Genomic DNA, 230,686 nt, shown 5'->3' with positions numbered 1-230,686 from the left:
GTCGATCACGGCCCATATAAAGGAGTTCTATATCTGGATCGAACATCTTTCGATTGGATTTATGACCGATCTTCCCCCATTTTTCAATCAGAACAACGCCGTTGGGCGAATTTCATAAGCGGATCCGCTCCTGACGGGTGGGCCGCGGAGCAAGTGGAATAGCTTTCCGACACCTGGCCCTGCTCCCGAGCGCCCTTGCGAACCAGCAACTGGCCGCGAGACGTAATCCCCGATTCCGGGGAGGAAAGATCGTGCGCCCAAAAAGGCGAATACGATGAAGACGATCGGCTCCCTTCTGATTGACCGTCTGATCTCCTTGGGCGTCTCGCGCATTTGCGGCGTTCCGGGGGACTACAACCTCGAGTTCCTCAAGTTGCTTGCCGTCTATGAGATCGGCTGGGTACTGCAGATCTGCTGGCAAGAGAAGCGCCCGGCTCAGGCGATCAGGCAGCCAGTCCTCGTCAATCTCCGCCCCGCCGTCGCAACCAAAAATGCGCTGGCTAGAGCGCTTTCCACTTGATATGGGTCACTACGCGTATCCGGCATGTCGAAAGTAGTTCGCGCACTGCTCGGGTGCAAATGTCTTGATGAGCCTGACATGAGCGACGCTGTTCGATCAGCTCGTCGGCGGTCGCGAGTAGCGTCGGCGGCATGCCGCTCAAGCCCAGCCCAGTTCCTTCAGTGCCATACCGGAATGCCATATCTTCGTCATGTGGCTGATCTTGTCGTCGGTGAATTGCATCACGTAGACGTAGTCCGAAGTCACCTTTTTACCGGTCGGCTCACACGGACCGCCGGGACCGGTATGAGTGCCTGAAAAGACGGCATAGGCAGCGACGTTGTCTCGTTGGGTATCGGTGGCAAAGGATTTCACCTCGTAGCTGCCGTCCGGCATGATCGTCATTAGCCTTTTCATCCAATCAGTGTATTCTGCAAGAGTTTTAATACCTGCAAGCGGTTCGGCCTGAGCGGCGAAGGTCGCGTTCGGAGCACAGTAAGTCTTGCAGACTTCCCAACCCTTTCCAGTCTCGCAAGCGGCGAAGAAATCGTTGGCGATTGCGGTGATCGACGCCATGGGTGGTTCCTCCTGTCTGTTTTTTTGAAGATCTCTTTTTAGCACTTCCGCAAAGCTCGGGCCATCACACTGCTTGCTGCTCAGGCTGGGGAGCGGCCCAATGCCCTTGACCGGGATTCCCCACCCGAGGTCAACTCAGGGTCAATCGCGTCGTTTTGACTGCTCGCCGATCACTTCCGGTCCACCCCGCAGAACGGACATCGTCAGAGCCGGTCGACATGTCTCAAAGGTGCCACAACCCGACTCATGCAGTGCAGCAAACAGCACCCTCACTCGATCCCTCGTCGATATAAGATCACTCATTGCCACTCCCGTCATCAGTGAGCGTTGAGCGCATGGCGTGGACGGCAATTGCCGCTATGAGAGCCGTAACAAAGAGCCCGAAAAAGCCAATTCCGATCGCAAGTGCGCGCGTCAACGCCTGCCTCGGGACGAGATCACCGTAACCAATCGTGAGGCCGGTAATGAAAGTGAAATAGACCGCATCCCCGAGAGACCAGCCCTCAACAAAACCAGTCAGCAAGCCCAGGGCAAGCTGAATCGCCAGAATTGCCGACAACACCGGCCACGTCACGTGAATGGCATGGCCGAGCGCCACGAAAAAGCGCCGCCGCAGCGTTTGCGGTGCCGGCCGGTTCATGTCGTGACGAGCTCCGTAAACGGAGCGCATCTAGTTTTGCGAAATTGAGCCCTCACCAGTAGCGTTCGTGGCCTGCCGAACGAGGTCACCCTGATCGACACTGACGCTCTTCCACCCTTCCGCGATCGGCAGACAATTCTCGATTTTGCCATCGCACCCCGCCGAACTACGCTCGCTGGTGATCAGTAGACCACGCACTACATTGCGGAACTTTTAAACCGGAACCCGCCTGATGAGACATCATCCGGTGGCGGCACCTTGACCCAAAAATTACCGGTTTTGGCCTTGTCATATCCGTACTGATAAAGAGAACGCATGTAGCTCGTTTCAAAGCCGGAGGAGCCTGACGACGGAAAGCCCTTGTCGATGTAGGTCAGATTGAATCCGAAATTGTTGCGGCGAGCGAAGTCAAAAGTCTCATAGAGAATAGAGCGGGTTTGCGTCTTCGTGACGGAAGCCGAAGCCCGCGCGGCGATGTCGATCGTGCTGTTCGGCACCAGTTGGAAATCTCGCTCAACCTTGTTGTTGATCAAGATGTAAATGCTTATACGCGCACCTCGGACGAACGCCCCGTTTCGCAAAATAAATGCTTCCGGCAACGTCAGCACCGGTGCCGTCACTCCACCGTCTACATGCATCTCCTGGAAGTGATTTCCGTTCGCTTCCGCGTCAATCATCATCGGCGGGAAAACCACCGGGATACTTGCGGATGCAGCCATGACATCGCGGAACAAGCTTAGCGCCTGGGGTGTCCTGATTTCAGCAATGCGACCCATGTCCCACACCGCCGTGCGTTGGGTGTCGAGATCAGTCGTCACGATGAGAAGATCCCTGCCCTTGGCGTGTTCCTCTGCAATTGCCGCGAGCATATTCTGGTCGACATAGCGGGCCACCAACTCGCGAAGTCGCGTGTTTCCAAACAGGCCCGATCCGAAAAGCGCGTTCAAGATGCTTGGCGTATCCAGGAGGCTTTCAGCGATACCGCTGGTGTATACTTCCCGCAATGTAGCGTCGTAGGCTGGGCCCAGAAATGCAAATGGCGCGATCAACCCACCCGTGCTTACACCCGAAACGACTGTAAACTTTGGGCGCGTACCTGCCGTGGTCCAACCATTCAGCACACCCGCGCCATAAGCACCGTCGGCCCCGCCTCCCGACAAGGCAAGATAGCTGACAGGACCGGCACGTAAACTTACAGGTGGTTCCTTGAGGAACGTTGCGGCCGGCTCATCGGTATATCTGCGCAGTTCACTGGCGTTCAACACCCGCGCGGACGCAGCATCGGATGCCGTGTAGGATGCTCTGGGAAGAGAACTGCAGCCAGCAAGAGAAAACAATCCCGTCGAAATAGCGAATGACAGGACGAGCAACTGACGAAAGGAACGCATGACCTGTACCCGACTCTTCTCAACAACGCAGATTTGCTAGGCAAGGCTTTCGGCGTATTTTAAAGCGGCATTGGCGGTGTTGTTCACGAGTTACCTCCGCTTTCCACCAGTGACTGGCTTCATTTGCCGCGCTCCTCGTTCAACGGTTCCCGGCTGGCCTACCTTGACGCGGCCAAGTAATTTCATCGGGTCGTTCTCGAGCGAACTCACCGATACACGTCATCATGGCAGATACACTCGTGACGGAACCCGCGCTTGTAGCGAAACGTCACCGTTTGTAGCTCCATGCCCCCCGGGAACCGAATCCCGCGCGCCAAGTCAGCTTTGCCCCCAAGAACCGACATGGTCGACCGAACCTGTCAGGTCCGCTAAGTGCCGCCAGGATCGGAACTTCGTCGCCGGATGGCCTTATCAATGAAGCTCGCCGAGCAACGCCTTGGCCTTTCGAAGGTCGTTTGTGTCAAAACCTTCGGTGAACCAATCGTAGATGGCGGCGAGAAGGTCACGTGCCGTTTGCCGTTTTCCCTGATCGCTCAAGAGCCGCGCCAGGCTCATGGCCGCGCGCAATTCCCACGACTTTGCCTGCTGTGCTCGCGCAACGGTCAGGTGCTCGAAATACGCTTGCGCTTTCGCCACGTCTCGCTGCGGCGACTTGAGCGCGATTTCGCCGGCAACGCGATGAGCCTCAGCCTCGCACCACCTTTCCTTGGTTGCGTGAATCGCCGGCTTGCTTTGTCGATGCAGCGCCAGGCATCATCGAATTGGCCCGAATCTGCATGGGCGATCGCCAACATGAACTCGTGCTCCGGTGCAAATATCGTCGACCCGGCCGACCGCCATAAATCAATACCCGCCATGACGGTCTCGACTGCTTTCGCGGCTCTCGTGAGGGTTAGGATATAGCCCCGGCGTAACACGCCTTCCGCTTTTCGGAACGGGGCACCTTTCTCCTCTGCTAACACGACGAGCTCCTTGAGACGCTCGTTTGCCGCGTGGTAATTCCCGCAGTAGGTATTAACAAGAATCGGGAAATTCAGCGTAAACATCAAAGTGGCAGCATGCTCAATCTGGCGCGCTTCCATGAGCGCGCAGTCTGCATCGTTGAGCGCAGCCTCAGGATAACCGAGCAGCCACGAGGCCATTGACCGAAAGGCCAAGCACGTTACGCGGAGGTCCTGGCCAAATCGCGTCATCAATCGCCGGTGCTCGGCGGGGCGGTAAAGGGCGAGGGCTTCATTGTACTGCGCTTGAGAGCCTCAACGAGGTCCCCCATAAACGCGAGCGTACTCGCCATGGTGCGGTGTCCAATCATGAGCGGTACCGCCGCTCCCTCCTTCTCGCCAAGCGCCAGAAACCGCGCTGCGAGCTCTCGCGCAACGTCACCATTGAAGTTTATGAAATTGACGATCCACTGGCCAAAGAGGGCTGAGAGCAGCAACGAAGGGTCATCGGGAGGTTCTCCAAGCCGTTCCGCTTGCTCTATCAACGCTCTCACCTGAGCTACGGCAGCCTTCGTTTCGGGCGCGCCATATCCTTTGACATGCATGAGCGTGTTCAGGAGCGCGACTTGTAAAATGATCTGCTCGCGCCGCAGGTCGGACGTGCTGGGCAAGGTTGTGATTTGCGCTAGCGCTTGGCCAAGTTGTTCTGCGGCTTCGACCAGCGCCGAACGCTCCTGTGACCGCTGTCCCGCCTTGCCCCACAGGCGCGCTGACTTCTCAACCAGGTCGGCCTTTGTGTAGTGACGCGCCAGCAGCTCGGGCTGGCTCTCGGCGATTTCTGCGAACTGACTTTCGAGGATTTCGGCGATGCGCGCATGCAGCACGCGCCTTGGCTCCCGCAGCAGCGTACTGTACGCTGCGTCCTGCACCAGCGCATGCTTGAACAGGTAGCTCGCATTTGGCGGGATGCCTTGTCGAAACAACAAACCCGCCGCAATGAGCCGGTCGAGGTCGGAGTCCAGTTCTGCTTTCGCACGAGCGCAGCCAGCAACATGTGGGGAAATTCCCGGCCGATCGCCGCGCCGACCTGCGCCACGTCCTTCGCCGGGCCGAGCCGATCGAGCCGCGACATCAGCGAGGCCTGCAGGCTCGCCGGAACCGCCACGGCGGGCGTTGGTGCCCCTGCGAAGGCCCGCTGCGCATCACTCTCACCCTCCGCGTCCAGCACCGCCTTGGTCATCTCCTCGGCGAACAGTGGAATGCCGTCGGTGCGCTCGATGATGTTCTGGCGGATGTCCGCCGGCAACGATCGGTTACCGACGACTCCCTCGATTAGGAAATGGATGTCGCACGGCGCCAGCCGACTGAGGGTCAGCCCAGTCACGTGCGGTCGTCCGATCCAGGGCGGGCTGAATTCCGGCCTGAAAGTAACAAGTATCAAGAGCCGATGGCTCACGGCCAGGTCCACCGCCCGGGCGAACAATTCGAGGCTGGTCGGATCGGTCCAATGCGCATCTTCGAAAATCATCAGCACGGGATTGATCCGCGCCAGTGCCTCGATGTGCGAATCAAGAGCTTTCAGCGTTTTCTGACGACGGAGCTGCGGCTCAACTTCAACCGGAGGGTAGCGTCCATCGTTGGGCAGCGACAGCATTTCGGCAAACAGCGCCGCATCCTGGGGCGGCGTCGAGCTTTGCGCCAGCAGCGCGTCAAGCTTGTCCGTTTTCGCTTGCTGGCTGTCATCGTGAGCAAAGCCAGCGGCGCGCAGCATCTCGCCGATCACCGGATAGAGTGTGCTGTCGGTATGCTGCGGCGAGCAGAAGTACCGCAGGCGTATGTGCGGCTCGCGAGCAAGCTGTTCCAACAGCGCGACGGTGAGCCGTGATTTGCCGATCCCCGCTTCACCAGAAAGCAGCACCACCTGACCTTCGCCACTCTTGGCCCGCTCCCATCGGCGCAGAAGTAGCTCCATTTCTTCATCACGACCGATCAGCGGCAGCAAATCGCAGCTTTGGAGAGCGTGCGATCGGCTGGTCACGGCTGTCTTGCCTGCGACTCGCCAAGCAGCGACTGGCTCTACGAATCCCTTGATCTCGACTTTACCGAGATCGAGATACTCGAATTGCGGTCCCGCGATCGTCTTTGTGCGATCCGAGATAATAACGCCGCCGGGTTGTGCGAGCGATTGCAGTCGGGCGGCAAGATTCGGGGTGTCGCCGAGGATGCCATGCTCCTCGGAAATCGCGCTGTCCGACATATCGCCGACAAGCGCGACGCCCGTTGCAACACCGACGCGCGCGCTCAAGCTTTCCTTCGTGGGCAAGGCGGCGACCGCCTGCACTAATGCGAGGCTAGCTTGAACGGCGCGCTCCGCGTCGTCTTCGTGCGCCTGAGGATAGCCAAAATATACCACCGTACCGTCCCCAAGATGTCGCGCGACAAAGCCGTCGAAGCAGGCAACGGTTTCAGTAATGCAGCGCCGGTAGCCGGCGATGATTGCGCTGAAGTCTTCGGGATCGAGCCTCGCGGAGAGCGCAGTCGATCCGACCAGGTCACAAAACAGTACCGTAAGCTGTCGGCGCTCGATCGGGCGCGAGTCCCGTGCCGTCGGTACCACCGCGGGAGAATCCACGCGCAATTTGGTCCCGCAGTCGCCGCAAAACTTGCTTAGGGCTGGGTTTGCCGCGCCGCAGGCCAGACAGCGCCGCACTACGGCCGCTCCGCACTGCCCACAGAATTTCCTTTGCTTCGGGACTTCGGCTGCGCAATTCGTGCAGTGCATCCGGACCTCAACGGATATCAATAACGCCATTACAATGCGCCAGAAGTCGAGCGATCCATGTGATCTTGGTCACAACTCCGGGTGATCCGTCTCGATGTTCCGTTATAGCTCAATCGCGTCGAGTTTGACATCTCTCCGGCATGTCCGGTCTGGGAGCAATCTCGGAAATGGCGTTCGTCCGATTTGGGCACGGCGCAAGCGCGCCTTTGCTCATCCTGACGCACCGAGGCTGCGGCAAAATAACGCGACGGGCAAAATTCCGCTTAACCTGTCGGGCAAATCAGCGCTACCAGCTTGCCCCGTCCTTTCCCGGCAAGAGGGGCGTATCGCGATCGTCACGAATGCGGGAGGGGATGCGGTGGACGCGGCAGCGTCGGCGCGTGTGTGTTCGCAGGGCGAGTTCTCTCGTGAGCGGACAACAGCGCGCAAGACGACGGCGCCATAGCCCGGCGAGCCTTTTGGCGAAGACGGGTTGCTGCGTACGGCAAAACCGTGTGGTCCTGGCACCCGTTGCTGGTGTCAAGTCGGTGGAGAATTTTGCAGGCCCAACCGGGCTTGGCAAAATCGTTAATCCGCCGATGACGGTGACAAGACGAATTCGTCGCCGGGGAGAGCGCGGCATAAGCCGTAAAACCATTGCGCAGGGAATGCCGGGGTGCCTCCGCTGAACCTGTATGCTCGTGTGCGTTTCTTCGCACAATTTTGCACACGAGACCGCGGGTGCAGCGCGCCCCCGGCATTTCCTGCGCCCTCTTCTTTTGGGGCGAAAGCGACCCCGGGCGCTTCGCGCCGCGGGATCGGGAAAGCGTATCTGAGATTTGAGCACCGTCATTGCGAGGAGCGTAGCGACGAAGCAATCCACACTTTCGTTGCCGACAGATGGATTGCTTCGCTGCGCTCGCAATGACGTGGACAAGTCGGTGCCACCCCTACCGTCATCGCCCGGCTTGACCGGGCGATCCAGTATTCCAGAGATATCCATGTTAAAACCGAGAAGCCGCCACGTATTGGATGCCCCGCCTTCGGGGCATGACAGAGATAGATGACTTCACCCGATCTTCCTGCCGAACTGAAGGCCGCCCTCGACGCCAAACTCGAGGGCCTGTCGCGCAACGCGGCCGCAGGCCGCGCCGCTTCCATCTCGCAGACCTACCGCGATGGCGGCGGCTCCGGCGCGATCAGATCGGAAACCGACGCGCTGGCCTACGCGCTGGCGCGGATGCCGGCGACCTATGCCGCCGTCGTCGCCAGCCTGAACGCGCTCTGCGAGATCAGGCCGGACTTCGCGCCAACGAGCCTGCTCGATGTCGGCGCCGGGCCCGGGACCGCGAGCTGGGCCGCGGCGGAAGCGTTTTCATCGTTGCAAGATTTTACCTTGCTAGACGCCAACGACGCCCTGCGCGAACTGGCGTTGGACCTCACACGCAAGAGCGCGCGCCTGCGCCGCATCAACTACGAGCCGGGGCACGCTCGCTCCCTCCTCGCCCATGCCGATGCCGCCGACCTCGTCGTCGCCAGTTACATGATCGGCGAGGTCGGCGATGCCGAGCGAGCCATGCTTGCCGAGCTGATGTGGGCCAAAACCCGCGACACGCTGCTGGTCGTCGAGCCCGGCACCCCCGCCGGCTACGCGCGGATCATTGCGTTGCGCGAGCAGTTGATCGCCGACGGCGCTCATGTCGCAGCGCCCTGCCCACACGACGGAAAGTGTCCGCTTTCAACACCTGACTGGTGTCATTTCACCCAACGCCTCTCCCGCTCGCGCGCGCACATGCAGGTCAAGGGGGTTGAACTGCCGTTCGAGGACGAAAAATTCGCCTATGTCGCGCTGACCCGCGCACCGCCGGTACAGCGCCCGGCCCGGGTCCTGGCGCAACCTGATGTCACCAAGGTCGATGTGACGGCAAAGCTCTGCACGCCGGGCGGCCTCGCGATCGAAAAAGTGCCCCGCCGCGCCAAGGCAGATTACGCCCGCGCCCGCCGCTGGCGCTGGGGCAATGCGGTGATGGAGGAGCAAATATCCATCCCGGGTCGTCCCGGCGCAGGCCGGGATCCATAACCACCGGCGGTGATTGTTTGAAAAGGCGTCGGCTAACGTGCCCAAACGAGACTACACGGAGCATGGGTCCCGGCCCCCCGTGCGCAATTGCGCACTAGGCCGGGACAACGCGAGAGTACTTGAACTTATCCCGCCTAGCGGACGACCAAGCAATGCCCACCTTGCGGCGGGCTGCCGCATGCGCCGTTTTTCGTCTAGGCTGCCCCGCATTGTTTGTCCCATCAGGAGTTGTTTGTCATGTCGACCGGCTGGATCGTTCTCGGCGTCATCGTCATTGTCGTGCTGTTCGCATTCGGCGCGTATAATCGGCTCGTTGCGCTCGGCCAGCGCGTCAGCCAGGCCTTTGCCGATATCGACGTGCAGCTCAAGCAGCGCCACGATCTGATACCGAACCTGGTCGAGACCGTGAAGGGTTACGCGGCGCATGAGCGCGGCACGCTCGACGACGTGATCAAGGCCCGCGGCGCTGCGATGTCGGCGCAGGGGCCGGCGCAGGTCTCCGCCGCGGAAAACCAGCTGAGCGGCGCGCTCGGCCGGCTGATCGCGCTGTCCGAGGCCTATCCGGACCTCAAGGCCAACGCCAATTTCCAGCAGCTGGCGAGCGAGCTGTCCGATCTCGAAAACAAGATCGCCGCCAGCCGCCGCTTCTTCAACAATGCGGTCCAGGAATACAATACCGGCATCCAGCAGATGCCCGCCGCGCTGTTCGCCGGCATGTTCGGCTTCACCCGCAAGGATTTCTTCGATCTCGGCGCCAGCCGCACCGAAGTCGAGGCGGCGCCGACGGTGAAGTTCTAGAAAGAGTTCTGGTCGACATGCCACATCGCTCTCCTCGTCATTCCGGGGCGATGCAAAGCATCGAACCCGGAATCTCATCCCGCCGACTAACCTCGGGATTCCGGGTTCACGCCAGCCGAACTCGGGTTTACCCGAGTTCGGTAATATCAAAAGCCAAGTCGGCAACAGCCGACTTGGCTGGCGTGCCCCGGAATGACTGTGCTTAGCGAAAGCAGATCATGGCCGCGTACGGTCTCTACACGCACATCGCATCGAACAAGTTTCGTTCGATGGTGCTGCTCGCCGGTCTGTTCGTCCTGATCTATGTGCTGGTCTATGCCGGCGCGCTGATCGCGGAAGTCGTGATCAACAGCGATGCGTCGGTCGATTACTACCTGATGGCCGCCTTGCGCGACCTGATGACGGCGTTTCCCTATGCGACCGGCGCTGCCGCGCTGTGGATCGTGATCGCCTATTTCTTCCACCAGAACATGATCGACGCCGTCACCGGCGGCGAGGACGTGACGCGGCAGCAGCAGCCGCGGCTCTATAACCTGCTTGAAAACCTCTGCATTTCGCGCGGCATTCCGATGCCGAAGCTGAAGGTGATGGAAAGCCCGGCGCTGAACGCGTTCGCGACCGGGCTCAACCGGCGGCAATATGCCGTCACCGTCACCACGGGGCTGCTGAAGACGCTCAACGATCAGGAGATCGAGGCGGTGCTGGGCCATGAGCTGACCCATATCCGCAACGGCGACGTGCAGCTGATGGTGGTCGCGGTCATCATCGCCGGCGTGGTCGGGTTTTTCGGCGAACTGTTCTTCCGGACCTTCACCAATCTGTCGTGGAGTTCAGGCGGCGGCGGCTGGTCGTCGTCGTCCTCGTCGCGGTCATCCTCCTCGTCGTCCTCGGACAGCGACAGCAAGGGTTCGGGCGGAGGCGCGATCATTGTGGTGATCATCGCCGTCGCGCTGATCGTGCTGGCGTGGCTGCTGTCGCAAATTGTCAAACTCGCGCTGTCGCGGTCGCGCGAGCTTTTGGCCGACGCCGGCTCGGTCGAATTGACGAAAAACCCCGATGCCATGATCTCGGCGCTGCGCAAGATCGAGAATCGCGGCGAACTCCCCGGCGCGACCTCGGCGGTGATGGAACTCTGCGTCGACAATCCGCGCGAGGGGTTTGCCGACCTGTTCGCGACCCACCCCTCGGTACAGTCCCGGGTCGACGCACTGGTGAAATTCGCCGGCGGTCACGACCCCGGGCCGCTGGCCGTGCCCTCGGATGCCACCGGCGAGCCGGACGACCAGCCAGAGCAACCCGGCTCCGAAGGTCAGTCTCCACCGTCTCTGCCCCAGGGTCCCTGGGGCAGCACGACCGAGCCCGCCGGCGCCCCCGGCGCTGGGCCCGAAGGACCTTGGGGCCGGCATCGCTGAGAAGTTTTGGGGCGTTCCTACGCCCTTCCGGGCGTTAACGAATTCCGCATGAATAACCCCGCCGGGGGCTTAAGAAATTGAATATTCCCTTGTTTCTGCCATGTTCGCGCCCAAAGCAGGTATGGGGACTTGCCGATCGCTCCCGCGATCGGGGCGCTTAAGGGAATTCCATGGCAAAGCCGGTCGTGATTGTGGTGGGCGCGGACAAGGGCGGGGTCGGCAAGACCACGGTGTCGCGAACCCTGCTGGATTATTTCAGTGCCAACAACGTGCCCACCAGGGCGTTCGACACCGAGTCGCCGCGCGGCACGCTAATGCGTTTCCACCCCGACATCACCCAAATCGTCGATATGACGACGACGTCGGACCAGATGAAGATCTTCGATACGCTGAACGCCGCCAGCCCCTCCGTCACCGTGATCGACGTCCGCGCCGGACTGCTGTCGCCGGCGCTGGCCTCGCTCCGCGACATCGGCTTTCTCGACGCCGCCAAATCCGGCCAGATCACCTTTGCCGTGTTCCATATACTGGGCCCCTCGATCGCCTCGCTGGACGAGATCGCCGAGACCGCCAATTTCATGCAGGGCGCCAAATATTTCCTGGTGAAGAATTTCATCAACGACACCCAGTTCTTCCAGTGGGACCAGGCGACCTACAATTCCTATTTCCACCGCATCAAGGATGCGACCGAACTCACCATTCCGAAGCTCAACGAAATGGCCTATGAGCAGGTCGAGGTCTCCTCGGTGCCGTTCCTCAAATTCGTCGCCAACAAGGGCAAGGACGACGAGGCCGCGAACTATTCCTTCGTGCTGCGCGGCTATGTCCGGCACTGGCTCGCCAATGTCTGGAGCGAGTTCGACCGCATCAAGCTGACCGACCTGGTCGGCTCCGGTAAATCGGGCGCGCGCGGCGGCGAAAAATAATCGCTCAATGCCGTGGAATGGGGCTGGATTGGACGAAAATTTCGCCTGATATAGCAGTGCGATGTCCGCCACGCCCGTCTACATCATCTGCTCGCCCCGCCCGCTCGTCGGCAAGACGCTGATCGCGCGGCTGCTCAGCGAATTCCTGCTGTTGAAGAACGGCACGGTGACGGCGTTCGACATCAACCTCAAAGAGCCGTCGCTGCTCGAATACCTCCCGAAAATCACCGAGACCGCCGACGTCATCGACACCTACGGCAAGATGCAGCTGATGGACCGCCTGATCGTCAACGACGGGGTGGCCAAGGTGATCGACCTCGGCTTCCACGCCTTCGACGAGTTCTTCAAGATGACCGACGAGATCGGCTTCATAAAGGAAGCGGCGCGCCGTGGCGTGGCCCCGGTGATCCTGTTCGTGGCGGACACCGACCGCGTCTCGGCGCGCGGCTATCCGATGCTGCAGCAGCAGGTTCCGCGGAACGCTTTGATCACCATCGATAACGAGCACGTCGTGCGCGGCGAACTGCCGCCGGCGATGGCCCGCGGCCGCGTCCTTCCGATCTCCGCGCTGCCGGTGTTCTTGAAAACCTATATCGACCGGCTGACCTTCTCGTTCACCGGTTATCTGCGCAACGAAAAGGATTCATCGACCGAACTGCACCAATGGATCCGCCGCAACTATTCGGCGTTTCGCGATCTGGAACTGCGCGTGATGCTGCAGGGGTCGTGACAACGTAAACGTCGTCCCGGCGAACGCCGGGATCCATACGCCGCTGCCTCACGTCGGGGCACAGAGGCAGAGACCTTCATTCAACAACAGACGACCGGGATTATGGGTCCCGGCCTTCGCCGGGACGACGTATCGAGGGTTATGCGTCTAATGCCCCTCGAACGTCATCAGCGTCCGGACCGGCACGTCCATCGCGCGCAGTTTCGCGGCGCCCCCGAGATCGGGCAGATCGATGATGAAGCAGGCCGCGACCACGTTGGCCCCGATCTGGCGCAGCAGCTTGACCGCGCCCTCTGCGGTGCCGCCGGTGGCGATGAGATCGTCGACCAGGATGACGCGCTCGCCGGGATGCACGGCGTCGGCGTGCATCTCCATTTCATCGAGGCCGTATTCCAGGGAATAGGCGATCCGCACCGTGGTGTGCGGCAGCTTGCCTTTTTTCCGGATCGGCACGAAGCCGGCGGAGACCTGATGCGCGACCGCGCCGCCGAGGATAAATCCTCGCGCCTCGATGCCGGCGACCTTGTCGATCTTGTTGCCGGCCCAGGGCTGCACCAGTTCGTCGACCGAGCGGCGAAATGCGCGCGCATCCGCCAGCAGCGTGGTGATGTCGCGAAACAGGATGCCCGGCTTCGGGTAATCCGGAATGGTGCGAACGGTGGCCTTCAGGTCGTGGTCAAAAGTCATTGCTGTCTCGCAATCCCTAGTTAACGGGTACACCCAGCCGGAACGCGTTCTCGACGATGCGCAGGCCGACCTCGCCGCCGAGCGACATCAGCGATTCCGGGTGAAACTGCACGCCGCCGACCGGCAGGGTCTTGTGTTCGATCGCCATCGCGACGCCGTCCTCGGTAGTCGCCGTCACCTGTAGCACGTCGGGCACGCTGTCGCGCTCGACGAACAGTGAATGATAGCGGCCGATCACGATTTCATTGGGCAGGTTCTGCATCAGCCGCCCGCCGCGCACCTGGACCCGCGACGGCCGACCGTGGGCGGGCTGGCCGAGCTGGCCCAATTGCCCACCGAAATATTCGCCGATCGCCTGCACGCCGAGGCAGACGCCGAAGATCGGCAGCTTCTTGTCGAGCGCCGTGCCGATGGTTTTCGAGATCCCGAAATCTTCCGGACGTCCCGGCCCCGGCGACAGCACCAGCAAATCGTACGTGTTCTGCTTCAGCATTTGCTGCGCATGAATGTGCCGGACCACCGTGACGCTGGCGCCGACCTGCCGGAAATAATCCGCCAGCATGTGCACAAAACTGTCGTCGTGGTCGATCAGCAGCACCCTCTTGCCCGAGCCCGTGGCGTCAGGCGCCAACGCCGACAGTCGTTTCGGCGGGTCGCCGCGCAACGCCTGGAACAGCGCCGCCGCCTTGACCTGGCATTCGCGGTCCTCCGCGGCCGGATCGGAATCGAACAGGCATGTCGCGCCGACCCGCACTTCGGCGAGGCCATCCTTCATCCGGATGGTGCGGATGGTCAGCCCCGTATTGATGCTGCCGTCGAAATTCACCGCGCCGATCGCGCCGGCATACCAGCGCCGCGACGACCGCTCATTGTCCTCAACGAACTGCATCGCCCATAATTTCGGCGCGCCGGTCACCGTCACCGCCCAGGCGTGGGTCAGGAACGCATCGAGCGAGTCGAAGCCCGGCCGCAGCATGCCTTCGACATGATCGACGGTGTGGAACAGTTTTGAATAGGTCTCGATCTGCCGCCGCGCCAGCACCTTGATGGTGCCGGGCACACAGACCCGCGCCTTGTCGTTGCGATCGACGTCGGTGCACATGTTGAGTTCGAATTCGTCTTTTTCCGAATTCAGCAATTGCCGGATCTGCTCGGCATCGCCGATCGCATCGACGCCGCGCGCGATCGTGCCCGAGATCGGGCAGGTCTCGACCCGCCGCCCGTCGGAGCGCACGAACATTTCCGGCGAAGCCGAAACCAGGAACTCACCGTTGCCGAGATTCATCAACGCCCCATAGGGCGACGGATTGATCCGGCACAGCCGCTGGAACACTTCCGCCGGCGAGCGCTCGCAGGGCTCGGCGAACAACTGCCCCGGCACCGCCTCGAACAGATCGCCGCGGGCGAACGCGGCGCGCGCGGTCTCCACCGTGGCCTGATATTCGCCGGGCGCGTGATCGGCAAAGCCCTGCCGCGGGGTTTTGGCGTAAACGCTCTCGGCGGTATCGCGCGGCAGGCCCGCGGTGGATTTGCCCTTCCAGGCGAAATCATAGTTCAGCACCACGCCGCGGCCGGTGGCGCGATCATAGGCCAACAGGCGATCCGGCACGTACAGCACGATGTCGCGCTGGTCGCTTTCGCGGGCGCGTTTCTGCACGAGGTCCTCGATCTGGAACACGAGATCGTAGGCGAACGCACCGAACAGGCCGAGCAGCGGATCGTCATTGGCCGTGAACGCTGCCACGAGATCGCGGACCAGCGACATCACGCTGGCGCGCCTGGTGCGCTGATCTTCCTCTACCGGCGCCGGGCCACGAATGATATGGCCCGCCAGACGCGCAGCGCTTCTTTCCGTAATGACGACGCAGGGCTCGCGCAGCACGTCGCCGAGGAATGCGATCAAAACCTCGCCGCGCTGGTTCAGCGCAGAGAGCGAGAAATTGACGCCCGTCGTCTCCAGGCACAGCGGCGGATCGGCAAAACCGAGATCGAAGCTTTCATAGCGGCCGGGCACCGTGGTGCCCGACGACAGCACGACGCCAGGGCGGCGATCGAGCAGGTCGATCAGATCATCGAGCCGGTCGGCGCCGCCGGTAAATTGCTCGACTTCCCGCGATATCGCGAGCCCGCCGCTGGTGCGGTATTCGCTTTTTGCCGGCAGGGAGAAGGCTGTCCTGTTCATGTGATCCTCTTACGAAACTTAGCGAGGGAGCGCCACACAGGACAAACGAAGGGACCGTCGCACTGCGATGGCGACCTTCGACGATTTTGAAAAATGAAATCGCACCGGCCACCTCTTAAGAGGTGCGCCACCAAAGACGGGATGGGCGGAGAACGGTGTTCATGGGGGCTAAACACCATCCGCCGGGGGCGATGTCAAGGGAGGCGTCTCCGTCCCAAGCCGGGCCGGGGCCCATCTTTGGGGTTTGAAAGGGCGAGAATATGCGTCAGATTCGCCCCAAGCGGCGGCGAACGAAACGCTGGCAACAAACGGAGGCGCACAGATGGCATTGCTGGGTCTGGGATATGCGGGCTTCGGACCGGACGCGCTCGACGATTGGCGGCAGTTCGGTACCGGACTGGTCGGCCTGCAGGCAGTGGAGCGCGGCAATTCGCTGCTGGCGTTCCGGATGGACGACCGCAAACAGCGCATCGTCATCGACCGCGCGATGCCCGAGGGGACGCGCTTCTTCGGCTGGGAAGTGGCTGATGCCGCGGCGCTGGACGAACTCGCGGCGCGGCTGGAGAAGGCCGGCGTCGAGGTCACGGCGGAGCCGCGGACCTTGGCCGACGCACGGCGCGTGCGCAGCCTGATTTCATTCCGCGATCCCGCCGGCAACCGCCTTGAGGCGTTTTACGGCGCCGAGATCGACGACACGCCGTTCAGGCCCGGCCGCTCGATCTCGGGTTTTCGCACCGGCCCACTCGGCCTCGGGCATGCCGTGCTGACGGTCGAAAACATCGCCCCCGTGATGGCGTTCTATGTCGATGTGCTCGGCTTCGGGCTCAGCGACTACATCGAAAAGCCGTTTCGCGCCTATTTCTTCCACGTCAACGCGCGGCATCACAGCCTGGCCCTGATCGAGACCGGCAAGAACGGCATGCATCATCTGATGGTGGAACTGTTCTCGCTCGACGATGTCGGCCAGTGCTACGACATCGCGCTGACTCAGCCCGACCGCGTCGGCGTCACGCTCGGCCGTCATACCAACGATTTCATGACGTCGTTTTACGCCAAGACGCCGTCATCCTTCATGATCGAATGCGGCTGGGGCGGCCGCGAAATCGAGCCATCGACCTGGCAGTGAGATGCACGATGGCCCGAGCCTGTGGGGCCACGATCGCGTCTGGCTGTCGCCGGCCGACCGCGAAGTCGCCCGCGAGATGCGGATGCACGCTGCGGCTTCGGGCCTGCGGGCGCCGGTTCAGGTGATGGAAGGCAATTACAAGCTGATGTCGGGCACCTGCGCGTGGTGGGATGGGGTGAGGCAATAGCCCACCTGACAGACCTACAGTCCCCGTTCATCAGGCGCATCTCGACGCCCATCGCGAACATGAAGGACGACCAGTTCACCCGCGTTCACTCGGTGATAGACAAGATAGGGATAGCGAGCGATCGGGAAGACGCGAACACCGATAATGTCGGTCTCCCGCCCAAGGCCGGGATATCGGGCGAGCAGTTCGCTCGTCGAGCGAATCTGCCGGCACGACGGCGGTCGCCGCACCCACATTGTGCTGCGCTATGTATTGGTAGATATGGACGATGTCGGTGCGGGCACGCGGTGCGTACCGAAGCCTCACAGACCGCACTTTTTCCAGAGTGCCGCCATCTCGTCGTCGCTCACGAATTCGCCGCGCTCGGCCTGTTCGAGGCCTTCGAGGACGGCCGCGCGATGCTCTTCCGGCACGGTGAACACATCGCTGCCGGCCGCGGCGATCTGCTCCAGCACCTCGGCGACGTAGGCCTGCCGGTCTTCCGGCAGCTGCCTCACCTTCTCGATGGCGTCTTCCAGAACTTTCGTCATCGGCGCACTATATAATAACTGCGGAACGCGAGTTGCGGCGTTCGACGCCCCCTCACCCCAAATGCTTTTTGAAAAACTCCGTGGCGCGACCCCAGGCCAGTTCCGCACATTGCCGGTCGTGCACCGACACGCGCTGCTCGTTGCCAAAACCGTGCTCGGCGTCATAGCGAAACAGCTCCAGCGATTTGCCGGCGGCCTTCATCGCCTTCTCGAAGCCATCGACCGCGGCCGGCGTGCACCAGTCGTCCTTGTTGGCGAAATGGCACTGCAGCGGAATTTTCACGTCCGCCGGTTTCGCCGCCTGCTCCGGCGGAATGCCGTAGAACACCACACCCGCCGTGAGTTCCGGGATCTTGGTGGCGCCGATGATGGTCACTGCGCCGCCCAGGCAGAAGCCGGTCAGGCCGACCTTGCTGCCGTTCCTGGCCAGGTATTGCGCAGCACCGCGCACGGTCTGTGTGGTGGCGTCCATGAAATCCAGTGAGTTCATCTCTTTGCCGGCGGCGTCGGTGTCGTGATACGGCACCACCTTGCCGTTGTAGAGATCGGGCGCCAGTGCATCGAAGCCGGCCAGCGCGAAGCGGTCGCATATTCCCTTGATCTGGCCCTGCAGCCCCCACCATTCCTGGATCACGACCACACCGGGCGCATTGCCCTGCGCGGCATTGGCAAGATAGCCGTAGGCGTCCTTGCCGTCGGGGCGACTGAAGGAGATGCTGGTACCCATGGGTTCCTCCGGGAGTTTTTTTGGGGGGCCGTTGGCGGCCATTTTGTCTGCTGTGCGGTCAGGAAGCAATCCACCACCGTCATTCCGGGGCGATGCGAAGCATCGAACTATGTTGCGCAATTGCGCATCCGAGAATCTCGAGATTTCGGGTCTGGTGCTAACGCACCATCCCGGAATGACACCTAAATCAACCCAACAAAAAAGCCCCCGCAGGGGCTTTTCCGAATTCACATGGCCGCCCGAAGCGCTTAGTGCGCGTCGGCCCAGACCCTCTTCTTGGTGAAATACATCAAGCCCGCGAACAGGATCAGGAACACGAACACCTGCAGGCCGATCCGCTTGCGCGCCTCCATATGCGGCTCCGCGGTCCACATCAGGAACGTGGTGACGTCGTGCGCATATTGCGCCACCGTGGCCGGCGATCCGTCGTCGAAAGTGACCTGGCCGTCGCTCAGCGGCTTCGGCATCTTGATGGCGTGGCCGGGGAAATATTTGTTGTAGTAGGAGCCATCCGGAATGGTCACGCCAGCCGGCGGCTTGTCTTCAAAACCCTGCAGGATCGCGCTGACGTAGTTCGGGCCTTGCTCCTGGAACTGGGTGAAGAAATCGAAGATGAACCACGGGAAACCGCGCTCGTAGGAACGCGCTTTCGTGATCAGCGACAGGTCCGGCGGATAGGCGCCGCCATTGGCGGCACGGGCGGCCTGCTCGTTCGGGAATGGCGAGGGGAAATAGTCCGCCGGCCGGCCGGGCCGCTCGAACATTTCGCCCTGGTCGTTCGGGCCGTCCTTGACCTTGTACTCGGCGGCCAGCGCGGCGGCCTGCGCCGTCGAATAGCCGGGACCGCCGGGATCGCCGAGATTGCGGAACGCGATGTAGGACAAGGCGTGGCAGGCCGAGCAGACTTCCTTGTAGACCTTCAGGCCGCGCTGCATCGAGCCGCGGTCGAACTTGCCCATCGGGCCCGAGAACGACCACTTCACCGACGGCGGCACGTCGTCGTGCTCCTCGGCGCGCGCGTTCTGCGCGCTTCCGGCAATCAGGCCGCCGGCGACGACGAGCGCAATGATCGCGGAAGCGGCGGTCGCGACCCTGCCCTTGCTCTTCGCCAGCACATCGTCGGCGATCGAGTTCGGCAGCGGCTTCGGCGTTTCGATCCGCGCGAGCAGCGGCAGCACGATCAGGAAATAGGCGAAGTAGCAGACGGTGAGGATACGGCCGGCGATCACATAGATGCCCTCCGGCGGCTGCGCGCCGAGATAGCCGAGCAGGATGCAGACGACGACGAAGATCCAGAAGAACTGCTTGGCCAGCGGGCGATACTTCGACGACCGGGTTTTCGCGCTGTCGAGCCAGGGCAGGAAGGCCAGCACGATGATCGCCGAGAACATCCCGATGACGCCGGCAAGCTTGTTCGGGATCGAGCGCAGGATCGCGTAGAACGGCAGGTAATACCATTCCGGCACGATGTGCGCGGGCGTCACGCCGGGGTTCGCCGGGATGTAATTGTCGGCGTCGCCGAGATAGCCCGGCATGTAGAAGATGAACCAGGCGAAGAAAATCAGGAAGCAGGACGTGCCGAACATGTCCTTGATGGTCGCATGGGGCGTGAACGGCACGGTGTCCTTTTCGGTCTTCACGTCGACACCAGCCGGGTTGTTCTGGCCCGCGACATGCAGCGCCCAGATGTGCAGCACGACCACGCCGGCGATCACGAACGGCAGCAGATAATGCAGCGAGAAGAAACGGTTCAAGGTCGGATTACCGACCGAATAGCCGCCCCACAACAGCGTCACGATGCTCTCGCCGAAATAGGGCACGGCGGAGAACAAATTGGTGATGACGGTGGCGCCCCAGAAGCTCATCTGGCCCCACGGCAGCACATAGCCCATGAAGCCGGTGGCCATCATCAGGAGGTAGATGATGACGCCGAGGATCCAGAGCACTTCACGCGGCTCCTTGTACGACCCGTAATAGAGACCGCGGAACATGTGGACGTAGACGGCAATAAAGAACATCGAGGCGCCGCTGGCGTGCATATAACGCAACAGCCAGCCATAATTCACGTCGCGCATGATGTGCTCGACCGACTTGAAGGCCATGGTGGCCTCCGGCGTGTAGTGCATCGCCAGGATCACGCCGGTCAGGATCTGCACCCCGAGCATCAGCGAAAGGATGGCGCCGAAGGTCCACCAGTAGTTCAGGTTACGCGGCGTCGGATAGGCCACGAACGAGGAGTGGACCAGGCCCATGATCGGGAGGCGCCGTTCGATCCACTTCAAGGCGGGGTTGGTCAGCTGAAAATCGGATGGTCCGCTCATTGATGCGATCCTGAGGAAGAAAAACGACGCGACGGGTCCAAATCCAGGTCCAAGTCTCGGGAGACCCGAGACTTAGCCAATCTGGATTTTGGTATCGGAAACGAACTGGTAGGGCGGCACCGGCAAGTTGGCAGGGGCGGGTCCCTGACGGATACGGCCCGAAGAATCGTATTGCGAGCCGTGGCATGGGCAGAAGAAGCCGTCGTAATTGCCCTCGTGGGCGATCGGGATACAGCCGAGATGGGTGCAGATGCCGATCACGACCAGCCACTGGTCATGGCCGTCCTTGACCCGGGACTGATCGCTCGCCGGATCGGGCAGGCTGGCGACCGGAACCGAGCGCGCCTCGTCGATCTGTTTCTTGGTGCGGTGGCTGATGTAGATCGGCTTGCCGCGCCAGAACACCTTGATGTCCTGGCCTTCGGCAATTGGAGCCAGATCGACTTCGATCGGCGCACCGGCCGCGATCGTCGAGGCATCCGGGTTCATCTGGGAAACCAGCGGCCACACGGCGGCAGCTGTGCCAACCGCGGCGACGGCTCCCGTTGCAACAAAAAGAAAATCACGGCGTGTCGGATGGTCCGCCGAAGACGCTGTCGTCACGATTCCAAGCCCTTTCTCATCTGCAGCCAGCGGAACCGCCCCGGAGGCGCTGAAAACGCGACCGGAAGAGGCTGCCGGCGCCCGCGGCCCCCGCGGCGGCAGAAAGACCACTTTTCCCGGCCAATCCGGCGGAACAAGCAGTCCAGAATCGTTCTATTGGCACCCTTGCCGTAAGAGCGCAAGCCCGCTATCGGCTCGCAAGCGTGCAATGCACTAAATCCGCCCGAAGCGGCGATGTATTCAGAGATTTTCATCGGGACTTCACAAGCCGCCACATCATGCAGATTGCGCTTTTCCAGCCCGACATCCCCCAGAACACCGGAGCGATTCTGCGCCTGTGCGCATGCCTGGATGTGGCGGCCCATATTATCGAGCCGGCGGGATTTCCGGTGTCCGACCGGCACTTCCGCCGGGCCGGCATGGACTATCTCGACCAGGTGAGCATTACGCGCCACGACTCATGGCCAAAATTCGAGCAATGGCGTAACGACGGGGGGTTCCGGCTGATCCTGTTCACGACCAAGGCGGCTGGTTCCTATCTGGATTACCGCTATGGCGCGAACGATGTCCTGCTGTTCGGGCGGGAATCCGCCGGGGTCCCCGATGCAGTCGCAGCCAGCGCCGATGCCCGGCTGCTGATCCCGATCAAGCCGGGCTTGCGCTCGCTCAATGTCGCCATGGCGGCGGCGATGGCTCTGGGCGAGGCGCTCAGGCAAACCGGTTCCGGAGTTTAAGGAGGCGTGGTGAGTTACGCGGTCAAGGAAATCTTTCTGACCCTGCAGGGCGAAGGCGCGCATGCCGGCCGGGCTGCGGTGTTTTGCCGATTCTCCGGCTGCAACCTCTGGAGCGGCCGCGAACAGGACCGCGCCAGCGCAACCTGCCAGTTTTGTGATACCGACTTTGTCGGCACCGACGGCACGCTGGGCGGCCGCTATGGCTCGGCAGACCAGCTCGCCGACACCGTCGCTGCGCAATGGACGGGCGCGAACGCCAACCGCTATGTCGTCCTGACCGGCGGCGAACCGCTGTTGCAGGTGGATCGGCCGCTGATCGACGCGCTGCATGCGCGCGGCTTCGAGATCGGCGTCGAGACCAATGGAACCATCGCCCCGCCCGAGGGCATGGACTGGATTTGCGTCAGCCCGAAAGCCGGCGCCGACCTCGTGGTTCGCGCCGGTCACGAATTGAAGCTGGTCTATCCGCAGCAAGGTGCTGCGCCGGAGGACTATCTCGGCCTTTCCTTCGAAAGATTCTCGCTGCAGCCGATGGACGGCCCCAACGTGACGGAAAACACCGCGCGCGCGGTCGACTATTGCCTGCGCCATCCCAAATGGCGGCTCAGCGTGCAGACGCACAAGACGCTCGGCATCAGATAGATTCGGGTATCAGACGGCATTGGCATCAGAAAGGATTTGAGTTTCAAATGTGGGAATTGACGAAATCGTTCCGCTTCGAGGCGGCGCATTCGCTGCCGGGAACGACGTTTGGCGCGACCAGCGAGGAAATCCACGGCCACTCGTTTCGCGCCGAAGTGAGCGTGCGGGGAACGCCCGATCCCGCAACCGGGATGCTGCTCGATCTCGGCCTGCTCGAACGCAGCATGGCGGAGGTGCAGAAGACGCTCGACCACAAGCTCCTGAACAATGTCGTAGCGCTGGGACCGCCGACGCTCGAAAACCTGTCACGCTTCATCTGGGAGCGGGTTCAGCACGCCGGAAAGATCACGCGCGTCAGCGTTCACCGCGACAGTTGCAACGAGAGCTGCACTTACTTCGGGCCGCAGGGCTAGCCGTCATTGCGAGCCACCGGGTCGCGCGAATGCGCGCCCGATGATAAACTCCGCGAAGCAATCCATAGCCTCAAAAAAGAATGGATTACTTCGTCGCTTGCGCTCCTCGCAATGACGAAAAATAAGCGTTAGGAATCCCCCATGGATATGTCCGTGATCGACGATCGCAAGGCTCGCGCCAGAGGCTGGTTCGAAGCGCTGCGCAACGACATCTGCGCGGCTTTCGAGCGGCTGGAAGACGATGCCCCGGCATCGCTCTACCCCGGCGGCGCGGGACGCTTCGTGCGCACGCCTTGGGACCGCAACGACCACACCGGGAAGCCGGGCGGCGGCGGCGTGATGTCGATGATGTACGGGCGGCTGTTCGAGAAGGTCGGCGTGCACTGCTCGACCGTGCACGGCGAATTCAGCCCCGAATTTCGCTCGCAGATTCCAGGCGCCACCGATGATCCCCGGTTCTGGGCGTCCGGCATTTCGGTGATCGCGCACATGCGCAATCCGCACGTCCCTGCCGTGCATATGAATACACGCTTTGTGGTGACGACGAAGGCATGGTTCGGCGGCGGCTCGGACCTGACGCCGGTGCTCGATCGGCGGCGGACCCAGCAGGACGCCGATACGGTTGCGTTTCATGCCGCGATGCAGGCCGCCTGCGGCCGCCACAACGGAGTCGCGGACTACGCCAGATACAAGAAATGGTGCGACGACTATTTCTACCTGCCGCACCGCAAGGAAGCCCGCGGCATCGGCGGCATCTTTTACGATCATCACGATTCCGGCGATTGGGATGCCGACTTCGCGTTCACGCAGGACGTCGGCCGCGCGTTTCTGAAAATCTATCCCGATCTGGTCCGGAGGAATTTTGCCACCTCCTGGACGGCGGAGGATCGCGAGGAGCAACTGGTGCGCCGCGGCCGTTATGTCGAATTCAATCTGCTCTATGACCGCGGCACCACCTTCGGGCTGAAGACGGGCGGCAATGTCGATTCAATCCTGTCGTCGATGCCGCCCGAAGTGAAATGGCCGTGAAACCGATGACGCAACTGCCCCGCGCGATGCTGATCGACATGGATGAGACCATCCTGTCGGCCTATGGCCGCCCCGATATCGCCTGGAACAATGTCGCGCGCGAATTTGCCGGCGAATTTGCGCCGCTGTCGTCGCAACAGGTTGCCGCGGCGATCGTGGAGTCCGGCCGAAAATTCTGGGCGAGAGCCGGGGCGGAGTGGCGGCTGATACTCGGCGAAGCACGCCACGTGGTCGTCAGGGACGGATTTGCCACACTTGCCGCAGCTCACCGGACCACCCTTTCAATGGATCTCGCGACCCGGCTCGCCAACCGCTTCACCGCCTATCGCGAAGAGGAGATGTTCGTCTTCCCGGGCGCGCATGACGCCATCGATGCCCTGAAAGCGCATGGCGTGAAACTGGCGCTGGTGACCAACGGCGCCGCCGAATCCCAGCGCGCAAAGGTCGAACGCTTTGCGCTGACGCACCGGTTCGATCACATCCAGATCGAGGGCGAACATGGTTTCGGCAAACCGGACGAGCGCGCCTATCTGCACGCCATGCAGGCGCTCGGCGTCACCGCACCCGAGACCTGGATGATCGGCGACAATCTGGAATGGGAAGTCGAAGCGCCGCAGCGCCTCGGCATCTATGCCATCTGGATCGACGTCCACGGCGAAGGCCTGCCGGCGGATTCCGCCATCAGGCCCGATCGCATCATCCGCTCGCTGACGGAGTTGCTGCCGGTCGAGCGTGGATAGCGGCCGCAATTAAAGCAATTGCCGCAGCGCCGTGGAGATCATCACCACGCCGCCCGTGACGACGGCGACGTCGAGGATCGCGGTGTGGATATGCACCGGCATCCGTTCGACGAAAGCCCTGGCAAGAAAGGCGCCGGGTATCGCGATGATTCCGATCAGGAGCGCAAAGGCGAGCACCTGCGCGGTGACGACGCCGGATAGGCCGAACACCGAAATCTTGATGACGCTGGTCGCAACCGAGATCACCGCATCGGTGGCGATCACGGCCGCGCCTTCGAGGCCGGTGGCCATCAACAGCGACAGCAGGATCACCCCCGAGCCCGAGGTGCCCCCGACCACGACGCCGTAACCGACCGCGCTGGCGGCAAGCCCGCTGTCGCCGATCCTGACTTCGCGGCGCCTGGCCAGCCGGCGCAACGGCACGCTCGAGATCAGCATGGTTCCGATCACCAGTTCAGCACCTGCATTGGTCAGCCGCGTATAGCCGTAGGCGCCGAGCGCCGTCGTGAGCGCCGCGGCTGCGACGACGATCAGCGCGCGGCGCCGGTCGATATAGCGGAAATAGGCGCTGAAACGGCTGATATTGGTGAAGACGGCCGAGATCGCGATGATCGGCACCACGGGCTCGGCGCCGATCAGGGGCACCAGCACCAGCGGCATCAGCGCGCCGGTGCCATAGCCGGCAAGGCCGCCGATCAGCGAGGCAAACAGCGCAACGCCGGCCACCAGCAGGAGCTGGACGAGCGAGATGTCGGCAAAGCCCGCGAGAATATTCACAGCCGATGATCGCGTCTGAAACGGGCGGCGGTCTGGTCGGCAATCGCGGTCAGTGCGGACGGATCAAAAGGAAAATCCGCCGCCAGCCAGGCGTCTTCCGCCAGCGTGAGCACGTGTCCCAGCGCCGGGCCTTCGGCAATTCCGCGCGCGACGAAGTCGGCAGCCCTGAGCGGAAATTTTGGCGCGCTCCAGCGCTGCGGCAGCGTGGCCAGCGCGCGCCAATGGCCGGTGTCGTGCCGCACGCCGGCCCGCGCCCATGCCAGCATCAGCCGGTCGCGATAAGGCTCCTCGCCGAGCCGGTAGAGCCGCCGCCGCGCCGTCGCCTCATCCATGGCAGCCAGCCGCCACCAGCGATGGCCCATCGAATCCAGCGCCTTGGCCTCGGCATTGGAGAGGCGCAGCCGCGCCGCGACGCGTTTGGCATCCTCGGTGACGGCAACCGTGAGCGCGCCGAGCCTTCGAACCGCGTTGGCTTCAAGTCCCAGCAGATGTTCCGCCGATATCATCGCCGCAAAGGGCCCGGTGTAGGTGACGCCGCCGAAGATCGGCAGCAGCAGGCCGCCGTCGGCCATCGCCGTGACCGCGATCTCGGCTCCCTTGGCGACCACGAGCTTGAGCATCTCCATGCGAATGCGTTCCGCCGAGAGATTCGCCAATCCCGCGCGTCCGCCAATGCAAGCGAGATATCCGGCGCGATCGGGTTCTCCGGCCGCATAAGCGGCGTGAAAGCGGAAGAACCGGAGGATGCGTAAATAATCCTCAGCGATCCGCGCGGCGGGATCGCCGATGAAACGCACGCGTCTGGCGGCGATATCCGCGAGCCCGCCGACATGGTCGTGCACGACGCCGGCGGCATCGACCGAGAGACCGTTGATGGTGAAGTCGCGCCGCTCCGCGTCGCGGACCCAGTCGCGGCCGAACGCGACCTTGGCCTTGCGGCCGTAGGTCTCGGTATCCTCGCGCAGCGTCGTCACCTCGAATGGATGGCCGTCGACCACCAGCGTCACGGTGCCATGCTCGATGCCGGTCGGCACGCTCTTGATTCCGGCCGCCCTGGCGCGGCGCACGACTTCCTCAGGGACCGCGGAGGTCGCGATATCGATATCGGCGATCGGGATCTTCATCAGCGCGTTGCGGACCGCGCCGCCGACGACGCGGGCTTCCTCGTTCGCGCCGTTAAGCAAGGCGAGCACACGGGCCGCCGGACCGGACCTCAGCCAGGGCGCATCCGACAGCACGGGCACCTCGCTCATTTCTCAACTCCGGGAACGAACCTGCCGTTCTCCATGTGGGCGGGAATGTAGGTCGACTTGGGCGGCGCGCCGGAAAAACGCGCCAGCAGAACGAAACTGGTCACCACCAGCAGCAGCGACCCCAGTACCAGTTTTGCCAGCCGATGCGCCGGCCAGGAAGATTGCACCAGCAATCCGGAACGGGTCGCGATCAGGAACAGGGCATAGACCGCAAACGGGATCAGGAAGATTCCGACTTCGGTCAATGCCGGCCGGATCATGGCAAAAAGATCCGCTCATACAGCACGCGCAGGATTCCCGCCGTCGCGCCCCAGATATAACGCTCGGCATACGGCATGGCGTAATAGGAGCGCTCCATGCCGCGGAATTCCTTGCTATGGATCTGGTGGTTCGCCGGATTCATCAGAAATGCAAGGGGCACCTCGAAGGCGTCATCCACTTCGCCTTCATTGATCCTGAGCTTGAAACCGGGCTTGACCCTCGCCACCGTCGGCAGGATGCGAAATCCAAAACCGGTTCCATAGAGATCGAGATAGCCGATCGGCTCGATGAATTCGCGCTTGAGGCCGACTTCCTCATAAGCCTCGCGCAAGGCGGCATCGAGCGGCGAGGCGTCGGTCACGTCGATCTTGCCGCCGGGAAAGGCGATCTGGCCGGCATGTTCGTTGAGATGCGCCGAGCGCTGCGTCAAGAGCACGGTCGGCTGCGGATGGTCGACCACCGGGATCAATACCGCGGCCGGCCGCACCGGCTGTTCGCGCGCGATGATCTCCAGCATGCGATCGGTACCCTGATCGCCGCTTTTGGGAATGATGTTGGGATCGACCAGTCCCGGCGGAACGTCGAAATTGAGCCGCGCCTGGGTTCGCTCGAAGAATTCCGCCGCGCTGGTGGCGGCCGGTTCCATCTTCAGCATCGTGCCGTTCAAAGCGCGTCCCTCACCTGCTTGGCGTCCGCCATTGCGAAGAATTCGCCGCCGGATTCGATCCCGAACATCGGTTGACCATCGACCACCCGCTCCTCGCCCATGTCAACCAGATCGTAGTAGATCGCGCGGGTCACCTTGGCCCATAAATCGGCGCGGACGTGAAGATAGGGCGTGAGACCACCATCGGCGGCCATCTCGAAGCGCAGGCGGTGTCCGCCGTCGCAGCCAACCCAGTCATCGACATTGGTGCGAAAACGCAGCAGCCGGCCGCGTTCGTCCGCTTCGGTTTGCATCTCGACCGCAAGGAACGGCGCATCGTCGACGCGGATGCCGACCTTCTCCACCGGGGTCACGAGAAAGTGCTTACCGTCCTCGCGTTTGAGAATGGTCGAAAACAGCCGGACCAGCGCCGGCCGGCCAATTGGTGTCCCCATGTAGAACCACGTACCATCGCCGGCGATTCGCATGTCGAGATCGCCGCAGAACGGCGGATTCCACAGGTGCACCGGGGGTAATCCCTTTGCGTCGGCAGGGTTGGCTTTCGCGGCATTGCTGGCCGCGGCAGTGAGGCCTTCGAGACCCGTGCTTTCAAGGCCCGTGGTTTCACGGTTTTGGCCGGTCTGCCCTTCGTTCGCCATTGTTTGCCTTAAGATTTGCTAGCCTCAATCTGGCACGATTGGTGCACGTACTCGAAGATGTGAGCGGGACAACATTCTCGCCACTTCGTGATGCCGTTCATACCCCTAAATACCGATAATGTGGGGATAGTCTAATTCAACGAATACATGGCCTTTGCATCGGCTTAGCATGAGGTTCATGGCATGACGACGCCGGTATCGAGCAGCGTCATCACAGGATCTGGCAAGGAGAACGAAATGCCTGGCGCAGACAGTGTCGAGAAACTGGAAGACGGAATCGTCCGTTCGGCCGAACAGGTCTCCGGTCAAATCCGTGCTGCGAAGGAGGCGATCTCCACCGTCATCTTCGGCCAGGATCGGGTGATCGAAAACACCCTGGTGACGATCCTGTCCGGCGGTCACGCCTTGCTGATCGGGGTTCCCGGTCTGGCCAAGACCAAGCTGGTCGAAACGCTCGGCATCACGCTGGGCCTCGACGCCAAGCGCATCCAGTTCACGCCGGACCTGATGCCGTCGGATATTCTGGGCGCCGAGGTGCTGGACGAGAGCAGCACCGGCAAGCGGTCGTTCCGCTTCATCGCCGGTCCCGTGTTCGCACAACTGCTGATGGCCGACGAAATCAACCGCGCCAGCCCGCGCACCCAGTCGGCGCTGCTGCAGGCGATGCAGGAGCAGCACATCACCGTGGCCGGCGCGCGCCACGATCTGCCCAAGCCGTTCCACGTGCTCGCGACCCAAAACCCGCTGGAGCAGGAAGGCACCTATCCGCTGCCGGAAGCGCAGCTCGATCGTTTCCTGATGGAGATCGACGTCGATTATCCCGATCGCGACGCCGAACGGCGCATCCTGTTCGAGACCACCGGCGCGGATGAGACGCTGGCGAAAGCCTCGATGAATGCGGAGATCCTGATTGCCGCGCAGCGGCTGGTGCGGCGCCTGCCGGTCGGCGACAGCGTCGTCGAGGCGATCCTTTCGCTGGTGCGCGCCGCGCGCCCCAATCCCGACGGCGGCGAGAAGCTGATCGCCTGGGGCCCGGGTCCGCGCGCCAGCCAGTCGCTGATGCTGGCGGTCCGCGCCCGCGCGCTGCTCGATGGCCGGCTCGCGCCCTCGATCGACGACGTGCTCGATCTCGCCGAACCCGTTCTCAAGCACCGCATGGCGCTGACATTCTCGGCGCGTGCCGAGGGCCGCACAATTCCCGACGTGATCAGGCAATTGAAGGCGCGGATTGGTTGATGGCCGCAGAGAGCAGGCTCCTGGGCGAGGAGATCACAGCAATCCGACGTGCCGATGGCGAAAGCCGAACGCTCGCCGCATCGCTGCCGCGCCTTGTGCTTGAAGCCCGCCGCATCGCCGCCAACGTCATTCACGGCCTGCATGGCAGGCGGCGCGCCGGCGCCGGCGAAAGTTTTTGGCAGTACCGCCGCTTTGTCTCGGGCGAACCGTCACAGAACGTCGACTGGCGCCGTTCGGCGCGCGACGATCATCTCTATGTCCGCGAACAGGAATGGGAGGCCGCGCACACCGTGTGGCTGTGGCCGGACCGTTCGCCGTCGATGGCGTTCGCCTCCAAGGGAGCGCGCGACAGCAAGCTGGAGCGCGGACTGATCGTGACCTTCGCGCTGGCCGAGCTTCTGGTCTCGGGCGGCGAGCGCGTCGGCGTCCCCGGCCTGATGAACCCGACCTCGAGCAGCAACGTGATCGACAAGATGGCGCAGGCGATGCTGCACGACGATGCGACGCGTGCGAGCCTGCCGCCGTCGTTCGTGCCGTCGGCACTGGCCGAAATCGTGGTGCTGTCGGATTTCTGGTCGCCGATGCCGGAGATCAGGAACATGCTGGCCGGATTGTCCGCCTCCGGCGCGCATGGCACGCTGGTCCAGGTCGTCGATCCCGCCGAAGAGACTTTCCCGTATTCCGGCCGCGTCGAATTCGTCGAACCGGAAGATGGAAGCCAGATCACCGCGGGCCGCGCCGAGAGCTGGGCGCGCGACTACGTCGCGCGCGTCGCCCTGCATCGCGACGAGATCCGCAGCGAGACCAACAAGCTCGACTGGCTGTTCTCGACCCACACCACCAGCCGCTCCGCCGCCGAACTGCTGCTGTTCCTGCATTCCGGCATGATGGTGAGCAAAGGCGGCGTGCGCTCGAGCGTCAAAGTGGGGCGAGGCACATGATCGCAGGTCTCCCCCTCTCCTTTGCCGAACCGCTGCTGCTGCTGGGTCTGTTGAGCCTGCCGGTGCTGTGGTGGCTGTTGCGGGTGATGCCGCCGCGGCCGAAGCGGATCGAGTTCCCGCCGACGCGGCTGTTGTTCGATATCGCGCCGAAGGAAGAAACCCCGTCGCGCACGCCGTGGTGGCTGACCCTGTTGCGGCTGACCGCTGCCGCACTCATCATCCTCGCCGCCGCCGGCCCGATCTGGAATCCGCAGACCGCACTTGGCGGCAGCAAGGCGCCGCTGGTGATCCTGCTCGACGACGGCTGGAGCGCGGCGTCGAGTTGGGACATCCGGATCAAGGCCGCCGATGAATTGATCGCGAATGCCGACAACGACCGGCGCGGCATAGCCCTGGTCCCGCTGTCGGAGCCGGCGCGCGACATCACCTTGATGCCGGGCGGCACCGCGCGGGTGGCGCTGCGACAGCTTTCGCCAAAACCCTATTCGGTCGAGCGCGTCGAGACGCTGCCGGCCCTCGAGCGCTTCCTCAAAGCCACCGGCGACGCCGAAATCGCGTGGCTGGCCGACGGCGTCGATACCGGGCGCGGCGCTGAGTTTCTGGAAAACCTCGGCAAGACCATCGGCGACCGTACGCTGACGGTGTTCGAGGGCGGCGCGCCCTCCGCGCTGGCCCTGGTCGCCGCCGAAAACGCCGCCGCGAAGATGACCGTAAAGGTGTTGCGCACCGATGGCGGCCTTGCCGCCGGCATCGTGCGCGCCATCGACGCCAAGGGCTCGCCGATCGGCGAAGCCCGTTACAGCTTTGGACCGCAGGAACGTGATACCGAGGCGGCGTTCGACCTTCCGGTCGAACTGCGCAACGACATCGCGCGGCTGGAAATCTCGGGCGAGCGTTCCGCCGGCGCGGTCCAATTGCTCGACAAGCGATGGCGGCGGCGCGCCATCGGCGTGGTCAGTGGCTCGAGCACCGATACCGCGCAGCCACTGCTGGCCTCGACCTTCTATCTCACCCGCGCGCTGTCGCCGTTCGCCGATGTGCGGCTTGCCGATCGGGGCGCGCCGCAGCAGGTGATCGCGCAATTTCTGGATCAGCGGCTGCCGATGATCGTGCTGGCGGATGTCGGCACGCTGTCGCCGGAAATCCGCGAGCGTCTCAACGCATGGATCGAGCAAGGCGGCGTGCTGGTGCGGTTCGCCGGCCCGCGTCTGGCGCAGGCCGATGACGATCTGGTGCCGGTGAAATTGCGCCGCGGCGGCCGCAGCCTGGGCGGCAGCCTGACCTGGGAAAAGCCGCAGCATATGGCCTCGTTTGCCGCGGACGGACCGTTCGCAGGCCTTGTGGTACCGAAGGACGTCACCATCAGCCGGCAGGTTTTGGCCGAACCGGATGCGGTGCTGGCAACCAAGAGCTGGGCGTCGCTGGAGGACGGCACGCCGCTGGTGACCGGCGAGCATCGCGGCAAGGGCGTGGTCAGCCTGTTCCATGTCGGCGCCGACATGCGCTGGTCGGACTTGCCGATGTCGGGCAGTTTTGTCGAGATGCTGCGGCGGCTGGTCGACATGTCCGGCTACACGTCGAAACCGGGTGCTGGCGTCGCCAGCGAGGCGACCGCGGAGACGGTGGCGCCGCTGCGCACGCTCGACGGTTTTGGTGCGTTCGGCCCGCCGCCCTCGACCGCCAAGCCGATGCCGGCGGATTATCGCGATCGCGCCACCGCGGATCATCCGCCGGGGTTCTATGGTTCGGCCGAAGGTCCGATCGCCGTCAACACCCTGGCGTCGGCCGATCGCATCGCGCCGCTGGATACTTCTTCCCTGCGCGCACGGCGCGCCAGCTACACCAACGCCGAGCCGCGCGACCTGCGCGGGATATTGCTGTCATCATCGCTGGCGCTGTTCCTGATCGATGCGATCGTGGTTGCCATGCTTGGCGCCGGCCTCGCCGCCCTGTTGCGGCGTCGCGCGGCGCCGGCCGCACTTGCCATCGCATTCGTCCTGGCCGCGATGAGCCCCTCGCCGAGCCGCGCCGACAACAACGACGACTTCGCCATCAAGGCGGTCTCGCAGACGCGCCTCGCCTATGTCGTCACCGGCAATGCCGACGTCGATTCCATCGTCAAGGCCGGCATGTCCGGGCTGACCCTGTTCCTGGCGCAGCGCACCGCGCTGGAAGCCGGCGATCCCGTCGGCATCGATCCCGCGCATGACGAGCTGGCATTTTTCCCGCTGATCTACTGGCCGGTGATACCGGGGGCGCCGAAGCCGCCGCAGGACGCCATCAACCGCATCGACGCCTATATGAAGCAGGGCGGCACCGTCGTGTTCGACACCCGCGACGCCGTCGAGGCGCCACCTGGAGACAACGGCGCGGCGCAGACGCCGGGCATGCAGACGCTGCGCGATATCCTTTCCTCGCTCGACGTCCCCGAACTCGAGCCGGTGCCGCGCGAACACGTACTGACCAAGACGTTTTATCTGCTGCGCGATTTCCCGGGCCGCTTCAGTTCGGGCCAGACCTGGGTCGAAGCCCTGCCGCGCGAGGATGACGACGAGGCCGCGCAGCGGCCGGCGCGCGGCGGCGACGGCGTCTCGCCGATCATCATCACCTCGAACGACCTTGCCGGCGCCTGGGCGATCCGCCCCGATGGCCAGCCGATGCTGCCGCTGACGCCGGGCGAGCCGCGCCAGCGCGAATTCGCCTTCCGCGCCGGCGTCAACATCGTGATGTACACGCTGACCGGCAACTACAAGGCTGACCAGGTGCATGCGCCCGCTTTGATCGAGCGGTTGGGACAATGAGCATGCAATACGGCATCGCGTTCACCCCCCTCGTTCCCACGCTCGTGCTGTGGCTCGCGCTGGCGGCCATCCTTGTGATCGCAACCCTGTTGCTGCTCGGCCGCGCACGCGGTGCGGCCGTACGCGTGACGGCGCTGGCGCTGATATTGCTTGCGCTCGCCAATCCCTCCTTCACCCGCGAGGACCGCGAACCGTTGTCGTCGGTCGCCGCCGTGGTGATCGACAAGAGTCCGAGCCAGAATTTCGGCACGCGCAATCAGGAAACCGCGAAGGCGCGGGAAGCCCTGGTCGACAGCCTCAAGAAGATCAAGGGACTGGAAGTCCGCGTGGTCGAGGCCGGGCAGGCCGACGGCGAAACCGACGGCACCAAACTGTTCGGCGCGCTGTCATCGGCGCTGTCGGACGTTCCCGTCGAGCGTGTCGCCGGCGCTTTCCTGATCACCGATGGCCGCGTGCACGATATTCCCGCCAATGCCTCGGCACTCGGCTTCCAGGCGCCGGTGCATGCCCTGATCACGGGGCGCAAGGACGAGCGCGACCGGCGCATTGCGATCTCGGCCGCGCCGCGTTTCGGCATCGTCGGCCAGACCCAGACCATTACCTACCGGCTCGACGATCAGGGCGTCACCGGCGAGCGCGCCAAGATCGTGGTCCGCCGCGATGGCGAGGTGATCAACGAGCGCACCCTGCAAAGCGGCCAGACGGCCAATATCGAGATCGACATCAAGCATGCCGGTCCGAACATCGTGGAGATCGAGGCCTCGCCGCTCGAGAACGAGTTGACGCTGGTCAATAACCGCGCGGTGGTCGCTATCGACGGCGTGCGCGATAAATTGCGGGTGCTGCTGGTCTCCGGCGAGCCGCATGCGGGCGAGCGCACCTGGCGCAACCTTTTGAAGTCGGACGCCAGCGTCGATCTGGTGCATTTCACCATTTTGCGCCCGCCGGAGAAACAGGACGGCACGCCGATCAACGAGCTGTCGCTGATCGCGTTTCCGACCCGCGAATTGTTCCAGCAGAAGATCAACGAATTCCAGTTGATCATCTTCGACCGCTACGCCCGTCAGGGCGTGCTGCCGATCCCCTATTTCGAGAATATCGCGCGCTATGTGCGCGCCGGCGGGGCCGTGCTGGTATCGGCCGGTCCCGACTATGCCTCCACCACCAGCATCTGGCGTACGCCGCTGGATTCGGTGCTGCCGGCCGAGCCGGTCGGCGTCACCGAGAAGCCGTTTTATGCGCCACCTGAGCGATGCCGGCAAGCGTCACCCCGTCACGCGCGGGCTCGAGGGCTCCGCCGTCGAGCCGCCGCACTGGAGCCGGTTTTTCCGCACGGTGGAGACGCGTAACTCCGTCATCCCGCCGGTCATGACCGGCGCCGACGGCAAGCCGCTGCTGTTGCTGTCGCGTTCCGGCGAAGGCCGCGTCGCGCTGCTGCTGACGGATCATATCTGGCTGTGGGCGCGCGGCTATGAAGGCGGCGGGCCGCATCTCGATCTGCTGCGGCGGATGTCGCATTGGCTGATGAAGCAGCCCGATCTCGACGAAGAAGCCCTGCGTCTGCAGGTCCAGGGTCACGATCTCGTGGTGCAGCGCCAGACCATGGCGGACAGCGTCACGCCGGTGACGGTGACGTCGCCGAGCGGCGCCACGCGCGAATTGACGCTCAGCGCCGGCGAACCGGGAACCTGGACCTCCACGATCCCCGCCAACGAACTCGGCCTGTGGCAGGCGACCGACGGCACGCTGAAAGCGCTGATCAATGTCGGCCCGACCAATCCGAAGGAATTCTCCGAGGTCACTTCCACGACCGAGATGCTCAAGCCCCTGGCGCAGGCGACCGGCGGCGACGCGCGCCGCGTGGTCGACGGTTCGAGCATCGACCTGCCCCGCATCGTGCCGGTGCGGGCCTCCGGCATCTTCCACGGCGACGGCTGGATGGGCGTGAGGATGCGCGACGCCAGCGTCGTCAAGGGCGTCGGCGTGCTGCCGATGTTTGCGGGCTTGATCGGACTGCTGCTGCTGCTCGGCGCCTTTGCCGCGACCTGGCTGCGCGAGGGGCGTTGAGCGCGGCGCGCCTCGCTGGCGTTGCATCAATCCCACACCGCTGACGGATTCCGCCTGACCTGGCCGGAGCTACGGTTGACACGGCCAGCGCCATCCGATGTTATAATATAACATCGGGACGGCCGTCCCTCAGATGGGCCTCACGCGGCATGAAGTGGTTCCGAAAAAACATCAAAACCGGCTCGCGGCTGGCGCTGTTCGCGCTTGCGATCCAGTTTGCGTTGTCGTTCGGGCATTTCCACGGGATCTCCGCGCAGGCCGCGCCAGCGATCCAGGCCGGCCTGTCGCAGGCCGATCTGGCCCATATCGGTGCCGTTGCCGCGCCCGATGCGCCCAGTGAAGCCGCGCGGAAGCAACCGCCGTCCACCCCCGACAGCGACCAGCAACCGGCCGATGCCTGCGCGATCTGCGCCGTCATCGCGCTCGCCGGCAATGTGCTGTTCGCTACGCCGCCGGTGCTGCAGCTGCCGCAGGCGGTCGAACTTCTGTACCGCACGACCGACGCCGAGTTCATCCATTTGGGCTCGGTGCATCCGGCGTTCCAATCCCGCGCGCCTCCCATCTCCTGACATCGATTGATTGATGCGCCCTCGGGGCTCACTCGCATCATGCGAGGCGATCTCAAGGGTCAAATCGAAATCGTCCGTCACTTAATCGACGGCAAGGCGCTTCCTAAATTCGTCGACAACGCGAATTCCGGTCGCAGCCTCTCAGGATCGGGACAATGACGCGCTCATTAAGAACCACTCTCCTGCTCTCCAGTTCGGCGTCACTGCTGTTCAGCCTGGGCAACCCCGCAATGTCGCAGACCGCAGCGCCCGCGACTGGCGGCACCACCAAGCTGCCTGAAATCTCGGTGAACGCGCCGCGCGTTTCCCAGCAACCGCGACGTCCAAAGACGCGCGTGACCACCGGGCAACGTCGTGAGGTGCCCGCCGCGCCGCCGCAGACCGAGGCGCAGATCGTTGCCGGCAAGAACGAAAAATTCGACGAAGCCCGTCGGACCATCGATGCGCCGATCGGCGCGACCTCATATCAGATCAATCATCAGAACATCGAAGCGTCACCGCAGGGCGCCAATGCGACGCTGGACAAAGTATTGTTGCAGTTTCCGGGCGTAACACAGGATTCGGCCGCCAGCGGCGAACTGCATGTGCGCAACGAGCACGCCAATGTGCAGTACCGCATCAACGGAATCATGCTGCCCGACGGTGTCGGCGCTTTCGGGCAGATCCTCGACACCGGCATTGTCGGTAGTCTTGCCCTGCTTACGGGTGCGCTTCCGGCGCAATACGGCTTTCGCACCGCGGGCGTGCTGGACATCCAGACCAAGGCGGACGCCTTCAACAATTCCGGCAGCGTCAGCGTTTATGGCGGCAGTCACGGCACGATCACACCGAGCTTCGAGTATGGCGGCACCGTCGGACAGACCCAATATTTCGTGTCCGGACGCTTTCTCCAGAATAATCTGGGGATAGAGAATCCTACACCGTCGAATGAAGCCATTCACGACCGCACATCGCAGGAAAAAGGATTTCTCTATCTTTCTACCGTGCTCGACCCCACCAGCCGCCTGACATTCATGAGCGGTGTGTCCAACAGCACCTATCAGATTCCCAACAATCCGGGGCAGACGCCGAACTTTAACGTCAATGGGGTGACCAGCTTCGATTCGGCGCTGCTCAACGAACACCAGAACGAGTTCAATCAATTCAACGTCGTCGCCTACCAGAAATCGGTCGACGATATCGACTTGCAGCTTTCCTATTTCAACCGCTACAGCCAGTTGCACTTCTATCCTGATCCGACCGGAGATCTGGTCTTCAACGGCGTCGCGTCGAACGTTTACCGTCAGAGCTTTGTCAACGGCATTCAGGAAGATACCGCCTGGCGCGTCGGTTTTGCGCATACCCTTCGTTTTGGGTTTTCCGTGAGCGCTGAGCGCTCTCTGGTCAACAACATATCCACCGTGCTGCCGGTCGATCCGGCAACCGGCAATCAGGTCGATCCCATAACCGGCAATCCGTTCGGTCCACCATTCTCCGTATTTGATTCAAGCTCCAAGACCGGCTGGCTGGTCGGTACCTATCTTCAGGATGAGTGGAGGATCAACAATCAGCTGACGTTGAACGCCGGATTGCGGTTCGACCAGATGTATCAATATGTCGATGCCAATCAGCTCAGCCCGCGCGTCAGCCTGACCTGGAAGCCGTACGATGGAACGACGTTCCACGCCGGCTATGCGCGAAACTTCACGCCGCCACAGCAGGTGATCGCCGCCCCGACCAATCTCGCACTTGTGACGCCCCCCACCGCCCCCGCCAACACGCAAACTCCCGAGGTGGCGCTCAACAGTCCAGTACTGCCGGAGCGTTCGCACGTGTTCGACGTCGGCGTCGTTCAGAAGATCTATCCCGTACCCGGCCTCGAAGTCGGCATCGACGGCTACTACAAGATCGCCCGCGACCTGCTCGACGACGGCCAGTTCGGCGCGGCCTATGTGCTGAACGGCTTCAACTACGACCGCGGGCAGAATGTGGGCGTCGAGCTCAAATCGACCTACACCAACGGCAATTTCCGCGCCTATGGAAACGTCGCGTGGGCCAAACAGATCGCCACCACCATCGTGTCGAACCAGTTTCTGTTCGGTCAGGACGAAATCAACTATATCGCCAACCACTATATCTACACCGACCATGCCCAGGTCCTGACCGCTTCGGCCGGCGCCTCCTATCTGTGGAACGGCACGCGGTTCAGCGCGTCGATGATCTACGGCAGCGGGCTTCGCTCCGGTTTTGCGAACACCGATCATTTGCCGTCATACACCCAGGTCAATGTCGGACTGTCGCACGATTTCAACATTGTCGCTCCGAACAAGCCGACGACGGTGAGGTTCGACGTCGTGAACCTGTTCGACAAGATCTACGAGATCAGGGACGGTTCGGGCATCGGTGTGTTTGCGCCGCAGTTCGGACCGCGCCGTGGTTTCTTTGTTGGCATTTCGCAGAAGCTGTGAAACTTGCTTCGCAGGGAGGCGGTCATGTCAACCAAATGGGCGTTGGAAATATACGATAGCAGGCGCAAAACCTCCTTGATCTCAACGCACGAATTTGACGACTTCGCTTCCCTGCGAACGGCGATAGTGGAAAATCCAGCTTGCAAGTTTCCAATGTCTGCTTGACTTGCGCTGCAAGGGTTTCGAGGTCGAACGTAAGTGATGGTGGTACGGCGTGCGCCGTTGCCCACCCCGCACGCTCTACCGCGCCTTGCTCCAGTCCGGCCGGATATCTCCGGAAACATCGGTGAACGCACCTTCGACCAATTCAGCCACCAGCAGGCGGCTGTAGTCGACCGGTCCCGGCATGATCGCCCGCCCCTTCGGCACGGCCTTGAAACCGACGCGGCTGTAATAGGGCTCGTCGCCGACCAGGATGACGAGGCGATGTCCCCTGGCTTTCGCGTCGTTCAGCGAGCGATCGAGCAGCGCGCGGCCGACGCCGCGGCCGCGGAACGGCGGCTCGACCGTCAGCGGCCCGAGCATCAATGCCGGCGTGTCGCCGATGCAGATCGGCAATTGGCGCACCGAGCCGACCAGCAGGGTGCCGATCCATGCCGTAAACGACAGATCGAGCAGATGATCGACATGTTCGCGCAGGCGATAGGCGCTCAGCACGAAGCGGCCGGGCCCGAAGGTTCGTTCGTGCAGGCGCTCGATCGCGTGCGCGTCATTCGGGGTTTCGGCCAATATTGTCAGGGAGAGGTCGCTCATGATCTCAATAGCGTTTTCAAGCGAGTGGGCACCGGTTCGCGTTAAGAAAACGCGTCAGAAAATAGGTTAGAGCTTTGGTTCTGATCAAATCAGAACCAAAGCTCTAACGCGGGATAGCATCTGACGGAGGCGCGGTCTATCGCCCTGCCTTGCCTAAATTCGAGCAGTTTCAATTCCTGTCAATGGCCGGCTGGGACAAATAGGCCAGCAGCTTCATCTCGCGGCGACCGCGCGTCACGGTGTCGAGCACCAGGCCGGAAGATATCGACAGGATCGCCACGATCATCAGGCCCATCGACAAAACCGCGGTCGGCAGGCGCGGAACGAGGCCTACCTCGAGATAGGTGATAATGACGGGGATCGCGAGGCCGATCGAAAGCAGCGCAAGAATGATGCCGATGGCCGTGAAAAACCGCAGCGGCTTTTCCGACCGGTACAATTTCAGGATGGTGCCGAGAATGCGGAAACCGTCGCGCCAGGTATTCAGCTTGCTGACCGATCCCTCCGGCCGGGCATAATACGGCGTCTCGATCTCGCTCACCGGCAGCGCCAGTTCGAGCGCATGCACGCTGAGTTCGGTTTCGATCTCGAAACCGTCCGACAGCACCGGAAAGGATTTGACGAAGCGGCGCGAGAATACCCGATAGCCAGAAAGGATGTCCTTGAAGGCCTGGCCGAACACCGCGGACAGAAAGCTGGTCAGCATCCAGTTGCCGGTGCGGTGGCCGGGCCGGTAGGCGGCGACCGACTGATCGACCCGAAAGCCCACCACCATGTCGAGATGGTCGCCGACCAGCGTATCGATCATGCGCTGGGCGCTTGGGGCGTCATAGGTCGCGTCGCCATCGACCAGGACATAGATGTCGGCGTCGATATCAGCGAACATCCGCCGCACCACATGGCCCTTGCCCTGGCGGCGTTCGCTGCGCACCTCGGCGCCGGCGGCGCGTGCGACCTCGATCGTGCGATCTGTCGAGTTATTGTCGTAAACGAAGATTTCGGCAGCCGGCAGCGCTTTGCGAAAATCGGCGACCACGGTCGCGACGGCGGCTTCCTCATTGAAGCACGGCACCAGGACCGCAACCCGCAACGCTGGTGTCGTCATCGCCCGCCCGCCGAATCAGCACTTTTCATGGCTCGTTTATACCGTAATCAGGCTTTTGCCGGTTGCCGGAAGGCGGGTTATCCGCCGCACGCTCGCCGCGCAGGTCGAGCGTCGCAAACAGAAGGGTCCAGAGCGAAAGCATATCGATGGGGATAATGTAGTAAGGCGTGAAGACCGGATGGGACATGAAGAAGATCAGGTTCACAACGAGATTTCCGGCGACGGCGAGCGCAACCCGTTTTGTGCTCCCGTGATTGGAACGCCATAGCCAGGCGGTCCAGACGGCGGCGATGGCCAGCAGGGTGAACTGCACGTCCACGAAATAGCGCCACAGGATGCCTGAGTTCAGCTCAGGCGCCACGACGTCGACGCCGCCATAGGTCGTCGAAACCGGACTTCCGGCATTGATCGCATTGGCCATCAGCGTCGGCGCAATCCCGATCAGGAAGGCAACGCCAAAGGCTGCGCCCTGCAGAAACGTTTCCCTGTTTCGCGCCTTGAGGAACGACCCGGCGAGGAACAGAAAATAGCCTGCCGACAGGAACAGGTTCGGCAGGCGGAAATTGACGGAAAGGCCGATCAAGAGGCCGACCAGGGCGATCAGAGCAAGCCGATGCCGCTCTCCTGCGTCAAAAAGTCTTGGCGTGAGATAACCCGCCGCCGCGCAGACCATCATGGTCGGCGCCATCGAATAGCTCGCCTTGGTCGGATTGATCATCAGATAGAGCGCGGCAAAGCCGAACACAGCGGTCAGCGCAAGCGAGGCCGGTTCGCGCGCCCGGAACAGTCCAAGCAGCGCAAAACCGAAGATGGTGATGCTCGCCAATGCGTAAAGCGGAATCACCTGAAAGTCCGCCGGAAACAGTGCCAGCGCAAATCCGGTCCCCGGCGGGTATTGCATGACGTATTTGTCGGCTTTCTCGATCCATGTGTGGCAGGGAATTCGCTTCACATCATTCCATTCGGGGAAGCCGATCGCCTTCAGCCGGTCGACGAGATAATGATCCTCGTCGCGCGCGATGTTGGTATCGAGCCCGCCGGCTCCGAATTTCTGGAACAGATGCGCCTGCCTGAGATAGCAGACGTCGTCATAGACTCCGCGGCTTTCGCTCCAGCGAGATATCGTCCAGATGTTGCTCGCCAGCACCAGCAGAAAGCCAATGCCGCAAAGGAGCCTGAGGGATTTCAGCTTACGCATGTCGAACCGGCCAATGCCCTGATTTCTCCGCTTCTAGGCGCTGCGATAGCGGGACGCAACCAAGCCGGTCGCGCGGAGGCGTCAACGCCAGGTCGCGATCGGCGCCTTGCCGCCGAGCACTTCGGCGATCCGGTGGCGGGTACCCGGGGTCGTGTCATCGGGCAGCGCGGCCAAAGCGAAGAATCCGCATTCGACAATCTCGCGATTGGGCTCCGGCAGCCGGTCCTGCCGAAACTGCCTGACGACATAGACCGCGACGTGATCGCGACGCGAAACATGGCTGTTAAGGAACACGCCGTGCAGCACAGGCTCATCGGTCAGCTCAATCCGCCCCTCCTCCATGAGTTCACGCCGCAACGACTCCAGAAAGGTCTCGCCGACCTCGACACCCCCGCCCGGCAGATACCAACCGGTGACATAACTGTGTCGGACCAGGAACACCCGGTTGTCGCCGTCGAGAACAACGGCGCGGACGCCGAGCGTCATGCCGCGGGCCAGCCGCCAATAGAGATGAAAAACCCGCCGCAGCTGCGGCTCGAAGCGTTTTCGCAGATCCTGCAGGGTCGTCACTGAGACCTCGGATGGACGGGCGTTGCGTTTGACCCCGGACGTTTGATGCTTGCGCGGGCGCGGCCGGCTTGCCAATACATTTGCGGGATCTTGGGATATCGAGAGATGATCGTGCACCGGCTCTATATCACAGGTCATCCGGAAGGACGAAAGTGATGGCTGCGTTCACGCTGGCGCATCTGTCCGACCCGCATCTTCCGCCGCTGCCACCGGCGCGGCTGCGCGATCTCGCGGGCAAACGCGCGCTCGGCTATCTCAACTGGACCCGCAACCGGCACAAATATCACCGCCGCGACGTGCTCGACGCGCTGGTCGCCGATCTCAAGGCGCAACAGCCGGACCACATCGCGGTCACCGGCGATCTCGTCAATCTCGCGCTGGACGCGGAGTTCACGCCGGCGGCGGCCTGGCTGGAAAGCATCGGCGCGCCGCAGCAGGTGACGGTCATTCCCGGCAATCACGACGCCTATGTCCGCGCCACCAAGCACCGCTTTGCCGGGACATTCGCCGACTACCTGCGCGGCGATACCGGGGCTGGCGTGACGTCCTATCCGTTTGTGCGCCGGCGCGGTCCGCTGGCGCTGATCGGCGTCTCGTCGGCGGTGCCGACGCCGCCCCTGATGGCGACCGGCCGGCTCGGCCGCGCGCAGCTCGATGCGCTCGATCGCATCCTGGCGCAGCTGTCGTCCGAACAGGCGTTTCGGGTGCTGCTGGTGCATCATCCCCTGCACTCGGATTCCCGCATCAAGCAGCTGACGGATTCGCGGCAGTTGCGCGCGGTGCTGCAGCGGCACGGCGTGGACCTCGTTCTGCACGGCCACGACCACATTCATTCGACGATGTGGTTCGACGGCCCGAACGGCAAAATACCGGCGATCGGCGTGCCGTCGGCGTCGGCGCTGGCGCACCGGCATTATCCGCCAGCCGCCTACAATCTGTTTTCGATCGAGCGCAACGGCGACGCCTGGCGCTGCGAGCAGACGGTGCGAAGCCTGGGCGAGGGCTTGCGGGTGCAGCAATTGAGCGAGACGCGGCTGCTCTAGAGATTGCGCAGGCTCGCAAACAGCGCCAGGGCGAACAGCGCGGCGGCCCCCAGCAGGAAGCCGAGCACGAAGGTCCAGAACCCGCCGCGCCGCGGTTTTTCCGGCGCGACCGGTTCGACGATCGGCGTTGCGACCATCGCGTGTTCGCGCTCGATCATGCGGCGCGCGACATAGTCGGTGACGGCATCGACGATCACGGGGACATCGTGCGATTCGGCCAGCACGATGCGGCCGAAGCGGGTGTCCTGCACGAAGCGGTAGATGCGCTTGTCGCGGCCCATCACAATATGGGCGACCACATCGATCCACAGCCTTGGCGTTTCGCCCTGACTGACGCCGCGATCGAACAGATCGACCTGCTCAGGGACCTGCGCAAACAGGGGATCGAGCGCCTCGTTCAGGATTTCGAGGCGCGCGACTTCCGCGTCGCGCAACTCAACGACGACGCCGATGCGATCGGCAGCCTCAATCCGCGCCTGCCGGAGCGCATCGCGCAACCGCGTCGGTCGCGGGTCGCTGGCGGCGTGGCCGGTATTCTGCGCGTCTGACATCCTGGGGCGCCTTTGTCCTGATCGGTCCACATTAACCTATCAGTAACCAGATTTTCCGCAAAGGCCGTTTGTTCCCAATAACTTACGCCTTTGGTCGGTTGGAAAACCAGACGGCCCCACCCGGAAATCCGGATGGGGCCGCCCGTCGCTAGGCTTTCCTTGGACGTTTCTTGAGACGTTGATCAGACAGCAGCCGGTCAGGCCGAGACCCGCGAGGGCTCTTCGACGATGGAAAAGCGCACGCCGGCCTTGTGACGGTTCTCTTCCGATACGACGCGCCAGGCGTCCTCGGCTTCCTTGCGGGTCTTGAACGGACCCTGCACCTGAGCCGAGCCTTCCACGAGCTTGTGGAAATTCATCGAACCGAACTCGCCGCCAATCACCCAGAAATTGCTGCCTGTGGTCATGATAGTCTCCTGTTGCGTAGCGTGATCAGTCTGGAATCCGACCAGACCCCAGACTGATCAATTGCACCGTTAGCCGAACTGGTTCATCGTATTGTGGACGCCGCCCGCCTTCAGAGCGGCCTCGCCGGCGAAATATTCCTTGTGATCGTCGCCGATATCGGATCCAGCCATGTTCTGATGCTTTGCACAGGCGATGCCCTGACGTATCTCCTGACGCTGAACATTCTTCACATAGCCCAGCATGCCCTGATCGCCGAAATACTCCTTCGCGAGATTATCAGTCGACAGAGCTGCCGTGTGATAGGTCGGCAACGTGATCAGATGGTGGAAGATGCCGGCACGCTTTGCTGAATCGGCCTGGAAGGTGCGGATGCGCTCGTCGGCTTCAATGGCCAGCGGCGTATCGTCGTATTCCGGCTTCATGAGTTCGGCCCGATTGTACTTGCTGACATCCTTGCCGGCTTCCTTCATCGCGTCGTACACCTGCCAACGGAAGTGGAGCGTCCAGTTGAACGATGGCGAGTTGTTGTAGGCCAGCTTCGCGTTCGGAACCACCTCGCGAATGCGGTCAACCATCTTGGCGATCTGCTCGATATGCGGCTTCTCGGTCTCGATCCACAACAGGTCGGCGCCGTTCTGCAGCGAGGTGATGCTGTCGAGCACGCAACGATCTTCGCCGGTGCCGGCACGGAACTGATAGAGGTTGCTGGCAAGCCGCTTCGGACGCATCATCTTGCCGTTGCGGTTGATGATGACATCGCCATTCCTGGCGTTGGCGGCCGTCACTTCCTCGCAATCCAGGAAGCTGTTGTACTGATCGCCGATGTCGCCGGGCTTGTGGCTCACGGCGATCTGCTGCGTGAGACCGGCACCCAGCGAGTCGGTGCGGGTCACGATGATGCCGTCTTCGACGCCCAGTTCGAGGAAGGCATGGCGGCAGGCCCGGATCTTCGCCAGGAACACCTCGTGCGGCACAGTCACCTTGCCGTCCTGGTGGCCGCACTGCTTTTCGTCGGAGACCTGGTTTTCGATCTGCAGAGCGCACGCACCTGCTTCAATCATCTTCTTTGCGAGCAGATAGGTCGCCTCCGCATTGCCGAAACCAGCGTCGATGTCGGCGATGACGGGCACGACATGCGTCTGGAAGTTGTCGATCTTTTCGATCAATGCCTTTTCCTTCGCCTGGTCGCCTGCCTTGCGAGCGGCGTCAAGGGCGCGAAAGGTATCGTTGAGCTCACGGGAGTCCGCCTGACGGAGGAAGGTGTAGAGCTCTTCGATCAGCGCCGGCACCGAGGTCTTCTCGTGCATCGACTGATCGGGAAGCGGTCCGAACTCGGAGCGAAGCGCGGCGATCATCCAGCCGGAGAGATACAGATAGCGGCGATCGGTCGTGCCGAAATGCTTCTTGACCGAAATCAGCTTCTGCTGCGCGATGAAGCCATGCCAGCAACCGAGCGACTGGGTGTACTTGGTGGGATCGGCGTCATAGGCAGCCATATCACTGCGCATCAGCGCCGCGGTGTACCGGGCAATGTCCAGGCCGGTCTTGAAGCGGTTTTGCAGACGCATGCGCGCCACGGCTTCGGCAGCGACGCCGTTCCAGGTCGGCTGGGTCTTGAGGAGCGCTTCAGCAGCTCCAACCTCGCTAAGATAGGAAGCCGGTCCTTGGATAGGCCGCTCGCTGATGCCTCGTGGCTGATAGTTCATATGCGTGATCCTTTAAGACATTCGTGACAGTGCATTGCGAAATGCGTGTCAGGAGCTAAACGCGAGATTCCTTATTTCGTATAGACAGCTTGCATTCGAATGGTGATGTCATGTAACATATAAACTTGTCATAGATGTCACTTTGTAACTCTTGTCATAAAATTGGGTCAGCGAGACTGCCATGGCGGGCGATTCCGGAAAGAAACTGTTCGTCGGTCCGAGATTCCGGCGGATCCGCCAGCAACTCGGCCTGTCGCAAACCCAGATCGCCGAGGGGCTCGGCATTTCTCCGAGCTATATCAACCTGATAGAGCGCAACCAGCGGCCGGTGACGGCGCAGATCCTGCTGCGGCTGGCGGAAACCTATGACCTCGATCTGCGCGATCTCGCCACCGCCGACGAGGACCGCTTCTTCGCCGAGCTGAACGAAATCTTCTCCGATCCCTTGTTTCGCCAGATCGACCTGCCGAAACAGGAACTGCGCGATCTCGCCGAATTGTGCCCAGGCGTCACCCATTCATTGCAACGGCTGTATGCCGCCTATACCGAAGCCCGCCGCGGCGAGACGCTGGTCGCGGCGCAAATGGCCGACCGCGACGAGGGCACGCGATTCGAAGCCAACCCGATCGAGCGCGTCCGCGACCTGATCGAGGCCAACCGCAATTATTTCCCGGAGTTGGAAACCGCGGCCGAAAATCTGCGCGACGAACTCAACGTGCCGGCCGAAGGATTGTTTGCGGCGCTCGCAGCACGGCTACGCGAAAAGCACTCGATCGTCACCCGCATCATGCCGGTCGACGTGATGCGCGAGACGTTGCGGCGGTTCGACCGGCATCGCCGGCAGTTGTTGATCTCCGAACTGGTCGACGGCCCCGGCCGCGCGTTCCAGCTCGCGTTCCAGATTGGGCTTGCCGAATGCAGCACCAGTTTCGAGACCATTATCAATCGCGCCGGCCCGCTCGACGACACGCCGCGACGGCTGTACCGGATTACGCTGGCGAATTACTTCGCCGCCGCCGCCATGATGCCGTATCAGGCCTTCCATAGCGCAGCGGAAACGCTGAGTTACGACGTCAACGTGCTGGCGCAGCGTTTCAATTCCGGCTTCGAGCAGATCTGTCATCGGCTGACCACGCTGCAGCGGCCGAACGCGCGCGGCGTGCCCTTCTTCATGCTGCGCGTCGACAATGCCGGCAACGTCTCCAAACGATTTTCCTCCGGCACCTTTCCGTTCTCGAAATTCGGCGGCACCTGTCCCTTGTGGAACGTGCATTCGACCTTCGACACCCCGGACCGCCTGCTCAAACAGGTGATCGAACTGCCCGACGGCACGCGCTATTTCTCTATCGCGCAGATGGTGCGCCGGCCGGTGGCGCCACACCCGCAGCCGCAGCCGCGCTTCGCGATCGGCCTCGGCTGCGAAATCCGCCACGCGTCGCGCTTGATCTATGCCACCGGCATGGATCTGGAAAAGACCGAGGGCACCCCGATCGGCGTCAATTGCAGGCTGTGCGAACGCGAAAATTGCAGCCAGCGCGCCGAGCCGCCGATCACACGAACCTTGATCCTTGACGAGAACACAAGGCGGGTGTCGTCGTTTGCGTTCTCCAATGCGCGGGAGCTGTGAGGGCGACAAGCTGAAACCAGTGTTGAGGCCGTCATTGCGAGCGCTAGCGAAGCAATCCATCTCCCCGCGCGAAGAAAGAGTGGATTGCTTCGTCGCTTACGCTCCTCGCAATGACGTCGTAGGGCCTCACGCCAGCGTATGCACGATCACCGGACCGGCGAACGCCGTGGCGGGGCCGACGAGGAGCGGCGCAAGGTCCTGCTCGATCCAGGCGAGCACGCGCCGGTTGGCTTCCTCGGCGCCGGCGTGATTGTTGAAGAGGCTGATCGCGGTCACGGTGTCGTCGGGGGCGTAGACCACATAATAGGCCATGAAGCCTTCGACGTCGCTGATGATCGGAATGGCGCCTTCCTTGATCCGGCGCGTCAATTCCTCGGCCATGCCGGTCTTTGCCTTGCCCTGACGGATCGCGGCGTACATGAGACCCTCCTCCGACTGCATTCAAAATCGCGGGCTTATCTGCCCGCTTGCGCATTGCCACTCTACGACGCCCGGAGCGACTTCCCGATTCAAATTTCAAAGAGCCGGGGGGATATAATTTCGGGATATGACGTCGCGATCCCGCGGCGCGATGCGCCCGAGTTTTTGCACGAACCTCCCTCGAGAAGAGAGGGCGCAGGGAAATGCCGGGTGCCCGCTGCACCCGTAGCCCCTGTGCATTGGTAGTAAGCACAGGGTAGTTACCACCGGTACCCCGGAACACCCGGCATTCCCTGCGCAATGGTTTTACGGCTTATGCCGTGTTCTCCCCGGCGACGAATTCGTCTTGTCACCGTCATCAGCGGATTAGCGGTTTTGCGTAAGCCCGGTCGGGCCTGCGAAAACCTCCGCCGACTTGACACCAGCAACGGGTGCCAGGACCACACGGTTTTGCCGTCCGCGACCCGTCTTCGCCAAGAGGCTTCGCCGGCTGTGCACACTCGCCGAAGCATTTGCGAAACCGGGGTAGCAGCGCCGTCGCCTGCGTGCCGGCGATCGCTCACGGGAAACCCGCCCTACGATTCCGTTTCACGCCTGACGCTGCCGCGTCCACCGCATCCCATCCCAACGTTCGTGACGATGGCCAACGCCCCTCGTGAGGATCGGGACGGCGGGATTTCTAGACCTGATTTGGGTCAGATGAAAACAGGAATATTTTCTCGACGAGGACTGGACAGGGCAAATCACCTTGAACCGGCTCAGGAAATTCGCGCGGCGTGACTCCGGATTCTCTGGAAATTCCTGGAGGTCGCCGGTGCGGGAGGTTCGCAATTGCCGGTAATGGCGCCGTTCCGACCGGTCGATCGCATTGATCAATGTCGGCTGTTCGGGCCAAAGCTGACCTCACCTTGAGACTCTGAGACAATCCTTCGAGCAGTCAGGCATGTGAGCCGGTGGGAGGGCCTAGTAGTCGGTCGAATTCCCGCTTGCTGACGGCATAGCATTCGCACGCACGACCTTCGAGCTTTTTGCGATCGAGGATCGACACCTGTCCGCGATGATAATCGATCAAGCCATCACCCTTCAACTTGCGGGCCGCGAGGGTCACACCGGTGCGCTGCACGCCGAGCATCATCCCGAGGAATTCCTGCGTCAGCAGGAATTGATCGGACTGTACCCGGTCATGCGTCGTTAGCAGCCAGCGGCAGCACCGCTGTTCGATGGGATGGAAGTGGTTGCAGGCCGCCGACTGCGCCACCTGATCGAAGAAGGCGTGCGCGTAACGCAGCATCACGGTGCGCATGCCCGCGCTGCGTTGAAGCGCCGATCGCAGGATCTCCGCTCGTAAATGCAACCCGGTACCCGGGACCTGCACATAGGCAGACATGGGTGTTAGTTCATCGCCCAAAAGGATCGGTAATCCCACGATGCCTTCATTGCCGATGGTGCCGACCTCGGAGGCCGATCCGTCCGCCATCGTGTTCACAAGGGATGCCACCCCGGTCACCGGGAAATAGACACTGCGCAGAGGTTGGTTGGCTTCAAAGAGCGGCTGCCGATACTCCAGGGTAACCGCCTTTAGACGCGGACGCAGCGCATCAAAATCCGAACGCGGCAGCAGTTGCAGCAACCTGTTTCGGTACGATTGGGTCGGTTGGTCCATTTTTGGCTCCCACGTCATCGCCCGTGCACCATTGTGCGGTATCGCGGTGTGAGAACTTCCAGGTGTCGTCTTTACGATAGCCGACAAAATACAGGCAACGCCGATCGATTTTACCTTCTAAGCTGGGGGTTACATAGGCCGTTCCTGCGGCGGGCTCTACACCGCTTGCTGGACGAGAGCGGGCTCCGCAAGGCCGGCATTTCCCGGGACATCATCGGGAGCCATGACTGCTGTGGTTTGGCAGACGTCTCGATCAAGGAAGACGCCCAGGGCGCGCAACGCCAGATCAGTTCGGGTAGGACGTCTCGCGCGCCATCCCGGCAGGGAACTCGCGTTCGCCGACGGAGTTGCCCAGTACAAATCAGAACCGGGAAAGGTCACCCCATGATATCGCGCCGCACCTTGGTTCTCGCTCTTACCGCCGGCGCTTCGCTGGTCGGCGGGTCGCCGGTCCTGGCGAAGCCCCGCCAGTCAAATTGGATTCGAATGTTTGACACGGATAATGATGGCACGGTCGATCTAGCGGAAGCGAAAAAGGCTGCATCAGCGTTGTTCGACAAGTTAGATCGGGACCATGATGGCACTCTCGACAAACGTGAATTGGCTGGCAGATTGACGCCGAAGGAGTTGGCCGCTGCCGATCCTGACCACGATGGAACGCTCACGAAGGACGAGTATCTCGCGGTGGTCGAGCAGCGTTTCAGTGCCGCGGATCCAGATCATGATGGGACGTTGGATGCCAGGGAATTTAACTCAAAGGCCGGGCAAGCTCTTTTGCGACTTTTGAAATAGTCGCACGCCAAACTCTCGGTGCGTTCTCGCAGCCAATGACGATCGGGCGTTGGCCGCTCCGAGCCCGAAAGCGGCCTGACGGCGTAGTCGTCTTCAATGACCAATTTCTGCTGACCCGTCCTGACCGCATTGCGGCATCAATGTCAGCCGACAAGTTGCCGGCCCGTCTATGGTTTTCGCGACTGCGTCGATGCCGGTGGTCTTCGCGCGGAGACGGGTGCAGCAATCGATCGACCGTTCTTTTAGACCCAATTTTCGCCAAACTGCTATTGGTTTCTAATCTTGGGGCAGGACCCATTAGTTCGGAGTCCTGTATGCTCAAACAAGTACTTATTGTGTCTCTCTTTGTTGTAACCGGATCCATTGCGTCGGAAGCACGTCCCTTCCGCACTGGTCAGATACCAGAATGCAATGTGACCATGCCCTGCGACTTTTCGTTTTCGCGAACGCGCGGCGCGAGGGTTTCGCAGTACACACGATACGATCATGCCGCCGTAGCCGAGGCAAACATCCCTCTTGGTCAGGATGTCGGTGGTCGCCCTGCCGGTTGCCCTCGGTCTTTCTGTGGTTGCGGCGCGGCACTACGCGTGTTTGGTCGTATCGTGCCGGAATTAAACCTCGCGGCTAAAGGGCTGCGCTTTCCGCGTACATCGCCAGCACCTGGAATGGTTGCAGCGCGACGTGGGTTTGTCCTGGAACAACACCTTGGGGGCGATATGTGGATGGCATATGACGCCAACTCAGGCGGGCACGCAACGCGAGTTCACGCGCTTTCACTGCGGGGCTATGCGGTCGTCAACCCGCACGCGGCTTGAAGATGGTGTCGCGCCAAATTTAGTCCGATTCGATTCCAAAGATTCGCGACTCGATTTCCAAAGAATTGAGAGTCGATTTCGCGGTATTCATTTGCTGCTTGTTCGAAAAGTTGCTCGCTTAGAGCCGGATCACGCTACTATCCCGGTAAAGTCGCTCCGCGCTCTGAACGATGAGTGGCAAGCTGGTCGTCTCACACTTCGGAAATTCAGCACCTCAGTGCCTTTTCAGCGCGAAGTCGACGACCGCCTCTTGTTTCGGTCGGTCCTTGTTTGTCGGCAGCCACCGTAGCGGTGGGACGCGGGGCTCGGCCGATTTGTGATAGCGGTGGTGCGCTATTTCCACGTGAGTCCATCCGCGAGCTTCCCATGAATTTCTTGCCCAACCCGGCGGCGATCCGCCGTGCCGTTCACGACTTGTTTAGTGCCAAACGAATTGACATGGCCGTTGCGTTCATTCGCGCCGACTGGGAGGAAATACTCGCAGACTACAAAGGCGAGCTCAGGGGCCGGCCAGGATGAGGCCGCGATTTTCGTTTCTGAAGAAACCAGCGCTGCGCGACATTCATTCATGGTTTCAAGAGATGTGGGATGACGAGGAGACCGCGACAATCAGCTTTCCCGGGCGGGATCGTCATCAGCAATCACGCGGGCCGGAAGACGGCTCGGACGCCGGGGGCGGAGACAGAGACGGAGGCGACGATGGCGGAGACCGGGATGGGGGCGGCTGAGCCTGGTTCGCGTTTCTGAAGGTAGTTTTTTCGCGCCGCCTACAGGTCAGTTCCGGCCAATCCAGCACACAACATCACTCACCAGTATTGGCCGCTGCGCCCGCTAAACTTAGACGGCTGGATGGCGCCCCCCCGTATTCGGGTTTCCTTTCAAAGTTCGGTATTGACCGGCACCGCTACGGCTGGTCATACGCTGGCCCAACACCTTATGGGGGTAGCGGGCGGCGCGAACCATTGCCCTTTATGAAGACTGCTTTCTTGCCTGGTTGCACGTCGTTGCCGGACTGCTTCGTCAGAGGCGTTCAATGACCACGCAGACTGATCGGGTACTTGAGTTCGTTACTCAGCCGCCCTCGATCTCACCGACGGCAATGTGACACCGCACACATTGCGCCACACCGCTGCAACTTGGCTAATGCAGCGCGGCGTCGATCCATGGGAGGCCGCAGGATTTCTGGGCATGTCAGTGAAGGTCTTGATCGACACATACGGTCACCATCACCCCAATCACTTGCGCGGGGCCGCGGATGCGATCACGAGAAAACCTCGAACTCCTTCTGTTCTGAGGGCTGCGTCCGCGGACCGCTCGCGGACCGGTTGACCGTGAACAAACGTAGATTTTCTTGAATGAACGCCATCGAAAAAGGCTGAATAATCATGCCCTTAAAGGGCGACCAGATCGCTCATAACGGTCTGGTTGCAGGTTCGAGTCCTGCCGGGTCGTGTCCCCATGTAGGTGTTGTGCGGACACTTTGAGAACGACTCGATTCTCGCTTTAAGAACGACTCGATTTCGTTTTGAGAACGACTCGATCTCCCATCCCGCTGACACACCTAACGAATTTCGCCTCGATTTTTTTTGCCGATTTTTGAGCGTGAAAAAACCGAGGGGGGTCCTTTCCGCCGTGGGGCACGCCGCAGCCAGCGCCGACCGGGGCCTCAAGCTGCTCCGGAAGCGGATGCACTTCCGCCGGAAGTATTTCGACCCTCAAGCATCTTGATTGCTTCGCCGGCGCTCAGGATCCTCGGCTGATGAGGATCAACGTCGCGAAAGGAAGTCCTGCAGGCGCTTTGGCAGGTGAGCACTGCAGTGTTTGGCGCGCCAGATTCAAGCCGTCGACGCAGAGATGAACATGAGTGTCGATGAATCCGGGGGAAACGGCCCGCTCGCTCAGATCGAGGACTTTCGCGCCGCCGGACGGCCGACCGAGCCCGATACTTCGGCGATAGCGTCGTCTTCGATCAAGCCTTCCGTCGGGCCGAGCATCGTGTCGCTCAGGCCGTCGAACAACTTTCCGCATACGATGACTGTTTTTGTCACTCTAGCCTCCGCTGGAGCCCCGAACTCCGCGGCAACCGTCGTCAAACCTCCATCATCGAGCGCATCAGGCGCTCAGGATTTCTTGGAATTCTTCGAACCTTCTTTTGCGATATTCGGGTCGGGCTGATTTGCGAACTTCGCGATGGGAAGCCGCCATCCGTATCTAATCGCCATGACGCGGAGCCCGAAGCACAGGATCAATGCCACGGCCGTCACCGGAACGACCGGTAACTGCAGCATGTGCCCGACCACCACGATGGCTGCGGCTGCCAGTGCCGCGACGGCATATAGTTCCGCACGAAGTACCGTCGGAATCTCCGCCAGCAGCACATCGCGGACCATGCCGCCGCCGATCCCGGTAACCATGCCGAGCACTATCGCCATGACCGGGTTTAGTCCGTGGGCCAGCGCTTTCGATGAGCCCGTGACGGCGAAGAGCGCGAGACCCGCCGCGTCGAAAAGAAGGACCGGGTTCGACATCCGCACGATCAAGGACGAGAAGTAGAAAGTGATGATGCCGGCGAAGAGCGACACGCCGAGATAGCGCCAGTCGTCGATCGCGCCGGGAGGAACGACGCCGATCAGCAGGTCTCGGGCGATGCCTCCCGAATTCGCCGCCGCGAACGACAGCACCAGAACGCCGAACAAGTCCAGCGCTCGCTTCGCTCCCGCCAACGCTCCGCTAAGCGCGAAGACGAAGGTGCCCGTCAGATCAAGCACAAGCGGAAGCTTATCCATGATACCGCCTTCCAGCGTTATGCCGGCAACCAGGCGCGGGTCGCGACGACCAGCGTTTCCACGCCGGTTCGCAACGTGGGGTGAAGAACGGGTGCGAATTTTGGGCTGTGATTCACCGGAAGTTCATTGAGCTTATTCGCCGCTTTCGCTTTTGCGTAAGTCTCCGGATCGGTGCCGCCGACGAACCAGAAAACCGAGGGTACGTGCCATTCGGTACCGAACGATCCGAAGTCCTCGCTGGCAGGGGCAGGCCCCGTTTCCCGGACGCGCTCGGCGCCAAAATGCCCTCGGAACGCGTCAACTAACCGCTTGCTGGCCTCCCGGTCGTTTACATTGAGAGGATAACGGTCCAGCGTCGTGATCTCCGGTTTGCGAGGGGCACCGGAGGCTGCCGCCTCGGCATTGACGATCCGCTCGATCGCATCCAATACGCGCATCCGTACGCCGGCGTCGAAAGTCCGCACGTTCAGTTTGATGATGGCCTCGTCCGGAATGATGTTTTCTTTCGTCCCCGCCCGCAGCACGCCCACGGTTACGACGGCTGCCTCCGCAGCAGCGACCTCGCGCGAAACGATGGTTTGCAGCCGCAGCACCGTCGCAGCCGCCATCACCACCGGATCGATGCTCGCCTGCGGCATCGAACCATGCGCGCCACGACCGAACAGGCGAATCTGCAAGCTGTCCGCCGCCGAGGTGATCGCACCTGCACGTCCGGCAACCGTGCCCGACGGCCCTACCATGACATGCTGCCCAAGAACCACATCCGGTTTCGGGAAGCGCTTGAACAACCCGTCGTCGATCATGGCCTGCGCGCCTTCCGCCGTCTCCTCGCCGGGCTGAAAGACCGCCATTATTGTCCCGCGCCACGTCGTCTGGGCCTCGGCGAGCAATTTGGTGGCGCCGACGAGCCAGGTCACGTGCATATCGTGGCCGCACATATGACCGACGGGGACGTCGTTTCCGTCGCGATCCTTCGCCGTGATCTTGCTGGCATAGGGAAGGCCGGTCGCTTCCTCGACGGGCAGTGCGTCCATGTCGGCGCGCAGCATCACGGTCGGCCCGTCGCCCTTCCGGAGAAGGCCGACCACGCCGGTCTTTCCGACACCTGTCGCGACTTCGTAGCCGGCCGCACGAAGACGGTCCGCCGCCAGTCCCGCCGTGCGCGTCTCCTGCATCGACAGCTCGGGATGCGAATGCACATCCTTGTAGAGGTCGGCCAGATCGGGGAGCAAGGCGTCAAGGTTGCGCAATGCTGGATCCGAAGGCTTTGCGCTGCTGGCGTTCATGGACGCCTCCATCGCATGAATGAGGCAGCGCAGCTTTTGCCTTTTCTTTTGCCGGCGCAAGCAAATAGAGCGGAAGAAAACCAAAAAACCGACCTTCTCATCAGCGACGCGGAAGCGCCGCACGACGGCGGCATACCATCCGCGGATGGCCGCCGCGCGCTGAACCGCCACCCAACGATCCAACGCTTGTTTACGAACCGCGGCAAGCGGAGTTTCCGGACCGCTCGATCGCCAGAAACGTGATCGTGCCCGGCGCAAACGATATAGATCCCGCGGCGGCCGCCGCGCCCTCGATCGCCGGAAGATCGCTGCTGTCGTCAACCTTGAGCGCTGCCCCGTTCGACGTCGCCGTTCTGGAGCGGCTCGGCCGACAACGTGTACGAGAAGAAGCGCTATGGCTGTTGTCACTAATTGCGGCGGCTTGGATGCCCTCCAGGAGCAGCTAATCGGGCTTCTCAACGACATTCGGGAAATCCGCGAACAAAAAGCGCCGTCCGCGGCCGACTTGAAAGCAATTCCCCTGCTCGATCAATGGTCGCTCGGCCTCGTTTCAGCTCCCTGCATTGTCGGCACGGCGGTTGGGCACCCGAACCTCGGTAACCGGGCTCGCATCCATACGACTCAGATGGTTCTCATGGATTGGGAGAGCGGCTGGGCGCGGACTTGGTCCCGTTACTATCGCCTCGGAGCACCCGAACGACCTCCGACCGGTTCGGGGAGTTTCGTAACGCCGGTTGGTGAGTGGCCGGTGTCCGCGCCATCAAGCGGCGCGCAAGAATGCCTTCTCTGCAATTGATCGTCCGCGTCATGGCTTGCCGGCATCACGGCACCGACGTTTCGTTGACGTTGATTCGCTCGAAATCGAGGAGCGCTCATGAGGCTGTGGATCGTCAGTGACCTCCATATCGAGCTGACCCGCGGTTGGGACCTCCCGACGGGCGACGCTCGTCCAAATTTCGACGTCCTTGTCGTCGCTGGCGACCTGATCACGCGTATGCCGCGCGGCGTGAAATAGCTGTTAGAACGCGTGACGGATCGCAACGTCGTCTACGTCGCGGGCAATCATGAGGGTTCCGCTGTACCCACGACAGCGGACATCGTCGGCCAGCGCGGCCATGTCTCAAAAGTGCCGATTTTGTTGCAAAAGTCGAAAATCGAACAACCTTAAAAATCTTGCGAAAGTTGATTTTTGGGCTTCTCTCCGGCTGCGTCGCTTTTCAGCGCCACTACGGAGGTCCGTGATCGATTTCGGATGAAACGATATGGTCCCTCACGTCGCCGCGCGTAAAGCGCATCAGACGGCTCTAAGAATTTTCGTTCGCCACCCCAAAAAGACTTTTGCAACAAAATCTGCCACAAGCGGAAGTTTTGCTCACGCCTCGTCATCGTAATTTCTAGGCGTTCCGTCCGCGTTCACGCATTGCAGTTCCGAGGGGCGAAAACTGCCGATCCTTTTAATGCCGTTCTCAAGCCAAGTGCAGTCATGAGGTGCATCGCGAATAAAAGAGCTTCCACCAAACTGCTCTCGTTAGATGAGGTCATCGACCATCATAATGGGACCGCCGCTCTTATGCCGAACCAAACGGATCATCGGTCGCATACCAAATGCCAGTCAACCTTCCGCACGCTAGAAGCGTCGAATTTTAGCTAGTCTCTTCAGGCTAACGCTCTAGATAAGTTGTCTCCACGCCGGCCCCCGATGTCGTCTATGGGTCCAGACTGTGTGAAAACGACGCTCAATGATATGATTCTCCTGTGATTTGGCGGGAGGATTCGATGACGCGCTTTGTCGTTGGCGATGATCGCGATCAGAGCGCGTTATTTCCCGAGCGGCTGGATGACTATTTGGGCGAGGACAATCCGGTCCGGGCGATCGATGTGTTGGTCGATGAGCTTGACCTAGCCAAGCTCGGCTTTGACGGCGTTGAGCCGGAGGCGACAGGAAGGCCGGCCTATCATCCTGCGACGCTGTTGAAGATTTACGTCTACGGATACCTCAATCGGGTGCAGTCGAGCCGGCGCCTGGAGAGAGAATGCCAGCGCAACATCGAGTTGGTTTGGTTGACCGGCCGCCTGATGCCGGACTTCAAGACGATAGCCGACTTCCGGAAAGACAATGGCGAGGCCATCCGCAAGGTCTGCCGTGAGTTCGTGGTGCTGTGCCGACGCCTTGAGCTGTTCAGCGAGGCGAGCGTTGCGATCGACGGCAGCAAGTTCAAGGCCGTCAACACGCGGGACCGGAACTTCACGCAGGCCAAGAGCGGGTACGGATACGGGAGAAAGTGCGCCAGCTTTGTCGATAAAGTTAACCGAGCAGGCAATGTCGCGTTGCGCAACATACTCTTGGCGCGCGCAGCGAAAACTTTGAACGTCCCTCTCTCGACGCTATTGCGGATCAGTAGTGGCTCTCGCGAGAGCTGTGCATAAAGCCGATCGAAGATCTCTTCACGAAGCGCTAGGATAAGTTCTTATGAGATGTACCGGCTTGGATGGACTGTATCCGCATGATCCATTCGAGAACTGTGGCTAAACCGAACGGGTCATAGTCGTAACGCTCTGGGTTTTGAACTACCGTAACAAAATTCAAGTCGCAGAGCTGTTTGCCCACGAAATGGAGCTGAACAGACGGACAGTCGAAGTGTCTGGCCAGTTCCGTTTTGGTTCGGGGGTGCAAGGCGACCAGTTCGATAAAATGACGATCTACGGCCGACGCCAGTCTCTAGTTCCTTGTGCTAAGCTAACGTTTAGGCAATCGAAATAGGCAATCGCAGAATCCTATAATCGCGGCGCCTGTTTCAATATATGCATGCTCTGTCTGTCTGCCGCGCCCGCAGTACCACTGGCGACGGCAAGCAGCGAAAAACTCGGCTAGCTGGTTTGGCAGGAGCATACCAGTCGAGCTATCACCGCACGCAGATCACGCGACCGTTTCCGCATTGGCAACGTGAACCGAAATATAGCCCCTCTAGGTTTGGTTTCCGCCCACAACCGGCCCCCATGAGGAAAGCGGACCCATACGACCGGACTGAAGATGATCGCCTTCCCATCGGTCGGGACGAAGATGTCGTTCTCGATCGCGTAGCCTGCCGGGGCCTGCATCCAGCCGTTGTTCACCATGATCCAGAAGGCGCTGAAAGTCGTGCCAAGCGCCACCATCATGGTTGAAAACAGGTACACCAGCGGCGGTACCCGGCTTCGCCCGAAGATCAGCACGCCGAAGAACGAGGCCTCCAGGGCAAATGCCGTGAAGCTCTCATATATCAGCAATGGTCCCTGAATAGGTCCCGTCACCTCCGACAGTCGGCTCCAGTTCATTCCAAATACAAAGGCGAGCACGATACCGGAGACGACACCCATACCAAATGTCACGCCGAATATCTTGAGCCAGAATTCGAAGATACGGCGATACACCGGCTTGCCGGTGACCAGGTGGAACGTCTCGAGTACGTCAGCCACGCGGCAAGCCCGATCGTGAATGACGGAAAGATGATGTGAAACGAGACCGTGAAGGCAAACTGCAGCCGGGATAGTAGAAGTGCGGTCCACATCAATTTTCGCGCCCTTTTCCTGGCGACTCTCAGCGAGAGAGATTGACCTTCGCTAGGTCGATTAGTTGAGCGGCGCGGCCATCAAGAACCGCTTTCATCATGAACATCCCGAAGTGATAGGCCTGATCGACGGTCGTCTTGGGCGGCATGGCGAGCTCCTGCCGGGCACTCACCACGTCGAGCAAGACCGGGCCCTTGTGTGCCAGCGCTGCCTCGATGGCGCCCTTCAACTCCTGCGGCTTTTCAACCCTGATGCCGCGGACGCCTGTGGCCTCTGCCATCAGCGCAAAATTCGGGTTCTTGAGATCGCAGCCCGTGTCCAGGAACCCGTTGGCCTTCATCTCCATTTCGACAAAGCCGAGCGTACCATTGTTGAGGACGATCACCTTCACCGGCAGCCCCATCTGGGTCAGGGTGATAAAATCTCCCATCATCATGCTGAAGCCGCCGTCGCCTGACATCGAGATGACCTGGCGATCCGGGTACGTCGCTTGCGCGCCGATCGCCTGGAGCATCGCATTCGCCATCGATCCGTGATTGAAAGAACCGACGATTCGGCGCCTGCCATTGACCTTCAGATAGCGCGCCGTCCAGATGATCGGGGTTCCAACGTCGCAGGTGAATATGGCATCGTCGGCGGCGAGTTCACTCACCAGACGGGTGACATATTGCGGATGGATGACGTTACTGTTCGGACCACTCTTCGCCAGCGAGTCGAGAGCTTTCCTGGCTTTCTTGTAGTCGATCAAGGCATCGTTGAGATGGCTGGAGTCCGTCTTCTCCTCGACCACCGGCAAAACGGCCTGCAACGTATCCTTGACGGTCCCGAGCAGGCCGAGGTGAAGCGAACAGCGATTGCCAAGCGCTTCCGGCCGCACATCCACCTGTGCGATTTTTGCGTGCTCCGGATAGAACGCCCGGTAGGGAAAATCTGTCCCGAGCATCAGGAGAGCGTCGCAATTCTTCATCGCCGCGTAGCCTGACGCAAAGCCTACGAGACCGGTCATCCCTACGTCGTAAGGGTTGTCGTATTCGATGAATTCCTTGCCGCGAAAGGCGTGCACAATCGGCGCCTTGAGTTTGCGGGCCAGTTCGATGACTTCTGCGTGAGCGCCTGCACATCCCGCGCCGCAGAACAACGTCACCCGCGATGCATTATTGAGAAGGTCTGCCAGATGCCCGATATGAGCCTCGCTTGGCCGCAAGACAGGCGCAGCGGGCGCCATCCATTCCGGAACATCCGCATCAATCTTCATCAGCGCGACGTCGCCAGGCAGCACAACGACTGCAACACCTCGCTTGGCGATGGCTACCCGGATTGCCCGTTTCAAAATCTGTGGAAGCTGCTTGGGATTGGAAACCAGCTCGACATAATGGCTGCAATCCCTGAACAGGTTTTCCGGATGGGTTGCCTGGAAATAATCGATACCGATTTCGCTGCTGGGGATGTGGGCAGCGATTGCCAGAACCGGCACGCCATTGCGCTGGCAGTCGAACAGGCCGTTGATCAGATGAAGGTTGCCTGGGCCGCAGCTGCCGGCGCAGACCGCAAGACTTCCGGTGAGGTGAGCTTCAGCTCCCGCCGCAAAGGCGGCAGCCTCTTCATGACGCATATGGATCCAGTCGATCGATTTTCTCCGCCGCAGCGCGTCAGTGATGCCGTTCAGCGAGTCTCCCACCACGCCGTAGACGCGCTTCACGCTCGTCTTCTCGAGCGCTTCGACCAGATATTCGGATGCAGTTTTGCTCATCGATTCTTCCTTCTTATCGCTAGAACGCCTCCCCCGCTGAGGGTCTCCGCGGGACGGGGGTGCCGCGGAGACCCTCTCGGCGAAGTGAGGGACCTTACGCTTCGCCGTTACGGCAGGAGTGCTTTCAGTCATCTACGAGCCATGTCCGGCAAAAGAGATTACCGAAATCAGCCACGATTGATTTGATTGAAGCGCGTCGACTTGTTTATTCCTGACGCAATTCAGAACGCACTTCTTGGCATGTCAGACGGCTTCACCCTGCATCGATTACTGGGCACGATCGGCAGCCTGCACGAACCCGTCTGAGCAGTAAGTGATGGCAAGCGCTGCCAGTGCAAGACCGGTGGGCATCGCGAGCGACCACAGCCCGAGGCGCGCCTGACACCAGGCGCCAAGGCAAGCCCCGATAACGAAGCCGGCAATCGCTATTCCGGTGCGCCGCGCCCGTGCCACGGCCTTGGCGCGTCCAGCCGCGTCCCCTCCGAACCACACCTCACCAAGATCTACGACAAACCGCGTCAAGTTGGTCGTCATCACCGCAGTGGACGGCGCCTCCTTGAGCGAAACTTGCACAAGAATGTTCTGTACAGCCATCGCGGAAACGCCAAGCATGGCAGTAAATATCATTACTGCGGCGTTCGGGTCGGCCGAGGAGCCAACCTCGATCGATATCGCAAGAAACCCGGCAAGGAACAGAACCTGCAGGAGCAACAACGGTCTCAGGGTGGCAATCCCGAAGCGAGCGAGTGTTGCCGCCAGAAGTCGCGCTGCAAAGAGCGCGACGATGAACACCGGCACGGACAGCAAATGTGCCGCCGACGCTTGCTCTCCTGCCGCGGTTCTTGCCGCGAGTACCACGAGATTGCCCGTGATGTGCGCGATGAACAAGGCCCCGAGTCCGAGGAACCCGATCACGTCCACGCTGCCTGCAATGACGCTCAGCACGAATATCAATAACTTCGTGCCGAGCCGGTCGCCGACCGATTCCACAGTCCGAAATCCTTTCATCAGCGGTTCAAATCGTCCTCACTCAGGGTAGACCGGTCGGTAGACGCGCGATCGGATCAGCGCACCGACATCAGCAGGCCGGGGCACCCGTGCCAGGCCCTCGTTGAAGATGCAGGCGGCAACCCGCTCGGCCACGTGCAGTGAGGTGGCAAAAATCCGTTCGCGCGGCGGATAGATGAGCTCCGCTGCGAGGTTGTCCTCACTGACCTGTTCGGCAATGGCGGCGGTGAGGAACATTTCGTCGGTGACCCGCTCTGCCTCCGTGGCAAAGAGCGCCATGGCCATGGCTGGGAAGATGTAGACGTTGTTGCCCTGGTTCGGGACAAATTTCCGGCCGCCGATCTCGACTAGGGGAAACGGGCTGCCGCTGGCAAAAATGGCGCGACCGCCTGACCAGCGATAGGCTTCCTCGGCCGAGCATTCGGAGCGCGAGGTCGGATTCGAGTACGGAAAGATTATCGGCCTCTGATTAAGCTCGGCCATGGTTTCGACCACCTCACGGGTGAACAGCTTCGGGATTCCGCTTACCCCGATGATCCCGGTCGGCTTCAGGGCCCTAACCGCCTCGACGAACGACGCGATCGGCTGTCGGTCCTGCGCGAACGGACGCTGAAAATCCGCGACATCCTTGCGCGAGGTGACGAGCAGACCATTGACATCGAAGAGGGCGTTGCGGCGCCTGGCTTCGTGTATATCCATGCCGGCTTCGGCCATGGCCTGGCTGATCAGCTCTGCAATTCCGGTTCCCGCCGAGCCGGCGCCGAGAAACAGGAACCGCTGATCGGTGATCTTTTGTTTCGTGATGCGCAACGATGCAAGGACTCCAGCGAGGGCCACTCCCGCAGTGCCCTGGATGTCGTCATTGAAAGTGCAGACCTCGTTGCGGTAGCGCTCGAGGATCGGCACGGCGTTGATGTTCGCAAAGTCTTCCCACTGGATGCAGCATTTCGGGTAGAGCTGCTGCACCGCCGCCACGAACTCATCAATGAATGCTGCATATTCGTCGCCGCGGACGCGGCTTTGCCGTAGTCCCAGGTAGAGCGGATCCTCCACCAGAGCGTGGTTGTTTGTGCCGACGTCGATAACGACCGGCAGGCAGTATTGCGGCGGCACGCCGGCACATGCCGTGCACAGAGCAAGTTTCCCGATCGGAATGCCCATGCCGCCGGCACCAAGGTCCCCCAGCCCGAGAATGCGCTCGCCGTCGGTGACGACGATGAAACGCACATCCTTTTCGGGCCAATTGGACAGAAGCTCCTTGACGCGACCGCGCGCGGTGATCGGGAGATAGATGCCGCGCGGCTGGCGGAAGATATGACCGAATTTCTGGCACGCCTCGCCGACCGTAGGCGTATACACAATCGGCATATGGGTCGCCGGATCCGACCTCAGAACCGCGTAATAGAGCGTCTCGTTGCGTGCCTGCAGATCTGACAATACGAGATACTTGAGCAAATCGCTTTCGAGACGGACGATCTCATCGTGCCGGCGCGCGACCTGCAGCTCGAGCGAAAGCACTGCCGGCGGCAGCAAGCCTTCGAGACCGAAAGCACTGCGCTCTGCCTCCGTGAATGCGGTACCTTTGTTGAGACGCGCGTTGTGCAGACGATCGTAACCGGTAGGCTGCTTCGAAGTCATTTTGGTTGGTGCGTTCATCATGTTTGCTCCATTTGTGCGATTTCGACAGTGTCTGCCGCGAGCATCCCTGAATGGATGAGCGCAGCCGCCTTGACCGTGCCGGCGGCGAGTGCGGCGCCGGTGCCCTCTCCCTCGCCCATCCCGAGATCGAAGAGCGGTGTCAGGCCGATCTTCTCCGCGAGTCGACGATGGCCGGGCTCGGTCGCGGCGACGTAGGCCAGCAGGCAGTGGTCGAGAGCCGCCGGATTGGCACGATGAAGCACAGCCGCGGCCGCTGTCGCTGCAAAGCCCTCGAGGACGACGGCAACCTGTGTCCGCGCCGCGATGATTGTGCCGGCGATCGCCGCGAATTCGCGCCCGCCCAAGCGGCGCAGAACTTCGAGCGGATCATCGAGATGACCGGAGTGCAGGGCGAGCGCATGATCGACAGTCTCTGCCTTCCGGCCGATCATCGCAGCATCGGCCCCTGAACCCGCGCCAACCCAGTCGGCACCGCTGCCCCCGAAGATCGCGGCCGATATCGCCGCGGCTGCAGTCGAACCACCGACACCGATACTCGCGAGTGCGATGAGATCGACGCCGTCGGTGACTGCCTCTATGCCGAATGCCATGGTTGCTGCGCAACCTCGCTCGTCCAGCGCGGCGCCCATGGTAAAATCGGCAGTCGGCAAGTCGAGCGCGAGGTCGTAGAGCTTCAGCCCGAGGCCGTGGGCGGCACAAACCTGGTTGACTCCCCCGCCGCCGGCCGCCGCAAGCTCGACAAAGCGCTGCGTGGCCTCAATGGGGCGCGGTGAGACGTCATGGCGCGCGATCCCGTGATCGCCGGCGAAGACTGCCACGATCGGGCGCAGAACAGCTGGCGGCCGACCCGTCGAAGCGGCGAGCCAAGCGGCAACCATTTCGATGCGGCCAAGCGAATTTTTGGGCTTTTCGATGCGGCCGAAATCATCGCGAACGCGAGCAGCCGCGCGCTCGTCCAGCGGCGGCAACCGCTCTATAACCGCGCGAAAATCGCCGAAGGGCAGTCCGGAATCAATTGACGAAAGAGTTGCCATCGGTCATGTCCGTTGGCGACCGGAAGCACTTCGCTCTGCTTCCGGGAAGGCGGTACCCCCCTTGTTGAGGCGCGCGTCAGCGCCTGCGGCCTGAACGCCATGATCGGCATTATTTGCTACATAGGGTCTGACCATCTTTGCCGGATCGACGACGCGGTCGAAGGTCGCCTCGTCGACGTGGCCGAGTTGTAGGGCCGCCTCTTTCAAGGTCAGATCATGCTCCGCTGCGAAATGAGCGATCGCTGATGCCTTGTCATATCCGATGACGGGAGCCAGCGCCGTGACCAGCATCAGCGAGCGCTGCACATATTCGGAAATCTTCTTTCGATTCGGCCGCGTTCCTTCGACCAGGAATTGGCGGAAATTCGTGCACCCGTCGCTGAGCAGCGTGATCGATTGGGTCAGATTGGCGATCATCAGCGGTTTGTAGACGTTCATTTCGAGATAGCCTCCGGCGCCGCCAAAGCCGACCGCGACATCGTTCGCCATGACCTGCACGGCGATCATCGTCAGTGCTTCAGCCTGCGTTGGATTGACCTTTCCCGGCATGATCGAGGACCCGGGTTCGTTCTCGGGAATCAGCAACTCGGCGAAGCCGGCCCGCGGGCCGCACGAAAGCAGCCGGATATCGTTGCCGATCTTGTAGAGCGAGACCGCCAGGGTGCGCAGCGTCCCGGAGAGTTGGACGAGCGCATCATGGGCACCCTGAACAGCAAATTTGTTGGGCGCACTCACAAAGGGAAGATTAGTAAGCCTGGCGATTTCCACCGCGGCGGCTTCCCCGAAGCCGGGCGCGCTGTTGATCCCGGTCCCGACCGCCGTACCGCCGAGCGCGAGTCGGTAGATACCCGGCAACGTCTGCTCGACCCGCTCCAGGTCGTCCGTCAGCATCGCGGCATAACCCGACCATTCCTGGCCGAGAGTGAGTGGCGTCGCATCCTGCATGTGGGTGCGGCCGATCTTCACGATGTCGTCCCATTCAGCTGCCTTGGCCGCAATCGCATTGCGTAGCGCGGTGACGGCAGGAATCAGCCGCTCCTTGACATTGACGGCGGCGGCAATGTGCATCGCCGATGGAAAGGAGTCGTTCGACGACTGCGACATGTTGACGTGATCGTTTGGATGAACCGGATGCTTGCTGCCGAGCTCCGTGCCCGCCAGCTGACAACACCGGTTCGAGACCACCTCGTTGACGTTCATGTTGAACTGGGTGCCGCTACCCGTCATCCAAACATGCAGCGGAAACATGTCTTGATGGCCGCCAGCAAGAATTTCGTCGCAGACGCGCGTGATCAGCGCGCAAGCCTGATCGGGCAGCCGCCCATCGCTGTGGTTCGCTGCGGCGGCGGCGCGCTTTATGACCGCGTAAGCAACGATCATCTCGCGCGGGATCAGGTCGCGGCCGATGCTGAAATGCTGCAGGGAGCGCTGCGTTTGCGCACCCCAGAGTTTGTCGGCCGGCACGTCAATCCGGCCCACCCCGTCGGCTTCTGTGCGAAAGTTTGACATGGTGCTCTCATCTGCTCCGTGACATCAGCCGCGCTCGGACATCATGTGTTTGGTGTTGCCGATCGCGCGCGCGGGGTTCAGTCCTTTCGGGCACGTCTTCGTGCAGTTCATGATCGTATGGCAGCGATAGAGGCGGAACGGATCCTCGAGGCGGTCAAGCCGCTCGCCGGTGGCCTGATCGCGACTGTCAGCGAGCCAGCGATAGGACTGGAGAAGGATGGACGGACCAAGGTACTTGTCCTGGTTCCACCAGTAGCTCGGGCATGATGTGGAGCAGCAGAAGCAAAGGATGCACTCCCACAGGCCATCCAGCTTCGCGCGATCCTCAGGAGATTGCCGGCGCTCGCGGTCTGGTGGCGGCTGATCCGACTGCAGCCATGGCTCGATCAACGCGTATTGCGCGTACAATCCGGTCAGGTCAGGAATGAGATCCTTCAAGACCGGCAAATGCGGCAGCGGCGTGATTCGGCTCGCACCCGCCTTCAGGCTGTTGATGGGCGTCAGACAGGCCAGCGTGTTGTGTCCGTCGATGTTCATCGCGCAAGAGCCGCATACGCCCTCACGGCAGGAGCGCCGGAACGACAGCGTCGGATCGATCTGGTCATTGATCTTGACGAGCGCATCGAGAACCATTGGTCCGCAATGATCGAGATCGATTTCGAATTCATCGATCGTCGGGTTGGCGTTCTGGTCCGGATCCCAGCGATAGATCCGGAAGCCCTTGACGTGCACACCGTCTTTCGGTGGCGGCCAGTGTTTGCCTTTGCCGACTTTGGAATTCGCTGGAAGCGTGAACTCGGACATTTTCGGACTCTCCTGGTTTGATGGCGCCTCGCTGCTATCGACGTGCCCGAAGCGCTAATGAGTGCGCTCTGCCGGCGGAAAGCTTTCCACTTCATTGGAGAGCGTGTTCAGACGCACCGGGCGATAGTCGAAGGTGACCTTCCAATCCGCGTCCTTCCAGGCAACGGTGTGCTTGAGCCAATTCTTGTCATCAGCGCTGCTGAAAGTCATCTCGCGCATGTGCGCCTCGCGATTCCGTGCGGGCAACGGCGGAATGAGCAATCACGACCGCCTGCTCCGCCAGGTTGGCGAGCTCGAGCGCCGAGACCAGCGCGACGTTCCACTTCAGTGAGGAGTCATCGACCGTAACGCGCTCCAGCGGGTCGCGCAGGTCCGTCAGCTTCTTCATTCCCTCCTGCAGGGTATCGTCGCGACGGAACACGCCAAAGCCCGATTGCATCGCTTCCTGCATCAGTGGGCGAATCTCGCCGGGTTTGTTACCGCCCTTGCTATGGCGGGTCCGGTCAAAACGAGACAACGCGGCCTCCTGCGAGTGACCATTCACCTCACGCGCACGAGTTCCCGGTTTGATCAGCTCGGCCGCGCGCAGCGCTGCCGCCCGTCCGAAGACGATGAGATCGAGCAAGCTGTTGGTGCCGAGCCGATTGGCACCATGCACCGAAACACATGCCGCTTCTCCGATCGCCATCAATCCCGGCACAACTGTCTCGGTGTCGTTCTTCGTCGGATTAACGACTTCGGCCTTGATGTTAGTCGGAATGCCCCCCATGACATAATGCACGGTCGGGATGACGGGGATTGGCTCCTTGTGGGCGTCGACGCCGGCGAAGGTACGCGCTGACTGGACAATGCCGGGCAGACGCGCATTGAGCACATCCGCGGGCAGATGCTCGAGATGAAGGTGAATGTGATCCTTTTTCTCGCCGACCCCGCGCCCCTCCCGGATCTCCACAGCTTCGGCCCTGCTGACGACGTCGCGCGATGACAAATCCTTCTCTCGCGGCGCATATTTTGGCATGAACCGCTCGCCTTCGCTGTTGGTCAGATAGCCACCCTCGCCGCGCGCACCCTCGGTAATCAAAACGCCGGCACCGTAGACGCCGGTGGGATGAAATTGGATGAATTCCATGTCCTGCAGCGGCAGGCCGGCGCGCAGCACCATCGCGCTCCCATCACCGGTGCAGGTGTGCGCCGAGGTGCAGGACTGGTAGACGCGACCGCAGCCGCCCGTCGCTATGACGGTCATGTTGGCGCGGAAGCGATGGATCGATCCGTCTTCGAGGCACCAGGCGAGCAAGCCCCGGCAGACGCCGTCGTCGTCCATCAGCAAATCGAGTGCGAAATACTCGATGAAGAAACGGGCCTTGTGCTTCAGGCACTGCTGGTAGAGCGTGTGCAGGATGGCGTGGCCGGTGCGATCAGCCGCGGCGCAGGCTCGATAGGCCATGTCGCCCTTGGCATATTCCGTAGTGTGCCCGCCGAAGCGCCGCTGATAGATCTTACCGGCGTCGGTTCGGCTGAACGGGACGCCCAAATGCTCAAGCTCGATGACCGCATCCACCGCCTCGCGACACATGTACGCGATCGCGTCCTGGTCGCCGAGCCAGTCGGAACCTCTCACCGTGTCGAACATGTGCCAGCGCCATTCGTCGTTTTCGATATTTCCCAGAGCGGCGCTGATGCCGCCCTGTGCCGCGACGGTGTGGCTTCGCGTAGGAAACACCTTGGTGATGCAGGCCGTGTTCAAGCCGGCCGCGACCATGCCGAGTGTCGCCCGCAGCCCGGCGCCGCCGGCTCCGAGGACGATCACATCGAAGGAGTGGTCAACGATTTCGTAAGGGTTGGGCATTCCGGTCTCCTTAGTGGCCGAGAAAGAGCTTGAGGACAGCGAGGACGCCGGCACCTGCGAGAATGACCGCAACTGCCCGAAAGAGAAGCGCGGCTGCCAGCAGCCGGGCGCGCGTGTGCACATAATCGAGAATGACCGAGCGAACACCGATCAGCGCATGGGTGATCCCGGCAAGAACGACAAGGAGTACGAGCAAGGCTGGTACAGGCTGGGCAAGCCAGTCGGCGGCCGTCTTTCGGTCTGAGGTCGCGAGTGACAGGATCGACACTGCGAAATAGACGCTCAGCGGGATGAGCGCGATCGCCGTCAAGCGCTGCAATCGCCATTCGCGCAGTCCATCGCGCGCGCTGCCGAACTGGCGGACACGGCGGGGCACCACCTCGTCGCGCAGTGCCGTCTTATCCGATAGAGAAGAAGCCTTTGTCATCGGAGTCTCCTAAACGAGAAACACATAGAGCCAGGTCATGACGGTCAGCAGCACGGTCGCCGCGAGAACAGCATAACCGCTCCGAGAGGCGCTCCTGATTTCAAAGCCGTAGCCGGCGTCCCACGCCAAGTGACGGACGCCATTGCACAAGTGGTAGAAGAAGGCGATGGACCAGCCGAACAACAGCACAATGCCGATCGGTGAAGCGAGAAACGCGTGGGTCGCTGCAAACATCTCACCACCCGCTGCCACGGTGATGAGCCACCAGACAAGCAGCATTGACCCCAGTGCCAACGCGATCCCCGTGAGCCGGTGAAGGATCGACAGCGCCGAGGTGATTTGGAAGCGATACCAGATCGGAAACATGAAGGGCGATAGCGGACGTTCCATGATAGGCTCCTGGGCTTTCAGATCGGGACCTGTTCGTTCTGCTGATGTGTGTGACGTTGCGTGGCGCAGAAACCGCGCAGCAGGCGCATTACGTCATGATCATGTTCTGGCGGCGGTGCGCTGCCTTCGACGATCCAGTCGAACAGATCGGGGTCGGCGCAATCAAGCAACGCCTCGAACCGGTCTAGCTGAGCGCTGTCGAGCCTATCGAGTGATTTCTCGGCAAACGAGCCGAGGATGAAGTCACTCTCCTGGGTCCCGCGATGCCAGCTCCGGAACAGAAGCCGCCGGCAGCGGACATCTCGTTGTTCGCGTTGTGGTGAACAGGAAATGATATCGTCCATTCTGTCTTGCTTCTGTATGAGGATCAGAACCGGTACGCTATGATGATGCGAGGCCGATCCGCGTTTCGCCAACCGTCTCGGGCATCCATCACGCTGCTCCTGGATCATTTTCGACGAACACTTCATCATTTTCGTAGCGCTGTGCCTGTCGCTGCGTGCAGCACACAATGCATCTTCTACGAGAATGGTTCTTGGACGCGGCTGCTCGATCTGGACCATCGTGCTAAAACTGGCGGTGGCTCACCGATGATCAATCCACGGGCGCACCCAGATCCGCTTTGAAGCCGATCTACCGCTCGAATGGCGTGGGAATTGACATGATCCAGGAAGATTAGAGCAAAGATGGACTTGACGTTCATCTCGCTACTCCACGATTCTTTCAAAATGAGAGCTGTCGTGTTCAGTTCGAACGGTGGCAGTGCGTGCATTCAATGTCGGCCGCGATTGAACGCGGCTGCTCGATTTGCCCAATCATGCTCAAAACTGTCAGATGACGGGCTCAGATCCAACGACACGCGTCGCGATTGCACGATTCGGAATAATTTTGGCACGTTTCAACAAGCGCTCTGCGCTAACTTTTTCTAAGGCAGATCATTGCTCGAAATATCGGCAACGCGCCGCGCTTCTGACGGAGTTGTGTCTCATCCCAATCTCGTGAAATTCAAGGGGTACGTTGCGAAATCTGGATCCGTTCATGCGCCAGTTACGGTTCAGGACAAATTCGCTTCCGGCTCGCGCGGAAGATGGAGCGGCCGCGCCGGGAGTGAGCGATGCTTTGGCTATTGGACCGCGCAACATAATTAGCATCACGCTTGGCAAGCAGACACGACGAATGCACGCGAGACCGATGGGAAAGAATAGCATTCGAGCGATCGCCTTCATCCTGCGCTGCTCGGGAGCGGCAACAGTCGGCTACGATCTGGCATCTGCGCTGGGATTACATGAAGCGCTTTGGGCCGCGATGTCGGCAGTGATCGTCTCACAGGAGCACTTGCACGAAACGCGTTCGTCCCTGCTTGGCCGCATTCTCGGTACCTTACTGGGGATCGGTGTCACAGTCGGAGTGAGCGAGGTTGCCTCCCGCCTTGCAGCCTCCACCACCTTACAGATGGTGGTCTCGGTGGGGATCTGCGCACTCATGGTGCGCGAGTTTCCAAAGCTTCGTGTCGCGATGTGGACCTGTCCAATCATCCTGCTGACCGCGCAGCCCTCGGCGCCTATCGTCCTGGTTGCACTGCGTCGCGGCAGCGAGGTTCTGCTCGGCGCCATGGTGGGGTGGGTATTTCATTGGGGCGCCGAGGTTGTAGTGGATGCGTTGGAAAGTCGTGTACTTAATCTACGCCAGCATCATGCGTCGCAGCACATGCATGGTCGATATCGAGGGCGGCACTGCAATCAGCACCACAAGGCTGAATAGCCATGACCGGGGTTGTTCAATCCTCGAAACACGAGCTTGAGCCACTGACGCGAGAGACAGCTTGGACACGATCGCTTTGGCGGCGACGCTCCTATTCGCTCACGATTGTTGTCGCCGAACGATATCGCACAGCTAGGCGGTGGGCACGCGCGAGTTAAATCCTCCGTAAAGCGTCGCAATTGGATGAGAACTGGTAATGGCAGACGCATTCGACCAGACCGGACCGAGAGCTGATGCAAGTGCCATTGGCCGATGGAACTCGGCCCTCGCGAAGGCGGCGAAGGCTGCTCCGCCACTGCTGTACGCACTGCGCCTCTGGGCGGCGGTGTGCCTCGCTCTCTTCGTTGCGTTCTGGCTCGAGCTCGACAATCCCTTTTGGGCTGGTACCTCCGCGGCGATTGTGTGCCAACCCCAGCTCGGAGCTTCGCTGCGCAAGGGCTGGTTCCGGATGATCGGCACCGTGGTCGGCGCCACAATGATCGTGGTGCTGGCCGCGTGCTTTCCGCAGGATCGCATTGCCTTTCTGGTGCTTCTTGCCTTCTGGTGCGGTCTCTGCGCTTTCGCCGCCACGGTACTCCGCAATTTTGCATCCTACTCGGCCGCGCTCGCCGGCTATACCGCAGCGATCATTGCCGCCGATAATCTCGGCGCGACCGGAGGCGCTAGTTCGGATGTCTTCCTGCTGGCGGTCACGCGCGCGAGCGAGATCTGCATCGGGATCGCGTGCGCCGGCATCGTCCTCGCCGGTACTGATCTCGGCGGCGCCCAGCGCCGGCTCGCAGAATCATTTGCAAATCTTGCGGCCGAGATCATGGGACGATTTGGCCGCATGCTCGCCCTTGCAGAGACGCAACTGCCGGACACGAAAGCCGAGCGCCGCGAGCTCGTCCGGCGCGTTATCGCGCTCGACCCCGTCGTTGATCAGGCGCTCGGGGAATCCAGCCACGTGCGCTACCACTCGCCGAAGCTGCAAACAGCCATCTACGGTTTGTTCAGGGCGCTGGACGGCTGGCGCGGAGTGGCGACGCATCTCAGTCGTTTGCCCGAGGCCGCAAGGCGGCAGGGGGCCGACATCATGCTGCGAAGCCTCCCGTCCGAGCTTCGACCGGTATCGACGGCGGCCTCGCCGGTGCTCTGGATCGCTGATCCTTTGGCCCTACGCCGCGTTTGCGAGGAGGCGGTGCGGACATTGATTGCCCTGCCCGCCGACACGCCATCGTTGCGGTTGCTCGCTGACGAAGCGGCCAAGGTGCTGGCCGGCATGTTGCATGTGCTCGATGGGTTGACGCTGCTTGTGGATGCTCCCGGCCAACCTTCCCCTCGCGCTCCTCGCGTCCGATTAACCGAACCCGATTGGTTGCCTGCTCTACTCAATGCGGCACGCGCATTTCTCGCTATCGGTGCTGTCGAGCTTTTCTGGGTCGTGACCGCGTGGCCAAACGGCGCCTCGGCGATCGTATTCGTAGCGGTCCTGGTTGTGTTGCTTTCGCCGAAAGGCGATCTTGCCTACGGCGGATCTCTCGCATTCGCGCTGGGCACCGCGGGCGCCGTGGTCTGTGCGGCAGCCATCAAATTCGCAATGCTGCCAGCGCTGCAAACGTTCCCGGCCTTTTGCGCCGCCTTGGGTCTCCTCTTCTTGCCGGCCGGCTTTGCAATGGCCGTGATCCGGCAACCAATAGTGACCGCCGTCCTAACCGCCATGACGTTCAACGTCATCCCTCTCCTCGCGCCCACCAACGAGATGAACTACGACACCACACAATATTACAATTCCGCGCTTGCGATCGTCATAGGCTGCGCCGTGGCACCGCTGGCATTCTTGCTGTTTCCTCCGTTGTCGCCGGCCCTTCGAGTGCGTCGCCTTCTCGCCCTGACCTCCCGTGACCTGCGTCGGCTAGCGATCGCTCCCGTGCTTCCGACACCGGACTATTGGGAGAGCCGCCTTTACAGCCGGCTCACGGCGTTGCCAGATCAGGCAACGCCGTTGCAGCGCGCACAGCTTCTCGCAGTACTTTCCGTCGGCACCGAGATCATCGGCCTTCGCCAAATGGCTACCCACCTTGGGACGACCGCGGAGCTCGACGCCGCACTCAATGACATCGCGCTCGGACACAGCACTGAAGCGATCGCGAAGCTGCGTCAATTCGACGACCGACTCGCCTCTACGCGTGAAGCCGGCGCTGAGGCAACCATGGCCCTTCGAGCGCGCGGCCGTATCCTGGTTATCTCCGAGGCGCTTGCCGAGCATGGCGCTTACTTCGACGCAGGAACGCCCGCATGAGGTTTACCGATATCAACCTTTTCGGTGTCTACGTTGCGCCGATCTCAATCATGATGATCGAAGCCTGGCTCATTACCTTCGTGCTGCGTCGGGTCGCTGGCCGCTGGGGCCTGCTGCGGTACGTCTGGCATCCGGCTCTATTCATATTTGCCGTGTACATCATCGTTCTTTCGTCCTTCATTCTGACCAGAGTGAGCTCGTCATGACTGTTACTGAAGCTACATCGAGGCGCGACAAGGCGGTGGATGATATCGACAGAAACGCCCCCTCACGCCCGCCGGAATCCCCCACCGCTACCAAGCGCGGTATGGAGATACGTCCATTATTGATCACGCTGGCAGCGGTTGCACTTGCCGGACTGCTCGGTTGGAAGATGTGGGACGTCTACATGGGAGCACCGTGGACGCGCGACGCCACCGTGCGCGCCTATGTCGTCACGATGGCGCCGGAGGTCGCAGGGCGCATCGTCGAGCTACGTGTGGTCGACAACAAATACGTTCGCAAAGGCGATCTACTGCTGGTCATTGATCCGACCAACTACAGGATCGCGGTCAGCCAATCCGAGGCGGCGGTGCAGCAGGCGCAGGCGAACGTGCAGAACATCGACGCGCAAATGACTGTCCAGCAGGCACAGATCAATGCCAGCGAGGCCCAACTACAGCGAGGGCACGCCGCGCTCGTATTTGCACAGCAGCAGGCCGACCGTTACCAAACCCTGGCGAAGGACGGCTGGGGTACCGTTCAAAATGCCCAGCAGTTTACGTCCCAGCTGCATCAGCAGGAAGCGGCAGTGCAGTCTGCGCAAGAAAACCACAATCAGGCGCTGCGGCAAGTCGAGTCGCTGAAAGCGCAGCGCTTGAACGCCGAGGCAGGTCTCGCGCAAGCCAAAGCCCAGCTAAACCAGGCGCAGGTGAACCTCGAACGCACGCGCATTCTCGCTCCGGTCGACGGTTACGTGACGAACTTGTTGGCGCAGCTTGGCGACTACGTCAATGTAGGCGTAAACACCATTTCTATTGTCGACGCCGATTCATTCTGGGTCGACGGATATTTCGAGGAGACGAACCTTGCTCCTATCCAGGTAGGAGATCCGGCTCAAATCAAGCTGATGGGCCGCGATCAGATAGTGCGCGGTCACGTCGACAGCATCGCCCGCGCCATCAACGTTGCGAACGCGCAGCCCAACAATCAAGGGGTTGCTACCGTCAATCCCATTTTCACCTGGGTACGCCTGGCACAACGCGTTCCAGTTCGCATCCATATCGATGAAGTGCCCCCGGGCGTCGTGCTCACGGCCGGCATGACTGCCACGATTGAGATCGACGATCGAGGTCGTGCGCCGGCCAAATGAAACGCGAGCCCCTGGGTCAATGGCTGGCCGACCACACCAACGAACTAGTCGCAAGGAGGCTGACATGTCACTTCATATACCGATCGCAATCTTGGCGGCGCTTTCACTCACTTCCGGCGATCGCGTTGTGGGCCTATGCGACGGACCTCTGATGAGTATCAACCAGGCCCGTTCGGCACACTCTTCACTGAACGAGGCTCGCAGCCTTATTCAATTGGATCTTGGCGAGGTTATTGCGAAGGAGACAGTTACAAAAGTCGAAAAGCTGAACGCGAATATCGTGGATGATTTGAAGATCGTTGGGGAACGAGTTGTGATTGAAGACGTAACCGTCGCTCTCCAACATGCCGAAAGTCGTGTTCGCGATTGGTCAGAAACGGTCGTTTTAACCCTCAGTCCACCCGATCATGGGCTTATGATGCTTCCGATGTCATTTTCGGTAGAAACGAACAACAGGATAGCCGCTGCCGCGTTCGACGGCCTTGTGGAAGTTGTTGTTGGTTATGGCTTTGGTTACCGCATCGAAGCGGAGAATTCGATTGCTGCTACGCGCGCCAAAATGTTCGGTCTCGCGATCTGTTCAGCGCTGGTCGGGCTGATCCTTGCATTTTTTTTGGATATTCTATGAGCGAGCCGTCTGCAGATCGCGGGGCGGATGGCGGAAGGAACTTTCACAGATCAGATAGCGACGAACTAGGCCGGCTGGTGAACTCTCTAGCTATTCCATTTCTTTTCCGCCGCGCTTGCCCGCCTGCACCAGGAACGGCGCTACCGCGTGTTTGCCGATCTCGAGCGGATCGCCGGGCGCTTCCCGCATGCAATATGGCATTCCCCGGACGGCCCCCGCCCCATCGTGATCTGGTGCTCGGACGACTACCTCGGCATGGGCCAGCATCCTAAGGTGATAGGGGTGTGTGTACCGAAAACCTAAACGCGGACGTAATGGTGATGAAGTCCGCCAAGGGTGGGATGCGATTTGATGTCAGCCGTTCGGCAAAGCCATTCTGCCAGGGTGAGGCCGGTGCAATCGGTTGGTCCCGAATGCCCATGGCTCGCAATCGGCGTGTGACAACGGCGCCATAGATCCGATCGCGATCACGGACCATGTAACCCGGAGCACCGTCCCAAGGAAAAGCCTCGGTGATCTGGCGTGCGATCCACTCCGCCGTCGGGTTGGTTGTGACGTTGATCCAGACGAGATCTCTGCGATCAATCCGTACCATCACGAAGCCGTACAGCAGTTTGAAGCCAATGGTCGGGACCACGAACAAGTCCATGGCGGCAATGTCCAGCGCGCGGTTTCGCAGAAACGTCTTCCCCCCTGACTGGGCGGTCCACGTCGCTTCACCATGTACGTGGCGACGGTTGATTGAGCGACGCTAAACCCAAGCTTGAGCAGTTCGCCGTGGATGCGTAGCGCCCCCCAAAGCTGGTTCTCCGTGCTGATCTGCCGAATCAGCGCGCGCAACTCTATCTCGATTTGCGGGCGCCCTCCCCGCGAGTTCGATTTCCAACGCCAATAGCGACGAAAGCCGGCCCGATGCCACCGCACCAGCGTTTCAGGCTGGACAATCGTAACCACCTTCAGGATCGATGGAAACCATCGATACATCTGGACGAGGAACCAGCGGTCGTTGTTGGTAGGCTGAGCTCGACCCCTCACCCTGCGCGCCGCAAGACGATCAGCTGATGTCGGAGCACCGCATTCTCCGCCTCAAGCCGGCTCTTCGACTTCAATGGCGAGGCCAGCACCGCCAGAACAAACCAAATCAGCGCGATCATCGCGCCAACTTAGCCGATTCTGTTACCTGATAAATCCGGATAGGGTTTTCGGTACACACAGGACCATGGCAAATCCACCTGCCATCGCCGTCATCGCTGGACACGCCATTGAAGGAGCCGTGCGTTCTTTTTAAATTTGTCGACTAAGGGAAGTGGCCGACTTCCATGGCGGAAGAGGTTGGCTGCATGGACGCGGGCAAGGAATGTCCCGAGCCAAGCATCCGCGATAGGTCGTCTGCGCCGGCTATCGGCGATGCAACTGAATTCACAACGGCATCGCAGAGGGCGCGAACAAGACACCTGTCCGTTATCTGCTGGCTGATCATTGTGCAACCGGCTTCAGCGACAGTAGGCGCAGCGCAGGACCGTCGTGCCGGCGCCTGCTGCTCATGCCCGTCATTTTGGTCGCTGCGGCGCGGGGTTCGGCTCCGTCCTCCGTGAGGGTGGTTGAGCTATACCAAGGTTCAGTTCGCCGTTTCCAAGGGTGTGGGAAAGCCTACGACCTTCGTTGTGGCTAACTTTACGCGCGCACAATCGCGGCGTTTGTCGACCGACGGTAGGCATTTGAGCACGACGAAACCCTCGAATGGATGGAGCGATGACCGAGGCTTATGGACGTCGGCTTGGCGAGGCAGTGCGAGTCGAAAACGCACCCGCGATCGTGACCCGGGCATTGCGTAACGCTGACATAGCCGTCACGGAGATTCGATGTGATAATCCGCCGTCGGAAATGAGCGGTCCGATTCGGCAGGAAGATGCTTTTCTCTTAGCTTTGTACCTCCGCGATGTTCCCAATCGCGAGTATTGGGAGGGTGGCCGACGAGCGTCGGTGTGCGACTTGCGGGTTGGCGAGAGTTCTCTCCATGACCTGAAGCGAGAACCCAGGGGTCTCCTCGACAAGCCCCGTCACACTCTGGCTTTTTATCTGCCGCGTGCGGCGCTGGACGCGATCGCTGACGAGGCCAACGCGCCGCGCATTCGCGATCTGAGCTATAAGCCCGGCGCGGGCGTCAACGACGTCACGATTTCCAGCCTCGGGAACTTGCTGCTGCCCGCCCTCAGGCATCCCGACCAAGCTAACCCGTTGTTTGTCGGCCACGTCCTGCTGGCGTTGGGGGTGCATGTCGCCCAGACCTATGGAGGCATGTGGCCAGTGTCGCGGCCGGTCGGGGGTGGGCTCGCGCCATGGCAGGAGCGACGCGCGATGGAGATGATCGACACCAACCTAGGCGGTGTGCTGGTCGAGGAGCTGGCGCGGGAATGCGGGTTCACAAAAGCCCATTTTTCGCGCGCGTTTAGCCGTTCCGTAGGAATGGCGCCGCACCGATGGCTAATGAAGCGCCGCATCGAGGTGGCAAAGAAAATGCTGCGCGACGGGCGGTTGTCGACGTCTGATGTGGCCGCGGCCTGCGGCTTCTGCGACCAGAGTCACCTCACGCGAGATTTCACACGGATGGTTGGCGTAAGTCCGCGCGCGTGGTGTCGAGCGCTCAAGGAATAGCGAACAGAGTAGTCGCGGACTACGCAAGCTATACCCAGCCGCTCGCCAGAACGGGAGAACCGCGGAAGTCCGCTAATGGGATGGTCCGGCCGTGCTCCTGCCCCGTCAGCGATGGAAGCTGGCAAGGGGCGCCAAAGACAAGCAGCACGTCATGTCGCAGCCCAGGCGCTACACCGCGTGCGTGAACGACTGGTCAGCCAGCGCACGGGCATCATCAATCAAATTCGCGCCTTCCTGCTGGAGCGGGGCACCGCGGTGCGACAAGGACAGCGCTTCTTACGGTTGGAGCTGCCGCGAATCCTGGCCACGCCAGCCGAGGTGCTGTCATCCCGCATGGTGGAGCTAATCGAAGGCCTGGCCGGTGACTGGCGTCGGCTGGATGAACGAGTCGAAAACCTGTCGGGCGAGATCGCGGACCTAGCCAGCCGCGATGCCGGGTGCGAACGACTGATGAGTGTCCCCGGCATCGGACCGCTTATCTCCAGCGCCATGGTAGCCGCGATCGGGACCGGCGATGGCTTCTCCAAGGGTCGCGATTTTTCTGCATGGCTAGGGCTTGTGCCCAAGCAGATATCAACGAGGGATCGCACGATTCTCGGCAAGATATCGAAGCGCGGCAATCGCTACCTGCGCGTCCTGTTCGTGCAGGCGGCATGGGTCGTGCTGGTCAAGGTGAAACCAGCTAAGTGGGAGGGCCACGGGCTCAAGCCTTGGATCGAGGCTGCCAAGAAGCGGCTTCATCACAACGTGCTGGCGATCGCGCTTGCCAACAAGCTCGCCCGCATCGCGTGGAGTGTTCTTGCTCGTGGTCGAGCCTTCGAGGCGAGCAAGCTTCAAATCGCGTGATCATTGTCAGTCGTCGAGCTACTTACCCGCCGAGGTCTGCGAGAGGATGAGACGAGATGGAGGTTCGGTCTTCCCGGCGCGGGCGAACACTGGTGAATCGTTTGGCCCCTAGAGTCTCTCGGCTAATGAGATCGCACGCGCGCTGATATCCATGATGGCCCAGAGCACACCGCACTCCAATCAGAGGCCGGATACATTGATGCAAGACCGCTCACCACCACCTCGCCGAAATCTTCTTGCAACGCACGGCCGGACCATACATTCGGGGTCAAAAGGCGAAATACTCGCTGCGAGCAGATGTTTTCCGCTTTGAGCCGGCACCCCCAACAGCGGACATCGCTCAACAGCGTCGGCATGTCCGTTCGGTGCCTGCCAATAAGCGACATCGATCACGGATAGCGGCTCAGTCAGCGGGGATCGTAAACTGAAAGAGAGCACCCCGTGGCTCGCACCCGGTCGCCCACAGCCGCCCCCCATGGGCTTCGATGATCGAGCGGCAGATTGAGAGGCCCATGCCCATGCCGTCGGGCTTGGTGGTGTAGAATGGCTCGAACAGACGCGAGAGGCTCTCCGGGCTCAGCCCCGGGCCGGTGTCCCGCACCCCGACGCGCACGCCACCTACGGACGGGATGGCATCGACACTGATCACTAATTCGCGCGCGCCTTCCCCGTTACAACTCATGGCCTGAATGGCGTTAACGATCAAGTTCAACATCACTTGCTGCAGTTGTACCCGATCGCCTTGGACACGCGGCAAGTCCTCCGCAAATTGCGTCCGCACCGAGACGCTATTGTTTGCGGCCTCCGTACGGGTGAGAGCAATAACCTCAAGGATGGCATCGTTGATCGCTACGGCATCCTTTCGTGCGGGCACCCTCTTAACGAGCGCACGAACTCGTTCGACGACCTCGCCTGCACGACGCCCCTCCTTGACAATCAGAGAGAGCGTGTCATCCACCTCCCGAAAATTCGGCGGCTCCGCGCTTAGCCAGCGCCGAGCGGCTAACGCGTATGTGATTGCCGCTGTAATCGGCTGGTTCACTTCATGGGTGATCGAGGCCGTCAACTGGCCCATCGTCGTGACGCGGTTGGCATGCGCCAGCGCCATTTGGGCCTCGCGATATTGCCGCTCGCGACGGGTAATCTCCAAGGCAATGGCAGCTTGCACAGCGAAGTCCTTGCATAAGGAAATCTGTTTGTCGGTGAACGGCTGCACCCGTTTGCGGCCCAGAGTAATTATCCCGGCTATCTCACTGTCTTTGAGCAACGGCACAATCAGGCCCGTTCGAAAACCTGCGTTCGTCGCCGCGATCCAATGATCATCCCGATGATCGCCTTCAGGTGCTGTAAAGTCGGGGATGTGGGTGGGTAACCTGCTTGTGGCTAATCGACCCAGAAAGCTCCCCTTCTCTACGAACACTGGGACTAATGACAACGCCTGACTAACCAAAAGGGGGTCCCCTCGCACCGCCACGCGACGAAGGCCGCTTTCTTCGGAAAGACGTAAGCTGCCTAGGTCTGCTCGACAGAGACGTGTGGCGCTGTCGAGGATGGCGTCGAAGATGGGCTGCAAGTCGTGCGGCGAGCTCGCAATGGCGCGCAGCACTTCCGAGATGGCCGTCTGTTGCTCGATGAGTTCGGTCACTCGATCTTGCAGGTCATAAGCGGTCGTTTCTCCGTGGATACTCTCGTTCATCGGAGCAGTTCCTCGGCTTAGACGGTGAGAGCAGCATAACAGCTTCAGCCGCAATTCGCGATAGCCATGGCTGTCTCAGCCAGATGAATGCGACCCAATGTCCGAGGTCCGCTGTGGGTCGATGCTGTCGAAAAATGTCGTGGCGAAGTCGGTTTTGCTATCGGGAGGCATTTTCGGCTTGTTCCTCGAAGCCTGATCGGCAAGCACCACGACCAACTTGGCAGGCCTCTCACGCAATCGCCGCACAGGCTCCCCTTGTTGGCGGGCCGAGATGAATTCCCGTGCGAGGTTCGGGGCGGAGGCCTTCGCGATGCAATCTTGTTCTCTTGCGGTGCCAACGCCACACACGGCGTTCAACGCTCCCAAGAAGACAAGCTGATCTTCCCCCGAAAAAATGGACAGGGTTAAGCTGCTTTTAGCTCCATCTCGATCGGGCTGAGATAGCCGATGGCGGAGTGACGACGCGTTCGATTGTAGAAGCCCTCGACATAGGCAAAGATATCACGTGTGGCTTCTTGCCGTGTTGCATAATGCCGGTGATGGACGAGCTCGGTCTTGAGAGTGTGGAAGAAGCTTTCCATCGGGGCATTGTCGTAGCAGTTGGCCTTGCGGCTCATTGAGGCCCGCAAGCCGGCAGATTGCATCATTTTGCGATACTCCGCCGAAGCATATTGAACGCCCCGATCGGAATGGTGGATCAGGCCGGCACCAGGCCGCTGTGCTGCAATGGCCATCCGCAAAGCCGCCAATGGCAGGTCGGCGCGCAAGTGATCCGCCATCGCCCAGCCGACGATCTTGCGGCTGTACAGGTCCATGACGGTGGCCAGATAGAGCCAGCCCTGATCAGTCTCGACGTAGGTGATGTCGGCGAGCCAGATCCGGTTCGGCGCGGCGGCGGTGAAGTTCTGCTCGAGCAGATTCGGGGCAATCGGGAAGTCGTGACGGCTGTCGGTGGTGCGCACCCGGCGTGGCCGCGCCATGATGGCCCTGATCCCGTGACGGCGCATCAGTCGCTCGATGCGACCGCGGCTCGCCCCGCGGCCCTGGGCCTTCAGCTCGGCATGGATGCGCGGGCTGCCATAGCGTCCGCAGGCCTCGCGGTGGACCCGTTCGATGTCGTCGACGAGCGCACGATTGGCGGCGGATCGCCGGCTCTCCGGGCGCGCTCGCCAGGCATAGTAGCCGGCCGGCGAGACACCGAGCACGTCGCACATCAGTGACACCGGGTAGTCAGCGCGGCGATCTTCAATGAAACGGAATCTCATGTCCGCGTCCCAGCAAAGATCGCGATCGACTTTTTTAAAATGTCGCGCTCCATGCGCAGCCGTTCGTTCTCTCGCTGCAAACGAGCGATCTCCGCCGCGTGGTCCGCCGACGGCACCATCGCCTGCGTTGTGGGGCGCCGCGCCGGTGCCGTCGGCTCCCGCCCAGCCCCACGCTGCTCCACCCAGCGCCGCAATACGGAATCGCGCAGGCCAAGTTCCTTGGCCACCGATCCGATCGAGCGACCGCTCGAAGCCACCAGATCGACTGCTTGCCGCTTGTAATCGTTCGTAAACGACCGACGTTGACGTGCTTCCATCCGACACCTCCTGGCTCCTCGAGCCTACTACAGGTGTCCATCAATTCGGAGGAGGTTCAAGCGCCGCGCGGTGATGAAGCTGCTGCAGGATGACGAGTGGTCCCGCTGGAGTGACCGTGAGATCGCGAAACAAACTGCAGTCTCAAACACCTACGTCAGCAAACTTCGTGATGAACTCAGGTTCGTCACTGTAAACGTTGACAGTGAGGATCGAACCTACCGCACGAAGCACGGCACCGTCTCGACCATGCGGACCGGCAACATTGGCGTACCTCTAAGGCCGACGAAATGTCCGAACTGCCGCTAGCGCCAGGTATGGTCCAGGATCAAACCGACCAGGGGGAACGGGGACATCTGGTCCGGTCTTCGCATGATACAATTTATCCTTGCCAAAATGCCCCCGCCCGACAGGGCAGCGGAGCGTTTCCCTCATTATCTCCGCAACACTTTCACCAGCGCGAACCTTTACGAAATGGCGGAGTGGTTACGCGAGTTTGCAGACCACTTTACCGAGAAAGGGAAAGACGACGTCGCTGCCTAGTGATCGGCCCCGACCTTATGACAGCACCTGGCAGCAACCTTTGCCGGACGATGAGGATTATAGCCCGTGGCAACGGGCGGCTCTTCCTCGCCGATCTCGGTCACCGTCGATGACCCGACCAGCACCTACTCCAACCCGACGCGCGGACCGTCCGGCGTCAACGTCTTCTCGACGACCAGCGGCTCGTCGACGGCGACCTATGCCGAATTGCGTTTGGGCCGAGAAGAGCTTGAACGTGAGAAGCTGCGCCTTGAGGTTCTCAAATTACGCATAGACCTGCGGCAACTAGTGCAACAACTTCAGCTGCCCGAAATCGCGCGTGAACTTGAAGAAGTCGCCGTTTCAACGCCGTCTGTCGTTGTGCCTCCTTGTGTGTACCGAAAACCTTATCCGAGTTGATGACGTATTGGAATCGCCTAAGCTGGTGGAATGATCGGGCTGTTCTGTTTCGCTCTGACCGTGCTGGCCTCGCCGTTCAAGTCGAAGTTACGGCTTGAAGCTGAGAACGCGGTACTTCGACATCAGTTAATGGTCTTGACGCGGAGGCTCCATGGTCGCGTCCGGCTTACGAACAATGATCGCTGGTTCTTTATCCAGCTCTACCGCTGGGTTCCGTCGATCCTGCAGGTCCTCACGATCATCCGACCCGAGACGCTCGTGCGTTGGCATCGGGCCGGCTTTCGCTGCTACTGGCGTTGGAAGTCGCGTCCACAGGGAGGGCGACCGCGGATCGACACGGAGTTGCGCGGATTGATCCGGCGGATGAGCATGGAAAATCCGCTTTGGGGCGCGCCACGCATCCACGGCGAACTGCTCAAGCTCGGGTTTGAGATCGCACAGTCGAGCGTCGCCAAGTACATGGTCAAACGACGGGGGCCACCCAGCCAGGAATGGCGAACCTTCTTGCGGAACCACGCGCCGGACATTGCCGCCATCGACCTGTTCGTCGTTCCAACTATCGGTTTCGACCTGCTCTATGCCTTCGTCATTGTCCGGCTCGGCCGCAGAGACCTCGTCTGGATCAACGTCACAGCAAATCCGACGGCAGAATGGGTTGCACGTCAGATAACGGAGGCGTTTCCTTGGGATGAGGCTCCGAGCTACCTCATCCGCGATCGGGACCGGATCTATGGCAGCGTCGTCACGCGCCGATTGCGCGCCATGGGCATCCGGGACAAGCCTACCGCACCAGCCTCGCCCTGGCAGAACGGCTTTGCCGAACGGCTGATCGGATCGATCCGGCGCGAGTGTTTAGACCACATCATTGTCCTAGCATTACAGTTGCTTTTGTTGCGGGCTTCTGAATCCATGGGCAACCATGATTCGGAAATCGTGGACGCGGGCAGCGTCGATTGAAGAGACGCTTGCGTTGTGGGCGGCGTCGCTTCGAGAAATCAAGCAACGGATACGTCCGTTGTTCACGCAAGATCGTGTTGCGGCGAATGCAGGTCTGTTCCTGGAGGGTCTGCTTGGGGACGAGCGGCGCAAGACCGGTTGGATGCGCGCGGAGGCGGCTGGCGATCCTGGGCCATGGCGGCAGCAGGCAATTCTGGGTCGTGGGGATTGGGACGCTGATGCCCTGCGCGACATCGTCCGGGACTATGTCATTGAGCACCTGGCGGATGACGATGCGGTGCTCGTGATCGACGAGACCGGCTTTCTCAAGCAGGGCAAGGCATCGTGCGGAGTGGCGCGGCAATACACTGGTTCGGCGGGTAAGATCACGAACTGCCAGATCGGAGTCTTCGCTGCCTACGTTTCGTGCCACGGTCATGCGTTCATCGATCGCGCGCTGTATCTTCCGAAGGAATGGACCGACGATCCGGATCGTCTGGAAGCTGCCTATGTGCCTGCCGATGCCGGCTTTGCGACCAAACCAAAGCTTGCGACGAGCATGATCGCACGCGCAATAGCCGCGTCTGTACCATTCAAGTGGGTTGCCGGTGATACCGTCTATGGTGTCGGCGACATCGAACAGCAGCTACGTCGGGCAGGCAAAGGCTACGTGCTTGGGGTCAGCAGCGCTCATGTATTCCGATCCTGGGGCAAACGGCCGCCGGTCGCCGGCACGGCCGCGGACATCGCCCGGACGCGGCGCGCGTCCGACTGGAAACGCCTGTCGGCAGGGGCCGGAACCAAAGGACCGCGGCTGCATGATTGGTGTTATCTCGAATTGGCCGATCTCGAGGCCGAGCAATTCAGCAGTGCGAATGATGGTTTGTGGACGCGCGGCCTACTGATCCGTCGTCGCATCGCCGATGATGACCTCGCCTTCTTCACCACCTGGTGCCCGGCGGGAACATCAATTGACACGCTGGTCGCGGTCGAAGGTCACCGATGGGCGATCGAGGACAGTTTTGAAACCGCGAAAAACGAGTTCGGGCTCGATCACAACGAGAGCAGATCCTGGCATGGCTGGCACCGTCACGTGTCCCTGGTGATGCTCGCCTTCACCATGATGGCCGCGATCCGACATCGCGCTAACCCGCCACCGCCCAAAAAAACGAAACGTCGCCCCCCGGCAAAAGCCAAAACATATCCACGCCGCCACTGATCCGTTGGTCAATCCAGGAAATCCGCCGCATTGCCATCAGACTCGCTCGAAAACGGATTCAACCCGCACACATCATCGCATGGTCTTTCTGGCGCAGAGCTCACCAGGCCGCCGCTCAACGCGCCCACTTCAAATCAAAAAAGCAACTGTAATGCTAGGCGAGACACATCTGCGCCGGATCCTGAAATCTTATGCGGACTATTACAATCCTGTTTCATAACACCCATCCGTCTACGCGATTGAAGAGAAGAGGTTTTGCCGATCTGGATGCGATCCCGTGGGGTGATTGGGGTTCTGCCTCGCGCGATGAACGATGCGCTGAGCGGCCGGTTCGCCGAGGGTTGATCGGCGGAAGAGCCACGGACCATCCGGCAGGGGATGCCCCGCTTCGATTTCGCCCGCTTCGGCGGCGAGCCTGAGCGTCTTCGGTGCAATTCCGAGCAAACCCGCCGCCTTGTTCAGATTGAGCCATGGCTCGTTCCCATCCGGCACCGGTCGAAAGACCGGGATCTTATGATGCGACCTGAGCGCGGTGACCCGCTCCCGTGTCCAGCGATTGCCGTGGCCGGTCACCAGGCCGTTCCGGTTGAGGATGCCGGCAATCAGATCATCATTGGCGATGAGAACCAGCTGGCGGATGGCGGCGAGCATGTCGGCGGAGATGCTGTTGCGCTGTCCGCGGCGACGCCTCGGCAGGCGCAGTTCGGTATGAACGCCGCCCATCCAATGGATCAGGAGAACGATCTCTGACGCTTCGTCATCGATATCGGCGACCACCTCGTGGATGACGGTGCGCACGATTCGCTTCTTGAGCCTCGCGTCGGTCGGCGGCGCCGACCAGACAGCCTTGAGATCAGCGGCCAGCGCGGCGACGTGTCCTGGCGAGCGTGATGGTTCCGATGTCGAGGCATCATGCGCGGCAATCCTGGTCTCGATCTCGCCTACACGTGTGAGCGCGCTGTTCCATCGCAACTCCAGTTCCGCCGCGATCAGCCGGTTCTGCGGATCGATGGCGTCATACTGTCGGAATGCCCGATCGGCGCGGTAGCGCGCCGCCTCGAGGTCGCGCGCCAGCGCATCACGAACCTGATCGCGGCGGCTGGCCGCTTGGGCTTCGGCCTCGACGGCCGCAGCTATCGCTGCCGGTTCGACAACCCGCAGAAGAGCTTCCTCGACGGCGTCGTCGACACGCAATCCTCCGAATGCGATGCAGCGTGGCTCGCCATTGTCGAGCGAACCCCGCCAACAGGAATAGCGCGGAATGTTATGCTTGGTGCCTGTGTAGCGGACCATCAGCTTGCGTCCGCAACGCCGGCAGCGGACAAGGCCGGCGAGCAAAGCGTCGCCGTGCTTCGGCGCTCCGTGATGTCGGCCTGTGGGCAAGTTGTCGCTCACCATCTTGCGGATCGCCTCCGACCGCTCCCAGCTGACGTAACCCTCATGGACGCCTGGGATCAGCGCCAGCCATTCGGCTCGCGCCTTACGACGGCTCCTGGGTCGGATCACGCCTGCGGCTGCATCATATCCTGTCGCGACACGACTCTTACCATAGGCGTAGGCGCCGCCGTAGATCGGGTTCTCGATCATCCGGTGGATGGTGGTATAGTGCGGCCTGCGCCAGACCACGTCACCATTATGGCGCTTGGCGGGCAAGTCCAGCCCATGCTCGATGAACCAGAGCAGGGCTTGCCGGACACTGCCGAGTTCGGCCACCTTGTCGAAGACGAGGATGATGGCCTCCTGGACACGGCGATCGGGATCCTTCTCGAGCCTGTCGCCGACCTTCACGAAGCCGACCGGGGCAGCGACGATGAGTTCGCCGCGCCGGGCCTTCTCATAGCGGGCCGACAGCGAACGCTGGCGCAGAAGATCGAGCTCGTACTCGTTGAGGCTGCCCTTCAATCCCAGCAACAGCCGGTCGTTGCCCTGACGCGGCGCATAGACCGTCTCCTGATCGATCAGCTGCTGCCAGTCACGGCTGTTGCGGGCGAAACGCGAGACTTCCCGCGCCGCGACCGCACCGACCTTGCCCAGGCAGACCTCGGCCACCATTCGATCAAAGCCGGCGCGCGCGACGCCGCCTGCCGCCGAGCGCCCGAGATCGTCATCGACCGTTTCGATGCGAGACCAGCCCAGCGCCGTCAGACGATCGCGCATCGCATATTGCAAGGCGCTGCTCTCGCGATTGTGGAGAACCTGATGGGCGGAGGACTGCCGTACATACAGGATCGCCTTTCGCTCCAGATGATGCGGCCTGATCTTCTCAGACATCATGACCCATCTCCTCCCGTCCCCGAGCGAGGTCGCCGTCGGCGTGGCCGAAGATCAGGCGGACCATCAGCTTCGTCAGCGTATGGCGCGTCTCGGCGGGCAACGCCTGCCATTGCGGCGTCTGCGCCGCGGCGGTGGGCGGATCGCAGAACAGATCGAACTGACGTGCATTGCTGTGAGGATGGCGGTGAGCGGTAGGCGGGCGCATGGACATCTCCCCGATTCGCGTCGTGAGAGCCCAATGCTGCGCTTGAATCCCGCAATTGCGATGGTGCGCCAGAAACCGACGTCACATCCTGCAGCAGCGTTGCCAAGGCGGTGAGCACCGCAAGCTCAACATAGGGAGTGGCGCCAACACGCCAGGTCGCGCGAGCCGCCCGATCGAACATCCAGGCCGGAATCTCCAGCCATCGCGCAGATGCCCGACCAGAGAGGCTGCAACGGAAAACCTCTCTGCCAGCCTTCTCAACCACCTCATGAATATGGACCAGGCAGCCGGCCCAAGGATGCCACGGATAAAGAAGCTCGTACTCCGCGATCCCGTGGGCGTTCCGTCGTCGTGTTGTACAACCGCGTCAGAACTCATCGATCCTTGAACAAGGATGCACCAGTGTCTCGCCCGGTTCAGCGAACCGGTGTGATCAGTTCACGCGCCGTCCTTGGCGGACTTCATCACCGCTACGCCCGTGTTTAAGTTTTCGGTACACACAGGACAGTAGGCTCATTCGAACTAACCAATCGACGCTGCGAGGCTGAGGATCAGTGCAGAGCGCTTTGAACGCCGCGCGCCCGCCTGAGGTCGGCCGTTTCGACTCCTTCGTCAAACCAACGGCAGATTGGTTCCAGCAGCGCGCGCGCCTCATCGGGCCTTCCTTGCGTCCGCCAGAGTTCTGCAAGGCTTGTGGCGGCGCGTAGTTCCAAGGACTTGGCGCTTTGACCACGCGCCACTTCAATAGACTTCTTAAGATGAGACTCAGCTTCTCTTACCTTCGATGGGTTGAGTGCTACAAGAATTTGCGCTCTTTGCCGATGCAATTCCGATTCCCATGACCTGCCTGTCACCTCACCAATATTGGCCAGGATCCCCTCGACAATCGATAGCGCGCATTCATTTTCGCCAGTTTTGGCGTACAGGTCCGCCAGCCAGCTATCCATCATTGGAAGCATGAAGCCGACGCCATTACGTCGCGCTTCGTCGATTCCCAGTGCCATTTCGTCCCGGGCCTCTCCAAGTCGGCCTAGTTCGCCGACTGCTCGGCCTCGCGAAATTCTGGACAAAATTACGTACAGCGAAAACCGCTGCTCTTGTGACATTTCCAAGCTTTTTTCGGCGCTTTCGAAGGCGCGAGCGGCATCCCCGCGCAGGAGGTGCACAACAGAAGTCATGTAATGAGCGAACGCCACGGTGTATGGGTGGCCAAGGTCTTGACCCAAGGCAAGCGCTTCCGAAACGCGCGAAAGGGATTGATCCGGATAGCCCAGAAACCACAAGTCCCAAGATAGGAGCAGCAGTGAAGCCGCTTGGGGTTCCACCATGTAAAGGTTGTATAGCGGCTGTTTTCCTTTGCCAATCGAGAGCTTGATTGACTCCGCGAAATGGTTCGCTGACGATTGGAAGTCCCCGATCGTCAATAACGTGCTACCCATCACTCTATGAGCCACCATTAGCGGCACGGGGTGCGACAACGCTCGTGACCGTGACAGGAACTCATCGGCCATGCGGAGCGCGTCATCATTCTTTCCACCCATCCAGGAGTGCCCCCATAACCCAAACAGGGCTTGGAAATACTCAGGGATGTTGCCGAGTTGCAGGCATAAGCTACGAGCCCGCGAAAACGCTTCGCGGGTTTCCGCGGAGGCATACCCTTGAACAGCGATAAGCGGTATTCCCAACGCCAATTGAATATCGATCTCTTGTTTGATCCGCTCGGGCGTTTCCGGTAAAGCGTTCAGAAGCTGAAGGGCATTTCGAAAATTAGCAATCGCTTCGATGTTGGCAGAATGCGCGAGCGCGCCCTGCCCAGACTTGAACCAGCAACGAATGGCCAGTTGGTGATTGCCTGCTTCTTGATAGTGATAAGCCAGAACTTCGGGTTGATTTTCGGCGAGCTCCGGAAAGTCATGCTCGACGATCGCCGCGATGTCCGCATGGATATGCTGCCTCTTACTCCTAAGCAAAGAGTCGTAGATTGCATCACGCAGCAACGCATGTTTGAAGGCGAAACGAAGGAAAGGCGAAATTCCGACCCGATAGATGATGTCAGCCTGTTCGAGTAGCGAGAGGGCCGACAGCATATCGTGTTCGTCAATTTGCGATGCAGCCGACAGGAGATCATAGGAGAACTCGCGCCCAATCACAGCCGCAATCTGTGCAAGTCTTCGACTCGGCGCAACGCGGTCGAGCCGCTCCATCAATGCGTCACTCAGCGTGTCCGGAACCCTGAGCAATGCTGGTTGTGCTGTGCGCTCGAAAGTGCCTCGAGTTCGTAAAGGCGCACTCAACATACTGTTTGTCAGTTCCTCTATGAATAGCGGGACGCCATCGGCCTTTTCGATAATCTGGTCGAGCAGCGATTGGGGCATGCTCCCGCCCCTCAGGAGATCTCGGATCATCGCCTTCACTTCGGTGTGCGACAATCGAGTGAGCGAGTGCATGGTGGTGTTCGCATGAGTCATCCACGTGGGGCGGAACTCGGGCCGGCACGATACAATAAGCAGCACGCGGGCGTGGTCGATCCGGCTGATAATCGGTTCAAGCAACTCAAGTGTCGATGGATCCAGCCAATGCGCATCCTCGAAGATGCAGAGCGTGGGGCGTTGGACGGAAAACGCCAAGATCATGTCGACAAGCGTGCTTATCGTCCTGTTCTTTATTTGCTGCGGCGTAAGGCCAGATAATTCGAGGTGATTTTCCAAGGGGATTGATAACAGTTTGGCAATGAGCAGTACCGGCTCTATGGAACTATCAGTTGAGCGCGGAAGGTAAGCCTTGAGCTTGGCAATCTTGTCTGCGTCGGCCTCGCGAGCTGTTAGTCGGGCCGATTGTTCGATCTGCCCGATCACCGGAAAGAACGCGCTCTGACTGTGATAAGGCGAGCACTGATGGTGTAACAAGACGTGTGGTTCCTGCTGAATATGTGATTTCAATTCGTGGAGGAGCCTTGATTTTCCGACTCCGGGAATGCCCGAAAGGAATATGACTTGGCCGTCGCCCTCTTTGACTTTCTGCCACCTATCGAGCAGCAAGCTTAGTTCGCTCGAGCGTCCGATGAGCGGGGTGAGAAAGCCCGCATGCGCAGCCTCGAAGCGGCTACCGGTATTTTTTGCCGAGAGCACGTGGTAAACGTGAAGAGGTTCAGATACACCTTTGAGTTCCTGGAAGCCGAGGTCCTGAAAATCAAAAGCTGCCCATACTAGACGCCTCGTCGATTCCGCGATGAGTACCGTGTTGGCAGCGGCAAGGGTCTGTAGACGTGCGGCGATATTCGGCGTCTCTCCCACCGCGTCCATCGACCACGTACCACTATCTCCAATTTCACCGACAACAACCGGGCCTGAGCAAACACCCACTCGACAAGTCAGGGTAACTGGTCCTGAAATCTTCGTAACTCCGGAGACAATCTCCAGGGCGGCGTGAATAGTACGAACGGCGTCATCCTCGTGTGCACGGGGCCAGCCGAAAAATGCCATCACGCCATCGCCGAAATAGCGGGCGACCTCGCCTCCGTAGCGCCTAATCGCCGTGCTGCACTCAATCCGATACGCGTCGATGAGTTTTTGAAGATCCTCAGGATCTAACTTCTCCGATAGCTGCGTAGATCCCACCAGGTCACAGAACATCACTGTGATCTGACGGAATTCAGCTTCGCGATGTTGCTCAAGAGAGGGTGGCACCACAGTGGCGTTTGAAACCGCAGTTGTTGCGCCGGTGGGCTGACGAGCTGCCGTCAATGCTTCGATGGCCCTAAGCAGCTTCTTGCGGTGACCTAAAGAAGAAACTCCAAGTTTTTCGAGATCATTTTCTGTCAAATCGGGAAGGACGGAGTATTCGATATTGTTTTCTGCGAAGGTTTTGGCGTACTGGCCTAGACCGTGTCTACCCAGCCACTCGGTTAAATCGGTGGTTGTTGTCCTCGTCATTGCAGAGGCCCTTGCCTACTGCCGTAGTTCAGGAAGGTGTCGGGCTTGAGACCCAGCATGTGGTGCCTTTGTTGCATAAAACGAGGGGACCTTTCGCGCACAAGATACCACATGAGCGTTCTTTTGACTGCCGATATTCGGCTTTCCCAAACTTTCCCTTCCCATGAAGTTTCCTCCTTGGGATTGCGCACGCGCGACCGTCCAAGAGGCAATGACGTACTCGCGATCGAAAATGAGAGCGGCGAGGTCTGATCGAGGTTGTGCTGCGCCAAATCACGTCACCACGGTGAGGCACGATGTGGTGGCGATCTCGGCTGGGCGCCACGATGCCGGCGTCGAGGCACATGGCGCAGCAACGGTGCGGTCACCAACTGCAGCTTGGCGCGACGACGCCAGCGCTCGGTGCCCTACCATGCTAACCATGGCGACCGAGCGCGAGCAGTCACGCGGGCCGAGTCGTTTTAAATCGCAACCGTGCTACAACCCTATGGGAGAGCCGGCGCGTCGTTTCTCGTGCCTCACGCCTTGTCCAAACTGCGATGACTATTGCGCTATTCGCTCATGCCACGGGCCGAGCGCGCCGTTTTTCACCGTGCAAAGGATAAGAAGTGTGACGATACGGGAGCGCCTCTCCGAGCGCCTGCTCAAGCTCCTCAAGCATCTCCGCCTCGGATTTGAGAAGCTCGTGATTATATCCCTCCGCCAGGATAAATGCAGATTCATACGTCTCCTGAACGACCCTGATACGGTCATTCGCGGGAAGGGAGGCAACGAACTCTATCGTTTCTTCGACGTGAGTGGCCTCGCTTCCGAGGGAGCTGTGACTTCTGAGGAAGCGGGTCGCATCGACGTCATCCGGACACATCGCCTGCACCTTCTCGATATCGGTCTCCTGCTTGAGCGCGGCGATGCGCTCCAAGCAGTACGAATAGCCGATGCAGCCGATTGGATAGTCCTGGACGCAGAGATCATCGAAGCGCTTGCAGAGCGGCTTGATGCCCTCCGGGATAAAGCTGGCGACGAGTCGCTCGCCGGGCACACCCAGCGCACGCAGATCCTTGAGCGCGAGCCGGTCGTGACCGGTCTCCTCGCGCGCACGCTCTTCCAAGTAGGCCGCGACCTCGGGCCTCCCCAGCTCGTTGAAGCGCCCGGCGGCGCGCCGGAGATTTCGAGGCGTGTCGACAGACGTATGATAGGCGCCCACCAAGGCTACGATATAGCCGACGAGCGTCGGGTCAGGGCGCGCGAGGCGCTTTTCGATTCCGGCAAATCCGAGATTTATCGCGCCGTCGAGCAGTCCGACCGTGCTGCCCGCCGAGCCCACACCTGTCATCGGTGTCGCGAATAGATCCACGTTTTCTTTCGTGCCGCTCGGGGTGTGAAACCAAACCTCTCCCGACTCGCGAGCGATGATCGAAGTATCGCCCGTGACGTTGACCCACTCCGTAACCAGCCGTGCCATTCGAAACCTCCACTTCCGAGTGAACGCCCGCGTCGTTTCTCGCAGGATGCGACCAAACTCGCGTCAAGCTGGATACACCGCGCCTCACCCGAGACGGAGTGCAATACCGCTAGATACCGTTTGGCGTAATGGCCATCAGCATCTTGGCCGTCTCAAGCAGAGCCGGAGGTGTCGCAACCGTAGTCGTCGCACGGTTTTGGTCCGGCACCACAAAGACAATTGCACTGGGTAGGTTGGCGTCTGCCAAGCTAAAGCCGCCATCGTACTCGATTTCCGTGAGCACGATGGGTTGTTGCAAATAAAGGCCCCGAGCCGCGAGAGCTACTTTTGCCGCAGCCGAGCGCGCTTGGTACTGCGCCGGGGTCGTTCCGGCCCCTGAAGGCGTGATCAGATTGCCGTAGTTACCTAGCCACATCTCCACAATCAATTGTGCGAGGGCATCACTTTCGTACGAAAAGTCAGCCACCCTATCTACTAAATTATCATCGTTTGGAGCGCCCCCCCTCGCCGACGCGCCCTACCGCGCGAGCGGTTTAGTCCTTTGGCGCAAAGCGGACCATCGCTGCGCGTTGGTTCTGCTCGCATTAGTTCCGGGATTGTCCAGGATCTGCTGGAGGAGTGGCTGGCGGGCAGAAAAAGTCGCAAATAGGAATTTACTGCGAGAGGGTCCGCTGCAGCCACGCCCGAAGCCTCGCCACCGTTTCTGGCTGCATCCAAGCCAGCAGCTGGCGGTCCCGGGAAGTGCTATTGTGAGGCCCGCCCGCGCGATGCCTATTCTCACGGAGTTGGAGAATGCCGATCACGGTCGATTTGGAGCAGAGCCCGTTCCTGCGCCAACTGTTCGAAGCCGCGTGCGCGCGGGTTCTGTCTCCAAACGCATTTCTTCGGGTCGCCGTAGCGGTGATACTGAATTCGCTGCATTGAAGTCTCTCTGCCGATCAGGCCCTCGTTTTTAGGCAGCCTTCAGGGCCGAGATATCGGCCAGAGCGGTTTCGAGTGCGAGCATGCGCTGTTCGGGGCCTTTGCCGACGCCTTCCGCACGTATGAACGCGGCGTCGCTGATGCCGATGAACCCGAAGAAACTCGTCAGGAATGTTTCCTGATGATCCATAAAGGCCATCGGAGACGAGGCGGTGTAGAAACCACCGCGGGATGAGGCGATGATCAGCTTCTTACCGCCCGCGAGACCCTCCACGCCGGTCGCGGTGTACTTGAACGTCTTGCCGGGCGAGGCAAGGCAATCAATCCAGGCCTTTAACTGGCTGGGAATCCCGAAATTGTACATCGGAGCGCCCAGCACGACGATGTCGGCCGCGAGGAACTCGTCGAGCACGACGTTGGTTTCGGCGAATTCAGCCTGCGTCGATGCATCGACCTTGGCACCGCCCTGCACGGCGGCAGCCACCATTTCGACGAAGTGGCCGGCCAGCGCTCCGGCCTCGTATAGCGATGCTGATTCCCCTTTGACCGGCGTTTCAATGATGGCAATTTGGGTCCTCGAGGCGACGCTCGCGACGCCGTCGCACCTGACCACGCCCGAGACGCGCGGCGCCCGGCGCTGGGTCCCGTGGGTCTGCGCCTACACCGGCGCCCGCGTGAACGAGATCACTTGGCTCCTGCCCTCGGACGTCCGGAAAGACGCGGAGACGGGAATCTGGTGCATCTATCTGCGTTCCGAGATGACCAAGGGCGACTACGAGCGCGTCATTCCGGTGCACTCGCATCTGATCGAGCAAGGGTTCCTCGACTACGTTGAGAAGCGCCGCAAGTCGCGCCTGCCGTTGAGCCGCGTTTCCACCTGGCCGCGTGACCACTTCTGCCGCAGCACGATGGCACCGCGGTGATCATGACCCACGATGTGGAACGAGTTCTTGCCGATATCGATGCCGATCACGGCGATCGCTACGTTGAGTTTCTGAGACATGGCGTGCTCCTTGTCTTGAGCGCCCCTTGCCAGCTTCTCGTGCTGGCAGGGCCGGAGCACGGCCGGACCATTCCCTTAGCGGACATGAACAGCGCCGCTGACCCCACGTGGCTCAGAGGAGACTTTCGCCGACGCTTAAGTGTCGCTGCGTACAAACAATGCAATTGTCTTGCAGAAAGGCCGGAAAAGTCTCAAAATTCGCGTTCAGTGGTCTCCTTTGGATCCCGGCTCAGTGCGACCCGTTGGATCTCAAATTCGGCAGATTTTTTCCTCCGCCCGATTTTGGAGTACGACATGGCGACATTCACGCGATCGCAAAAGCTGCTGGTTTCCGCGGGAGCTGCGGCACTCGGCGGCGCTGCACTGGTGACGCTGCTGGCCGGGAACATCGTTACCCTCGCGGGTGCGGGCGCAACCGCCGTGGACATATCGCCGCCATTCGTCGGCCCGGATTATCCGGTCTGCCACACGCCGGCCGCAACCGGCTTGCCGAACATGATGCTTCGCCTGGCACAGACCGAAGTGCCACGCGCCGAGATGAGCGCAGCCAGTTCCGCGCCGGCATTCGCGGAAACCGAGCCGCCGCTGTGGGCCGGCCTTGGCTCCATCACTTACAAGATCACGACCGCGAACGAGCGCGCACAGGCTTATTTCGATCAGGGCCTGCGTCTCGCCTATGCGTTCAATCACGGCGAGGCGCAGCGCGCGTTCCGCATGGCGCAGAAGCTCGATCCCGACTGCGCCATGTGCTTCTGGGGCGAGGCGCTGGTGCTCGGTCCCAACATCAATCTTCCGATGCAGGAGGACGCGGTCGCGCCCGCCTACGCTGCCGCGCAGAAGGCGAAGGCGCTTGCCGGCAAAGCAAGCCCACGCGAGCAGGCGCTGATCGGCGCTCTCGCGGCGCGCTACGGCAGCGATCCGAAGGCCGCCCGCGCGCCGTTCGACGCAGCCTACGCGGCCGAAATGGCGAAGGTTGCGACGCAGTTTTCCGACGACGACGAAATCGCCACGCTCTATGCCGAGGCGGTCATGGATCTCAGCCCCTGGAACTACTGGAAGCCGGGCGGCCGCGAACCCAACCCGCAGAGCGTGCCAATCGTGCCGACACTGGAGCGCGTGCTGGTTCGCAATCCGAATCATCCCGGTGCGATTCACTTCTACATCCATGCCGTCGAGGCGTCGGACCGGCCCAAGCGCGCCGAGCCCTATGCCGACCGATTGCGCGGTGCGATCCCCGGTGCCGGCCATCTCGTGCACATGCCGAGCCACATCTACTATCGGGTCGGCCGCTATCTCGACGCGCTGGAAGACAACAAGGCTGCGGTCAAGGTCGATGAAAAATACCTGGCCGACACCAACGCGCCGATGGGCGTCTATCGGCTCGGCTATTATCCGCATAATGTGCACTTCGTGATGGCGTCGGCGCAGATGGCTGGCGACGGCCAGACCGTGATCGCCGCTGCGGAGAAGCTCGGCAAGCTCATTCCCGACGAGGCTGCGCGTGGTATTGCGATGGTGCAGCCCGTTAAGGCGGCGCCTTATTTCGCCCACGCGCAGTTCAGTACGCCCGAGACCATCCTGGCACTACCCGATCCCGGCGATGCCATCCCTTATGTCAAGGCGATGTGGCTCTACATGCGCGGCGTAGCGCTGGCGGCGCGCCGAGACTTCGCGGGCGCGGCGGCGGCGGCCAATGCAATCGAGACGCTGGAGCGTAGCGCGGACTTCAAGTTGCTGAAGGATTCAAACGTCCCGGCACAGGAGGTGCTTCGCATCGCGCGCACACTGATCATGGCGCGCGTGGCTCAGGCCAAAGGCGACACTCGCACTGCCGTCGCGCGGTTCGAGCAGGCGGCTGCATTGCAGGACGCGTTGCCCTACACCGAGCCGCCATATTGGTACTATCCGATCCGGCAGTCTCTTGCCGCTGCTTTGCTGCAGGCTGGCCGATACGCTGAGGCGGAGCGCCAGTTCCAGCGTGCGCTGAGCCGGGCGCCGTCCAACGGCTGGTCGTACTACGGACTGGCGGAACTGCATAAGGCACGCGGCAACACCACCGCGGCGCGCAAGGCCGAGGCTGACCTTGCCAAAATCTGGATCGGCGACCGCAGGCTTTTGCAGATTTCCAATCTCTGAAGCTCGCGCGCATCGGTGTCGTGATTGGGGCCCCAAGCGGAGTAGTGGGCGATTCTTGACCAACGATTGACCAACGATACGCCGCAGCCAAATAAGAACAAACGTCATCGACCGTCACGCTAGTCTAGCCGCCGCCAACATCACGGACGCCTATCAAGCCCAAAGGCAATGCACCAAATGCCGTCGATCTGCATGGGGCCGCAGGCTGCCAAATTTGGACATTTGGGCTGGCCTGCGTGCATAAACATTGCCAAGTGCTTGCAGCTTGTCAGAACTGCTGAGAGTTTTGCTGCGCGAGCGTCGATCATTTTCGTTGGGGCAAATTCCGACAATTCGGCTGACCCTTTCGCCATACTTGACTTGCCTAGTGCCCCTAATAGGATTGCGAGCGGCGTTTTCCGCGAGAACGCGCAGGTGGTCCGACCGGAAGGAGACGCGCGGGCAGCGGGTCATACAGGGAGGACATCCAATGAAATCCAGACCCGTTTGGATGATGCCGATCGTCACCCTGCTCCTGGTCGCGAGTTGGGGTGGGGTGTGGGCGGATACCAGTGACGTCAAGGGCCCCGCCCCGGTGATCGTGGGAAAGTCTGGCAAGCACTGCAAGGACGATCCGCACTGCTTCAACCGGTATCATTTCGCAATCAAGCCCGCCGCCCGTGTAAATCCTGGGCAGCTTTTTGTACTTGAGACGCGCGATGCGCTCGATTCTGACCTCACCTTCGATTCGACGGCGCAGGATGTGGCGGCCACCAACCTCAACCTCGTGCATCCGCTGACCGGGCCCGTCTACATTGAAGGGGCGAAACGGGGCGACGCACTCGCCATTACCGTGGTGGACATCGCTCCCGACGATTTCGGTTACACTACGATCGTGCCAGGATTTGGCTTCTTGCGTGATGTCTTCCGCGATCCTTTCATCGTGCACTGGAACCTGACGCGTCTCGAAGCGCGTTCGAAGGATCTGCCGGGAATCTCCGTTCCCATGAATGCGTTCATGGGCACGGTCGGCGTCTTGCCGGGCGAGCCCGAGCTTGAGACGTGGCTCAAACGGGAGAAGGCGCTCGCTGACGCGGGCGGCGCGGCGTTGACCCCTCAGCCGGTTGATGCCCTGCCGGCGAATCTTTGCGGTCCCAATGGTACGGCGAAGGACAAGTGTGTTCGCACCGTTCCACCACGGGAGAACGGCGGCAATCTCGACACCAAGGAGACGGTGGTCGGCACCACGCTGCTGTTTCCTTGCTTTATCGACGGCTGTGGGCTTTTCGCTGGTGACGTTCATTTCGCCCAGGGCGGCGGCGAGGTGGCGGGCACCGCCATTGAGATGGGCGCAAAGGTGACGCTCCAGGCCAAGGTGATCCCGGGCATGGCTTCGCTGCTTACGACCATGCACTTCGAAGGCGGCTCGCAGCTAAAGAGCCTCGCTCCGGGGAGTTTCTACGCTGTCTCGGGGCTTCCGCTCAAGCCCGAGGGCGAATTGCCGGTGTTCGACACCTATCTTGGTGGCCAGAAGATCGCTCCGCTGGCAAACCTCTCGGAGGATGTCAGTTTGGCAGCGCGAAACGCCACGCTCAACATGATCGACTTTCTGGTCAAGACAAAGGGTCTTAGCCGCGAGCAGGCTTACGTACTGGTGAGCGTGGCCGTCGATCTCCACATCGCGCAACTCGTCGATGTCCCGAACCTGGGTGTCACAGCGATCTTGAACCGCGACGTGTTCAAGCCGCAATGACGGGTGCCTGAGCCAATCGTTGGTGCAGGCTCGGCATCGCACCGCTGCCTTGGAGCATGGCGAGTATGAAGCGGCGCACGATCCTCACGTCGGTTGCGAATGCGGCGGCGCTTGTTCTTGCCGGGCACAGAACGTTTGCGGTCGCGGGCCCTGATCGGCAGCAACGGCTGATTGGGCCGCGGTTTACCGACTTGAATCCGGACCGTATGTGGCCGGTCTACCGGCGCTACCACCTGCTGATCGTCGGCCAACGCGATGATGAAAGCGGCAGTGCTCTTGCGGCGGCGACGGTCGACGTACTGATGCGATTTCTCCCGAACTCGCGCGCCATGCTGGTCCGCGCTGCGGATGCTCGGCGCGTCGGCGTACTCATTGCCACGGATCAACAGGACGTCGCAATCATGGCGGCGCGAAGTGCGGAGGCCCTCTTTCTCGGCAAGCCGCCCTTTGACGATATCCACGACGCGCCGTTGCGGATAATAGTATCATTTGGGAGCCACTCCCTCGTGTGCCGCCCGAGTTTCATGGCACGCCACGCCTATCTGATCGCGAGGACGCTGGCTGAACACAAAGACGCTTTTCTCACGCCCGCCGGTGCTCCCGACGGAGTCGTCCCGGCGCACCGGGGATCGCACGCCTTTTTCGCCGGTGAAGAGATGCCCAATGACTGATGACTCGGCCACGGAAAACGCGTCCCGCACGGGGCAATCGCTAACCGCCGCCAGCCCGCGATGCGCAGCCTTCCGGGGTCCCGGGCCCAGGCTCGTTCTTTTCGTTCTCCTCTTTTCGACTCTTGGCGCCCGCACGCTGGTCGCTCATGATATGATCGACATCGAGCGGGCAAACGGGCTCGTCTCCGCTGCCGACGAGGAGGTCGTGCTCGCCAAAACGGCCGCCGGGCCAGGACCTGAGGGCATGGCGCGATTTGCACTCGGTATGGTTCTAGTCGAGGCGACCAACATCCTCAACCGCGATCTTGCGGCGCACAGCGGTCGGCTTACAGTTAACGCCGAACTTTTGCTGAAGGCTCTCGTCCAGCGCGAACTGACGCCCCGCTTGGACGATACGATCGGGCGCTACCGCCTGCCGAGAACCCCGCTCGAGGAGGCCATTCGCCTCTCACCCGAAGCACCTTATTCGCTGCGCGCGCGGTTCGAGCTCCTGAAAGCCGGCTTCTACGAGAGCTTCGTACTCGATCCTTTTCAGCTTGTCGGCATTGGGTTGGACGATCTTGACCACCAGATCGCCGAGGCCAAGGCGTTGGCTTTGGCCATCGCGAGCGGGGACGACGCCGAGGAGGCAGCGTTCATTCACGCCATCGATCTTGCGCGGGCCTCACAACTTGCGCCGCCTAAGGAAAGGCGCGCTTACGCCGGCAGGGCGCGGACGGCGCTCGGGGCGTTCTCAGAAGCCTACCCCCAGAGCATTCGTGCCGCGACGGCCGGCGTAATCATTAAACGCCTGGGCGGTGCCGAATGATTGGCGACCAACGCCAGCGACGCCAATGAACTGGGCACTCCGCCGAACGCGCTTTATACAAAGCCTCCGGATGCGCCCAGGCCGTGCTCGACTCAACAGCGGTCCCGCCGCGACAGCGTCTCGCGCCTGGCTTGCCGTGGCCAGCGTTGCCGTCGCTGCCATCGCCACTTGGGAGGCGCAGGCGCACAATGCCGGGGTCAGCACCTCGCGCATCGTGGTCCACGGCCGCACGGTCGAAGTGGAAATCAATGCCCTTGGTCGCGACTACGAAAAGTCGGCCGGGGTTCGAATCACCGAAGCGGGATCGGGCGAGGTCAACCGTGTGGCGCTGGCGGTCATGGCGCCGTCAGTGCTCACCTACATTGGCGACCACGTTGCAGTCTTTGCCGGCAGGCAGCAATGCGCGCCTAGGCCAGGAACGGCACTGCCGGCCGACACCCACGTTCTGGTGACGGTGGCATGGACCTGTCCATTGGATGGCGGCGAGCTGCGCTATCGCGCGACCCTGTTTCACGACGTGGATCCTACCGCACGACATCTGGCTATCATCGCAACCGAGAGCGGCGAGCGCGAGCTTGCCCTCGACAGCAGAGCGCCCGAGGTCGCTCTGTCCGGTGCGGGGTCGTCGGCACTCCAGGTGGTCGGGCGGTTCGTCCAGGCCGGTATCGAGCACATCTTTCTCGGTTACGATCACATCGCATTCCTTGCCGCGATCGTGCTTTGGGCGCAGCATTTGTGGCCGGTGATCAAGATCGTCACCGCCTTCACGATTGCTCACTCGATCACGCTGTCCCTTGCTGCGCTGCAGACTGTCGTATTCCCAAGTGCCATCGTCGAACCGGCGATCGCCGCGACGATCATATTTGTAGCGGTCGAGAACTTTTTCTCGCGCAATGTGGACGGTCGCTGGCGGGTGACGTTCGTTTTCGGGCTCATTCACGGCTTCGGCTTCGCCGGCGCGCTGCAGGAGATCGGGCTGCCAGCGAATGCGGCCGTGCCCGCGCTCGCGGCTTTCAACATCGGCGTGGAGATTGGGCAGGTCGTGATTGTGGCCCTCATCTTTCCACTTCTGCTGTGGTCGGATCGGATCGGTCACCGGGCCGCGGCACGCAAGGGACGGCATCCGGCGGTGGTCTACTTCTGTTCAGCGGCGATCTTGTCGGCCGGGCTTTACTGGCTCATGGTACGCACCGTGCTCCCCTGAAGCATCGGCCAGTTGCTTTAGCGCCATGTGCAATCCGGCCTTGGTCGACGGCCTTGTCTAGGACCGGCGGCGACCGATCTCGTCAAGGATGCCCTACTGCTAATGCCGTCGATCTGCTTGATGTCTTTGGAGCGAAGTTAGCAGATTTCCGCGATCCGCGCATCGGTAGCTTCTTGGTTCGTGATGATCGAATAGAGATTGCACATAATTGCAGCGTTACTGCTGATCCTTCGGAGTAGCCCCGCCCGCCGCGCCGGGGACCGACGTCGGACTCGACTCCCCCTCGACTGGCGTACCTGTTCGTACCTCTGGCGCCGCCGTGCATTCGCCCGCCCAAAGCTTCGTTCCCTTGACCGTTCCGACGAGCTTGCAACCAACGGGCGCCCTCGGCTTCGCCTGAACGAGCGGCTTCGCGCCGACCGTCGGTCGCTTTGCCGGTGTTGCGCCTTGACCGAACGCAACCGTGGGAATGAGCAACATTGCGAAGCAAAGCGCTGTCCTCATAACGTGGCTCCACTTCTTCAAAAAAAGCGCGCGCCCCGAACCTGTGGGACCTCGTGGCCGTTCCGGGTATAGATCGCTCGGAAGCAAGGATGGTCGACGCTTATGCACGCGGTACGATCCGCAAAAATCAGATTACAAACCTGCCAACTTGTTGGCGCGCGCCAGATCCTCCAGTGCGTCGGACAAATCAAAATCGGCTCATCGGCCCAAGCATTGCACCAAACCCCCAATTTCCGGTGGCATGGAAAACCCAGTGGCATAATGCCGGTCTTATCAAGTTCGCCAACTTCCAAATCGCAATCTTCCGGCGCGAGTTGGATCGGTAGCCACCGCACAGCCGACGCGACATCCCTTAGAGCCTAGAGGGCGCCTGTAACTATTACCGCCACCCGCCTATGGAAGCTACCGATCTGTCTGAACGCATCCTGCCGCTCTGATCCCTCGGGAAGCCGTTGCGCGGCCTCCCATAAGCTCGTTAGCAACCGCGCTAAGTCATTCAATTCATCGGCCTCTGGCATTCCAACTGTGCGTCGGCTCAACGTTGAGTCCTCATAGTACGAACGGAGAAATGTGGGTCTGGGGGCCGCGACATGATAGCGCAGCGAGTAAGGGAAGAGACTAAGTGCAATGGCAGTATCGATGCATTTGCCGTGCGGAAGTGATGACGCAGCAAAAGGTGCTCTTCTCCACCCAGGTTGCCTAGCACCGATCTCCACCTTGTACTCATGTTGAATACGAGGATCAGCCAGCGTTTGCGGCATACATTTACGGGAGTTCCCTGTGTCATTGGGAGTAGCTGTCCTTTCTGACGCGTTTCGCCAAAAACCGAGAACACGTATGAAAGAGCCGCAACTCAATCCGCATGATCTCGCGCCTGCCGGTCCAACGCTCACCGCATTCGACGAAGAACACGTAATCACTTACCTCGTATGCTTGATGCCGATGCGGAAGGCGCCGACTGGCGCGAGGTCTCGTGGATCGTTCTGCACATTGATCCGTTGCACGAGCCTGGCTGTGCGCAACGCGCCTTCGAGAGCCACCTTGCGCGCGCCAAATGGATGACAGAGTGTAAATAAGCCTCTAATATTGACCCCTCCATCGCTCGGTAGATCAATAGCTTAGCTGGCCGATCGGCGTCGGGACTCCACGCCGATCGACATCCTTTATAGTTCCGCACCGTCGCCTCTTTGCCGTGGAGGTCGGCGAGCTCCTGCTCGAACTCGACCAGCGGGTGATTGGTCCCGGAAATATTGCGCGTACCGCCGGCCCCCGCGCCCATGCGGGTCGCGGTCTCGACCATTGCACCTTCGGGTCTTGCCCCATGCCGAGATAGTCGTTGGAGCATCAGATCACGACGTCGCCTGGGCCCTGCGCAGAGTGCCAAATCGCGTGCGGGAACCGGCCGGCGATCCGCTCCAGATCCGCGAACACGCGGTTACGCCGCTCATCCCTCAATTGGGCGATCGCGTCCGCGAAGAATCTGTCGTAGCTCATGAGCCCGACTCCGACTCCCTGATCCCTGGCGGCTTCGTGATGTTCGCAACCGCCTTTGGTGTTCATACGTCCTGGTCAAACTTGCGAAGCTCCCTTGAGTCTCATTCGTCTGGCTGCGCCAGGAGTTTGCGCAAAGCGTCCGCTATCCGATCGCCTGAGGTGTCGGCCTCGAAAGCGCGGACGAATTTTCCTCCGGGGTCCATGACGTAGAGGTAGGTACTGTGGTCCAAGACATAATCTTCCGGACCCGGCCCTGTCTTGTGACGGGCCGAGTATGCCCCATATTCCCGATTCACCGCATCGATCTGCTGCGGACTGCCGGTGAGGCCGACGATCCGCGGATCGAACGACTGGGTGTATCGTTCCAGCACTTCGCGCGTGTCGCGCTGCGGGTCGATCGTGATGAAGAGCGGCTCTACCTTGGCGGCGTCGGTACCGAGCTTCTCGAGTGCGGTGGCGATTTCGTGCAGCGTCATCGGGCAGCTGTCGGGGCAGAAGGTGTACCCGAAATAAACCAGCAGCCATTTGCCGCGATAGGTTTGATCGGTCACTGCCGTGCCGTCCGGCGCCGTGAGCGTGAATGGACCGCCGACCGTCACGGGCGACGTGGCGGCCCACGACAGTTGGCCCATAATCAGGACTATGGCGAAGACGATATTGGAGAGGGTCTGCAAACCAATAATCGAATGACGAATGAATCCATGCCAGCGATTCATACAGCCCATATCGCGCGCCTCTGGAATGCCACCAAAACGCTTTGGGATCTCTCGCCTGCTGCCGGCTGCCGTGCAAAGCTCGGCATCACGGTCTGGTGTTGTCTCGGCTCACTCTCGCCATCCTTGGCCAGTCCAACGTTCCATTATACTGCGTCCTGCGCAATGCGCGGTGCGCAATGCGAAAGCGCCCACCGCCTAGAGCGGCCCGCCTTGCGGACTACCTTTGTCCGTCGGCTGGCCAGCCAATTTTCCAGTTCCCCTATCATCCAATTTGTGGTTAATTGATAGTCGCAGATTGGGTTCCCCTGCGAAAGGTTCGCATGAGGGGGATGACCATGAAGAAACTCCTCACGCTGACGACTGGTCTTGTTGCGATTGTCCTCGCAGGGATGATTGGCGTACCCGCGCAAGCCTACGAAGCGGGCCCGGTCACGGGCGGCGGAACGATCGTCGGCAAGGTCGTCTTTAACGACGTGGTGCCGACGCGCAAGATCATCCCGAACAAGGATGTCGAGGTGTGTGGTGGCCCCCGCGAGGAGCCGCTGATCGAGGTCGGGACCGACAAGGGCGTCCAGAACGCGGTCGTGTACCTGGTCGAGGTGGCCAAGGGAAAAGCTTGGCCGGCACAGGGCAAGACGCCAGAGCTCACCAATCACAAATGTCGTTTCGAGCCTGAGGTTCAGGTGATCCGTGCGGGTCCGCTGGACGTCGTCAACGACGACCCGATGCTGCACAACACCCACGGCTATTACGGGAAGCGTACGGCCTTCAACATGGCGTTGCCGAACCAGGGACAGCGAATTCCCACGGAACTGACGCGGCCCGGGACCGTGCGCATCGACTGCGACGCACATGGCTGGATGGAAGGTTGGATCTACGTGGTGGACAACCCCTACTACGCCATCACCGGCGCCGACGGCAAGTTCACGATCACTGATGTCCCGCCCGGCACCTACAACCTGGTAGCGATTCAATCACTTACTGGGCCCCTTCAGCAGTCGGTGACTGTCGCGGCAGGCAAACCGACGAATCTGACCGTCGAATTGAAGAAGCAGTAGGCGACTTGGCCGAGGCGAAAAGTCGCACGTACCAGAAATCTGCGAGGTTCAAGAAAGCATCCTGAGAGATCCGCAAAAAATAGGCGATCCATCGCGAGGAGATGCTCCATGTCAGAGCTTGACCGTGAACGACGTGAGATGGTCGCGGTGCTCCAGCGGCCTGGGGTACACCCCGATCGATCACTCCGGATAACCCGGCGCACTTTCATCCACAGATCGTGTTTGACCGGCGCGGCTACCGTCGCTCAGACTTTCGCATGGTGGCCGCTGCTCAACACCATCGACGTCGCTTACGCTGCCGAGCAGCCCTTCAAGTTTGCGTGGGTTTCCGACACCCACCTCTATCCGAAATCCGTCAACACGCGCTTCGTCGAAAAGGTGCAGCGTGCCGCGAGGGAAGTCCAGGCCATGAACCCGCCGGCCGACTTCATGATCTTCGGCGGCGACCTCGCCCAGCTCGGCAGAGCCAACGAGCTTGAGCTCGGAGTTGAGATCTTGAACGAAGTGAAGATTCGGAAAGTCTTCATCCCGGGCGAGCACGACTGGTACTATGACATGGGCGCGAAGTGGAAGCAGCTCTTCGACAAGCCCAACTGGACCTTCGACCACAAGGGGGTGCGCTTTATCGGGCTCGACACGGTCACCCGCGGCCCGGACTACTGGACGGTGCGGAAGATGAGCCCCGAAGAGCGCATGGACCACATGGCAACCCTCGACGGCAGCGTCGCCGGCCCGTGGGCTGGTGTGGGCCGCGACCAGCTCGATTGGGTGCAGAAGACGCTGGCCGACTGGGATAAAGCCAGGCCGGTCGTCATCTTCAGCCACAATCCGCTCTACGAGTACTATCCGCCCTGGAACTTTTGGGTACGCGACTGGCGCGAAGTCAATGAGGTGCTCAAGCCCTTTACCAACGTCACCAATATCCATGGTCACGTCCATCAGGTGCTCTACAACGAGATCGGAACCATGCGGTCGATCGGTATGCTGGCGACCTCCTGGCCTTGGCCCTATGCCCCCGAGGGCGTGCCCAAGCTCACCAAGCCGATGATCCGCGCGGACCCCGGCGATTTCTACGACGGCGTTGGCTGGGAAACCTTGAGCATGAACAATGATCGGATCGAGACCCAGTACATTATGTGGGGCCGCAAGGAGGTCTTTGTTCAGTCGCCGCCGGACTCCTCGCTGAGTCAGCCTGAGATCCTGCGGCCGCGGATCGCCGACCAGATCTGGCCGTACTAGGGAGGACAGCTATGACAACCAGAACGACATTGCTGTTCACTCTTTGCATTGCTTCGCTCGTTGGTCTGCTGGCTGCGATTGCGGTTCTCGTCGGCCCTGCCAATGCGAACAAGGACCCGGTAACACCCCAACAGTTGAAAGCTTACGAGGACGCCTTCATGGAGCAGGTCAAGAAAGGCGACCTGTTGTTCCACGGCGATGTCGCGACCGCGAAGCAGATGAACGTCGTGCTCACCAACACCGGAATGGCCTGCGCGATGTGCCATCCCTTTGCCTCCGACACCCATCCGCAAGCGTTCCCGAAGTATCAGGCGAGCATGAACAAATTCGCGACGCTTCGCGACATGATCAACTGGTGTATCGAGAAACCCAACCAGGGCGAGAAGATCGATTCCGATTCGGACGCGATGAAAGCGCTCGAGGCGTACATCTATTGGTCGAACAGCGGCTCGGTGCTGGTCCCGGGTAAGTACTAGTCCTCGGACACACGGAAGCGGGTCCCGTGACGAACGAATCCGGATGGGGAGTGGCCGGGAAGCGAGAGAATTCACCTCGGAGCGACCGATGTCGCAGTGATGCCTGAGGAGCCGCGCGGGGTGAGGCCGCGATAACGGCAAGGGGCGCGCCATGACAGAAACATTACAATTACACGGCAGGTTCACCGGTATCGACCTTGATCAGCTGGTCGATTGGCGCGTTGTTCGAACTTGGCTTTACCTTGGGATGTTCTGGCTCATGGTCACGCCGTCGATCGGCGTGGCGCTGTCCGGTCTCTTCAATTATCCCGACTATCTCGGTCCTACCTTGGGCCTGACCTTTGGTCGACTCCGTCCTGTGCACGTCAACGGCGTCATTTTCGGTGCGTTTTCGACGCTGTTCATCGGTGAGTGCTATTATCTGGTGCCGCGCTTGTGCGGCGTTCGCGTGCCGTGGAGTCAGTGGGGCGTCCCCCTCGCCTGGGTGTGGAGCATCGCTCTCCTGGCCGGCCTGATATCGCTGCCTTTCGGGACGAACCACGGTCTTGAAGCCGGCGAGCTCCCGCTCTTCGCTGAAATTCCCATGCTCATCGTAGTAGCCGCCGCGACTGTGCAATTCATCGTGACCATCGCACAGCGCCTCGAACCGCAGCTCTACGTCGCGCTCTGGTATCTGATCTCCGCCTTCATATGGACGACGATGAATCTGGTTCTGGGAAGCTTCATCCTGCCCTACACGATTTCCGGGATAAACAGCGCGGCATTCCACGGCCTCTACATCCATTACATCGTCGGCCTCTGGATCACGCCTGCGGGCTATGTGCTCATCTACTACTTCCTTCCGGTCAGCGTGCGCAATCCGCTCTACGCTCACAAGCTCTCATTGGTTGGCTTCTGGTCTCTGGCCCTCTTCTATCCGTTCGTCGGCATTCATCACTATCTTTACAGCCCGATCGCCGACTGGGCTGAGACGCTTGCGATCGTCACGTCCATGCTGTTGATCATTCCGGTATGGACCGTGCTGGTGAATTTCTTCGGCACCGTGAAGGGCCGGTGGGATAGCTTTGGAAAGAATCTGCCGGCAAAGTTCCTGATCACGGGCTCGCTCATGTATCTGGCCGGCTGCTTCCAGGGGTCGGTTGAAGCCTTACGGTCCATCCAACAGCCGACGCATTTCTCGGACTTCGTCATCTCGCATTCGCACCTTACCGTGTTCGGGACTTTCGTCGTATGGGCGATGGGCGGCCTGGTCTATGTTTGGCCGCGGGTGTGTGGTCGCGAGCTTTGGTCCTTTGCGCTCGGTAATTGGGCATTCTGGCTGATCACTGTCGGCATCTCAACGATGGGCCTCGTCCTGACCGCCGCAGGTCTGCAGCAAGGCTTCGAGTGGATGAACGGCACCGAGTGGGTCGACACGGTGGTGCGGATGAGGCCGTACTGGCTGGTGCGCACGCTCTCCGGCATCAGCATGGATACCGGGATGTCCCTGTTGGTGATCAACCTGATGATGACAGCGTTGACCCGGCCCGCCGAGGCGAGGGAACCGGTTCCAGTACCCGGCGTGGCTCCGGTGCCTGCAGGAGGATCGGCGGAATGAATGCGCGGTTTGTCGCCCTGGTCGCCGGCATCGGCTTCTTCTTTCTGGCCGTCGTGACCCAGGGGATATTGCCGTTTGTCGAACCGACAGCACGGACCACTCACGTGACCGCGGTCGTGCGCACCGAATTGGGCCAGCTCAAATGGATGCTGACCGAGGCCACCGACTACACCTCGGTGGAGCAACTCGGCCGTCGCGTGTATCTGCGCGAAGGCTGCTGGTATTGCCATTCCCAATACGTTCGTCCGGTGACGGGCGAGACGCGCCGCTGGGGCCCGGTGAGCGAGGCGGGCGAATACGCCTTCGATGTTCCGCACCTGTTTGGCACGCGACGCATCGGACCGGATCTGACGCGGGTCGGGCTCAAGTACGGCGACGAGTGGCATCTCGCTCATTTTTGGAATCCCCGCGTGCTCACGGCAGACTCGATCATGGCGCCCTATCGGGAGCTATTTGATACACCCCAGGCAGTGAAGATAGTCGACGATGGGGCCGGCAATCGCACGCTTGAGAAGACGTCGGATACCGCAAAACTGTTCGACTTCGCAAGCAAGGAGCAGATCAAGCTCACGCCGAACGCGGACGGGCTGTTGTTTGTTCCGATGCAAGCGCGCGGCAAGTTTCCGCTCATCTGGACGCCAAACAAGGAGTACACGGGCGACACGGTCAAGATTGCCGCCGAGACGGAAGAGCTCGAGGGTCTCATTGCATATGTCCAGAAGCTCGGCATGAATCGCGGCAAGTGGCGCGACATGTTCGAGCCGCAGCAGCTGGCGGTCACGGAGGCCACCCTCCCCCGCTCGCGCGAATGGATCTCGTACGGCAAGGAAGTCTACGAGCGGCGATGTATCGGGTGCCACGGCGTCAAGGGCGACGGCAACGGACCCGCTGCAACCTTCCTGTTCAAGCAGCGGCCGCGAAACCTCAATGCGGCGGTCTTCAAGTTTCGTCTGACCCAGAAACCGATCCCCACCGACGGCGACTTGCTGCGAACCATCACGCGCGGCGTGCGCGGCACGGCGATGCCGGCGTGGTATGAGTTGCCACTCACGGATCGGCTCGCTGTCATCCAATACATCAAATATGAGCTTGCGGTCGACCGCTCTGACCCCGCAGCACCCTATGCCTTCTTCACCGAGGAGCCGCCGGGCGCACCACTGTACATTGGAAGGCCGCCTGCGCCGTCCCAACAGCTGCTCGCTCATGGCAAGGAGGTGTGGCAAAGCGCCAAGTGCTGGGAGTGCCACGGCAATACCGGCAAGGGCGATGGTGAGAAGGCCCCGGGGCTGAAAGATGATCTCAACTTCCCGGCGCCGCCCGCGGATCTCACCAGCGGCCAGTTCAAATCGGGGCCGGCCGTGGAGGATATCTTCAGGACGATGAGCACCGGCTTGAGCGGAACGCCCATGCCTTCGTACCGTGACTCGCTGTCGGAGGAGGACCGCTGGGCTCTTGCCTACTATGTTGTTTCGCTGTCCGCCTTCAAGGACCCGCTCACCCTTCAGCCGCTGTCTATTTCGCCCGCGGATCGCGCCGCGCTCAACGATCCCAAGTTGGAAGCTGCAACACCGGAAGATGCCTACGTTCCGGGTGGCGGCCGTACGCAGCGCGCCGAGGTGTCGGGTGCAGCAACCGGCAGCCCGGAGCGCTTGTCGGCAAGCGGAACTGCCAACCCATTGAAGAAAGACTGACCCGTGACGGATTTCGAGATCATAGGACCTTACCTGGTCGCGTTGCTGATGAGCATCGGTGCGCTCTGCATCTTCATTTGGGGCGTCCTCTCGGGCGCCTTCAGTGGAGCGGACGACGCGGCTCTAAGGTTCTATCGCAAGGAGATGGAAAATGACCGAACCGACGAACCGGTCGAACGAGCCGGCGAGTGACAGTTCAGCCCATGAGATGGAGGAATATGCCGGTGGCTACATCCAGGCGCGAGTCGGGCGTATCCCGATTTGGCTGCTGGTCGTCTATGCCGTGCTATTCATCTGGGGGCTCTATTACCTGGTAAATTATTGGGGCGGGCTGGGTCCGGGAAGGCCGGGATAAGCGGGAGATGGCGATGACGAGGAGCCTGCCGCCGCGGCTGATTGCAATCATCATCCTCGCGATCGCGGCCTTGAATCTGATTTTCTTGCTTTCCGAACTCACCATGAATGTTGTCCGGGTCTATTTCGGCTGAAGGGAAAAGATCATGCTGGCCGATCCAATCTTCTCGCTGGCTGAAGCGAGTCCGGAACAGGTCGTGGCGTTCATCGGCTTTGCGGTCTTCACGATTGGTTTCTTTGCCTGGGTCGCTTACCTCGTTCGTATGAAATAGCTGCTGCAGAGCAGCGCGCTCGGCGCAATGCGGCCGGGTGATTTGCGGGACATCTGCCGTGGTCTACTATCTCATGCTCTTCGCCGCAGGCTTCGCCGGCAGCTTTCACTGTGTCGGGATGTGCGGCGGTTTTGCCTGCGCGCTGGGCCACGACCCGCACGGCCAGGCGGCAACCGCGCTGCGCCATGTTCTCTACAATCTAGGACGATTGACCACTTATTGCTTCCTCGGCGGACTCGCGGGCGCTCTCGGTCAGGTGATATGCACGCCTCAAGGAACGGCCGTCCCGATGTTGAGTGGCAGCCTCGACGCTGCCCAGCGAGCCTTGGCAATTGTTGCCGGAATGCTCATGATCGCGATGGCACTGCAGTTCTTCGGCCTGCTGCCGCGCTTGCATCGCCTCGCGATTGGCTTCGGTAGCAGCACGCTCGCCTCGTCGCTGCGCAGCCTGCTGACCGCGCATGGGCACGCGGCACCGCTGGCATTCGGCGTGTTCAACGGCTTCCTGCCGTGTCCGCTGGTCTATGCCTTCCTTGCTGAGGCGGCGAGCACCGCCGGGGCGCTTCCAGGTTTTCTCACCATGGCGTCATTCGGGCTTGGGACCTTCCCGGCCATGCTGATGATGGGCGCCGTCGGCCAGTTTCTTGCGCCAGCATGGCGGCAGCGCGGCGTGTGGCTGGCCGGCAGTTGCATACTGCTTCTCGGCTTTTTCACCCTTGGCCGCGGCATCCTGCCCTTCGCTACTCACATGGCACATGGCTGGCCGGGAGGATATCCCGCATGAGCGAACGCGGCGGCATCCTGTGCAGCCATTGTCTGCTTCCCGTCGGCGCACGAGCGATGCAGCGCACAGTGAACGGCGAGAGCCATGCATTCTGCTGCTATGGCTGCTGCATCGCGTTTCAGGTGAAGAACGGCAAGAGCGAGGAATGGGAAGCGGCTTGGCTCCTGATCAGGCTCGGCGTGGGCGGTTTTCTCTCCATGAACATCATGCTGTTCAGCCTGCTCTTATATGCAGGGGCGTTCACAGGTGTCGATGCGAGGCTGCTTCCTTGGATTCACCTACTTCTCTGGGTGTTCGCCACGCCGGCCTTGATCATTCTCGGCGGACCATTCTTTGCTGAGACTTGGCGTGACGCCCGTGACGGGCGAGTGACGTCGTCTGCGCTCATCGTGCTCGGCGTCGGTGCCGCCTATCTCTATTCGGCATTTGCCGTCGTCGAGCGCGGCCCGCACGTCTACTTCGATACCGCCAGCATGGTGCTAATGCTGTTCACCGTAGGCCGCTATCTCGAGGCGGCTGGCCGCGCTCGGGCCGCCCGCAACCTTGAACCGTTGCTGGCCGCGGAGAGCGAATGCGCGACAGTGGTTGATGGGAGCGTGGAGACGCGCCGTCCGGTGCGGGAGGTTAGCGTCGGCACGCTGGTCCAGGTGCGGCCAGGGGAACGCATTCCCCTCGATGGCACGGTGATGGAGGGCGAATCCCACGCTGACGAAGCTGTGATAACGGGAGAAAGCCGCCCGGTGCCGAAAGGCGTCGGCTCCCCTGTTATCGCCGGCAGTATCAATATGGATGGTCCGCTCTTGATCCGGAGCACCCGTACCGGAACGGACACCCGATGGGCCCAGATCTGTCGATCGGTGCGAGACGCGCTGACCCAGCGCAGTCCGACCCAACGCCTTGCCGACCGCATCGTCGGCATCTTCGTCCCTCTGGTTTTGTCCCTCGGCGTGCTGACGGCGCTCTGCTGGGCGCAGTGGCTGCCGTTCGATCGGGCATTGCTCATCGGTCTCTCCGTGCTCGTGATTGCCTGCCCGTGTGCAGTAGGCCTTGCCGCTCCGCTTGCAACCTCGCTCGGCATCGGGCGGCTGGCGCGGCGAGGCTGTCTGGTCCGCGAGCCTGGCGCGCTCGAAGAACTTGCGCGCGCACGGCTGCTTGCTTTCGACAAAACGGGCACGCTCACGTCGGGCAGAGCGCGCGTTGTGAGGATCGAGACCACCGACGTGGTGGCCGATGAGGTGCTCGCGCGGGCTGCCGGGCTGGAACGCCATTCAGAACATGGCTTCGGCCACGCCATCACAGCGGCGGCGGCGGTGCGTGGCCTCGACCCGGTGGTTGCGGGCGACGTCCAGACCCTGCCCGGCCGCGGCATCCGAGGGAATGCAGATGGAGAAGCCGTGGTGGCCGGCAATCGAGCACTAATGAGCGAACTTGGCTGGTCGGTCGCACCAGCTCTCGGCGAACGTGGACGGTCGCTGGAAGCCGATGGTTATTCCGTGATCTATGTCGGATGGGGCGAGCATGTGCGTGCCGCGCTTGCGCTCGATGATGCGGCGCTTCCCGAGGCGCGATCGACGGTCGAAGCGCTACGGAGCCGGGGGTTGCACGTGATGCTGCTCAGCGGGGATCTAGCGCGTGCGACGCAGCGAGTTGCGGTCGCGGCCGGGATAGAGGATGCGCAATCTGGCCTGTCCCCCGAGGTCAAGCGGGCTGCTCTGCGCCGACTGCGCCAAAGGTACGGTGTGGTTGCGATGGTCGGCGACGGCCTCAACGACGGGCCGGTGCTCGCCGAAGCGGATGTCGGAATCGCCGTCGGTTCCGCGACCGATCTCGCTCGCGAAACAGCCGCCGTGGTCTTGCCTCGGGATGGGTTGTGGATGCTGCCGTGGGTCATCGATGTGGCACGCGCGGCTCGCAAGACCATCCTCACCAACCTGCTATGGGCGTTTGGGTACAACCTGATTGCGCTGACCCTTGCCGTGCTTGGCCTGCTGCAGCCAGTCCTTGCGGCTGCGGTGATGGCCGGCTCCAGCGTTCTCGTGGTGCTGAATTCACTCCGCCTGGAAAGGATTCCCGATCCCGTCTGGACGACGTCCTCTGGAGGCGCCGAAGCGCAATCCGCGCCCGATACTTTCCCAGTGTTGCCCTCGTCGGCAATCCAGCAGGGTTGAACGACGGCTTCAGCCGAAGATGTCGTGGGTGAATGCTGCGTACCAGCCGTCTGCCTCACGCACGGCCTCGCGGCGTGTCTCGACATTGTCACCGACCTTGCTGAAAAAGAAGTCGTTGACCTTGATTGTCTCGGGGTCGGCGTTGTAGCTGATGGCGCTCGTCACCGCGTCGTCGGCAGCAAGAAGAGTGTAGCACGTATTGAACAAGTGGGGCGCGAACCGCTCGGATCCGGTGAGTGCCGCCAGGATTGCGAAGGCGCAGACCTTGGCTTGGCTGTTCGACGCAAAAGCCGATTTCGCCATATTGCCGGCCTTCGCGGCATCACCGATGACATGGATGCCAGACTGCAGCTTCGATTCGAACGTCATCGGATCTATGGGACACCATCCCGACTGATCCACGAGGCGCGCCTGCTGCGCGAGCCGGCCCGCTTCCTGTGCCGGGATAACATTGGCGACATTGGCCTTGAACGTGTCCCCGGCCGTCTTGATCAATCGACCCTTCACGTCAACAGCCTTGATTCCGCCCGTGAATTGCCCCGGCAGCCACTCGATCATTCCCGGATAGTGGCGGTTCCAACCATCTTCGAACACGTCCTGCGCGAAGAAACTGTCTTTCGCGTCGAGGATCAGGATTTTCGCCCGCGGCTTGTACTGCTTGAAATAGTAGGCAATCAGGGACGCGCGCTCGTAGGGACCAGGAGGGCAGCGGAACGGGTCCGGCGGGGCGACGAGCACGAATACGCCGCCGTCCGCCATGCTTTCGAGTTGCTGTCGTAGAAGCTCGGTTTGTGGCCCGGCGGTCCAGGCGTGCGGCATGATCTGCATCGCGGCGTCGTCATAGCCCTCGATGGCGCCAGCCTTGAAGCCAATACCCGGGGCAAGGACGACGCGGTCGTACGACAGCTTCGCGCCGCCTTCGAGGCTCATGTTCTTGGCAAGTGGATCGATCGCCGTCACGGAATCATGAATGACGCGGACGCCGTATTTCTGCGCAAGCGTCTCATAGCCATGCGTGAGCGATTCCAGCGAGCGAAGCCCGGCAAGATAGAGGTTGCTGAAGAAGCAGGTCGTGTACCGCGCTTTCGGCTCGACCAGTGTCACATCGAGCATTTCGGAGCCCAGGGATAGATACTTAGCGGCGGTCGCACCGCCGGCGCCGCCGCCGATCACAACGACCCGCGCCTTGGCCTGGCCTCGCGCGGCTTGCGGTCGGAGCGCGGCTATGCACATGGCTCCGGCCAAACAACCAAGTTGGCGACGTGACCAACATTTCATCGCCGCTGGGTCTCCTTTCCCCGTGCCGCGAAATAGCGCGCCAGGGTCGCGATTTCTTCGTTGCTGAGGGAGCGCGCCATTGTGCGCATGATCGGACCGGAACGCTCGCCGGACTTGAAGGCCCTCATGACGGTAACAAACTGTTCCTCGCTGAGTCCGACAATCGACGGGATACCCCTGTCATGGCCGTCGAGGCGATGACAGGCTGCGCACGTCGCTGCCAGTTGCGCGCTCTGATGATTGTCTGCGGCAAAGCTGCGCTTCGCAACGGAGACAACCAAGCTCGCGACCATCAAGAGCGCAACGATCTGATGGAGGCTCAACGCACTTTGGCGGTGCCCCGCGGTCGCCGAGACAGCGGTCGAGCCGCCCGGCATCAGCCGACCGCCAGTTGGTGGGTCAATGCGTAGGTGTGGCCGCCATCCTCCTCCCAGATGAACTCCAGCCGGCCGCTTTCAGTCGCACGCAGATAGAACTCAACGTAGGGGTTGGCCGCCATAGCCTCGTGCAGATCGACGCCGAAGACGACAATATCATTGTAGCGACAGGCAAACTTGTTGATGATCTTGCGCGGGATCACGTCGCCCTTGGGGTCACGACGCAGCCCTGTTTCCATTTGATGGCTGATCAGGGCTTTGACCTGAAAGGTTTCGCCCTTTGCCGCAACGCTTGGTACTTGCACGCGTGGTGTCGGGGTGAACATTCTTGCCTCCCTCCGGGAGATCTCAGGCGCAGCCGTTGGTAGCCACCTCGACCCAGGTCTTGGTCATCAGGAGTGCACCGTCGTTCATTTCCGCCACCGCCAGGACGTCTTGCGGTCCAGCCAGGCGGATCCGTGTTGACACTCTCGGCTCGCTGCGCCGCGGCACAAAGTAAAAGCGAGCAACCTCAATGAGCGGATTGCGCGGCGCGAACACGCGGACATTACGCACGTGGTCCGCTTCAGTCATTGGGCTATCGATCTCGAAAGAGAGAGGTACCGTATAGCCGTTTGGGAACGTCCTCGGCATCACAAGGTGAACGCGATCCGATTCCACTGGAGTCTTTCCAGTGAGTTGCTTGATGACCGCAACATCATCGTCGCTGTCACTCGCGTCCAGCGGCGAAATGAAGACACCGCCCGCCAGTCCGCCCCCCGCCGCAGCGGCGGCCGTCAATACAGCACGACGCGTGAAGTTTGCCATATTGGTTTCTTCCACCACGCCAACCTCCTCGTGCCGACGTGGACTACCAACCAGGATAAGACACTATCCCACGTCCGGGCGTGCTCACAAGGCGAAGTTAGTGCGCTGACGTGACTTGCCGATCAGTGTTGACGGACCGCTCCTTGACTTGTGTCGGTTGTGCAACGCAGCGCCACTCAAAAGTCGATGTCGGCCCCATGGGGCGGGTGCGGGTGGCCAAGCGGCGCGGTGTTCTTAGTCGGCCGCTCTGCGACCATTGCCTCCGTCGTGATCAGCAGGCCCGCGATTGACGCGGCATCCTGCAAGGCCGTTCGAACCACCTTGGTCGGGTCGATAATGCCCTTGGTCACTAGATTGCCGAATTCGCCGGTCTGGGCGTCGAAGCCGTAAGCGTAAGTCTCCTGATCTAGTATCTTGCTGATCACAACCGAGCCGTCCGCGCCGGCATTGATGGCGATCTGGCGGGCCGGCCAACCCAGGGCCTTCCTAACGGTCTCGACCCCGTGTCGCTGATCCTCGTTTCCGCCTTTGAGTTTCCCCAGCGCCTTGACCGCACGTAACAGCGCAACTCCACCGCCGGGCAAAAAGCCTTCTTCGACCGCCGCACGTGTCGCATGCATTGCGTCATCGACGCGATCCTTCCGCTCCCTGACCTCGATCTCGGTGGCCCCGCCGACGCGGATCACCGCGACCCCGCCGGCAAGCTTGGCGAGCCGCTCCTGGAGCTTCTCACGATCGTAGTCAGATGTGGTCTCCTCGATTTGCATCCTGATCTCGGCAATCCGAGCCCCAATGTCGGCCCTCTTGCCGGCGCCGCCGACGATCGTGGTGTTCTCCTTCTCGATCAACACCTTCTTGGCACGGCCGAGCATGTTGAGCGTCACATGCTCGAGCTTGATGCCGAGGTCTTCGGAGACAACCGTGCCACCAGTTACTATTGCGATGTCTTGGAGGATCGCCTTGCGCCGGTCGCCGAAACCGGGCGCCTTGACAGCAGCGACCTTCAGGCTGCCGCGCAGTTTGTTGACGACAAGCGTCGCAAGGGCTTCGCCCTCCACATCCTCGGCGATGACGAGGAGCGGTTTTCCGCTCTGCGCGGCCGCTTTCCGATCCTGGCCGCCACGACGGGTCGCCCATGCGTAGGCGCATTGGTCAAGACGCCCAAGCAGCAGGCCGACTATGCGCCGCTCAGCGGGCTGCGCTCGCGATAGACCGGCACCTTGGTGAGGTCCGCTCTTGACCACATTGCGGACCTAAGTCGGACATCGCGCCAAGTGCGAAAAGTGCCAACAGGAGACGTGGAATTCGCGTCAACAAAATGAAAGAGGCCGCCAACGCGACGGCCTTAGAGCAGTGCAAACTCAATACCGAAGCGCCACAGCATTTCACTGCATAAGCATCAGCACGAAAATCCCAAGCAAGCCCACTAACCCGGTCGCTTGAGCCCAGTTGGGTTGAGGAGCTATGCTGTTGACTATGGAGAATACAAAAAATCCCAAGCAGTACATTAGGGCTAAGAAGGCTGACATTCTGTTAGATGCACCGCTGAGAACGACGCTAGCGAGCAAGTAAAAGGCACCGATCCCTATCGTGAGCGGGAAGCTTATGGTCAGAAGCACATAGCGCACTATGCCCTTCAGAAGTTGATAGTTAATGCGAGATTCTTTTGACATCCGGCTTTCCTGCTGCGGCATATTATAGATCAAAACCGGCCACCGCTGTTTTCAAACTAGGTCACCAAGGTCTGAAACAGGCCAGCACCTCCGCGCCCTTTGAAACGTATCGTGACCTTGGACCAATTTAGAGACATGGCGGTTCATTGGCCGAAATGTCCGGACCGGGTCAAAAACGGAAGTGGCCCCGCAGAACGGCATGTCCGTTCTACCCTCAAGAGCAGACATCGTCCGGCCAACCCGGCATGTCCGTTTCGTGCCAACAGCGGTCATTCCGCAACCGCGTAGATGAGTGCTGCCCTCACCGGGAAGCGAGGCGGCGCGTCGGGTGGAGCGGGCACAAACGCGGCAAGCCATTTGAAGCGCCTCGCCTTTACGTTTTCGGTACACAGGCTTGACCTTGACGCCCGCGCGTCGCAGACGCGGCTCGCGCGCCCAACAGGCAGGATCGATCTTTCATGGCATTCGTGCAGTTCACGCAACCGGACGATCAGCCCATCGTCATCAACACGGATAGGATCGTGACCGCCACACCACTGCCCGACGGACAAGGCACGCGCATCACTTTCAACAACGGCGGCCATCAGGACGTGAAGCAACTCATCGCTGACGTGCTGCGGCAGTTGAACATAAGCGCGTAGGCTCAGGACATCGCCGCCTTGGGCGAACCATTCCGCCGATCAAGTGAGATCGTGCACTTTCTTGAGTGCTGCCCAATGTCGCAGATGGGTGCTGTTTCTCAGGCGCGTCAGGTCGCGTATAATATAGTTGCCCTTAAAACGGGACAGCCGAAATCGCCGTCCGGGGCGAACGAGCAGCACTGATGCCATCGGCAGGCACAGACCGACGCTTTTTTCGGTTCGCACCTCCATTCACATTCCACGAAATGCGCGCGCCGCTTCTGCGGCGGCTCGTTTCATGACCTCAGGAGAAAAGCGATGAACGAGATCGATCGAAGGTCAGCATTGGGAATCGGGTTGGCAGCGGCTTCGGCGGCCATGATGAAGCCAGCCGCTGCTCAAACCACGGGCTACAAGGACACCACGCCGTGGCCAGGTGTCGTGGTGCGCGCTTACGATGGCGAGACACCATCCATCATCCCCGGTTTTAAGACCGTCTCAATGCGCGATGTCATTATGCAGCCGGGATCGAAGACTATGGGTCCCCCAATGATGAATGCCATGATCTGCCATATCCCCGAGGGGGAGCTTCGGATCGAGCAGGAGGGAAAGACCTTTACGGCCAAGAAGAACTTTGTCTGGACCTGCAACAAGGACACAAAGGAGCAGGCGCACAACGATGGGAATGCGGTCGCGATCATGCGGATCACGGACCTGAAGGCTTAAGGCTCGTTTCGTAAGAGACCGATTGCACCTGACCGTCATCTGGTGACGGCCGGATGAGGAGTGTCTCGAGAGCGCGCAGCGTGGACCCGTTTGCCTCTTTACTCGAATCGGCACGCAGCTCCCGGGACACGGGAATGGTGCGCCAGCCGGGATAAAGATGGGCGCAGGAAATCAGTGTAGATACGCGATCACCTAACTAGAGGCAGACATGATCAAAGATATTCTTGTCAACCTGTCTTACGGAACATCGCAAGATGGCGTCTCCGATTACGCCTTATCGGTTGCGGAAACATTCGGCGCACACATCGTGGGGACCGCCTTTGCCTACCCGGTAATGGCCAGTGGCGTTCGCTTGCCGGCTAACTTTATTCGAGCCCAGCAAGCAGAAGCTCAAGAACACGCAGAGTCCGTGCCCGCTGCGTTTGGCGAGGCGACGCGTCGCGCCGGCGTCTCAGCCGAAACGCGCAGGATTGAAGCTGGCATTGGCGACGTACCAACCCACTTTGCGCACATCGCAAGACGATTCGATCTTTCCGTCCTTGGCCAATTTGAGGGGGACAGGGATCATCCGACCACGAATAGCGTCATTGAGGCGGCGCTGTTCGAATCCGGAAGACCGGTGCTCATCGTTCCTTTTATTCAGAAGGATCGCCTCAAACTCGATCATGTCATGGTGTGCTGGGATGGCAGCCGGGCAGCCGCGCGAGCGGTCGCCGATGCCATGCCGTTTCTTACCCGCTCCGGCAAGGCGAGTATTGTTATTGCGGACATTCAGAGCACCAAAAGCGCAGACCTTCCGGGTGCGGATATCGCGACCCATCTGACCCGTCACGGAGTAAACGTCACGATTGAGCGTATTCCCGTCGGCAAGATCGATGTTTCAAATGCAATCCTGTCATATGCAGCCGATACATATCCCGATCTCATTGTCATGGGCGGGTACGGGCATTCCCGGCTGCGGGAATTTATTCTTGGCGGGACGACACGTGGTATGCTCGCGTCGATGACCAAACCGACATTGATGTCGCACTGATCGGATAGTCTTTGTTAAATCGACGAGCATCAATGTGTGTCGAGACACGTCGCAAAATGTCGGCACAACGCCCCTGCTGGTAGCATGCGGTTCCGGCGGCATGTTACTCGGGACAACGGCGATGAATTCAGCCGCGGTTCTTATGTCGGGCTGCCTTTTATGAATTCAACGGCGCGCGCGATCCTGAAGTGAGCGGCCGTCTTGAGCAGGCTATCGCGCGTGATCGAGGCGCTGGGGTCAAATCGCTGCGTCGCGACCATCACCCGAAGAGGATACGTGCTGGCTGCATGGCGACGTTTGGTGCCCTCTCCTGCCGCTAGATCACGGCAGGACCAAAGGGTGATTAGCAAGCAACAGAAACGCCCCGATTTTCAGGAAGTATCTCCCATGTTGCCTCAGGGGTTCGATGGCCGGTAATGGGATGGTCCGGCCGTGCTCCTGCCCCGCCAGCAAGCGAAGCTGGCAAGGGGCGCCAAAGACAAGGAGCACGCCATGTCTCAGATACCCAATACCGCGATCGCCGTGATCGGCATCGATATCGGCAAGAACGCGTTCCACGTCGTGGGCCACGATGCGCGCGGCGCCATCGTGCTGCGGCAAAAGTGGTCGCGTGGCCAAGTGGAAGCGCGGCTCGCCAATATGCCGCCCTGCCTGATCGGCATGGAAGCCTGCGTCGGCGCCCATCACCTGAGCCGCAAACTCGCATCGCTTGGCCACGACGCCAGGTTGATGCCGGCCAAATATGTCCGCCCCTATAGCAAGGGACAGAAGAACGACTTCAATGATGCCGAAGCGATTGCCGAAGCCGTGCAGCGCCCGACGATGAAGTTCGTGGCGACCAAGACCGCGGAGCAACTGGATCTGCAGGCACTGCATCGGGTGCGCGAGCGGCTGGTCTCGCAACGCACCGGCATCATCAACCAGATTCGCGCCTTCATGCTGGAACGCGGGATCGCCGCGCGCCAGGGGATCGGCTTCCTGCGCACGGAACTGCCCACCATCCTTGCGACGCGCACCGATGCCCTGTCGCCCCGCATGTTGCGTATCATCGAGGAGTTGGCAGGCGACTGGCGCCGGCTGGATCAGCGCATCGATGGCTTATCCGGCGAGATCGAAGCCCTGGCCCGTCAGGATCAGGCATGTTCGCGCCTGATGACGGTGCCCGGCATCGGGCCGATCATTTCGAGCGCCATGGTGGCCGCGATCGGCACTGGAGACGTATTCTCCAAAGGCCGCGACTTCGGCGCCTGGCTCGGACTGGTGCCCAAGCAGATCTCGACGGGAGACCGCACGATCCTCGGCAAAATCTCCAGGCGCGGCAATCGCTACCTGCGCGTTCTGTTCGTGCAGGCGGCATGGGTTGTGCTGGTCAGGATAAAGGACTGGGAACGTTACGGGCTCAAATCCTGGATCGAAGCCGCCAAGAGGCGGTTGCACCACAACGTGCTCGCGATCGCGCTCGCCAACAAGCTTGCCCGGATCGCCTGGGCGGTGCTGGCCAAAGGACGCGCCTTCGAGCTGACGAGGACCGACGATGCAGGCGTCCGACCCGCTTGATCCTCGCGCCGTGCTCGGCGCGGTCAAGGCGCAGCCTGGCAACGCCGGCGCCCGCCGCAAGCCAAGCGCGACGGCCGGCCTTGACCGCCCCTGCGCGCGACGCGATCGACGTTCTGCGGGCCGGGACGAAGGAACGGCCCTTGGCTCGAACAAAGGAACTGCGCGACATGAGGAGCAAGCGATGACGTAACCCTATCAACAGTTTCCAGCCGAGGTCTGCGAGAGGATGAGACGAGATGGAGGTTCGGTCTTCCGAGCGCGTGCGAACACTGGTGACCCAAATGGCCCAATCGAGGCCTGTCCGTTAATGAGAACGCACGCGCGCTGATATCCATGATGGCCCGGAGCACAACGCGCTCCAATCAGAGGCCGGATAGCATTGATGCAAGACCGCCGCCGCCAATTCGACGAAATCTTCTTGCAACGCACGGCCGGACTCGGCCGTCTACTTCTGGTCTGCCCCGATAAGCGGACAATCTCCGAGCCAATTGGCATGTCTCAAACGTGCCATCACCGGAAGTCAGTTGATTTATGGAACACTTCGTCAGCGCATTTTTGCCTCGACAAAGCATCTCGGCTTTGTGAGCAAAAGGCCAGCGCGGTTCTCGTCATCGTCTAGCCATAATATAGCACCGATGGTGATACGATCGCGTTTTTTGGCGTCTGTTTTTGGATTGACGGGCGAGAGCAAACGTAACCTAATCAACGTACTAGAGTAGTCCTCCTGGCGGAGGCCCTCGTGAACGAGCTCTCGAGCTACGTATTCTCGCCGCTGAGGGAGGGAGACATTGCTCTCTACCGAGGTTCCGGCAACGGCCTGGCGCCGATTCTGCTGGTTGCCGCGGAAGAAACCTCGCTCGGATGCGTCGAGCGGCTTGAAAACGAATATGCGCTCAAAGCCGAACTTGACGCTGAGTGGGCGGCGCGACCAGTCGCGCTGACGCACCACAACGGCCGCATGACGCTGGTGCTTGAGGATCCGGGCGGGACGCCGGTCGATCGACTGCTTGGCCAACCTCTGGACGTATCGCATTTCCTGCGCATCGCGATCTCTCTCGCGGGGGCGCTCTGCCGAGTGCATGAGCGAGGCCTTATCCATAAGGACATCAAGCCGGCAAATATCCTGGTGGACGCGGCAAGCGGCGGCGTGTGGCTGACCGGGTTCGGCATTGCCTCGCGTCTGCCGCGCGAGCACCAAGCCCCCGCCCCGCCAGAGGTGATCGCGGGGACGCTCGCCTACATGGCGCCGGAACAAACCGGCAGGATGAACCGCTCGGTGGACTCCCGCAGCGATCTCTATGCTCTGGGCGTCACCTTCTACGAGATGCTGACGGGGACACTGCCCTTCACGGCCGCCGATCCGATGGAGTGGGTGCACTGCCATATCGCGCGGCAACCGATGCCGCCGGATGAGCGGGTCGCGGGCGTCCCCGAGCCGCTCTCGGCAATCGTGATGAAGCTTCTCGCCAAGACCGGCGAGGAGCGCTACCAGACTGCCGCCGGTGTCGAGGCCGATCTTCGGCGCTGCCTGGCGGAGTGGGAGTCGCATGGCCGGATCGAGCCCTTCTCGCTCGGCGGTTGCGACGTATCGGACCGGCTGCTGATCCCGGAGAAGCTCTACGGCCGGGAGCGCGAGATCGACACTCTGCTCGCTTCCTTCGACCGGGTCGTGGCGAACGGCACACCGGAACTCGTGCTCGTGTCCGGCTATGCCGGCATCGGCAAGTCCTCGGTGGTGAACGATCTGCACAAAGTGATGGTGCCGCCGCGTGGCCTGTTCGCATCCGGCAAGTTCGACCAGTACAAGCGCGACATCCCATACGCGACGGTGGGCCAAGCCTTCCAGAGCCTTGTCCGCTCGCTCCTCACCCAGAGCGAGGAGGCGCTCGGCCGGTGGCGGGACTGCTTGCTCGAGGCACTGGGCCCGAATGGTCAGCTCATCGTCAACCTCGTTCCCGAGCTGGAGCTCGTGATCGGGAAACAGCCGCCGGTCGCCGACCTGGCGCCGCAGGATGCGCAGAACCGCTTCCAGATGGTGTTCCGGCGCTTCCTCGGGGTGTTCGCGCGCAAGGAGCATCCGCTCGCGCTGTTCCTCGATGATTTGCAATGGCTGGATGCAGCAACGCTCGACCTCATCGAGCATCTGGTCACGCACCCGGAGGTGCGGCACCTGCTCCTGGTCGGCGCCTACCGGGACAACGAGGTTGGCCCCGCGCACCCGCTCCTGCGGACTCTCGATGCGATCCGCGATGCCGATGTGAGAGTGCGTGAGATCGTGCTGGCACCCCTCGGGCTCGATGATGTCAACCGGCTCGTCGCCGACGCGCTCCACTGCGAGCCGGAGCGCGCGCGGCCCTTAGGGCAACTGGTGCAAGAGAAGACCGGCGGAAATCCGTTCTTCGCGATCCAGTTCTTTATCGCGTTGGCCGACGAGGGGCTGCTTGCGTTCGACCCGGTAGTGCCAGCTTGGCGATGGGACATGGAGCGCATCCGCGCCAAGAGCTACACCGATAACGTGGTGGATCTCATGGCCGGGAAGCTGAGGCGGTTCTCAGCCACTACCCAGGAAGCCCTGAAACAGCTGGCCTGCCTGGGCAACGGCGCCGAGATCGCCACTCTGTCCTTGGTTCACGGGGAAACAGAGGAGGCGATGCACGCGGCACTCTGGGAAGCTGTCCGCGCCGGGCTCGTGTTTCGCGAGGACAGCGCCTACAAATTCCTGCACGACCGGATCCAGCAGGCGGCCTATTCACTGATTCCCGACGAGCACCGTGCCGACATCCACCTGCGCATCGGCCGCGAGCTGCTCGCGAACATGACGCAGGACGATCTTGCCGAGCATCTGTTCGATATCGCGAACCAGCTTAATCGGGGCGCCGCACGGCTGATCGACCGGGACGAGAAAGCGCAGGTGGCGGCGATCGATCTGCGTGCCGGGCGAAAGGCCAAGGCGTCGGCGGCCTATGCGTCGGCGTGCATACATCTCGCAGCCGGCATGGGGCTGTTGGACGAAAAAGACTGGAGCAGCCAATACGAATTAATGTTCAGCCTGTGGCTCCAACGTGCGGAGTGCGAGTTTCTGACCGGCAACTTCGAAAAAGCCGAGCAACTGATTGTGGAGTTGCTGCAGCGCGGCGCGCCAAAAGTCGACCAGGCGGCCGTCTACCACCTGAAGGTCCAGTTGCACCTTCTGAGGTCGGAAGACGAGCAAGCTGTGGCCACCGCGCTCACATGCCTGCGCCTGTTCGGCATTGACCTCTCGGCACACCCGACCTGGGAGCAGGTCCAGGCCGAATACGAGACGGTGGGGCACAACCTCGGGGCGCGCCCGATCGAGCACTTGATCGATCTGCCGCTGGGAACCGATCCGGAACTGCGGGCGGCGATGGATATGCTCTCGGTCCTGATCACTCCCGCCTACTTTACCGACTTCCATTTTTATTGCTTGCTCGTGTGCCGCATGGTGAACCTCAGCATGCAGCACGGAACGAGCGGCGCTTCCGCGCATGCCTATGCCCGGCTTGGGACTATCCTTGGCCCGGCGTTCCACCGTTATCGGGAGGGTTATCGTTTCGCACAGCTCGCATGCGATCTTGTCGAGAAACACCGCTTCATCGCTTACCAGGCAAAGGTTCACCACGCGATGGGATGGCTTGCCCTCTGGACGCAGCCGATTGCGACGGCCATCGATTTCAATCGGGCGGCCTTTCGCGCCGCAAGCGAGAGAGGGGATCTGAGCTACGCCTGCTTGAGCATGTTCCAATCCCTCATAGGCCTTCTCCTCCGCAACGATCCGCTCGACGCGGCGTGGCGCGAGTCGGAGAAGAGCCTGGACTTCGCCCGCAAAGCCAAGTTCCGCCGCGCTGTAAACTTCACCGTGAGCCAGCAACGCTTTATCGCCACGATGCTGGGCCGGACCACGACCTTCTCCACCTTCAGCGACGCGCAGTTCGACGAGGCAACGTTCGAGGCGCAGCTGACTGGGGAGGCGATGAGCTTCGCCTGGCACTGGATCCTGAAACTCAAGGCGCGATTCCTGGCAGGCGACTACGCCGAGGCGCTCGCGGCAGTCGACAAGGCGAAGACGGTCCTTTGGGCTTCGCCCGCCCATATCCAGTTGCTCGACTACTTTTACTACACCGCGCTGACGGTGGCGGCACTCTACGAGAACGCTACTGATGACGAGCAGAGCAGATGGCGCGAACTCCTGACGGCGCACCGGGAACGACTGCGCGAGTGGGCCGACACCTATCCACCGACGTTCGCCGACAAGCACGCGCTGGTGGCGGCCGAGATCGCTCGCCTCGAAGGGCGAGACGCCGACGCAGTGCGTCTGTACGAGCAGGCCATTCAGTCGGCTCGCGAGCACAGCTTCGTCCAGAACGAAGGAGTCGCCCACGAACTTGCTGCAGGGTTTTACCTTGGCCGCGGGTCCACGACCGCCGCACGCGCCCATCTGGTGGATGCGCGTAGTTGCTTTGCGCGCTGGGGGGCGCTCGGCAAGGTGCAGCAACTCGACCAGCGCTACCCGTGGCTGTGCGAGAAAGCGACGCCGTCTCTGCCGCCGGCGACGATCGGCACACCCGTCGAGCAGCTGGATGTCGGGACGGCGGTCAAGGCTTCGCAGGCGGTGTCTGGCGAGATCGTCCTCGGTGAGCTCATCAAGACGCTGCTGCGGATCGCGGTCGAGCATGCCGGAGCCGAGCGTGGCCTGCTCATCCTGTTCTCGGGCGAGGAGGCAAGGATCGCGGCGGAAGCGACGACCGGCCGCGGCCAGGTTGAGGTCATGCTGCGCCAGACGGGCGCCTCACCGGCCGAGCTTCCCGAATCCATGCTCCATTACGTGATCCGGGCGCGGGAAAGCGTGATCCTTGATGACGCCTTGGCGCAGAATCCGTTTTCGGCTGATGAGTACTTCTGTCAGAAGCACACTCGGTCCGTCCTCTGCCTGCCCCTGGTGAAGCAGGCCAAGTTGATCGGGGTGCTCTATCTCGAGAATAAGCTGGCATCGCACGTATTCACGCCTGCCCGGATTTCGCTACTGGAGCTCTTGGCATCACAGGCGGCGATCTCGCTGGAGAACGCCCGTCTGTACAGCGATCTCCAGGACCGGGAGGCCAGGATCCGCCGCCTGGTTGACGCCAATATCATCGGAATCATGATCGGGGATGCTCGCGGCCATATCATCGAAGCCAATGAGGCTTTTCTCGACTTGTTGGGCTACGGCCGCGAAGACCTTGTCTCGGGTCGGATACAGTGGACGAAGCTGACGCCTGGCGAGTGGGCCGCCGCCGACCAGGATGCAATAGCCCAGCTGAGCGCGACCGGGGCCTGCAAGCCTTACGAGAAGGAATATTTCCGCAAGGATCGCAGCCGCGTGCCGGTTCTGGTCGGAGGAGCCTTTTTCGAAGGGAAACAAGACCAGGGGGTTGTCTTTGTCATCGACATGACGGAGCGCAAGCGGGCCGAAGAAGCGCTCCGCAAGAGCGAGGAGCGCTTTCGCACACTGGTACAATTCTCCTTCGACGTGTACTGGGAATCCGATGCGCAGCATCGCTTTATCCGTCAGGAGTTCGCCGAAGGCCTTGCAGACCCGCCGGCGCCGGGCTCTGAAATCGGCAAGACAAGGTGGGAAGTGCCCTACCTGGAGCCTGACGCGGAGGCCTGGCGCAAGCACCGGGAGACCCTCGAGGCCCACCTGCCTTTCCGTGACTTTGAGCTCGCGCGACCCGCCGCCGACGGCGGCAAGCGCTACATATCTGTTTCGGGCCTGCCGGTGTTTGATAAGGCGGGGCGCTTCAGCGGCTACCGAGGCGTCGCGCGGCACATCACCGAGCGCAAGCGGGCAGAAGCGGCGCTGCGGGACATGGAGATGGAGCTGGCGCACGCGAACCGCGTCGCCACCATGGGTCAGCTCTCGGCCTCGATCGCCCATGAAGTGAACCAGCCGATCACCGCGGCGGTCACATACGCGTTAGCCGCTCGGCGCTACCTAAGCGCGGAGCCACCGAACTTTCGGGAGGTAGATGACGCGCTCTCTCTTATTGTCAAGGAGGGGAACCGCGCAGGCGAGGTCGTTGGGCGAATCCGCGCGCTCATTAAGAAGGCGCCCGCACGAAGAGACGCCGTAGAGATCAACGATGCCATCCTCGAGGTTATTGCTCTCACCCGTACGGAGGCCGCAAACAATAGCGTCTCGGTGCGGACGCAGTTGGCGGAGGGCTTGCCGCGTGTCCAGGGAGATCGGGTCCAGCTGCAACAGGTGCTACTCAACTTGATCATCAATGCTATCGAAGCGATGCGCGACGTCGGCGAAGAGGAGCGGGAATTGCTCATCAGCACCCGTAACGAACCGGATGGCGTGTCAGTCGAAGTGCGGGATTCGGGTCCAGGCTTCGCGCCGGCGGCTCTTGAGTGCGTGTTCGAGGCCTTTTACACCACGAAACCGGGCGGTTTGGGGCTTGGGCTGTCGATCTGCCGGTCAATTATCGAAGCGCATAACGGACGATTGTGGGCCAGCGCAAACCTGCCCCGCGGCGCCAGCTTTCAATTCGCCCTGCCGGCGATCGCAAACACTGCGTCGTGATGCTGCACTCGTGAGCCGTCCTAAAGAACAGGCGACCGCGAGTTCTGCTGTGGGGTCATTCGCGTCAGTCTAGCCGCAGGCCAGCCATTTTCGCGGTAGGGACGCGAGTTACCTCGCGCCCACCGGGTCGCCGGAGGCGGTCGCCCGCCCCCGGCTCCCACAGAACGTGGCGTGCGGATTTCCCGCACCACGCTCTTCGGCAGTTGGTTCACAGCTTTCACTGCTATCTGTTCAAGTTTCGTTTCCATGGTCGGCTGATCTTCTCTCTGAGTAGAAGGCCGTAACTCCCGTTGCATGGAGCCCATGTCGCCCAAGAACAATTCAACTACCGCTGACCGCTTCCCCATGTAGCCGGCTCTCCCGACCGCAGAGTACTATCAGTCAGTCTGACTTCCACCCGGTCATCAGACCCTTCTCACCTCTTCGGCTTGGCAGGTCCTACAGACTTGCGCCTGAACCGGATGGATCTCCCTTGTTCGCGTTGCTTCCTTTGGTTGCATGCTGGCGGTACGAACCCCGGGAGCATCTCAGGCCGCTCGCTATAGCGCGGGCTGCGATTCCGCCTTCCCCTTTGCGGGATAGGGTCGGCTACTCCGATCACGATCGATTTCGGGGCTATGTTCCCGTTCACTGTCGTTCCGGCCTGCAACCTCCCTGTCTACGCTTCGCAACGGCCGTTACCGGACGCCACGCAAGACTCGGTTCGCGGCTGCTCGCTAAAGTTGCGCGGCCGTTTGGACCGGCTACGCTTCGTGACACAAGACCCATTGCGGAAGTGGTCGGTTTTAAGGGCGCGCGCCGTAAACCTTCGTATCGTTCCGTGGCCCCTTTGGATGCCCGACGATTACCTACGTTCAATTGAGCCGCTGATCGCGATCGTCTTAGCACTACAGTTGCCTTTTATGCAGTTTTCTGAATCCATGGGCAACCATGATTCGAAGATCGTGGACGCGGCCAGCGTCGATTGAAGAGACGCTTGCGCTGTGGGCGGCGTCGCTTCGTGAGATCAAGCAACGGATACGTCCGTTGTTCAATCAAGATCGTGTTGCGAGGAATGCAGGCTTGTTTCTGGAAAGCCTGCTCGGAGATGAGCAACGCAAGACCGGTTGGATGCGCGCGGAGGCAGCTGGCGATCCCGGTCCTTGGCGGCAACAGGCGATCCTGGGTCGCAGGGATTGGGATGCTGATGGTCTGCGCGATATCGTCCGCGATTATGTCATCGAGCATTTGGCGGATGACGATGCGGTGCTCGTGATCGACGAGACCGGCTTTCTCAAGCAAGGCAAGGCGTCGTGCGGGGTGGCGCGGCAATACACTGGTTCCGCCGGCAAGATCACGAACTGCCAGATCGGCGTCTTCGCCGCCTACGTGTCGCGCCACGGTCATGCGTTCATCGATCGCGCGCTGTATCTTCCGAAGGAATGGACCGACGATCCAGATCGTCTGGAAGCCGCATATGTGCCTCCCGGTGCCGGCTTTGCGACCAAGCCAAAGCTTGCAACGAGCATGATCGCACGCGCCATAGCCGCGTCTGTACCATTCAAGTGGGTTGCCGGTGATACTGTCTACGGTGTTGGCGATATCGAACAGCAATTACGCCGGGCAGGCAAAGGCTACGTGCTCGGGGTCAGCAGCGCTCATGTATTTCAATCCTGGGGCAAGCGGCGATCGGTCGCCGGCAAGGCCGCGGACATCGCTCGGACGCGGCGCGCGTCCGATTGGAAACGCCTGTCGGCAGGGGCCGGAACCAAAGGACCGCGGCTGCACGATTGGTGCTATCTCGAATTGGCCGATCTCGAGGTCGAAGAATTTTACAGCGCAAATCATGGTCTTTGGACACGAGGTCTGCTGATCCGTCGTCGTATCGCCGATGGCGATCTCGCCTTCTTCACCACCTGGTGTCCAGCGGGAACATCCATCGAAACGCTGGTGGCGGTCGAAGGCCATCGGTGGGCGATCGAGGACAGCTTTGAGACCGCGAAAAACGAGTTCGGGCTCGATCACAACGAGAGCAGATCCTGGCATGGGTGGCATCGCCACGTTTCCCTGGTGATGCTCGCCTTCGCCATGATGGCGGTGATCCGCCATCGCGCCAATTCGCCGCCGCCCAAAAAAACGAAACGCCGAACCACGGCAAAACTCAAAATATCACCAATCCGTCATTGATCCGTTGGTCAATCCAGGAAGTCCGCCGCATCGCCATCAGGCTCGCCCGAAAGCGGATCCAACCCGCACACATCATCGCATGGTCACTCTGGCGCAGAACTCACCAGGCCGCCGCCCAACGGGCCCACTTCAAAAAACGACAACTGTAATGTTAGGCTGCATGCGTTGGAAAAGCGCACAGCTCATGAAGTGCGACGGTAAAAAAGGATGATCGACGAACAGCGACGATAATACCAAGAGGAGACTACAATGCCCAATTGCTCCGATAGTCTTAGATCTGGCAGAGCCGCGCGATGCGCAGTTTGTGATGGCAAGTTTGGTCTCGTCCGGCACTACTCGTGGCGAACCCCGCTTTGTTCCAAGAAGTGCCTCGATCGCTTCAGAGCGCGCCGGGCAAGTGACCGCAGTTGGCTGCCCTGGCTCCACATCGCCTTAGGCCAGGCGCCAGAGAACCGCGCGAGCGCTCTATGACGTTCAGACGCAAGGAGAGCCGCGTCACATGACCATTATCACCGGATTGCTATTCGAGATGATCTCCCCGTCCTGGGGGCCGATCTGGAGCGCGCTGGCGGTAGGCTATGCCGTGATTGGCTTGGATGGCCAGGTTTATCTGACAGATGCGGGCGCGGAATATCTGGCTTGGGTGGGAGCGTGAGCTTCATCACGACGGCTGCGGACCAGTTCGACGATACTCCGTCGCCAACCGACCTGCAGCAGTTCGTCTATCTGGTCGAGCTTCTTGAGACAACGAAGCGTGAGCTCGAGCGCGACCGCGAGGCGGCGAAGGCGTCGCTGGCCAAAGCGTCAATCATCCTGCAATCGGAGACCGCGCGTGGTTCAGGCGCTAACGGGTCGAAAGCGGGCGCGTTGGCGGGCTGGCAGATAGCGCGGGTTCAAGCTTTCATCGACGAGAATCTGGACTGCACCATCCACATACGGGATCTCAGCGCCGTAGCGCGGATAAGCGCAGCACATTTCTCGCGGTCCTTCAAACGAGCGGTCGGAGAACCACCGCATGCCTACCTGATGAGAAAGCGCCTGGAGAGAGCCTGCCACCTGATGATGACCGGTGCGGCATCACTGAGCGAAATAGCCTTCAGTGTAGGCTTTTCAGATCAAGCACATCTATGCAGGCTTTTCAGGCAGGCCTTTGGTCAAAGGCCGGCCGACTGGCGACGCGACTTTGAGAGCCGGCGCGGATGAGGACCATCCAATAATGGGCGGTCAGAGCAGGAAAGTCACAGGAGGATATTGGTCTGCTGGGTGTCAAACTGCGAAGAACTCAGTGTGAGCATATGTTTTCCGCTTTGCCCTCGAACTCGGACATTGCTCGACCCAGCCGGCATGTCTCAAACGTGCCAATAAGCGACATCGATTACGGATGGCGGCTCAGTCAGCGGGGATCGTAAACTGAAAGAGAGCACCCTGCGGTTCGCACCGGATCGCCCACAGCCGTCCGCCGTGGGCTTCGATGATCGAGCGGCAGATAGATAGGCCCATGCCCATGCCCTCGGGCTTGGTCGTGTAGAATGGCTCGAACAGACGCGAGCGGCTCTCCGGGCTCAGCCCCGGCCCGGTGTCCCGCACCCCGACGCGCACGCTACCTTCGGACGGAACGGCATCGATGCTGATCTGTAATTCGCGCGGGCTTTCCCCAATTCCACTCATGGCCTGAATGGCGTTAATGATTAAGTTCAGCATCACCTGTTGCAGTTGGACCCGATCGCCCTGGACACGCGGCAAGCCCTCCGCAAATTGCGTCCGCACCGACACGCTATTGTTTACGGCCTCTGCACGGGTGAGAGCAATAACCTCAAGGAGGGCATCATCGATCGCTACGGCGTCCTTTCGTGCGGGCACCTTCTTAACGAGCGCACGAACTCGCTCGACAACCTCGCCTGCGCGATTCCCCTCCTTGACAATCAGAGAGAGCGCGTCATCCACCTCGCGAAAATTCGGTGGATCCGCGCTTAGGAAACGCCGAGCGGCCAACGCGTATGTGACGGCCGCTGTGATCGGCTGGTTCACTTCATGGGTGATCGAAGCCGTCAACTGACCCATCGTCGCGACGCGGTTGGCATGCGCCAGCGCCATCTGCGCCTCGCGATATTGCCGCTCGAGGCGGGTGCTCTCCAAGGCAATGGTGGCTTGCGCAGCGAAGTCCATGAATAGGGAAATCTGTTTGTCAGTGAACGGCTGCACCTGTTTGCGGCCCAGAGTAATTGTCCCAACTATCTTATTGTCTTTGAGCAACGGCACAATCAGGGTAGCTCGATAACCTGCGTTCACCGCCGTGATCCAAGAACCATCCCGATGATCGATTTCAAGTGCTGCCAAGTCGGGGATGTGAGCGGGTAACCTGCTTGTGGCTATTCGACTCTGTAAGCTCCCCTTTTCTGCAAGCGCGGGGAATGATGACCACAGGTGACTAACCAAAAGGGGGTCCCCTCGCATCGCCACTAGACGAAGGCCTCTTTCTTCGGAGAGACGTAAGGTGACTACGTCTGCTCGACAGAGACGTGTGGAGCTGTCGAGGATGGCGTCGAAGATGGGCTGCAAGTCGTGCGGCGAGTTCGCAATGGCGCGCAGCACTTCCGAGATGGCCGTCTGTTGCTCGATGAGTTCGGTCACCCGATCTTGCAGCTCAGAAGCGGTGCTTTCTTCGTGGGTACTCTCGTTCATGCGGAGCAGTTCCTCGGCCTAAACTGTGAGGGGCAGCATAACAACTCCAGCCGCAGTTCGCGACAGCTCTCATGGCCGTCCATACCGAAGAAGTGGCCAAACATCCAAGGTCGGCTAATGGGATGGTCCGGCCGTGCTCCTGCCCCGCCAGCAAGCGAAGCTGGCAAGGGGCGCCAAGGACAAGGAGCACGCCATGTCTCAGATACCCAATACCGCGATCGCCGTGATCGGCATCGATATCGGCAAGAACGCGTTCCACGCCGTGGGCCACGATGCGCGCGGCGCCATCGTGCTGCGGCAAAAGTGGTCGCGTGGCCAAGTGGAGGCGCGGCTCGCCAATATGCCGCCCTGCCTGGTCGGCATGGAAGCCTGCGTCGGCGCGCATCACCTGAGCCGCAAACTCGCATCGCTTGGTCACGATGCCAGGTTGATGCCGGCCAAATATGTCCGCCCCTATAGCAAGGGACAGAAGAACGACTTCAATGATGCCGAAGCGATTGCCGAAGCCGTGCAGCGCCCGACGATGAAGTTCGTGGCGACCAAGACCGCGGAGCAACTTGATCTGCAGGCACTGCATCGGGTGCGCGAGCGGCTGGTCTCGCAACGCACCGGTATCATCAATCAGATTCGCGCCTTCATGCTGGAACGCGGGATCGCCGCGCGCCAGGGTATCGGCTTCCTGCGCAAGGAGCTGCCCACCATCCTTGCGACGCGCACCGATGCCCTGTCGCCCCGCATGTTGCGTGTCATCGAGGAGTTGGCAGGCGACTGGCGCCGGCTGGATCAGCGCATCGATGGCCTCTCCGGCGAGATCGAAGCCCTGGCCCGTCAGGATCAGGCATGTTCGCGCCTGATGACGGTGCCCGGCATCGGGCCGATCATTTCGAGCGCCATGGTGGCCGCGATCGGCACTGGAGACGTATTCTCCAAAAGCCGCGACTTCGGCGCCTGGCTCGGACTGGTGCCCAAGCAGATCTCGACGGGAGACCGCACGATCCTCGGCAAAATCTCCAGGCGCGGCAATCGCTACCTGCGCGTTCTGTTCGTGCAGACGGCATGGGTTGTGCTGGTCAGGATAAAGGACTGGGAACGTTACGGGCTCAAATCCTGGATCGAAGCCGCCAAGAGGCGGTTGCACCACAACGTGCTCGCGATCGCGCTCGCCAACAAGCTTGCCCGGATCGCCTGGGCGGTGCTGGCCAAAGGACGCGGCTTCGAGCTGACGAGGACCGATGATGCAAGCGTCCGATCCGCTTGATCCTCGCGCCGTGCTCGGCGCGGTCAAGGCGCAGCCTGGCAACGCCGGCGCCCGCCGCAAGCCAAGCGCGACGGCCGGCCTTGACCGCCCCTGCGCGCGACGCGATCGACGTTCTGCGGGCCGGGACGAAGGAACGGCCCTTGGCTCGAACAAAGGAACTGCGCGACATGAGGAGCAAGCGATGACGTAACCCTATCAACAGTTTCCAGCCGAGGTCTGCGAGAGGATGAGACGAGATGGAGGTTCGGTCTTCCGAGCGCGTGCGAACACTGGTGACCCAAATGGCCCAATCGAGGCCTGTCCGTTAATGAGAACGCACGCGCGCTGATATCCATGATGGCCCGGAGCACAACGCGCTCCAATCAGAGGCCGGATAGCATTGATGCAAGACCGCCGCCGCCAATTCGACGAAATCTTCTTGCAACGCACGGCCGGACTCGGCCGTCTACTTCTGGTCTGCCCCGATAAGCGGACAATCTCCGAGCCAATTGGCATGTCTCAAACGTGCCATCACCGGAAGTCAGTTGATTTATGGAACACTTCGTCAGCGCATTTTTGCCTCGACAAAGCATCTCGGCTTTGTGAGCAAAAGGCCAGCGCGGTTCTCGTCATCGTCTAGCCATAATATAGCACCGATGGTGATACGATCGCGTTTTTTGGCGTCTGTTTTTGGATTGACGGGCGAGAGCAAACGTAACCTAATCAACGTACTAGAGTAGTCCTCCTGGCGGAGGCCCTCGTGAACGAGCTCTCGAGCTACGTATTCTCGCCGCTGAGGGAGGGAGACATTGCTCTCTACCGAGGTTCCGGCAACGGCCTGGCGCCGATTCTGCTGGTTGCCGCGGAAGAAACCTCGCTCGGATGCGTCGAGCGGCTTGAAAACGAATATGCGCTCAAAGCCGAACTTGACGCTGAGTGGGCGGCGCGACCAGTCGCGCTGACGCACCACAACGGCCGCATGACGCTGGTGCTTGAGGATCCGGGCGGGACGCCGGTCGATCGACTGCTTGGCCAACCTCTGGACGTATCGCATTTCCTGCGCATCGCGATCTCTCTCGCGGGGGCGCTCTGCCGAGTGCATGAGCGAGGCCTTATCCATAAGGACATCAAGCCGGCAAATATCCTGGTGGACGCGGCAAGCGGCGGCGTGTGGCTGACCGGGTTCGGCATTGCCTCGCGTCTGCCGCGCGAGCACCAAGCCCCCGCCCCGCCAGAGGTGATCGCGGGGACGCTCGCCTACATGGCGCCGGAACAAACCGGCAGGATGAACCGCTCGGTGGACTCCCGCAGCGATCTCTATGCTCTGGGCGTCACCTTCTACGAGATGCTGACGGGGACACTGCCCTTCACGGCCGCCGATCCGATGGAGTGGGTGCACTGCCATATCGCGCGGCAACCGATGCCGCCGGATGAGCGGGTCGCGGGCGTCCCCGAGCCGCTCTCGGCAATCGTCATGAAGCTTCTCGCCAAGACCGGCGAGGAGCGCTACCAGACTGCCGCCGGTGTCGAGGCTGATCTTCGAAGATGCCTCGCAGACCTGGAGTTATATGGCCGCATCGACCGGTTCGCGCTTGGCGAGCACGACTCTTCGGATCGGCTGCTGATCCCGGAGAGGCTTTACGGCCGGGAGCGTGAGATTGACGCGCTGATCGCAGTCTTCGACAGAGTTGTGGCCCAGGGCACGCCGGAACTTGTGCTCGTGTCCGGCTATTCTGGAATCGGCAAGTCCTCGGTGGTGAACGAACTGCACAAGGTGCTGGTACCGTCGCGCGGCCTGTTCGCGTCCGGCAAGTTCGACCAGTATAAGCGTGACATCCCGTACGCGACACTGGGCCAAGCCTTCCAGAGCCTTGTCCGCTCGCTCCTCAGCCAAAGCGAGGAGGAGCTTGGCCGCTGGCGAGCCTCCCTAATCGATGCGCTGGGCCCCAATGGTCAGCTCATCGTCAACCTCGTTCCCGAGCTGGAGCTTGTGATTGGAAAACAGCCACCGGTCGCGGATCTGCCGCCGCAGGACGCGCAGAGCCGCTTCCAGCTGGTGTTCCGGCGCTTCCTCGGGGTGTTCGCGCGCAAGGAGCACCCGCTCGCGCTGTTCCTGGATGATTTGCAATGGTTGGATGCAGCAACGCTCGACCTGCTGGCGCATCTGGTTACGCACTCGGAAGTGCGGCACCTGCTGCTGGTCGGGGCCTACCGGGACAATGAGGTCGGCCCTGCGCACCCGCTTCTGCGGACGCTGGAGGCGATCCGCACGGTCGAAGCGAGGGTGCATAAGATCGTGCTGGCGCCCCTCGAGCTCGACCATGTTGGCCGGCTCATCGCCGACGCGCTCCACTGCGAGCCCAAGCGCGCGCGGCCATTGGCGGAGCTAGTGCAGGAGAAGACCGGCGGCAATCCGTTCTTCGCGACCCAGTTCTTCATCGCGTTGGCCGACGAGGGGCTGCTCGCATTCGACCCAGTCGCGTCAGCGTGGCAATGGAACATGGATCGCATCCGCGCCAAGAGCTACACCGATAACGTGGTGGATCTTATGGCCGGGAAGTTGACCCGCCTGCCCGTCGAGACCCAGGCTGCGTTGCAGCAGTTCGCCTGCGTCGGCAACGTCGCCGAGATCACGATGCTTTCGATCGTTCTCGGGAGATCGAATGACGCGGTCCGTTCGGATCTCTGGAGCGCCGTTCGTCTGGGGCTGGTCGAGCACTTGGAGGGCTCGTACAGGTTCATCCACGACCGTGTCCAGGAGGCCGCCTATTCACTTATACCGGAACAGTTGCGCGCCGGGGCGCACCTGCGGATCGGAAGGCTGCTCGCGGTGCATACCCCTGCGGAAAAGCGCGAAGAGGCCATCTTCGAAATCGTCAATCAGCTCAACCGCGGCGCCGCCTTGATCACCTCACGAGACGAGCGTGAGCAGCTGGCCGAGTTCAACCTGCTCGCGGGCCAGTGCGCCAAGGCTACTACCGCCTACGCCTCGGCGCTCACCTATCTCACCGCCGGTGCGGCACTGTTGCCGGAAGACTCGTGGGAGCGCCGGCACGAGCTCACCTTTGCGCTGGAGCTGCACCGGGCCGAATGCGAGTTCCTCACCGGCGCGCTGGCGGCAGCGGAGCAGCGCCTGGCGGCGCTGTCAATCCGCGCCGCAAATACCGTGGAACGTGCCACGGTCGCCTGCTTGCGCGTGGATCTGTACACGACCCTCGATCAGAGCAGCCGCGCCATTGCCGTCGGTCTCGACTACCTTCGGCATCTGGGCATCGACTGGTCGCCGCATCCGACAGACGAGGAAGTGCGACGAGAATACGAGCGGATTTGGTTACAGCTCGGGACCCGCGCGATCGAGGAGCTCATCGATCTGCCCTTGATGAGCGACCCGGCATCCCTCGCAACTCTGGATCTTCTGACGAGGGTGGTGCCGCCGGCATTGTTTACGGATGCGAACTTTCTTTCGCTGGTCATCTGTCGGATGGTTAATCTCAGCCTCGAGCGCGGCAACAGCGACGGTTCGTGCTTCGCCTATGTATGGCTTGGCGTCATAGCCGGACCGCACTTCGGCAACTACAAGGCCGGATTTCGATTCGGTCGGCTCGGCTATGAACTGATCGAAAAACGCGGATTGAAACGGTTCCAGGCCAGGACCTGTATGGTCTTCGGAAATCTTGTCGTGCCATGGACGAAACATGTCCGGGCTGGCCGGGATTTGCTGCGCCGTGCTTTCGAGGCCGCGAACAAGACCGGCGACCTCACGTTTGCGGCCTATAGCTGCCAGGCCCTGAACAGAAACCTTCTCGCGGCAGGAGACCCGCTCGCTGAGGTGCAACGTGAAGCCGAGAATGGGCTCGATTTTGCGCGGAGAGCTCGGTTCGGTCTCGTCATCGATGTCATCACCTCGCAGCTCGGGCTTATCCGGACCCTTCGTGGCTTGACGCCGGAATTCGGCTCCTTCAACGACGAGGAATTCGATGAGCTCCTGTTCGAACGCCGTTTAGCGGGCGACACAAGTTTGGCGGCACCTGAGTGCTGGTACTGGATCCGGAAGCTGCAAGCTCGCTTCTTTGCCGGCGACCATGCTTCGGCCCTCGATGCCTCATTGAAGGCGCAACGGCTGCTGTGGACGTCACCGTCACATTTTGAAACGGCGGAGTACCACTTCTATGGTGCGCTTTGCCAAGCGGCGTGCTGCGATTCCGCGTCCCCCGACCGGCGCCGACAGCATGTCGAGGCTCTGGCCGCCTTCCACAGGCAGCTCGAAATATGGGCGGAGAATTGCCCGGACAATTTCGAAACTCGCGCCGCGCTGGTCAGCGCCGAGATTGCTCGCATCGACGGCCGCGATGTTGACGCGATGCACCTCTACGAGCAGGCCATTCGCTCGGCCCGCGCAAACGGCTTTATTCACAATGAGGCGCTCACCAATGAACTCGCCTCCCGCTTCTATGCGGCGCGTGGCTTCGAGAAGATTGCCCGTGTGTATTTGCAGGACGCCCGCTACGGCTATCTTCGCTGGGGAGCCGATGGCAAGGTGCGGCAACTCGAGCAGCATCATCCGCATCTCCGCGACGCACCAGTCCCTGCATCTCCTACCGCTACCATTGGCGCGCCCGTCGGGCAGCTGGATGTCGGGGCGGTGCTCAAGGCCGCGCAGGCGGTGTCCGGCGAGATCCTCCTCGGCAAGCTCATCGAGACACTCCTGCGGATCGCGGTCGAACATGCCGGCGCCGAGCGTGGCCTGCTCATCCTGTTCCCGGGCGACGAGCCACGGATCGCGGCGGAAGCGACGACCGGCCGCGGCCAGGTCGAGGTCACACTGCGCCAGATGCCCGTGTCACCGAGGGAACTTCCCGAATCCGTGCTCCATTACCTGATCCGGACGCGGCAAAGTGTGATCCTGGATGACGCCTTGGCGCAGAATCCGTTCTCGGCAGATGAGTACATCTGTGAGAAGCACGCCCGGTCGGTCCTCTGCATGCCCCTGGTGAAGCAGTCCAAGCTAACCGGGGTGCTCTACCTCGAGAACAACCTGGCATCGCACGTGTTCACGCCCGCTCGGATCTCGGTACTGGAACTGCTGGCGTCGCAAGCCGCGATCTCGCTGGAGAACGCCCGTCTGTACAACGATCTTCAGGAACGGGAGGCCAGGATCCGCTGCCTGGTCGATTCGAACATCATCGGGATCTTCATCTGGAATTTTCAGGGCCGGATCATCGATGCCAACCAAGCCTTTCTCGATATTGTCGGATATGCCCGGGAAGATCTCGTCTCGCGTCGGCTGCGATGGACGGAGCTGACGCCAGCCGAATGGCGCGACGCCGACGAACAGGCCATCGCAGAGCTGAAGGCGGCTGGAACCGTCCATCCGCGTGAGGAAGAGTATTTTCGCAAAGACGGCAGCCGCGTGCCGGTTCTGGTCGGCGCGACGACGTTCGGCGACCACCAAGACGAGGGCGTCGCCTTCGTGCTCGATCTGACGGAGCGCAAGCACGTCGAGGGGGGGTTGCGCAAAGCGCAGGCGGAACTCGCACATGTAATGCGTGTGACGACGCTGGGCGAACTGACAGCCTCGATCGCCCATGAAGTGAACCAGCCGCTCGCCGCCGTCGTCACTAACGCCGCGGCTTGCCTGCGTTGGCTCGACCGCGAAACTCCCGACCTGGAAGAAGCGCGCCGCACGGTGGAGTCGATTATTAATGACGGCAATCGGGCGGGCGAAGTAATCCAGCGCGTCCGTGCGCTCGCGAACAAGACTGACATCGAGAAAGTGCCGCTCGAGGTCAATGACGTCGTTAGGGAGGTCATCGCGCTGGTGCAGCGCGAGTTAATCAGCCACCAGGTGTCATTGCGAACGGAGTTCGCACCCGTTCTACCCATGATCCTGGGTGATCGGGTCCAATTGCAGCAGGTGATTATTAACTTGCTGATGAATGGCATTGAAGCCATGCAATCGGTCACAGATCGGCCGCGCGAACTGGTGATCCGATCAGCCCAGGACGCGACACGCCGAGTGCTCGTAAGTGTGACGGATAGCGGCGTCGGGATCGCCGCCGAGGATGCGGACCGGCTGTTCAACGCCTTCTTCACCACCAAATCCAGCGGCATGGGCATGGGGCTCTCGATTTGCCGTTCGATCGTGGAAGCTCACCGTGGCCGGCTGTGGGCCACGGCAAATGTACCCCACGGTGCCACCTTCCAGTTCACCCTGCCGGCGAACACAGACACTGCGCCGTGAGGCTGCGCCCGTAAGCCGTCCAAAGAACAGGCGGCCCGGCCGCTCGTTCAGCTCTGGGTCAAACGCGCCGTTTTGACCCTCTGCCAGCCACTTCCGGTCTGCCCCGATTAACGGACACCAACAGACCGGCCCGTTTGGTCCGGTTGGTGCCATTGAACGGAAGTGGCCACAACCTTCATGTGCATGCATTACAGATGGCCACGATGTGTCGATGATCGGTCCCGCAGCATCCGCCAAGAACCGATAGTAGGGGCAGGCGCCTACGCAATTCCCGTTACAGTTGACCGAGTTCTTGCGGGTTGCCCGCTCGAGTTCTTATTTGAATCCCAAGCTATACCAGAGACGCAGCTAACCAGCTTAGGTGCGGACAATGATGAAATATCGAGACATCGAATATACGGTCGTTCAAGGCATCGGGCGGCACTTGTGGAAATGGTCCGCGTCGGTTGCTGACGTGGTGATCACGGGCCAAGCGCACAGTAAATCGGCGGCAGTGGTCGAAGCCGAGAAAGCGATTGACCGGGCACTCGCTCTAAAAACGGTGCGACTTGTGCCACCCAAGGGGGAAACGAATATGCCTTAGCCGTTTGCTATTCACCCCTGAATGGCAAGCCGCGATTGAGGGCCTGATGCTGGTCGCGGAATTGGGAGGGCCAACGATGTTTGCGCGAATTGGCGTCATGAGAGCCTTGAACCGCCGCGTTGAACGTGTGTTCGACTCGTCGCGGAAGGACAAGCATTGGGGACGCCGGAAGCTGCCGCGGGATCAATGACGAAAGCAGGCGGCCATCGAGGCATCGACCCCGACGGCGTTGCCGAAACCGAGGCCGATCATTTCGGCAATTGCCCGATCTGCGGAGCGTTGCTCGACATGCGCGACCTGACTCAAGTGCTGGCGCATGTTCACGACGCCGAGATTGAGATCGGCGAAGGTCCGGAGCCGCGCGGGACGGTCCGCTTTTATGACAAGGGGGGCGTTAGCCGGTCCGACGCTTGTCGGCCTGTGGCGCTTCCGGCGGTGCGTTCAACTGAACTCCGGCCCTCAGCACTTGTTGCTGATAGGTGTGTGTACCGAAAACCTTATCCGAGTTGATGACGTATTGGAATCGCCTAAGCTGGTGGAATGATCGGGCTGTTCTGTTTCGCTCTGACCGTGCTGGCCTCGCCGTTCAAGTCGAAGTTACGGCTTGAAGCTGAGAACGCGGTACTTCGACATCAGTTAATGGTCTTGACGCGGAGGCTCCATGGTCGCGTCCGGCTTACGAACAATGATCGCTGGTTCTTTATCCAGCTCTACCGCTGGGTTCCGTCGATCCTGCAGGTCCTCACGATCATCCGACCCGAGACGCTCGTGCGTTGGCATCGGGCCGGCTTTCGCTGCTACTGGCGTTGGAAGTCGCGTCCACAGGGAGGGCGACCGCGGATCGACACGGAGTTGCGCGGATTGATCCGGCGGATGAGCATGGAAAATCCGCTTTGGGGCGCGCCACGCATCCACGGCGAACTGCTCAAGCTCGGGTTTGAGATCGCACAGTCGAGCGTCGCCAAGTACATGGTCAAACGACGGGGCCACCCAGCCAGGAATGGCGAACCTTCTTGCGGAACCACGCGCCGGACATTGCCGCCATCGACCTGTTCGTCGTTCCAACTATCGGTTTCGACCTGCTCTATGCCTTCGTCATTGTCCGGCTCGGCCGCAGAGACCTCGTCTGGATCAACGTCACAGCAAATCCGACGGCAGAATGGGTTGCACGTCAGATAACGGAGGCGTTTCCTTGGGATGTGGCTCCGAGCTACCTCATCCGCGATCGGGACCGGATCTATGGCAGCGTCGTCACGCGCCGATTGCGCGCCATGGGCATCCGGGACAAGCCTACCGCACCAGCCTCGCCGTGGCAGAACGGCTTTGCCGAACGGCTGATCGGATCGATCCGGCGCGAGTGTTTGGACCACATCATTGTCCTAGGCGAGACACATCTGCGCCGGATCCTGAAATCTTATGCGGACTATTACAACCGCGTCAGAACTCATCGATCCTTGAACAAGGATGCACCAGTGTCTCGCCCGGTTCAGCGAACCGGTGTGATCAGTTCACGCGCCGTCCTTGGCGGACTTCATCACCGCTACGCCCGTGTTTAAGTTTTCGGTACACACACCGGAAGTGAGCGCCGCGCGGTCAAAGTGACGCGATTGACCCAACTGCGACATGACGTGCTCTTGGTCTTTGGTGTCCCTTATCAGCCTCGATGGCTGATCGGGCATGAGTGTGGCCGGACCATTTCACCAGCAGATACGGAGCCGTCCTCAAGTAACTGTAGCGGCTTCGGGCTGTTGCGATATGATTTACGCAAGTGGTTATCCAAGAGGACCTCTATATGACGTCAATTCTGCGGGGCACCCTGGCGGCTCTGGCCTTCACATCGACAGTTTGGTTAGCGGCGACGCACGCCGCGGCCGACGATGGCGATACGTGTGTGAAGGAATCTGGCGACCAAGCAATAGCCGCGTGCACACGTGCTATTAATTCCGGTCGATATAGCGGCCGTCAGCTTGCCGCCATTTTTAACAATCGTTGCATCGAGTGGAACGTAAAGCAAGAAAGCGACAAGGGCATTGAAGATTGTAGCCAGGCGATCCGGCTTTATCCGAACTACGCAAATGCGTTCTTCAACCGCGGCATTGCCTATAAAGCTAAAGTCCAATATGACCGCGCCATCGAGGATTTCGATCAAGCGATCCGACTTAACTCGAACCACGCATTGGCGTTCTTCCGTCGCGGGAACGTCTATCATGCCAAAGGCGAAAACGACCGCGCGATCGAGGATTATGATCAAACGATCCGGATTAATCCGAACTACGCAATAGCGTTCTACAACCGCGGCACCGCCTATCAAGCTAAAGGCCAATACGACCGCGCCATCGAGGATTATGACCAGGCAATCCGGCTTAATTCGAGCGACGCAGATGCGTTCTATAACCGCGGCAATGCGTATAATGCTAATGGCCAACACGACCGCGCCATCGAGGATTATGATCAAGCGATCCGGATTAATCCGAACTACGCAATAGCGTTCTATACCCGCGGCATATCATTGGTACGGAAAAACGATCTGCAACGCGCATTGGCGGATTTCAAGAAGTTCTCCGAATTGGGCCCGTCCGATCCGGACGGTCCAAAGGCAATTGAGCGCGTCACAAAGGCTTTGAGCGGTCGGTCACAGCTGTGTTTTCGATGCGCCATCGACCAATCGACAGTCTACAACATCGAACGACCTGATGTCGCAGTTTGGCACGAAACGGACCAGCCCGGCCGGTTAGATGATGTTCGTTGTTCGGGGTAGACCGGAAGTGATCAGCAGAGGATCAAAACGGCGCTCTTGACGCGAAAGAGACATCAACAGCGGAAGCATGATCACTGCCTCGACGCTCGCTATCGTCGTCTGCGCCACGAATCATTGGGTTGGCTCCCAGTTGTCGCATTGTTACCAGTTCGGCCGAACCCACCATCCTAGTTTCTAGACGCGGGGTTTTGGTGGTAATGGCAGCAGCGCAGCAAGTAAGCTAGGGGAATACAACATTGCCAATCGCTCGGCCGGGACACCAAGACGAGACAGGTGCTTATCGCCCGGACATCGATGGACTGCGAGCTATCTCCATTCTGCTGGTGGTCGGATATCACGCTCAGCCCTGGCTGGTCCCTGGCGGATTTATCGGGGTTGATATTTTTTTCGTTATTTCCGGCTTCCTGATCACTCGCATCATTATTTCGCAGGTCAAAACCAATACCTTTTCGTCCATGGAATTCTACTCTCGCCGGATTCGGCGGATATTTCCGGCGCTCATCGTCGTTTTGGCCGTTACTTACCTGATCGGCTGGATTGTTCTTCTACCCGACGGCTTTTCTATGCTTGGGAAGAGCATTGCCGCCGGCGTCGCGTTTGTATCCAATCTGTTTCAACTCAGCCAGGTCGGCTATTTTGCGCCGGACGCGACCGAAAATCCCCTCCTGCACCTTTGGTCGTTAGGTATCGAGGAACAGTTTTACATTTTCTGGCCACCAGCTCTCTTGATCTTGTTCGGATCGAAGCGACACCGAATTTGGATGGCAGCCATCGCTGCTGCGTCGTTTGGCGTCAGCCTGATGATCTTTTTCGGCTACAAAGATTGGTCCTTTTACTCGCCGATATCGAGAGCGTGGGAGTTGTTGGCCGGCGGCATTGTCGCCAGTGACTACACCGACGCTTGGGAACGCAAAAAACGATGCTTTGCGCAACTTGAGAACCTGCTGGCAATGCTCGGCATTGTAGCAATTATCTTCGCTGCGATAACGCTCAACAAGGAAAGTTTATTTCCGGGCCTTTATGCGCTGCTGCCGGTGCTTGGCGCGGTGCTGATTATTCTCTCGCCAACTTCCTTGGTGAACAGGACTTTTCTATCGAACCCACAGATGATCCTGATCGGACTAATCAGCTATCCGCTATATCTCTGGCACTGGCCGCTATTGTCTTATCTCGGGATTGTGCGGAACGGAGTTCCAAACGTCATCGAGATTTGGGCCGTCGTTCTCATTGCGGTTGTCCTGTCGTGGCTAACATTTCGTTTTGTCGAAATTCCACTCCGCCAGCAGAAAAATACGGCGCCGAAATTAGCTTTCGGATTGGTCACGGTCGGCGTCGTGGGGATCGTGACTGCCATTGCAGCTGGCTTTGCATTTCGTTTTCCCTTGGAAATTCGCGATATCGCGCAGCTTGCGCCGCACAACAATGCCGGATTCCGCGACATGTGCTTCTTGGACGTACCAGGATCTGAATTTAACTCGAGCTGCATCGAGCGGGGCGATAAGCCCCTCGTGCTTCTATGGGGGGATTCCACCGCAGCAGCACTTTACCCGGGATTGAAGAATGCTCAGGTAACCGTTCCGTTTCGCTTGGCTCGCTTCACGGCCTCAGGTTGCGCGCCGATCCTGGCGGCCGGATCGAATGCCAGGTGTGATTCGGCCAATGACATCGTGTTTGGTCTTATAAGATCATCACATCCCGAGATCGTGCTACTGCACGCGTGGTGGGATGGCGTTAAGGACCTCGAGAAACTCCGGCAAACAATCGGGCAGCTAAAGGCTCTCAATATTAGACGAATCGTCATTTTGGGGCCGGTACCGGTTTGGAAGCGCACACTTCCTCATTCGCTGGTGAATTTCTACCGATTGCGGCACGCAATCGCCGACAGAATAACGGCAGGTATGTCCGGACCCCAGGACGATGAACGAATGGAAGCATTCAGCAAGTCCGCCGGGGCGGAATACATTTCGGCATGGCACACGCTGTGCAACTCGGAAGGGTGTATGACGCGCTTGGGGCCGTCGGCAAGTGAGGTAATAACTACCGATAACGTGCATCTATCGGACGCCGGTTCAAACTTCCTGATCGAACGCATAAGGAGAAGTCTCTTTCCCTACCCTGATTTTAATTGAGTGCTATGAATGTAAGTGCTGCCGATCCCATTGCTGAGACTGCGATGTCGCCCATTGGCACCTTTGAGACATGCCGACGGACCCTGAAGATGTCTGTTTATCGGGGTAGACCGGAAGCGGCCGGCCGACTGCCAAAACGGCGCTTTTGACCCAAACGGGACAGCGGCCATGGATCGGCCGACCAGCCGAAAAAGCGCTCCTGCCCTTCGACACCCGCCCCGGTAACAGATATTATTCTTCAGCGTGAATTTGGCTCAGGTGGAGAACTCATCATGAAACAGCGCACGGTCATCGCCAGCGTCGCCGCACTTCTGTTCACGACTGCCGCCGCACTTTGCCATGATGAACACGAGGGCCACGGCGCGCATAGCCAGGTCGGCAACGTCAATTTTTCGAATTCGTGCGCCCCCGCCGTACAGGCGGACCTGGCGCGCGGCGTCGCCATGCTGCACTCGTTCTGGTTCAGCGCGGGCGAGCAGGTATTCCGCGATGTGCTGGCGAAGGATCCCGCTTGCGCGATCGCGTATTGGGGCATCGCTTCACTGCTGATGGTGAATCCGCTGGGCGGAGTCGGTCCGCTGCCGAAGGACGCGGAAAAGGCACAAGCGATGATCGATCTCGCGCGCCAGATACAAACCACGGCGCGCGAGCGCGATTACATCGAAGCTGTTGGCGCCTACTATCAGGATTGGGCCAACCGCCCCGAGCGCGCCCGCCAGGAGACCCGCTCAAGGGCTTACGAAGCGCTGGCGGCCCGCTACCCGGATGATGACGAAGCCCAGATATTCAGCGCGCTCTATATTGCGGGCACGCAATCGCAAGCCGACCAGACCTACGCGGCTTACGCCCGGGCCGCAGCGATCCTGGAGCAACAATTTGCCAAACATCCCGATCACCCCGGGGTCGCGCACTATCTCATCCATTCATACGACGCTCCCCCGCTCGCCGCCCGGGGCCTCGCCGCCGCGCGGCTCTACGCCGGTATTGCGCCTGACGCGCCGCATGCGTTGCACATGCCGTCGCATATCTTCACGCGGGTGGGCGCCTGGGAAGACTCGGCATCGACCAACCGGCGCTCCTTTGAGGTGGCGATCAGGGGCGGCGAGTTGCCCGAAGCCTATCATGCCAGCGATTACGCGGTTTATGCGGACCTGCAACTGGCACGCGATGCGGCTGCACTCGGCGCCATGGCGGACGCATTCAAGGTCAAGGCGTCTCCGTCACAGGGCGCTGTGGCCTACGCCTCGGCCGCGATGCCGGCCCGCTATGCGCTGGAGCGCGGCGACTGGCTCGCGGCGAAGCAACTGTCACCCGTGGCGAGCGGTCTTGCCTACACGGAAGCGATCACGTTGTTTGCCCGCGCGATCGGCGCCGCCCGCTCCGACGATGCGGCCGCTGCCGAACAAGCGGCTTCCGATCTTGCCGTCCGGCATCAGAAACTCGCCGATGCCGGGAATATTTACTGGGCAAGGGAAGTGGAAGTTCAGCAGCGCGCGGTTGCGGGCTGGATCGCGTTCGCCCACAAGAATGTTGACGACGCCCTGAAACTGATGCGCGAAGCCGCCGATCTCGAAGACAGGAACGAAAAACACATCGTCACGCCCGGCCGTATCCTGCCTGCCCGCGAATTGCTTGGTGATATGCTGTACGAGACCGGCCAGCCGGTTCTCGCGCTCAGAGAGTATGAAGCATCGCAGCAGCGCGAGCCGAACCGCTTCCGCGGATGCTATGGGGCCGCGCGCGCCGCAGAGGCCGCGGGCGATCGTGATAAGGCTGTTATGTATTACGGCAAGCTGCTCACGCTCGCAAAAAACGCCGATACCGAGCGTCCAGAGCTGGCACACGCAAGAGCCTATGCCGGGCGGTGAAACGAGTGCGACCGTCTGGCGTAATAACCGTCAGCTTTACCCCAAACCGGCATTCGCCTTGGCGCGCAAGGCGCGTTAGCCCGGCAAGAGGTCGCGGGAGTTGACCCGCGACCTCTTCACCGGCTCAGCCTATCTTTCGGCTCTTTCGTCCATGCGCGCCCCTGTCCCGTAGACTGCGATGCATCCGGTCAGGCAGTTGGGAAACGCATTATTTGCACCAAGCGGAACGAACACATGGTTGTTTTCGGCATTGGCGGCAACCGAATGGGCCGTGCTCGCCGCATGAAGCAGCGGACCTGTGGTTACCGCAGGCACGTTGAAGGTGGGAACCAGTTGCTTAACGGTCTTATCGCGCGCATCGATGACGCCGAGGATCGCGGCTCCCTGAGCGGTCAGGGGTGTTGCGGCGATGACCTCGGTCGGACGCAACGGGCTGGTCGAGGACGCGGTGTAGTAATTTCCGTCACCCTTGTTGAACCATACCTCGTCGCCAACACCGACGCCGGGCACCATCTTGTCGATTGTACCCGTCCTGGCGTCGAGAATTACCTGAATCGGCGCCGCGGTCACATTCTGCGTCGGATCCCAGGCATTGCCCGCGGTGTCAAAAACCGTGTTGCAGCCGGCGAGCAGATCGACGTTGGGACCCACGGTCAGCCCTGCCGGCTGGCAGAACTGGATCGGATATTGCACTTCCACCGTGCCGGCAGTTGATATCCGGACGACGGCCCCATCCTTCAAATTCGGGCCGACCTGCGGGATCGACAGATAGAACTTGCCCGTCACCGGCTCCCACACCGGCTGTTCGGCGCCATTGGTCGCGTTGACCCCGGTATGCATCGTATCAAACGTTATTCGCTTTGCGACGGTGAGAGCACCGCTCACTTGGTTGACGTTGATGAGCGTCGCAAAGGGTGGCGTGTCGGCGTTGTTGACGACAAGCAGCAGTCCGTCGTTGGGATCATATGCCAGTTCGTCCGCGCGAAGGCCCGGCGCGCCGCCGGTGGAGACGTCGCTCACCGTATTGCCGGTGCGCAGATTGATCGTGACCACGCGGCTGTTGGCGTCGGTCACAAAGAGCCACGGAAACGCCGCAACGACTCCGTTGGGCCCGGAGGTGCCGTTGTTGCCGGTAAAGCCCTTGAACGCAGGCTTGGCGCTGATCTGGGAAATCAGTGTGTTGCTTCTTGCATCGACGACATCGACGACGGCATTGGAGCGGTCGGCAAGATAATATGTCTGCGTCGCCTGATCGACGAAGCTGATGTCGAACACATACATGTTGCCGCCAGTCGTGTTCGCGCTCGTTCCGGGGATGGGAACGGTCGTCAGCAAACGGACGGCCCCTCCCTCGCGCTCCATCGAGAATGCGTTGGTTGCAAGCGTCGCTGCGGCCAGCATGCCGACGGCGGTGCACAATAATGTTCGAGTTTTAAGCATTGCGTCGCTCCCTTGTTTTTTTTGGCGAGCCGGTGCTTTCGGCTCGCGAATATCATTGTCCGTTTTGGATAGTGTTTCAACCAGAGGTTATTTTCACGGCATTGGAACCTCGACGCCGGATCGTGGTTTACTCTGCCCTCCGCTTCTCACTCCGTCGCCGGCGGGTTTCGAGACAGGCCGACGGGCCGTGAGGATGTCCGCTTTGCAGTGCGAAGCTGACCCGGACCGAAACGACCGGCGATCGCAGTGCTCAGCCGTGACGGCTATCAAGAAGCAAATTCCACCTATCGGATGATCCGCAGGGCAAGGATCGACACGCTGGCGCGAGTTCATCCTTGAGTTGCGACATCGATCCGGTATCCGCCGGTCCCACAAAACGACAACAATCGGGGAGGACAGAATGATGCTTCATCGACCCAGTCTCATCGGCGCGGCTATGGCCTTGTTTGCCGGTGTAGCGATTGCCAGCACGCCAGCGATGGCGACGCCGTGCACCAATCTCCAATCCTTGCCACTGCAGCACACCACGATCAATTCGGCGACGGACAACACCACTGGGGTCTTCGTCGTCCCCGGTTCCAGCCCGCCGACCACGATCACCGGCCTTCCGGCGTTCTGCCGGGTCACCGCGACCCTGACCCCGAGTTCTGATTCCAGCATCAAGATCGAGGTCTGGCTGCCCGAAACCACATGGAACGGCCGATTCCTCGGCACCGGCGGCGGCGGCTTCCAGGGCGTGATCACCTACAACGAACTCGCCAGCGGCATCCAGGCCGGCTTTGCTTCGAGCAACAGCGATCTCGGTACAGGGTCCTCGGGATGCAGTCCGCTGTACTGCGGTTCGGACGGCAACATGGGCAACCCGCTGGCGATTGCGTTCGGCGATCCGGCGGCGCCGTCGACGGGGTTGTTTGGACATCCCGAGCGGATCAAGGATTTCGGCTACCGCGCCATCCACGGGATGACCGTGCGGGGCAAGGAGATCGCCAACGCGTTCTACGGGCAGAAGGCGCAAAAGGCCTATTTCGCCGGATGCTCCACCGGCGGCCAGAACGCGCTGATGGAGGCGCAGCGTTTCCCGAACGATTATGACGGCATCCTGGCGGGGGCGCCGGCGTTCAATCGCACGCACCTGCACATGGCAGGGCTTTTCGGGTGGCAGGACGCCCACGCGAGCCCGGGCCGGCTGATCCAGCCCGGCCAGATGACGCTGATCAACCAGGCCGTGCTCAAGCAGTGCGTCGGCCGCGACGGCGGCGCCAGCACCGACCAGTTCCTGACCGATCCGCGCGACTGTCATTTCGATCCCAAGGTGCTGCAGTGCACCGGCGGCCAGATACCCCCCGCATGCTTGACGCCCGACCAGGTCACGACCATGCAGAAATACTACGGCGGCGCGATCGACCCGGTGAACGGTCAGGTCATCAATCCGGGCCCCGCACGCGGCACCGAGACCGACAATGTGTTTGCGCTCGGCCTGGCGTTCCAGGAGCGACTTCCCGAGCCGGCCTTCGACGGCCTGTTCTATTGGGTGTTCGGCCCGAGCTTCGGTTATCCGGCGAGCGCGGTCAATTTCGCGAATTTTGACTTCCACCACGCCGTCGACACCGTCGATGACCAGCTTGCTGCGGTGCTGAACGCCAACAGCACCGATCTCGGCGAGTTCCGGGAGCATGGCGGCAAGCTCCTGATGTATCACGGCTGGGCCGACCCCCTGATCCCGTCGCAGAGCAGCATCAACTACTTCAACGCGCTGGTGGGGAACGACAGCCATGGATTCCAGCAGGCCAGCTTCGGAGCTGGCAACCCGGCCCTGCAGCGGACCCAGAGCTACGCCCGGCTGTTCATGGCGCCCGGGCTCTACCACTGTTCCGGCGGCCCTGGTCCCAACGCGTTCGACGCGCTTACACCGCTCGTCACCTGGGTCGAGACCGGCACGGCGCCGGAAACCATCATCGCCACCAAGTTCGTCGCCGATACGCCGCCCGCGGTTGCGATGACCCGGCCGCTCTGCGTCTACCCCAAGGTCGCAAAGTACAACGGCAGCGGCAGCACCAGCATCGCGGCGAATTTTACCTGCGTTGCCGACGAGAACGACTTCAACCAGACCCCGGCCCCCAAATACGGGCCGTGAGGCGTGCGACGCCGGCGGGCCGCGTGCTCGCCGGCGCTGCTCTTGCTCGGCGACGCATCGCCATTCAAAAAACCAGGCACCAGATCGTCCAACGGACGCGCGCGACCTCCGCGATCCGGGATGGCGGGAATTGACATCCTTCGTTGCGATGGCGCGCGGCGCCGCCTGCGATTGTTGGCATTCGCAATTGCGCCACCTATAGTTTGCCCGATCAGAGCATCGGGAACGGGGGTCCATTGCGCGTTTCAATCATCACCGGCGGCGGCTCCGGGATCGGAGCCGCGGTCGCGCGCCGGTTGGCCGCGAGCGATCAGTGTCTGATGTTGCATGGACAAGGGGCCGACGCGGCAGGGCTCGAACGATTGAAAGCGGTCGCCGCGGACTGCCGGCGTGCCGGCGCCAAAGTCGAATTCTGTACCGGTGACCTCGCAAGCGAAGGCACCACATCCGGGATCGTTCGCGCGGCGCGCGCCGCGTTCGGCGCCGTCGATGCGATCGTCCACGCCGCGGGCTTTGCCGACCGGCGCGGTTTCGCGCAGTTGCCGCGCGCGGGACTGGAGCGGGCATTCGCGGTCATGGCGTCGGCGTTTCACGAATTGACGGCCACAGCATTGCCGGACCTGACGCGGGGATCGCAGGGACGCGTCGTCGCCATCAGCAGTTTTGCCGCACATCGATTTACGCCCGATTCGACCTATCCGGCTTCCGGGGCGGCCAAAGCCGCCCTCGAGGTGCTGGTCCGCTGTCTCGCGATTGAACTCGCTCCCTCGGGCGCAACCGCCAATGTCGTCGCACCCGGCTATACGCGCAAGGATGCCGGGTTGTTCGGGGCGCTGGACGCGCAGGCCTGGCAATCGGCCGCCACGGCCAATCCGCAGCGAAGATTGGCCGCCCCCGACGAAGTGGCGGCAACGGTCGCCTTTCTGTTGTCGCCGGAGGCTGGACATGTGACGGGAGCCCTGTTGCCGGTCGATGGCGGCCTGACGCTTATGTAAATCTCTTCCGGTTTCCTTGAGGGTGGGTCGATGTCGAACAATTTCACGGGCAAGCAAGCGGATGTCGTCGTACTCGGCGCCGGCATCGTCGGCGTGTCCGCAGCCTATACCGCGCGGCAGCGCGGCCTGTCGGTCATCCTGGTCGACCGGCGCGAGCCAGGCAGCGAAACCTCCTATGGCAATGCCGGCATTCTCTCCAGCGGGTCGATATCGCCGCTCAACAATCCGTCGCTCTGGAGCGCGCTGCCGAAATATTTGACCAACCGGCACGCGGCGCTGCGCTGGAATCCGGGCTGGTCGATCCGGAACGCGGATTGGGTGATCCGGTTTCTGGCCAATGCGACAGCGTCGCGTCTCCGGCCGCGGGCCACCGCGCTGCACGGATTGATCGGCGCATCGTTGAAACTGCACCGGGAATGGATCGTGAAGGCGGAAGCGGCGCAGCGCATCCGCGAGACCGGCTGGCTGAAGGCATGGCGCAGCGACGCGGTTGGCGCGGCAAAGCAAGAGCAGGCCCTTCTGACCGAATATGGCATCGAAAGCCGGCTGCTCGACCGGCAGGCGATTTCCGCGCTCGAGCCCAGCATCCTGCCGGTCTACAAGGTCGGCCTCCTGCACACGCAGACCGCCTCCGTCGACTCGCCGGGCGCCGTGGTCAAGGCCTATGCGCGGATGTTTACGGGCTCCGGTGGCGAGATCCGTCAGTCGGAGATCAAGGCGATCGTGCCGGACGGCGAAGGCTGGCGCGTCGTGCTCGGCGACGGCGAAATTCGCGCGCGCGATGTCGTGGTGGCACTCGGACCCTGGTCGGCGGATCTGCTGCGCCCGCTTGGTTATCGCGTTCCGCTGGCCTATGAACGCGGCTACCATCGCGAGTTCAAGCCGAACCCGGCACGTTCATTGCAGCGTCCGATCCATGATGCCGAAGGCAGTTTTCTGATGTCGCCGATGGAGAACGGGATTCGCGTCACCTCAGGCGTCGAATTGACCGACCGCGATGCGCCCTCCTCGTTCGCCCAGCTCGATCAGGTGGTCCCGCTGGCGCGCGGCGTGGTCGAATTCGGCGAGGCGGTCGGCGATCCCTGGCGCGGGGCGCGGCCGACGCTGCCCGACAGCCTGCCGATGATCGGGCCGGCGCCGCGGCATGCCGGCCTGTGGCTCGCTTTCGGCAACCAGCACATCGGCTTTACAACCGGACCGGCGACAGGGACTGCGATCGCCGCCATGATCGGCGGAACCGCGCCACCATTCGATGCCACGCCGTTTGCCCCGAGCCGCTACCTCTGATGCCGACGAACGGCAAACAAGCGGGTTGCAGTCAGCGGGGCCCGGCATGAACTACGTTTGGGATTTCGCGATCCTCGGCAAATACAGCCATTTGTTCTGGCTCGGGCTCGGCTGGACCATTGCCTATACGATCGGCACCATCGTTCTCGGGACGTTGATTGGCCTGATCGTCGGCATCCTTCGGCTGCGGCGCTGGCCCGTGATCGATTGGCTGCTGCTCACCTATATCGAACTGTTCCGCTGCACGCCGCTGCTGGTTCAGATCATCTGGTTCTACTACGCGCTTCCGGTGGTGCTTGGGGTCAACATCCCGGCGCATGTCGCCGCCATCAGCGTGCTCTCGCTCTATGGCGGCGCCTTCTACGCCGAAATCGTCCGCGGCAGCATCGAGAGCATACACATCGGACAATGGGACGCGGCGCGGGCGCTGGGGCTGCGGGCACGGCACATCCTGAGGCTGGTGATCCTGCCGCAGGCAATGAAGCCGATGCTGGCGCCCTACGTCAACCAGTCGGTGACGCAGCTGAAGAACACGTCGCTGGTTTCAGTCATTGCGGTGCCTGATCTCGTTTACAACGCAACCCTGATCAACGCCGACACCTACCGGCCGCTGGAAGTGTATACGATCGTGGCCCTGATCTACTTTGCGATCCTGTTCCCCGCCACGCTTGTTGCACGGCGGCTCGAGCGTGGCCTGACCTACGACAAGGTGTGAGCGGCTCGAAGGCCGCGGCGGCGGCGCGCAGAATGCGGACCTCATCCTGAGGCGCGCTCTTGCGCGCGTCTCGAAGGATGGGCGCAACACACGGACTCGCGGCCATCCTTCGAGACGCGGCGAAGATGCCGCTCCCCAGGATGAGGTCGGAGATGGATTCACAGCGCCTCAGCGTTTCACAGTCTCTCAGATATTGAGTTCGACCGGCACGTCTTCCGGTTTCACGTTGCTCAGCGCCAGCCCCTTGATGAACCATTCGCGCATCTGCCCGATGCCGCGGTTGTAGTCGACCCACACCGAGAGGAAATCGCGCCAGCGCTTGTCCGGCTCGCGCCGGACCGCCATGCTGCTCGGTATCGCGACGGACGGGCTTTGCAGTATCTTGTAGGTGCCGAGATTCGGGTTCTTGGCGATCGCGGTCAGGCCCAGCACCAGCGCATTGACCACGCAATCGACCCGGCCCGACGACATTTCGAGCATAACCTCGTCGCGCGACTTCAGCGACTTGATGGTCGCATTGGGCGCGAAACGACGCGCCACCGCCTCGTTGGCGGAGCCGACGTCGACTGCAATATTGACCTCGGGCTTGTTGATGTCGGCCCAGGTTTTGGCGTCCAGCCCCTTCTTGAGCATGGCGCCGAACGGATGCGGAAATACAGTGGCGGTAAAATCCACCACCAGCGCCCGCTGCGGGGTCGGATTGAGGGCAAAGCCGAGGTCGATCTTGTTCGATTGCAGATCGAGGATCGAATTTCCGTAGGTCGACTCGGTGTATTCAAGTTTGACGTCGAGCAGCTTTGCGATGTCGTTGGCCATCTCGATCGAGAAGCCGGACCAGTTGCCGGTGGCGAGGTCCTTGTTGAAGTACGGCAATTCGCCCGGCAGCACCGCGATGCGCAGCACCTTGTTGGCGCGGATGCGATCGAGCGTGTTGTCCGCCGCGGTTTGTGCCGATGCCGGGCTTGCGACGGCGGCGGCGAGCGCTGCGCCGCTGCCGATCGCAAGCGCGTAGCGCAGCGCCTCGCGGCGATCTTCAGAAATCCTGCTGTCGTCCGATCTGGTCACGCGTGCCTCCTGCCCCAGTTCGGCCGAGCCTAGCGCGCGTGTCCGGAGCCAGCAATAGCATGAGAGTTGTCCCGGTCACCGGTCAGATCCAGCAGGCTGCGGCCCAGGATATCACGTACCGCGCTTGACCTGTGGAGTATAACCCGCAACAATCAAGGGAATCTGCAACAATGAAATTGCAATTTCAGAGCGAGTTCGGTGGGGCCGCCTTGAGCGATAATTGGCCTATCCCAGAGCATGCCGCCTAGCGGCGGCAGCTTGCCGCACAAGACGCCTATGGAAAAGTCAGCGAACGAAACCGTGATTGTCGTGCACGGCACCTGGGCGGCGCCGGACCCGGCTGAACGCAAATGGTACCAGCCCATTGATGAGCGGCCATGCGGCGAGCCGTTTATCGCCAGGCTTGACGCTGCATTACAGGCGCGCGGCTCTTCCGCCCGGTGCTGGGCACATTGCGGCCCGGGAAATCCTGCCTTCCATTGGTCCGGTGAGAACAACTGGATCGATCGCACGCTGGCGGCAGCCGCGCTGGCGGATTATGTGGCGAAGCTCCGGGGCGACGGCTGGCACTGTCACATCGTCGCGCATAGTCACGGCGGCAACGTTCTGGTCGAGGCGCTCCCGCATCTCGCGACGACGCTGGATTCCGAAAAGCCGCAGGGCAAGCTGGTAACCTTGGGCACGCCGTTCCTGGATACGATGTCGCCGATACTGCAGAGGGCCAAAACACGATTCAGGCTTCTGCAGCTGGTCTCGTGGATCGGTTTTGCGTCACTCATCGCGTTTGCGTCGTATGACGTTAGATCAAGCTGGAATGACCTTCGATGGAACGAACTGAATTTCGACGAGATCCTGTTCGGGCTTGCCGCGGTTTTTCTCCTTGCCATGATCTTCGGTCGCATGCGACGGCGCGGCCTCGACAATGCCAGCCAAACCAAACCGAAAGTGCTGGCCGTCGGCAGCCCCTACGACGAAGCCTGGCAAGTCCTTCATCATATCGGCGGCATGAATAACCCGATAGCGATCGACACGAATTTCTTCGTTTACCTGTTTTCGTCGGTGCGCTCGACTATTTCGCAAGGCAGGACCGTGGCCCGGATCCACGGCGCACGGTCGTTTCGCGACCTGGGAATCTTCGCCAAGCTGGCGTTGATTTCGATTTACCTGTTAAGCCTCGGTGCTGCTTTTATTGCTTTCCTGCTGCAAAGTTGGGTATCCGGCCTTTCAACGCCCTTTGCCCTGCTCCTGTTCTTGCTGGTATTGGCTTCCACTTCGTTCTTCGGAGAGACGTTCTTCTCGGCTTTCTGGTCGCCTTTTCGCTGGTGTCTCCGCCGCGGCGGGTCGCTGGCCAGCATCTTTCCCTCAATGGCGACTTACGGGGTGCGCGCTGCGGGTTGGCCGGTGCTCCTGAAGATGATCATGGGATTGGAAAGCTACCGGTTCAAAATTCCGGCAGTAGAGCAGCAGCCCGATTATGTCAGCTATGAAAACATGCCGAGCGGAGCGGAGCTGCGTGCCCTCGACAAGCGCAATGCCTGGATTGCGCGACATCTTGGGGACATTTCCCAGACATTCTCGAAGCTCGCGGTCACCGCGGCCGACATGACGTCGTTGCTGAAATCGGTTGAAAGGGACGAAACACTCGTCCATGCAGCCTACTACACCGACGAAGAGTGCATCGCGCGGATCGCGGACTGGATTGCCAGGGAAGCATAATCTGGCGGTGCCATCGTGACGACCGCTTCCGGCACCTCGCGGACGTCGGCACGATCTATTTTATTTTCGTCTCGGCCGCGATCAGCTCATTGCCTTCCGCGGTCCTGATCGTCAGCTGCACCTGTCCGCCGCTGAGGCCTGCGGGAATCGGCGCGGAAATGCGATTTCCGTTTCTCGGGTCGGCGTTCACGGCGGCATCGAACAATACCCGATCGCCCTGTTTCAACGTTACGCGCAGCGGCCTGGCCGGTTCGATGCTGAAGAACTGAAGATGCACGCTTGCCGCCTCGGCCGAGAGATTAATCAGGACATTCTCGTTCGCATGCGTCACATTGCTCATGCCGACGGTCGGGCTGTAGGTTTCCGGAACCGATACCCGGCCCAGTGCGGGAAACCTGGCACTGTGGAAAAACTGGTCCGACACCCCCGCCCACAATTCGATGTAAGGCCGCTGCGGGGTCGGGTCCTTGCGCGCATCGGTTTCATTCGTGAACGACGGAAATCCCCACGTCCACATTTTCAGGCCCGGCGTGACTGCATTGTCCGCAATGCGGATGATCCCCTCTTCGTTGTCGTGGTTGATCACGCCCCAGAAATTCCCGCCCTGCATATCGGGCGCCGCGTAGGCGATGCCCATCGTCGGCCAGTTCCTGAAGAAGTGCAGTTTTTCGAAACGGCTCTGGCCCGGACCAAGGCTCTCGTCGCCGTCGGCCAGATTGGCCGACCAGCGGGGTGTGCTGTAGGCCTGGATCGGCGCGATGATTTCGGCGCCGCCGGTCGCTTTGGGGCTTTCCGGATCCGATCCCGGCGCCAGCGTCGTGCAGGTCCAGTACTCATAGTCGATCGGCTTGTCCCGCGGATTTTGCAGCGCCACGCGCACGTCGAGCGCGGCGCGATCGGCTTTCAGCGTGATGGTGCTGGTCGCTTCGATGCCCGTCGAGCCCGGCCTGAACTGCCTCGGCGCCGCGCTATAGGCGAAATCGTCTTTCAGCGACATCGACACCGTCACCTCGCCGGCACTTTCCTTCACCACCTTGAAATCCCACGGCTTCAGCCAGGTCTTGCCGTGCTCGGCATCCGGGAACGTGGGGAAAATGCCGCCATACACCATCATCCAGTCGTAATAAAACGTGCCGCCCTTCATCCCGTAGGGCACGCCGACTTGCGTGCGATAAAGCTGTTCGTGGCCGGTCGGCTTGTAAATGATGGAAATTATGCGCCCGCCGAATTCGGGCACCAGCGTCACCTTCAGATAGCGATTCTCGAGCACATAGGTCTTGAACGTATGGTCGACAATGGTGTTGGCGTCGAGCGACCCGCTGACCAGACCGTTCTCCGCATCGGTCGCGTACTTGACGGTGCTCCAAATTATCGTCGACTCGCTGAGCGACACGCTGTCGGGCACAGGCGACGCCGCATGCACGACGGCACGAAACGCGCACGTCACCGAAAGGACTGCCGCCAAAACCACGGCACCCGCGAAGCGGACAGGGGTAAGCGAGGAAGCATGAATTGCCATTTGCGTCGCCTTCGGGTGAGCGGGGCGATCTTATCGCAAAAATCAAATAGCTGGAGGATCCGGCGAAGGATCCGGCCGTCACGATGCACGCGGAATGAAGCCGCCCGTGTCACTTCATGGCATCTGGCCGAGGCGGCCGGTTTGCCGAACGTCGGCTTTGAGAAGCAGCCATTCCCAGTAGAGAGAGTGCGAAGTCGCCATTGTTCGCGGAACACTACCCCAGCTCAAAGGTGGTGACGCCGAATACCCGCTCCAACTGCAACGGCAGGATCGCGCCAGTATACATACGCGCAGTCTCGAACACCGGCACGAGCCCCAGGTCTTGCGCCAACGCGACCGCATCGCGGTTGATGCTGGGAACGTCGAGGAAGATCTCCCCACCCCCGACGCTGGCCAGCAAAGCCGACAGGACCACCTCGGCGGTGACGCGGTCGTCGGCTACCAGCGGGCCGATCTTGCAGCCCTTGCGGCATGGACGGATCACACCCCAACCGACAAGCCCGCCATCACGCATAAGGGCGCAACCGACATGCCCGGGCGAGCCGATCCAGGCATGCAGGAACGCGGGGCGCGGAGCCGGAAACACCGTCGCGTCGTACGCCTCTACAGCCGCCAACGGGACTTCGGCCAGCGCCATGATGCCAGCCTGCGGTGCATCCGGAGCCGCGACGATGCCGCCGTAACGGGCGTTGGCATAAGCGAGCTCGAACCCGGACTTTCTGTAATTTTGCTGCTGCGCCACCACGCCATCGAGCCCGATCACGCGTGGGCCGGCGTGCGCAATGGCCGCATCCCATATGCGCAGTCCATAGCCACGCCCGCGCAAGTCCTCTCGCACGATGTAAAAGCCGAGGAAGGCGAAGCTTGCGCTGTAGTTGACGCAGGAGACGGTCGCGGCCGGTGCGCCGTCGAGTTCGCCGATCAAAAAGCCTTCCGGATCGACCGCGGCGAAGCAGGCATCGTCGGCGAGGCCGGGGTTCCAGCCTTCGGCTGCGGCCCAGTTCACCGCTATCGAGATTTCGTCCGGCCGCATCGTCCGGATGCTTAGATCGTTCATGGCGGGCGATCGTACAAATGGACTCATGAAACCAAGATTACCGCCAGCGAGCCGTTGCCGGCAAACAATAGAACGCTCTGGCGCGGCGCTGTCGTTCAGAATATTTTCTTCGATCCAAGAAACGCTCGAAACCAAACACGAGGGAACGCTCATGACTGGCGCAAGGCTAAAACATTACGGCTGGGGGCGCGAAGGCGAAGGCATGAGCGCGGAGGAGCGAAAGTTTGTGCTCGGCCGCTACCGAGCGAAATTTGCAACTGACGAATTCGACACGATCGCTGTTCCGGGCCTTGACGATCTCTCCTTGCGGGAACCACGCGTGGCGCCGCCGGCCTCACTTGCCCCCTTTTGCACCACCGACCGATACGATCGCGCCGCGCACACCTACGGCAAGTCCTATCCGGATTACGTCAAGGCAATGCTTGGCGATTACAATTGTGCGCCCGACGTTGTGGCCTATCCGCGCAACGAGGCGGAGATTTCGGCGGTGATGGATTGGACCAGCGCCGTCGGCGCTTCGCTGACGCCTTTTGGCGGCGGCTCGAGCGTCTGCGGCGGCGTGGAGCCGCGCGTTGACGGCATCAAGCACAAGGCAGCCGTCACCCTCGATCTGCGCAATCTCTCCAAAGTCGTCGAAGTGGACCCCGTATCGCGCGCTGCATCGATCGAAGCCGGCACCTATGGTCCGTCCCTGGAAAACCAGCTCAAGCCGCATGGCTTCACGTTGCGGCACTTCCCGCAGAGTTTTGAATTTTCGACGCTTGGCGGCTGGATTGCGACGCGATCGGGTGGCCATTTTGCCAGTCTTCATACGCATATCGACGATTTCGTCGAAAGCCTGCGCGTCGTGACGCCGGTTGGCGTGCTGGAGACGCGCCGACTTCCCGGATCGGGTGCCGGGCCTAGTCCCGACCGCCTGTTCATCGGCTCGGAAGGAACCCTGGGCGTGATTTCGCGCGCCTGGATGCGGTTGCAGCCGCGTCCAAGCTTCCGCGCCGGCGCATCGCTTCGTTTCCCCTCTTTTTTCGATGCCGCGCGCGCCGTGCGTGCCGTCGCGCAAGCCGGCCTCTATCCGTCAAATTGTCGCATCCTGGACCCGCAGGAGGCCTTCAACACCGGCGCGGCGGACGGCAGTGCTGCCATCATGGTGCTCGCGTTCGAGTCGGGCGATCATCCGCTCGACAGCTGGATGGCGCGCGCACTTGAGTGCTGCGCCGACCATTGCGGAACGCCGGAGTCCGCCAAGGCCAGCGAGGCGCATCTGCAAGGCGCGGCGGGCATCTGGCGCAACGCGTTCATTCGCATGCCCTATGCGCGCGAATTTCTGACACCCGCGGGCCTCATCAACGATACGTTCGAGACCGCCATCACCTGGGATCAGTTCGAAAACCTTCACGATAAGGTCAAAGCGGCAACCGAACGCGCCATTCTGGACGCGACTGGCGTGAAGGGTGAAGTCACCTGCCGCTTTACCCACGTCTACCCGGACGGGCCTGCACCCTATTTTTCCTTCCACGCGCTTGGTCGACACGGCGCGCTTCTCGAGCAGTGGCAGGCCATCAAGAATGCGGCGAGCGACGCGTTGATCGCGGCAGGCGGCACCATCACGCATCATCATGCCGTCGGTCGCGATCACAGACCCTGGTACGACCAACAGCGGCCGCAGCTTTTCGCCGCCGCACTAAGGGGAGCCAAGCGCGAGTTGGATCCGAAAGGCATGCTCAACCCGGGCGTCCTCATTGATCCGTAAGCGCATCCTGCCAGATGCGGTCACTGGGTAGGTATGATTGAGCGAACGCATCGCAGCCATGGGCCGCGGGGCGTTCAAAGTTCTCCGCGAACCTCAGTTCGCCAGCGGATCGGGCCGAAACTGGATGTGCACGGCGCGCGGCCTTGAGCCCTTGCCGCCTTCCTTGAGCCAGGGCGTGCGGTCGCCGTTCGTGCTCCACAACCCGCGGCCTTTCCACCCGGCGTTGGGATCGTCGATACGCCCGTCAAAACCCTTGGCGTAGAAGCTGAGCGGGTAGGGAATCCGGATCGTGATCATCTTGCCGTCCTTCAACGCCACGAAGCCGTCACCGAGATTGGCGGTGGACATCGGGATGTTCTCGCCAAGTCCGGACGTGTTGTGCTGATCGACCCAGGTGTAATAGCTCGACTCGGCGCTGTTCTCGCCGATGCCGTCGAAGCCAGGGCCGGGATATTGATAGATGGTCCAGCCCTCTGGGCAATGATTGCCGGTGGCGGTCGGCCCGTTGAGCGGGCCGTTGCACTTGCGGCGATCGAAGCTGCCGAGGTGGCCGCTCGATAACGACGCCCAGACCACGCCGTTCTTGTCGATATCGCCGCCACGGATTCCGAACGCCGGCGCCGGGACATAAAACACCTCCGACAGTCCGGTCGCCGGATCAAAGCGCAGCACCCCTGGCGGGCCGCCGAAGATGCCTACGGTGTACCAGATCGAGCCGTCGACCGGCGACGGCATCACCGCGTAAGGTCCCGAACCCGGGACGATCCGCTTGTCCTTGGCTGGATCGAGCGGGGCGTTGGGCTCGACATAATCGTCGCGCTTGCCGTTGCCGTTGGTGTCGAGCACGAACGGCGACCAGCCTTGCGACTTCGCCGCATCGCCGGTTTCGTCGAACATTTTGGTGTTGACCCAGCCGGCAACCGGGCCGGTGCCGCTGAGCCACAGCGTGTCATTGGCGTCGTAGCCGAACTGCAGGTGATGAGTGGCAAAGCAGGTGTTGATAAAGCTGTACTTCATCGTCCTCGGATCGAGCATCGCCACCTGGCGCGCCGACTTTTCCAGCGGGAACAGCTTGGCCGACGGGTGGTCGGAACCTTGTTTGCAGAACGCCGGGTTATCGATGCCGCGCACGGTGGCGGAGAGCCAGAGCCGGCCCTTCTCGTCGAACATGGCGTTGTGATTGTTGGCTCGGGTATCCCACAGTTTTTGCTCGCCCCAATAGACCGACGGCTCCAGCGGCTTCACGCTGGCGGCATGCCCTGGACCCAACGATTCCGGCATCTCGGGGTCCGCGACCGGCATCTTGAAGAACGACACTTTATTCGTCTTCGGATCGAGGATCGGCATGTTGTCGGTGGAATATTCCGGCGAGCCGTACAGCGGGCCATAGGCATTGACCGTCGGATTGCGCCGGTCGGACGAAATCAGATCGTGCAAGTATTTGTCCGGCGTCGACCACTCCCATGAAGTGATCACGATATTGCGTTCGACGCCTTGTGGGCGCGGCGGCTTGGCCTTGGGCAGTTCGCCCTTGGCGACGCGGTCGGTCCAGTCTCCGAGATATTTGAAGGGGACACCGCCGAAATTCCCGGCAAGCTGGTTGGTCATCTGCTCGCCGGACTGCCCCGATTGGACGCGCCGCATCCAGGCTTCCGCACCGGAATCGAACTTGCCGAAAGCAGCCGGTATCGTGCGAGTGGCTTCCTGGCCGAGTTGATGGCACCCGATGCAGCCGATGTTCTTCACTTGCTTCAGCCAGTCATTCTGAGTGAGCTTTTCGGGAATGTCGCTCTTGCCGCCGAAATCGCCGGCAGGCGGAATTTTCATCATCGCGTACCAGTAGATCGCCGGATAATAATGCGCCGCCGCCGCTTCGTCCGGCGCCGGCACCGCGGTGTGATTTAGAGCTGGCCCGGCTTTGCGGTGAGCTTGGCGGAATCCACCAGACCATAGCCGCGCACCCAGACGCTGTAATTCGCGGCCGGCAGATCGGGGATCAGGTAGCGGCCGGAATCGTCGGTGACGACGATGCGCGCGAACTTCGTCGGCAGCTCGGTGGTCTCGGCGATCACCCAGACCCCGGCTTCGGGGCCCGCCGCGCCGACAACAGTGCCGCCGATATCGGCGGCGCCGACCGTCACGGTCTGCTGCGCATAAACTGCGGTGGAGATTGCGCTTGGCAGCGCCATCAAGCCGGCACACATCGTCAACCGCGCAAGCGCTTTGGTCACGAACATAGTCGCCTCCCGGCATCGAACCAGCTCTTTGGCCGGTTTTTCATTGTCGCCGTTTTAGCAAAAAGGTCGGCAGCGTCCAACGGCTTGAATCAGGGAATTACCGACGTCCGCGTTTTGCGCCGCCAATAGCGGACGTTTGGCCCAAGTCCGTCCTCTAAACGCGTCCTCACGCGATCGCGGGCATCCTTCCGAACACACAATCGAGCGCTGCGCGCAACACCTCTGCCGGGTTCGGCGCGCCGGAACGGCTGCGCCACGCCACATGGCCGTCCGGTCGAACCAGCACCGCGCCATCGGCGTCGACGCCGTACGCATCATGCCAGTTGCCGTCCACGTCGACGAGATCGCCATCTTTGCCGATGGTGAAAGCCATCAGTGGCGGCGACGATGTAGCGATCCCTTGCGCGGCCCGTCGCCATGCGTCGCCGTCGCGGCCGGCCAGCAGCACAAAATACGGGCCGAACAGGTCGATGGTCGAGATTTGCTCGTTGCCGCGCATGAGCCAGACATGGGGTGCGCGGCTGCCGGGCCGCGCGGAGGGCACGTAGTCGGTGACGGGATCGCCGACCGCGACCGGGGGCGTGCCGTCCGGCACCACCGCCATCGACTGGTAGCTGGCCCCGAAGATCAGCCCCTGCTCGTTCAAGAATTCCCGCCGCGGCAGCACGTTGCTTTGCCGCACATTGCGGCCCATCGACAGGGCGTTGGCCAGCGCATTCTGGGTGATGATCCGTCCTAAAGGCTGGCGCTCGGCGTGATAGCTGTCGAGCAGCTTCTCGTCGGCCTTGCCGCGCAGCACGGCGGCGATCTTCCACGCCAGATTGTGCACATCCTGCACCCCGGTGTTGAGGCCAAAGCCGCCGGTCGGCGGCATCTCGTGGGCCGCGTCGCCGGCCAGGAAGACGTTCCCGACGCGATATTGGTCGGCAACGATGGCCGAGGCTTCCCACGGGCTGACGCCCAGCACCGACACGGCAAGGTCCGGCACGCCGACGGCCTTGCGGATCAGCTCCGCGCAAAACTCCGGCGTAAAATCCTTGGGCTGCCAGCCATATTGTTTGACGCTGTGAATCAGAAAACCCCAGCGATCCCTGCCGTTGATCGTGAGGAACGTGCCGCGCAGATCCTGCTGCTCGACGAAATAAAGCGCGGCAGGCCTGTGCTCGACCCATTGGGTGAGGTCGGCGTGGAACAGGATATTGACGCTGTCGTAGACTTTCTCCGTGCCGGTCATGTTCACGGCCAGCGCGCGGCGCACCCGGCTTTGCGCGCCTTCGGCCGCGATCAGGTAGCGCGCGGCGAACGGCGTCTCCACGCCCGTGGTGCGATCGGTCAACAGGCCCTTGACCGCACCGGGCCTTTGGCTGAACGAGGTCAGCTCGGTATTGAAGCGCAGCGTTGCGGGCTCGGCTGCTTCCGCAAACCGGCGAATGACCGGCTCGAGGTCATCCTGGGCACAGAGACAGTTTTTGACCGGCGTCGCGGCCATGTTCTTTTCGGTGGCGCGACCGGGCACGCGGCGCTCGATCTCCTTGCCGGCAAGGGTTTCGGTCCAGACGATCAGCCCCAACCGCCCTTCCTGCAATCCTGCGTCCCTGACCGCGGTGTCGATGCCGCATTGCCGGAACACTTCCATGGTGCGGGCATTGATGCCGCGCGCCTTCGGCGTCAGCGCCGTGCTCGGGTGGCGTTCGACCAAAAGCGAGCGTACGCCGTGCTGGGAGAGCAGGAGCGAGGCGGCGAGACCGACCGGACCGCCGCCGGAAATCAGAACGTGGATGTCGAGCATCTCTTCTCCTGTTGGCATTTGCGTCCGTGAATTATCCGATCTCCATCGGCTTGCCATGGGGCTCGCGGCGATAGGCGAAGATCGCGATCAGCGCCGCGAATTCGCACGCCGCCAGGAACAGGAACGCCGGCGCGATCGCGTCCGCGGTTGCTTTCGGCGAAACCACGTCGTTGCTTCCGGCGATCAGCGCCAGGCAAACCGGTCCGAGAATCTTGCCAACGCCGTTGGCGGCCTGCGCCAGTCCAAACGCCCGGGCGCCGAGCGAGACCGGAAACACTTCGACCACATACGGCGACATGTTGGAGAACGAGCCGCTGTAGAAGGCCGCGCCGAAGATCACCAGCAGCGCGAATACCGACCAGCCGGCGATGAACTCGCGATAGAACGCGAAAATCGCCAGCATGACCAGGACGGAGAGGAACGTTCCGACCAGGGCGGCGCGGCGGCGCCCGATATAGAGCGGCAGCACCGAAAACAGCACGCGGCCGATAATCGAGGCGACGCTGGCATAGACGAAATAATGCGCGGCCTCGTGCGCGGTGATCTTCAGGAGCTGGGACAGGATGGTGGGTCCCCACAGAATCACACCATAGGTGCCGGTCGAAATCCCGGTCCAGATCACGACGACCCACCAGAACCGCTGCTGGTCCTGGAACAGCTCCGACAACGACCCCGGCTTCCGGATCGGCGCAACCGCGTTCGGCAGCGTGATGCTGGCTTCGGCAACGCCGAGCAACTTTGCCGCCTCACGCCGCGCGTCGGCATTGCGGCCGCGCGACAGCAGCCATCGCACCGACTCCGGCGCAATCAGCGCAAACAACAGCGAGGTCACGATCGGCATCGCCCCGGTGGCCGCGACCCCGCGCCAGCCGATCACCGGCAGCAGGCTCGCCGAAATCATCGCCGCGAACATGGTGCCGAGCGCGACCGGCGCCACCATCATGCTGGAAACGAAGGTGCGGTACCGGGTCGGCGTCATTTCGACGACCAGCGGATTCTGCGCAGTCACCGCCGCGATCGACCCAAAGCCCACGACGAAGCGCAGGATCGAAAACAGGATCCAGGCGCCGTCCGGGATCAGCGCACATCCGGCGGCGCCCAGTGAAAAGATCAGGCCGCCGCCCCAGATCATCTTCTTGCGCCCGACCCTGTCGGCGAGCAGACCGCCGGCCAGCGAGCCTGCGATGGCGCCGACCCCGGACGACAGCAGCATCACCGCGCTCTGGCCGTAAGTGAGATGCCAGCCCGGCGCCAGCACCGAGACCAGGTAACCGACCAGGAAGAAATCGTAGAACTCGAACATCTCCTGCAGGACCAGCAGGGCGATCGTCAGATAATAGCGCGGCGTGAGGTTGGATTGCTCGATTCCGCTGATCCAGTCCTGCGCATCGGCTTTGGCGCGATCATGGGCCGCCTGCCGGATTCCGCCCGAAATACTGCCCTGAACGGCGCCTTGAGCGTCGAGCGAAACGTCGGCCATTGCTCTCCCCGGACGCCCGACTGCCCGCCGTCATATGCGGCGGTTTGGAGGTGCCGGGACCATCCGGGAATAGAATTAGCACCCCGCTCTGGATTGCGATAATGTTGAATTGTCATCAGATTGATCGCAAATCGGCATCATAAAAATGGACCTGCGCCAGTTCCGCTATTTCATTCAGGCCGCGCGGCGGGAGAATTTTCGCAAAGCCAGCGACGATCTTCGCGTCGCGCAGTCGGCGCTGACGCGGCAGATCCAGCATCTCGAGCGCGAACTGGGCTTTCTTCTGTTCGATCGCGTCCGGCGCGGCGTACGGCTGACCGCGGCGGGCCAGCGGCTGTTGGAACGCTCGCAACACATTCTGGGCGAAGTCGACCGACTGAAGGAGAGCCTGCAGATCGAGGCGCATGTGCCGAGCGGCCCAGCGTCGCTGGCGGCGCCGCCCTCGATCGGGCGGCTGCTGTTCAGCAAACTCGCGCTGACGTTTCTGAAATCCTACCCGAAAGTAACCCTCAGCCTGCTCGAAGGCTGGACATCGAACGTGCTCGGTCAGCTCCGGCGCGGCGAACTCAGCCTTGCGATCGTGACCGATCCGCCGCCCGACCCGCTGCTCGAATACACGCGCCTGTTCACCGAATCGCTCTACCTCGTCGGCCGCCCCGATGACCCTCGTCTGAAGAAACGCAGCCTCGATGTCGGCAGTCTCGGGGGTCTCCCGCTGGTGATGATCAACAAGCATAACCGGCCGCGCCAGCTGATCGAGAACGCCGCGGTCAGGGAAGGCACAACACTCGACATTCGGCTCGAACTGGAAAGCCCGGAAACCCTGAGGCAATTGCTGCTGGGCGGCAGGATCTATGGACTTCTGCCCTACTCCTCGATTTTCGGCGATGCCCAGGCCCGCCGGCTCGGCGCGGTGCCGATCAAGGGACAAGCGATGACGCGGTATCTCGCCAAGAGCCGCAACGAGGCCAATTCCGTCGCCCGCGAAACCCTGGAGAAATGCACGATGGCGGAGATGCGCGGGCTGGCAAAACGGATCGGCATTCGCGAGCAGTAGACGACAAAACACCTGCATGTTTCCGGCGAGGACAACTTTCTCACCGGAAACAGCACGCTTGCCGTCCGCCTGCTCTCCGGGAACGCTTTCGAGGGAAAGTCTGATCCGGAGTGGATGTCGGTTGACGCAAAGCCGCCGCGTCAACCGACCAAGGTTTTAATGCCGATGATGATCGTCGTCCTCGCCGCCGGAGGCCGAGACCACGACACCGGTCTTTTCGTCGAGCAGCAGCTTGCGCGGGCCGCCTTCGCCGCGATCGTCGAAGTCGAACATGTTGTTGAGCGGTCCGGCGATGGCATCGAATGAGCCACCGTGCTGAATGCGCTCGCCGGACAGCCAGTTGTCCTCGATGAACCGCAGCACCGAGGTCTGGTCGGTCAGGGTGTGATCGACATGGTTGCGTTTCGCAAAGGGCGACACCACCAACAGCGGCATCCGCGTTCCATAACCGCAACGCCCCCACGCCGGCTTGCCGGAGTTGCCCAAGAGCGGCGTGGTCGCGACGGGCTCGTCCTGCTGAAAACCATTGCTGGTCTGGCAGACGCCGGGACCGTTGAGCGTGTCCACGGCCGGGTTGAACGAGGGATTGGCGATCGGCGGCATTTGATGGTCATACCAGCCGTCGCTGTCATCATAGAGAATGATGACGGCGGTTTCCGACCATTCCGGGCTCTGCTGCAGGGCGTTGATGACCCGCACCAGGAAATGCTGCTCGTCGGTCGGGTCCGAATAGCCGGCATGTCCGTCTTCGAAGGCCGGGGCCTTCAGGAAGTTCACGGCCGGCAGCTTGTGCGCTTTGAGCGCGGTGAAGAAGTCGTTGATGTCGTAGTTGTGGTTGGCCGGATCCGGCGTGTTGGTGTGCGGGATCAGGCTGTGACCGATGGCGTCGACCGAACTCGGACGGGCATGGGTCGGATTGCGGGTCGACGCGTAGTACTGGAACCAGGCGTGGTGCGGAATGTAATCGACCGATGTGGACGCAGGCGTGCCCGGCGCGGTCGGGTTGGTATGCCGCAAGCAGCCGGTAGAACCGTCGGCGTTGACGGCCGTGAGATCGAAACCGCCCATGAACGAACCCCAGGTGATGCCTTTGGCATTGAGGAGATCGCCGATGTTCTTGCCTGCCATGGTGACCTGGTCGATGGCCGGATTCGAGCAGACGTCCTGCAGCGGATCTCCGTCGCCGATTTCGGTGACGTTGTCGGCGGTCTTGTTGGCATCGCCGAACGCTTCGTGGGTGCCGTGCAGCAGCGTCTTGCCGGTGGGATCGGCGGGATCGAACACGTTCTTGGTGGCGGCAAAGCCGTTGGTCTGGCCCGAGATCAGGTTGATCGCGCCAGGCGTCGAAGGACCGAATTGCGTGGTGTAATTGTTGTCGTTCAAGGCGAAATTCTGGGCGTAGTTCCACATCGCGGTGACGGTGTTGCCGTCGTAATAGCCCATCACCAGCGACTTGCCGGTGCCGGTCGGCGTGCCTCCGGTTCCGACGAAGACCGGGAAACCGTCCATGTGGCCGTTGTCGTACGCGCTCTCCTCGGGGCTTTCGTTGTGGCCCTGATCCGCGGTCAGCGCCTGCGCGGGCGACAGCCGGAATGGATTCGATGCGTTGCTGCCGTTCTTGTTGGCCACGCCGCCGGTCAACGGGGGAACGGGATTAACCGGATTGGTGGCAACGCTGTTGGGGTTGTTACTGAGAAGGTCGACGCCGCTCAACAGCTTGAAATCGTGGTTCACGTCAAGCGGGTTGACGAGATTGTTGACCTTTGGCGTGCGCGGCGATGGCTTGAACGGCGTCTCGCCGGACAGATTGAGGGCGTTCGGATAGGTCCCGAAATAATGGTCGAACGAGACGTTTTCCTGGAAGATGACGACGACATGCTTGATCGGTGTCGCGGTGGGAACACGATGGAAATCGTCGGAATCACGGCCGTGCCGGTCGTCGGCGCTTGCGCCGGCGCACATCAGCGCCAGAGCGGAAACCAAGCCCAAAGTTGTTGGCAAACGCATCGGGATCGCCTCCTGAAGAATGAGTTGAATGGGGGATATTGAGGATTGCGAGTGGCAACCAAGCGGTTGCCGCGCGGAACTTTTCAGAGCTCGATCACAGCCAGAAGAAACATTTGTGACGCCTTGTTGAATAGGTCGCGATCCGGCGGATTCGCACAGGAAATGCCCAACATGTGGAATGCAAAACGCGAACTCTACCGGGCCAGTCCGCGTTCGTAGCGATTGGCTTGCGCTGCGGTCATGACCGGCGCCGGCGATTTTTTGGCTATTGCGACAGCCGGCGCGATGGCGTTGGGCCCGTGCTGCCGCAGGATCAGGACATCGATATTTTGCGCCGCGATGTTTGCCGCAAAATCGTAACCGTCGAGGATGCGCGCGGTAACACGCGGCAGGGGGCCGTTAAAGGTGCCGGTCATGCGGGTGTCGAGCGCGTCGTTGCTGCGATATTGAAAGTTGAATTTCGCGCGCAGCGCGTCGAGCACCTCCCGAAGCGGCACATCGCGCGCGTCGATATGAACCGCATCCGGTTGCCCTTCGACCAGCACTTCCCCAAACGCCTGGTTGCCGCTGCCGGCGAGAAGCGCAACCAGGATCATCGGCAAAGCAACACGCCGGCATCGTAGCGCAAATGATCGTGACGGCCCCGAACTGCCGTTTTCACGCTCATCGGCGGATGGATGCCACATGAAGATCAGTGATGCTCCCGGTCGTGGTCATCATGGGCAAGGTCGGACACCCGATCGATGATCGCGCGGGCGCGGTGCACCAGCTGTTGTTCCTGGCGCTCGTTGATGGGCTGATTGTCGAAAGCGGCCGCATCCAATATCGGCTTGATCTCGGCGGCCAGCGCGTCACGTTGAGCCGTAATGTCGGCAATCTCGCCGAGGAACTTTCCGTAAGCGGCATCGTCGCTCAGGATCGAACGGTTGGCGAAGTGGAGGCTGTCGAGGCCGACCGAGCCGAGCGGCGCGTTGAGTTGCTTGTACACCTGCGCCAGCTCGAGGAAGTTCTCGCTCCGCCGCAGCGCGCGCGGCAGGGCGTGATCCTCGAGGAACTCGATCAGCACCCGGCCGTCGTGGGTGTAGTCGTCCTTCAGGCCGGCCAGCGCGACCATGGTCGGGCGAAGGTCGGTGTGATCCGAAAACACATGGTCGTCGCGTCCGGAGCGATTGACGCCGGGTCCAACCATGCCCATCCAGGTGCGCGTGATGTCCTTCTGCACGTCGCCGTGATTCCAGGCGAAGCCGGGACTCTCGCTGACGCAGGCAGGTGCCTGCGAACAGTCCTTGCCCTGCCCGGTCGATGCCGACGACGTCGTGTTGAAGTAATCGGGATTGCCGAACATGGTGAAGCTCGGCGAGCGCGCCGGGTTCGACGTGATCATGTGCAGAAGGCCCATTTCCGCCCGGTCAGCCAGGAAAGCGTTGAGCTTTTCGAGGCGGCCGGTGATCGGGCTCGTCACCTGCAGCGCATCGACATCGCGTTCCATGGTCCGCGTCAGCGGATCCGTCGGCCCCGGATTGCCGTGAATATAGAAGGTCGGGGCATCGTCGAAGTGGATATCGAAGGGCGTCGTATTGCTGCGCTGGGTCAAGAGCAGCCGATCGAGGAAAGTGGTGATCTCGCCGATCTGCGCATAGGTGCAGGGCACCTGAATGCCATCACAATTGGCCGGGCTCGGTGCGCCGCCGACGAAGTGATCGTTCTCGTCCGCGGTCACGAAGAACAGGGTGTTGTCCTTGGTGATGCCGTGGGCGGCAAGGCGAGCAAAAAACTTGCCGAAGGCGACGTCGTAGGCTTTCAGCTGCGCGACGTATTCCGCCTCACCCGCGCCGAAGGCGCGCGACGGACCCGGCAGATTGGTCGCGGGGTCCAGCGGCACCGGGTTCCGATCGTGCCCGTCAGCCAAATAGACGTAGACGACGGGTATGCCGGCTTCGAGCATGGTCGCGGCATAACCGAGCGACTGCTTGGCCACCGGGCTGAAGATGTTGGGGAAGCCGGGACGGCCGTAGGCGTCGGCAATGACCGCGCCATCGGTATCCCTGACGTTGCCGCTGCCGTCGCAACCGGCTGGCGCCGCCGCGCAAAGCGCCGGAGCCACATTCACGTTGCCGAACAGGGCCTTGAAGCCGGCATAGCCCTGTGGCTCGTCCGGCAGCGCATCGGCGCGGGCGTGGCTGTTGTTGCAGAGCTGGCTACCCTGCGCGCAATGCACGGCAATGCCGAGATAGTCGGTGTTCGGCGCCTGGCGCGCGGGCGCGTTGGCGGGCGTGCGCGGCAGCGCAAGTGCCGCCGAAACCGCCACGTCCTCGGGCGAGCCCGTCCCGAACACGGTGCGGACGTCGGCCGGCAGACTCTCGAATTCCATATTAGCGATCGAGAAAGCGCCGACGTCGCAGCCGGCACGGGTAAACGGCGCCCACGGGGCCGGAAAAGTCTTGCCGTTTTCATCGATCAGTTCCGGTTTGCCGTCGGCGCTGAGCGCGGTCCAGTAGAGAAACGAACTGGAGAAGCCGACGGAACCGTCGTTGCGGAAAAAGCCATAGCTGTTGGCGACCGGTACGCCCATGCGATCGCCATAGGCGCCGGTCAGCACGGTAAGAATGTCGGTCGCGGTGTGCGAAATCAGCGGCGTGTGATGATTGCCGCTTACAACACCGTTATTCTGCATGAAGTTGAGCAGGTTGGGCATCTGCTCGAGGTCCGACGGCACATTGGGATTGTCACGCCGCAGATGCACGTTGTCGAACTGGATGTGCACGACATGCTTGATGCGGTTGTCTGTGGATTGCAGCCCGCACGCGGCCTGCGCCCTCGCCGATCCTCCCACCTGCAGCCCTGCGCCGAGCAGCAACAGAATCGCGGTGCCGAAAATGCGTTTATGACGCATGGCCTTCTCCTGATTTTCAAATTGTTGCAAAGCCGATAGTACGCCGCGGAAGCTAATGGCCGCTCATGACATTCGATTGACACGCTATTGACGGCGGCGGGCCTATCGCATCCGGCGGAGGCCTACTCCGTTAGGCGCCGGCATCATTTGCTCGCTGACACGCCGTCAGGCGGCAATGAAGCCGCGTAGGCGGCGAGCGGGACCATATCTTCCAGCGTCATTTTTTCCACGACGGGTTTCATCAACTCGCTGCCGCTGCCGGCGCGCGCGCCGGACTTGAAATCATGGAGTTGGCGGACGGCGTAACTCGGCGAACGGCCGGCAATGGCGGGGATGCCGCCGACGCCAGCAAGGCCCGGGCCATGACAGCCCGCACAAGCTCCTTGCCCTTCTGGATGCTGCCGATCGGCACATAGGCGATGAAGCGCGAGCGCGCATCGCGGTTTTCGAATTGCGCGAGGTCCTCCGGGATTTCGATGATGCGGTTGCCGATCGGCTCGCGCTCGCCGGTTTTGGCGTCGGCCAGAAACCAGCCGGCGACATAGGTTTTCGGAACCGTATCGGTCTCGACCACCCTGATCGTCGCCCGCGGTTTCAGCGTGGCGAAATATTCCGCCGCGGCGCGAACCTCCTGGTCGGTTGCCGCCTTGGCGAGCGCGATCATGAGCTGCGGCGGGCCTCGCTCCGGAACGGACGTCTTGCGCAGGCCGTTCTTGAAATCCGCCATCTGCTGCCTGATGTAATCAGCCGAAAGGCCCGCGAGACTGGCATTCTCCGGACCGCCGGGGCCGTCCGCCCGATGACAAAAGCCGCAGGCGAACACATCGGGCTTTCGACCCGTTGCCACGACGGCCGGCATTGGACGGTGGTCGGCCGGGTGCCAGTCGGGGGCGAAAAACCGGTCGCGGGTCTGCGCCAAGCTGTATTGGACCGGACTGTCCGGCACCTGCCGCGGTTTGCCGTCATCGGGCGGCAGCTTGAAACCGGGCGGATTGACCGGATAGGCCCATTCCGGCGGACGATCCTCAGCCCAGGCATGGCCGGCGGTCAGCAGCAACGCGCATGAAAACCCCAGCAAAAGAAATGATCGCATGAAAAATCCCTACACCTGCCAACATTAAATGATACTTCCCGAAAAGAGTCGATCTGCAGTGGGCTGCCATCTATTGCCGCAGAGCGACGAACCACGCTTTGCGAATCCGCCCCACGCGCTATTGTTGCCCTCCCTCGTTGGATAAAATCGCCATGCCCGAAACCATCAATCTCGGCTCGCTGCAGTTTAATTTCCTGCAAAGCAAGGACGACACCGGCGGCAGCCTCGATATGTTCGAGATGACGCTGCAGCCGAATGCGCGGATGCCTATTCCGCATTATCATGATCGTTGGGATGAAACGATCTACGGACTGACCGGCACCTCGACCTGGCGGATCGACGGCAAGGATGTCGATCTGGGGCCCGGCGAGACCGTCTTCATCCAGCGCGGCGTCGTGCACGGATTCACGAACCGCTCGACCGGGCCGGCCAGTTGCCTCTGCGTCCTGAGCCCGGGTGTGCTTGGCCCGCAATATTTCAAGGACATGGCCGGCCTGCTGTCGGCCGCCGCACCCGATCCGGCCAGGATGAAAGAGACGATGCTGCGCTACGGGCTGATCCCGGCGCCGCCGTCCTGAGCGCCACGCGCCGGCGTCACCGCGACCGACCGATCAGGCCGTGTGAACGACGACGTTGAAACCCTCGTCGAGTCCCGGAGCAACGAAGTAGCGCATGAACTGATCGTACTCCGCATCGCTGACCTGGAACGGATGCGCGCCACCGGCATTGCGCTGGCGAAGCCGCTGCCTGCACACCGTGTTGGGAACGTCGAGGTGATGCAGCTCGTGGGCTACATCGGCCTGTACGATCAACGACCGCATCCATTCGCGATTGCGCACCGTGTTGGCCGGAAAATCCAGCACGCCGGAAAATCCAGCACGACGGAAAGGCCTTGCCTCAAGATATCGACGACGTGCGGCGCCATCGCGGCGCGAAGCCGCGCCGAATAGCGGCCATAGTCTTCGATGGTCTTCAGGTCATCGGCAAACAGTGTAGAGGTCCAGTGATCTTCGCTGATCAGTAGGGTCGCCGGGCGCGCGGCGAGGCGCAGTGCAAGGGTCGACTTCCCGGCCGCGATCTTTCCGCAGAGAAGATACAGGGTTGGTGCGTGGGCCGTGTTCATGCGCAAGGAGTATCACAGGCCGATTCTTTTGCGACCTCTCCTCCGCGCCGGTCGCCATCAAACCGCACAAAAAAGCCCCGGACGATGCCGGGGCTTTAGCTTGTCAGTCGCAGTCGGGAGATCAGTACTTCGATCAGTGCGTCGATCAGTATTTGGCGACGACCGGGCCGCCGAACTTGTAGTTGATGCCGACCCGGCCGATGTTCGATCGCAGGTTGACCGTATGGGTGAACACGTTGCTCGGGAAAGCGGTCGGAGTAACCAGATTGGTGCTGGTCGCGCTGGCCCGGCCGAGATCGACGTAGAGATATTCGGCCTTGATCGACCAGCCGTTCATCAGGGCGTATTCGCCGCCGGCACCTGCGGTCCAGCCATAGCGGGTCGTCGAGATCGCGGCGGATTCGCGGGCCGGGCCGAAGGTATCGGTGAAGAGGTAACTGGCCTTCACATCGGCGACGGCCAGACCGCCGGTGCCGTAGAGCAGGAGGGCTGGCGTGGCAAGGAAGCCGGCGCGGCCACGAAGGGTCCAAAGCCAATCTGTGGACTCCGACGAATTGACCGTGAAGGTGGACGGCGCGCAGCACGGGTAAAGTGCGGTGCCGGTGGACGATCCCCTGATCCCGAAATAATTGAAGTCGGTTTCGACGCCGAGCACAGCGTTACTGATCTGCCAGTTATAACCAGCGGTCGCGCCACCGGTAAAACCGGAGCGGTTGATGTTCTGGTTGCCAACCGTCCCAATCGCCGGGACGCTGGTGGCGGCAAAATATCCGAACGGAAACGGTGCGAAGACCGTCGAAGTGGTCACATTGGATTCATTCCAGGCACCGCCGGCATTCAAACCGACGTAAAATCCGGTCCAGTTATAGACCGGGGCGACCATAACGGGCGCCTTGCTATAGGTCCGGGGCGCAAGGTCGGCCGCCGATGCGGTGGCGGCGCCAAGCGCGACAGTGAATAATAATGCGGCAACGAGTTTTTTCACGAAAATCTCCAAATTGATGCGCCCAGTCTGTGAGCCCAAGATATGTCCCTCATCGTCAACCTAGCAGGATCGCTTGGTTCCGGCTGTCAACCGGGAACCACACGGCACGCGATACGGCGTCCTCGGGGGACAACTGTGGCGTCAGAGGTCGAATTGTTCCCGACCGTGGCCGATTGGTCACGCGCCGCCGGTAACCCTTTGTTAATATGAAAAGATTCCAGGAGCCCCGTTATCGGTCCTTAACATTCTGAGATTGCTGACGATTCATCCTTGAAACCCGCAAGTCCCTCGGCATCCCGCGCTGAAAGCCCGAACAAATGCGCCAAGCGTATCAGCTGTAGTATTGAAGGCGCGCGACTTCCCAGTCCCTTGAGCCGGTGAGATTGATGCGGACCTCTTCGTTTGGAATTCGAGTTGCGATCACAACGATTGCGGCATCGCTGGCATTTTTGTCCGCAGCGCCGGCACAGCCGGCCCCAGCCCCGGTTCGACCCGCAGCCACGGCCAAACCCGCGGCTCGAAGACCGCCGGGAATACCGACCCAAACCGCCACTGCCCCCTCCCCGCGCGCCGCCTCCTGCCATAACGGCGAAAGCTTCGACCGCTTCCTCACCGGGCTGAAAGCGCAGGCGGCCACTGCCGGCGTGTCGCAGCGCGCGCTGGCGGAAGCGTCCCCCGACCTCGTCTACGACCAGGGCATCGTCAACCGCGACCGTGGCCAGCGCGTGTTCGGGCAGGTGTTCACCCAATTCGCCGCGCGGATGGCCGCCGTGTACCGGATGCAGCAGGGCCAGGCCCGGATCAAAACCTATGCCGCGGCGTTCGCGCGCGCCGAGAAGGAATATGGCGTGCCGCCGGCGGTGATCGCGGCGTTCTGGGGTCTTGAAAGCGATTTCGGCGCCAACATGGGCAATCAGCCGACGCTGCGCTCGCTGGTGTCGCTGGCCTATGACTGCCGCCGCTCCGAGATGTTCCAGAACGAAACCATCGCGGCGCTCAAGATCATCGACCGCGGCGATCTCTCGCCCGCCGAGATGGTCGGCTCGTGGGCCGGCGAACTCGGCCAGACGCAGTTTCTGCCGACGCACTATTTCAACTACGCCGTCGACTATGACGGCGACGGCCGTCGCAATCTCCTGAGCAGCGCGCCGGACGTGATCGGCTCGACCGCGAACTACATCGCCAACGGCTTGAAGTGGCGGCGCGGCGAACCCTGGCTGCAGGAAGTGCGCGTGCCGCAGAATCTACCGTGGGAGCAAGCCGACCTCACGATAAAACTGCCGCGGTCGAAATGGACGCAGTTGGGCGTCACCTATCCGGATGGCAAGGCGTTGCCGAACGACGATATGCCCTCGTCGCTGCTGCTGCCGATGGGCCGCACCGGGCCGGCATTCCTGGCGTATGCGAATTTCGCCGCCTACACCGAGTGGAATAATTCGCTGATCTATTCCACCACCGCCGGCTATCTCGCGACCCGCATCGCGGGCGCAGCGCCGATGCGGCAGCCGTCGGCGCCGGTGGTGCAACTACCCTTCAACGAGATCCGCGAGCTGCAGCAATTGCTGGTGCGCGCGGGTTTCACCGTCGGCAAGGTCGACGGCGTGCTCGGCCAGCAAAGCCGAACCGCAGTGAAGACGATGCAGGTCAAATATGGTCTGCCCGCAGACTCCTGGCCGACCGCCGAACTGCTGGCGCGGATGCGCGGTGGGCCGCGTCCGGGCGCGATGAATTAAAGCTCCCTCTCCCCGCCAGCGGGCGAGGAGAGGCGAGCCGCGCGCCTATACCGGATTGTTGATCACATTCCCAGGGACGCCCAGCCGGACCACGGGCCCGCATGCGGCGCCTGTTGCCAGATGTGCCAGACCGCGCTGTCGGTGCCGCGCGCGAACACTTCCAGCCGCCCATCCGAATTATCGATCGCAACGGGATCGCTGGTGATCGCGCCGCCAAGCGAGGCCCAGCCCGACCAGGGACCTGCATGCGGCGCCTCCTGCCAGATATGCCAGAGCGCGCTGTCGGTGCCGCGCGCGAACACTTCCAGCCGGCCGTCGGAATTATCGACCACCGCCGGATCGCTGGTGATGACGCCGCCAAGCGAGGCCCAGCCCGACCACGGCCCGGCATGCGGCGCCGTCTGCCAGATATGCCAGAGCGCGTTGTCGGTGCCGCGGGCGAATACTTCGAGGCGCCCATCGGAGTTGACGAACACCTCCGGATCGCTGGTGATGATTCCACCGAGCGACGCCCATCCCGACCACGGTCCGGCATGCGGCAACGTCTGCCAATTGTGCCAGAGCGCGTTGTCGGTGCCGCGCACGAACACCTCGAGCCGTCCGTCGGAATTGACCGCCACGGCCGGATCGCTGGTGATGCCGCCGCCGAGGGTCGCCCATGACGACCACGGCCCGGCATGCGGCGCCGTCTGCCAGATGTGCCAGAGCGCATTGTCGGTGCCGCGCGCGAACACTTCCAGCCGCCCGTCGGAATTCAGCGCGGCCACCGGATCGCTGGTGATGCCGCCGCCGAGCGAGGACCATGCCGACCACGGTCCGGAGTGCGGCACCATCTGCCAGATGTGCCAGAGCGCGTTATCGGTGCCGCGCACGAACACCTCGAGTCGTCCGTCTGAATTGTCGATCGCGGCGGGTTCGCTGGTAAGACCGCCGCCGAGCGATGACCAGGTCGACCATGGTCCCGCGTGCGGCGCCTCCTGCCAGATATGCCAAAGCGCCTTGTTGGTGCCGTCCCCGAAGATTTCGATTCTCCCGTCGGAGTTACGGGTGACGGCTACGGCGTGCGTCAATGCTGCAGCTTGATCGGTCATGAATGTTGTCCTTCTGGTTTGTGAAAATCTCCTCAACTCAGGATGGTGCTTTTCTCACGCGTCGACCCCAGCGGACTGTGAGAAGCTTCACATTGGAAGCGCTATGAACAACACGTGATCGGCTGGCGATATCTGGAGCGATCGGTTGAAACGGTGCGATGCAAGGCCGGACAAAGACATCGCGGCGAGAGAATATTTGACCAGGTCAAACCGCGTTTAAGAGTTGTAATTCATCTCCAGCCGCCCCACTTCGAGCAGCGTTACCCTGCACTGAATGAAATTCCACAACACGAAAAGAGAATCAGATGTCTTTCTACGACGCCACCGTTCCGGCCTTCCTCCAGATCCTCGGCAGCCTTTCCGGCCTGCTCGCCAAGGCCGAAGCGCATTGCAAGGCCAAGAACATCCAGCCCGACGTCCTGCTCGGCGCGCGGCTTTACCCGGACATGCTGCCGCTGACCAAACAGATCCAGATCGCCTGCGATTTCGCCGGCAAGAGCTGCGCCCGTCTCACCGGCAGCGAAGTGCCCACCACGCCCGATACCGAAAAGACGTTTGAGGAATTGAAGCAGCGGCTGGCGAAGACGATCGACTATGTGAAATCGTTCAAGCCGGCGCAGTTCGACGGCGCCGACGCCAGGGACGTCACCTTCCCGATCGGACCCAGCAACAGCATGACGCTCAGCGGCCAGCAATTCGTCTCACGCTTTGCTTTCCCGAATTTCTACTTCCATGCCGCCACCACCCACGGCATTTTGCGCCATAACGGCGTGGAGATCGGCAAGCGCGATTTTCTCGGCGTGAGCTAAAGACTCGCTGTCATTCCGGGGCAGCCCGCAGGGCTGAACCCGGAATCTCGAGATTCCCCGATGCGCAATTGCGCATCTGAGGTCTGGTCCTTCGGACCATCCCGGAATGACGAAGTCAGAGATTCCCGTCATTGCGAGGAGCCAACGGGTCCGGCCTTTGGCCGGCCCGATGATAAACTCCGCGACGAAGCAATCCATTCTTGCTTCGTGACCGTATGGATTGCTTCGCGGAGTTTATCATCGGGCGCGCATTCGCGCGACCCGTTGGCTCGCAATGACGGAATACAAAGAACAAAAGCCGAGGGAGTAAACCCTGTCCACCACCACGCACGCGCCGAAACAGATCGATCCCTCCGCCTCGCTGCACGCGGAATCGCTGGGCCTTGCCAGGAGCCACGGCCGGCTCGAAGGCCGCCGCATCATCGTGGTCGGCTCCGGCCAGCGCAAAATCATCGATGAGGAGCCGCCGATCGGCAACGGGCGGGCGATGTCGGTGTTGTTCGCACGCGAAGGCGCGTCGGTCGCCTGCATCGACATAAACAGGGAGGCCGCCGACAACACGGTGGCGCGGATCACATCCGAAGGCGGCAAGGCCTTTACCGACGTGGTCGACGTTTCCGATGTCGCCGCGATCGCGCCCGCCGTGGAGCGCTGCGCCAAACAAACTCGGCGGCCTCGACGGGCTGGCGCTTAACGTCGGCATATCCTCCGGCCTGTCGCTGCCAGCCGCCGGCGGACCGACCGCGCGGTGACAGTGCCGTTCGGCCGCCAGGGCACCGGCTGGGAGGTCGCCTATGCTGCGCTGTTCCTGATTTCGAACGAATCCTCCTACGTCAACGCGCACACGCTGTTCCTCGATGCCGGCCACATGGCCGGGATCGTGCGCAGCTAATCTGCACATCCCGAATGGCTTGGGCATTGCGCTTGCCGCCGCAATGCACAAATCTCCTGGGTCAGTCACTTCCCTTGGAAAGAACAAATGAGCCAACCGATCAAACTGTTCGAGCCCTACAAGCTTGGCCCGCTCACGCTGCCCAACCGCTTCGTGATGGCGCCCTTGACGCGCAACCGTGCCGTTCCTCCGGGCATGGTGCCGAGCCCATTGGCGGTGGAATATTACGCCCAGCGGGCCTCGGCAGGCCTCCTGATCACCGAAGCCAGCCAGGTGTCGCAGCAGGGCCAGGGCTATCAGGACACGCCCGGCATCTACTCAAAAGAACAGGTCGCAGGCTGGCGCAAGGTCACCGACCGCGTGCATGAGCGCGGCGGGCGCATCTTCATCCAGATCTGGCACGTCGGCCGCGTCTCGCACAATTCGCTGCAGCCAAATGGCGGCGCACCGGTCGCGCCGTCGGCGATCCGCGCCAAGGGCAAGACGTTCGTCAACAACAGCTTTACCGACATCTCTGAGCCGCGCGCGCTCGAGCTTTCGGAAATTCCAGGGATCATCGAAGACTTCAAACGCGGCACCGCGAATGCGCTTGCGGCCGGGTTCGACGGCGTCGAGATCCACGGCGCCAACGGCTATCTGCTCGACCAGTTCGCGAAAGACGGCAGCAACAAGCGCACCGATGCCTACGGCGGATCGATCGAAAACCGGGCGAGGTTGATGCTGGAAATCTCGAAAGCCGTCGCGGCGGAAGCAGGGGCCGAACGGACCGGCATCCGGATTTCGCCGGTGACGCCGGCCAACGATGTTTCCGACTCAAATCCGCAGCCGCTGTTCGACTACATCGTCGATCACCTCAACGCGCTGAAGCTGACTTACATCCACGTCATCGAAGGCGCCACCGGCGGTCCGCGCGACGTCGCGCCGTTCGACTATGCTTCGCTGCGCAAGCGCTTCAAGCAGGCCTATGTCGCCAACAATGGCTACGACTTCGAACTGGCGACCAAGGTCCTCGCCGCCAACGAGGCCGACCTGATTGCGTTCGGAAAACCGTTCATCTCAAATCCCGACCTGGTCGAACGCCTGCAGAAGGGCGCACCGCTGAACGCGTTCGACAAGGCGACGTTCTACGGCGGCGGCGCCAAGGGATACACGGATTATCCGACGCTGGAAGCGGCGGAGGCGGCGCAGTAACGGCTCTCGGCGTCATTGCGAGGAGCGTAGCGACGAAGCAATCCACTCTTTCCTTCACGATGGATTGCTTCGCTTCGCTCGCGATGACGGAAGACAGAGGCCGGGATTCGTTCCCGGCCTTTTTCGCGACGGCTCACGATCGGCCTTGTCTTGCAGCGGCGTTGTTTTGTTTTAATGTGTTCGAGATGAGCAAGCACACCGCCGAGGAAGTCGTTCGCAGGGCTACGACGGCCTTTAATTCCGGCCGACCCGACGAGGCGCGCAAGCTCTGTGAAGAAGGATTGGCCCGCCAGCCCCGCGATCCCATGCTCAATCACCTTCTTGCTGCGGTGCTGTTCTCCAGCGGCGAGGTTCAGCCAGCCCGCGCGCATGTCGAGACAAGCCTTGCCCAGCAGCCAGCAAATGCGGCGGCGCATCTGCTCGCCGCCCGTATCGCCCGCGCCGCGGGGGATTTTGACGGCGCGCTGTCGCATCTCGATCGGGCCATCGCGCTTGCGCCGCAACGCGAAGCGTTCCTGGAAAAGGCGCGGACGCTCGACCAGGCGGGCTTGCGGCCGCAGGCACGCGCCGCGTGGCGGGCCATTCTGGAAGTGGTTCCAACAAACACCGAGGCCGCGGCGCGGCTGGGACGATTGGCATGGGAGGACGGCGACCATGCCGCCGCCGCGACCTTGCTCGAACGCGCCGCGAAAAATGACGCTCCGGCGTCCGTCTGGTTCGATCTCGGCCTCGCGCGCCAGGATTTGCGTGACCCCAACGGCGCCGTCACCGCCTACCGCAAGGCGCTGGAAAAAAAGCCCGACCATGCCGAGGCCGCGCTCAATCTCGGCGTCGTGCTGCAGGAGAAAGGCGATCTCGACGGCGCGATGCGCGCCTACGCCGAAGCCTATCGCCTGCGCCCCCAAACATTCGGCACGATCGCGATGGCGCTGACATCGGCGCCCCACGGCCGCCTGTGGCTCGACGAGGCATCGCTGCGCCGCTCACTTGGCGGTTAGCTGGCGTGTCAGCTTTTCGGGATCATGCCCGCCCTCGCCGCGCGCGAAAATGTTTGCGGTAAACGTTGGGCGTGGCCAGCACGTCCGCAACGGTTTTTGAATAGGCCTCCCTGTGCGCCTCATCGAAACTCTCGAACACGAGTTGCGGCGTGGCGCGCGGCACCGCGAAGCATTGCGCCACCGGCGTGCCCTTGGGCAAGACCCCCGAAAAATCGGGCTGGGTCCAGATCGCCGGGAAATTGATGCCGCCGTCGTGGAAGCGGTCGGCATCGACTAATCCGGAAATCAAGTGAAACGGCAGCTCATCGCGATTGACGGGATGGGTCGCAAACAGCGACCAGCCTGGCTCAACCTCGATGGTCCAGAAACTGTTGAACTTGATGGCAGCTTGCGTGCCCTCGGCAAACGGCGCGCCCGCAAGCTGCGCGGCGACGTGAAAGCTCAACGGCGCGCGCGGATGCCCTGAAGTGGCGGGTTCCGGAATATCCCAATTCCAGGAGAACGCGCCGCGATCGACCACGACGTCGCAGGGTAACAGGACCATGACCCCATAGGCCATCGCATCGACGAAGGGCGGGCATTGCTTCACGGTACGGATGTCGCGGCCGTGGATTTCTGAATGCGCTTTCGAAGGCATGGCGCGGAGCCAGTCGGGCAGCGCGGTACGCGCCGCAACCGGCCGCGGCAGATGATCGGCAAGCTGCGGATCGCAACGGAAGATCATGCGCATGGTGGAGCTCCCAGAGTCGCGCCGATATGGTGCCGATGATAGCCGCCATTGCAAAGAAAAAAGGCCGGGATTGCTCCCGGCCTCTCGTTTTTCTCTCCGTCATGCCCGGCCTTAGCAGTCTGCTTTGCGCAGACTGCGTAAACTTGTCTGCGATGCCGGGCATCCACGTCTTGCTTCTCAATGTAAGTCGTGGATGGCCGGGTCAAGCCCGGCCATGACGATATCGGGAGAACTCAGTTCGAAGCGCGCTTCGGCGGCGAGGCCGGCCACGACTTGATCAGCGTGTCGTAGTCGACGGTTTCGCCCTTCGGCTTCTCGTTTGCCAGCTTGCGCTGGGGCGCGATGTTGCCGTCCTTGGCCGACTTCGCGAACCAGTACTCAGCCGATTCCTTCTTGTTCAGCTTCGGTCCGCAGGCGCCCTGGACGCCGGATTTCTCCAGACGTTCCATCACCGAGTCCTGCGCTGCGGCGAGCGAGTCCATCGCGGCCTGTGGCGTCTTCGCACCCGACGACGCATCGCCGATGTTCTGCCACCACAATTGAGCAAGCTTCGGATAGTCAGGCACGTTGTTGCCGGTCGGGGTCCACTGCACGCGCGCGGGCGAGCGGTAGAACTCGATCAGGCCGCCGAGCTTCGGCGCGCGCTCGGTGAACGACTTGTCCCAGATATCGGACTCACGGATGAAGGTGAGACCGACATGGCTCTTCTTCAAGGACACCGTCTTGGAGACGATGAACTGCAGGTAGAGCCAGGCCGCCTTGCGGCGGTCGACCGGGGTCGACTTCAGAAGCGTCGCCGAGCCCACGTCCTGGTAGCCGAGCTTCATGCCGTCTTTCCAGTAGGAGCCGTGCGGCGACGGAGCCATGCGCCACTTCGGCGTGCCATCCGCATTCATGACGGCAATGCCCGGCTCCACCATGTTGGCGGTGAAAGCCGTGTACCAGAAGATCTGCTGGGCGATATTGCCTTGCGACGGTACCGGACCGGATTCGGAGAAGGTCATGCCTTGCGCCTGCGGCGGAGCATATTTCTTCATCCAGTCGAGGTACTTGACAATCGAGTAGACCGACGCCGGACCGTTGACGTCGCCGCCGCGTTCGACGCTCGAGCCGACCGGACGGCAGCCTTCCATGCGGATGCCCCATTCGTCGACCGGAAGACCGTTCGGGATACCCTTGTCGCCGTTGCCGGCCATCGACAACCACGCGTCGGTAAACCGCCAGCCCAGCGACGGATCCTTCTTGCCGTAGTCCATGTGGCCATAGACCCGGACGCCGTTGATCTCCTTGATGTCGTTGGTGAAGAACTCGGCGATATCCTCATAGGCCGACCAGTTCACGGGAACGCCGAGGTCGTAGCCGTACTTGGCCTTGAACTTGGATTTGTAGTCGGGGTTGGAGAACCAGTCGTAGCGGAACCAATAGAGGTTCGCGAACTGTTGGTCGGGCAACTGGTAGAGGTGCCCGTTCGGCGCCGTGGTGAACGACTTGCCGATGAAGTCGTTGACGTCGAGCATCGGGTCGGTGACGTCCTTGCCTTCCTTGTCCATCCATTCCGTCAAGTCGACGGCCTGACCGTAACGGAAGTGGGTTCCGATAAAGTCCGAGTCGTTGATCCAGCCGTCATAGACGTTCTTGCCGGACTGCATCTGGGTCTGGATTTTCTCGACGACGTCACCTTCCTGGATGATGTCGTGCTTGACCTTGATGCCGGTGATTTCCTCGAAGGCCTTGGCAAGGGTCTGCGATTCATACTGGTGCGTGGTAAGGGTTTCGGAGACGGCGTTGATCTCCATCCCCTTGAAGGGAGCGGCGGCCTTGATGAACCACTGCATTTCCTTCATCTGGTCGTCCTTGGACAGCGTCGAAGGCTGGAACTCGCTGTCGATCCATTTCTTGGCGGCAGCTTCGTCCGCACGCGCCGGCGCAGTGATCGCAGCCGAGGCTGCCATCAGCGCGACCGTGCTTGTCATCATCAAGACGCGGGTCCTGGTCATGGGTCCCTTACTTCTCTCAAAGTGTCGCATGTTGTTTCCTCCGTTGCAGCGACAAACATATATTCAGGCCCGGGTTGCCCCCGGATCTGCTCTTTTTCGCTGCTCAGACGGTGCGGAAGATCGCAACGGCCGAAACAAGCGAAATCACGGTGGCGAGCCACAGGCTCGACAATTCAATCCCCTCTCCGACCGGAATCGTCACGATTGTGTCGGTACCGACCAATCCGACCCACAACAGATGGATCACGGCGGTCATAATCAATGAAATGAACAACCGGTCGCCGCGCGTGGTCGGAATGCGCAGGATCCCGACGCGTTCGGCTTCGGGATAGGCAACCGCCAGCCACGTCATCACACCCAGCGTCGACGACAGCAGCACGAAGAAGATCGCGGTCGGGAGTGTCCAGGCCATCCATGCGATGTTTTCCATCTGATGCCTCCTCTAGACCCGGCCGAGCGCGAAACCGCGCGCGATGTAATTGCGGACGAACCAGATCACCAGCGCACCGGGGATGATGGTCAGGGTGCCGGCTGCAGCCAGCAATCCCCAATCCATTCCGGCCGCGGAGACGGTCCGGGTCATGACCGCGGAAATCGGCTTGGCGGCCACCGAGGTCAGCGTGCGCGCCAGCAGCAATTCGACCCAGGAGAACATGAAGCAGAAGAACGCGGCGACACCGATGCCGCTTGCGATCAGTGGCACCAGGATCTTGACGAAGAATTTCGGAAACGAGTAACCATCGAGGAACGCGGTTTCGTCGATCTCGCGCGGCACGCCGGAGACGAACCCTTCCAGGATCCAGACCGCCAGCGGCACATTGAAGATGCAGTGCGCGAGCGCGACCGCCCAGGGCGTATCGAACAGATTGATCGCCGAATAAAGATTGAAGAACGGCAGCGCATAGACCGCGGCCGGCGCCATCCGGTTCGACAGCAGCCAGAAGAACAAATGCTTGTCGCCGAGGAAGCGATAACGCGAGAACCCGTAGGCCGCGGGCAGCGCGACCGAGATCGAGATGATGGTGTTGATGACCACATATTTCAGCGAATTGATGTAGCCGGAATACCAGCTTTCGTCGGTGAAGATCCGCATGTAATTGGCAATGGTCGGCTGGTGCGGCCACAACGTCATGGTCGAGACGATCTCGTAATTGGTCTTGAAGCTCATATTGACCAGCCAGTAGATCGGCAACAGCAGGAAGATCAGGAAGGCCGAGATGATGATGCGGCGGCCGGGAATCGAATGCATCACGCGACTCCCTGCTTTTGCGCGCGCTCGGCGCCGGCGTTGGTCATGACGGTGTAGAATATCCAGCACACGATCAGGATGATCAAATTATAGACCAGCGAGAGTGCTGCGGCCTTACCGAGGTCGAACTGCCCGAGCGCGATCTTCACCAGTTCGATGGACACGAACGTCGTCGAATTGCCGGGTCCGCCGCCGGTCACCACGAACGGCTCGGTGTAGATCATGAAGCTGTCCATGAAGCGCAGCAGCACGGCGATCAGGAGCACGCGGTTCATCTTCGGCAACTGGATCGCGGTGAACACCGCCCAGCGCGAGGCGCCGTCGATCTGGGCGGCCTGGTAATAGGCATCCGGGATCGATTTCAGTCCGGCGTAGCACAACAGCGCGACCAGGCTGGTCCAGTGCCAGACATCCATCACGATGACGGTGGCCCAGGCATCGAAGTCGTTGGAGACGTAGTTGTAGTTGATCCCCAGACCGTTGAGCGTGTAGCCGAGCAGCCCGATGTCGGGACGCCCAAAAATCTGCCAGATGGTGCCGACCACGTTCCATGGAATCAAAAGCGGCAGCGCCAGGATCACGAGGCAGGCCGCGACGCTCCAGCCTTCGCGCGGCATCGACAGCGCCACCACAATTCCGAGCGGCACCTCGATCGCAAGGATCACCGCCGAGAAGAACAAATTGCGGCCCAGCGACGCCAGGAACCGGCCGCCGAGGTCGGTGGAGGGATCGAGCAATTCCTTGAACCAGCCGACGCCGTTCCAGAAGAACTGGTTGTTGCCGAAGGTATCCTGCATCGAATAGTTCACGACCGTCATCAACGGCAGGATCGCCGAGAACGCCACCACCAGAAACACCGGCAGCACCAGGAACCAGGCCTTTTGGTTAATGGTCTTGTCCATCAGGCAACCCCCTCGACCAGAACGCTGTCGGCATAGACGTGAACGTGGCCGGGATCGAAGACCAGTCCGGCGGTGTTGTCGGGGATCGAGAATCCCGGCGGCACGCGCGCGTTAAACTTGGTATCGCCGACGCGGACGCGGGCGAAGCGGATGCGGCCGAGGTCGTCGATGCGCTCGATGGTGGCCGACAACAGGCCCGATGCCGGGGCTGCGACATCGACAAATTCCGGCCGCACGCCGATTTCGATCTTGGCGCTGGATGGCAAGACGCCGTAATTACGATGCAGGCCGATGACGTGGCCGTCGATCCGCGCCTCGCGTCCACTGACTTCCGCCGGCACGATGTTCATGCCGGGCGAGCCGATGAAGTAACCGACGAAGGTGTGCGCCGGCTTGTCGAACAGTTCCGCCGGCGTGCCGCTTTGCACCACGCGGCCGTCATGCATGACGACGACGGTGTCGGCAAAGGTCAGCGCCTCGGTCTGGTCGTGGGTGACATAGATCATCGTCAAATCTAGTTCGCGATGCAGCGCCTTCAGCTTCGAGCGCAACTGCCATTTCAATTCGGGATCGATCACGGTCAGCGGTTCGTCGAACAAGACGGCTGCGACATCAGAGCGGACCAGGCCGCGGCCGAGCGAGATCTTCTGCTTGGCGTCCGCGGTCAGCCGCGTCGCCTTGCGCTTCAGATAGGGCGTGAGATCGAGCAGGTCGGCGATCTCCTTGACGCGCGCATCGATGTCGGCTTTCGGCACGCCGCGGTTCTTCAAGGGGAATGCGAGGTTCTGCCCGACCGTCATGGTGTCGTAGATCACCGGAAACTGGAACACTTGCGCGATATTGCGCTTCTGGGTTGACAGCGGCGTGATATCGGCACCGTCGAACAGGATTTTTCCGCGCGACGGCGTCACAATCCCGGAGATCAGGTTCAAGAGCGTGGTCTTGCCGCAGCCGCTGGGGCCGAGCAGCGCGTAGGCGCCACCCTGCCGCCAGGTCATCGAGATCGGCTTCAGGGCGAATGATTCGGGAGCGGCATCGTTGCCGCCGTAGGAATGCGCGAGATCGACGAGGTCAATGCGGGCCATGCGGAATCTCCCTCACATCGCCCGAGCTGTTTTTTGACGCGTTTTCTTCACGCGAACCGCTACGCACTTCGCTTGAAAACGCTTTGGGCGCTGCGACCAGCCGGTCGGCCGCGTCGAACACAAAGACATTGTCGGGATTGAGCGCGGCATCGAGCACGTGGCCCGGCTCGAACTCGTGCACGCCATGCAGCACCGCGACCCAGTTCGACGCACCGCGGTTGAGATGCACGAAGCTTTCCGAACCGGTGATTTCGGTCACGGTCACCGTGGCCTGGAACGCATGGCGGCCGGCGATGCCGTTGGCCACCTCCAGTTGATGCGCGCGGAAGCCGACGCGATAGGGACCATCGGCCAGACCAGCATAGAGCCCGGCGGCTGGCGCCTTGATGCCGCCGGCATATTGCACAAAGCCGTTCTTCTTTTCGATGCCGACGATATTGAGCGGCGGATCGGAGAATACCTGCGCGACGCGCAGCGTATCGGGGTGGCGATAGACCTTTGACGTGTCGCCGGCCTGCAGGACCTGGCCTTCCCACATGCAGACGGTGTCGCCGCCGAGCAGCAGGGCTTCCGAGGGCTCCGTGGTCGCATAGACGAAGATCGCGCCGGAGGCTTCGAAGATGCGCGGCAATTCGGTGCGCAATTCCTCGCGCAGCTTGTAATCGAGATTGGCGAGCGGCTCGTCGAGCAGCACCAGATCGGCGCCCTTGACCAGCGCGCGCGCGATCGCGGTGCGCTGCTGCTGGCCGCCGGACAATTGCAGCGGCGTACGCTTGAGATACGGCTCCAGCCTCAACAGGCTTGCCGCCTCCTGCACGCGCTTGTCGATTTCATCGCGCGGCTTGCCCTGCACCCGCAATGGCGAAGCGATGTTCTCATAGACGGTCAGCGAGGGATAATTGATGAACTGCTGATAGACCATCGCGACCGAGCGCTGCCGCACGTCGAAACCGGTGACGTCCTTGCCGTCGACCAACACGCGGCCCGTGGTCGGTTTGTCGAGTCCGGCAAGCAGCCGCATGATCGAGGTCTTGCCCGAAAGCGTGGGTCCCAGCAGCACGCTCAGCGTGCCGCGATCGAGCGTCAGCGAGACGTCGCGGATGGTCGGGATGCCGTCCACCGTTCGCGTGACGTTTTCGAGCGTGACGCTCATGTCCGTCCTCCCGCTTCACGCAAGGGACGTTCGCCGGAAACGCGATGAACAGCGATCCATTCGTCGAGCGCGGCGATTTCGCTGGCCGACAGTCGCAGTCCCAGCTTGGATCGCCGCCATACGATGTCTTCGGCGGTGCGGGCCCATTCATTCGCCATCAGGTACCGGACTTCGCTTTCCGTCAAGGTGGCGCCGAACGACTGGCCGAGATCGGCCATCGATTTCGCAGTGCCGAGCACTTTGCTCGCGCGGGTGCCGTAGGCATGTGCGAGCCGGTTGGCGTGCGCTGTCGGGAGAAATGAATATTTGCGCACCAGTTCGGCCGATAGCGCCGCGACCGCCGAGACGTCGATATCGCCGCCCGGCAGCGGCGATTTGCCGGTCCAGCCTTCGCGCGCCTTGGCGCTGCGCAGATAGGGTGACAGCCGCTCCAGCGCCTCTTCGGCCAGGCGGCGATAGGTCGTGATCTTGCCGCCATAGATCGACAGCAGCGGCGCGCCACCAGGGGTATCGAGTTCGAACACATAGTCGCGGGTGGCCGCCTTGGCGTCGCTGGCGCCGTCGTCATAGAGCGGGCGGACGCCGGAATAGGTCCACACCACGTCCTCGGACAAGACCGGCTTGGCCAGATACTCGCTGGCGGAAGCGCAGAGATATTCGATCTCTTCGCTCGAGGCTTTTACCTTCGCCGGATCGCCATCGTAATCGCGATCGGTGGTGCCGATCAGCGTAAAGTCGTCCTGGTAGGGAATGACGAAGATGATGCGGCCGTCGGCGTTCTGGAACATGTAGGCGCGGTCATGCGCGTAGAGTTTTCGCACGACGATGTGCGAGCCCTGCACCAGCCGCACTTTTGCCCGCGCGTTGACGCCGGCACCGGATGCCAGCACGTTCTCGACCCAGGGGCCGCCGGCATTGACCAGCGCCCGCGCCTTGATGGTTTGCCGAACGCCGCTTGCGGCGTCCTCGACCGTGACCTGCCAGATGCCGTCTGCCTGCCGTATCTCGACCGCGCGCGTGCGCGTGTGGATTTCGGCGCCGCGATCGGCCGCGTCTCGTGCGGTGAGCACGACCAGCCGCGCGTCATCGACGAAGCAGTCGGAATATTCAAAACCTTTGACGTACCGATTTGGGATCAGCGGCTTTCCCACCTCGTCTTGGACGAGATCGACCGAACGCGTCGGCGGCAACAGATTGCGGCCGCCGATATGGTCGTACAGGAACAACCCGAGGCGGAGCAGCCAGGCTGGGCGCAATCCTGCGTGGTGCGGCAAAACGAAACGCAGCGGGCGGATGATATGGGGCGCGATCTGCCAGAGAATTTCGCGCTCGATCAGGGCTTCGCGGACCAGCCGGAACTCGTAATATTCGAGATAACGCAGGCCGCCATGCACGAGCTTGGTCGACCAGGACGACGTCCCGCTAGCCAAGTCGTTCATTTCACAAAGGAAAACAGAGTTGCCCCGGCCCGCCGCATCGCGCGCGATGCCGCAGCCATTAACGCCGCCTCCAATGATAGCGAGGTCGAAAACTCGATCCAAAAGACGCTTCCCCCGGCGATCGCCTCTTCACTTCGGCGATTTTACTTTCGGTTTGGATTAAATCACAAACAAAAACGAAAGCAAGGCGAAAACCGAATCCCCGGACCCAAAGCCCGCATGAAAAAGCCCCGGACGATGCCGGGGCTTTGGATTTTCTGAAACTTCAGCGGGAGATCAATACTTCGCAACGACTGGACCGCCGAATCGGTAGTTGATGCGCGCGGTGACCATGTCGACGTCCTGGTGGATGCGTTCATCGTGGTTCAGCGCAGCGATAAAGGCCGGATCATAGGTCAAGCGAACGTCGCGCTCGCCCATGAACAGATGATCGTATTCGAGCGCGAGCGACCAATTCCGGTTGAACGCATACTCCCCGCCGATCCCGACCACGCCACCCCAACGGGTTTCGCTGCCGCGGTCCGAGATAAAGCCGGCGGGCAACGCAACCTGAGGCGCGGTCAGGAAACCTTCGTACTTGTCGTGCGCGACCGCCGCACCGCCCTTGACGTAGAGCAGGAACGAATTCCAGGAGTAGCCGACCTGACCGGTGAACAGGCCGATGGCATCGATCTTGGTGCGGTTGCCAAAGCCCGCCAGGAGATCGATCTGAGACGCATTCGAGCCGGTCAGATCGGCCCAATTGCCTTGCGCTTCCAGGCCGAACACCCAGGCGGCGCGCTGCCAGCGATAGCCGACCTGGCCGCCGGCGGTCGCACCGCTCGCGGTATGGCATCCTTCGGGACCTGCGATCGTAAACGGCGGAACGAAAACGAGATCGATGGTGAACGGCACCGCATCCCAGCACTTGCGGCTCCACGCGCCGCCGCCATTGGCGCCGACATAGAAGCCGCTCCAGTCATTGGCCGCGACAGCCACGGGAGACGGCGCCTTGGCGTAAGGACGGGCCGCAAGATCGGCGGCCGAAGCGCCGACGACGCTGGCCGCAAGAATGGAGACAGCACCGGCAAGTCTGTTCACGCGCGCCCCCTTTGTGCCCAAAAAGTTTGGATCAAGTGACTTTGGATCAAATCACATTGAAATCGCGACCAATCTAGTCGAGTTTCCGCGCGAGCCGTTATGCCCCGCGAGCAACACAAGCAGCTATTCGGGCAAAAACGCCTATGGGATCCCAGGCCCCTAGCGCAGCCTGACAGCCGCCGGGACCGGCTCTACCACCGGCTCATCGATGTCGGCCGCCGGCTTGTCCATCGCCTCGACCACCTCGATGCCGCGGGTATGGCAAATATTGGCCAATCCGGCCGGCAGCGGCGCATCGGTGACAAAGGTCTGGATCTGGCTGATATGGGCGATGCGGACCGGCGCGCTGCGCCGCAGCTTGGTCGCGTCGGCCACCAGCATGACGCTACGCGCGTTGGCGATGATGGCCTGCGCCGCCTGGACTTCGCGATAGTCGAAATCCAGCAGCGCACCCTCCTCGTCGATCGCGGATGCGCCGATGATGGCGTAATCGACCTTGAACTGGCCGATCAGGCTGGTCGCGGTCGAACCGATCACCGCACCGTCGGCGCGGCGAACGGCGCCGCCGGCGACGATCACCTCGATGCGCGGATGCCGATACAGCAGCATCGCAACATTGAGGTTGTTGGTGATGACCAGCAGATCCTCATGCGAGGTCAGCGCGCTCGCGACTTCTTCCGTGGTGGTGCCGATATTGATGAACAGCGAACAGCCGTTCGGGATCCGCGCCGCCGCCGCAATGCCGATCGCCCGCTTCTCCTCGGCAGCGACAAAGCGGCGCGCTTCATAGGCGAGGTTTTCGACGCCGGAGGCGATGATGGCGCCGCCGTGGATGCGCGTCAGCGAGCGCTGGTCGCAGAGATCGTTGAGATCCTTGCGGATGGTCTGCGCCGAAACCTCGAAGCGGCGCGCAAGATCCTCCACCATCACCCGGCCGAAGGCGCGCGCGATGTTGAGGATTTCAGTCTGGCGATGCGACAGTCCGGCCATGGCGGCACCCTACGGGCAAAACAGGCCATATGGTGCGGCGGTTCTGTGATGGGGTCAACGAGGCAAATCGCCATCGCAGATCGGCGCGTCTCCGAAAGACGAATCCTGGTTAAGGCAAATGCGCTGCGAAAAAGGTGCCGAAATATCCGCTCCCCCTATTGCACCGAGGCAAACCGGGCCCGAAAGTTGCAAGCACCAGAGATAGACGATGTGGGGCCATCGAGCTGATTTCCCGCGCCGAAACGACGGCCCGTCGCCGGCGCCTTGCCTGCGGGACGCACTGACCGATGATGTGGGGATCGATACTGACGGAATGGTCCAGCCTGATCCTGCGCTGGCTGCACGTGGTGGCCGGCATCGGATGGATCGGTAGTTCGTTCTACTTCATCCACCTCGACCTGAGCTTGAAGCCACGCGCGAGCCTGCCCGACGGCGTGCAGGGCGAGGCGTGGCAGGTCCATGGCGGCGGCTTCTACCGGATGGTCAAATATCTGTTGGCGCCGAGCGAGATGCCGGACGAACTGACCTGGTTCAAATGGGAGGCCTACACCACCTGGCTGTCGGGCTTCGCCCTGATGGTGGTCGTCTACTACCTCGATGCCGAACTGTTCCTGGTCGACAAATCGGTGCTCGAACTGACACCCCTGCAGGCGGGACTGTTCTCCTTCTGCAGCCTCGCGCTGGCTTGGCTGCTCTACGAAGGCGCCTGCCGGTCGGGCCTGGCGCAATACGAGCTGCGTTTCGCGATCGGCGGCTATCTGTTCCTGGTCGGACTAACCTACGCCTTCACCCATGTCCTGAGCGGGCGCGGCGCGTTCAACCAGATCGGTGCGATCGTCGGAACCATCATGGTCGCCAACGTGTTCGCACTCATCATTCCCAACCAGAAGAAGATCGTAGCCGCACTGCTGGCCGGGCAATCGCCCGATCCAAAACTCGGCAAGACCAGCAAGGAGCGGTCGGTCCACAACAATTATCTGACGCTGCCGGTCATCTTCCTGATGATCAGCAACCATTATCCCCTGCTGTTCGCCACCCGCTACAACTGGCTGATCGTTGCGATCGTGCTCGCGCTGGGCCCGATCATCCGGCATTTCTTCAACGCCCGGCACGCAGGGAAAGAATCGCCGTGGTGGGTGTGGGGCGTGGCGGCCTGCGGCATGATCGCCATCGCGCTGCTGTCGGCGGCCGGGCCCCGCGACGCCAGGGTGGGATCGGCGCATGCGCCGGCGAATTATGCCAATGTCGAAGAGATCGTGCTGTCCCGATGCAGCATGTGTCACGGCGCCGAGCCGGTCTGGGCCTCGATCGTCACCGCGCCGAAGGGCATTTTGCTGGACGATTCAGCGCACATCAAGCGCAATGCCCGGCTGATCGGACGGAACGCAGCTTGGGCGAACGCGATGCCCCCGGGCAACGTCACCGAGATGACGGGAGACGAGCGCGCGGTGATCCGGGAGTGGTTGTCGGCCGGCGCGCCGCAATGACGGTGGCGTGACGGACTCTCGCCGGACGCATAGGAGCAAGCCGCTTAGGTCGGACCCCGGAGGCTGTTCCAACCCTGTTTGCCCGTGTAGGCTCCTTCGACTGCAGGCCGGAGACAAGGCCGACGTCCATATGGGGCGGCAGAAAAAGGGAGATGACGGAAGGCCATGACGGAACTCCGATATTTGGCGCCCAGTTCGCTTGATGAAGCGATTGGCGCGTTTGCTGCTGCCGGAAGCGCTGCGCGCATCCTGGCCGGCGGGACTGACCTTCTGGTGCAAATGCGTTCCGGCGTTCTGAAGCCGGGCCTGATCGTCGACATCAAGAAAATCGCCGAGATGACTGCCATCGAGGAGACCGCGGATGGCGGCTTCCGCATCGGCGCCGCCGCCTCGGGCATGGCGCTGGCCGAGCATGCGCGCTTCGGCAAGGTCTGGCCCGGCGTGCTGGAGGCCGTCAATCTGATCGGTTCCAAGCAGGTGCAGGGACGGGCGTCCGCGGGCGGCAATCTGTGCAACGGTTCTCCGGCCGGCGACAGCGTGCCGGCCATGGTCGCCGCCGGTGCCATCGTCACCGTACAGGGGCCGAACGGCCGCCGGCAGATGAAGGTGGAAGACGTGCCGGCCGGACCGGGACGCACCAATCTGTTGCCGGGCGAAATTCTTGTCAGCTTCACCTTGCCGCCGCGCCCAAAGGGTTCAAGCGACGCCTATCTGCGCATGATCCCGCGAACGGAAATGGACATCGCCGTGGTCGGCGTCGGCGTCAGCCTCACGCTGAAAGACGGCGTCTGCACCGCGGCCCGCATCGGCCTCGGCGCCGTGGCGCCCACCGTGCTGCTGGTCGAGGCGGCGGCGAAGGCGCTGATCGGCAGCAAGCTCGACGATGCGGCATTGAATGCCGCGGCAGCCGCCTGCTCCGCCGCCTGCCGTCCAATCGACGACAAGCGCGGCACCATCACTTACCGAACCAAAGTTGCCGGCGTGCTGCTGAAGCGCACGACGGCTATCGCCGCCAAGCGCGCGAAAGGGAATTGAAGACCATGGCCAAGCTGCATGTTTCCACCACCATCAACGGCGAGCCGATGGAGTTTCTCTGCGAGCCCAGCGACACCATGCTCGACGCCTTGCGCGGGCCGCTCGGCCTGACCGGCTCGAAGGAAGGCTGCGCGTCCGGCGATTGCGGCGCCTGCAGCATCACCATCGACGATCGCCTGATCTGTTCCTGCCTGATGCTCGCGGCCGAAGCCGAGGGCCATGAGATCAGAACCATCGAAGGCATGGCCCATGGCGAGAAGCTGCATCCGCTGCAGCAAAAGTTCCTGGAAATGGCGGCGCTGCAGTGTGGCATCTGCACGTCGGGCATGCTGGTCGCCTCCGACGCGCTGTTGCGGAAGAATCCGCGGCCGAGCGAGGAAGAGGTCCGGTTCTGGCTCGCCGGCAATCTGTGCCGGTGCACCGGTTACGACAAGATCGTTCGCGCGGTTCTCGAAACCGCAGCCGAAATGCAGGAGGCAGCACAATGAACGTCGTTACCAACAACAAATGGATCGGCCAGCGTACCATTCGCCCTGACGGCGTCGACAAGGTCACGGGCCGCGCGGCCTTTGCCGCCGACACCAATATGCCCGGCATGATCTGGGGCAAGGTGTTGCGCAGCCCGCATCCGCACGCGCGCATCAAATCGATCGACACCTCGAAGGCGGAAGCGCTGCCGGGGGTAAAAGCCGTGGTCACCGCGCGCGATATCGTCGACTTCCCGGTCGACAAGTCGGTGATGCTCGGCATCCAGGACATGCGCTGGATGTGCCGCAACGTGATGGCGCGCGAGAAGGCGCTGTTCCCCGGCCACCCCATAGCGGCCGTTGCCGCCACCACAGAGGCGATCGCCGCAAAAGCCTGCGAGCTGATCGAGGTCGATTACGAGGTGCTGCCGTGGACCGTCGAGATCGACGACGCGATCAAGCCCGACGCGCCGATCCTGCACGAATTCCTCAAATTCGAGGGCAAGCCGTCCAACATTGCCGGCCGCCTCGAGGTCAAGAAGGGCGACATCGCGAAGGGTTTTGCCGAGGCCGAGGTGGTGGTCGAGCGCACCTTCACCACGCGTCCAGTGCATCAGGGCTATATCGAGCCGCACGCCTGCCTCGTCAGCGTCGCGGCCGACAACAAGACCACGATCTGGAGTTCGAGCCAGGGCCAGTTCATGGTGCGCGCGATGACGGCGTATCTGACCGGCTTCCCGCAGAGCGACATCCGCGCCATCCCGGCCGAAATCGGCGGCGGCTTTGGCGGCAAGACCATCGTCTATCTCGAGCCGCTCGCGACGTTGCTGGCGAAGAAATCCGGTCGGCCGGTGAAGATGGTGATGACCCGCGAGGAAGTGATGCGGGCGACGGGGCCAACGTCAGGCTCGAAGAGCACGGTCAAGATCGGCGCCAAAAAGGACGGCACCATCGTCGCCGCCCAAGGCACCTTTTATCTGCAGGCCGGCGCGCTGCCGGGCTCGCCGATCCGCGGCGCGGTGGGTTGCAGTTTTTCGCCCTACGACATCCCGCACGTGCTGTCGGTCGGGTTCGACGTGCTCTCCAACCGCTCCAAGGTCGCCGCCTATCGCGCGCCGGGCGCGCCGATCGGGGCGTATGCGGTGGAGTGCGTGATGGACGAACTGGCCGAGGCACTGAAAATGGATCCCTTGGAGTTGCGGCTGAAGAATGCCGCAAAGCAGGGGACGAAAGCGGCGCACGGCCCGGTATTTCCGCGCATCGGCTACATCGAAACGCTGGAGGCTGCGAAAGCGCATCCGCATTACACCGCGCCGCTCGGCAAGTTTCAAGGCCGTGGCGTGGCATCCGGCTTCTGGTTCAACGCCGGCGGCGAATCCTCGGCGCAGGTCAACATCACCGAGGACGGCAATGTCGTCGTCACCACCGGCCATCCGGATATCGGCGGCTCGCGCGCGGCGATCGCCAATATCTGCGCCGAATTGCTCGGCATCGACTACCGCCGCGTCTCGGTTTTGATCGGCGACACCGCGACCGTCGGCTTCTCGAACCTCACAGGTGGCAGCCGTGTCCTGTTTGCCTCCGCGATGGTGGTGACGCAATCGACCGACAAGATTATCGCCACGCTGCGCGAGCGCGCGGCAAAGATCTGGGAGATCGACCCGGACGCGGTGAAATGGGAAAATGGCGCCGCGCATCCGGCAAGCCCCAATGCCGGCCAGTTCGAGCCGCTGACCTTGGCCGAGTTGGCGGCAAAGGCCCCGTCGATGGGCGGGCCGATCGGCGCCGGCGTGCAGCTCAACACCGAAGGCGCGGAAGGCGGCTTCGGCACCCATATCTGCGACGTCGAGGTCGATGTCGAACTCGGGATCGTGCGCGTGATCCGCTATACCGCCGTGCAGGATGTCGGCCGCGCCGTGCATCCGAGCTATGTCGAGGGCCAGATGCAGGGCGGCGTCGCCCAGGGCATCGGCTGGGCGCTCAACGAAGAGTACATCTACAACAAGCAAGGCACGGTCGATAACCCCGGCTTCCTCGATTATCGCATGCCGGTTTGTTCGGACCTGCCGATGCTCGACACCGTGATGGTCGAAGTGCCGAACCCAAAGCATCCGCAAGGCGTCAAGGGCGTCGGCGAAGTGCCGCTGGTCCCGGTGATGGCCGCGGTCGCCAACGCCGTCCACAACGCGCTCGGCAAACGCTTTTACGCGCTGCCGATGTCGCCGCCGAAGGTGTTGGAGGAACTGGAGAGGTGATGCTTTCGGGCCGATTAGCGACAGCGTAACCCGCCATCTCCTCGATGATCGGTGGGGCGGATCGGCTTGGCGTTTCGCTTCCAGAGTGGTGAGTTGACCCGATATGATGCCTCGTCTCTGGGCCGTTTGGGGTGCGTATGAGAGATCGACGCGCGTTTCTCGCAGTCGCGCTGGTCGTCGCCACGACCGCGCCGGCTCGCGCCTTTTCCGCGGATGGTTGCGAGCAGCAGCGCAAACAATACCCGGCCAATTGGAACGATACGTCGGCCGAGAAGACGCTGTTTACCTGCGAGTCGCAGCAGGGCCGCTTCTACGTCAAAATCGGCGCTACCGACGAAGCCGGCCGGACCCTGATGAGCCTGGTACCGTTTTCACGCACGAATGCCGGGGTGAAGGTAGAAACCGGGCTCGATGTCCTGCGCATCTGGCTGGACAAGGAGCAGACCCGCCGGCTGCGCGGCGGCAAATATCTGGCGACCGTCGTACGCAAGGAAAACTCCTGCTGGATCCGCGGCAACATTGATGAAGACGTCGTGTTTCTGATGGACAACGCCCATCCTCCGGAAGACGACCCGGGTGCTGCAGGCTCCTTCTACAACAAGGCGCCGCGTTTCACGGTGCTGGGCAATGCTTCCGTGAACTGTGAGCCGTTCAAATAGAACCCAAGCCTCATATGTTTTGAAACAGCTACAATTTCCTGCTCACCGTTTCCAGAGCGTTAACTATTGCGCGACGCCCCGGTAGCCGTTGAAGGCACCGACCTTTAGTCAGCACCAACCGTTAGTTCTCTCTATGTGAGAGTTTTGCATGCTCAGAGATGGCCGATATGCTGCCTGGTTCAGGACTTCGCAAGGCGAAGGCACCGGCATCGTGAATCTTGCAAATGGCAGGATATCGGGTGGCGACAGCATATTCACCTACAGTGGCTCGTACGAAGTCGATGACGATCGATTCACCGCAGCGCTGACGACCAGAAGGCATGCCGCGGGCCCACCCACTGTTTTCGGCATCGACGAGGTCGAAGTGAGGTTGACGGGGAAAGTCAATGGCATGACGGCTTCGTGCCGGGGAACGGCCCAACAGGCGCCGGGCGTGACCTTCGAGGCCACGCTTTTCCTTGGCCAGGATACGTCGCCAGAGCCGGCTCGAAAACGCGCGGCGTTGAATTTCGACGCAGACAAACTGCCGAAGGACTCCGATAGCCGATCCCGTGCACGGAATCCCTTTGCGCGCGGACTGTCCAGGATTTGATCCGGCAGCCTTGGCGCCAGCGGTACCGTCCCAATTGTTTGAAAGGCGCGGACGCGCCCCGCCCCTTGACCGCTCCCGCGGTCAGCCGGTGGATCAAATGGCGCTGCAGGAGCTGAACAGCACCGGCTGCGGCAAACATACCCGCCCCGCGGGCGGCATCGATATTGGCCAGACTAGCGCGCCCAAGTATATGATCAAGGAAAGGCTCGCCATCGCGGCGACGGCTTTGCTGGTTGCGCCAACGATCTCGTCTCGTCTGCTGTATGTCCATTGAAAAAGGAAGAACCATGCAAAAGGTCCTGGTCGAGAACTACACCGACGGCACCACGCTGATCACGATCAACCGGCCGGAACGCCGCAACGCGATTTGCGCCGAGACGGCGCTGATGCTGCAAAAGGCATTTGTCGATTTCGAGCGCTCGCCGACGCAGAAGGCCGCGGTGGTGACCGGCGCCGGCAACGAAGCTTTTTCCGGCGGCGCCGACACCGGCAATTTTCCGGAACTGTGGCGCTGCATTCCGACCGTCGGCTTTGAGACCGCCAAGCCGATTGTTTCCGCGGTCGGCGGCTGGTGCGTCGGCGGCGCGCTGGTGCTCTCGATGATGTGCGACCTCACGGTGGCGGCGGAGAACGCCAAATTCTCCTATCCCGAAGCGCGACTGGGTTTTACCGGCGGCCTGATTGCCGGCCTCGCGGCGCGCATTCCGCACAAGATCGCGATGGAAATGATGCTGCTGTGCCGCGTCCTCGATCCGCAGCGCGCCTACGCCATCGGCCTCGTCAACGAGGTGGTTCCGGCCGGACAGCAGGTCCCGGTCGCGCTGAAGATGGCGCGCGAAATGGCCGAGTTCTCGCCGCTGGTGCTGAAGACCTTGAAGCGCTTTGTCACGGAAGGCGTTTTGGCGCAGGGACCGTCCGAACAATCCGGCCGGGCCCAGCGCACCCTCCACGAGGTCAAGGAAAGCGAGGACGCGGAGGAAGCAAGGCTGGCGGTAAAGGAAAAGCGCAAGGCGGCCTTCAAGGGACGCTAAGGCGCGATGAGTTCGGTGGTCTCCCTCTCCCCGCTCTTCGCGAGGCCCGCAATCGGGGCGAGGTGACCAGGCCCGCGGAGCTCACTCCACCCGGTGCAAGGCGCAGAGCTTGTTGCCGTCGGGATCACGCAAATAGGCGATGTAGAGTTTGACGCCGCCGCCTTCGCGAATGCCGGGCGGCTCTTCGCAGGTCTTGCCGCCATGGGCGAGGCCGGCCGCATGCCACGCATCGGCTTGCTCGGCGGAGGCTGCGGCAAAACCGATGGTGCCGCCATTGGCAGGGGTCGCAGCCTTGCCATCGATCGGCTTCGTCACCGAGAAGGTACCGGTCTTGGTGCGGTAGAAAATCCGGTAGCGGTCGACCCTGCCCGGGGGCACGCCGAGCGTACCCAGCAACGCATCATAGAACAACTTGGCCTTGTCCAAATCGTTGGTTCCGATCATCACGTGCGAAAACATCGTTACGTCTCCTTCCCACACTTCGCCGAACGATCGATGCCGCCCTGCGCCTGCCTCTGTTTGCGGGAGGCAACGTAACAGCGCCGATCGGGATACGGAAGCGGCGCGACCCGGCTGCCGACAGCTGGCAATGGCTCAAAGCCGGCTATTTTGACCCAGAGGGCATATTGACGTGGCCCACGCGAGGTTCATTGTGGGTGACACGATCGGCAGGCTGGCGGGAGCGATCCGATGCACCAGCACCATTCGATGATCTGCAAGGGGTGCTGGCAAAATCTGCATCTCCCGGTACTGTTGCGCGGTCCTCTCTCTATCCCCTATCGAATGCTCGGCCTGCGGCCAAGCCGGATGAATCCGAACACCTGCACATTCTGCGAACTGGCCTTTACGCGGATCATGAAGGCCCGCAACGTCACGATCGACGCAACGGTGCTGTTCGCGGACTTACGGGGCTATACGGCCGCGTCCCAGTCGCTGGCTTCGAGCGAGATGAACTCGACGCTCGACGCCTTTTACGACGAGTGCGCCGAAGCGATCTGGAAGCACGACGGACTACTGAACAAGACGCTCGGCGACGCCATCATGGCGGTCTTCAATTTTCCGATCCGGCAGGACGATCACGCAGCGCAGGCGGTGCGCGTCGCGCGGCAAATCCAGCGCCGCTGGCGCGCCCGGCGTACTGAGCTGGTCGAGGGGCTCGACATCGGCGAGGACAGCCTCTGTATCGGCATCGGCATCTCAAGCGGCAAGGTCAGCTTCGGTGAATTCGGTCAGTCGCATCGCGATCTCACCGCGATCGGCACGGTCGTGAACACCGCCGCCCGCGCCCAGTCGGTTGCCCGCGCCGGACAGATTCTGGTCACGGGTGCGGTGCGGGACCGCTGTGAGCAGGACATGGTCAACCGCGACGGAACGAAGTACGACCTGAAGGGGCTCGCGACGCCCGTCGAACTATACGATGCCGGGGAAGCCGACCGTCAACGGCTGGCGTAGATCGCCCTCGCCGGCGCGCAAGCCTCACTCGATCACCTCGTCGGCGCGGGCGAGCAGCGTCGCCGGGATCGTGAGGCCGAGCGCCTTGGCGGTCTTGAGATTGATCACCAGCTGGAATTTTGTCGGCTGCTGGATCGGTAGTCCTCCGTGAAATATCCCGAAGCGATTGATTGGCAATGGAAATTGCGGGGATTGCTGTGATTGGATTTGCCGGCAATCGTAGCTGCTGCGTCGATTTTCTTGCAAATTCGTGTTGAGGATTCCCTCGAATCTGAAGCTGTGATTCTCTACCGATCATGTGATCGGAGGGGATTCGATGCGGCCACGGGAGCGGCGGGAAAGCGGCGAGCAGGATCTGTTTCGTTCGCGGCTGGACCAGGTCATCAACATGGATCACGCGCTGGCGAAGCTGGCGCGGACGATCGACTGGGGATTTCTGGAAGAGAAGTTCGGGGCGGTTTACGCCGACGGCTCCGGCCGGCCGCCGCTGCCGACCCGGCTGATGGCGGGGCTGGCGATTCTCAAGCACACCTACAACCTCAGCGACGAAGTGGTGTGCGAGCAGTGGATCGAGAACCCGTATTACCAGTACTTTTGCGGCGAGGAGTTTTTCCAGCACCGGCTGCCGCTCGATCGCTCCTCGATGACCCACTGGCGCAACCGCATGGGAGAGGAGCGGCTGCAAGCGCTGTTGCAGGAGAGCCTGGCGGTAGCGACGCGAACCGGCGCGATGAAGCCTTCGGAACTCTCGCGCGTCATTGTCGACACCACGGTGCAGCCGAAGAACGTTGCCTTCCCGACCGACGCCAAGCTGTTGAACCGGGCCCGTGAGAAGCTGGCGACGCTGGCCAAAAAGCTGGGCGTGGAGCTCCGGCAGTCGTACACGCGGGTCGGCAAGTCCGCGCTGATCCAGCATCAGCGTTACGCCCATGCCAAGCAGTTCAAGCGCGCCAACCGGGCTCTGCGCACGCTCAAGACCTATCTGGGCCGCGTCATCCGCGACATTGCCCGCAAGATCGACGGCGACCATGGGCTCGAGGGCAGCTTCGCTCACCTGCTCAGCCTTAGCCGGCGGGTGCGCGAGCAGGAACGCGGGCAGCGCGGCGCCAAGGTCTACAGCCTGCATGCCCCCGAAGTGGAATGCATCGGCAAGGGCAAGGCCCACAAGCCTTACGAGTTCGGCGTCAAGGTCAGCGTTGCCATCCCCCTCAAGCATAGCAAGGGCGGCCAGTTCGTCGCCCATGTACAGGCGCTGCCGGGCAATCCCTATGACGGCCATACGCTGGCTGAGGTGATCCCGGGGATCGAGAAACTCGTCGGCGCTACGATCGATCGGCTCCACGCCGATGCCGGCTATCGCGGCCACAACGCGCCACCCGACTACAAGTTCAAAATCTACACCTCAAAACAGAAGCGCCGCGTGACCCCGGCGATCAAACGAGAGATGCGTCGCCGCTCTGCCGTCGAGCCAGTCATCGGCCATCTCAAGGACGAGCACCGAATGGGCCGCAACTATCTCGCCCACCGCAATGGCGACCTCAACAACGCCATCCTCGCCGCCGCCGGCTACAACTTCCGCCGCCTCGTCAAGTGGCTCAGGATTTTGTTGTGCCTCTTCTTCGCCAGCCTCTTCCCTCAGCTAAATCCGTTGCCTGCGTGAAAAGGCCATTCTTCACCGGAGACTCGGTAAATCCGCGGGCGACGCGCCCTTCAGGATCTTGCCGGCGTAAACGCCGGCCTGGCGATAGGCATCGAGGATGTCCGGGTCGTAGCTCATCAGTCCACCCGCAGCAGCAAAGTCGCGAAACTGAAAGATCGCAGGAATCGCCATTGCCGCCACCAGCGCGACGAGCTTGTCGCGATGCACGTCGAACACCGCATCGCTGCCGACCAGCAAGGCATCGGGCTTGTCGTTCGCAAGGGTTGCGAACGCGCTTTCGAGCCCCGCCTCGTCGCTCGCCTCCAGAAAGCGAAGCTTTAATCCCAGCGCCTCCGTCGCCGCGTGGATGTCAGCCGACCGCGCCCGTCCCTCCGGCGTATTGGGATTGGTCAGGGCCGCGAACAGGGTCGCGTTCGGAACGAGCTCACGCAACAACCCCAGCCGCTTCGGCGCAAGGTCCCCGGAAATGATCGTCATCCCCGTGGCATTGCCGCCCGGATGCGAAAGGCTGGCGGCCAGACCCAATCCGACCGGATCGCCGCCGATCACGAAGACAACAGGAATGGTGGAGGTCGCGCCCTTGGCCGCGACCGCGGCGTTCGCGCCACCCGTAGCCGCAAGCACGGTCACGGGTCGGCGGACCAGATCGGCCGCCAATTCCGGCAACCGGTCCAGCCGGCCATCCGCGAAACGGTAATCGATCGAAACATTCTTGCCTTCGGAGGAGCCGGATTCTTCCAATCCTTTTTTGAACGCGGCGACCAGTCTCGTCGTATCCTTGGCCGAGCGGGCGTTAAGAAATCCAACCACCGGCATGGCAGGTTGCTGCGCGCGCGCCACAAGCGGCCATACCGCGGCCGCACCGCCCACAAGCGTGATGAACTCGCGCCGTCGCATGTGCCCCCCTTGAGAAAAAGGCTCTGCGCAATTCCCAAAGACTAGCACCTCTGACGGCCGGTAGAAATGGTATCCAGCGAGCCCGCAGGACTCTCAATTCTTCGCGCCGGCCGACGCGAGAACCGCGGCCCATTTTTCGATGTCGGCGCGGATGAAGTCGGAAAACTCCTTCGGCGTGCCGCCCACGGGGTCGGTGCCCTGCCGCTTCAGCGCGGTGCGAACATCTTCGGTCTTCAACGCTTCGTTGGCCGCCACCGACAGTTTTTCGATGATCGCCGGCGGCGTTCCAGCCGGCGCGAGCAGTCCGATCCAGATTCCGGCGTCGTAGCCCGCCATTCCCGCCTCGTTCAGCGTCGGGACATCGGGCATGATCGATGCGCGCTTCGATTGCGCCACCGTGAATGCCTTCAGCTTGCCCGCCTCGACATGCGGCGCCAGCGTCGCGGCGACGTTGAACATCAGCGTAATGCGGCCCGAGAGCAGGTCCGAGAGCGCCTGGTTGCTGCCGCCCTGATAGGGCACCATCACGATGTGGGTGCCCGCCTTGGCGTTGAACAGTTCGGCCGCCATGTAGCTTGCCGTGGCGTAGCCGGAGGAGCCGAACGTCAGGGTATCGGGCTTGCTCTTCGCCAGCGCAATCAGCTCCTGCAGATTATTGGCCGGCACCGACGGATGCGCCACCAGCACGTTCGGAACGGTGCCGAGCAGCGTGATCGGCGCCAGGTCCCGCCCGAGGTTGAAATTCGATTTGGTCTCCGCCGGGTTGAGCGTGTTGGCGATCGTCGCCATGAACAGCGTGTAACCGTCGGCCGGCGCGCGCATCACCGCTTCGGCCGCGATCATGCTGCTGTTGCCGGGGCGGTTCTCGACCACGAGGGGTTGACCGAGGCTGGCCTCCATCTGCTTGCCGACCAGCCGCGCCAGCACATCCGCGGCGGAGCCTGGACCAAATCCGATCAAGACCTTGATCGGTTGCACGGGATAGGTTTGCGCCACTGCGGAGGCCGAGAACATCGCGGCGGCTGCGCAAAGCGCCAGCGCCCTAAGGCAGCGGCTGAACATATTCCCCCCCGATGCGCACGACGAACCTGGCTTGATTGACGCTTACCGATGCCGGCCCTACAGCATGGAGCATTCCGCGCGTAAGGCCAACCCGCCTGCAAGCGGCGCTGGCAACCCTCGGCACCGCGGCGCCACAATTACGCACCCATATCGGCGGCGCCTTGCGATGCGGCGTCACCCGCGAGGAACTGGTCGAGATCATGATGCAGCTCGTGCCTTATGTCGGCGTTGCCGCCGCCATCAACGGCGTGGCGGCCTGCAGGGAGGTGTTCGCGGCGGCCGACAAGAAGTAGACCGGGATCAATTGGCAGATTGGCGCCGGTACATCGTCAGCCGACGCGTGCCGCCATCCCGCCGTCGACCGGCAGCAGCACGCCGGTGATGAAATTGGCTTCGTCGGAAGCTAGAAATAGAGCGGCGTGGGCCGTGTCCCAGGCGGTTCCCATCTTGCCGCGCAGAGGTACACGGGCGTTGCGCGCTTCGCGCACCGCTGACGTCGTCGAGCCGATCGCCGCGGCGATCCCGGAAATGGCCATCGGCGTGTCCATCAGGCCCGGCAGCACGGCGTTGCAACGCACGCCGTGGCTGGCATTGGCGTTGGCGACACTGGTGGTGAGCCGGTTCATTCCGGCTTTGGAAACCTCGTACGCCACCTGATTGTTGCCAGAGAGCGAGGCCAGCGACGAGATGTTGATGATGGATCCGCCGCCCTGCTCGCGCATGATGGGAATGACGTGCTTGATCGTCATCCACGCGGACTTCAGATTGACGTTGAGGATGCGGTCAAAGGCCTGCTCGGCGGCTCGGTGGGCGGGGCCGTCGCCGCCGCCACCAATACCGACATTGTTGACCAGGATATCGATCCGTCCCCAGCGCGATTTTGCCTCGGCGATCACAGCTGCGCAGTCGACGTCGCGCGATATATCTGCGCGAAACGGCGCAGCGCTCCCGCCTTCTTCGGCAATCATGGCAACCGTTTCCGCAGCGCTTGCCAGGTCACGATCGACGCACAGAACCTGGGCGCCGTGGCGCGCGAAAAGCACCGCCATGGCCCGGCCATTGCCGATGGTTTCGCCGGCGGATTGGCCCGCGCCGGCAATGATGGCGATCTTGCCCTGCAGACGACCGCTCATCTCAAAATCCCTTCAGATCGGAATCCAGCATCTGGCCTTCGTCGAGCTGAACGCCAAAACTGTTGAGCATCATCGAGACCTGGGTGTACTGGCCTGCCGTGAAGACCACGTCCATGCGCTGGCGTTCCTCAAAGTGCCGCGCCAGCTCCGCCCAGACCGGTTCGGTGACGAACTGCTCGCGATGCAGATCATCGGTCGCCCGCAACAAGGCCGCATCGGGCTGGCTCCAGCCGGGTACGTCGGCGCCGAGCTTGATCCGGGCGATCTCGTCATCGGTCAGGCCGGCACGACGCGCGATCGGCACATGCTGGGTCCATTCATAGCCGGCGCGACAGAGGAAACCGGTGCGAAGGATCACGATCTCGCGCTCGCGCGGCGGCAGCGTGTTCTTGCGGCTCAGGACATAGCCGCCCCAGACGAGGAAGGCCTTGGCCGCCGCGGCATGGTTGAGCAGGGTGCGGAAGATATTGAGGACCGGACCGCGCGCCAGCATGGGCTCCACGATCGCGCGCTGTTCCTCGGTCCAGCTTTCGGCTGCGGCGGGCACAACGCGCGGGGCTGTCAGTCGCATATGGTTTTCTCCCGAATGATCTTGTCGTCGTTGCGCGCTGCGGCGCGCCAGCTCCGCGGTCGTACGCTTTCAGCGCGTAACTTAGAGACTTTGACAGCATCATTGGCAAGTCGGGCCCCCGCAACAGGTCCGAATTGGCGCACGGCTTTTCGTAGCAAGGAATATTTGGAAGACAGGAAAGCGATGACGGCGCAAGTTACGCCGAAATCGGCGTGCCCTCCCGCTGGATCGCCTGCGGGCGGCCCTGCTCGTCGATCGAGACGTAGGTGAAATTGCCGTCGGTGACCAGGATCGACAGCATCTCCTTGCGGCGCAGCACCCAGGCTTCGAGATGGACCGTGATCGAGGTTCGCCCGACCCGGACCAGATTGGCGTGCACGGAGACGAGATCGCCGACATAAACCGCTTTGCGGAAATTCATCGCCTCGATCGCGACCGTGACCGTGCGGGATTTCGCGATCTTGGAGGCGAACACGCCACCGCCGAGATCCATCTGGCTGAGCAGCCAGCCGCCAAAGATGTCGCCGTTGGCGTTGGTGTCGGCCGGCATCGCCAGCGTGCGGATGCAGAGATCGCCGAGCGGCTCGGTCTCCAGGCACTCTGGCGCATGTACATGCGTATCGGTCACTTGAAAGTCTCCCAGCCTGCATCAGGCGTAAAGCGTCCGCCGAACTTTTCGGCCAGCGCGCGCAGCGTCGACACCACATTGTCCACCCCGCGGCTCCGCGCATAGTTCAAGGGACCGCCGCGGAACGGCGCATAGCCGGTGCCGAAGATCATGGCGCCGTCGACCACGTCGGCATTGTCGACGATGCCTTCACGCAAGGCCGCGACGCAGACATTCGACATCGGCAGCACGAGGCGATCGACCATTTCCGGTGTCGGTTCCGCCGTCGAAGGCGAAGCCGGCGTCGTGTCGGCCTTGCCGTCCTTCCATGCGTAAAACCCCTTGCCACTCTTGCGGCCGAGTTCACCCTTGGCGACCTTCTCGCGCAGCCAGGCCGGCGTTGGCGGCAGGGAATCGCCGAATTTCGAGCGCAGCATGTCGCCGACATCGAGGCAGATATCGAGGCCGACCTGGTCAGCGAGCTCGATCGGGCCCATCGGCATACCGAACTTTTTCGCGGCCGCATCAATCACCGATTTGTCGATCCTCTCGTCCAGCATCACCATCGCCTCCAGCATGTAGGGCGTCAGCGCGCGGTTGACCAGAAAACCGGGCGAGCTCTTCACCGGCAGCGGCAGCCGGTCGATGGCGCCGACGAACGCCAGCGCCTCCTTCAATAGTTGCGGATCGGTGGCGTCATGACTGACGACTTCGACAAGCTGCAGCCGCGACACCGGATTGAAGAAATGCAGTCCCAGCAGCCGCTCCGGCCTTGCCAGCATGGTGCGCAGATCCTGCAGCGGAATGCTCGAGGTGTTCGTGGCGAGGATCGCGCCGGGCTTCATTTTTGGCTCCAACCCGGCATAGACTTTTTGCTTCAGCTCCAGCTTTTCCGGCACGGCCTCGATGATGAGGTCGGCGTTGCGAACGCCCTCGCCGCCCATATCCGGCATCAGCCTGTCAAGCGCATCCCGCACATCGGTGCGTTTGCGCATGATCTTGCCGAACAAATCCGCGGCGCGCTTGATCGCACCCGCGATCGGCTCCGGCTTCATGTCGGCGAGCGTCACCCGCATATCCTGGCCGGCGCACCATGCGGCGATGTCGCCGCCCATCGCGCCGGCGCCGATGACGTGGACATGCCCGATCTTGTTGCCTGATCCCGCAAGCTTCTTCATCTGCTCACGCAGAAAAAACACCCGGATCAGGTTTTGCGCCGCCGGCGTCACCATCAGATTGGCGAACGAGGTCTTCTCGGCGCTCAGCATCGCGGATCTGTCGCCGCCATGCTTCTCCCAGAGATCGATCAGCGCGTAAGGCGCGGGATAATGCTCCTGCGGAGCGGCGTTGCCGGCCTCGGCGCGCATGCGCGAGGCAAGCAAGCCGCGCACCGGACCAATATTCAAAATGCTCGTGAGAAGCGCGGGCCTGGCCTGCTTCAAGCGGCCGAATACGGCATCCTTGACGGCATTGCGGACGTGGCGCTCCTGCGTCACCGCATCGACCAGCCCCAGCGATTTTGCCTTGCGCGCGTCGATGGTTTTGCCGGTCAGCATCAAGGGCATCGCCTGGATCGGATTGACCAGGCGCGTGAAACGCACGGTACCGCCGAGGCCGGGATGCAGGCCGAGCATCACCTCCGGAAAACCGAACCGCGCGTCGTCGATCGCAATCCGCATCTGGCAGGCCAGCGCCACCTCCAGGCCACCGCCGAGGCAGAAACCGTGGATCACGGCGACCGAGGGAATGCGCAAGGCCTCGAGACGATCGATCACCGCATGGGCCCGGCCGATTTGCATCTCGACGGCGCGCGGATCAGTGGCGCCACGGAATTCGTTGACGTCGGCGCCGGCGATGAAACCGGACTTTTTCGCGGAACGGATCGCCAGCCCGGCGGGCCGCTGGCCTTCCAGCTCCGCCAGCACCTTGTCGAGTTCTTCGATCAGATCGGCTGACAGCGTATTGGCGCTTGAGCCCTCGCGATCGAACAACAGCCAGGCGATGCCGTCGGCATCTCGGGTGAGCTTGAAGTTTTTGTACGGGCCGGCGGCATCAGGCGCCGGCCCGAGTTCGAGCACACGGTCGCCGAGAACGTCCATGATCGCAGAATCCATGATCACACCGTCTCTATCAACATAGCGCCGCCCTGCCCGCCGCCGATACATTCGGTGGCGATGCCGCGCCGGGTGCCGAGCCGCTTCATCGCATTGACGAGGTGCAGCACGATACGGTTGCCGCTGCAGCCGACGGGATGGCCGAGGCTGATGGCGCCGCCATCGACGTTCAGTTTGGTCTGATCGATCTGGCCTGCAGCGCCCTCGAGGCCGAGAATCTCGCGGCAGAATTTTTCATCGTTCCAGGCCGCCAGACATCCGAGCACCTGCGTGGCAAAAGCCTCGTTCAATTCCCAGGTCTCGATATCGGCGAGTGTCAATTCGTTGCGCTTCAACAATGCGCTCGCCGACAGCACCGGACCGAGGCCCATGATCGAGGGATCGAGCGCCGACCACTGGCTGTCGAGGATGACCGCTTTCGGCGTCAGGCCGTGCTTTGCCACGGCCTCTTCAGAAGCGAGAATTACCCACGAGGCGCCGTCGGTGATTTGGGAAGAATTGCCAGCCGTAACCTGTCCCCAGGGCCGCTCGAACACCGGCTTCAATTTTGCGAGCGACTCCGGCGTGGAATCCGGCCGCACGCCATCGTCATGGTCGTAGAATTTGCCATCGCGCGCAAACGAGGTTTCGACCTCACCCTTGAGAAACCCCTGTACTTGCGCATTCGCCAGCCGCTTGTGGCTTTCGGCGGCATAGGCGTCCGATTGGGCGCGGGTGATGCCGAAGAGATGGCCGACCACTTCGGCGGTCTGGCCCATATTGAGTTCGGTGATCGGATCGGTCAGCCCGCGCTCGAGGCCGATGATCGGCTTCAAATAGCTGGGCCGGATCTTTAGAGCGGCGGCGATCTTGGCGCCAATGCCCTTGGCGCCGGCGAGTCCTGCAAACCACCGCACGCCAGCTTGCGGCCATACCAGCGGGGCGTGGCTGAGCGCCTCGGCACCGCCGGCGAGGATCAGATCCGAGACCCCCTCGCGGATATAACGATAGCCGGTGTCGATCGATTGCATGCCGGAGCCGCAATTGATCTGCACGGTGAAGGCGACCATTTTCTCGCCCATGCCGAGCCGAAGTGCTGCGACACGGGCCGGGTTCATCTCGTCGGCAATGACATTGACGCAGCCGAGGATGACCTGATCGAAGGCGGTTGGCGCAAAGGGCTGCCGCGCCAGCAAAGGCCGGCCGCATTGCACCGCGAGATCGCCCGGGGTGAAGGGACCGGGACCGGAGCGCGCTTTAAGGAACGGCGTCCGGCTGCCGTCGATAATAAAAACCGGTCGCGCCATCAGCTCGCCGCCCTCTGCTCACCCAGTTCCTGGAAGAACTGATGCACATCGGCGGGCTTCTTGTAAATCGGCGACAGCGCTTCCGGCGCGAAATCGTCGACCTCGATCACTTTCGCGACGGCTTCCTGCGCCGCCGCGAGCTTTTCGCCCTCGGCCTGCGTGATGACGCCCTTCTTCACGGCTTCGTTCCAGTCGTGCAGGCGCGCCGCATGCATCTTCCTGGCAATATCCTCCGCGGCGGTCACGAGCAGGAACGCCTTCTCCAGCCGCGCCACGCCGCGGTCGTCATCGACATGCGACAGGTCGGGCGTCAGGCGATCGCGCGCCGCCGACGGCTCCAGCACGAGCTGGGCACATTGGTGGACCACAACGTCCGACGGCCCGAGCACCCGCGCGCCGAACGGCTGGATCAGGAATTTCAGGATCACCGCGACGACCCGGTTCGGCAGGTTCGCAAGTATCTCCGCAAAGCGGTTCTCAATCGTCTTGAAACCGCTCGCCATGCACCATTCGAGCGCGGGCAAATCGGCCTGCTGACGCCCCTCGTCCTGCCAGCGCTTCAATGCGGCCGACAGCAGATAGAGCTCGGACAGGATATCGCCGAACCGCGCCGACAGCATTTCCTTGCGCTTGAGCGCACCTCCCAGCGTCAAAAGCGCCATATCGGCGCAAAGCGCGAAGGCCGAGGAGTAGCGCGAGAGCTGACGATAGAATTTTGTCGCCTCACCCGCATCGGGCGCCGGTGCGAACAGGCCGCCGGTCCAGCTCCGGCCCCAGGCCCGGAACATGGTCGTAAAACTGTGGCCAACATGCTTCCAGAAGGCCGCATCGAAGGCGTCGAGGCCCTTGGCGCGGTCCGCTTCGCCGAGCGCATTCATTTCTTGCAGCAGATAGGGATGGGCACGGATCGCGCCCTGCCCGAACACGATCAGATTGCGCGTCAGGATATTGGCGCCCTCGACGGTGATGCCGACCGGCACCGAGCGATAAAGGCCGCCCAGATAGTTTTGCGGGCCGTCGATCACCGCCTTGCCGCCATGGATATCCATGGCGTCGTCGATCGCGATCCGCATCCGCTCGGTGGCATGCAGCTTCATGATGCCGGAAATCACCGCGGGATGATGGCCCTGATTGAGCGCGGCGCAGGTCAGCCGCCGCGCGGCGTCGAGCAGATAGGCAGTCCCGGCGATGCGCGCGAGCGGCTCCTCGATGCCTTCGAATTTGCCGATGGCAATGCCGAATTGCTCGCGGATGCGGGCATAGGCGCCGGTGGTGCGCGCCGCGTAAGCCGCGCCCGCGGCCGACAGCGACGGCAGCGAGATGCCGCGGCCGGCGGCCAGCGCCGTCATCAGCATCTTCCAGCCCTGGCCGAGCCGCTCTTGTCCGCCGATGATGTAGTCCATCGGAATAAAGACGTCCTTGCCCCAGTTCGGGCCGTTCTGAAACACCTGCATCGCCGGCAGATGCCGATGGCCGATCCGGACGCCTTCCAGATGGCTCGGGATCAGCGCCACCGTGATGCCGAGGTCTTCCTGCTGGCCTGCCAGATGATCGGGATCGTAGGCCTTGAAGGCGAGGCCGAGCAGCGTCGCGACCGGCCCAAGCGTGATGTAGCGCTTGTGCCAGTTAAGGCGCAGCCCGAGCACTTCGCGGCCTTCGAAACTGCCCTTGCAGATGACGCCGGTGTCGATCATCGACGCCGCATCCGAGCCGGCCTCCGGGCTGGTCAATCCGAAACAGGGAATATCGCGGCCGTCGGCGAGCCGCGGCAGCCATTGCTGCTGCTGCTCCCTGGTGCCGAAGCGCATCAGCAATTCGCCGGGCCCGAGCGAGTTCGGCACCATCACGGTGACGGCGGCGGCCAGCGACCGCGACGAGATTTTTCGCACCACTTCGGAATGCGCATAGGGCGAGAAGCCGAGCCCGCCAAATTCCTTTGGAATGATCATGCCGAAGAATTTGTGACGCTTGATGAAGGCCCAGGCCTCCGGCGGCAGGTCGCGCCACTCCCAATTGATCTTCCAGTCGTCGAGCATCGCACAGAGTTCGTCGACCGGGCCGTTGAGAAATGTGCGCTCCTCATCCGTCAGCGTCGCCGGCGCGTTGGCGAGCAGTTTTGACCAATCGGGGTTGCCGGTGAAGAGGTCGGCGTCCCACCAGACATCGCCGGCCTCGAGCGCCTCGCGCTCGGTGTCGGACATCGCAGGCAATACGCCTCGCGCCCAGGAAAAGATCGGCTTGGTGATGAAATCGCGGCGGAAGCTCATGGCGGGGGTCCTCATGAATCGGCGGCGCACAAGCTATTTTAGCGCAAAGTGCCTGACGGGGGTGAACACTTCGCTTTGAAAACAGGGAGAAATTGACGCGGGCGGGCGGCGATGGCTAACGCCTGCGGAGCCTGTCAGTTCCAGATTGTGGCGCTGCACGCCTTCCCCCTGTGGAGCCGATCCGAGCGTCAGGGCACAGATATGCATCGGCGTTCTCGCGGCACGATCTGCCCGAGGTTTGCATGTAAATTCTGCCCCTCGAAAAGAGAGGGCGCAGGGAATGCCGGATGCGCGCTGCACCCGCGGTCTCGTGTGCAATGTGCACAAAAAGATGCGCACACGAGCATACAGGGCAGCGGAGGCAATCCGACATTCCCTGCGCAATGGCTTTACGGCTTATAGCGCGCTCTCCCCGGTGATCGGGCTTTCTTGTCACCGTCGCCGGCGGGATACCGCGCTCGATCCGTTTGGATCGATGCGCAACCGCCAACTTGACGCCAGCGTCGAGGCGTCAGGACCACACGACTTCGCCGTACGCTTCGATGCCGTTCGTCAAAAGCACCTCCACGTCCACCGCAACCCGCCCCAACGTTCGTGACGATGGCCGACGCCCCTCTGAGTGGGACGGGATAGAAAAGTTTGTAGCGGTGATTTGCCCGATGGCGGAAGCGAAATATTTTTGATTTCCGGACTTGACACGATTTCGGAAAATCAGAAATGATTTGCCCGTCGGGTCAGTTTGGCGCGGCAATAATCACAGATTTCGCCGAGGATGATTGCGCTGCGGTTGGCAAGGAGAGGGCATCGACGCCGTAGCGGCGGACGCTCAGGTGGTTGGATGCCACCACCCGAGTATCGCAACACCGAGGCATCCGACCAAGGCGATTATCTGGAGGCCGATTTGTATCCAGTACCTGACCGGGGTGGTATCTCTATGAGAAACCCAGCGCGACGAGTCGAAAATCAACCAGTCCAGAAAATCACCGCTGCCGTAGTACGCGGTTTTTCTCTCGACAAGGCCATTCCTTATTTTGCGGTAGCAGTCGACGCACAAATAGATCGCGACGATGCGAGCGACAATTTCATAAAAGAAAAACTCCATGCGAACATCCGTTCATCAAGTCACTGATCCACGACCAGGCCGTATTACCCATCAACCGGCAGGGTTGGGCAGTCATTGCGTTAGCTCTACCTGGTTTGGGTGTGGCCGGATTTGGTTTTGGTTCAATTGCTGGAATGATTACCGTGAAGTCGCGTCTAATGTCCGCTATGGGGTCATTAGCATCGATCTGGGGATGACCATCGATGTCCGCTCAGCGCGGATCTTCGGACATGCGCCGCGCCATTCGCACGCTGTAGTCGAGCCTCTTGAGAGTGTATTTTGAGATACCTTGGCGCGGTCAGGCCCGCCGCGGATCATGCCGGCGGGACAACTATCCCTGTTAGTCACGTTGTCCGGTACGCCTGCCTGCTTCGCTACTTTGCGCCACTTTCGACGAAATTCAGCGGTTGACCACGGCATCCCGTTAGTATCGCAAACAATAATTGGGCGGGCGAGGGCGAAGAGGCAGCAAGCTCAATCCGGCCGGACCATCTCGAACATCGCCTCGGGACGCGGGTTATGCCGCGCGATCGCGCCGGTGGGCGCCGCCCGTCGGAAAAGATCAATGCGGCCGGCCACGAACGAGGAGTTCGCGGCCGGCCGCAGCGCTTTAAGACGGGCAAGGCCGTCGCATTACTTCGCAAGCTTAGCCTTGATCTCGGCCAACCCGGCTTCGTAGACGCCAATCAACGCCTCACTGGCTGCGTTTTCCTTTCCCTGGTCCGGGGTATAGGAGCCGCTCCAGGTGATGGTCGAAGACCCATCACCCTTGGCCGTAACCTTGATCGTCGCCTTGTAGTTCGAGACCGGTAGTGGGCTCGAAAGGAACGCATAGGAGTAACTGTGCTCGTTATCGTTCCTCGCGGTTTGCGTTTCCACAAACGCGGCCTTGCCGTCCCTGGTCACGAGAACGCGGGTCGGTGGCGCCTTGCCGTCCTCGATGCATTCGCCCACTGGCGGCAACCAGTTCTTGATCGCGCAGAACGGACCGATCACCGACCAGACAGCCGAGGCGGATGCTTTCACGTCGGCGCTGCGCAAAATTGTAGCCGCAAAGGCGGGTCCAATGCCGACGCTCAGAAGCACCGCTGCGCCCAGCACCACAAAGCACGTCAACAGAACAGTCGGATTACTCGGAAATTTTCTCACGGAAGGTCCTTTTCAATTTGGGAGTTCAAACTTGCGGCTTGAGAGCCGGGTTCGGGCGAGCCGGAGCCCGCATTCCGGCCAGTTACCAAGCGAAGTTGCGAGCGGCCAGTTCACGAAATGAATCGATCCCGGTACAGAAACTGAACTGGAAACAGCGATCTTTCGTCAGTAAGTTCGCGTCTCAGCCAGATGGAGGGAAGCATGGCCGAGGGTAGCTACAGGCAGTTCTGCCCGGTTGCGATGGCCGCGGAGGTTCTGTGCACGCGCTGGACCGTCATCTTGCTCCGCGAACTCGTCGCCGGCTCGACGCGCTTCAACGAACTGCGTCGCGGCGTGCCGCGGATGTCGCCGGCGTTGCTCTCGCGGCGGCTCAAGGATCTTGAAGCCGCCGGGATTGTCGCCCGCGAGGCGTCGCGCTCGGAGTCCGGCGCATTCGAATATCGCCTGACCGCATCGGGGCGAGAACTTGGACCGATCGTCGAGGCATTTGGCATCTGGGGCCAGCGCCGCATCGAAGCGGATTTGTCGCTCCAGCATCTCGATGTTCAACTCCTGATGTGGGATATGCGGCGGAATCTGAATCCGACGCCGATGCCGCAGGGGCGAAAAGTCATTCACTTCATTTATCCCGAACTTCCGGCCACGCAGCGGTCCTGGTGGCTGATCGTCGACCCCACGGACGGCGTCGATCTCTGTTCAGTCGATCCCGGATTCGACGTCGACCTCTATGTGTCTGTCGACTTGCGGACCATGACCGCGATCTGGATGGGGCTGGATACTGTCCGCGCCGCCGTTGCCAACAAGCGCATGATTTTGACTGGCGAGCGACGCATCGCGTCTGCCATGCAGACCTGGCTCGGTCTCAGCCCGTTTGCAAAGGAGAAGAAGCTCGCGAGCTGACCGCCAGTACAGTTCTGGAACTGGAGGCAGGCCAAAATTTTCCTGATAGTCGAAACGACTTGTTCAACTACGAAAGGAAAACAAATGAGTCACGCCGGAAGCTGTTTTTGCGGAGCCGTCAGACTTGTGGTCAAGGGTGCGCCCGAGGGAATGGGTTATTGTCACTGCCGTTCCTGTCGCTCGTGGTCTGGCGGGCCGGTCAACGCCTTCAGCCTCTGGAAGCCGGAGGCGCTCGAGATCGAGTCGGGAGCCGAGCATATTGCGACGTTTCAGAAGACGCCGCTCAGCGAGCGCAAGTACTGCAGGAAATGCGGCGGTCATCTGATGACCAATCATCCGACCCTCGGGCTGGTGGACGTGTTTGTAGCGACGATTCCGACGCTGGAGTTCAAGCCGGGCGTTCACGTCAACTACGCCGAAACGGTGCTGCCAATGCGGGACGGTCTCCCGAAGCTCAAGGATTTTCCCGCCGAGCTTGGGGGCTCCGGCGAAGCCGTCGCGGAATGATCAACCCGTAAGAAAGAAAGGCCGCCCTTCTCGGGCGACCTTTCAGTCGAGATGGTGCCTGGGCTAGCGGTGGCAGACACCCAAATCACGCGGGCCAGGGCGTGGAGGCTATCAATCCGGCCGGACCATCTCGAACATCGCCTCGGGGCGAATTTCGAAATAATCGCCCTTGCGGCCGGCGCGGACGATCGGGCGGGCGAGGCCGGTCTGGTAGACCCCGTCCCTGATCATGGCCTTGTCGATATGAACGGCGACGACCTCGCCCAAAGTCAGCCAGGCCTGCGCCTTTTCGCCGTTGGCGCCCTGCAGCTGGATGATTTGCGTCAACTTGCACTCGAACGAGACCGGGCTTTCCGCCACCCGCGGCACGTTGACGACCTTGCCGGGCACCGCGGTCAGCCCTGCGATCTTGAACTCGCTGACGTCATGGGCGACGTGGGCGGCGGTTGCGTTCATCTGTTTCGCCAGGTCCATGGTGGCGAGATTCCAGACGAACTCGCCGCTCTCCTGGACATTGGCGACGGTGTCCTTCCAGGAGGTCGAGGAGAAGCCGATGATCGGCGGGTGATAGCAGAAGCCGTTGAAGAAGCTGTAGGGCGCGAGGTTGATATTGCCCCTGGAGTCCCGCGACGAAATCCAGCCGATCGGGCGCGGGGCGATGATGGCGTTGAAGGGATCGTGCTTGAGACCGTGGCCGTTCTTCGGTTCGTAAAAATGCAGGTCTTTCGGGCTTTTCGCGTCCATTTAGGTCTCTTCCTTTTTCGTCATTGCGAGCGCAGCGAAGCAATCCATGCCATGTCACGCGGCGCTATGGATTGCTTCGCTGCGCTCGCAATGACGGTACGGATTAATTCCGGGCTGCGGTTTTAGCCCGCGGCGCCAGCCCCGCGATCACAAAATCGATCATCTCGTCGATGGTCGGCCCCGGCTTGTTGCTGGATTGCGCGATCATCTGCGGATGGAAAAACCGGATCATCGCGGTGCAGGCGCACATCGCCGCCAGCTGAAGGTCGGCAACCTCGAATTCGCCGGACGCCGCGCCTTGCGCGATCACGCTGCCGATCGTCTCGGTGATCAGCTGCATATGGGTCACGCAGACGTCCCAGTCCTCCTCCATCGCGATCTCGACCATCTCATGCAGCTTGGAATCGCCGACATAGCGCTCCGAGTTCATGCGATGGATGGTCTTCATCAGCTCGCGCAGGCGCACCGCCGCCGGGCCGCTCTGGGTCGCGATGGCCTGCGCCGCCTCCTCGACCCCGCCCATCAGGCCGCGCGCGACGCCTTCGTGGATCGACTTCTTCGAATCGAAGAAGCGGTACACGTTGGCCGGGCTCATCCGCAGTTCTTTGGCGATGTCGGCGACCGTGGTCTTCTGGTAGCCGATCTGGCGGAACAGACGCTCCGCCACCACGAGAATCCGCTCGCGGGTGTCGGGTTCGATATGTTCGGCAGTCAGCGTCATTGCGTACTCAATGTTCAATTATTCGGCAGCTTCAGCAAGCGGAAATGCGGGCTGGGCTTCCGTCCCATGTTGCGGCGCAGAAACGGGCAGCTCGCTCGGGCCGCTTTCCTCCAGGCTCTTGCGGAACCAAAGGGCGTAGAGGCCCGGCAGGTACAGCAAGGTCAGGAAGGTTGCAACAAACAATCCGCCCATGATGGTGATCGCCATCGGGCCCCAGAAGGCCGAGCGCGACAGCGGGATCATAGCCAGGATCGCCGCGAGCGCCGTCAGCACCACCGGGCGGGCACGCCGGACGGTGGCTTCGACGATGGCTTCCTTGCGCGTCAGGCCGTGGGCGACGTCGGTTTCGATCTGGTCCACCAAAATCACCGCGTTGCGCATGATCATGCCGGCCAGCGCGATCAGGCCGAGCAGCGCCACGAAGCCGAACGGCTGGTTGGCGATATTCAGGCCGAGCGAGGCGCCGACGATGCCGAGCGGCGCGGTGAGGAAGACCAGCAACAGCCGCGAAAAGCTCTGCAACTGGATCATCAACAGCGTCAGCATGACGATCACCATCAGCGGAAACAGCACGAAAATCGACGCGTTGCCCTTGGCGGATTCCTCGAACGCACCGCCCGCCTCGATCCGGTAGGCCGGCTCGAGGTGATCGCGGATCTCCTGCAGTTTTGGCCAGATCTGGTTGGTGACGTCGGGCGCCTGTACGCCGTCGGCGACGTCGGAACGCACCGTGATCGCCATGTCGCGGTTACGCCGCCACATGATCGGCTCCTCATGCGCATACTCGATCCTGGCGATCTGCTGCAGCGGCACGGCCACACCGTTGCGTGACGTGACCGTGAGGTCGCCGACGCGGCCAAGATCGAGCCGTTCGGACGGCACCGCACGCGCGATCACGCCGACCTTCTCGATGCCGTCGCGGATCGTCGTCACCGGCGCGCCCGAGATCAGCATCGCGAGCGCCTGCGAGACGTCCTGCGGCGTGAGACCGAGCGCGCGGGCGCGGTCCTGGTCGACGACCAGTTTGAGGTAGGGCGACTGCTCGTTCCAGTCGAGCTGCGCCTCCTTGATATTCGGATTCTGCCGCATGACGTCGCGCACCTTGTAGGCGATGTCGCGCACCGCGTTGGCGTCGGGGCCGATGACGCGGAACTGGACCGGGAAGCCGACCGGCGGACCGAAATTGAAGCGGTCGACGCGGACGCGCGCTTCGGACAGCGTGCCGTCAGCGACCGCCTGCTCGATCCGCGCCTTGATCCGCTCGCGGGCCTCGACGTCCTTGGCCACGATCACGATCTCGGCAAAGGCTTCGTTCGGCAGTTGCGGATTGAGGCCGAGCCAGAAGCGCGGCGAGCCCTGGCCGACATAGGAGGTATAGGTCGCGATATCCTTGTCGTCCTTCAGCAGCGTTTCCGCCGTCTTCACCGATTTTTCCGTGACGTTGAAGGCGGTGCCTTCGGGCAGGCGCAACTGCAGGAACAGTTCCGGCCGCTCCGACAGCGGGAAGAACTGCTGCTGCACGTGGCCGAAGGCCACGATCGAGGCCACGAAGACACCGACGGTCGCCAGCACCACCTTGACCCGGTGATCGACACACCACTGGATCATGCTTCGAAGAACGCGATACATCCGCGTCTCATAAACCGCGTGCGGATCGTGGTTATGGTGGACGGTGATGTTCGGCAGCAGCTTGACGCCGATATAGGGCGTGAAGATCACCGCCACGAACCAGGAGGCGACCAGCGCGATCGCCACGATCCAGAAAATGCCGCCGGCATATTCGCCGACCGCCGAATTGGCAAAGCCGATGGGGAGGAAGCCAGCGGCAGTGACCAGCGTCCCCGTGAGCATCGGAAACGCGGTAGATTCCCAGGCAAAGGATGCCGCATGGATGCGGTCCCAGCCCTGTTCCATCTTCACCACCATCATCTCGACCGCGATGATGGCGTCGTCGACCAGAAGGCCGAGCGCGATGATCAGCGCGCCCAAGGTGATGCGGTGCAAATCGAGCGACATCGCATTCATCACGATGAACACGATCGCGAGCACCAGCGGCACCGACATCGCCACCACGATGCCGGTGCGCCAGCCGAGCGCCACGAAGGAGACGAACAGCACGATCGCAAGCGCCTCGATGAAGGAGTGCACGAACTCGCCGACGGCGTGCTCGACGACTTTCGGCTGGTCGGCGATCTGCTCGACCTCGATACCCTGCGGCACCGCCTTCATGAAATCAGCGGTCGCCTTTTCGACGTCCTTGCCGAGCTCGAGGATGTTGGCGCCTTTTGTCGTCACGACGCCGATGCCGAGCGCGGCCTTGCCCTCCTGGCGCACGGTGAAGGTCGGGGGATCGACGTAGCCATGGGTGACGGTGGCGATATCGCCGAGGCGGAACACGCGGCCGTTGCTTTCGACCGGGGTTTCGGCGACGGCCTTCACGCCATCGAGCGCGCCGGTAACACGCAGCGGCACGCGCTGCGAGGAGGTCTCGACCGTGCCGGCCGGGGTGACATTGTTCTGCTTGGCGAGCGAGTCGAACAGCGCCTGCGGGGTGATGCCGAGGGTGGCGAGCTTGGCGTGAGAGAACTCGACATAGATGCGCTCGTCCTGGTTACCGTAGAGATCGACTTTGGTAACCCCAGGCACTTTCAATAGCCGCTGGCGAAAACCTTCGGCGGCCTTCTTCAACTGGGCGTAGTCGGCGCCGTTGCCGGTCATCATATAGAGGATCGAGTCGACGTCCGAGAATTCGTCATTGACGACCGGGCCCAGGACGCCGGCCGGCAACTGGCCCTGCACGTCGACCAGTTTCTTGCGCAACAGGTAGAAGAGATAAGGCACGTCCTTCGCCGGGGTGGAATCCTTGAAAGTGACCTGCAGCGCCGCGAAGGCCGGCTTCGAATAGGTCTGCACCTTCTCGAAGAACGGCAATTCCTGCAGCTTCTTCTCGATGGGGTCGGCGACCTGGGTCTGCATTTCCTGGGCGGTGGCGCCGGGCCAGATCGCGGAGATGTTCACGACCTTCACCGTGAAGAACGGATCCTCGGCGCGGCCGAGCCGCTGATAGGAGAAGAAGCCGGCGGCGCCGAGCGCGATCATGAGGAACAGGATCAATGTCGGATGGCTGACCGCCCAGCCCGAAAGATTGAAGCGCTTCATGTCACTCTCCAAATTCCAAAACCGTATGCATTACGCCGTCATTGCGAGCGAAGCGAAGCAATCCAACGTGCAGCAAAGAAAGTGTGGATTGCTTCGTCGCTTCGCTCCTCGCAATGACGACGGGACTAGAACGACAAGGACGAAACGACGCGGACCTTCTGGGCCGGGTCGATCTTCTGCACGCCGAGCGCCACGACTTTCGCGCCCTCATCGACGCCGCCCGATATGACGACGCAATCGCTCTCATAGGATTTCACGGTGACCGGCTTCAGCGTCACCTCGCTCTTGTCATCGACGATATAGAGCGAGGGATCGCCGCCCTGGCTGTACAGCGCCGACAGCGGCAGTTTTGCGACGCGCTCGGTCGCGGAATCCGACAGCGTCATGGTCGCGGTCATGCCGAGCGAGACACTGTCGCCGGCTCCGGGCAGCGAGAACTTCGCCAGATAAGTCCGGGTGGCGGGATCGGCCGTCGGCGCGATCTCGCGCAGTTTTGCCTCATATTTCTTGTTGGCTTCGGACCACAGCGTCACGGTGGCAACACCGGACTTGGCGCGCCCGACCAGCGTCTCTGGGATAGCGACCACGGCTTCCTTCTCGCCAAGGCGCGCGACGCGGATCGCGGTCTGGCCGGAGGCCACGACCTGGCCGGGTTCGACCAGGGTTGCGGTGACGACGCCGCGGGTGTCGGCCTCGAGCGTCGCATAGGAAAGCGAGTTCTTGGTCAATTCGACCGAACGCTCGGCGCGATTGAGACGCGCGCGGGCTTCGTCGGCGGCGGCCCGGCTCGTGTCCATCTGGGCGTCGGTGGTCCAGCCCTTGGCGCGCAGATCCTTGGCGCGCTGCTCGGCGGCGGCGGCCTGCGCCAGCACGCCGGTGGCGGCGCGGAATTCGGCCTCGGCCTGCTCGGCCTGCAGCTTCAGATCGACTTCATCGAGGGTGGCGAGCGGCTGGCCGAGATCGACGGTCTGGCCGACTTCCACGAGGCGCTTTGCGACCTTGCCGGGAACCCGAAAGCCCATGTCGGCCTCGATGCGGGGCTTGATGGTGCCGACGAAACTGCGCTCCGGGGATTCCGCCTCGTAATGCACCGTCGCCACCAGTACGGGACGCCCGGGCGCCACGATTTCGGCGGCCTTTTCATTGCACCCGGTCAGCGCAAACACGGCAAACGCCAGCGCCGCGCCGGTTAGAAGCCTGTAATAGCTCGAGAAAATCGAACGGGCGAACATCGGCCTCTCCATCATCAACACCGTGATGATGACTATCGAATGTTCACTGATGAATGTCAATATTCGTCAGTGGACACCTAACACACTAATTCGTGAGTTCCTGGGTGGCTAGCGCGTAACGCGTAACCATCCCCGTCGCCCCGGCGCAGGCCGGGGCCCATAGCCACCGATGGTCGTGTTGCAAAAGCCGTCCACCCGCGTGCCCCTTCCCGGGGCCGCGGCGTATGGGTCCGGCCCCCCGTGCGCAATTGCGCACTAGGCCGGGACGACGGATGGAGAGATCTCGGCTTACTGCTTTGCGGCCGCGAATTCCGTCTTGGTCTCGTGGCCACCGAGGAAAACCAGCAAGCCCGCGGCGAGCGGCAACAGCGACAGCACCAGCAATCCCATCGACGTGCTGCCGGTCGCTTCCTTGATCCACCCGATCAGAAACGGCCCGCCGAAACCGGCGAGGTTGCCGATCGAGTTGATCAGTGCGATCGCGCCGGCCGCCGCGGTCCCCGAGAGCCACGCGGTCGGCAAGGTCCAGAACACCGCAAAGGTGCAGAACACGCCGATCGCGGCGATCGTCAGCACGATCATCGTCGTGGTTGGATCGCTGATGTAGCTGGAGACGCCAAGCGCCAGCGCGGTCAAGAGCAGCGGGCCGCCGACATGGGCAACGCGTTCGCGGGTGGCATCGGAGTGCCGCGCCCACAGGATCATCGCGACGGTGCCGAACAGATAGGGGATCGCGGTGACGAATCCGGTCTGGGCGTTGGTGAGGCCGAACGCCTTGACGATCTGCGGCAGCCAGAACTGCATGCCGTAGAGCGCGCCGACGAAGCCGAAATAGATCAGGCTGAGCGCGATCACCTTTGGCGACGTCAGCGCCTGCCCGAGCGTCAAATGCGTGGCCGCCTGCTTGGCGGTGTTCTCGGCGTTCAGCTTTGCCGCCAGCCACGCCTTCTGCTCGGCCGTCAGCCAGCCGGCCTTGTCCGGCCGATCGGTCAGATAGAACCAGCTGACGATGCCGAGCAGCACCGAGGGAATGCCCTCGATGACGAACAGCCACTGCCAGCCCTTCAGCCCCATCGCGCCGTCGAGCCCGAGGAGGAGACCGGAGACCGGCGCGCCGATCACGGTGGACACGGGAACGGCAATGGCGAATGCGGCGAGGAAGCGCGCGCGGTATTCCGCCGGGTACCAGTAGGTCAGATACAGAATGATGCCGGGAAAGAAGCCGGCTTCGGCGACGCCGAGCAGGAAGCGCAGGATGTAGAAGCTCCATTCGCCGCTCACGGTCGCCATCAAGCCCGAGATGATGCCCCAGGTCACCATGATGCGGGCGATCCAGCGGCTGGCGCCGAATTTTTCCAGCGCGAGGTTGCTCGGCACCTCGAAGATGAAATAGCCGATGAAGAAGATGCCGGCGCCCCAGGCGAAGATCAGCGGCGTGAACTTCAGTTCCGCGTTCATGGTCAGCGCGGCGAAACCGAGATTGACGCGATCGAGATAGGAGAAGAAGTAAGCCAGCACCAGATACGGAATCAGCCGCAACGAAATCGCACGAATGGTAGAGGTCTCGATCTCGCTTTTGGCAGGCGTCTGACTCATGGAATTTCCCCCGGTTTCTTGTCCGTGACGATTAGTCACTGCCGCCGCTTCTGGCAACGATCGATGCCCGCGCTAGGCGCGCGCGGGCATTCCGTTGCTGCGGGGCTTCCCGGTTCCGATCGGGAGTTTCACTCCGCGAGCTGAAACCGCTCGAAACGATCCAGTTCCTCCTCGATGCGGCGCTTGAAATCCTTGCGTGCGCCCTTCTTCTCGCCCTTGCCGACCCAGCTCCATTTCTGCATCAGCATTTTTTTGTTCTTGCGGTCGGTCTTGAGATCAACGGCGGCGACGATGTCGTCGCCGACCAAGACCGGCAGCGCGAAATAGCCGAACAGGCGTTTTTGCTTCGGCACATAGGCCTCGAAACGGTGGCCATAGCCGAAGAACAATTCGGTGCGCTTGCGCTGGATAATCAGCGGATCGAACGGCGACAGGATGTGCACCAGGCCGGGATCGCCCTCGCCGATCGGCTCAAGCGTCGCCGGATCCGCCCAATGCTCCTGCTTGCCCGCGCCTTCCAGTGCGACCGCGACCAGCTCCTTGCGGCGCACGCGCGCTTCGATCAGCCGCCGGATCGAAGCCTTGCTCGGCGCGTCGAGATGGCAGATCGAATCCAGGCTCACGATCCCCTGCGCGCGAAGCGCGCGATCGAGCAAGTAGGTGGAAACTTCCGTCGCGGAGGCCGGTTTCGGCGGCTTGTCCCAGCCGAAATGCCGCGCCATCAGCTCATAGGTCTTCAGCATGCCGGCGCGTTCTGCGATCGTCACCTCGCCGGAATAGAACGCCAGCTGCAACGCCCGCTTCGAGGGTTTGCGGCTCGCCCACAGATGCTCCTTCTCCGTCAGCACATCGTCCTCGATGTCGCGGATGGTCAGCGCGCCGTCGCGCCGCAGCAGCTGCATCACCTTGCGCGTGTCCGCCGCGCTGACGGATGAAAGCCATTTATGGCCTTCGCGCTTGTGCAGCTTCATCGCGGGCAGGAAGAAGCGCAAATCCTTCGCGGGCACATACGACAGGGCGTGGGTCCAGTATTCGAATACGCTCTTGTCGACGCTCTGGGCCTGCCACAGATCGGCACGCCGATAGCCGGGGATGCGGCTGTAGAGAATGTGATGATGGCAGCGCTCGATCACGTTGATGGTGTCGATCTGCACATAGCCGAGATGCTCGACCGCGGCTGCGACGGCCAACGGCCCGTCGCCAAACGGCACCGGCGTATCGAGCCGCTGGGCGCGCAGCCAGATTCGCCGGGCCTCGGTCTTGGTCACGGGATGGGGGGCGGTCGCGCGGGGCATTGCGCGCAATGTAGCGGGATTCGCGCGTATGAGGAGGCCCGGATTTCAGTGAGCTGTGCGCTCCCTCACCGCTTCGGCCGCTCCGTAATACTGCCGGTCGCGACCTCGGCTTCGCAGGAAGCCTTGCCGCGCTCCGGGGCCTGGCACCGGTACAGGTTCCCGGTGAGACGATCGACCAGCCACGCGCTCTCTTCGGTCGGGCCCTCGAACGCGAGGTAGCGGCCGCCAAGTGCCGTGATCAGCGTCGACAGCAAGATCGCCGCCGCGATCATGGCCGCGCCAATCAAGACCGGCATTGCGCTTGCCGGACCGGTGCGATCCGGTGTGCCTGTGCGATAATTTTGGTACTCACGCTGACGCTTTACTGAAAACACCCGCCCGCCTGTTTCGCTCTACGATCGCCTTCGCGAGCCATTTTCTTAAGTCCCCATCTGGCCGATTTGTTGTCCGCTACCCGGCGCTGGCGCGACCGCATTAAGATTGGAGATGAACAGCAACGTAGAGCACACAGAGCGATGCATCGATCGAACCCGATCGAGGGACGCTGCGACGGGGGCGCAATAGTGTCGGACGCCCTACCGGTTCCAGCGCCGCGAAGCCGCTGTTCCGCAACGTGATCTGGATCACATTCGTCGGTTTGAACCTGTCCTATCCTCGCAACATCAAAACTCCATGCACGCCAAAAAACGCCATGCGCGCCAATTTGCAGGGCGTAAACCGTGAGGATTAGGACAATGACACGCTTTCATGGACTTTCCATCGTGACAATCGGCGCCGCGCTGTCGATGACGGCGGGCCTGGCACTGGCTGGCGACAACACCGTTTCGGCCGATCAGATCCTGAGTGCGCTGAAGCCGAGGCCGCTGACCCGCGGCCTGTCGACCGGCGTACAGGTGGACCCGGCGGTCCAGGCCAAGGAAACCAGTTTCGTCGATACGCTGCGCAACCGCAAAACCCGGTCGCTCTCGCTCGGCGAGCGCGAGGAAATCGCGGAGATCGCATCGAACAAGCCGAAGATCGATCTCGAGATTCACTTCGACTACAACTCGGCCGACATCAGCAAGGGTTCGACGCAGGCGGTGCAGGAACTCGGCAAGGCGCTTTCGAACGCCAGCCTGAAGGATTCGACCTTCGTGGTGGCCGGTCATACCGATGCGATCGGCGGCGAGGCCTATAACCAGGATCTCTCCGAGCGCCGCGCCGACACGATCAAGAAATACCTGGTCGACAAGTACGGCATCGCCGGCGCCAACCTCGTCACCGTCGGTTACGGCAAGACCAAGCTGAAGGATCCGAACGCGCCGATGGACCCGGCCAACCGCCGCGTTCAGGTCGTCAACATGGACACCAAGACCGCGTCGAAGTGACGGGGTGCGATCGATCCGCCTGCCGGTTGCGGCAGGCGGATTCTTCTTCTGAGGCCGGACAACGTTGTTCTGGCGTTCGCGGAGACGACTCGTTGCGATGCCCGCGCACGTCTCAGATCCAGTTCTGGAAAATCATCAGCCGGTTGAACGTCTCCATCGAGGTTCCGATGAACGCGGCCGAGATCGGCAGCATGACGGCGAAGCCCGCGAAACCGACGAGGACGAAGGCCCATAACAGCCAGCGCGGCGTGTTGCCACGCCGGAGCGCATAGACCAGCGCGAAGCTCGCGGTGGTCGCGGCCGGCAGATAGTAATAGATGAAACCGAGCGTTCGCGGCAGCAGCGCCCAGGCAAGGTAAGGCCCGAAGTAGAACGCCAGGATCAGAAATGCATCCGCCCGCCGCGTCACGATCCAGTCGCGCAGGCAGATCGCAACCGCGAGCAGCGCCGGCCACAGGATCAGGGGATTGCCGAGGAACACCACTGCAGCGATCCGGTCGTCGCCGACCTTGTCGAACAGATACCAGACCGGGCGCACCAGAAACGGCCAGGACGGCCACGGGCTCATATAGGTGTGGCCGGCAATTGCGGTGGTCGTGTTATCGGTAAAAATCCGGCGTTGCGCCTCCATTATATCCGGCAGCGACAGGCCGTAGAGCGGAATGAAGCTGGCGAGATAAACGGCCGCCGGAATCAGCACGAAGCACGCGGCGCAGTGATAATATCTGAAGCCGGGCCAGAGGTCGGGACGGTACCAATCCTCGGTGTTGCCATCCGCAAATTGCGTACGCCAACTTTGCATCAGGCGGATCGTGCCGACGATCACGATGCAGACCGCGAGCACGAACAACCCGCTCCATTTGCAGGCGGTCGAGAGACCGAAGGCGATGCCGGCGAGCGCGAACCAGAGATGCGGCCTGTGCTTCCGGAAACCATGCATGAAGGCGGCGATCGCGAACAGGCTGAAGGCGAGCGAAAAAATATCCAGCATCGCGATCCGCGACTGCACGAACAGCATCTGGTTGAAAAACGCGAGCAGGCTGGCGGCGATCGCAGGTCCCTGGGCTGCAAACAGCGCCAGGCCGCATAGATACACCGCGACAACAGCGAGCGATCCGAACAGCACGCCCGGATAACGCCAGCCCAGCGGCCCGTCGCCGAATGAATGGATCGACAGCGCGATCAGCTGCTTTCCCAGCGGCGGATGCATCGGGTTGAGCATCGGCGTCGGCATCACGGGCTCGAGCAACTGCCGCGCCGCCGGCACATAATGCACCTCGTCGAAATAGAATTTCTCCGGCGTGGTCAGGCCGATCAGCATCGCGAAATGCGCGATGAAAAAAATAACTCCCGCAATAATGGCGGTATGCGCGGCCGAACGACGGAGAACAGAAGGTGATTTGCGCACGATGCTCACGGATCAATGGAATTACGGACAAAATCAAGTGTGAGCGGAGCGGATTTTTATGTCCATCGCATTGAACGCATCCTGGTTTCGTTGCCACTAACCATCGGGCTAGTAAGGCGCTGCTTGTGATAAATCTGCCACATCGCATGCACACGCGATCCGGTACGATGTCGGGATAGATCGATCGGTAATGAAATGAATTCGCGTCACTGCTTTTTTTCTGCATTTGCGTTCAGTTTGGTAGTCGCGCTGATGGCAAGTCCCGTTCACGCGCAAACCCGCGTCGGCGAAGCCGCCGTCATCAAGAATGAAGTCGTCCGCGTCGCGGCATCGGCAACCACCCAGATCAATGTCGGCGATAGCCTGTTGCGGGACGAAGTCGTGCGTACCGGCCTCGACAGCGCGGCGCGGCTGGTGATGGCCGACAGCACCAATTTGTCGCTCGGTCCGAATGCGACGATCACGCTCGACCGCACCGTGTTTGACGACGAACACCATTATCGTGACGTCGCGGTGAAGTTGACATCGGGCGCCTTTCGCTTCGTCACCGGAAATTCGCAAAAGGCCGCCTACAAGATCACGACGCCGCTCGCGACCATCGGCGTCCGCGGCACCATCCTCGATATCCTGTCGCAGCGTGGCAAGAGCACCATCAAGCTGCAGGAGGGTGCCGCGACCGTCTGCACCGTCACCTTTCAATGCATCGAGCTGACCCAGCCCGGCGACACTGCGGTCATCACCTCGACCGGCGGCAAGATCACGATTGTAAAAGCCAACAACGTCCTCTGGAGCTTCGCATCCAATTGCGGCGGGACGCCCGGGCTTTGCAGCACCAGCCAATATGCCGACGCCTCGCCGGCCGTGATACCGTCCGTCGAAGACGATCCCACCGGCATGCTGTGCGGGCGCTGACGATGGCAAGATTCATCCGCTGCCTGTTCGCGTCGGCCGCACTCGCCGCAATCTGGCTTTTGCTGGTTCAGATCCAGCCGTCGCCTGCGTTTGCGGCGGGAGACACCGTTGTGAATGGCGATTGTACCGAGTGTGGCGCGACGCCAACACCAACCCCGACGCCTACTCCCACGCCGACCCCCAGCCCGACCCCCCACCCCGAATCCGACCGGCTCGGATTCCAGCGGGGGATCGATCAACGATCTGGCCAAGCAACGCTTCAACCAGATGATCACCAATCGCGTGCTCGGCTCGGTGCTGCTCGGCGTCAACGAACAGGTCAACTGCAGCGATTGCGTCAGTGCATTCGGCTCGGCCGGATCGTTTTCGGCCGGCATCCACGGCCGCAAG

At 61.7% G+C, this 230,686-nt stretch carries 194 protein-coding genes and 17 pseudogenes (2 of these 211 running past the window's edge); 103 read left to right on the top strand and 108 right to left on the bottom strand.

Annotated elements, in window-relative coordinates:
* A pseudogene (locus V1289_RS49950) lies at window positions 1-9 on the bottom strand (helix-turn-helix domain-containing protein) (its annotated part extends 156 nt beyond the left edge of the window); the annotation flags it as partial.
* 265 nt (window positions 10-274) lie between these two features.
* Here V1289_RS49950 and V1289_RS34340 point away from each other — a divergent pair.
* Complete coding sequence (locus V1289_RS34340; protein WP_334402743.1) at window positions 275-520, top strand: hypothetical protein; 246 nt, start codon at window positions 275-277, stop codon at window positions 518-520.
* Window positions 521-658: 138 nt separating this feature from the next.
* Here V1289_RS34340 and V1289_RS34335 read toward each other — a convergent pair whose 3' ends face one another.
* The 3 genes from V1289_RS34335 to V1289_RS34325 form a co-directional block, all read right to left on the bottom strand.
* Window positions 659-1,075, bottom strand: coding sequence for an ester cyclase (locus V1289_RS34335; protein ID WP_334402741.1), 417 nt, complete (start codon window positions 1,073-1,075; stop codon window positions 659-661).
* A gap of 295 nt (window positions 1,076-1,370) precedes the next feature.
* Entirely contained in the window at window positions 1,371-1,715 is a 345-nt protein-coding gene (locus tag V1289_RS34330; protein ID WP_334402739.1) for a potassium channel family protein, read from the bottom strand.
* 197 nt (window positions 1,716-1,912) lie between these two features.
* Entirely contained in the window at window positions 1,913-3,103 is a 1,191-nt protein-coding gene (locus V1289_RS34325; RefSeq protein WP_334402737.1) for a patatin-like phospholipase family protein, read from the bottom strand.
* A 414-nt stretch (window positions 3,104-3,517) separates the two neighbouring features.
* Here V1289_RS34325 and V1289_RS34320 point away from each other — a divergent pair, with 414 nt between their 5' ends.
* Window positions 3,518-4,006, top strand: a complete 489-nt coding sequence (locus V1289_RS34320) for a hypothetical protein (RefSeq protein WP_334402735.1) — start codon at window positions 3,518-3,520, stop codon at window positions 4,004-4,006.
* Window positions 4,007-4,295: 289 nt separating this feature from the next.
* On the opposite strand, the gene V1289_RS34315 is transcribed toward V1289_RS34320, so the two are convergent.
* From V1289_RS34315 to V1289_RS49945, 3 genes and pseudogenes are all read right to left on the bottom strand, one after another.
* Window positions 4,296-4,715 carry a hypothetical protein gene (locus V1289_RS34315; protein ID WP_334402733.1) on the bottom strand — a complete coding sequence of 140 codons (420 nt, stop codon included), beginning with the start codon at window positions 4,713-4,715 and terminating at the stop codon, window positions 4,296-4,298.
* 14 nt (window positions 4,716-4,729) lie between these two features.
* Entirely contained in the window at window positions 4,730-6,676 is a 1,947-nt protein-coding gene (locus V1289_RS34310) for an AAA family ATPase (RefSeq protein WP_334407792.1), read from the bottom strand.
* A 24-nt stretch (window positions 6,677-6,700) separates the two neighbouring features.
* Window positions 6,701-6,826, bottom strand: a pseudogene (locus V1289_RS49945) (double zinc ribbon domain-containing protein); the annotation flags it as partial.
* A 1,042-nt stretch (window positions 6,827-7,868) separates the two neighbouring features.
* Here V1289_RS49945 and V1289_RS34305 point away from each other — a divergent pair.
* The 5 genes from V1289_RS34305 to V1289_RS34285 all read left to right on the top strand — a co-directional run bounded on the left by V1289_RS34305 (window position 7,869) and on the right by V1289_RS34285 (window position 12,751).
* A complete protein-coding gene (locus V1289_RS34305) occupies window positions 7,869-8,885 on the top strand; it encodes a small ribosomal subunit Rsm22 family protein (protein ID WP_334402730.1) in 1,017 nt (338 codons plus the stop codon).
* A gap of 237 nt (window positions 8,886-9,122) precedes the next feature.
* Window positions 9,123-9,683 carry a LemA family protein gene (locus tag V1289_RS34300; protein WP_334402729.1) on the top strand — a complete coding sequence of 187 codons (561 nt, stop codon included), beginning with the start codon at window positions 9,123-9,125 and terminating at the stop codon, window positions 9,681-9,683.
* A gap of 218 nt (window positions 9,684-9,901) precedes the next feature.
* Window positions 9,902-11,095, top strand: coding sequence for a M48 family metallopeptidase (locus V1289_RS34295; RefSeq protein WP_334402727.1), 1,194 nt, complete (start codon window positions 9,902-9,904; stop codon window positions 11,093-11,095).
* Window positions 11,096-11,265: 170 nt separating this feature from the next.
* The gene (locus V1289_RS34290) at window positions 11,266-12,021 is read left to right on the top strand and encodes a hypothetical protein (RefSeq protein ID WP_334402725.1); all 756 of its coding nucleotides are present in this window, start codon (window positions 11,266-11,268) and stop codon (window positions 12,019-12,021) included.
* A gap of 61 nt (window positions 12,022-12,082) precedes the next feature.
* Window positions 12,083-12,751, top strand: a complete 669-nt coding sequence (locus tag V1289_RS34285; RefSeq protein ID WP_334402722.1) for a hypothetical protein — start codon at window positions 12,083-12,085, stop codon at window positions 12,749-12,751.
* Between the two features lie 147 nt (window positions 12,752-12,898).
* On the opposite strand, the gene V1289_RS34280 is transcribed toward V1289_RS34285, so the two are convergent.
* Both V1289_RS34280 and V1289_RS34275 read right to left on the bottom strand, forming a co-directional pair.
* A complete protein-coding gene (locus V1289_RS34280) occupies window positions 12,899-13,438 on the bottom strand; it encodes an adenine phosphoribosyltransferase (RefSeq protein ID WP_074279720.1) in 540 nt (179 codons plus the stop codon).
* 16 nt (window positions 13,439-13,454) lie between these two features.
* Window positions 13,455-15,620 carry an anthranilate synthase component I gene (locus tag V1289_RS34275; RefSeq protein WP_334402718.1) on the bottom strand — a complete coding sequence of 722 codons (2,166 nt, stop codon included), beginning with the start codon at window positions 15,618-15,620 and terminating at the stop codon, window positions 13,455-13,457.
* A gap of 322 nt (window positions 15,621-15,942) precedes the next feature.
* Between V1289_RS34275 and V1289_RS34270 the strand changes: the two are divergent.
* Window positions 15,943-16,933 (top strand): annotated as a pseudogene (locus V1289_RS34270) (VOC family protein).
* A gap of 14 nt (window positions 16,934-16,947) precedes the next feature.
* Here V1289_RS34270 and V1289_RS49940 read toward each other — a convergent pair.
* The 5 genes from V1289_RS49940 to petA all read right to left on the bottom strand — a co-directional run bounded on the left by V1289_RS49940 (window position 16,948) and on the right by petA (window position 21,114).
* Window positions 16,948-17,169 carry a type II toxin-antitoxin system RelE/ParE family toxin gene (locus tag V1289_RS49940; protein ID WP_442896104.1) on the bottom strand — a complete coding sequence of 74 codons (222 nt, stop codon included), beginning with the start codon at window positions 17,167-17,169 and terminating at the stop codon, window positions 16,948-16,950.
* A 66-nt stretch (window positions 17,170-17,235) separates the two neighbouring features.
* Window positions 17,236-17,463 carry a hypothetical protein gene (locus tag V1289_RS34260; RefSeq protein WP_334402711.1) on the bottom strand — a complete coding sequence of 76 codons (228 nt, stop codon included), beginning with the start codon at window positions 17,461-17,463 and terminating at the stop codon, window positions 17,236-17,238.
* 52 nt (window positions 17,464-17,515) lie between these two features.
* Window positions 17,516-18,190, bottom strand: a complete 675-nt coding sequence (locus V1289_RS34255) for a dienelactone hydrolase family protein (RefSeq protein WP_334407791.1) — start codon at window positions 18,188-18,190, stop codon at window positions 17,516-17,518.
* Window positions 18,191-18,438: 248 nt separating this feature from the next.
* Window positions 18,439-20,511 carry a cytochrome c1 gene (locus V1289_RS34250; RefSeq protein ID WP_334402709.1) on the bottom strand — a complete coding sequence of 691 codons (2,073 nt, stop codon included), beginning with the start codon at window positions 20,509-20,511 and terminating at the stop codon, window positions 18,439-18,441.
* A gap of 72 nt (window positions 20,512-20,583) precedes the next feature.
* Window positions 20,584-21,114 (bottom strand): ubiquinol-cytochrome c reductase iron-sulfur subunit, encoded by a 531-nt coding sequence (petA, locus tag V1289_RS34245; protein ID WP_309183041.1) that lies wholly within the window; start codon window positions 21,112-21,114, stop codon window positions 20,584-20,586.
* A gap of 278 nt (window positions 21,115-21,392) precedes the next feature.
* Here petA and V1289_RS34240 point away from each other — a divergent pair, with 278 nt between their 5' ends.
* From V1289_RS34240 to V1289_RS34220, 5 genes are all read left to right on the top strand, one after another.
* Window positions 21,393-21,848: a tRNA (cytidine(34)-2'-O)-methyltransferase gene (locus tag V1289_RS34240; RefSeq protein ID WP_334402705.1), complete on the top strand. Its 456-nt coding sequence runs from the start codon at window positions 21,393-21,395 to the stop codon at window positions 21,846-21,848.
* Between the two features lie 9 nt (window positions 21,849-21,857).
* Window positions 21,858-22,490 (top strand): 7-carboxy-7-deazaguanine synthase, encoded by a 633-nt coding sequence (queE, locus tag V1289_RS34235; protein WP_334402703.1) that lies wholly within the window; start codon window positions 21,858-21,860, stop codon window positions 22,488-22,490.
* 47 nt (window positions 22,491-22,537) lie between these two features.
* A complete protein-coding gene (locus V1289_RS34230) occupies window positions 22,538-22,903 on the top strand; it encodes a 6-pyruvoyl trahydropterin synthase family protein (RefSeq protein ID WP_334402701.1) in 366 nt (121 codons plus the stop codon).
* 141 nt (window positions 22,904-23,044) lie between these two features.
* Entirely contained in the window at window positions 23,045-23,932 is an 888-nt protein-coding gene (gene hemF, locus V1289_RS34225) for an oxygen-dependent coproporphyrinogen oxidase (RefSeq protein ID WP_334402698.1), read from the top strand.
* Window positions 23,923-24,672 (top strand): HAD family hydrolase, encoded by a 750-nt coding sequence (locus V1289_RS34220; protein ID WP_334402696.1) that lies wholly within the window; start codon window positions 23,923-23,925, stop codon window positions 24,670-24,672. Before hemF ends, V1289_RS34220 begins: the two co-directional genes overlap by 10 nt.
* A gap of 9 nt (window positions 24,673-24,681) precedes the next feature.
* Here the strand turns inward: V1289_RS34220 and V1289_RS34215 are convergent, their stop codons facing one another.
* Genes V1289_RS34215 through V1289_RS34195 form a run of 5 tightly spaced genes read right to left on the bottom strand, consistent with a single transcriptional unit; the run spans window position 24,682 to window position 28,268 of the window.
* Window positions 24,682-25,449, bottom strand: a complete 768-nt coding sequence (locus tag V1289_RS34215; protein WP_334402694.1) for a TSUP family transporter — start codon at window positions 25,447-25,449, stop codon at window positions 24,682-24,684.
* Complete coding sequence (locus V1289_RS34210; RefSeq protein ID WP_334402692.1) at window positions 25,446-26,702, bottom strand: CCA tRNA nucleotidyltransferase; 1,257 nt, start codon at window positions 26,700-26,702, stop codon at window positions 25,446-25,448. The genes V1289_RS34215 and V1289_RS34210 overlap by 4 nt, the downstream gene beginning before the upstream one ends.
* On the bottom strand, window positions 26,699-26,962 hold the full coding sequence (locus V1289_RS34205; protein WP_334402690.1) for a DUF6111 family protein: 264 nt from the start codon (window positions 26,960-26,962) through the stop codon (window positions 26,699-26,701). The genes V1289_RS34210 and V1289_RS34205 overlap by 4 nt, the downstream gene beginning before the upstream one ends.
* Window positions 26,959-27,618 (bottom strand): CoA pyrophosphatase, encoded by a 660-nt coding sequence (locus V1289_RS34200; RefSeq protein WP_334402688.1) that lies wholly within the window; start codon window positions 27,616-27,618, stop codon window positions 26,959-26,961. The genes V1289_RS34205 and V1289_RS34200 overlap by 4 nt, the downstream gene beginning before the upstream one ends.
* An 8-nt stretch (window positions 27,619-27,626) precedes the next feature.
* A complete protein-coding gene (locus V1289_RS34195) occupies window positions 27,627-28,268 on the bottom strand; it encodes a DUF1285 domain-containing protein (protein WP_334402686.1) in 642 nt (213 codons plus the stop codon).
* Between the two features lie 237 nt (window positions 28,269-28,505).
* On the opposite strand from V1289_RS34195, the gene V1289_RS34190 reads away from it, so the two are divergent.
* The 6 genes and pseudogenes from V1289_RS34190 to V1289_RS34165 all read left to right on the top strand — a co-directional run bounded on the left by V1289_RS34190 (window position 28,506) and on the right by V1289_RS34165 (window position 38,329).
* A complete protein-coding gene (locus tag V1289_RS34190) occupies window positions 28,506-29,504 on the top strand; it encodes an AAA family ATPase (RefSeq protein ID WP_074280273.1) in 999 nt (332 codons plus the stop codon).
* Window positions 29,504-30,445, top strand: coding sequence for a DUF58 domain-containing protein (locus V1289_RS34185; protein WP_334402683.1), 942 nt, complete (start codon window positions 29,504-29,506; stop codon window positions 30,443-30,445). Before V1289_RS34190 ends, V1289_RS34185 begins: the two co-directional genes overlap by 1 nt.
* On the top strand, window positions 30,445-33,246 hold the full coding sequence (locus V1289_RS34180; RefSeq protein ID WP_334407790.1) for a DUF4159 domain-containing protein: 2,802 nt from the start codon (window positions 30,445-30,447) through the stop codon (window positions 33,244-33,246). Before V1289_RS34185 ends, V1289_RS34180 begins: the two co-directional genes overlap by 1 nt.
* A gap of 2 nt (window positions 33,247-33,248) precedes the next feature.
* Window positions 33,249-35,313: pseudogene (locus V1289_RS34175) on the top strand (hypothetical protein).
* A 149-nt stretch (window positions 35,314-35,462) separates the two neighbouring features.
* Window positions 35,463-35,882 carry a DUF2946 family protein gene (locus tag V1289_RS34170; RefSeq protein ID WP_334402681.1) on the top strand — a complete coding sequence of 140 codons (420 nt, stop codon included), beginning with the start codon at window positions 35,463-35,465 and terminating at the stop codon, window positions 35,880-35,882.
* 155 nt (window positions 35,883-36,037) lie between these two features.
* On the top strand, window positions 36,038-38,329 hold the full coding sequence (locus V1289_RS34165) for a TonB-dependent receptor (RefSeq protein ID WP_334402679.1): 2,292 nt from the start codon (window positions 36,038-36,040) through the stop codon (window positions 38,327-38,329).
* Between the two features lie 240 nt (window positions 38,330-38,569).
* Here V1289_RS34165 and V1289_RS34160 read toward each other — a convergent pair whose 3' ends face one another.
* The 4 genes from V1289_RS34160 to V1289_RS34145 form a co-directional block, all read right to left on the bottom strand.
* Window positions 38,570-39,082: a GNAT family N-acetyltransferase gene (locus V1289_RS34160; protein WP_309183026.1), complete on the bottom strand. Its 513-nt coding sequence runs from the start codon at window positions 39,080-39,082 to the stop codon at window positions 38,570-38,572.
* A 169-nt stretch (window positions 39,083-39,251) separates the two neighbouring features.
* Complete coding sequence (locus tag V1289_RS34155; RefSeq protein WP_334402676.1) at window positions 39,252-40,187, bottom strand: glycosyltransferase family 2 protein; 936 nt, start codon at window positions 40,185-40,187, stop codon at window positions 39,252-39,254.
* Window positions 40,188-40,212: 25 nt separating this feature from the next.
* Entirely contained in the window at window positions 40,213-41,385 is a 1,173-nt protein-coding gene (locus tag V1289_RS34150) for a hypothetical protein (protein WP_334402674.1), read from the bottom strand.
* Window positions 41,386-41,466: 81 nt separating this feature from the next.
* Window positions 41,467-41,955: an NUDIX domain-containing protein gene (locus tag V1289_RS34145; protein ID WP_334402672.1), complete on the bottom strand. Its 489-nt coding sequence runs from the start codon at window positions 41,953-41,955 to the stop codon at window positions 41,467-41,469.
* Between the two features lie 155 nt (window positions 41,956-42,110).
* On the opposite strand from V1289_RS34145, the gene V1289_RS34140 reads away from it, so the two are divergent.
* Complete coding sequence (locus tag V1289_RS34140) at window positions 42,111-42,998, top strand: metallophosphoesterase family protein (RefSeq protein ID WP_334402670.1); 888 nt, start codon at window positions 42,111-42,113, stop codon at window positions 42,996-42,998.
* Here V1289_RS34140 and V1289_RS34135 read toward each other — a convergent pair.
* From V1289_RS34135 to V1289_RS34125, 3 genes are all read right to left on the bottom strand, one after another.
* A complete protein-coding gene (locus V1289_RS34135) occupies window positions 42,995-43,549 on the bottom strand; it encodes a hypothetical protein (RefSeq protein ID WP_334402668.1) in 555 nt (184 codons plus the stop codon). The two genes, V1289_RS34140 and V1289_RS34135, sit on opposite strands and share 4 nt — an antisense overlap.
* Window positions 43,550-43,746: 197 nt before the next feature.
* A complete protein-coding gene (locus V1289_RS34130) occupies window positions 43,747-43,956 on the bottom strand; it encodes a DUF4170 domain-containing protein (RefSeq protein WP_309183021.1) in 210 nt (69 codons plus the stop codon).
* A 69-nt stretch (window positions 43,957-44,025) separates the two neighbouring features.
* Window positions 44,026-45,663: an isocitrate lyase gene (locus V1289_RS34125; RefSeq protein ID WP_334402663.1), complete on the bottom strand. Its 1,638-nt coding sequence runs from the start codon at window positions 45,661-45,663 to the stop codon at window positions 44,026-44,028.
* A gap of 181 nt (window positions 45,664-45,844) precedes the next feature.
* On the opposite strand from V1289_RS34125, the gene V1289_RS34120 reads away from it, so the two are divergent.
* A complete protein-coding gene (locus tag V1289_RS34120) occupies window positions 45,845-47,290 on the top strand; it encodes a helix-turn-helix domain-containing protein (protein ID WP_334402661.1) in 1,446 nt (481 codons plus the stop codon).
* A 126-nt stretch (window positions 47,291-47,416) separates the two neighbouring features.
* On the opposite strand, the gene V1289_RS34115 is transcribed toward V1289_RS34120, so the two are convergent.
* Both V1289_RS34115 and V1289_RS34110 read right to left on the bottom strand, forming a co-directional pair.
* Window positions 47,417-47,710, bottom strand: coding sequence for an antibiotic biosynthesis monooxygenase (locus V1289_RS34115; RefSeq protein WP_309184882.1), 294 nt, complete (start codon window positions 47,708-47,710; stop codon window positions 47,417-47,419).
* A 937-nt stretch (window positions 47,711-48,647) separates the two neighbouring features.
* Window positions 48,648-49,373: a Crp/Fnr family transcriptional regulator gene (locus V1289_RS34110; protein WP_334402657.1), complete on the bottom strand. Its 726-nt coding sequence runs from the start codon at window positions 49,371-49,373 to the stop codon at window positions 48,648-48,650.
* 384 nt (window positions 49,374-49,757) lie between these two features.
* Between V1289_RS34110 and V1289_RS34105 the strand changes: the two genes are divergently transcribed.
* From V1289_RS34105 to V1289_RS34095, 3 genes and pseudogenes are all read left to right on the top strand, one after another.
* Window positions 49,758-50,165: an EF-hand domain-containing protein gene (locus V1289_RS34105; RefSeq protein ID WP_334402655.1), complete on the top strand. Its 408-nt coding sequence runs from the start codon at window positions 49,758-49,760 to the stop codon at window positions 50,163-50,165.
* Window positions 50,166-51,346: 1,181 nt separating this feature from the next.
* Window positions 51,347-51,499, top strand: a complete 153-nt coding sequence (locus V1289_RS34100) for a hypothetical protein (protein WP_334402653.1) — start codon at window positions 51,347-51,349, stop codon at window positions 51,497-51,499.
* Window positions 51,500-52,066: 567 nt separating this feature from the next.
* Window positions 52,067-52,309: pseudogene (locus V1289_RS34095) on the top strand (tyrosine-type recombinase/integrase); the annotation flags it as partial.
* A 569-nt stretch (window positions 52,310-52,878) separates the two neighbouring features.
* Here the strand turns inward: V1289_RS34095 and V1289_RS34090 are convergent.
* The 3 genes from V1289_RS34090 to V1289_RS34080 all read right to left on the bottom strand — a co-directional run bounded on the left by V1289_RS34090 (window position 52,879) and on the right by V1289_RS34080 (window position 55,052).
* Entirely contained in the window at window positions 52,879-53,028 is a 150-nt protein-coding gene (locus V1289_RS34090) for a hypothetical protein (protein WP_334402651.1), read from the bottom strand.
* Between the two features lie 72 nt (window positions 53,029-53,100).
* On the bottom strand, window positions 53,101-53,766 hold the full coding sequence (locus V1289_RS34085) for a trimeric intracellular cation channel family protein (protein ID WP_334402649.1): 666 nt from the start codon (window positions 53,764-53,766) through the stop codon (window positions 53,101-53,103).
* Window positions 53,767-53,783: 17 nt separating this feature from the next.
* A complete protein-coding gene (locus tag V1289_RS34080) occupies window positions 53,784-55,052 on the bottom strand; it encodes a M20 family metallopeptidase (RefSeq protein WP_334402647.1) in 1,269 nt (422 codons plus the stop codon).
* A gap of 15 nt (window positions 55,053-55,067) precedes the next feature.
* On the opposite strand from V1289_RS34080, the gene V1289_RS34075 reads away from it, so the two are divergent.
* The 4 genes and pseudogenes from V1289_RS34075 to V1289_RS34065 form a co-directional block, all read left to right on the top strand.
* Window positions 55,068-55,295 (top strand): hypothetical protein, encoded by a 228-nt coding sequence (locus tag V1289_RS34075; RefSeq protein ID WP_334402645.1) that lies wholly within the window; start codon window positions 55,068-55,070, stop codon window positions 55,293-55,295.
* Window positions 55,296-55,446: 151 nt separating this feature from the next.
* Window positions 55,447-55,848, top strand: coding sequence for a DUF6634 family protein (locus tag V1289_RS49935; protein ID WP_442896103.1), 402 nt, complete (start codon window positions 55,447-55,449; stop codon window positions 55,846-55,848).
* Between the two features lie 78 nt (window positions 55,849-55,926).
* On the top strand, window positions 55,927-56,067 hold the full coding sequence (locus tag V1289_RS34070) for a metallophosphoesterase (protein ID WP_334402643.1): 141 nt from the start codon (window positions 55,927-55,929) through the stop codon (window positions 56,065-56,067).
* 761 nt (window positions 56,068-56,828) lie between these two features.
* A pseudogene (locus V1289_RS34065) lies at window positions 56,829-57,311 on the top strand (transposase); the annotation flags it as partial.
* Window positions 57,312-58,049: 738 nt separating this feature from the next.
* Here the strand turns inward: V1289_RS34065 and V1289_RS34060 are convergent.
* From V1289_RS34060 to V1289_RS34010, 11 genes and pseudogenes are all read right to left on the bottom strand, one after another.
* Window positions 58,050-58,600 (bottom strand): annotated as a pseudogene (locus tag V1289_RS34060) (cytochrome ubiquinol oxidase subunit I); the annotation flags it as partial.
* A gap of 29 nt (window positions 58,601-58,629) precedes the next feature.
* Window positions 58,630-60,351, bottom strand: coding sequence for a ubiquinone-dependent pyruvate dehydrogenase (poxB, locus tag V1289_RS34055; RefSeq protein WP_334402641.1), 1,722 nt, complete (start codon window positions 60,349-60,351; stop codon window positions 58,630-58,632).
* Between the two features lie 267 nt (window positions 60,352-60,618).
* Window positions 60,619-61,341, bottom strand: a complete 723-nt coding sequence (locus V1289_RS34050; protein WP_334402639.1) for a YoaK family protein — start codon at window positions 61,339-61,341, stop codon at window positions 60,619-60,621.
* Between the two features lie 36 nt (window positions 61,342-61,377).
* Window positions 61,378-63,015, bottom strand: a complete 1,638-nt coding sequence (locus tag V1289_RS34045) for an NAD-dependent malic enzyme (RefSeq protein ID WP_442896213.1) — start codon at window positions 63,013-63,015, stop codon at window positions 61,378-61,380.
* Window positions 63,015-64,034: a nicotinate-nucleotide--dimethylbenzimidazole phosphoribosyltransferase gene (locus tag V1289_RS34040; RefSeq protein WP_334407788.1), complete on the bottom strand. Its 1,020-nt coding sequence runs from the start codon at window positions 64,032-64,034 to the stop codon at window positions 63,015-63,017. The genes V1289_RS34045 and V1289_RS34040 overlap by 1 nt, the downstream gene beginning before the upstream one ends.
* A gap of 21 nt (window positions 64,035-64,055) precedes the next feature.
* Window positions 64,056-65,561, bottom strand: a complete 1,506-nt coding sequence (gene fumC, locus V1289_RS34035) for a class II fumarate hydratase (RefSeq protein WP_334402637.1) — start codon at window positions 65,559-65,561, stop codon at window positions 64,056-64,058.
* 24 nt (window positions 65,562-65,585) lie between these two features.
* Window positions 65,586-66,365: a succinate dehydrogenase iron-sulfur subunit gene (locus V1289_RS34030; RefSeq protein WP_334402635.1), complete on the bottom strand. Its 780-nt coding sequence runs from the start codon at window positions 66,363-66,365 to the stop codon at window positions 65,586-65,588.
* A gap of 54 nt (window positions 66,366-66,419) precedes the next feature.
* Window positions 66,420-68,127 (bottom strand): annotated as a pseudogene (gene sdhA / locus V1289_RS34025) (succinate dehydrogenase flavoprotein subunit).
* A 97-nt stretch (window positions 68,128-68,224) separates the two neighbouring features.
* On the bottom strand, window positions 68,225-68,641 hold the full coding sequence (sdhD, locus tag V1289_RS34020) for a succinate dehydrogenase, hydrophobic membrane anchor protein (protein WP_334402633.1): 417 nt from the start codon (window positions 68,639-68,641) through the stop codon (window positions 68,225-68,227).
* Between the two features lie 9 nt (window positions 68,642-68,650).
* Window positions 68,651-69,031, bottom strand: coding sequence for a succinate dehydrogenase, cytochrome b556 subunit (gene sdhC, locus V1289_RS34015; RefSeq protein WP_334402631.1), 381 nt, complete (start codon window positions 69,029-69,031; stop codon window positions 68,651-68,653).
* Between the two features lie 17 nt (window positions 69,032-69,048).
* On the bottom strand, window positions 69,049-69,375 hold the full coding sequence (locus V1289_RS34010; protein WP_334402628.1) for a succinate dehydrogenase assembly factor 2: 327 nt from the start codon (window positions 69,373-69,375) through the stop codon (window positions 69,049-69,051).
* Window positions 69,376-70,222: 847 nt separating this feature from the next.
* On the opposite strand from V1289_RS34010, the gene V1289_RS34005 reads away from it, so the two are divergent.
* From V1289_RS34005 to V1289_RS33980, 6 genes and pseudogenes are all read left to right on the top strand, one after another.
* Window positions 70,223-70,792 carry an FUSC family protein gene (locus tag V1289_RS34005; protein ID WP_334402625.1) on the top strand — a complete coding sequence of 190 codons (570 nt, stop codon included), beginning with the start codon at window positions 70,223-70,225 and terminating at the stop codon, window positions 70,790-70,792.
* 196 nt (window positions 70,793-70,988) lie between these two features.
* Window positions 70,989-73,073: an FUSC family protein gene (locus tag V1289_RS34000; protein ID WP_334402623.1), complete on the top strand. Its 2,085-nt coding sequence runs from the start codon at window positions 70,989-70,991 to the stop codon at window positions 73,071-73,073.
* Window positions 73,070-73,279: a DUF1656 domain-containing protein gene (locus V1289_RS33995; protein ID WP_334402622.1), complete on the top strand. Its 210-nt coding sequence runs from the start codon at window positions 73,070-73,072 to the stop codon at window positions 73,277-73,279. Before V1289_RS34000 ends, V1289_RS33995 begins: the two co-directional genes overlap by 4 nt.
* Window positions 73,276-74,424 carry an HlyD family secretion protein gene (locus V1289_RS33990; protein WP_334402621.1) on the top strand — a complete coding sequence of 383 codons (1,149 nt, stop codon included), beginning with the start codon at window positions 73,276-73,278 and terminating at the stop codon, window positions 74,422-74,424. The genes V1289_RS33995 and V1289_RS33990 overlap by 4 nt, the downstream gene beginning before the upstream one ends.
* Window positions 74,425-74,488: 64 nt before the next feature.
* On the top strand, window positions 74,489-75,052 hold the full coding sequence (locus tag V1289_RS33985; protein ID WP_334402619.1) for a hypothetical protein: 564 nt from the start codon (window positions 74,489-74,491) through the stop codon (window positions 75,050-75,052).
* Window positions 75,053-75,175: 123 nt separating this feature from the next.
* Window positions 75,176-75,343, top strand: a pseudogene (locus V1289_RS33980) (5-aminolevulinate synthase); the annotation flags it as partial.
* Here the strand turns inward: V1289_RS33980 and V1289_RS33975 are convergent.
* A complete protein-coding gene (locus tag V1289_RS33975) occupies window positions 75,321-75,701 on the bottom strand; it encodes a hypothetical protein (protein WP_334402617.1) in 381 nt (126 codons plus the stop codon). The pseudogene V1289_RS33980 and the gene V1289_RS33975 sit on opposite strands and share 23 nt — an antisense overlap.
* Window positions 75,702-77,035: 1,334 nt before the next feature.
* Between V1289_RS33975 and V1289_RS33970 the strand changes: the two genes are divergently transcribed.
* Both V1289_RS33970 and V1289_RS33965 read left to right on the top strand, forming a co-directional pair.
* A complete protein-coding gene (locus V1289_RS33970; protein WP_334402615.1) occupies window positions 77,036-77,707 on the top strand; it encodes a helix-turn-helix transcriptional regulator in 672 nt (223 codons plus the stop codon).
* Between the two features lie 159 nt (window positions 77,708-77,866).
* Window positions 77,867-78,553 (top strand): annotated as a pseudogene (locus V1289_RS33965) (IS110 family transposase); the annotation flags it as partial.
* Window positions 78,554-78,956: 403 nt separating this feature from the next.
* Here V1289_RS33965 and V1289_RS33960 read toward each other — a convergent pair.
* Window positions 78,957-80,249 carry a sensor histidine kinase gene (locus tag V1289_RS33960; RefSeq protein WP_334402614.1) on the bottom strand — a complete coding sequence of 431 codons (1,293 nt, stop codon included), beginning with the start codon at window positions 80,247-80,249 and terminating at the stop codon, window positions 78,957-78,959.
* A gap of 404 nt (window positions 80,250-80,653) precedes the next feature.
* A protein-coding gene (locus V1289_RS33955; protein ID WP_442896102.1) for an IS3 family transposase occupies window positions 80,654-81,831 on the bottom strand; the annotation gives its coding sequence in 2 pieces (ribosomal slippage) (window positions 80,654-81,540 and window positions 81,540-81,831; 1,179 coding nt in all).
* Between the two features lie 607 nt (window positions 81,832-82,438).
* On the opposite strand from V1289_RS33955, the gene V1289_RS33950 reads away from it, so the two are divergent.
* Genes V1289_RS33950 through V1289_RS33940 form a run of 3 tightly spaced genes read left to right on the top strand, consistent with a single transcriptional unit; the run spans window position 82,439 to window position 84,926 of the window.
* Complete coding sequence (locus tag V1289_RS33950; protein ID WP_334402610.1) at window positions 82,439-82,771, top strand: hypothetical protein; 333 nt, start codon at window positions 82,439-82,441, stop codon at window positions 82,769-82,771.
* A gap of 30 nt (window positions 82,772-82,801) precedes the next feature.
* On the top strand, window positions 82,802-83,728 hold the full coding sequence (locus tag V1289_RS33945; protein ID WP_334402608.1) for an integrase core domain-containing protein: 927 nt from the start codon (window positions 82,802-82,804) through the stop codon (window positions 83,726-83,728).
* Window positions 83,691-84,926, top strand: coding sequence for an IS701 family transposase (locus V1289_RS33940; protein WP_334402606.1), 1,236 nt, complete (start codon window positions 83,691-83,693; stop codon window positions 84,924-84,926). The genes V1289_RS33945 and V1289_RS33940 overlap by 38 nt, the downstream gene beginning before the upstream one ends.
* Before the next feature lie 231 nt (window positions 84,927-85,157).
* Here V1289_RS33940 and V1289_RS33935 read toward each other — a convergent pair whose 3' ends face one another.
* The 5 genes from V1289_RS33935 to V1289_RS33915 all read right to left on the bottom strand — a co-directional run bounded on the left by V1289_RS33935 (window position 85,158) and on the right by V1289_RS33915 (window position 93,265).
* Window positions 85,158-87,200 carry a recombinase family protein gene (locus V1289_RS33935; protein ID WP_334402603.1) on the bottom strand — a complete coding sequence of 681 codons (2,043 nt, stop codon included), beginning with the start codon at window positions 87,198-87,200 and terminating at the stop codon, window positions 85,158-85,160.
* Window positions 87,190-87,405, bottom strand: coding sequence for a hypothetical protein (locus tag V1289_RS33930; RefSeq protein WP_334395534.1), 216 nt, complete (start codon window positions 87,403-87,405; stop codon window positions 87,190-87,192). The genes V1289_RS33935 and V1289_RS33930 overlap by 11 nt, the downstream gene beginning before the upstream one ends.
* A gap of 551 nt (window positions 87,406-87,956) precedes the next feature.
* Entirely contained in the window at window positions 87,957-91,337 is a 3,381-nt protein-coding gene (locus tag V1289_RS33925; protein WP_334402601.1) for an adenylate/guanylate cyclase domain-containing protein, read from the bottom strand.
* A 559-nt stretch (window positions 91,338-91,896) separates the two neighbouring features.
* A complete protein-coding gene (locus tag V1289_RS33920; protein ID WP_334402599.1) occupies window positions 91,897-92,799 on the bottom strand; it encodes a hypothetical protein in 903 nt (300 codons plus the stop codon).
* Window positions 92,800-92,908: 109 nt separating this feature from the next.
* On the bottom strand, window positions 92,909-93,265 hold the full coding sequence (locus tag V1289_RS33915; RefSeq protein ID WP_334402597.1) for a hypothetical protein: 357 nt from the start codon (window positions 93,263-93,265) through the stop codon (window positions 92,909-92,911).
* A 326-nt stretch (window positions 93,266-93,591) separates the two neighbouring features.
* On the opposite strand from V1289_RS33915, the gene V1289_RS33910 reads away from it, so the two are divergent.
* Window positions 93,592-93,723, top strand: coding sequence for a hypothetical protein (locus V1289_RS33910; protein WP_334402595.1), 132 nt, complete (start codon window positions 93,592-93,594; stop codon window positions 93,721-93,723).
* Between the two features lie 28 nt (window positions 93,724-93,751).
* On the opposite strand, the gene V1289_RS33905 is transcribed toward V1289_RS33910, so the two are convergent.
* Window positions 93,752-94,207: an FMN-dependent NADH-azoreductase gene (locus tag V1289_RS33905; RefSeq protein ID WP_442896212.1), complete on the bottom strand. Its 456-nt coding sequence runs from the start codon at window positions 94,205-94,207 to the stop codon at window positions 93,752-93,754.
* A gap of 73 nt (window positions 94,208-94,280) precedes the next feature.
* On the opposite strand from V1289_RS33905, the gene V1289_RS33900 reads away from it, so the two are divergent.
* The gene (locus V1289_RS33900) at window positions 94,281-94,643 is read left to right on the top strand and encodes a hypothetical protein (protein ID WP_334408033.1); all 363 of its coding nucleotides are present in this window, start codon (window positions 94,281-94,283) and stop codon (window positions 94,641-94,643) included.
* On the opposite strand, the pseudogene V1289_RS33895 reads toward V1289_RS33900, so the two are convergent.
* A pseudogene (locus V1289_RS33895) lies at window positions 94,583-94,723 on the bottom strand (IS110 family transposase); the annotation flags it as partial. The gene V1289_RS33900 and the pseudogene V1289_RS33895 sit on opposite strands and share 61 nt — an antisense overlap.
* 294 nt (window positions 94,724-95,017) lie before the next feature.
* Between V1289_RS33895 and V1289_RS33890 the strand changes: the two are divergent.
* The 6 genes and pseudogenes from V1289_RS33890 (at window position 95,018) to V1289_RS33865 (ending at window position 102,854) form a co-directional block, all read left to right on the top strand.
* A complete protein-coding gene (locus V1289_RS33890) occupies window positions 95,018-96,859 on the top strand; it encodes a tetratricopeptide repeat protein (RefSeq protein ID WP_334402591.1) in 1,842 nt (613 codons plus the stop codon).
* A gap of 490 nt (window positions 96,860-97,349) precedes the next feature.
* A complete protein-coding gene (locus V1289_RS33885) occupies window positions 97,350-98,591 on the top strand; it encodes an acetamidase/formamidase family protein (RefSeq protein ID WP_334402590.1) in 1,242 nt (413 codons plus the stop codon).
* A 65-nt stretch (window positions 98,592-98,656) separates the two neighbouring features.
* Entirely contained in the window at window positions 98,657-99,262 is a 606-nt protein-coding gene (locus tag V1289_RS33880) for a hypothetical protein (protein WP_334402588.1), read from the top strand.
* A gap of 151 nt (window positions 99,263-99,413) precedes the next feature.
* Window positions 99,414-100,070, top strand: coding sequence for a hypothetical protein (locus V1289_RS33875; protein ID WP_334402586.1), 657 nt, complete (start codon window positions 99,414-99,416; stop codon window positions 100,068-100,070).
* Window positions 100,071-100,206: 136 nt separating this feature from the next.
* Window positions 100,207-101,274 (top strand): HupE/UreJ family protein, encoded by a 1,068-nt coding sequence (locus V1289_RS33870; protein WP_334402584.1) that lies wholly within the window; start codon window positions 100,207-100,209, stop codon window positions 101,272-101,274.
* A 1,341-nt stretch (window positions 101,275-102,615) separates the two neighbouring features.
* Window positions 102,616-102,854, top strand: a pseudogene (locus tag V1289_RS33865) (DUF2285 domain-containing protein).
* 98 nt (window positions 102,855-102,952) lie between these two features.
* Here V1289_RS33865 and V1289_RS33860 read toward each other — a convergent pair.
* Together V1289_RS33860 and V1289_RS33855 are read right to left on the bottom strand one after the other, a co-directional pair.
* Window positions 102,953-103,272 (bottom strand): annotated as a pseudogene (locus V1289_RS33860) (aminotransferase class I/II-fold pyridoxal phosphate-dependent enzyme); the annotation flags it as partial.
* A 101-nt stretch (window positions 103,273-103,373) separates the two neighbouring features.
* A complete protein-coding gene (locus V1289_RS33855) occupies window positions 103,374-103,988 on the bottom strand; it encodes an SCO family protein (protein WP_334402582.1) in 615 nt (204 codons plus the stop codon).
* A gap of 335 nt (window positions 103,989-104,323) precedes the next feature.
* Between V1289_RS33855 and V1289_RS33850 the strand changes: the two genes are divergently transcribed.
* From V1289_RS33850 to V1289_RS33810, 9 genes are all read left to right on the top strand, one after another.
* Window positions 104,324-105,046: a carboxypeptidase regulatory-like domain-containing protein gene (locus V1289_RS33850; RefSeq protein ID WP_442896101.1), complete on the top strand. Its 723-nt coding sequence runs from the start codon at window positions 104,324-104,326 to the stop codon at window positions 105,044-105,046.
* Window positions 105,047-105,154: 108 nt separating this feature from the next.
* Complete coding sequence (locus V1289_RS33845; RefSeq protein ID WP_334402580.1) at window positions 105,155-106,285, top strand: metallophosphoesterase family protein; 1,131 nt, start codon at window positions 105,155-105,157, stop codon at window positions 106,283-106,285.
* Window positions 106,286-106,296: 11 nt separating this feature from the next.
* Window positions 106,297-106,761 (top strand): c-type cytochrome, encoded by a 465-nt coding sequence (locus tag V1289_RS33840; RefSeq protein ID WP_334402578.1) that lies wholly within the window; start codon window positions 106,297-106,299, stop codon window positions 106,759-106,761.
* Window positions 106,762-106,912: 151 nt separating this feature from the next.
* A complete protein-coding gene (locus tag V1289_RS33835) occupies window positions 106,913-108,358 on the top strand; it encodes a cbb3-type cytochrome c oxidase subunit I (RefSeq protein WP_334402576.1) in 1,446 nt (481 codons plus the stop codon).
* A gap of 128 nt (window positions 108,359-108,486) precedes the next feature.
* The gene (locus V1289_RS33830; RefSeq protein ID WP_334402575.1) at window positions 108,487-110,049 is read left to right on the top strand and encodes a cbb3-type cytochrome c oxidase subunit II; all 1,563 of its coding nucleotides are present in this window, start codon (window positions 108,487-108,489) and stop codon (window positions 110,047-110,049) included.
* Window positions 110,050-110,200: 151 nt separating this feature from the next.
* On the top strand, window positions 110,201-110,404 hold the full coding sequence (locus V1289_RS33825) for a hypothetical protein (protein ID WP_334402573.1): 204 nt from the start codon (window positions 110,201-110,203) through the stop codon (window positions 110,402-110,404).
* A 145-nt stretch (window positions 110,405-110,549) separates the two neighbouring features.
* Complete coding sequence (locus tag V1289_RS33820; protein ID WP_334402571.1) at window positions 110,550-110,675, top strand: hypothetical protein; 126 nt, start codon at window positions 110,550-110,552, stop codon at window positions 110,673-110,675.
* A gap of 58 nt (window positions 110,676-110,733) precedes the next feature.
* Window positions 110,734-111,459, top strand: a complete 726-nt coding sequence (locus V1289_RS33815; RefSeq protein WP_334402570.1) for a sulfite exporter TauE/SafE family protein — start codon at window positions 110,734-110,736, stop codon at window positions 111,457-111,459.
* On the top strand, window positions 111,456-113,627 hold the full coding sequence (locus V1289_RS33810; protein ID WP_334402569.1) for a heavy metal translocating P-type ATPase: 2,172 nt from the start codon (window positions 111,456-111,458) through the stop codon (window positions 113,625-113,627). Before V1289_RS33815 ends, V1289_RS33810 begins: the two co-directional genes overlap by 4 nt.
* A gap of 9 nt (window positions 113,628-113,636) precedes the next feature.
* Here the strand turns inward: V1289_RS33810 and V1289_RS33805 are convergent, their stop codons facing one another.
* The 6 genes and pseudogenes from V1289_RS33805 to V1289_RS33780 all read right to left on the bottom strand — a co-directional run bounded on the left by V1289_RS33805 (window position 113,637) and on the right by V1289_RS33780 (window position 117,762).
* Window positions 113,637-114,860 (bottom strand): FAD-dependent oxidoreductase, encoded by a 1,224-nt coding sequence (locus V1289_RS33805; protein WP_334402567.1) that lies wholly within the window; start codon window positions 114,858-114,860, stop codon window positions 113,637-113,639.
* Between the two features lie 41 nt (window positions 114,861-114,901).
* Entirely contained in the window at window positions 114,902-115,282 is a 381-nt protein-coding gene (locus tag V1289_RS33800; protein WP_334402564.1) for a c-type cytochrome, read from the bottom strand.
* The gene (gene soxZ / locus V1289_RS33795) at window positions 115,282-115,608 is read right to left on the bottom strand and encodes a thiosulfate oxidation carrier complex protein SoxZ (protein WP_334402562.1); all 327 of its coding nucleotides are present in this window, start codon (window positions 115,606-115,608) and stop codon (window positions 115,282-115,284) included. The genes V1289_RS33800 and soxZ overlap by 1 nt, the downstream gene beginning before the upstream one ends.
* 22 nt (window positions 115,609-115,630) lie before the next feature.
* Window positions 115,631-116,107, bottom strand: coding sequence for a thiosulfate oxidation carrier protein SoxY (locus V1289_RS33790; RefSeq protein ID WP_334402560.1), 477 nt, complete (start codon window positions 116,105-116,107; stop codon window positions 115,631-115,633).
* Between the two features lie 158 nt (window positions 116,108-116,265).
* Window positions 116,266-117,195: pseudogene (groEL, locus tag V1289_RS33785) on the bottom strand (chaperonin GroEL); the annotation flags it as partial.
* A gap of 279 nt (window positions 117,196-117,474) precedes the next feature.
* Window positions 117,475-117,762 carry a hypothetical protein gene (locus V1289_RS33780; RefSeq protein ID WP_334402558.1) on the bottom strand — a complete coding sequence of 96 codons (288 nt, stop codon included), beginning with the start codon at window positions 117,760-117,762 and terminating at the stop codon, window positions 117,475-117,477.
* 458 nt (window positions 117,763-118,220) lie between these two features.
* On the opposite strand from V1289_RS33780, the gene V1289_RS33775 reads away from it, so the two are divergent.
* From V1289_RS33775 to V1289_RS33740, 8 genes are all read left to right on the top strand, one after another.
* Window positions 118,221-118,403: a hypothetical protein gene (locus V1289_RS33775; protein ID WP_057855957.1), complete on the top strand. Its 183-nt coding sequence runs from the start codon at window positions 118,221-118,223 to the stop codon at window positions 118,401-118,403.
* Between the two features lie 297 nt (window positions 118,404-118,700).
* On the top strand, window positions 118,701-119,108 hold the full coding sequence (locus tag V1289_RS33770; RefSeq protein WP_334402550.1) for a hypothetical protein: 408 nt from the start codon (window positions 118,701-118,703) through the stop codon (window positions 119,106-119,108).
* A 208-nt stretch (window positions 119,109-119,316) separates the two neighbouring features.
* Window positions 119,317-120,141, top strand: coding sequence for a universal stress protein (locus tag V1289_RS33765; protein WP_334402548.1), 825 nt, complete (start codon window positions 119,317-119,319; stop codon window positions 120,139-120,141).
* 492 nt (window positions 120,142-120,633) lie between these two features.
* The gene (locus V1289_RS33760; RefSeq protein ID WP_334402546.1) at window positions 120,634-121,698 is read left to right on the top strand and encodes an IS110 family transposase; all 1,065 of its coding nucleotides are present in this window, start codon (window positions 120,634-120,636) and stop codon (window positions 121,696-121,698) included.
* 739 nt (window positions 121,699-122,437) lie between these two features.
* On the top strand, window positions 122,438-128,284 hold the full coding sequence (locus tag V1289_RS33755) for an AAA family ATPase (RefSeq protein WP_334402544.1): 5,847 nt from the start codon (window positions 122,438-122,440) through the stop codon (window positions 128,282-128,284).
* A gap of 930 nt (window positions 128,285-129,214) precedes the next feature.
* Window positions 129,215-130,450, top strand: coding sequence for an IS701 family transposase (locus V1289_RS33750; RefSeq protein WP_334396467.1), 1,236 nt, complete (start codon window positions 129,215-129,217; stop codon window positions 130,448-130,450).
* Between the two features lie 499 nt (window positions 130,451-130,949).
* The gene (locus V1289_RS33745) at window positions 130,950-131,105 is read left to right on the top strand and encodes a hypothetical protein (RefSeq protein WP_334402542.1); all 156 of its coding nucleotides are present in this window, start codon (window positions 130,950-130,952) and stop codon (window positions 131,103-131,105) included.
* The gene (locus V1289_RS33740; RefSeq protein WP_334402540.1) at window positions 131,102-131,653 is read left to right on the top strand and encodes an AraC family transcriptional regulator; all 552 of its coding nucleotides are present in this window, start codon (window positions 131,102-131,104) and stop codon (window positions 131,651-131,653) included. The genes V1289_RS33745 and V1289_RS33740 overlap by 4 nt, the downstream gene beginning before the upstream one ends.
* A gap of 186 nt (window positions 131,654-131,839) precedes the next feature.
* On the opposite strand, the gene V1289_RS33735 is transcribed toward V1289_RS33740, so the two are convergent.
* Window positions 131,840-133,132: a sensor histidine kinase gene (locus tag V1289_RS33735; protein ID WP_334402538.1), complete on the bottom strand. Its 1,293-nt coding sequence runs from the start codon at window positions 133,130-133,132 to the stop codon at window positions 131,840-131,842.
* A gap of 193 nt (window positions 133,133-133,325) precedes the next feature.
* Here V1289_RS33735 and V1289_RS33730 point away from each other — a divergent pair, with 193 nt between their 5' ends.
* Together V1289_RS33730 and V1289_RS33725 are read left to right on the top strand one after the other, a co-directional pair.
* Window positions 133,326-134,390 (top strand): IS110 family transposase, encoded by a 1,065-nt coding sequence (locus V1289_RS33730; protein ID WP_334402536.1) that lies wholly within the window; start codon window positions 133,326-133,328, stop codon window positions 134,388-134,390.
* A 772-nt stretch (window positions 134,391-135,162) separates the two neighbouring features.
* Window positions 135,163-140,610, top strand: a complete 5,448-nt coding sequence (locus V1289_RS33725; RefSeq protein WP_334407786.1) for a trifunctional serine/threonine-protein kinase/ATP-binding protein/sensor histidine kinase — start codon at window positions 135,163-135,165, stop codon at window positions 140,608-140,610.
* Between the two features lie 175 nt (window positions 140,611-140,785).
* Here V1289_RS33725 and V1289_RS33720 read toward each other — a convergent pair.
* Window positions 140,786-140,884 (bottom strand): annotated as a pseudogene (locus tag V1289_RS33720) (homocysteine S-methyltransferase family protein); the annotation flags it as partial.
* 96 nt (window positions 140,885-140,980) lie between these two features.
* Between V1289_RS33720 and V1289_RS33715 the strand changes: the two are divergent.
* From V1289_RS33715 to V1289_RS33685, 6 genes are all read left to right on the top strand, one after another.
* Window positions 140,981-141,193 carry a hypothetical protein gene (locus V1289_RS33715; protein WP_334407983.1) on the top strand — a complete coding sequence of 71 codons (213 nt, stop codon included), beginning with the start codon at window positions 140,981-140,983 and terminating at the stop codon, window positions 141,191-141,193.
* A gap of 186 nt (window positions 141,194-141,379) precedes the next feature.
* Window positions 141,380-141,703, top strand: coding sequence for a hypothetical protein (locus V1289_RS33705; protein ID WP_334402534.1), 324 nt, complete (start codon window positions 141,380-141,382; stop codon window positions 141,701-141,703).
* Window positions 141,704-142,206: 503 nt separating this feature from the next.
* Entirely contained in the window at window positions 142,207-142,749 is a 543-nt protein-coding gene (locus V1289_RS33700) for an integrase core domain-containing protein (RefSeq protein WP_334402532.1), read from the top strand.
* 236 nt (window positions 142,750-142,985) lie between these two features.
* Entirely contained in the window at window positions 142,986-143,951 is a 966-nt protein-coding gene (locus tag V1289_RS33695; protein WP_334402529.1) for a tetratricopeptide repeat protein, read from the top strand.
* A 236-nt stretch (window positions 143,952-144,187) separates the two neighbouring features.
* Window positions 144,188-146,080 carry an acyltransferase family protein gene (locus V1289_RS33690; protein WP_334402527.1) on the top strand — a complete coding sequence of 631 codons (1,893 nt, stop codon included), beginning with the start codon at window positions 144,188-144,190 and terminating at the stop codon, window positions 146,078-146,080.
* A 272-nt stretch (window positions 146,081-146,352) separates the two neighbouring features.
* On the top strand, window positions 146,353-147,948 hold the full coding sequence (locus V1289_RS33685) for a tetratricopeptide repeat protein (protein WP_334402525.1): 1,596 nt from the start codon (window positions 146,353-146,355) through the stop codon (window positions 147,946-147,948).
* Window positions 147,949-148,077: 129 nt separating this feature from the next.
* Here V1289_RS33685 and V1289_RS33680 read toward each other — a convergent pair whose 3' ends face one another.
* A complete protein-coding gene (locus V1289_RS33680) occupies window positions 148,078-149,388 on the bottom strand; it encodes a hypothetical protein (RefSeq protein ID WP_334402523.1) in 1,311 nt (436 codons plus the stop codon).
* Window positions 149,389-149,788: 400 nt separating this feature from the next.
* Between V1289_RS33680 and V1289_RS33675 the strand changes: the two genes are divergently transcribed.
* The 4 genes from V1289_RS33675 to V1289_RS33660 all read left to right on the top strand — a co-directional run bounded on the left by V1289_RS33675 (window position 149,789) and on the right by V1289_RS33660 (window position 154,519).
* A complete protein-coding gene (locus V1289_RS33675; protein WP_334402521.1) occupies window positions 149,789-151,522 on the top strand; it encodes a tannase/feruloyl esterase family alpha/beta hydrolase in 1,734 nt (577 codons plus the stop codon).
* 236 nt (window positions 151,523-151,758) lie between these two features.
* Window positions 151,759-152,517 carry an SDR family NAD(P)-dependent oxidoreductase gene (locus tag V1289_RS33670; RefSeq protein WP_334402519.1) on the top strand — a complete coding sequence of 253 codons (759 nt, stop codon included), beginning with the start codon at window positions 151,759-151,761 and terminating at the stop codon, window positions 152,515-152,517.
* 30 nt (window positions 152,518-152,547) lie between these two features.
* Window positions 152,548-153,804 carry an NAD(P)/FAD-dependent oxidoreductase gene (locus V1289_RS33665; protein WP_334402517.1) on the top strand — a complete coding sequence of 419 codons (1,257 nt, stop codon included), beginning with the start codon at window positions 152,548-152,550 and terminating at the stop codon, window positions 153,802-153,804.
* A gap of 46 nt (window positions 153,805-153,850) precedes the next feature.
* Window positions 153,851-154,519, top strand: coding sequence for an amino acid ABC transporter permease (locus V1289_RS33660; RefSeq protein WP_334402515.1), 669 nt, complete (start codon window positions 153,851-153,853; stop codon window positions 154,517-154,519).
* 186 nt (window positions 154,520-154,705) lie between these two features.
* Here V1289_RS33660 and V1289_RS33655 read toward each other — a convergent pair whose 3' ends face one another.
* Window positions 154,706-155,584: a transporter substrate-binding domain-containing protein gene (locus tag V1289_RS33655; protein WP_334402513.1), complete on the bottom strand. Its 879-nt coding sequence runs from the start codon at window positions 155,582-155,584 to the stop codon at window positions 154,706-154,708.
* A gap of 276 nt (window positions 155,585-155,860) precedes the next feature.
* On the opposite strand from V1289_RS33655, the gene V1289_RS33650 reads away from it, so the two are divergent.
* Window positions 155,861-157,300, top strand: coding sequence for a hypothetical protein (locus V1289_RS33650; protein ID WP_334402511.1), 1,440 nt, complete (start codon window positions 155,861-155,863; stop codon window positions 157,298-157,300).
* 55 nt (window positions 157,301-157,355) lie between these two features.
* On the opposite strand, the gene V1289_RS33645 is transcribed toward V1289_RS33650, so the two are convergent.
* Together V1289_RS33645 and V1289_RS33640 are read right to left on the bottom strand one after the other, a co-directional pair.
* Complete coding sequence (locus V1289_RS33645) at window positions 157,356-158,819, bottom strand: DUF5107 domain-containing protein (RefSeq protein WP_334402509.1); 1,464 nt, start codon at window positions 158,817-158,819, stop codon at window positions 157,356-157,358.
* A gap of 214 nt (window positions 158,820-159,033) precedes the next feature.
* Complete coding sequence (locus tag V1289_RS33640) at window positions 159,034-159,876, bottom strand: GNAT family N-acetyltransferase (RefSeq protein ID WP_334407784.1); 843 nt, start codon at window positions 159,874-159,876, stop codon at window positions 159,034-159,036.
* Between the two features lie 151 nt (window positions 159,877-160,027).
* Here V1289_RS33640 and V1289_RS33635 point away from each other — a divergent pair, with 151 nt between their 5' ends.
* Window positions 160,028-161,626, top strand: coding sequence for an FAD-binding oxidoreductase (locus V1289_RS33635; protein ID WP_334402507.1), 1,599 nt, complete (start codon window positions 160,028-160,030; stop codon window positions 161,624-161,626).
* A 93-nt stretch (window positions 161,627-161,719) separates the two neighbouring features.
* Here V1289_RS33635 and V1289_RS33630 read toward each other — a convergent pair whose 3' ends face one another.
* The 4 genes from V1289_RS33630 to V1289_RS33615 form a co-directional block, all read right to left on the bottom strand.
* Window positions 161,720-163,516: a carboxypeptidase regulatory-like domain-containing protein gene (locus V1289_RS33630; RefSeq protein ID WP_334402504.1), complete on the bottom strand. Its 1,797-nt coding sequence runs from the start codon at window positions 163,514-163,516 to the stop codon at window positions 161,720-161,722.
* Window positions 163,517-163,527: 11 nt separating this feature from the next.
* Window positions 163,528-163,863 (bottom strand): carboxypeptidase-like regulatory domain-containing protein, encoded by a 336-nt coding sequence (locus tag V1289_RS33625; protein ID WP_334402502.1) that lies wholly within the window; start codon window positions 163,861-163,863, stop codon window positions 163,528-163,530.
* A gap of 166 nt (window positions 163,864-164,029) precedes the next feature.
* Window positions 164,030-165,652, bottom strand: a complete 1,623-nt coding sequence (locus V1289_RS33620) for an FAD-dependent monooxygenase (protein ID WP_334402500.1) — start codon at window positions 165,650-165,652, stop codon at window positions 164,030-164,032.
* Window positions 165,653-165,683: 31 nt separating this feature from the next.
* A complete protein-coding gene (locus tag V1289_RS33615) occupies window positions 165,684-167,132 on the bottom strand; it encodes an MFS transporter (RefSeq protein WP_334402498.1) in 1,449 nt (482 codons plus the stop codon).
* Window positions 167,133-167,277: 145 nt separating this feature from the next.
* Between V1289_RS33615 and V1289_RS33610 the strand changes: the two genes are divergently transcribed.
* Window positions 167,278-168,189, top strand: a complete 912-nt coding sequence (locus V1289_RS33610) for a LysR family transcriptional regulator (RefSeq protein WP_334402496.1) — start codon at window positions 167,278-167,280, stop codon at window positions 168,187-168,189.
* Between the two features lie 156 nt (window positions 168,190-168,345).
* Here V1289_RS33610 and V1289_RS33605 read toward each other — a convergent pair whose 3' ends face one another.
* The 5 genes from V1289_RS33605 to V1289_RS33590 all read right to left on the bottom strand — a co-directional run bounded on the left by V1289_RS33605 (window position 168,346) and on the right by V1289_RS33590 (window position 174,182).
* On the bottom strand, window positions 168,346-170,196 hold the full coding sequence (locus V1289_RS33605) for a phospholipase C (protein WP_334402494.1): 1,851 nt from the start codon (window positions 170,194-170,196) through the stop codon (window positions 168,346-168,348).
* A gap of 194 nt (window positions 170,197-170,390) precedes the next feature.
* Window positions 170,391-170,798: a hypothetical protein gene (locus V1289_RS33600; RefSeq protein WP_334402492.1), complete on the bottom strand. Its 408-nt coding sequence runs from the start codon at window positions 170,796-170,798 to the stop codon at window positions 170,391-170,393.
* 89 nt (window positions 170,799-170,887) lie between these two features.
* Entirely contained in the window at window positions 170,888-173,089 is a 2,202-nt protein-coding gene (locus V1289_RS33595) for a hypothetical protein (RefSeq protein WP_334402491.1), read from the bottom strand.
* 143 nt (window positions 173,090-173,232) lie between these two features.
* Complete coding sequence (locus tag V1289_RS49930) at window positions 173,233-173,415, bottom strand: c-type cytochrome (protein ID WP_442896211.1); 183 nt, start codon at window positions 173,413-173,415, stop codon at window positions 173,233-173,235.
* Window positions 173,331-174,182: a c-type cytochrome gene (locus V1289_RS33590; protein ID WP_334402490.1), complete on the bottom strand. Its 852-nt coding sequence runs from the start codon at window positions 174,180-174,182 to the stop codon at window positions 173,331-173,333. Before V1289_RS33590 ends, V1289_RS49930 begins: the two co-directional genes overlap by 85 nt.
* Window positions 174,183-174,334: 152 nt before the next feature.
* Between V1289_RS33590 and V1289_RS33585 the strand changes: the two genes are divergently transcribed.
* The gene (locus V1289_RS33585) at window positions 174,335-174,760 is read left to right on the top strand and encodes a cupin domain-containing protein (protein WP_334402488.1); all 426 of its coding nucleotides are present in this window, start codon (window positions 174,335-174,337) and stop codon (window positions 174,758-174,760) included.
* A gap of 33 nt (window positions 174,761-174,793) precedes the next feature.
* On the opposite strand, the gene V1289_RS33580 is transcribed toward V1289_RS33585, so the two are convergent.
* From V1289_RS33580 to V1289_RS33570, 3 genes are all read right to left on the bottom strand, one after another.
* Entirely contained in the window at window positions 174,794-175,021 is a 228-nt protein-coding gene (locus V1289_RS33580) for an AAA family ATPase (protein ID WP_334402486.1), read from the bottom strand.
* A complete protein-coding gene (locus V1289_RS33575; RefSeq protein WP_334402484.1) occupies window positions 174,991-175,305 on the bottom strand; it encodes an AAA family ATPase in 315 nt (104 codons plus the stop codon). The genes V1289_RS33580 and V1289_RS33575 overlap by 31 nt, the downstream gene beginning before the upstream one ends.
* A 145-nt stretch (window positions 175,306-175,450) precedes the next feature.
* A complete protein-coding gene (locus V1289_RS33570; protein ID WP_334402482.1) occupies window positions 175,451-176,290 on the bottom strand; it encodes an outer membrane protein in 840 nt (279 codons plus the stop codon).
* 386 nt (window positions 176,291-176,676) lie between these two features.
* Here V1289_RS33570 and V1289_RS33565 point away from each other — a divergent pair, with 386 nt between their 5' ends.
* The gene (locus V1289_RS33565; protein WP_334402480.1) at window positions 176,677-178,023 is read left to right on the top strand and encodes a lytic murein transglycosylase; all 1,347 of its coding nucleotides are present in this window, start codon (window positions 176,677-176,679) and stop codon (window positions 178,021-178,023) included.
* A 62-nt stretch (window positions 178,024-178,085) separates the two neighbouring features.
* Here the strand turns inward: V1289_RS33565 and V1289_RS33560 are convergent, their stop codons facing one another.
* Complete coding sequence (locus tag V1289_RS33560; RefSeq protein WP_334402478.1) at window positions 178,086-179,114, bottom strand: hypothetical protein; 1,029 nt, start codon at window positions 179,112-179,114, stop codon at window positions 178,086-178,088.
* 305 nt (window positions 179,115-179,419) lie between these two features.
* Here V1289_RS33560 and V1289_RS33555 point away from each other — a divergent pair, with 305 nt between their 5' ends.
* The 5 genes from V1289_RS33555 (at window position 179,420) to V1289_RS33535 (ending at window position 183,004) form a co-directional block, all read left to right on the top strand.
* Window positions 179,420-179,923: a DUF1993 domain-containing protein gene (locus V1289_RS33555; RefSeq protein WP_334402476.1), complete on the top strand. Its 504-nt coding sequence runs from the start codon at window positions 179,420-179,422 to the stop codon at window positions 179,921-179,923.
* Between the two features lie 487 nt (window positions 179,924-180,410).
* Window positions 180,411-180,617, top strand: coding sequence for an SDR family oxidoreductase (locus V1289_RS49925; protein WP_442896210.1), 207 nt, complete (start codon window positions 180,411-180,413; stop codon window positions 180,615-180,617).
* A 54-nt stretch (window positions 180,618-180,671) separates the two neighbouring features.
* On the top strand, window positions 180,672-180,815 hold the full coding sequence (locus V1289_RS33545) for an SDR family oxidoreductase (protein ID WP_334402472.1): 144 nt from the start codon (window positions 180,672-180,674) through the stop codon (window positions 180,813-180,815).
* 87 nt (window positions 180,816-180,902) lie between these two features.
* On the top strand, window positions 180,903-182,006 hold the full coding sequence (locus V1289_RS33540; protein WP_334402470.1) for an alkene reductase: 1,104 nt from the start codon (window positions 180,903-180,905) through the stop codon (window positions 182,004-182,006).
* 185 nt (window positions 182,007-182,191) lie between these two features.
* A complete protein-coding gene (locus tag V1289_RS33535) occupies window positions 182,192-183,004 on the top strand; it encodes a tetratricopeptide repeat protein (protein ID WP_334402468.1) in 813 nt (270 codons plus the stop codon).
* Between the two features lie 22 nt (window positions 183,005-183,026).
* On the opposite strand, the gene V1289_RS33530 is transcribed toward V1289_RS33535, so the two are convergent.
* The 10 genes from V1289_RS33530 to V1289_RS33485 all read right to left on the bottom strand — a co-directional run bounded on the left by V1289_RS33530 (window position 183,027) and on the right by V1289_RS33485 (window position 193,629).
* Complete coding sequence (locus V1289_RS33530; protein ID WP_334402467.1) at window positions 183,027-183,734, bottom strand: hypothetical protein; 708 nt, start codon at window positions 183,732-183,734, stop codon at window positions 183,027-183,029.
* Window positions 183,735-183,967: 233 nt separating this feature from the next.
* Entirely contained in the window at window positions 183,968-185,761 is a 1,794-nt protein-coding gene (locus tag V1289_RS33525; RefSeq protein WP_334402465.1) for an ABC transporter substrate-binding protein, read from the bottom strand.
* A gap of 73 nt (window positions 185,762-185,834) precedes the next feature.
* Window positions 185,835-186,161 carry a DUF2160 domain-containing protein gene (locus V1289_RS33520; protein WP_309182981.1) on the bottom strand — a complete coding sequence of 109 codons (327 nt, stop codon included), beginning with the start codon at window positions 186,159-186,161 and terminating at the stop codon, window positions 185,835-185,837.
* Between the two features lie 12 nt (window positions 186,162-186,173).
* Window positions 186,174-186,980, bottom strand: a complete 807-nt coding sequence (locus V1289_RS33515) for a carbohydrate ABC transporter permease (RefSeq protein ID WP_334402462.1) — start codon at window positions 186,978-186,980, stop codon at window positions 186,174-186,176.
* Window positions 186,980-187,882 carry a carbohydrate ABC transporter permease gene (locus tag V1289_RS33510; RefSeq protein WP_334402461.1) on the bottom strand — a complete coding sequence of 301 codons (903 nt, stop codon included), beginning with the start codon at window positions 187,880-187,882 and terminating at the stop codon, window positions 186,980-186,982. The genes V1289_RS33515 and V1289_RS33510 overlap by 1 nt, the downstream gene beginning before the upstream one ends.
* On the bottom strand, window positions 187,882-188,967 hold the full coding sequence (locus tag V1289_RS33505; RefSeq protein ID WP_334402460.1) for an ABC transporter ATP-binding protein: 1,086 nt from the start codon (window positions 188,965-188,967) through the stop codon (window positions 187,882-187,884). The genes V1289_RS33510 and V1289_RS33505 overlap by 1 nt, the downstream gene beginning before the upstream one ends.
* The gene (locus V1289_RS33500) at window positions 188,954-190,120 is read right to left on the bottom strand and encodes an ABC transporter ATP-binding protein (RefSeq protein WP_334402458.1); all 1,167 of its coding nucleotides are present in this window, start codon (window positions 190,118-190,120) and stop codon (window positions 188,954-188,956) included. The genes V1289_RS33505 and V1289_RS33500 overlap by 14 nt, the downstream gene beginning before the upstream one ends.
* On the bottom strand, window positions 190,117-191,661 hold the full coding sequence (gene glpD / locus V1289_RS33495) for a glycerol-3-phosphate dehydrogenase (protein ID WP_334402456.1): 1,545 nt from the start codon (window positions 191,659-191,661) through the stop codon (window positions 190,117-190,119). The genes V1289_RS33500 and glpD overlap by 4 nt, the downstream gene beginning before the upstream one ends.
* 174 nt (window positions 191,662-191,835) lie before the next feature.
* Complete coding sequence (locus tag V1289_RS33490; protein ID WP_334402454.1) at window positions 191,836-192,639, bottom strand: outer membrane protein; 804 nt, start codon at window positions 192,637-192,639, stop codon at window positions 191,836-191,838.
* A gap of 159 nt (window positions 192,640-192,798) precedes the next feature.
* The gene (locus V1289_RS33485; RefSeq protein WP_334402452.1) at window positions 192,799-193,629 is read right to left on the bottom strand and encodes a DeoR/GlpR family DNA-binding transcription regulator; all 831 of its coding nucleotides are present in this window, start codon (window positions 193,627-193,629) and stop codon (window positions 192,799-192,801) included.
* 290 nt (window positions 193,630-193,919) lie between these two features.
* Between V1289_RS33485 and V1289_RS33480 the strand changes: the two genes are divergently transcribed.
* The 8 genes from V1289_RS33480 (at window position 193,920) to V1289_RS33445 (ending at window position 201,155) form a co-directional block, all read left to right on the top strand.
* Window positions 193,920-195,116 carry a urate hydroxylase PuuD gene (locus tag V1289_RS33480; protein ID WP_334407782.1) on the top strand — a complete coding sequence of 399 codons (1,197 nt, stop codon included), beginning with the start codon at window positions 193,920-193,922 and terminating at the stop codon, window positions 195,114-195,116.
* A gap of 165 nt (window positions 195,117-195,281) precedes the next feature.
* A complete protein-coding gene (locus tag V1289_RS33475; protein WP_334402450.1) occupies window positions 195,282-196,151 on the top strand; it encodes an FAD binding domain-containing protein in 870 nt (289 codons plus the stop codon).
* 5 nt (window positions 196,152-196,156) lie between these two features.
* Window positions 196,157-196,639: a (2Fe-2S)-binding protein gene (locus tag V1289_RS33470; protein ID WP_334402448.1), complete on the top strand. Its 483-nt coding sequence runs from the start codon at window positions 196,157-196,159 to the stop codon at window positions 196,637-196,639.
* Window positions 196,636-198,873 (top strand): xanthine dehydrogenase family protein molybdopterin-binding subunit, encoded by a 2,238-nt coding sequence (locus V1289_RS33465; protein ID WP_334402446.1) that lies wholly within the window; start codon window positions 196,636-196,638, stop codon window positions 198,871-198,873. Before V1289_RS33470 ends, V1289_RS33465 begins: the two co-directional genes overlap by 4 nt.
* Window positions 198,874-199,010: 137 nt before the next feature.
* Window positions 199,011-199,532, top strand: a complete 522-nt coding sequence (locus V1289_RS33460; RefSeq protein ID WP_334402444.1) for a hypothetical protein — start codon at window positions 199,011-199,013, stop codon at window positions 199,530-199,532.
* A gap of 148 nt (window positions 199,533-199,680) precedes the next feature.
* The gene (locus V1289_RS33455; protein ID WP_334402443.1) at window positions 199,681-200,124 is read left to right on the top strand and encodes a GrlR family regulatory protein; all 444 of its coding nucleotides are present in this window, start codon (window positions 199,681-199,683) and stop codon (window positions 200,122-200,124) included.
* A 97-nt stretch (window positions 200,125-200,221) separates the two neighbouring features.
* The gene (locus tag V1289_RS33450; RefSeq protein ID WP_309182968.1) at window positions 200,222-200,398 is read left to right on the top strand and encodes a hypothetical protein; all 177 of its coding nucleotides are present in this window, start codon (window positions 200,222-200,224) and stop codon (window positions 200,396-200,398) included.
* A gap of 13 nt (window positions 200,399-200,411) precedes the next feature.
* Window positions 200,412-201,155, top strand: coding sequence for an enoyl-CoA hydratase/isomerase family protein (locus V1289_RS33445; protein WP_334402440.1), 744 nt, complete (start codon window positions 200,412-200,414; stop codon window positions 201,153-201,155).
* An 81-nt stretch (window positions 201,156-201,236) separates the two neighbouring features.
* On the opposite strand, the gene V1289_RS33440 is transcribed toward V1289_RS33445, so the two are convergent.
* Window positions 201,237-201,614, bottom strand: coding sequence for a VOC family protein (locus V1289_RS33440; RefSeq protein WP_309182966.1), 378 nt, complete (start codon window positions 201,612-201,614; stop codon window positions 201,237-201,239).
* 231 nt (window positions 201,615-201,845) lie between these two features.
* Here V1289_RS33440 and V1289_RS33435 point away from each other — a divergent pair, with 231 nt between their 5' ends.
* Window positions 201,846-202,607, top strand: a complete 762-nt coding sequence (locus V1289_RS33435) for an adenylate/guanylate cyclase domain-containing protein (protein WP_334402439.1) — start codon at window positions 201,846-201,848, stop codon at window positions 202,605-202,607.
* A 24-nt stretch (window positions 202,608-202,631) separates the two neighbouring features.
* Here the strand turns inward: V1289_RS33435 and V1289_RS33430 are convergent.
* A pseudogene (locus V1289_RS33430) lies at window positions 202,632-202,754 on the bottom strand (ABC transporter substrate-binding protein); the annotation flags it as partial.
* Window positions 202,755-202,923: 169 nt separating this feature from the next.
* Between V1289_RS33430 and V1289_RS33425 the strand changes: the two are divergent.
* Window positions 202,924-204,267, top strand: a complete 1,344-nt coding sequence (locus V1289_RS33425; RefSeq protein ID WP_334402437.1) for an IS5 family transposase — start codon at window positions 202,924-202,926, stop codon at window positions 204,265-204,267.
* A gap of 12 nt (window positions 204,268-204,279) precedes the next feature.
* On the opposite strand, the gene V1289_RS33420 is transcribed toward V1289_RS33425, so the two are convergent.
* Window positions 204,280-205,164, bottom strand: coding sequence for an ABC transporter substrate-binding protein (locus V1289_RS33420; RefSeq protein ID WP_334402436.1), 885 nt, complete (start codon window positions 205,162-205,164; stop codon window positions 204,280-204,282).
* Window positions 205,165-205,257: 93 nt separating this feature from the next.
* Window positions 205,258-206,226, bottom strand: coding sequence for a tripartite tricarboxylate transporter substrate binding protein (locus V1289_RS33415; RefSeq protein WP_334402435.1), 969 nt, complete (start codon window positions 206,224-206,226; stop codon window positions 205,258-205,260).
* 35 nt (window positions 206,227-206,261) lie between these two features.
* On the opposite strand from V1289_RS33415, the gene V1289_RS33410 reads away from it, so the two are divergent.
* Complete coding sequence (locus tag V1289_RS33410; RefSeq protein WP_334402433.1) at window positions 206,262-206,519, top strand: carboxymuconolactone decarboxylase family protein; 258 nt, start codon at window positions 206,262-206,264, stop codon at window positions 206,517-206,519.
* Window positions 206,520-206,555: 36 nt separating this feature from the next.
* Here the strand turns inward: V1289_RS33410 and V1289_RS33405 are convergent, their stop codons facing one another.
* From V1289_RS33405 to V1289_RS33380, 6 genes are all read right to left on the bottom strand, one after another.
* Entirely contained in the window at window positions 206,556-207,359 is an 804-nt protein-coding gene (locus V1289_RS33405) for an SDR family NAD(P)-dependent oxidoreductase (RefSeq protein ID WP_334402431.1), read from the bottom strand.
* A 1-nt stretch (window position 207,360) separates the two neighbouring features.
* A complete protein-coding gene (locus tag V1289_RS33400) occupies window positions 207,361-207,930 on the bottom strand; it encodes a carboxymuconolactone decarboxylase family protein (RefSeq protein WP_334402430.1) in 570 nt (189 codons plus the stop codon).
* A gap of 196 nt (window positions 207,931-208,126) precedes the next feature.
* Window positions 208,127-208,558 (bottom strand): acyl-CoA thioesterase, encoded by a 432-nt coding sequence (locus V1289_RS33395; RefSeq protein WP_442896100.1) that lies wholly within the window; start codon window positions 208,556-208,558, stop codon window positions 208,127-208,129.
* The gene (locus V1289_RS33390; RefSeq protein WP_334402428.1) at window positions 208,555-210,651 is read right to left on the bottom strand and encodes a 3-hydroxyacyl-CoA dehydrogenase NAD-binding domain-containing protein; all 2,097 of its coding nucleotides are present in this window, start codon (window positions 210,649-210,651) and stop codon (window positions 208,555-208,557) included. Before V1289_RS33390 ends, V1289_RS33395 begins: the two co-directional genes overlap by 4 nt.
* A gap of 2 nt (window positions 210,652-210,653) precedes the next feature.
* On the bottom strand, window positions 210,654-211,937 hold the full coding sequence (locus V1289_RS33385; protein ID WP_334402427.1) for an acetyl-CoA C-acetyltransferase: 1,284 nt from the start codon (window positions 211,935-211,937) through the stop codon (window positions 210,654-210,656).
* Complete coding sequence (locus V1289_RS33380; RefSeq protein ID WP_334402425.1) at window positions 211,937-214,204, bottom strand: acyl-CoA dehydrogenase; 2,268 nt, start codon at window positions 214,202-214,204, stop codon at window positions 211,937-211,939. Before V1289_RS33380 ends, V1289_RS33385 begins: the two co-directional genes overlap by 1 nt.
* A gap of 838 nt (window positions 214,205-215,042) precedes the next feature.
* Here V1289_RS33380 and V1289_RS33375 point away from each other — a divergent pair.
* The gene (locus V1289_RS33375) at window positions 215,043-215,333 is read left to right on the top strand and encodes a hypothetical protein (RefSeq protein ID WP_334402424.1); all 291 of its coding nucleotides are present in this window, start codon (window positions 215,043-215,045) and stop codon (window positions 215,331-215,333) included.
* A gap of 606 nt (window positions 215,334-215,939) precedes the next feature.
* Here V1289_RS33375 and V1289_RS33370 read toward each other — a convergent pair.
* A complete protein-coding gene (locus V1289_RS33370) occupies window positions 215,940-216,455 on the bottom strand; it encodes an SRPBCC family protein (RefSeq protein WP_334402422.1) in 516 nt (171 codons plus the stop codon).
* A 201-nt stretch (window positions 216,456-216,656) separates the two neighbouring features.
* On the opposite strand from V1289_RS33370, the gene V1289_RS33365 reads away from it, so the two are divergent.
* Together V1289_RS33365 and V1289_RS33360 are read left to right on the top strand one after the other, a co-directional pair.
* Window positions 216,657-217,355: a winged helix-turn-helix transcriptional regulator gene (locus tag V1289_RS33365; protein ID WP_334402420.1), complete on the top strand. Its 699-nt coding sequence runs from the start codon at window positions 216,657-216,659 to the stop codon at window positions 217,353-217,355.
* A gap of 84 nt (window positions 217,356-217,439) precedes the next feature.
* Window positions 217,440-217,862, top strand: coding sequence for a GFA family protein (locus V1289_RS33360; protein WP_309182952.1), 423 nt, complete (start codon window positions 217,440-217,442; stop codon window positions 217,860-217,862).
* Between the two features lie 111 nt (window positions 217,863-217,973).
* Here V1289_RS33360 and V1289_RS33355 read toward each other — a convergent pair whose 3' ends face one another.
* From V1289_RS33355 to V1289_RS33325, 7 genes are all read right to left on the bottom strand, one after another.
* Entirely contained in the window at window positions 217,974-218,606 is a 633-nt protein-coding gene (locus V1289_RS33355) for a flavin reductase family protein (RefSeq protein WP_334402418.1), read from the bottom strand.
* 103 nt (window positions 218,607-218,709) lie between these two features.
* On the bottom strand, window positions 218,710-219,327 hold the full coding sequence (locus V1289_RS33350) for a TetR/AcrR family transcriptional regulator (RefSeq protein WP_334402416.1): 618 nt from the start codon (window positions 219,325-219,327) through the stop codon (window positions 218,710-218,712).
* Window positions 219,328-219,345: 18 nt separating this feature from the next.
* Complete coding sequence (locus V1289_RS33345) at window positions 219,346-222,486, bottom strand: efflux RND transporter permease subunit (protein ID WP_334402414.1); 3,141 nt, start codon at window positions 222,484-222,486, stop codon at window positions 219,346-219,348.
* Between the two features lie 125 nt (window positions 222,487-222,611).
* Window positions 222,612-223,718 (bottom strand): efflux RND transporter periplasmic adaptor subunit, encoded by a 1,107-nt coding sequence (locus V1289_RS33340; protein WP_334402412.1) that lies wholly within the window; start codon window positions 223,716-223,718, stop codon window positions 222,612-222,614.
* 288 nt (window positions 223,719-224,006) lie between these two features.
* Window positions 224,007-225,314, bottom strand: coding sequence for an MFS transporter (locus V1289_RS33335; RefSeq protein ID WP_334402410.1), 1,308 nt, complete (start codon window positions 225,312-225,314; stop codon window positions 224,007-224,009).
* Window positions 225,315-225,442: 128 nt separating this feature from the next.
* Complete coding sequence (locus V1289_RS33330; RefSeq protein WP_334402408.1) at window positions 225,443-226,609, bottom strand: winged helix-turn-helix domain-containing protein; 1,167 nt, start codon at window positions 226,607-226,609, stop codon at window positions 225,443-225,445.
* Between the two features lie 65 nt (window positions 226,610-226,674).
* Window positions 226,675-226,905, bottom strand: coding sequence for a hypothetical protein (locus tag V1289_RS33325; protein WP_309182942.1), 231 nt, complete (start codon window positions 226,903-226,905; stop codon window positions 226,675-226,677).
* Between the two features lie 438 nt (window positions 226,906-227,343).
* Here V1289_RS33325 and V1289_RS33320 point away from each other — a divergent pair, with 438 nt between their 5' ends.
* The gene (locus V1289_RS33320) at window positions 227,344-227,976 is read left to right on the top strand and encodes an OmpA family protein (RefSeq protein WP_334402405.1); all 633 of its coding nucleotides are present in this window, start codon (window positions 227,344-227,346) and stop codon (window positions 227,974-227,976) included.
* A 112-nt stretch (window positions 227,977-228,088) separates the two neighbouring features.
* Here V1289_RS33320 and V1289_RS33315 read toward each other — a convergent pair whose 3' ends face one another.
* On the bottom strand, window positions 228,089-229,393 hold the full coding sequence (locus V1289_RS33315; RefSeq protein ID WP_334402403.1) for a phospholipid carrier-dependent glycosyltransferase: 1,305 nt from the start codon (window positions 229,391-229,393) through the stop codon (window positions 228,089-228,091).
* Window positions 229,394-229,636: 243 nt separating this feature from the next.
* On the opposite strand from V1289_RS33315, the gene V1289_RS33310 reads away from it, so the two are divergent.
* Both V1289_RS33310 and V1289_RS33305 read left to right on the top strand, forming a co-directional pair.
* Entirely contained in the window at window positions 229,637-230,296 is a 660-nt protein-coding gene (locus tag V1289_RS33310) for a FecR family protein (RefSeq protein WP_334402401.1), read from the top strand.
* Between the two features lie 2 nt (window positions 230,297-230,298).
* Window positions 230,299-230,686, top strand: a pseudogene (locus tag V1289_RS33305) (hypothetical protein) (it continues 714 nt past the right edge of the window).

It is taken from the genome of Bradyrhizobium sp. AZCC 2289 (genome assembly GCF_036924615.1).
Lineage (GTDB): Bacteria > Pseudomonadota > Alphaproteobacteria > Rhizobiales > Xanthobacteraceae > Bradyrhizobium.
The sequence above is the reverse complement of the archived record's forward strand: the minus strand, read 5'-3'. Positions and strand labels throughout refer to the sequence as shown.

Bases quoted from the DNA above. Each gene is read 5' to 3' on its own strand.
- V1289_RS34340 (WP_334402743.1), top strand. From the start codon at position 275: ATGAAGACGATCGGCTCCCTTCTGATTGACCGTCTGATCTCCTTGGGC.
- V1289_RS34335 (WP_334402741.1), bottom strand. From the start codon at position 1,075: ATGGCGTCGATCACCGCAATCGCCAACGATTTCTTCGCCGCTTGCGAG.
- V1289_RS34330 (WP_334402739.1), bottom strand. From the start codon at position 1,715: ATGAACCGGCCGGCACCGCAAACGCTGCGGCGGCGCTTTTTCGTGGCG.
- V1289_RS34325 (WP_334402737.1), bottom strand. From the start codon at position 3,103: ATGCGTTCCTTTCGTCAGTTGCTCGTCCTGTCATTCGCTATTTCGACG.
- V1289_RS34320 (WP_334402735.1), top strand. From the start codon at position 3,518: ATGAAGCTCGCCGAGCAACGCCTTGGCCTTTCGAAGGTCGTTTGTGTC.
- V1289_RS34305 (WP_334402730.1), top strand. From the start codon at position 7,869: ATGACTTCACCCGATCTTCCTGCCGAACTGAAGGCCGCCCTCGACGCC.
- V1289_RS34300 (WP_334402729.1), top strand. From the start codon at position 9,123: ATGTCGACCGGCTGGATCGTTCTCGGCGTCATCGTCATTGTCGTGCTG.
- V1289_RS34295 (WP_334402727.1), top strand. From the start codon at position 9,902: ATGGCCGCGTACGGTCTCTACACGCACATCGCATCGAACAAGTTTCGT.
- V1289_RS34290 (WP_334402725.1), top strand. From the start codon at position 11,266: ATGGCAAAGCCGGTCGTGATTGTGGTGGGCGCGGACAAGGGCGGGGTC.
- V1289_RS34285 (WP_334402722.1), top strand. From the start codon at position 12,083: ATGTCCGCCACGCCCGTCTACATCATCTGCTCGCCCCGCCCGCTCGTC.
- V1289_RS34280 (WP_074279720.1), bottom strand. From the start codon at position 13,438: ATGACTTTTGACCACGACCTGAAGGCCACCGTTCGCACCATTCCGGAT.
- V1289_RS34275 (WP_334402718.1), bottom strand. From the start codon at position 15,620: ATGAACAGGACAGCCTTCTCCCTGCCGGCAAAAAGCGAATACCGCACC.
- V1289_RS49940 (WP_442896104.1), bottom strand. From the start codon at position 17,169: ATGTGGGTGCGGCGACCGCCGTCGTGCCGGCAGATTCGCTCGACGAGC.
- V1289_RS34260 (WP_334402711.1), bottom strand. From the start codon at position 17,463: ATGACGAAAGTTCTGGAAGACGCCATCGAGAAGGTGAGGCAGCTGCCG.
- V1289_RS34255 (WP_334407791.1), bottom strand. From the start codon at position 18,190: ATGGGTACCAGCATCTCCTTCAGTCGCCCCGACGGCAAGGACGCCTAC.
- V1289_RS34250 (WP_334402709.1), bottom strand. From the start codon at position 20,511: ATGAGCGGACCATCCGATTTTCAGCTGACCAACCCCGCCTTGAAGTGG.
- V1289_RS34240 (WP_334402705.1), top strand. From the start codon at position 21,393: ATGCAGATTGCGCTTTTCCAGCCCGACATCCCCCAGAACACCGGAGCG.
- V1289_RS34230 (WP_334402701.1), top strand. From the start codon at position 22,538: ATGTGGGAATTGACGAAATCGTTCCGCTTCGAGGCGGCGCATTCGCTG.
- hemF (WP_334402698.1), top strand. From the start codon at position 23,045: ATGGATATGTCCGTGATCGACGATCGCAAGGCTCGCGCCAGAGGCTGG.
- V1289_RS34220 (WP_334402696.1), top strand. From the start codon at position 23,923: ATGGCCGTGAAACCGATGACGCAACTGCCCCGCGCGATGCTGATCGAC.
- V1289_RS34210 (WP_334402692.1), bottom strand. From the start codon at position 26,702: ATGAGCGAGGTGCCCGTGCTGTCGGATGCGCCCTGGCTGAGGTCCGGT.
- V1289_RS34205 (WP_334402690.1), bottom strand. From the start codon at position 26,962: ATGATCCGGCCGGCATTGACCGAAGTCGGAATCTTCCTGATCCCGTTT.
- V1289_RS34200 (WP_334402688.1), bottom strand. From the start codon at position 27,618: ATGCTGAAGATGGAACCGGCCGCCACCAGCGCGGCGGAATTCTTCGAG.
- V1289_RS34195 (WP_334402686.1), bottom strand. From the start codon at position 28,268: ATGGCGAACGAAGGGCAGACCGGCCAAAACCGTGAAACCACGGGCCTT.
- V1289_RS34190 (WP_074280273.1), top strand. From the start codon at position 28,506: ATGCCTGGCGCAGACAGTGTCGAGAAACTGGAAGACGGAATCGTCCGT.
- V1289_RS34185 (WP_334402683.1), top strand. From the start codon at position 29,504: ATGGCCGCAGAGAGCAGGCTCCTGGGCGAGGAGATCACAGCAATCCGA.
- V1289_RS34170 (WP_334402681.1), top strand. From the start codon at position 35,463: ATGAAGTGGTTCCGAAAAAACATCAAAACCGGCTCGCGGCTGGCGCTG.
- V1289_RS34165 (WP_334402679.1), top strand. From the start codon at position 36,038: ATGACGCGCTCATTAAGAACCACTCTCCTGCTCTCCAGTTCGGCGTCA.
- V1289_RS34160 (WP_309183026.1), bottom strand. From the start codon at position 39,082: ATGAGCGACCTCTCCCTGACAATATTGGCCGAAACCCCGAATGACGCG.
- V1289_RS34155 (WP_334402676.1), bottom strand. From the start codon at position 40,187: ATGACGACACCAGCGTTGCGGGTTGCGGTCCTGGTGCCGTGCTTCAAT.
- V1289_RS34150 (WP_334402674.1), bottom strand. From the start codon at position 41,385: ATGCGTAAGCTGAAATCCCTCAGGCTCCTTTGCGGCATTGGCTTTCTG.
- V1289_RS34140 (WP_334402670.1), top strand. From the start codon at position 42,111: ATGGCTGCGTTCACGCTGGCGCATCTGTCCGACCCGCATCTTCCGCCG.
- V1289_RS34135 (WP_334402668.1), bottom strand. From the start codon at position 43,549: ATGTCAGACGCGCAGAATACCGGCCACGCCGCCAGCGACCCGCGACCG.
- V1289_RS34130 (WP_309183021.1), bottom strand. From the start codon at position 43,956: ATGACCACAGGCAGCAATTTCTGGGTGATTGGCGGCGAGTTCGGTTCG.
- V1289_RS34125 (WP_334402663.1), bottom strand. From the start codon at position 45,663: ATGAACTATCAGCCACGAGGCATCAGCGAGCGGCCTATCCAAGGACCG.
- V1289_RS34120 (WP_334402661.1), top strand. From the start codon at position 45,845: ATGGCGGGCGATTCCGGAAAGAAACTGTTCGTCGGTCCGAGATTCCGG.
- V1289_RS34115 (WP_309184882.1), bottom strand. From the start codon at position 47,710: ATGTACGCCGCGATCCGTCAGGGCAAGGCAAAGACCGGCATGGCCGAG.
- V1289_RS34110 (WP_334402657.1), bottom strand. From the start codon at position 49,373: ATGGACCAACCGACCCAATCGTACCGAAACAGGTTGCTGCAACTGCTG.
- V1289_RS34105 (WP_334402655.1), top strand. From the start codon at position 49,758: ATGATATCGCGCCGCACCTTGGTTCTCGCTCTTACCGCCGGCGCTTCG.
- V1289_RS34100 (WP_334402653.1), top strand. From the start codon at position 51,347: ATGAATTTCTTGCCCAACCCGGCGGCGATCCGCCGTGCCGTTCACGAC.
- V1289_RS34085 (WP_334402649.1), bottom strand. From the start codon at position 53,766: ATGGATAAGCTTCCGCTTGTGCTTGATCTGACGGGCACCTTCGTCTTC.
- V1289_RS34080 (WP_334402647.1), bottom strand. From the start codon at position 55,052: ATGAACGCCAGCAGCGCAAAGCCTTCGGATCCAGCATTGCGCAACCTT.
- V1289_RS34075 (WP_334402645.1), top strand. From the start codon at position 55,068: ATGAATGAGGCAGCGCAGCTTTTGCCTTTTCTTTTGCCGGCGCAAGCA.
- V1289_RS49935 (WP_442896103.1), top strand. From the start codon at position 55,447: ATGGCTGTTGTCACTAATTGCGGCGGCTTGGATGCCCTCCAGGAGCAG.
- V1289_RS34070 (WP_334402643.1), top strand. From the start codon at position 55,927: ATGAGGCTGTGGATCGTCAGTGACCTCCATATCGAGCTGACCCGCGGT.
- poxB (WP_334402641.1), bottom strand. From the start codon at position 60,351: ATGAGCAAAACTGCATCCGAATATCTGGTCGAAGCGCTCGAGAAGACG.
- V1289_RS34045 (WP_442896213.1), bottom strand. From the start codon at position 63,015: ATGAACGCACCAACCAAAATGACTTCGAAGCAGCCTACCGGTTACGAT.
- fumC (WP_334402637.1), bottom strand. From the start codon at position 65,561: ATGTCAAACTTTCGCACAGAAGCCGACGGGGTGGGCCGGATTGACGTG.
- V1289_RS34030 (WP_334402635.1), bottom strand. From the start codon at position 66,365: ATGTCCGAGTTCACGCTTCCAGCGAATTCCAAAGTCGGCAAAGGCAAA.
- sdhD (WP_334402633.1), bottom strand. From the start codon at position 68,641: ATGACAAAGGCTTCTTCTCTATCGGATAAGACGGCACTGCGCGACGAG.
- sdhC (WP_334402631.1), bottom strand. From the start codon at position 69,031: ATGGAACGTCCGCTATCGCCCTTCATGTTTCCGATCTGGTATCGCTTC.
- V1289_RS34010 (WP_334402628.1), bottom strand. From the start codon at position 69,375: ATGGACGATATCATTTCCTGTTCACCACAACGCGAACAACGAGATGTC.
- V1289_RS34005 (WP_334402625.1), top strand. From the start codon at position 70,223: ATGGGAAAGAATAGCATTCGAGCGATCGCCTTCATCCTGCGCTGCTCG.
- V1289_RS34000 (WP_334402623.1), top strand. From the start codon at position 70,989: ATGGCAGACGCATTCGACCAGACCGGACCGAGAGCTGATGCAAGTGCC.
- V1289_RS33995 (WP_334402622.1), top strand. From the start codon at position 73,070: ATGAGGTTTACCGATATCAACCTTTTCGGTGTCTACGTTGCGCCGATC.
- V1289_RS33990 (WP_334402621.1), top strand. From the start codon at position 73,276: ATGACTGTTACTGAAGCTACATCGAGGCGCGACAAGGCGGTGGATGAT.
- V1289_RS33985 (WP_334402619.1), top strand. From the start codon at position 74,489: ATGTCACTTCATATACCGATCGCAATCTTGGCGGCGCTTTCACTCACT.
- V1289_RS33975 (WP_334402617.1), bottom strand. From the start codon at position 75,701: ATGGACTTGTTCGTGGTCCCGACCATTGGCTTCAAACTGCTGTACGGC.
- V1289_RS33960 (WP_334402614.1), bottom strand. From the start codon at position 80,249: ATGAACGAGAGTATCCACGGAGAAACGACCGCTTATGACCTGCAAGAT.
- V1289_RS33945 (WP_334402608.1), top strand. From the start codon at position 82,802: ATGATCGGGCTGTTCTGTTTCGCTCTGACCGTGCTGGCCTCGCCGTTC.
- V1289_RS33940 (WP_334402606.1), top strand. From the start codon at position 83,691: ATGATTCGGAAATCGTGGACGCGGGCAGCGTCGATTGAAGAGACGCTT.
- V1289_RS33935 (WP_334402603.1), bottom strand. From the start codon at position 87,200: ATGATGTCTGAGAAGATCAGGCCGCATCATCTGGAGCGAAAGGCGATC.
- V1289_RS33930 (WP_334395534.1), bottom strand. From the start codon at position 87,405: ATGCGCCCGCCTACCGCTCACCGCCATCCTCACAGCAATGCACGTCAG.
- V1289_RS33925 (WP_334402601.1), bottom strand. From the start codon at position 91,337: ATGACGAGGACAACAACCACCGATTTAACCGAGTGGCTGGGTAGACAC.
- V1289_RS33920 (WP_334402599.1), bottom strand. From the start codon at position 92,799: ATGGCACGGCTGGTTACGGAGTGGGTCAACGTCACGGGCGATACTTCG.
- V1289_RS33910 (WP_334402595.1), top strand. From the start codon at position 93,592: ATGCCGATCACGGTCGATTTGGAGCAGAGCCCGTTCCTGCGCCAACTG.
- V1289_RS33905 (WP_442896212.1), bottom strand. From the start codon at position 94,207: ATGGTGGCTGCCGCCGTGCAGGGCGGTGCCAAGGTCGATGCATCGACG.
- V1289_RS33900 (WP_334408033.1), top strand. From the start codon at position 94,281: ATGGCAATTTGGGTCCTCGAGGCGACGCTCGCGACGCCGTCGCACCTG.
- V1289_RS33890 (WP_334402591.1), top strand. From the start codon at position 95,018: ATGGCGACATTCACGCGATCGCAAAAGCTGCTGGTTTCCGCGGGAGCT.
- V1289_RS33885 (WP_334402590.1), top strand. From the start codon at position 97,350: ATGATGCCGATCGTCACCCTGCTCCTGGTCGCGAGTTGGGGTGGGGTG.
- V1289_RS33880 (WP_334402588.1), top strand. From the start codon at position 98,657: ATGAAGCGGCGCACGATCCTCACGTCGGTTGCGAATGCGGCGGCGCTT.
- V1289_RS33875 (WP_334402586.1), top strand. From the start codon at position 99,414: ATGATCGACATCGAGCGGGCAAACGGGCTCGTCTCCGCTGCCGACGAG.
- V1289_RS33855 (WP_334402582.1), bottom strand. From the start codon at position 103,988: ATGAATCGCTGGCATGGATTCATTCGTCATTCGATTATTGGTTTGCAG.
- V1289_RS33850 (WP_442896101.1), top strand. From the start codon at position 104,324: ATGAAGAAACTCCTCACGCTGACGACTGGTCTTGTTGCGATTGTCCTC.
- V1289_RS33845 (WP_334402580.1), top strand. From the start codon at position 105,155: ATGTCAGAGCTTGACCGTGAACGACGTGAGATGGTCGCGGTGCTCCAG.
- V1289_RS33840 (WP_334402578.1), top strand. From the start codon at position 106,297: ATGACAACCAGAACGACATTGCTGTTCACTCTTTGCATTGCTTCGCTC.
- V1289_RS33835 (WP_334402576.1), top strand. From the start codon at position 106,913: ATGACAGAAACATTACAATTACACGGCAGGTTCACCGGTATCGACCTT.
- V1289_RS33825 (WP_334402573.1), top strand. From the start codon at position 110,201: ATGACCGAACCGACGAACCGGTCGAACGAGCCGGCGAGTGACAGTTCA.
- V1289_RS33820 (WP_334402571.1), top strand. From the start codon at position 110,550: ATGCTGGCCGATCCAATCTTCTCGCTGGCTGAAGCGAGTCCGGAACAG.
- V1289_RS33810 (WP_334402569.1), top strand. From the start codon at position 111,456: ATGAGCGAACGCGGCGGCATCCTGTGCAGCCATTGTCTGCTTCCCGTC.
- V1289_RS33805 (WP_334402567.1), bottom strand. From the start codon at position 114,860: ATGTGCATAGCCGCGCTCCGACCGCAAGCCGCGCGAGGCCAGGCCAAG.
- V1289_RS33800 (WP_334402564.1), bottom strand. From the start codon at position 115,282: ATGCCGGGCGGCTCGACCGCTGTCTCGGCGACCGCGGGGCACCGCCAA.
- soxZ (WP_334402562.1), bottom strand. From the start codon at position 115,608: ATGTTCACCCCGACACCACGCGTGCAAGTACCAAGCGTTGCGGCAAAG.
- V1289_RS33780 (WP_334402558.1), bottom strand. From the start codon at position 117,762: ATGTCAAAAGAATCTCGCATTAACTATCAACTTCTGAAGGGCATAGTG.
- V1289_RS33775 (WP_057855957.1), top strand. From the start codon at position 118,221: ATGGCATTCGTGCAGTTCACGCAACCGGACGATCAGCCCATCGTCATC.
- V1289_RS33770 (WP_334402550.1), top strand. From the start codon at position 118,701: ATGAACGAGATCGATCGAAGGTCAGCATTGGGAATCGGGTTGGCAGCG.
- V1289_RS33765 (WP_334402548.1), top strand. From the start codon at position 119,317: ATGATCAAAGATATTCTTGTCAACCTGTCTTACGGAACATCGCAAGAT.
- V1289_RS33760 (WP_334402546.1), top strand. From the start codon at position 120,634: ATGTCTCAGATACCCAATACCGCGATCGCCGTGATCGGCATCGATATC.
- V1289_RS33750 (WP_334396467.1), top strand. From the start codon at position 129,215: ATGATTCGAAGATCGTGGACGCGGCCAGCGTCGATTGAAGAGACGCTT.
- V1289_RS33745 (WP_334402542.1), top strand. From the start codon at position 130,950: ATGACCATTATCACCGGATTGCTATTCGAGATGATCTCCCCGTCCTGG.
- V1289_RS33735 (WP_334402538.1), bottom strand. From the start codon at position 133,132: ATGAACGAGAGTACCCACGAAGAAAGCACCGCTTCTGAGCTGCAAGAT.
- V1289_RS33730 (WP_334402536.1), top strand. From the start codon at position 133,326: ATGTCTCAGATACCCAATACCGCGATCGCCGTGATCGGCATCGATATC.
- V1289_RS33715 (WP_334407983.1), top strand. From the start codon at position 140,981: ATGATGAAATATCGAGACATCGAATATACGGTCGTTCAAGGCATCGGG.
- V1289_RS33705 (WP_334402534.1), top strand. From the start codon at position 141,380: ATGACGAAAGCAGGCGGCCATCGAGGCATCGACCCCGACGGCGTTGCC.
- V1289_RS33695 (WP_334402529.1), top strand. From the start codon at position 142,986: ATGACGTCAATTCTGCGGGGCACCCTGGCGGCTCTGGCCTTCACATCG.
- V1289_RS33685 (WP_334402525.1), top strand. From the start codon at position 146,353: ATGAAACAGCGCACGGTCATCGCCAGCGTCGCCGCACTTCTGTTCACG.
- V1289_RS33680 (WP_334402523.1), bottom strand. From the start codon at position 149,388: ATGCTTAAAACTCGAACATTATTGTGCACCGCCGTCGGCATGCTGGCC.
- V1289_RS33675 (WP_334402521.1), top strand. From the start codon at position 149,789: ATGATGCTTCATCGACCCAGTCTCATCGGCGCGGCTATGGCCTTGTTT.
- V1289_RS33665 (WP_334402517.1), top strand. From the start codon at position 152,548: ATGTCGAACAATTTCACGGGCAAGCAAGCGGATGTCGTCGTACTCGGC.
- V1289_RS33660 (WP_334402515.1), top strand. From the start codon at position 153,851: ATGAACTACGTTTGGGATTTCGCGATCCTCGGCAAATACAGCCATTTG.
- V1289_RS33650 (WP_334402511.1), top strand. From the start codon at position 155,861: ATGGAAAAGTCAGCGAACGAAACCGTGATTGTCGTGCACGGCACCTGG.
- V1289_RS33645 (WP_334402509.1), bottom strand. From the start codon at position 158,819: ATGGCAATTCATGCTTCCTCGCTTACCCCTGTCCGCTTCGCGGGTGCC.
- V1289_RS33640 (WP_334407784.1), bottom strand. From the start codon at position 159,876: ATGAACGATCTAAGCATCCGGACGATGCGGCCGGACGAAATCTCGATA.
- V1289_RS33635 (WP_334402507.1), top strand. From the start codon at position 160,028: ATGACTGGCGCAAGGCTAAAACATTACGGCTGGGGGCGCGAAGGCGAA.
- V1289_RS33625 (WP_334402502.1), bottom strand. From the start codon at position 163,863: ATGTTCGTGACCAAAGCGCTTGCGCGGTTGACGATGTGTGCCGGCTTG.
- V1289_RS33620 (WP_334402500.1), bottom strand. From the start codon at position 165,652: ATGCTCGACATCCACGTTCTGATTTCCGGCGGCGGTCCGGTCGGTCTC.
- V1289_RS33615 (WP_334402498.1), bottom strand. From the start codon at position 167,132: ATGGCCGACGTTTCGCTCGACGCTCAAGGCGCCGTTCAGGGCAGTATT.
- V1289_RS33610 (WP_334402496.1), top strand. From the start codon at position 167,278: ATGGACCTGCGCCAGTTCCGCTATTTCATTCAGGCCGCGCGGCGGGAG.
- V1289_RS33605 (WP_334402494.1), bottom strand. From the start codon at position 170,196: ATGCGTTTGCCAACAACTTTGGGCTTGGTTTCCGCTCTGGCGCTGATG.
- V1289_RS33595 (WP_334402491.1), bottom strand. From the start codon at position 173,089: ATGCGTCATAAACGCATTTTCGGCACCGCGATTCTGTTGCTGCTCGGC.
- V1289_RS33590 (WP_334402490.1), bottom strand. From the start codon at position 174,182: ATGCGATCATTTCTTTTGCTGGGGTTTTCATGCGCGTTGCTGCTGACC.
- V1289_RS33585 (WP_334402488.1), top strand. From the start codon at position 174,335: ATGCCCGAAACCATCAATCTCGGCTCGCTGCAGTTTAATTTCCTGCAA.
- V1289_RS33575 (WP_334402484.1), bottom strand. From the start codon at position 175,305: ATGAACACGGCCCACGCACCAACCCTGTATCTTCTCTGCGGAAAGATC.
- V1289_RS33565 (WP_334402480.1), top strand. From the start codon at position 176,677: ATGCGGACCTCTTCGTTTGGAATTCGAGTTGCGATCACAACGATTGCG.
- V1289_RS33560 (WP_334402478.1), bottom strand. From the start codon at position 179,114: ATGACCGATCAAGCTGCAGCATTGACGCACGCCGTAGCCGTCACCCGT.
- V1289_RS33555 (WP_334402476.1), top strand. From the start codon at position 179,420: ATGTCTTTCTACGACGCCACCGTTCCGGCCTTCCTCCAGATCCTCGGC.
- V1289_RS49925 (WP_442896210.1), top strand. From the start codon at position 180,411: ATGTCGGTGTTGTTCGCACGCGAAGGCGCGTCGGTCGCCTGCATCGAC.
- V1289_RS33540 (WP_334402470.1), top strand. From the start codon at position 180,903: ATGAGCCAACCGATCAAACTGTTCGAGCCCTACAAGCTTGGCCCGCTC.
- V1289_RS33535 (WP_334402468.1), top strand. From the start codon at position 182,192: ATGAGCAAGCACACCGCCGAGGAAGTCGTTCGCAGGGCTACGACGGCC.
- V1289_RS33530 (WP_334402467.1), bottom strand. From the start codon at position 183,734: ATGCGCATGATCTTCCGTTGCGATCCGCAGCTTGCCGATCATCTGCCG.
- V1289_RS33525 (WP_334402465.1), bottom strand. From the start codon at position 185,761: ATGCGACACTTTGAGAGAAGTAAGGGACCCATGACCAGGACCCGCGTC.
- V1289_RS33520 (WP_309182981.1), bottom strand. From the start codon at position 186,161: ATGGAAAACATCGCATGGATGGCCTGGACACTCCCGACCGCGATCTTC.
- V1289_RS33515 (WP_334402462.1), bottom strand. From the start codon at position 186,980: ATGCATTCGATTCCCGGCCGCCGCATCATCATCTCGGCCTTCCTGATC.
- V1289_RS33510 (WP_334402461.1), bottom strand. From the start codon at position 187,882: ATGGACAAGACCATTAACCAAAAGGCCTGGTTCCTGGTGCTGCCGGTG.
- V1289_RS33505 (WP_334402460.1), bottom strand. From the start codon at position 188,967: ATGGCCCGCATTGACCTCGTCGATCTCGCGCATTCCTACGGCGGCAAC.
- V1289_RS33500 (WP_334402458.1), bottom strand. From the start codon at position 190,120: ATGAGCGTCACGCTCGAAAACGTCACGCGAACGGTGGACGGCATCCCG.
- V1289_RS33485 (WP_334402452.1), bottom strand. From the start codon at position 193,629: ATGGCCGGACTGTCGCATCGCCAGACTGAAATCCTCAACATCGCGCGC.
- V1289_RS33480 (WP_334407782.1), top strand. From the start codon at position 193,920: ATGTGGGGATCGATACTGACGGAATGGTCCAGCCTGATCCTGCGCTGG.
- V1289_RS33475 (WP_334402450.1), top strand. From the start codon at position 195,282: ATGACGGAACTCCGATATTTGGCGCCCAGTTCGCTTGATGAAGCGATT.
- V1289_RS33470 (WP_334402448.1), top strand. From the start codon at position 196,157: ATGGCCAAGCTGCATGTTTCCACCACCATCAACGGCGAGCCGATGGAG.
- V1289_RS33465 (WP_334402446.1), top strand. From the start codon at position 196,636: ATGAACGTCGTTACCAACAACAAATGGATCGGCCAGCGTACCATTCGC.
- V1289_RS33460 (WP_334402444.1), top strand. From the start codon at position 199,011: ATGAGAGATCGACGCGCGTTTCTCGCAGTCGCGCTGGTCGTCGCCACG.
- V1289_RS33455 (WP_334402443.1), top strand. From the start codon at position 199,681: ATGCTCAGAGATGGCCGATATGCTGCCTGGTTCAGGACTTCGCAAGGC.
- V1289_RS33450 (WP_309182968.1), top strand. From the start codon at position 200,222: ATGGCGCTGCAGGAGCTGAACAGCACCGGCTGCGGCAAACATACCCGC.
- V1289_RS33445 (WP_334402440.1), top strand. From the start codon at position 200,412: ATGCAAAAGGTCCTGGTCGAGAACTACACCGACGGCACCACGCTGATC.
- V1289_RS33440 (WP_309182966.1), bottom strand. From the start codon at position 201,614: ATGTTTTCGCACGTGATGATCGGAACCAACGATTTGGACAAGGCCAAG.
- V1289_RS33435 (WP_334402439.1), top strand. From the start codon at position 201,846: ATGCACCAGCACCATTCGATGATCTGCAAGGGGTGCTGGCAAAATCTG.
- V1289_RS33425 (WP_334402437.1), top strand. From the start codon at position 202,924: ATGCGGCCACGGGAGCGGCGGGAAAGCGGCGAGCAGGATCTGTTTCGT.
- V1289_RS33420 (WP_334402436.1), bottom strand. From the start codon at position 205,164: ATGCGACGGCGCGAGTTCATCACGCTTGTGGGCGGTGCGGCCGCGGTA.
- V1289_RS33415 (WP_334402435.1), bottom strand. From the start codon at position 206,226: ATGTTCAGCCGCTGCCTTAGGGCGCTGGCGCTTTGCGCAGCCGCCGCG.
- V1289_RS33405 (WP_334402431.1), bottom strand. From the start codon at position 207,359: ATGAGCGGTCGTCTGCAGGGCAAGATCGCCATCATTGCCGGCGCGGGC.
- V1289_RS33400 (WP_334402430.1), bottom strand. From the start codon at position 207,930: ATGCGACTGACAGCCCCGCGCGTTGTGCCCGCCGCAGCCGAAAGCTGG.
- V1289_RS33390 (WP_334402428.1), bottom strand. From the start codon at position 210,651: ATGGATTCTGCGATCATGGACGTTCTCGGCGACCGTGTGCTCGAACTC.
- V1289_RS33385 (WP_334402427.1), bottom strand. From the start codon at position 211,937: ATGGCGCGACCGGTTTTTATTATCGACGGCAGCCGGACGCCGTTCCTT.
- V1289_RS33380 (WP_334402425.1), bottom strand. From the start codon at position 214,204: ATGAGCTTCCGCCGCGATTTCATCACCAAGCCGATCTTTTCCTGGGCG.
- V1289_RS33375 (WP_334402424.1), top strand. From the start codon at position 215,043: ATGCCACCACCCGAGTATCGCAACACCGAGGCATCCGACCAAGGCGAT.
- V1289_RS33365 (WP_334402420.1), top strand. From the start codon at position 216,657: ATGGCCGAGGGTAGCTACAGGCAGTTCTGCCCGGTTGCGATGGCCGCG.
- V1289_RS33360 (WP_309182952.1), top strand. From the start codon at position 217,440: ATGAGTCACGCCGGAAGCTGTTTTTGCGGAGCCGTCAGACTTGTGGTC.
- V1289_RS33355 (WP_334402418.1), bottom strand. From the start codon at position 218,606: ATGGACGCGAAAAGCCCGAAAGACCTGCATTTTTACGAACCGAAGAAC.
- V1289_RS33350 (WP_334402416.1), bottom strand. From the start codon at position 219,327: ATGACGCTGACTGCCGAACATATCGAACCCGACACCCGCGAGCGGATT.
- V1289_RS33345 (WP_334402414.1), bottom strand. From the start codon at position 222,486: ATGAAGCGCTTCAATCTTTCGGGCTGGGCGGTCAGCCATCCGACATTG.
- V1289_RS33340 (WP_334402412.1), bottom strand. From the start codon at position 223,718: ATGTTCGCCCGTTCGATTTTCTCGAGCTATTACAGGCTTCTAACCGGC.
- V1289_RS33335 (WP_334402410.1), bottom strand. From the start codon at position 225,314: ATGAGTCAGACGCCTGCCAAAAGCGAGATCGAGACCTCTACCATTCGT.
- V1289_RS33330 (WP_334402408.1), bottom strand. From the start codon at position 226,609: ATGCCCCGCGCGACCGCCCCCCATCCCGTGACCAAGACCGAGGCCCGG.
- V1289_RS33325 (WP_309182942.1), bottom strand. From the start codon at position 226,905: ATGCCGGTCTTGATTGGCGCGGCCATGATCGCGGCGGCGATCTTGCTG.
- V1289_RS33320 (WP_334402405.1), top strand. From the start codon at position 227,344: ATGACACGCTTTCATGGACTTTCCATCGTGACAATCGGCGCCGCGCTG.
- V1289_RS33310 (WP_334402401.1), top strand. From the start codon at position 229,637: ATGGCAAGTCCCGTTCACGCGCAAACCCGCGTCGGCGAAGCCGCCGTC.